The organism is Methylobacterium mesophilicum, from assembly GCF_022179445.1.
Taxonomy (GTDB): Bacteria; Pseudomonadota; Alphaproteobacteria; order Rhizobiales; family Beijerinckiaceae; genus Methylobacterium; species Methylobacterium mesophilicum.
Window position 1 is genome coordinate 1 of the sequence record NZ_BPQU01000002.1, and the last position, 222801, is coordinate 222801.

Below are 222801 nucleotides of genomic sequence, written 5' to 3' on the forward strand. Positions count from 1 at the left end.
AAGAATCCAGTTCGCGCTTCGCCGAAAGACCCCGCTGCCAAATGCGATTCCCCTGCCCGCAGAGGGGGGAGGGAGAGCCGCGGTATCTCCAGCGTATTCTGCCGACCCCGATGTGTGAATCCGCTAGGCTTGCGGGGCGAGGGGAACCCGCGCTTCGTCCTGAGGGAACGCCTACGAAGTTCAGCCTCGGTCTGTAACCTGCACCAAAGACAATCAAAGAATCCCGTCGATCGCCACCCGGAGATGTTCCGGCCCGCGCAGGGCGGCTCCGGAGCGGTAGGGCGGCGGGTCTTCGATCAGCCGGGGGGCCTTGAGCCGGCTCGCCAGGGCGGTGAGCGCCGCCTCGGCCTCGAACCGGGCGAGCGGGGCGCCGACGCAGTAATGGAGGCTGCCGCCGAAGCCGAGGTGGCGGATGCCGGCGCGGTCGGGATCGAAGCGGTCGGGATCCGGGAAGACGGCGCCGTCGCGGTTGCCGGAGGCGAGCAGCAGGACGAGGTCGGCGCCCTCGGGGATCGTGACGCCGGCGACGTCGATGGCCGACAGGGTCCTGCGGGTCCGGAACTGCACGGGGGGCTCGTAGCGCAGCAGCTCTTCGATGACGCGCGGGGCGCGGCGGGGATCCTGCCGCAGGCGCTCCAGCTCGTCGGGGTGGCGAAGCAGCGTCAGCAGCCCGTTGGTGATGAGGTTCACGGTGGTCTCGTGGCCTGCCACCAGCATCAGGATCGAGGTGGCGATCAGGTCGTAATCGCCCATCTTGGCGCCCTCCGGCGTCGCCTCGTTGGCGAGCCCCGAGAGCATGTCGTCCTGCGGATGCCGGCGCTTCTCCTTGATCAGGTCGGCCATGTAGCCGCCGATCGCGTCGAAGGTCCGGCTATTCGCGTCGCGGATCTCCCGATCGGACAGGCTGTCGGGCTCGAGGGCGGTGGCGAGCTGGGTCGCCCAGCCGTGGAACTTCGGCTCGTCCTCCCGGGGCACGCCGAACAGCTCGCAGATCACCGTGACCGGCAGCGGGTAGGCGAGGTCGTCGACCGCGTCGATCTCCCGGGCGCCGCATTTCTCGTTCAGCAGGTCGGCCACCAGCCGTTCGGAGCGGGCCCGCATCGCCTGGACGCGCGCGCGGGAGAACTGGTGCATCACGGAGGCCCGCAGGACGTCGTGGTCCGGCGGGTCGCGGAAGATGAAGACCCGGTGCCGGTCCATCATCCAGTCCTTGAGCGGCTTGACGATCAGGTCGGTGAGGGGGTTGCCGGTGCGCGGCCGGTCGGCCGGGGGCAGGGTCTCGGAGCTGACCCGCGGGTCGTGCAGCAGGCTCGAAATGGCGCCGTGGGTGGCGGCCACCCAGGTCCCTTCCTCGGTCCCGTCGTCCTGGCGCGAGACCGGATGCTCCCGCAGCTTGGCGTAGATCGGATAGGGGTCCGCGCGGTTGGCGAAATCCTTGACCTGATCGAGGAGGGTGGCGTCGGGCATGCGGTGTCCAAGCTACGCATCGTCCGGACGGAGACGTCCGGGACGATCCAATTCGAAACCTCGGCGCGGCGCCCGGGATCCCGGGCGGGGCGCCGGGGCGGTCAGGGAAAGCCCGGGGTGAGGAGGGTGATCCCCTTCGCCGGGCGATCGGCGGCGGTCCCCTCCGGCGGGAACGGCGCGCCGACGGCGACCCGCTCGGCATGGGCCGGCAGCCAGCGGGCGCTGTCCACCGAGACGGCCGCGATGCAGCGCCCCGCCCGTCCGTAGACGGCCAGGAAGCGGCCGGTGCCGGGCTCGCCATGGGTGATCGCCAGGGCGTCCGCGCCCTCGGTCAGCCCGACGGACTTGACCACCACGTTGCCCTGTGCGGACCAGAAGGTCGGCAGCGCGCCGTAGGGGCCCTCGGGCTTCGCCCCGGCCAGCAGCCGCCCGGCGTGGATGCCCTGTGCCACCGCCTGGCTCCAATGCTCCAGCGCCACGCGCCGCCCGCCGTAGAGCGGGTGGGGGAAGCGGGCCACGTCGCCGGCGGCAGCGATGCGCGGGTCGGCCGCCCCGTCGGCGTCGAGGACGTATCCGGCCGCATCGCAATCGACGCCGCCCGGATCCGCCGACAGGCCAGAGTCGGCGAGCCATTCGGTGTTGCGGACGGCCCCAAGGGCGATCACCGCGACATCCGCGTCGATGCGGGTGCCGTCCGTGAGGTGCGCGCGCACGAACCGGCCGTTCGCCTCTTCCAGCCACTCGACCTCGCTGCCGCAGCGCAGGTCGACGCCCCGACCCTCGTGGATCGCCCCGATGAACGCCCCGACCGTGCCTCCGAGAACGCGGGCCAGCGGCGTCGGCCCCGGCTCGACCAGGGTCACCGGCAGGCCGAGTTGCCGGCACACGCTGGCCACCTCGCAGCCGATGAAGCCGCCGCCGATCACCACCACCCGGCGGGGACCGGCGGCGAGCGCGGTCCGCAGGGCGGCGGCGTCGTCCCGCCCGCGCAGGGTGAAGACGCCGGCGAGCCGGCCCTCGTGGGGGTTCGGCCACGCCCGGGCGCGGGTGCCGGTGGCGATCAGCAGGCGGTCGTAGGGCAGGGCGCCGCCGTCCGCGAGGTGGAGGGTGCGGGATCCCCGGTCGAGGCGTTCGGCCGGGCTGCCGAGGCGCCATTCCACATCCCCGCGGAGGCTGCTCGGCAGGGTGGTCGCGTCCGGTCCGGTTTCGCCGGTGAGCACGTGCTTCGAGAGCGGAGGACGGTCATAGGGCCGGTACGGCTCCGCGCCGACGATGGTCAGCGGGCCGGTGAACCCGGCCTCCCGCATCGTCTCGGCGCCGCGCAATGCCGCCAGGCCGGCACCCACCACGATCGCGCGCTCGGTGGTCGATCCCGACGCCATCTCAGGCAGCCTGCCCCGGATCCTCGACTCGGATCGCCTGGACCGGGCAGGCGACGCGCGCCCGCTCGATGTCGGCGCGGTCCTGCGCGGCCGGGGCGGGATCGTAGAACAGCGCCTCGTGTCCCTCGATGCGGAAGTGCCGCGGCGCCGCGTAGCAGCACTGGGCGTAGGCCTGGCAGAGGTTGAGATCGACGCACACCCGCAGGCCGGGTGGTGAGCCGGAGGACGCATCGGCAGGGGTGGACATGGCGGTGCAACCACGGCGGGGGCGGCGAGTTCCGAGCCAAGCGCCGTCCCCGCCGTCGCAGGCCGGCGCGCCTGTCGCAGACGCAACTGGCTGAGAAGATGGGAACGGATCAGGCCAGGATCTCGCGATGGGAATCGGGGGCCGCGAGCCCGACCGTGGAGACGCTGCGCCGGATGGCCGACGCGACCGGTACGGAGCTCGTGGTTCGGTTCAAGCGCCCGCGCCGCGGCAGGGCCGCCCAGCCGAACCGGACACCGGTTTGAAGCAACGGGAACGCGCTCCTCTCCGGCCGGTGGATTTCGGGCTTCGCGGCTCGGGTCATCGGGAACGATTCACTGATCTAAAAATGTCCTGGGGGATCGCCGTCGACATGATGCTGCGGAATTCCCCTGCGCGACGGTTCGCTCTATTGTCGGGCCGCCCCGCGGACCGATCCGAAACACCGCGATCTCAGGAGGGCACCATGCCGTACGGTGCACGAACGAGTCTCGCCGCGCTCGTCCTCGCCCTCGCCCTGGGCGCAGCCGGCGCGCGCGCCGAGCCGGCCTCGGGCTGGACCGACCCGCCGGCCCGCAAGGCGGCCCCGGCTACGAGCCCGGCCGAGGCTCAGAAAGCCGTCCCGCCTCCTGCATCGACTCCTGCTGCCGCGGCACCGGCCCGCAAGGCGGTCGCCGCGCGGCCCGTTCAGAAGCGGGTCGCCACGCGCCGCGCCCCGGAGGCCAAACGGGTCGCCACGACCGCGCCCCGGCCGCGCGTCGCCGCGGCGCCGGCCCGGCCCATGCGTCCGCACAGGATGGTCGCGGTCGCCCCCCCCCCACCGCCGCCTCTGCCGGACGGCTATCCGCGCTACCGCGCCTACAATTACGGCCCCGGCTATGCCGACGAGCGGCTGGAGCGCCTGCGCGCCGCGGAGGCCGCCGGCTACCTGGTCGTGCGCCGCCGCTCGGTGGAGTTCCCGGACGGCCGGTCCCTGCGGGTCTACCGGCCGGACGACGAGGGCGAGCCGTTCTGAGCTGATCCGACCGCGAACACCGACCGCAGGGGCGCCCGCAGGACTTTGCCGGCGGGGTTGCGGGGCAGGAGCCCGTCCCAGACCACCACGCGCACCGGCACCTTGAACGCCGCGAGCCGCTCGGCCGCGAAGGCCCGGATCTCCTCGGGTCCGGTCCGGGCGCCCTCAGCGAGCGCCACGATCGCGCCGGGCTCCTCGCCCAGCGTCGGGTGGGGCACGGCCAGCACCACGGCGTCGATCACGTCCGGATGCGCGTAGAGGACGTTCTCGACCTCGCAGCAATAGATGTTCTCGCCGCCGCGGATCAGCATGTCCTTGATCCGGTCGACGATGGTCAGGAACCCCTCGTCGTCGGCGCGTGCGAGGTCGCCGGTGCGCAGCCAGCCCTCCGAGAGCACTTCGGCGGTAGCCTCCGGGTCGTCCCAGTAGCCGCGGACCACGTTCGGGCCCTTCACGCACAGCTCGCCGACGCTGCCGGAGGGCAGATCCTGTCCGAGCGGGTCGAGGATCCGCACCTCGCAGACCGGCAGGGGCGGGCCGCAGGATTCGGGATGGGCGAGATAATCTTCGGCCTGGTGGTGGGTGAAGGTCGCCGAGGTCTCGGTCATGCCCCAGCCGGTGGCGGGGGCCGCCTTCGGGAAGGCCTCGCCGAGCGCGCGCACCAAGTCGCCGGCCGCGGGCGCGCCGCCGTAGGTCACCGATTCGAGGCTCGGCAGGGGCCGGCCCGCCTCCCGGGCGGCTGTCGCGAGCTGCCACGCGATAGTCGGGACGCCGCCGGCGCCGGTGCAGCCCTCCCGGTCGATCAGGTCGAGGGCCTCGTGGGCGTCCCACCGATGCATCATCACCAGGCGATGGCCGCCGTAGAGCGCCGCCCCGAGGCTCGCGTGGCAGCCGGTGACGTGGAACAGCGGGATCACCAGCAGCGAGGCCCGCTGTGGCGCGGACGGGTTGGGCTTGGGCGGCGTCTCGCCCCGGCGCAGCGCGCTGCGCGACGCGGAATAGGGGTAGGCCATCACGGTGGTGGCCGCCGCCCGGTGGGTGCCGACCGCGCCCTTGGGCCGGCCGGTGGTACCCGAGGTGTAGAACAGGGTCGCGTCGTCCTCGGGGTCGAGGGCGATGTCGGGTGGGGCCTGTTGGGGCAGCGCGCCCCAGTCCGCCACCGGGCCGATCACCGCGGAGAGTGGCGTCGCCCGGTCGTCGGGCTCCATCCGGGTGACGAAAATCCGCTCCAGGGCCGGGCATTCGGCGCGGTGGGGCGCGATGCGCTCGAACCGCCCCCCGTCGGCGATCAGCACCCGCGCGCCGGAATGTTGGAGCGCGTAGGCGAGTTCCGGCCCAGTCCACCACGCGTTGAGCGGCGTCGCGATCGCCCCGGCCAGCAGGGCGCCGTAGTAGCAGACCGGCCATTCCGGCAGGTTGCGCAACGCGATGGCGACGCGGTCGCCCTTGCCGATTCCGGCCGTCACCAGGCCGTGGGCCAGGGCGGTCGCGGCGCGGGCGAAGCCCGTGAAGGTGACGCGCTCGTCCTGGTAGACCACGAAGGTCCTGTCGCCATGGCCCTGGGCGATGCGGAACAGGTCGCGCAGGGTCGGCGGCGCGGTCGTCCAGATCCGGGTCGGGACGCCGCGGATCGGAACCGTCGTGATCGCGAACGGCGCGCCCGGCGCGGTGAGCCGGGCTTCCGCCTCATGGAAGGAGAGGGCGGGCCAGCCGGCGGGAAGGCGGGGATCGGTGCTCATCGCGCGATCGTCACGCCGCCGTCGATCACCAGCGCCTGGCCGGTGACGAACCGGCCGGCCGGCGAGGCCAGGAACACGGCGGCCCCCGCGATCTCGTCGGGCTCGCCGATCCGGCGGAGCGGCGCGGCCTGCGTGGTGGAGGCCAGCATCTCGGGATCCTCCCACAGGGCCCGGGCGAAATCGGTGCGGATCAGCCCCGGGCACAGGCAGTTCACCCGCACGTTGGCCGGGCCGTATTCCACCGCGTAGTTGCGCGCGAGCTGGAGGTCGGCGGCCTTGGAGACGTTGTAGGCGCCGATCACCGGCGATCCCTTCAGCGCCCCGATGGACGAAACGATGACGATCGCCCCGTCCCGCCGGGCGACCATGCCGGGGGCGACCAACTGGATCAGCCAATGGTTCGACAGGACGTTGTTCTCCAGGATCTTGCGGAACTGCGCGTCCGAGATGCCGGCGAGCGGCCCGTAATACGGGTTGCTGGCGGCGTTGCAGACCAGCACGTCCACCGGCCCCAACCGGGCCTCGGCTTGGGCGACCAGATCCTCCAGTTCCGACTTCACCGAGATGCTCGCCGGGATCGCCACCGCGCGGCCCGGGCCGTGGGCGGCCTCGATCTCGGCCACCACCGCGTCGCAGGCCTCGCGCTTGCGCGACGAGATCACCACCCGGGCGCCGTGCTCGGCCATCCGCAGGGCGATCGCCCGGCCGATGCCCCGGGACGAGCCGGTGATCAGCGCGACCTTGTCGGTCAGGTCGAACAGGGACATGGCGCGTCCTCCCTGGGTCTGTTCGGGGATCATCCGGCGTCCAGCGTCGACCGGCGCAGGCGCGCCATGCCGGCGAGCCAGCGTTCGGGATCGTCGGCCCGGCGGCGGGCGTAATCCGCGACCTGCGGGTGCGGCAGGATCAGGAACCGGCCGGCGGCCAGCCCGTCGAAGGCCGCCTCGGCCACGGCTTCCGGTGCGAGCACGCCGTCGCGGGCGGCGGCGCTTGCGGCCCCGAGCATCGCGGTGTCGACGCCCTGGGGGCACAAGGCGGCGATCCGGATTCCATCCCCCCCATGCGCGATAGCGAGGTGCTCCAGGAAGGCGAGGGCGGCGTGCTTGGTCGCCGAGTAGGTCGCGCTGCCGATCTGGCTCAGCAATCCGGCCGCCGAGACGGTGCCGAGGAACGCCCCCTCGCCCCGGGCGAGCCAGAGCGGGACCAGGACCCGCGCCGCGTGGACGTGGCCCATCACGTTCACCGACCAGGCGCGTTCCCAGCTCGCCGGATCGGCCGAGGTCGCGAGCCCGGGATCGGGGTCGCGCTCCAGGATGCCGGCATTGGAGCAATACAGCGCGATCGGCCCGATCTCGGCCTCGATCCGAACCAGGATTTCGGCGACAGCCACGGCATCCGCCACGTCCATCGCATAGGCCCGGCCGCCGAGCCGGGCGGCGACGGCCTCCGCCCCGGCGCCGTCCCGGTCGAGGGCGACGACGATGGCGCCCCGCGCCTGCGCGGCCTCAGCAAGCGCCCGGCCGATGCCCCTTGCGGCTCCGGTGACGGCGACGACGCGACCGTCGAGATCCATCTCAGGCCCCCGCGCGCTCGGCGAAGGCCCAGGCCGAGGCGGCCAGCGCCGGCACCCGCGCCGCCATGGCGGCGGCGTGCTCGCTCGCGGCGTTGCCGGCCTTGGCTCGGGCGGCCACGCCCTGGAGGATGCCGACCAGACGGAACAGGTTGTAGGCGAAGTACCAGTCGAGGTCGGGCAGGGCCGCCCGGTCCGCGGCCCGGCAGTAGAGCGCCACCGCCTCCTCCCGGGTCGGGATGCCGAGCGCCGGCAGATCGAGGCCGCCGAGACCGCTGCGCCCGTCCGCCGGCAGTTCCCAATGCATCAGCAGGTAGCTGAAGTCGGCGAGGGGATCGCCGAGCGTCGACAGCTCCCAGTCGAGCACCGCGCTGACGCCGCCATCGGGGGAAAAGATCAGGTTGTCGAGGCGGTAATCGCCGTGGACGATGGAAGTGCCCTGCTGCTCGGGCACGGTGCGGGGCAGCCACGCGATCAGGCGCTCGACATCCTCCAGCCGGCCGTCCTCGGCGGCGCGGTACTGACGGGTCCAGCGATCGACCTGCCGGGCGAAGTAGTTGCCGGGCTTGCCGTAATCGGCGAGGCCCGCCGCCTCCGGGTCGATCGCGTGGAGGCGCGCGAGCGTCGCGATCATGCCGGCATAGTGCCGGTGCCGGGCATGCGGGTCGAGGCCGGGCAGGGCGCCGTCCCAGTGCACGCTGCCGCCCACCGCTTCCATCACGTAGAAGGCCGCGCCGATTATTTCGGAGTCTTCGCAGAGCGCGAAGGGCCTGGGAACCGGGAACCCCTCGCCGTACAGCGCGCCGATCACCCGGAACTCGCGCTCCACCGCGTGCGCGGAGGGCAGGAGCGGCCCGAACGGCTTGCGCCGCAGCACGTAGGCCTGGCCGGGCGTCTCCAGCCGGTAGGTCGGGTTCGACTGGCCGCCGCGGAACTGCTGCAGGTTGAGCGGCCCGGCATAGTCTCGGACGTGTTCGGCGAGCCAGGCGGCCAGCCGGGCCTCGTCGATCCGATGGCGCGGCTCGACCGGCTTCACGCCAGAGAAGGCGTCGGGACCGCTCATGCACCCTCCCGGGCGTTGGTGTAGCGCCCGAATTCGAGCCGGGCGATGGAGCGGTTGTGCACCTCGTCCGGCCCGTCGGCCAGCCGCAAGGTGCGAATGTGGGCGTACATCCTGGCCAGTCCGAAATCCTCGGACACGCCGGCGCCGCCATGGGCCTGGATCGCGTCGTCGATCACCTTGAGGGCGATCCGCGGGGCGGCGACCTTGATCATGGCGATCTCGAGCTTGGCGCCCTTGGCGCCGACCTTGTCCATCATGTCGGCGGCCTTCAGGCAGAGCAGGCGGGTCATCTCGATGTCGATCCGCGCCTCCGCGACCCGCTGCTCCCAGACCGACTGCTCGCTGATGCGCTTGCCGAAGGCGACCCGCGAGACCAGGCGCCGGGCCATCGCTTCGAGGGCCGCCTCGGCGACCCCGATGGTGCGCATGCAATGGTGGATGCGCCCCGGCCCGAGCCGCCCCTGCGCGATCTCGAAGCCGCGCCCCTCGCCGAGGATCAGGTTCTCGGCCGGGACGCGCACGCCTTCCAGCACCACCTCGCCGTGGCCCTTGGGCGCATCCTCGTAGCCGAAGACCGGCAGCAGGCGCTCGACCCGCAGGCCGGGCGTGTCCATCGACACGAGGATCTGGGATTGCTGCCGGTGGCGGGGCGCGTCCGGGTCGGTCTTGCCCATCAGGATCGCGATCCTGCAGCGCGGGTCGCCGACCCCGGTGGACCACCATTTGCGCCCGTCGATGACGTAGTGGTCGCCGTCGCGGCGGATCGCGGTCTCGATGTTGGTGGCGTCCGAGGAGGCGACGTCGGGCTCGGTCATCAGGAAGGCCGAGCGGATTTTTCCGTCCATCAGCGGCTGCAGCCACATCTCCTTCTGGGCCGGGCTGCCGTAGCGGTGCAGCACCTCCATGTTGCCGGTGTCGGGCGCCGCGCAGTTGAAGCATTCCGATGCGATCCCGACCTTGCCCATCGCCTCGGCGCAGAGCGCGTAATCGAGGTTGGTCAGGCCGGCGCCGCGGTATTCATCGGTGTCGTGCTCGGGGGAAGGCGGCAGGAACAGGTTCCACAGCCCTTCCCCGCGGGCTTTGTCCTTCAGCCGTTCCATCGTGGGCGAGGGTTCGCGGCTCGCCGCCCGCTCGGCCGCCACCGCGGCGGCGGCGGGCTGGATCGCGTCGGCGATGAAGGCGTGCACCCGGGTCAGCCAGTGCGTCTGGGATGGGCAGAGGTCGAAATCCACGGTGTCCGCTCCCGAGTTTCGTTCCGATGGGATCCGCGCCTCTCCCTCCCCCCTTTGCGGGGGAGGGTGGGCCGGCCGTCAGGCCGGGTCGGGAGAGGGGAGCGCGGTTTCCGGATGGAGCGTTTCGAACGCGGCTGCCCCATCCTGCACCGTCGCTCCCCTCTCCCGACCCCCTTCGGGGCCCACCCTCCCCCACAGAGGGGGGAGGGAGAGCGGCGCGTGCGACCACATTCCTCACAGATACTTCGCCCCCATCTCGCCGGCGAACCGGTCCGGCGGACCTTCCCAGACGATGCGGGCCTGTTCCAGCACGTAGACCCGGTCGGCATGGGGCAGCGCGAAGGTGACGTTCTGCTCGCCGAGCAGGACGGTGATCGGCGTGGTCTGGCGCAGGCGCTCCAGGGCCTTCGACAGCAGCTCCAGGATCACCGGGGCGAGGCCCAAGGTCGGCTCGTCGAGGATCAGGAGGCGCGGGCGCATCATCAGGGCGCGGGCGATGGTCAGCATCTGCTGCTCGCCGCCGGACAGCGTACGGGCGGTCTGACCCTCGCGGGCCTTGAGGATCGGGAACAGTTCGTAGAGCCACTCGCGCCGCTGCACGCTCTCGGCCTTGGTGACGTGCTGGCCGCCGAGATCGAGGTTCTCGCGCACGTTGAGGTCGCCGAACAGCTCGCGGGTCTCGGGCACCTGGACGATTCCGGCCCGGGCGATCGCGGCCGGCTTCATGCGGCCGAGATCCTGGCCGTCGAACCGGATCGTGCCGGCATGCGGGACGAGGCCCGAGATGGCGTTGAACAGCGTGGTCTTGCCGGCGCCGTTGAGGCCGACCACCGAGACGAACTCGCCCTCGTGGACGTGGATGGAGGCGGCGCGCAAGGCCTGCGCCTTGCCGTAGAGCACGTCGACGCCCTCGACGGTGAGCAGCGAATCCGGCTTGAACGCGGCCTCGGGCCGGGCGGCGGTCTCGATGCTGCCGCCGAGATAGACCCGGCGCACCGTCGGGTCGGCCATCACCGACTCGGCCGTGCCCTCGGCGATGCGCTCGCCGAGATACATGGCGAACACCCGGTCCACGAGGGCCGCGACGCTCTTCACGTTGTGGTCGACGAGGAGCACGGCCTTGCCCTCGTCGCGAAACCCCCGGATCAGCTCGGAGAAGGCCGCGACCTCGCCCCCGGTCAGGCCCGCGAACGGCTCGTCCACCAGCACCACCCGGGGGTCGCGTGCGATCGCCTTGGCGAGCTCCAGCCGGCGTAGGTCCGCGAAGGGCAGGGTGCCGGGCCGCCGGTCGGCGACGGCGCCGAGGCCGACGCGCTCGGCGATCTCTCTTGCGCGGCGCGCGACGTGCGGATCCGCGGCCAGGCGGATCAGGCTGTCGGGCAGCAGCGCGAGGCTGATGTTCTCCAGCACGGTCTGCCGCTGGAGCGGCCGCGCGTGCTGGAACACGAGGCCGATGCCCTGGCGGGCGACCCGGTGGGCCGGCATCCCGCCGATCTCGGCGCCGTCGAGGCGGATCGAGCCGGCGGTGGGCCGCTCCAGCCCCATGATCAGCTTCATCACGGTGGACTTGCCCGAGCCGTTCGGCCCGATCAGTCCCAGGATCTCCCCGGGGCGCAGGTCGAGGTCGATGTCCTTGACGGCGACGAGGCCGCCGAACCGCTTGGTCAGGCCGCGCACCGTGAGGCAGGGCTCGGCGAGGGAGGCGGCGCGCAGCGCTGGCTTGACGGCGACGGTCATCGCGCTCTCCGGACGGATGCGAGGCCCAGCAGCCCCGAGGGCACGAACAGGATGACCAGCAGGGCCACCGCCGAGACCACGAAGGTCGAGAGCGGCCCGAGCGGGCGCAGCAATTCGCCGGCGGCGATCAGGAACACCGCTCCGAGCGCGGCGCCCACGATGGTCCGCCGGCCGCCGAGCACCGCCGCGATGATCACCTGCACGCCCACCGCGGTGTCGATCAGCGTGCCGACCGAGGCGGTGCCCATGTAGAAGACCACCAGCCCGCCCGCGAGGCCCGAGAAGGCGGCGCTGACCGCGAAGGCCGCGAGCTTGTGCTTGGCGACGTTGAAGCCGAGCGCGCCGGTGACGATCGGGTCCTGGCCGGCGGCCTGGAGGATCAGCCCCACGGGCGAGCGGGCGATGGCCGTGAGCACCAGCCCGGCGAAGGCCATGAAGCCGAGCGCGATCCAGTAATTGGTGTCGGCGTCGATGGAGATCACGTCCGGCACCGTGAGCCCGATCTCGCCGCCGGTGATCCCGGAGAACACCACGATCATGTTCTGCAGGAGCAGCACCGCGACCAGGGTGATCAGCCCGAAATACGGCCCCCGCACCTTCAGGGCCGGCAGCGCCAGGGCGAGCCCGCCGACCACCGCCAGCACGGTCCCGGCCGCCAGGCAGTAGGGGATCGGCAGCTCGTAGCGGTTGTTGAGGATGCCGGCCCCGTAGGCTCCGAGTCCGATCAGGAAGGTCGGGCCGAAATTCACCTCCCCGGCGAAGCCGAAGAGCAGGTCCCAGGCCATGGCGAAGACGCCGAAATAATACGCGATGGTGAGGAGCCCGAGGATGTAGCCCGAGACCCACCAGGGCAGGAACGCGGCCAGGACCAGCGCCAGCAGCGCGACCCAGAAGCCCGGGGTGGTGAGGAGCTTCATGAGTGGGTCCATCCTCCGCACGTTGCCCTCCCCCCTCTGCGGGGGACGGTGGGCCGGCCGTCAGGCCGGGTCGGGAGAGGGGAGCGCGGTGTCCGAAGAGGTCGTGACGCCCGATCCATCCTGCAGCGTCGCGCTGCCCCTCTCCCCCCCTGCTGCGCAGGGTACCCTCCCCCGCAGAGGGGGGAGGGCGTGCCACGGAGGTCGCGCGCTTCCCATTCGGACCACGGGCGGAAAAGTCCCAAAAAAACCATCACCGCCGCCCCAGCAGGCCCTGCGGGCGCAGGTACATGACGGCCACGAGCAGCAGCAGGGCCGGGATCACCCGGTAGGCCGGGGAGATCAGGTAGGCGGTGGCGGTCTCGAGATAGCCGACCACATAAGCCGCGATCAGCGAGCCGGTGACGCTGCCCAAGCCCCCCAGCACCACGATCGAGAAGGCGCTCGCGGTGAGCGGTCCCACCGAGTAGGACGAGACCCCCAGGAACATCCCGAGCAGCACCCCGGCGATCCCGGCGAGCAGCCCGTAGATCGCCCAGACCGCGACGTAGATCCTGCCCATGTCGTGGCCGAGCAGCGTGACCCCGCGGGGGTTCATGGAGGCGGCGAGCAGGACCTTGCCGGCGCGCGCCTTGTTCACGAACAGCCACAGCAGGCCGATCACGATCCAGCAGATCACCGCGGTGAAGATCTCGTTCCTCGGGGTGCGCACCCCGGCGATCTCGATCACGCCCTCGACGATCGGCAGCACGGTCTTCGGGTTGTCGGTGAAGAAGTAGGCGACCAGCTCCTGGATCATGATGCCCCAGAGCAGGGTGCCGGTGAGGACGAAGATTTCTTTTTCTTCCCGGGGGATCGCCCTGCTGCGCTCGATCGGCGCGACGATGGCGAAGTAGGTCACCAGGGAAGCGGCCAGCCCGCACAGGATGCCGAGCCCGGCGCCCGCGTAGGAGCCGAGGCCGAACTGCGACGAGGCCGCCCAGGCCGCGACCGCGGCCATCACCATCAGCGCGCCGTGCGAGAGGTTGAGCACGCCGGAGACGCCGAAGATCAGGGTGAAGCCCATCGCGCCGAGCGCGTAGAGCGCCGAGATCGCGAAGCCGTCGACGAGGATCTGGAGCCCGATCATTGTTTTGGGATTCTCGCGTCGCGATTACTGGACCGCCGGCTTCACAGCGGGTGGCAGGATCAATGTCCCGTTGGCCACCTCCGTCGGCCAGATCGCGACCTGCTTGCCGCTCTGCCACTGGGCCAGCAGCCCGGTGACGAAGCCCCGCCCGTACTTGATCGAGTGGGTGAAGGTCTCGTCCTTGCCGTAGAACTGGATGCGCCCGACCGTGCCGAGCCAGTCGGTCTTCTCCAGGGCGTCGACCAGCTTGTCGGCCTCGGTGGAGCCGGCGCGCGTCACCGCGTCCGCCGCGTAATGCATGGCGTCGTAGGCCATGTAGCCGGCATAGGACGGGGCGCCGCCGAAACGCTTGATGTAGGCGTCCGTGAAGGCGTTCGTCTTCTCGGTCATCGCCACGCCGGGGACCGCGATGGCGTCGAACAGCACGCCCTGCGTGCCGCCGTTGGTGTTGGCCCAGAAGGTCGAGGAGGTCGCCTGGCCGCTGATGCCGGTCATGGCGATCGGCACCTGCTGGTTCTGCCACTGCACGGTGGGCTGCACGCCGACATGGGCGATGCCGGTGACGATCAGGTCGGGCTTGGCCGCCTCGATCTTGTTGTAGATCGGGGTGAAGTCGCCCGTATCCGGCGAGAACCGGACGTGCTCCACCACCTTGAGCCCGGACTTGGGCAGGCATTCCTCGTAGGCCGCGTCCAGCGGACGGGTCCAGGCCGCGTCCTCGCTCATGATCGCGGCGGATTTCGCCTTGAGCAGCCCGACCAGCGCCTCCTTGGCCGAGTCGCAGACCGACTGCGCCAGGGCGTGCGAGGTCAGGTAGCCGTGGAAGGTGTAGCGGTTGCGCGCGTAGTCCTTGTGGACGGCGACGCTGATCTCGTTGGAGGCGGCCCCCGGCGTGATCATCGGGGTCTTGAGCCGGGCCGACCACGGCATCAGGGCCAGCACGACCTCGGAGATGTAGCTGGCGATGACGAGGTTGACCTTGTCCTCGCTGACCGCCCGCTGGAACGCGCGGACCGCGTCGGAGGCGGAACTCTTGTCGTCGTAGGTCACGACCTGGATCTGGCGCCCGTCGACCCCGCCCTGGGCGTTGATCTCGTCGGCGGCGAGCTGGACCGCCTTCGGGATCGCGGCGCCGGCCACCGACTGCGCCTCGGCGATCACGCCGACCTTGAACGGGTCGGCCGCGCGGGCCTGTCCCGACAGGATCAGCCCCGCAGCGAGCAGCGCGGGCAGCGCGCGCCGAATCGGGGCGCGCCGAGCGACGACGCGCACGGTCTCGGACATCGGCGATTCCTCATCCCAAGCGCCCGAATTTTTTATTCGCGGGCTTGGGATGAACTGTATCCGCGCAAAACCAGAGCACAAGGCCCGCATCGGGACCGGGCGGTGACGTTTCGGCCCAGTCGTTTTCCGCCCGGGGTATCGACTCGCGCCGCACCGGCCTAGGCTCGTGGCGGCTCCGCGAAAAGCGGGCTCGACGGCCTCGAAGAAGGGCGACGGACAGGTGAGGAACGCACGCTCGGCCGCGGCCGGGGTTCGCCCCGGACCGCGGCCCCGGATTCCCGCGACGCGACACGTCCTGCGCCATCGGGCGAGGGGGCGGCGCTCATGAGCCTCCGCTGGACCCGGCGCCCGGAAGGCTCGACCTGGGGGGATTTCGGCCCCGACGACGAACTCGGGCGGCTGAACCTCCTGACCCCCGAGAAGGTCCGCCAGGGCGTCGCCGAGGTGCGCGAGGGCCTGACCTTCTGCCTCAGCCTGCCCTTGGACCTGCCCGGCGGCAACGTCCTCAACCCGCGCCGCCACCCGCCGCAGATCACCCCGACCCGGCGGGCCAACGGCCGGCCGAACATGAACTTCCCGGTCTGCGAGGAGGTCGCGGGCGCCACCGACGTGATCTGCGACGACCGCGCGCTGATCCACCTGCAATACTCGACGCAGTGGGATTCGCTGGCCCATGTCGGCTCGCTGTTCGATGCGGACGGCGCGGGCGCGGCGCCGACCTTCTACAACGGTTTTCGCGGCGGCCGGGACATCGTCGGGCCGAGCACGCCCGAGGCCGCCGACCAGCCGTCCCGGGCGAAAAGGCTCGGGATCGAGCGCCTGGCCGAGGTCGGCATGCAGGGCCGCGCCGTGATGATCGACCTGCGCGCCCATCTCGGCGACGCCAAGACCAAGGTCGGCTACGACCAGCTCGCCCGGATCCTTGAGGCCGACGGCGTCGTGATCGAGCCCGGCGACATGGTCTGCCTGCACACCGGCTTCGCCGAGCGGCTGATCGCCATGGGCGGCACGCCCGATCCGAAGCAGGTCCACGACCTCTGCGCCGGCCTCGACGGCCGGGACCCGCGGCTCCTCGACTGGATCACCCGCTCGGGCCTGTGCGCGCTGATCGCCGACAACTACGCCGTCGAGGCCTATCCGGCCGGGGCGGGGCCGGCCTGCTGCGCGAGCCTGCCGCTCCACGAGCACTGCCTGTTCAAGCTCGGGGTCAATCTCGGCGAGCTGTGGCACCTGACGCCGCTCGCGGACTGGCTGCGTGCGCACGGCCGCAACCGGTTCCTGCTGACGGCGCCGCCGCTGCGCCTGCCGGGGGCGGTCGGCTCGCCGACGACGCCGATCGCGACGGTCTGAGGGGACGGCATGATGGAGATTGCAATCGTCGGCGGCGGCCTGATGGGCCACGGCATCGCCCTGGTGCTGGCGCTCCACGGCCACGGCGTCCGGATCACCGAAACCGATCCGGAGACCCGCGCCCGGGTGCCGGGTCTCATGGCCTCGGCGCTGGCGACCCTGCAGGAGGCCGGCGCCGCCCCGGACGGGTGGGATTCCGCGCGCCTCGCCCGGTCCGTCCGGGTCGAGGCGGACCTCGAACCGGCGGTCGCGGGCGCCGGCCTGGTCATCGAGGCGATCACCGAGAACCTGGAGGCCAAGCGGGCGCTGTTCGGGGAACTCGACCGGCTCTGCCCGGCGGACGCGATCCTGGCGAGCAACACCAGCTACCTCGACGTCTTCCCGCTGATCCCGCAGGCCCGGCAGGCGCGGGCGCTCGTGATGCACTGGTACACGCCGCCCTACATCGTCGACCTCGTCGACGTGGTCCCGGGTCCCGGCACGGATCCGGCTGTGATCGCGGCGATGCGCGACCTCGTAGTCGGCCTCGGCCAGGTGCCGATCGTGCTCAAGCGCTTCATCCCCGGCTACGTCGCCAACCGCATCCAGTCGGCGATCAGCGCCGAGGTGTTCCGGCTGCTGGACGAAGGCATCGCCGAGCCGCGCGACATCGACGACGCGATCATCCAAGGGCTCAGCTTACGCATCCCGATCCTCGGCCACCTCGCCAAGGCCGATTTCACCGGGCTGGACCTGACCCGGCGCGCCCTGGCGAACGGCAGCTACGCGCCGCCCCCGGCCCGGACCCGGTCGGAGACCTTGGATGCCCTCTGCGCCGAGGGCCGGACCGGGGTGATGGCGGGGCGCGGCTATTTCGACTGGGGCGGGCGCGCGCCCGCGGATCTGTTCCGCGCGCGCGACCGCAAGCTGCTGGCCTTGAAGAAGGCGATGGCCGGGATCGGCCGGATGGAGGGCACATGATCGGCGCGGACCTGTCCGGACGGCGCATCCTCGTCACCGGCGCCTCCTCTGGCATCGGGCTGGCGACGGTGACGCTGTTCGCCCGCAACGGCGCCAGCGTGGCCTTGAACCACCTGCCCGACGATCCCCGCGGCCCCGCGGAGGCCGAGCGTCTCGCCGCCGAAGGCCTGGCCGTGATGGCGCTGCCCGGGGACGTGTCCCAGCCCGGCGAGACCGAGGCGATGGTGGCGGCCGGGATCGCGGCGCTCGGCGGCCTCGACGTGCTGGTCAACAATGCCGGGACCTCCGGCACCACCGCGCCGATCGCCTTCGAGGACCTCGACGCGATGACGGAAGAGTTTTGGGCCACGATCCTAGCGACCAACCTGATCGGCCCGTACCGCTGTTCGCGGGCCGCGGCGGCAAGTCTGAAAGAAAACCGGGGGGCGATCGTCAACACCGCCTCGGTGGCGGGACTCGGGCGGCGGGGCTCCTCGATCGCCTATTCGGCCAGCAAGGCCGGGCTGATCAACCTCACCCGCAGCCTCGCCCGGGCGCTGGCCCCGGACGTGCGCGTCAACGCCGTCGCCCCCGGCCTCGTCGCCACCCCGTGGACCGAGCCGTGGCCGGAGGCGCGCAAGGCCGCCACCGTGCAGCACACGATGCTGCGCCGCATGGCCCGGCCCGAGGACATCGCCGAGACGATTTTCTTCCTGGCCGCGGGCGCCGCCTACATCACCGGCGAGACGATCACGGTCGATGGCGGAGCGCTATAGCGGGGCTCAGAGCCCTATGCGGAGCGACGTCTACAGGTTCGGGGCGCAATCGCTCCTGGAGGCCTCGAGGCGCCCCCTCTCCCGTGCGGGAGAGGGTTGGGGTGAGGGATCAGGTCTTTCCGGAGAGGTCATATCCCTCACCCTGTCCCTCTCCCGCACGGGAGAGGGGACCCGCGCCCTTCACGGGCGACGGCATGAGTTCATTCGACGACGGAGGCCTGTGTATCCGGCAGCCCTTGCGGGGAGGGCGAAAGCGCCGCGTTTCAAAAGCTTGCCGAAGAACCTGATGGGTCGGTCCACCTCCCGTCAGCATCAGGGCCAGGGAGAAAAAAATGTCGCGGACGACCGTCATCACCTGCGCCCTCACGGGCTCGTTCGACACGACGAAGAAGAACCCGGCGGTGCCGGTGAGCCCGAAGGCCATCGCGCGATCCGCCTTGGAGGCCGCCTCCGCCGGGGCCGCGGTGGTCCACATCCATGTCCGCGATCCCGAGACCGCCGCGCCCAGCATGGAGCTGGCCCATTACCGCGAAGTGGTCGAGCGGATCCGCGAGAAGAACGAGGCCGTGATCCTCAACCTCACCACCGGGGCCGGGGGCCGGTTCGTGCCCGGCGATCCCGACCCGTCTTTGGCCGGCCCCGGCACCACCTTCGCGTCGCCCGAGACCCGGACCCGGCACGTCGCGGCGCTACGCCCCGAGATCTGCACCCTCGACGTCGCCACGATGAACTTCGGCGAGCACCTGTTCCTCAACACCCCCGCGCATCTGCGGGCCATGGCGGCGCAGATCCGCCAGGCCGGGGTGAGGCCCGAGATCGAGGTGTTCGATCTCGGCCAGATCGAGCTGGCCCGGCACCTGATCGCCGAGAGGCACCTGGCGCGGCCGCCCCTGTTCCAGATCTGCCTCGGCATCCCCTGGGGCGCGCCCGCCACCGCCGAGGCGCTGGTGGCGATGCGAGCCCGGCTGCCCGAGGACGCGGTCTGGTCGGCCTTCGGCATCGGCCGGGAGGAGTTTCCGATCCTGGCGGTGGCCGCCGGGATGGGCGGCAACGTCCGGGTCGGGTTGGAGGACAACCTCTATCTGTCCCGGGGCGTGCTCGCGCCCAGCAACGCCGCCCTGGTGGAGAAGGCCGTCAGCCTGCTGGCCCATCTCGACCGCGAACCGGCCACGCCCGACGAGGCGCGGGCGATCTTCGGGCTGGCGCCGCGCGGGTGAGGGGAGGCCCTGACGGATCGCCCGCATCCTCTCACCGGCCGGTATCGGCTCCGATCCGGTCCGCCTAGACTGCATTCGGACGACATCCGAGCGGCGAACAACGCCGCCGCGATCAAAGAAACAGGGAGTGAGACATGACGGTCCGCCACCGCGTCGCGGCACTGACGGGGCTTCTGTGCGCGCTCGGGGCCGGGGCGGCACTCGCGGCCGACCTCGTGCCGGTGAAGATCGGCGTGCTGAACGACCGCTCGGGGGTCTACTTCGATTCCACCGGCGAGGGCGCGGTGGTGGCGGCCCGCATGGCGGTGGAGGATTTCAAGCCGGAGGCTCAGGGGCTGAAGGTCGAGGTCGTAGCCGCCGACCACCAGAACAAGCCCGATGTCGGCGCCTCGATCACCCGGCAATGGTACGACCGCGACGGGGTCGACGCGGTGTTCGACGTGCCGACCTCCTCGGTGGCGCTCGCGGTGGCGCAGATCACCAAGGAGAAGAACAAGGCCTTCATCAACTCGGGCGGCGGCACCGCCGACCTGACCGGCCCGGCCTGCACCCCCAACACCGTCCACTGGACCTACGACACCGCCGCGCTGGCCAACGGCACCGGCAAGGCGATGCTCAAGCGCGGCGGCAAGTCCTGGTACTTCATCACCGCCGACTACGCCTTCGGCCTCGCCCTGGAGCGCGACACCAAGGCGGTGGTGGTGGGTAACGGCGGCACGGTCGTGGGCGGCGTGCGCACCCCCTTCCCGAACCCCGATTTCTCCTCGTTCCTGCTCCAGGCGCAGGCCTCCGGCGCGCAGGTGATCGGCCTCGCCGATGCCGGCCTCGACGCGGCCAACGCGATCAAGCAGGCGCACGAATTCGGCATCCGCCAGGGCGGCCAGACGCTCGCCGCTCTGCTGATCGCCATCACCGACATCCATTCCCTCGGCCTCGAAGTCGCCCAGGGCCTCGAATTCACCGCCTCGTTCTACTGGGACCTCAACGACGGCACCCGGGCCTTCGCGGAACGGTTCGGCGCGCGCATGTCCGGCCGGAAGCCGACCTCGTACCAGGCCGGCGTCTACGCCAGCATGCTGCACTACCTGAAGGCCGTGGCGGCGCTGCGGTCGGCCAAGGACGGCGCCGCCGTGGTCGCCAAGATGAAGGAACTGCCCACCGACGATCCCCTGTTCGGCAAGGGCACGATCCGGCCGGACGGGCGCAAGATCCACCCGATGTACCTGTTCGAGGCCAAGGCGCCCTCCGAGTCGAAGGGCGAATGGGACCTCTACAAGGTGCTGGAGACGATCCCGGCCGAGCAGGCGTTCCGGCCGATGAGCGAGGGCGGCTGCCCGATGGTGGCCGGCCTCCAGGCCAAGTAGGCGTTCAGGCGGTCAGGCGGCCCCGATCCCGTTCAGCGTGGCCATCGCGTCCTCGGGCAGGCTCAGTGCGGCCGCCGCGAGGTTCTCGCGCAGGTGGCCGAGCGAGCCGGTGCCCGGGATCAACAGGATGTTGGGCGCCCGGCGCAGCAGCCAGGCCAGCGCCACCTGCATGGGCGTCGCCCCGAGTTCGGCTGCGACCTCCGACAGGGCGGTGGATTGCAGCGGGCTGAAGCCGCCGAGCGGGAAGAACGGCACGTAGGCGGTGCCGGCCTCGGCCAGCGCGTCGATCAGGGCGTCGTCGGCCCGATGCGCGAGGTTGTACTGGTTCTGCACGCAGACGATCTCGGCGATCCGCCGGCCCTCGGCGACCTGCGCGTGCGTCGCGTTGCTCAGCCCGATCCGCCGGATCAGCCCCTGGCGCTGCAGCTCCGCCAGCACGGTGAGCGGCGCCTCGATCGATCCCTCCGCGGGGCCGTGGGCGTCGAACATCAGGCGCAGGTTGACCACGTCGAGGGCGTCGACGCCGAGATTGCGCAGGTTGTCGTGGATGGCCTGCGTGAGTTCCTCCGTCGAGAAGGCCGGGTTCCACGAAGCGTCCGGCCCGCGCTTGGCGCCGACCTTGGTCACGATCACCAGATCGTCGGGATAGGGATGGAGCGCCTCGCGGATGATCTGGTTGGTGACGTGCGGCCCGTAGAAGTCGCTGGTGTCGATGTGATCGACCCCCTCGGCCACAGCCTCGCGCAGCACCGCGACGGCCGCCCCGCGGTCTTTCGGCGGCCCGTAGACGCCCGGCCCGGCGAGTTGCATGGCCCCGTAGCCGAGGCGTTTCACGGTGCGGTCCCCGAGCGCGAACGTGCCGGCCTGCGCGATGTCGGTCATGGCGAATCTCCTGTGTGCGCCCCGGATGTAGACGGCACGGCCTGACCGGATAAGCGGTGATGTTCGGCACGGGCTGTGCGGGATCTCGAACGATGACGATGGATCTATCAGACCTGGCCGCCTTCGTGACCGTGGCGCGGGCCGGCGGCTTTCGCGAGGGCGCCCGCACCGGAAACGGCAGCGCGTCGAGCCTCAGCGAGGCGGTGCGCCGGCTCGAGGCGCGCCTCGGCGTGCGCCTCCTGAACCGGACCACCCGCAGCGTCGCGCCCACCGAGGCCGGCGCCCGCCTGCTGGAGCGGCTCGGCCCGGCGCTCGGAGAGGTCGAGGCCGCCCTCGACGTGGTGAACGGGTTCCGCGACCGGCCGGCCGGACCGCTCCGGCTCAACGTGCCGCTGAGCGCGGCACGCCTCGTCCTGCCCGCGATCGTGCCGCCCTTCCTGGCCGCCTATCCCGAGATCCGGCTCGAACTGGTCGTCGAGGACGGCTTCGTGGACGTGCTGGCGGCCGGCTGCGACGCCGGCATCCGCTACGACGAGCGGCTTGAGCAGGACATGATCGCGGTGCCGATCGGCCCGCGGCGGCAGCGTTTCGCCACGGCGGCGGCCCCGGCCTATCTCGACCGGCGCGGGCGCCCGCAGCATCCGCGCGACCTCCTGGCCCACGATTGCCTGCTGGGCCGGTTCCCGAGCGGCAGCCTGACGGCGCCGTGGGAGTTCGAGCGCGACGGGGAGATCGTCCGCGTGGATCCGTCCGGCCCGCTGATCGTGCGCGTCGGCGCCAGCGACCTCGCGGTCGCGGCGGCGGTGGCCGGAACCGGGATCATCCACCTGTTCGAGGATTGGCTGCGCCCCCAGCTCGACGGCGGCGCCCTGGAGCCGGTGCTGGAACCGTGGTGGCAGGTCTTCTCCGGCCCGTTCCTCTACTATCCCGGCCGCCGGCACCTGCCGGCGCCGCTGCGGGCGTTCGTGGACTTCGTCGGCACGGGTCCGCGCGGGCTCACTCCGGCAGGGCGAACACCGTGAGCTGGCCGCCGGGCGCGGTGTACCGCGACAGGGCCGCGTAGCCGCCGACTGCGCCCGAACCGTCCGCCGGGTCGGTCAGTCCGGCGGCCAGCCCGATGCCCGCCCAGCCGCCGATCCCGGACAGCACCGCCACGTATTGCCGGCCGTTGTGCTGGTAGGTGGTGACGTTGCCGACGATGCCGGACGGCGTCTTGAACCGGTACAGCTCGTGCCCGTCCCGGGCGTCGACCGCCTTCAGGTAACCTTCGAGCGTGCCGTAGAAGACGACGTTGCCGGCGGTGGCGAGCGCCCCGGACCAGACCGAGAACGGCTCCGGGATCGTCCAGGCGATTTTTCCCTTGGCCCCGTCCCAGGCGATGAACGCGCCGGTCCGGTCGGAGCCCTCGGGCGGGTGCAGGGTCAGCGTCGCGCCGACATAGGGCTGGCCCGGCGTGTAGCTCACCCGGAACGCCTCGTAATCCATGCACATGTGGTTGGTCGGCACGTAGAACAGCCGGGTGACCGGCGAGTAGGCCGCCGGCTGCTGGTTCTTGGCGCCGAGCGCCCCCGGGCAGATGTTCTTGGTGACCTCCTCCTCGTCGGCCTCGCCGGGCGCGTAGCGCTTGTCCACCACCGGCCGCCCGTAGCCCGGGGAGGCGCGGTCCAGGTCGATCCGGCTCGCCCAGTTGACGCTCGGGTCGAACTTGTCCGCCACCAGCACCGCGCCGGTCGCGCGGTCGAGGGTGTAGCCGAAGCCGTTACGGTCGAAATGGGTGAGCACCCGGCGCGGGCGTCCGTCGATCACCTGCTCGGTGAGGATCATCTCGTTGACGCCGTCGTAGTCCCACTGGTCGTGGGGCGTCATCTGGTAGACCCAGCGGGCGAGCCCGGTGTCGGGGTCGCGGGCGAAGATCGCCATGGTCCACCGGTTGTCGCCCGGGCGCTGGGCCGGGTTCCAGGTCGCCGGGTTGCCGGTGCCGTAATAGACGAGGTTCAGCGCCGGATCGTACGAGAACCACCCCCAGCTGCAGCCGCCGCCGATCTTCCACTGGTCGCCCTCCCAGCTCGTGAGCGAGGAATCCCGGCCGATCGGGCGGCCGAGTTCGGTGGTCTTGTCCGGATCGACCAGCATGTCGGCATCCGGCCCGGTGGCGTAGGCGCGCCAGAGGCGCCGGCCCGTGGCCTGATCGTACGCGGTGACGTGGCAGCGGGCGCCGTACTCGCCCCCGGCGATGCCGACGATGAGCTTGCCGTGCACCGGCAGGACCGTGGCGGTGTTGGTCTCGCCCCGGGCCGGGTCGCCGTTCTTCACCGACCACAGGACCCCGCCGCTCTCCGGGTCCAGGGCCACGACCGTGGTGTCGGCCAGCTGCAGGAACAGCCGCCCGTCCGCGTAGGCGAGGCCGCGCGAGACCGTGTCGCAGCACATCACCGCGATCACGCTCGCATCCTGGCGCGGGGCGTAGCGCCAGAGGATCCTGCCGTCGTGGTCGAGATCGAGTGCGTAGACCACGTTCGGGAACGGGGTGTGCACGAACATCCGGTTCCCGACCACGATCGGGGCGCCCTCGTGCCCGCGCAGCACGCCGGTGGAGAAGGTCCAGGCGACCTTCAGGCGCGAGACGTTGCCGGCGTCGATCCGGGCGAGGTCGGAATACCGGGTGTTGGCGTAATCGAGGGTCTGGAGGACCGGCGGCGCCTGCGCGGAGGCCGCGGCGGCGAGGCAGACGAGCGCCAGGGCCGCCAGGATCGGGACGCGCATGCTCGGACTCCGCCTGCCGCCGCCCCGTGCGGCGGCGCCGGCCTCATACACCGACCTGTCGCACCGACCTCACGGACGCCGGCGCGGCCAAGCGTCCGAGGGGACCGAGCAGCCAAGCGTCCGGGCCCGGCCTCACATCCGCTCTTTGACGATCTCCTCGGCCTGGGGGTCCGGCTCGTGGCCGGCCTCGCGCAGCAGCGGCACCACCGCGGCCGCGTCCCGGGCGACGGTGTAGCTGAGGTCCAGCCCCTCGCGGATGAAGCCGTGGCCGCGCATGTGCTCGAACAGGTCGAGCAGCGGCGCCCAGAAATCGGCCACCGAGACCAGCACGACCGGCTTCCGGTGCCGCCCGAGTTGCGCCCAGGTGAGTTGCTCGACCAGTTCCTCCAGGGTGCCGATGCCGCCCGGCAGGGTCACGAAGGCGTCCGAGCGCTCGAACATCAGACGCTTGCGGGTGTGCATGTCGGGCACAACCACGGTCTCCTGCACGGCGTCGAGCATGTGCTCGCGCGCCTGCAGGAAGTCCGGGATGATGCCGGTGACGTGGCCGCCCGCCGCCAGGGCGGCGCGCGCCACGGCGCCCATCAGCCCGACGTCGCCGCCGCCGTAGACCAGGCCCATCCCGGCCTGTGCGATCGCCGTGCCCAGGGTCTCCGCGGCCTCGCGAAACGCCGGGTCTCCGCCGAAGCCGGAGCCGCAATAGACACAGACAGTCCTCACCGGGGCCATCCGGCGCCCTCCATCACGCAACCGTTGCGAGCCGTCGAGAAAGACCCCCGCGCCCGGCGCTCCACGCGCCAAACTGCTGAATTCGCGTGGGATTCACCCGCCGGAGCGGCGGGACGGCTTGGTGTCGGGACCATGTACGGTATTATGGGCGCCGCAGTCGACGGTTTTTGAGCGGGCAGGTTGCCCATTCGCCGGGCGGCCGGACGAGCAGGGAGGCCTTTGTGGCGATGTCGAGACAGGTGCGGCGCAGTCTCGCCCTGGCGCTCGCCGGCCTCCTCGGCGGTCTCGGCCTCGTGCTGGTCCTGTTCGGCGGCGAGTCCCTGCGGCGGATGATCGGCCGGCACGATCCCGAGCCGCCCGCCGCCACCGCGCCGCAGGGCGGCCTGCGGAGCCTGGCCGACCCCGGGGCGACGGCCGAATCCGGCGCGCCGCCCATCGATTTCCGCGACGACACGTCGGGGGCGAGCAGGCCGGATGGTGCCAAGCCCGGCGACGTCAAGCCCGGCGACACCCGTTCGGACGCGCGCAACGCCGGCGATCCGGCACCGGGCCCGGCGCGCACGGCCGACCGGGCGGCGCCCGACGGCAAGCCGGCCGAGCCCGACGCCGCCGAGGTGCCGCGCTTCGATATCGTCCGGGTCGAGCCGAACGGCGACGCCGTGGTGGCCGGGCGCGGCGCGCCGGATGCCGTCATCGAGATGCTGGTCGACGGCAAGCCCGTGGCCCGGGCGACCGCCGACGCCAACGGCCAGTTCGCCCTGGTGCCGCCGGCGCTGCCGGCGGGCTCCAGCGCCCTGCGGTTGCGCATGACCACCAAGGGCGGCCACACCGCCGACTCGCGCCAGAGCGTGGCGGTGGACGTCGCCCCGGGCCGCGACCGCCAACCCCTGGTGGCGCTGACCGCCCCGGATGCCGCGACGGTGGTGCTGTCGCAGCCCGGCGCCCCCGGGCCGGCGGCACCGGCCGGGACCGAGGCGAAGGCCACGGCCGACGGCAAGGCGCCGGCCGCCAAGATCGTCAGCGTCGACGTGCAGGAGAGCGGCCGGCTGTTCGTGACCGCCACCGGGATTCCGGGCGCGAAGCTCCGGCTCTACCTCAACGACACGCTGATCGCCCCGGGTAGCGTCGGGCCGGACGGGCGGGCGAGCTTCACGATCGGCCGCGGGGTCAAGCCCGGCCAGTATCAGGTGCGGATCGACCAGATCGATCCCCGCACCGGCAAGGTCTCCACCCGCGCCGAGGTGCCGCTCGCGGTGCCCGAGCCGACCCGCGTCGCCGCCGGCGAAGGTGCCGGGCAGGATCGGCCGCAGGGTCCGTCCGCCCGGTCGGCCGCCTCCGCAGCCGGGCAGGGCGGGGTCCGTTCCCGGGACGACGGCGCCGGCCAGACCGAGACACCCTCCGCCCTCAGCCGGGATGCCGCTGGGGCGCGTAGCCCCGCCGGGGCCGGCGCGGTGTTCGTGCCCGAGATCACCACGGCAAAAATCACCCGGGGCGACAACCTCTGGCGGATCAGCCAGCGCACCTACGGCCGGGGCGAGCGCTATACCGTGATCTACGACGCCAACCAGGGCCAGATCCGCGACCCGGACCGGATCTACCCGGGCCAGATCTTCATCCTGCCGACCGACAAGCGGGGCTGACGCCCCCGTCACTCCACGATCTGGTCGTCCTCCGAGAGGGCCAGACGGCGCAGGGTCGTGAGCGCCTCGGACAGGTCCTCCGGCGACGGCGTCGCCAGGGCGAGGCGGACCGCGTTCGGCGCGTGGCCGGGATGCACCGCGAAGGCCGCGGCCGGCAGCAGCGCGATGCCCCGGCGCAACGCGGCGGCCGCGAAGGCTTCGGCCCGCCAGGTTTCGGGCAATGCGAGCCAGAGGTGATAGGCGCGGGGGTCGCCGACCACCGTGAGTCCTCCTAGTATCTCCCGGGCGAGGGTCTGGCGCGACGCCGCGTCCCGGCGCTTGGCCTCCGCGAGCGTCGCCGCCGAGCCGCCGGACATCCAGTGCATGCCGGCCGCGAGCGACAGCCCGAGCGCGGTCCAGGCGCCCTGTCGCACCGAGGCCGCGAGCCGGTCGGTCAGGTGCGGGGGCCCGGCGATCAGCCCGACGGTGAGGGCCGGCATCACCCGCTTCGACAGGCTGTCCACTAGGATCGTCCGGTCCGGCGCCAGGCTGGCGAGCGGCTGCGCGTCGGCGAGGAAGCCGTAGACTGCATCCTCGATGGCGGTGAGGCCGACCGTGTCGAGGATCCCGGCGAGGTCGGCCCGCCGCGCGGTGCCCATGGTCGCGCCGAGCGGGTTCTGCAGGGTCGGCTGGAGATAGACACCGCTCAACGGGGTCGCCCGATGGGCCTGGAGGAGCGCGTCGGGGCATACGCCCTCCGCATCCATGGCCAGCGGCACCAGGGTGATCCCGAGCCGGGCCGCGATGCCCCGCACCGCCGGATAGGTCAGCGGCTCGCAGCCGATCCGCTCCCCCGGCGCCGCCAGGGCCGCGAGGGCGGCGGCGAGCGCCTGCCGGCCGTTGCCGGTGAACAGGATGTCGGCGGCCCGGGGCGCGTAGCCGTCGCGGGCGAGGAAGTCGGCCGCGACTCTGCGGGCCCGGGGCGTCCCCGCGGGGCCGTACTGGCTGAACCCGATCTCGGCGCCCGCGCCCGCCAGGGCCGCCAGGGTCTCGGCCAGCACGACCTCCTGTTCCGGCAGGCGCGAATGGGTCCGCTGCAGGTCGATCGCCGCCGGGGGCGGCTCCGGCTGGAGCCGCACGGCCTGGCCGGGCTCGGAGCGGACGAAGGTGCCGCGTCCGACCTCGCCGGTCACGAGCCCGCGGCGGCCCAGTTCCGCGTAGACCCGGCTCGCCGTCGAGACAGCGATGCCCCGGGCATAGGCGAAGTCCCGCTGCGGCGGCAGCCGGTCGCCCGGGCGCAGGCGCCCCGAGGCGATCTCGCCGGCCACCGCGTCCGCGACGGTGCGATAATCCGAAGCCCGCATCATTGCTCCGAGTGCAATGTTTCGATTGATCCGAGATATCTATCGGTTCAATCCTGCGCCCGCAATCCCGGCCGGACTGCGTCCCGTCACCGGAACCTACGCCATGTCGATCGTCACCCTGCCGTCCGCGGCCACGCCTGCGCGCTCCGCGAGCCGGTCCGCCGTCCCATCCCTGCTGGGTCTCTGGCTCCAGCGCATCCGGACCCGGAGGTTGCTCGCCGCCCTGCATCCGGACCAGCTGCGGGATGCCGGCATCGAACCCTGGCACCTGCGCCGCGAAATCCGGAAGCCGTTCTGGAGAGGATGACCGGCCCTGCGGCGGCTGCGGGTGCCCGGTCCGTTCCACGGACCTATATGCGGGTGGAAGATCCTTCCTCCCGCCGTTCCTCCTGCATCGAATCCCGCATGACCGACGACACCGTGCCCCCGGCCGGGTCCGCACACCCGGCCGAGCGCCCCGGGCTGCTCGCCACCTATCGGCGCCTCTGGCCGCACCTGTGGCCGCACGGCCGGCCCGACCTGCAGCGCAGGGTGTTCCTGGCGTTCGGGCTGCTGCTCGCGGCCAAGCTCGTGACCATGGTGACCCCGTTCACCTTCAAGTGGATCACCGACGCGCTGGTAGCCGCGATCGGTGGGAAGGACGCGCCGCTGCCCACGGGCCTGTTCGCGGCCCCGATGCTGCTCATCGCCCTCTACGGTGTGTCGCGGATCGCCATGTCGGCGCTGACCCAGGTGCGCGACGGGCTGTTCGCCAAGGTGGCGATGCACGCGGTGCGCCGCCTGGCGCTCCGGACTTTCGAGCACATGCACCGCCTGTCCCTGCGCTTCCACCTGGAGCGCAAGACCGGCGGTCTCACCCGGGTGCTCGAGCGCGGCCGCGCCGGCATCGAGGAATTGTCGCGCCTGATGGTGCTGACTTTGGTGCCGACCATCGTCGAGTTCGCGCTGGTGCTCGGCGTCCTCGCCTACGAGTTCGACTGGCGCTACGCGCTGGTGGCGTTCCTCACGGTCGGGGCCTACCTGGCCTTCACCTATAAGGCGACCGAGTGGCGGATCGCCATCCGCCGCCGGATGAACGCCTCGGATACCGACGCGAACACCAAGGCGGTCGACTCGCTGCTCAACTACGAGACGGTGAAGTATTTCGGCGCGGAGGCCCGCGAAGCCGCCCGCTACGACGTGTCGATGGCGAAATACGAAAAGGCCTCGACCCAGACCTACGTGTCGCTGGCCGTGCTTAATGCCGGCCAGGCGGTGATCTTCACCATCGGGATGACGATCGTGATGTGGCTCGCGGCCCGGGACATCCTGGCCGGGCGCACGACGATCGGCGGCTTCGTGCTGGCCAACACCCTGCTGGTGCAGTTGTCGATGCCCCTGAACTTCATGGGCATGATCTACCGCGAGATCAAACAGGCGCTGATCGACATCGACGACATGTTCCGCATCCTCGGGCAGAACCCCGAGATTGCCGACCGGCCCGGCGCCGCGCCGCTGAGCGTGGCGGGCGGCACGGTGCGGTTCGAGGACGTGCGCTTCGCCTACACGCCGGAGCGGCCGATCCTGCGCGGCGTCTCGTTCGAGATCCAGGCCGGCCAGACGGTGGCCGTGGTCGGCCCCTCGGGGGCGGGCAAGTCGACACTGTCGCGGCTGCTGTTCCGGTTCTACGAGCCGTCGGCCGGCCGGATCAGCATCGACGGTCAGGACATCGCCGCGGTGACCCAGGAATCGCTGCGCGCGGCGATCGGCATGGTCCCGCAGGACACGGTGCTGTTCAACGACACGATCGGCTACAACATCCGCTACGGTCGCTCGGACGCCACCGATGCGGAGTTGCGCGAGGCGGCCCAGCTCGCCCAGATCGACCGCTTCGTCTCCGGCCTGCCGGAGGGTTACGACACGCCGGTCGGCGAGCGCGGCCTGAAGCTGTCGGGCGGCGAGAAGCAGCGGGTCGCCATCGCGCGGACCATCCTCAAGGCCCCGCCGATCCTGGTGCTCGACGAGGCGACCTCGGCGCTGGATTCCTTCACCGAGGCCGAGATCCAGTCGGCGCTCGACCGGGTCAGCCGCGGGCGCACCACCCTGGTGATCGCCCACCGGCTGTCCACGGTGGTCAATGCCGACGCGATCCTGGTGCTCGACCACGGCCGCATCGCCGAGCGCGGCACCCATGCCGAATTGCTGGAGGCCGGCGGCATCTACGCGGCGCTCTGGGACCGCCAGCGCGAGGCCGACGCGGCGCTCGAAGTGCTTCAGCGCGCCGACACCCCGGTCCTGCCGATCCGGGCCGGGCGCGGGGCCGTGCCGGCGACGGAACCGGCGGAGTAGTCACGCGGGGGCGGATTACTTCTCCGGCTGTATTCGTTATACTGCGCTAAACGGCCCATCACGAAGGCCGCGCTGCGAATCGGCTTAGGCCGTCCGGTCGGGGGAGACATCGATGTTGAAGGGCCTGATCGCGGCCGGCGCCATGCTGGTCGCCCTCGGCGGCACCGTTCGGGCGGAGGATGTCGTCCGGCTCGGCAACCTGAAATTCGCCCATTACGGCGCCATCTCCTACATGAAGGAGATCGCCCCGAAATACGGCCTGAAGATCGACGAGCGCCAGTTCGCCAAGGGCGCCGACATCTACCCGGCCATGGCCGTGGACCAGATCGACATCGCGGCTTCCGGGGGCGACGGCGCGGTGGCCGCCCGCGGCAACGGCGTGAAGCTGGTGGTGGTCGCGGGCTTCGCCGACGGCGGCGTGCGCATCCTCAAGCGGCCGGACCTGCCGGCCAAGAGCGCGGCCGACCTGAAGGGCCTCAAGGTCGCCACCGTCCGCGGCGGCACGCAGGACCTGATGCTGCTGGCCGAGCTCGACAAGCACGGGCTGACCTGGTCCGAGCGTCCCGGCAAGGACGTTCAGCTGACCTACTTCAACAACTACGCCGACCTGAACCAGGCGCTCGGGCAGAAATACGTCGACGTGATCTGCCAGTCGGAGCCGCAATCGACCCAGGCGATCAGCGCCGGCTGGGGCGTCGAGCTGGTCAAGCCCTACGACACCCCAATCGGCAAGCCGGTGCGGCCCCTGGTGATGACCGAGAAGATGTACACCGAGCGGCCGGAGGTGGCCGCCAAGGTGCTGCGCCTGTTCGTGGCCGCCACCAAGGCCTTCATCGACGACCCGGCACTCGCCGAGAAATACGTCCGCGAACAGGTGTTCAAGGGCCAGCTGACCAGCCAGGACTTTCGCGATGGCATGGCCAACGCGAGCTACACCTACGCCATGCCGGCGGGGCACATGCAGGTCACCACCGACTACATGGTCAAGTACGGGCTGGGTAAGATGCAGAACCCGCCCAAGAGCGATGCCGAGTGGGTCAAGCTCGATCTGCTCGACAAGGCCAAGGCCGACCTGAAGGTCGAGTGATCCGATGGCCCTGCGCGACCTTCGCGGCGTCCTGGTTCCGGTCGCGCTGCTGATCCTGTGGGAGTTGGCGAGTCGCACCGGCCTCGTCTCGGCCGTGGTGCTGCCGCCGCCGAGCGCGGTGGCGGTGAAATGGTGGTCCGGCCTGCTGCCGGCCCTGCCGTACGATCCCGGCCAGGAGAGCTACCTGTCCTGGCTGTTCTCCGGCGAGATGCCGCACGACGCGGTCTCCAGTCTGTCCCGGGTCGTCTCCGGCTTCCTGATCGGGGCCGGGCTCGCCGTGCCGGTCGGCCTGGTGCTCGGCACCAACGACAGGCTCTACGCCCTGTTCAACCCGCTGCTCCAGGTGCTGCGCCCGATCCCGCCGATCGCCTACATCCCGCTCGCCATCGTGTGGTTCGGGCTCGGCAACCCGCCGGCCCTGTTCCTGATCGCGCTCGGGACCTTCTTCCCGGTCCTGGTCAACACCATCGCGGGGGTGCGTCAGGTCGACTCGATCTACATCCGCGCCGCCCGCAACCTCGGCGCCGGCTCCTGGACGATGTTCCGCCGGGTGATCCTGCCGGCCGCGAGCCCGTTCGTGCTCGCCGGCATGCGCATCGGCATCGGCACCGCCTTCATCGTGGTGATCGTGGCCGAGATGATCGCGGTCTCGGACGGGCTCGGCTACCGGATCCTCGAGGCTCGGGAATACATGTGGTCGGACAAGATCATCGGCGGCATGCTGACGATCGGCATCCTCGGCCTGATCATCGACGGGGCGATGAGCCGCCTCAACGATCACCTGCTGCGCTGGCACCGCGGCCTGGAGCGGTAACCCGGACGATGTCGGCAGAGATCGTGGTCGCGAACGCCGTCAAGGTGTTCGGCAGCAGCGCTTCGGGCGTCGCCGCCCTTCAGGACATCTCGGCAACGGTGCCGGAGGGCCAGTTCCTGTGTTTGCTCGGGCCCTCGGGCTGCGGCAAGTCCACCCTGCTCAACGCGATGGCGGGCTTCAGCCCGCTCACCTCGGGCACGATCACGGTGGGTGGCAGGCCGGTGGTCGAACCTGGCCCGGACCGGGGCATGGTGTTCCAGGAATACGCCCTGTTCCCGTGGATGAGCGTCGAGGACAACGTCCGCTTCGGCCTCGACATCAAGGGCGTGCCCCGCGCCCAGGCTGCCGAGACGGTCGACCGCATCACCGCGACGCTCGGCCTGTCGGATTTCCGCACCCGCTACCCGAAGGACCTGTCGGGTGGGATGCGCCAGCGCGTGGCCATCGCCCGCATCCTCGCCCTCGACCCGCCGGTTATGCTGATGGACGAGCCGTTCGGGGCCCTGGACGCCCTGACGCGGCGCACCCTGCAGGACGAACTGCTCCGGATCTGGGCCGATTCGCGCAAGACGATCGTGTTCGTGACCCACTCGATCGAGGAGGCGATCTACCTGGCCGACCGGATCCTGGTGATGACCTACCGGCCCGGGCGCATCAAGCGCGACGTCACCGTGCCGATCCCCCGGCCCCGGGACCCGGCGAGCGCCGACTTCAACGCCATCAAGCGCGAGCTGGGCCAGCTCGTGATGGAGGAGCAGGCGCGCTTCACCGACGCGGAGCTGCACGCGCCGGCGGTGGATTGAGGTTTCTTCGGATCGCAGCCGCGGCGCTTACCCGCCGGACCGGACCTTCACCCCGAGCAGCGCCTCGAACGGCAGCACCATCGCGCCCTTGTCGCGGTCGCCGTGGCCCTGGCGCAGGGCGGTCTGGTAGGTCGCGGTGGCGGCGGCCGTGACCGGCATGGGATAGCCGCCCTCGGCCGAGATCGCCGCGGCCGCGACGAGGTCCTTGTAGGCCGCGCCCATCGGGTAGCCCTCGTCGAAGCGGCCCTGGAGGATGCGCGGCACGAAGTATTGCGCCGCGTAGCTCCGGCTGGTGCCGGTGGTGACCACCTGGGCGATCTGCTCCGGATCGAGCCCCATGGCCACCGCCATCGGCAGCACCTCGGCCAGCGCCGCGATATTGATGTCGTAGAGCACGTTGTTGATCGTCTTGGTGAGCTGGCCGGAGCCCGCCGGCCCCATATGCAGGACGCTGGTGCCGATCCGCTCCAGCAGCGGCCGGACCGCCGCGACGCTCTCCGGGTCGCCGCCGCACATCACCGTGAGCGTCCCGGCCTCTGCGCCCGCCGGCGCCCCCGAGACCGGGGCATCGACGAAACGCCGCCCGGTCGCCGCCACGGCGCGCCCGATGGCGAGCGCCTTGGCGTGCGCGATGGTGCTGAGATCCACCACGATCGCCCCCGGCGCTAGCCGCTCGGCGAGACGATCCTCGCCGAACAGGGCCGCCTCGACCACGTCGCCGTTCGGCAGGCACAGGAACAGCACCTCGGCCCCCTCGAACGCGGCGGGATCCGCCGTCGCGACGAGGCCCGGCGCGTCGAGCCCGGCGAGACGTGCCGGGTCGGCATCCACCGCCACGACGGTCTCGGAGTCGGACGGGCGCTTGGCCGCGAGGTTGCGGGCGATCGGGTGGCCCATGGCGCCGAGGCCGAGGATGGCGAGCTTCTGCACCGGACGGCTTCCTCCATTGCGGCCGCGGACGGACCGGCGGCGCGATCTGGGGCGGCCGCGCTCGGCTCGCGCCGTCGTCGCGAGCGCGGCCTGCCCATCATGGGGGACCTGTATCAGAGGTGCCGGCAGAAGGTGCAATCGCGGATGCCGTACAGCCATAGCCGGCGCCAGGGTCCCCGTGGCATCCCGCGTCCCTCGGGGTTGGGTTACCGGGCCCCGGCGCGGCAGGCGGGTGGGGACGATGACGCATGTCTGATAGAGAGGCGGAAAGCCCCGACACGTTGACGCCGGCCCGGCGGGCTGCCATCCGCGCGTCCGACATGTCCGCCCGCCCGCGGCGCCGTTGAGTCCGGAACACGATGACAGACCTGATCGAGACGATCCGTCGGACGCTCGTGCCGATCCACAAGGAGGGCTATCCCTTCATCCTGATCGGCATCGTGCTCACGGTGCTGGCCGGCTATTTCTCGCAGTTCTTCGGCTGGATCTTCCTGATCCTCACCCTCTGGGTCTGCTACTTCTTCCGCGACCCGGAGCGGATCACCCCGGTGGAAGACGGGCTCGTGGTCTCGCCCGCGGACGGGCGCGTCAACCTGATCGCCACCGTGCTGCCGCCGCCCGAGCTCGACCTGCCGCAGGTGCCCACCTTGCGGGTCTCGGTGTTCATGAACGTGTTCGACTGCCACGTGAACCGGGTGCCGGTCTCGGGGCGAATCGGCCAGATCCACTACACGCCCGGCCTGTTCCTCAACGCCGAACTCGACAAGGCTAGCGACGACAACGAGCGCAACGGGATGGTGATCGAGACCAGCCATGCCGGGCAGGCCAAGCGCGTCGGCGTGGTCCAGATCGCCGGCCTGGTGGCGCGGCGGATCGTCGGGTTCGTCTCGGCCGGCGACGTGCTGTCGGTGGGCGAGCGGTTCGGCCTGATCCGGTTCGGCTCCCGGGTGGACGTCTACCTGCCGGCGGGCGCCACCGTGCTGGTCGGGCTCGGCCAGAAGGCTGTGGCCGGCGAGACGGTGCTGGCCGACCTCGGCGGCGGCCCCGGGCGGCAGTTCAAGCGGATCTAGACGGCCATGGACGACCTGTTCCCGCCCTTCGCGCCGGATCCGAACGAGCCGCGCCCGCGCCGGTTCAAGCCGGTGCCGTTCCGGATGATCGCGCCCAACATGATCACCCTGATGGCGCTCTGCCTCGGGTTGACGGCGATCCGGCTGGCCTTCGAAGGCAAGTTCGAGCCCGCCGTCATCGCCGTGGTGGCGGCCGGCGTGCTCGACGGCATCGACGGGCGGGTGGCGCGGCTGCTCAAGGGCACCTCGCGCTTCGGGGCCGAACTCGATTCGCTGGCCGACTTCGTGAATTTCGGCTGCGCGCCGGCGCTGATCCTCTACGGCTTCGCGCTGTTCCACCTGAAATCCGCCGGCTGGATCGTGGCGCTGATCTTCGCAATCGCCATGGCGCTGCGGCTCGCCCGCTTCAACGCCATGCTGGACGACCCGAACCGGCCGGAATGGAAGAAGGACTTCTTCGTCGGCATGCCGGCCCCTGCGGGCGCGCTGACCGCGATGCTGCCGCTCTACCTGCACTTCCTCGGCTTCAGCGCAGAGGGCTGGATCGCCTCGGCGATCCTGATCTACGTGCTCGCCATCGCCCTGCTGGTGGTGTCCACGGTCCCGACCTTCTCGGGCAAGACCATGGGCAAGCGGGTGCCGCGCAGCCTCGTCCTGCCGATCTTTTTGCTCGGCGTCGCGGCGTTCGGCATCCTGATCAGCTACCCGTTCGAGGCCCTGGTGGCGGTGAGCGGCGGCTACTTGCTGACCATCCCGGTGGTCGCCGCACAGTACCGCCGTCGCGCCAAGGCCGAGGCGGCCACCGCGGTCGACGACCCGGCCGGGCCTGCGATCACCGGGGGATAGGCGGGAGCCGCGCTGGCTTTCCAGGCGATCTTCCGTAGTCTGACCCCGGAATCGGTGGGGGACGGCGCATGCTCGAGGAATTCAAGACATTCGCCCTGCGCGGGAACGTCGTCGATCTCGCGGTCGGCGTGATCATCGGCGCGGCCTTCGGATCGATCGTCAATTCCGCCGTGCAGGACCTGTTCATGCCGGCGATCGGGGCGATCACGGGCGGGCTCGATTTCTCGAACTACTACATCCCGCTCTCATCGAAGGTGCAGGCCGGGCTGCCCTACGTGGACGCCAAGAAGCAAGGCGCCGTCTTGGGTTACGGCCAGTTCCTGACGTTGACCATCAACTTCATGATCGTGGCCTTCGTGCTGTTCCTAGTGATCCGGGCCATGAACAAGCTGCAGAACGCCGAGGCCAAGAAGCCCGAGGCTGTGGCCGAAGTCCCGGCGGACGTGAAGCTCCTGTCGGAGATCCGCGATCTGCTGGCCGAGAAGCCGCGGGTCTGACGCGGCATCGCGTTTCAGACCGGGGGCTTACCGTTCAAGCCTGAGGCTTGTCGGCGTCGTCTGGCTTCACGCCCAGGGCGTCGAGGATCTGGTCGAGAGCCTGGCCGACCGCCTCGGTACCCTCCTCATGGGTCTTCAGCCGGGTCTCGAGCCGGCGGATCTGCGGCTCGAACGCGTCCGGAACCGGATCGTCCCCGAGGAAGCGGGGCTTGTCGGTCCCGACCGGCAGGACGCCGCGCAATTGCTGGCCGAGGTGATCGCGCACCGGTTCCGGCAGCGTCGCGCCGGGGTCGCCTGGATCCTGGCTCATGGTCGCCTCATGGTTCACGTGGCGGATCAACGGCTTCGCTGGAGAACCGTTGCGCCTCCGGCATCCTGCGGATCGAAGACGGGCCCCGGAGCGGGTCGCTCCGGGGCCCGGTGGGCCGGCACGGGACCGGCCCGTGCGATCAGTCGATGACCTCGACGATCCGGTGGCCGCGATCGACCAGCACCGGACGGTCGTTCACGACGGTGTAGCGGTAGCCCGGCTGCACGCGGTACTCGTTCGGGACGTCGTAGTAGGTGACGCCCGAGGACGGCAGGGTCGAGCCGACGGCGACGCGGCCGTCGTAATCGTACGAGCGGACGTTGCGCTCGCGGACGTAGCTGCGGAAGCGCGGCGCCATGTCGACGCCGAGGATGCCGCCCACCGTGCCGGTGGCCGCACCGACGGCACCGCCGACGATCCCGCCGATCGGGCCGGCCGCGTCGTTGCCGGCGGCGGCGCCGCGCTCGGCACCCGGGATGGTGCCCTGGGCCTGGGCGGCCAGCGGCAGCGACAGGGCGAGGACCGAGGCTGCGATAAGGGTCTTGAAGGTCATACGGGACATCTCCGTTCCGTGGCGTTCCGCCGCAGCGAGGCGACGAAGCTCGGGCCGGTAACGCCCGATCCCCGGATTCGGATGCATCTTTTTTCGCGACGGCGGCGGGCCGCCCGGCGCGATTCCTACGCGTCCTTGGGCATCGCCGACTGGATGAACCGGTCGGAGCCGAGATCCTCCTCGTCGTAGCCCAGCAGCTCCGCCAGGCGGCCGCGGGCACGGCTGACCCGGCTCTTCACGGTGCCGACCTTGCAGCCCATGATCGTGGCGGCCTCCTCGTAGGAGACGCCCTCGGCCCCCACCAGCACCAGCGCCTCACGCTGGTCCGGCGGTAGCTTGGCCAGGGCCGACTGCAGGTCCTCGACGTCGAGCCGGTCGCCCTGGTGCGGGGCCGTGGCCAGCCGCGCCGCGTAGGAGCCGTCCTGGTCCTCGACCTCGCGGACCCGCTTGCGGTGATCCGAATAGAAGATATTGCGCAGGATGGTGAACAACCACGCGTTGAGGTTGGTCCCCGGCTGGAACCGGGCGCGGTGCTGCCAGCCCTTGAGCAGGGTATCCTGGACGAGGTCGTCGGAGCGGGCGGGGTTCGAGGTCAGCGACAGCGCGAAGGCGCGCAGGGACGGGACGGCCGCGAGCAGGCCGTTGCGGAACTCCGGCTCGATCGCCTCGCCGCGGGCGCGCAGCGCCTCCTCCAGCTTCTCGATCAGGTCGGCGAAGCGGGAGGGCAGCACCTCCTCGCCGATCCGCTCGTAGACGGTGCGCAGGTGCTCGCCGAGATGCGTGCGGATGTTCGGGGCGAGATTCGGGCGGCCATCCCGAAGCGCATCCCGAAGCCCGTCCTCATGGGACAGGGCGGTGTCGGTGTCGTCGCGGGTCATGCGTATCGCGCTCGTCAGCTTATCGTGGCTCGACCTGCGGTCCGGGGCGGTCGAGGCGGATCGCTTGCCGGCCGAACTCCCCTGAAGCCCGGCCGATGCGCTCCTGTTACGGTCGTTCTAGCGCATCGGGGGGCGGCATGCACCCTCGCTCAAGTCGGACTTAAGAGGCTCCTGCCGGCCTCAACAGGCGGATCGCCCCGTCCCGCAGGGTGAGGACGTCGCCGCGGGCGAGGTCGGTCCAGCGTTCGTCCCGGGTCAGCGCCTGGGTGGCAATCACCGTGACCACGTCGCTCTCCGAGGTCTCCTGCGCGAAATTCACCTGCCAATCCTCGTCGATCAGGGTGGCGGTGCCGAACGGGGCGCGCCGGGTGAGGTAGCACAGGCGCTTGCCGCAATGGGCGTAGAGGGTGCGGCTGTCGGTCAGCAGCATGTTGAACACGCCCATGGCGTGCAGCTCGCCCGCGAGGTCCGCGACGGCGCGGTCCAGGGTGGCGGGACGGGGCAGGGCCCGGAACCGCGCCTGGAGGCGGCCGAGCATCCAGCAGAAGGCGTGCTCGCTGTCCGTCGAGCCGATCGGCATGAACCCGCCGAGCGGCAGACGCTTCACGCCCTTGAGTTGGCCGTTATGCGCGAAGGTCCACCGGCGGCCCCACAATTCCCGGGCGAACGGATGGGTGTTCTCCAGGCTGACCCGGCCGCGGTTGGCCTTACGCACGTGGGCGACGACGATGCGGCTCTTGATCGGCATGTCGCGCAGCAGCCGGGCCAGCTGCGAGCGCGAGCTCGGCTCCGGCTCGTGGAAGCTGCGGCAGGTCCGCCCGTCGTAGAAGCTGATGCCCCAGCCGTCGGCATGGGGCCCGGTTTCGCCGCCGCGCCGGGCCAACCCGGCGAACGAGAAGCGGATGTCGGTCGGCACGTTGGCGCTCATGCCGAGCAGTTCGCACATGATCTCCGACTTTCCACCCGAACCGCATCCGCGGGTCAGCGGATTTAGAGACGTTCGATCTTCGCGACAACCGACGTTTCAGTCGCTCTTCTGCGCATGCTCTAAAGCCCGCAGCACCGCGGCGGAGTCATGGCGGATCACGGTCAGATAGGCCAGCGTCGCGGCATCCGGCCGCGTGCGGCCCTGTTCAAGGTCGCGAAGGGTCCCGATCGGAAAGCCGAAGCGGGCCGCGAATTCGGCCTGCGTGAAACCGAGCTCCCGCCGCACGACCTTCACGTCGAGCGCCTGAGGACTGTGGACGCGATAGGTCCCCGGCTGGGCTTCGCCGCGGGCGATGGCGAGAGCCTGCTGCGCGGCCTCGACCAGCCCTTCACCGAACGCGGTCATCTCTCGCCTCTCGATACACATCGCATCCACCATGTGTGGATCACCCGTGCCTGTGCAAACCCGCGCGATACACTTCGACCAGGTCCGTCAGCGCCGCTCTGACGGCATGCCGCTCGGCATGGCTGATATCGACGCGCTGCCCCTTCGAAACCAGACGAAGCAAGATGGAGCCTCCAACCTTCACCGCGCCAGGTAATCCGTCAGCGTCATGCCGAACATGATGGCGACCCAGAAGAAGCCGATCCCCGAGAACAGCCGGATCAGCGGCGGCTCGTGGATCACCTCCATGGAGACCAGAAGGATCAGCGCCACCATCACGGCGACGACCAGGAGTTCGACGATCCAGACCTGGGCGAAGGGCAGGGTGGCGCCCAGGGTGACGTTGACCGCGAGCAGGGCCAGCAGCGCCAGGAAGGTCAGCACCGGCGTGCGCAGCCGGCGCCGGAGCAGGGCGCGGTCGTCGGCGCTCAAGGTGGCGAGGGGATTGCGCATCCTACCGGTTGACCACGTAGAGGATCGGGAAGGCCAGGATCCAGACCAGGTCGATGAAGTGCCAGTACAGGCCGTAGACCTCGATCCAGTTCTGGTGGCGGGACAGGAAGCCGGCCTTGGCAGCCATCCAGGTCATGCCGAGCAGGAGCGCGATGCCGGTGAACAGGTGGGCCGCGTGCAGGATCGTGGCGACGTAGTAGAGGTTCACGAACAGCCGCGCGGGCGGCGTCTCGGCCAGCGCGAAGGGCCGGCTGCCGAGGAACGGCATCATGTGCTCGGCCCAGTCGGCGTAATACTCGTAGCCCTTGAGCACCAGGAACAGGCCGCCCAGCGCCGCGGTGGCCAGCATCGCCCGGACCATGGCGCGCTGCCAGCCGATCCGCGAGAATTCGATCGCCATCGACATGGTCAAGCTGGAGCAGATCAGCACTACGGTGTTGGTGGCGCCGATCCAGAACTTGAGGTGCTTGGCCGCCGCGACGGTCGTCTCGGGGTGCTGGATCCGGACGATCAGCGCCACGAGGAACAGGGCCGAGAACAGTAAGAGTTCGGTGATCAGCCAGGCCCAGATGCCCAGCGTCGCGGCGGCGCGCTGCTGGGCCACCGTCTCGAAATGCCCGGCGCGGGCGACCCCGACGCCATCTGCCAGCCCTTCGCTCATCCGTGCTGGTCCTGGGCTTCCTGGGCCTGGATCGGGTAATCGTAGGGGATGCGCGGCACCGCCGGCGGCGACAGGAAGTTGTGCTTCGGCGGCGGCGAGGCGGTCTCCCATTCGAGCCCCTTGGCGTTCCAGGGGTTGGCGGGCGCCTTGCGGCCGAACCACAGGGAATAGACCAGGTAGAGCATCGGGAAGATGTAGCCGGCGGCCAGGATCGTGGCGCCGGCCGAGGACAGCACGTTGAGGAGCTGGAACTCGACCGGGTAGGTCGCGTAGCGCCGGGGCATCCCGAGATAGCCGAGGATGAACTGCGGGAAGAAGGTCACGTTGAAGCCGATGAAGATCAGCATCGCCGAGACCCGGCCCCAGGGCTCGCTGTACATCCGCCCGGTGAATTTCGGCCACCAGAAGTGCAGGCCGCCCAGGAAGGCCAGCACCGTGCCGCCGACCATGATGTAGTGGAAATGCGCGACCACGAAGTAGGTCGCGTGGATGTGCTGGTTGATCGCGAGCGTGGCGAGGTAGAGCCCGGTGAGGCCGCCCAGCACGAACAGGCCGATATAGCCCATCGCGTAGAGCATCGGCGTATCGAGCCGCAGGCTCCCCTTATGGATCGTGGCGGTCCAGTTGTAGACCTTGACGGCCGACGGCACCGCCACCGCGAACGACAGGGCCGAGAACACCAGCGAGGCCAGGTCGCTCTGGCCGTTGACGAACATGTGGTGCCCCCAGACGAAGAAGGTCACCGAGGCCAAACCGATCGACGCGTAGGCGACGAACCGGTAGCCGAACAGCTTCTTCTGCGCGAAGGCCGGGACGATCTCCGAGATCACCCCCATGCCGGGCAGGACCATGATGTACACGGCCGGGTGCGAGTAGAACCAGAACAGGTGCTGGAACAGCACCGGGTCGCCGCCATAGGCCGGGTCGAACACGCCGATGTGGAAGCCCCGCTCCATGATCAGCAGGATCAGCGCGGTCGTGATCACCGGCGTGGCGAGCAAAAAAATCAGGCTGGTGGCGTAGTGGGCCCAGACGAAGATCGGCAGCTTGAACCACGTCATGCCGGGCGCCCGCATGGTGTGGATGGTGACCACGAAGTTGAGCCCGGTGAGGATCGACGAGAAGCCCACGATGGTCACGCCGATCAGGGCCGGCAGCACCCAGGTGTTCGAGAAGGCGGTGGAGAGCGGCGCGTAGAAGGTCCAGCCGGTGTCGACGCCGCCGAGCACCAGCGAGACCAGGGTGAAGAACGCCCCGGCCATGAACACGTACCAGCTCGTCAGGTTCAGCTTGGGGAACGCCAGGTCCTTCGCCCCGATCATGAGGGGGATCAGGAAGTTGCCGAAGGTCGCCGGGATCGACGGGATCAGGAAGAACCACACCATCACGACGCCGTGGATGGTGAAGGCCTTGTTGTAGGTGTCGTTGGTCATGATCGCGCCGTTGGGCACGATCAGCGCCAGCCGGACCACGCCGGCCGCGACCGCCCCGATCACGAAGAAGCCGGTGATCGAGGTCAGGTACAGGATCGCGATGCGCTTGTGGTCGGTGGTGAGGAACCACGAGCGCAGCGTCGAATCCGCGTGAAGGTAGTCGGCCTTGCGCCCGATTGTGGCCTCCGGCGCGTGCGGCTCGCGGCGGGCCGTGCCGCCGACGCTGCCCGATGCGCTCATGGTGTCGCCCTCGTCGCCGTCATGGAGTGGCCTGCGCGGCCTTGCCGGAGGCCGGCGCCGTGTAGGATTTGAGAAAATCAATGAGCGTCCCGAGTTCGTCCTCCGGGATCCGGCCGGCGAAGCTCGGCATCACCTGCTTGTAGCCCTCGGCGAGCCGGTCGCCGTTCGGGTTCAGGATCTTTTCGCGCAGCCAGGCGTCGTCGGCCGCCACCGTGCGGCCGTCGGCGAGCTTCACTTGGCTGCCGTGGAGGCCGGCCAGGCTCGGGGCCTTCACGGCGGAGCCGGGATCGTGGCAGCCGGCGCAACCATAGGCCTCGTAGAGGGTGCGGCCGGCCGCGACCTTGCCCTGCTGCGCGCCGGCATGGGTCAGCCAGTCTTGGTAGTCGCCGGGATTCATGAAGCTGATCTCGCCGCCCATCACCGAATGGTCGGTGCCGCAATATTCCGAGCAGTAGAGGTGATAGGTGCCGATCTTGTCGGCCTTGAACCACAGGTCGGTGTAGCGGTCGGGGAGCGCCGCCACCTGCAAGCGCAGGGCCGGCAGGTAGAGGGCGTGGATCACGTCCTGGCTGATGATGCGCAGGCGGATCGGCTGCCCGATCGGCACGTGCAGGTCGTTGATCTCGGCCTGACCGGTGGGATGCTGGAACTTCCACATCCATTGCCGGCCGATCGCCTCGATCACCATGGCGTCCGGCGGGGCGTTCTTCGAGGCGATGAACACCCGGGCGCCCCAGACGAAGAAGATCAGCGTCAGCAGGAACGGGATCAGCATCCAGCTGATCTCGATGAGGTTGGAGCGGATGCCGGAGGGGCTGCGATCCGCCTCCGAACCCTCGCGGTAGCGCAGGGCGAAATAGGTGATCGCCACGAAGACCGGCACGGTCAGCAGCAGGGTCAGGACCGTGAAGGCCAGGATGAGCAGGTCCGTCTCGGTCGCGGTGCCGGAGACCGCGGCGGGCCAAAGTTCCAGGGCTGCGTGGTTCGGCGTCATCCTGCCTACCGTTCCGGCGCGTCGAGGGAGCGGCCGACGACGAGGTCCATCGCCCGATCGACCGGAATGCGGGCGCGGGTGCGGGCCGGATCGCTGTAGCCGTAGCCGGAGAGCCGCGCCTCGGCCGCGGCCCGCTGATGGTCGAGGTCGGCGTAGGGATCCGCCTGGAGGTTCGGCGGCGGCGGCGTCAGCGGCGCGGTCTGCTGCTTCGTCAGCGTCGGCAGGGCCCGCCGCTGGCTCGCGCTGAACGCGCCCATCATCCAGACCATGGTGCCGATCACGCTCAGGACGGACAGCGCCAGGCCCGCCATCACCAGCGCGGTGTTGCGGACCTTGACGTCCCGGGTCTCATAGCCGGGATCGTCGGGGTCGCGCGGGGCGTTGGCCGGCTTGCCCGGCGCGATGGCGCTCCCCGGGCGAGCGCCGAGCAGGCCGCTGCCGCGCAGGGTCAACCCGGCCAGGATCGCCGGGATCAGGCCGGGACCGGGACGCGGGCTCACGACGTCCTCCCGGCGCGCCGGGCGCCCGGCGCCGGGCGCCCGCGCAACAGCGGATGGAGCGCGGCGGCGAGGCAGGCCACCGCCAGGGCCGCGAACCCGTCCGCCGGACGGAGCACGAACCGGTCGCGCAGGGCCGGGGTGACCAGCCAGAACATCTCGAGGGCGTGCACCGCGAGCGCCGCGCCGGCCAGGACCCGGGTGGTCGGGCGGCCCGGCCGCAGGGTCGCGAGCCCGGCCAGCACCACCACGGCCCCGGCGCCGATCGACAGCCCGCGCCCGAGGCTGCCGCCCCGGGCGAAGTACCAGGCGACCTCCGGGGGCAGGTTGGCGGACCAGACGATCAGGAACTGCACGAAGTGCATGAACGCCCAGAGCCCGAGCAGCACCGCCAGGGGAACCAGCCGGCCGCGCCCGGGCGCCGTCCGGCCGCGGCCCACCGGCTCCGGCTCCTCCCAGGCGAGCAGGATCGCGGCCGCGAAGGCCAGCCCGCTCCAGGCGGTCATCACCAGCAGACCCAGCAGGGTCGAATCGAGCCGCGGGTCGAGGGAGGCGATCACGTCGGTGGTGAACAGCGTGCCGACCACCGCGTGGAGGCCCACCGCCGGCACGGTGCGGCCCTCGCCCGGCTCGTCGAAGGGCCGCGCGAACCGGATCGACAGCCAGGTCCAGGCGGCGAGATACGCGATCACCCGGGCCACGAAGAACGGCGTGGTGAACCAGTAAGCCGCCAGCGGGGTGCGGGGCGCCGCCCCGACCCACGGGTAGAGCACCGGCGCCGCGGCGAGCAGGGGCAGCCCCAGCAGCGCGGCCACCGGCATCAGCGCCATGAGCCGGCGCAGGCCCGCCAGCATCTCGATCCCGCCGCGTTCGCGCACGCGCTTGCCGAAGCGTTCGGCCACGATCGTCACCGGCAGGGCGCCGACCGGCAGCGCCAGCAGGACGAGCCAGGCCGCCAGGTAGGAGGACGCCGCGCCGCGCCAGCCGCCCGCGAGCCAGCAGGCGGCGAGCAGGCCGAGCCCGAGGAGGCCGATCAGTACGGGCCGGCTCATCGGGTCGCCTCCAGGCGGGCCCGGTCGTCCGGGGGCAGGCTCGCCACCACGGCGTCCTGGCTGAGCTGGAGCGCCCGGACATAGGCGACGATCGCCCAGCGGTCGGCCGACGGGATCATCTGGGCCATGCCGAACATCGCGCGCCGGCCGTTGCCGATGACGCCGTAGATCTCGGCGGCCGGGGCCCGGCGGAGCGGCTCGGCGGTGAGGTCGCCGGCCGGCGGGAAGCCGCGGGCCACGATCATGCCGCCGCCGCGCCCGTCCTGGCCGTGGCAGGGCGTGCAGAACACCCCGTAGCGCTCCCGGCCCCGGTCGATCAGGTCCCGGCCGATCGTCTGCGGCTGCGGCGCCTCGCGGGCCGGATCGACCCGCGGCACGGTCCCGGGCACCGGCTGGCGCATGGTGATCTGCCGGGGGAAGAACGGGTTCCGGTCCCAGGTCTTGGCCCGGGCCTGGTCGTCCATGTTGGCCTCGCCGCAGGCCGAGAGACCCGGCAGCGCCGCGACCAGGAGGAGGCTGGCGGCGCGCCTCATCGCGGGATCCTGCGGATCTCGAGGGGGCGCCCGGCCTCGGCCGCCAGGCCCGCGAGCCGGCGCTCGAACCGGCCCGCGTCGAAGCGGTCGTCGCGCGCCTCCGCGGAGAGGAAGAACCGGTCGTCCGAGGCGCGCAGGAAGCCCGGGATGTTGAAGGCCGGATGGTTCAGCCGCGGCAGGCGGTTGAGCACCAGCAGGGCGAGGTGGATCGCGATGCAGCCGGTCATCATCGCGAAGGAGATGCTCGGCACCACGAAGGACGGCCAGGACAGGCGCGGGCGCCCGCCGATCAGGAACACGTAGTCGTAGGCCGTGGCGTAGACGCAGAGCGCGTAGAAGCCCGCGCCGCCGAGCAGCGCGCCGGCGAGCGCGTAGGGGAGGATCGAGCGCCCCTCCAGGCCGAGGGAGCGCAGGGTCCGGGGCATCGGCACCGGTCCGTGCCCGTCGAGATGGACTTGGTCCGGGGGGCTGATCCCGGACACGGCCTGGAGCGCGGCGGCGAGGTCGGCCTGGCTGGCGAAGGTGGCGGACACGCCCCAGAGCGGCGCCGGACCCGGATCCTCCTCCGGGCGGGGGGCGGCGTGCGAGGCGGCCTCCCGGGCGGCGGCCTGGGTGCCCGGGGCGCGGGCCAGGGCGAGGCGGCGGCTCTCGATGATCGAGACGGCCGGCAGGTAGCGCAGGAACAGCAGCAGCAGGGTCAGGAACAGGCCGAGCGAGCCCGCGAAGGTGGCCACGCCCCAGGGATCCACCCCGTAGGGCAGCCGCGAGGACGGCAGGAAGTCCTGGGTCAGGGTGACGACCAGCACCATGACGTGGTCGGCGTAGGCGCCGGCCGCCACCAGGAGCCCGACCGCGGCGAGCGCGAGCGGCGCCGTGCGGGCCCGGGCCGACCACAACGCCTGGGCGGGCAGGACCAGCAGGAGGATCGCCGTCCAGGAGACCAGCGCGTGGTCGCCGGTCATGCGCCGCACCAGCACCGCCCGCGCCTCCGGGTCGCCGTTGAGGAACGTGTCGAAATACTCGGCCGCGTAGCAATAGGCGCTGGCGCAGCCGAGGCCGAGCAGCAGGCGGCCGAGGACGTCGAGATGGCGCACGCTCACCAGGGCGTCGAGGCCGTAGACGACGCGGATCAGCACCACGATCGCCGCCGTCATGCCGACGCCGGAATAGACCGCGTTCACCAGGAAGCTCACCGGCAGCAGCGTGCTGTGCCAGCCCGGCATCAGCGAGCCCGCCAGCATCACCGAGGCGCCGGTCTGGACCGAGACCACCAGCAGCACGCCGAGCAGCGCCACCGTCCGGTAGGCCTGGACCCAGATCTGCCAATGGGCCGCGGACCCGCGCCACCCGGAGGCGACGATGCCGTAGACCTGGGCGCGCAGCAGGGCGAGCCGGCGGGTCGGCGCCTTCGCGTCGGCCTGGCGCATCGCCTCCCCGAAGGCGCGGTCGCGCAGGGTGGCGAGGTCGGGCAGCAGGCCGATGAACCAGAGGCTGACGCAGACCACCAGGAAGGCCACGATGTCGATCGCGTCCCACAGGAGCGGCGAGCGGAACTGCGGCCACAGGTCGTAGGTGTTGGGGTAGGGCAGGTTCCAGAAGAAGAACCACGGCCGGCCGAGATGGATGATCGGATAGAGTCCGGCCGCCGCGGTGGCGAGCAGCGCCAGGGTCTCGGCGATGCGGTTCACCGCCCCGCGCCACTCGGCCCCGAGCAGCAGCAGCACCGCCGAGACCAGCAGGCTGCCGGAGGCGACGCCGATCCACCAATCGTAGCTGGCGATGTCCAGCGCCCAGACGACGGCGTTGTTGTTGGCCCAGATCCCGGGCCCCGCGTAGAGCAAGTAGCCGAGGGTGAAGCCGAACACGCCGAGCAGCGCCACGGCCCCCGCGAAGGCGATCCACCAGCGCCGGTTGCGCGGATGCGTCAGGGGAATCGCGGTGACCGCGCCGCCGATGCCCTGGAGGGTTTCCTCCGGCCGGATCAGCGGACCACTTACGAGCGCGCCGGCCATGCTCAGCCCTCCCGTCCGGCCGGATCGGACGCGGGCGCCAGTCCGGCGAGATAGGTGGTGCGCGGGCGCGTGTTGAGGTGGCCGAGCAGCGCGTATTCCCGCGTGTCCTTGCGGGCGGCCGAGACCTGGCTTCCCGGGTCGGCGACGTTGCCGAAGGTGATCGCCCGGGTCGGGCAGGCGCCCTGGCAGGCGGTCTCGACGGCGCCGTCCGGGATCGGCGCGTGGGCGTCCTTGGCCGAGGTGATCCGGGCGGCCGTGATGCGCTGGATGCAGTAGGTGCACTTCTCCATGACGCCGCGGGCCCGGACCGTGACCTCGGGGTTGCGCTGCTGCTGCTGCACCGGGGTCATGCCGCCGGTGTAGTCCAGGTAGTTGAAGCGGCGGACCTTGTACGGGCAGTAGCTCTGGCAGGTCCGGGTCCCGACGCAGCGGTTGTAGACCTGCAAGTTCAGGCCCTCGCTGTCGTGCAGGGTCGCCTCGACGGGGCAGCCGACCTCGCAGGGCGCCTGCTCGCAATGCATGCACGGCACCGGCTGGAAATGCGTCGTCGGCGCATCGAGCCCGCCCGCGTAGTAGCGGTCCACCCGCAGCCAACCCATCCAGCGGCCGAGTTCGACCTCGGTGCGCCCGACCACCGGGATGTTGTTCTCCGCCTGGCAGGCGGTGACGCAGGCGTTGCAGCCGGTGCAGGCGTCGAGGTCGATCGCCATGCCCCATTGCGCCGCGACCCAGCGGTCCTGGTTCTCCGGCGGCGGGTAGAACGAGGCCGGCGCCGGCGCGCCCCTGGGGTCGCCCACCGGCGCGGCACCGACCGCCTGGACGCGGACGATGTCCTGCCCCTCCATCGTGCCGAGATGCTGGGTGGTCGCCGGCATCCGGCGCCGTCCGGTCTTCGTCAGCCGCGCGCCGGACAGCCGCCACGGCGTCCCGGTCGGGCGCAGGGCGGCGGCATCGTAGCCGAGGCCGCTGGACAGGTGGTCGGGCACGCTGCGGCCGTAGCCGAGGCTCAGCGTCACGGTGTCGGCGGCCTGGCCGGGCTGGATCCAGGCGGCGCCCTCGACGGCGCGCCCCTCCGCCTCGACCCGCACGATGTCGCCGGTGGCGATGCCCTCCCGCTCGGCCAGATGCGGGCTGAGCGCGATGACGTTCTCCCAGACGACCTTGGTGAGCGGCTTCGGCAGCTCCTGCAGCCAGGCGAGGTCGGCGTGGGTGCCGTCCCAGACCGTGGGATCCGGGCGGAACACCACCTCGATCCCGGGTTCGGCAGAGGATCGGGCGGGGGGCCGGGCAGAGGGCTGAGGACCGCCGCCCTCCTGCGTGAGCGCGACATCCTCGGCCGCAGCCGCGCTGTCGGGCCAGAAGCCCCGGCGCAGGGCATCGGAGAAGCGCGCCTCGAACGCCGCCGCGTCCTCGCCCTCGGTCCGCCAGCGCGCCTTGAGCAGGGCGAGCGCGTCGGCGCCTTCCTCGCCGCCGCGTCCGTCGGTGAGGAAGGCCAGCATGTCCTGGAGGGTGCGGCCGTTGTAGAGCGGCGCCACCGTCGGCTGGATCAGCCCGACCGTGCCGTCGAGGGAGCGGACGTCACCCCAGCTCTCCAGCGGATGGGCGGCGGGCAGGTGCCAGTCGGCATGCGCGCCGGTCTCGTCGTAGTAGAGCCCAGCATGGATCTTGAGCGGCACGCGCTCCATCCGGGCGGCGAAGTCGAGGGCGCCCGGGGCGTCGTAGACCGGGTTGGCGCCGAGCACGATCAGGGCCTTGACGGCGCCGCGCTCCATCGCCTCCGCCAGGTCCGCCAGCGTCCCGGCCCCCTGTTCGGCCACGGGCATCGTGTGCCGCAGGGTCGCCCCGGTATTGCCGAGCGCGCCGTTGAGGCGGTGGACCAGGGCGTGCAGGTCCGGGCTCGCGGTCAGCCCGGCCGTGACGATGCCGGCGCCGCGCGCCTCGGTGAGGGCCTTGGCGGCGCGCCTCGTCCAGCGGGACACCGGATCGTCGCCCGCCGCCGCCCCGGCGCCGGCAGCCACCGCCAAAAGATCCCGCGCCAGGTCTTCGAGGCGTCCGGCCGGGACGGGGACGCCGTGATCCGCCTTGGCGCTGGTGAGGGTGGGGGTCGGCGCCGCGGCGTGGAGGGTCAGCAGGCGGCCCTCGGCGTAGGCGGCGCGACGGGCCGCGCTCCACCGCCCCGACAGGCCGACCTGGCCTGGGCCGAGGTCGAGGAAGTCGCCGTCCAGGGACACGATGGTGCGCGCCCGATCGAAATCGGACCGCGTCTCCAGCGGCCGGCCGTAGGCCCGGCGGGCACCCTCGTAGATCGCGTCGCGGCCGGCGCCGGCGCCGACATACCAGCGCAGCTCCGGGTAGGCGGCCCGCATCCGGGCGATCTGCGCCGCGACGGTGGGCGAGGTCACCGGCCCGGTCACCAGCGCCACGCCCGCACCGCCGGCCTCGCGCCAGGCCGGAATCTGCGCCTGCAGGGCCGTGCGGAATGCCGCCCAGGAACTTGGGCGGCCGAGGTGCTGCACCGCCTGCGAGCGGAACGGGTCGTAGAGGCCGAGCACCGAGGCCTGGGCCAGCACGTCGGTGCCGCCGCGGCTCCAGGGGTGATCGGGATTGCCCTCGATCTTCAGCGGCCGGCCGTTGCGGGTGGTGACCAGGATCCCGTTGCCGAACCCGTCGAACACCGCCGAGGAGGCGTAGGAGAGGTCCGTGCCCGGCACGATCCGCTCGGGCTGGTTGACGTAGGGCACCTCGTAATCGCGCCCGCCCTCCGCGCCGCAGGCCGTGAGGCCGCCGAGCGCGAAGGACGCCGCCATCAGCTTGAGGAAGCCGCGCCGCTCCGGGGCGGCGGCGAGCCGGGCGGCCGAGGGGAACTCGGCCGCGAGGTAGTCGCGGAATTCCGGACTGTCGGCGACGGCGTCGAGGCTGCGCCAGAAGCGCGGGCCGTCGCCGCCGGCGAGTTTCTGGCGCAGGGCCGCGATGTCGGATCCGCTGGTCATCGGTGGCAGATCCCGCACTCGGTGAGCCGCGCACCGCCGCGGATATGGTACTCGGCCACCAGCTTTGGCCCCAGCGTCGCCTGGTCGGCCGGCGGCGTCCAGGTCATGTTCCAGACCTGGTCGGGCGTGCGGACGTACTTCTCCGGCGCCCGGTGGCAATCGAGGCAGAACTGCATCTCGAAGGCGTTCGCCCGGTAGGTCATCTGCATCGACGTCACGTCGCCGTGGCAGGTCGAGCAGCCGATGCCCTTCGTCACATGCACCGAGTGGTTGTAGTAGACGTATTGCGGCAGCTTGTTCAGCCGCACCCATTCCAGCGGCTTGTCCTGCGCGTAGCTGTCGCGCACCGGCTTGAGCATCGTCGAACCGGTCCAGATCTGCGAGTGGCAGGTCATGCAGGTATGGGTCGGCGGGATGCCGGCGGTGGCCTCCTTGTCGACGGTGGTGTGGCAGTACCGGCACTCGATGCCGAGCTCGCCGGAATGGTGCTTGTGGCTGAAGGGCAGGGGCTGAGCCGGCGCGATGCCGACGCCCGTGACGTAGTTCGAGCGCACGATCCCGGCCGCCAGCACCGGCAGGCCGACCAGGCAGGCCACCCCGGTCATCAGGGCGAGCCGGTAGGTTGCATCCGCGCCGGGGGTGAAAAGCTGCGCCATCAGGCGCTCCCGCACAGGGGGCGGATGCTCCCGCGCGATGCGCAGCAAAGCCCGCCGGGCAGGCGGGTCCGGTCGCCGGGCTCGATCTGCTCACCCCCTCGCCGCAAGCGTCGCCCCACCGTTGATCCCGGGTTGAAGTGTGCGGTGCACCGGTCCGTCCGCGCAATGCGACCAAAGCGGCCGGCCCTCGCCGACGAACCTAGAGCTTTTCCAGACGGGGGCTAGAACATGGATCACCATGCCGGTCGCCCGTCGCGCCCGGCCCTCGACACTTCCCGCCGGCGGCGCGAAGGCCTATGCGCTGCCTGACCCGTCGGGCGCGGCGGCCCCATTGCCCGTCGCCGCCCCACCCCGGACCTGCCTCGGACCCCTATGGATTCCGACCCCATCGTCCTGACCTGGCGCGCGGCGCGGCGCCTGCACACCACCGCGGCCGCCCTCGCGGTCGGGGTCGGCGCCCCGCTCTGCGCGCTCGCCCTGCTGTGTCTGCGCGATCTCGTCGCGGTGCTACCGCGCGACGAAGCGCCGGCGCTGCCGTTCCTGCGGCTCGCCCTGTCGCTGCCCGGCCACGACGTCGTGCTGGCGCACGGCTTCCCGATGCGCCCGGCGGAGCTGGAGCTCGCCGCCTTCCTGTGCATCGCCGCCTGCGCGCTGGCGCTCGCCGGAATCGGCTGGATCGTGGCGCGCCTGTGCTTCAAGGCGCAGAACCGGGCCGCGGACGCCGTGCGGGAGAGCGTCCTGCAGGCGATCCTCGACGCACCGGCCGGAGCCCGGGACGAGGCCCGCAGCCTCGCCCGCCTGGTCGGCGAGGTGCTGGGACGGGGCGACCGGCTGCTCGCCGCCGGCATCGTCCTCCCGGCGATGACGCTCGCCGCTTTGCTCCTGGCCCTCGGCTTCGCGGCGCTCGCCGCACCGCGCCTGATCCCGGCTGCGGCGGTCGGCCTGGCGGCGATCGGGCTCGCCTACGGGCTGGTCCTGGATCGCGCCCGGGACCGGCAGGACCTGCGCCTGCGTTCCAGCGCCCGGGCCGAAGCGAACCTGAACGACCTGGTCCGCCGGCTGCCGGCCGTCCGCGTCCACGGGGCCGCCGCCCTCGAACGGACGCGCATCGCGGCCCGGGTCGCGGCGACCCGCGCCAAGGTGGCCCGGGCCGAGGCGCGGCTGGCCTACGCGCGGGCCCCCGCGCTGGCCCTGGCGGTGATCCTCCCGGCCATCGCCATCGGCACCGCCCTGTGGCGCTCCGCGGAGACCGGCGGCCCGCCGGCGGCGCCGGTCGATCCGGCCGCCCTGCTCGCGGCCACCGGGGCGTTCGGCCTCGCCGGCTGGCTCGCCGGCATCTGCGCCCGGCTCTGGACGGTGCGCAAATCCGTCCGGCCGCGCTTCCGCGACCTCGCCCGCATCATCGCCCTGCTCCAGGGCCGGCAGGCCCGGGCGCCCCGGCCGGGGCTCGCCCCGCAGCCGCTGCCCCGGTCCGGGATCCTGGCGACCCAGGGCGTCGGCGCCTTCGACGCGGCGACCGGCGAACGCCTGACCGGCGTCGACGTCGCCGTCACCATGCCGGGCCACGTGGCGATCACCGGCAGCCGGGGCAGCGGCGCCCGGGTGCTGGCGGCCGTGCTGGCCGGTCAGGTCGAGCCGACGGCGGGCGCAGTCACCTACGCGGGCTCCGACCTGCGCGGCTTCGATGCCGCGGAGCGCGCCCGGCGCATCGCCTTCGCGGCCGGGGAGGCGATCCTGATCGAGGGCTCGCTCCGGCAGAACCTGCTCTACGGCACCGAGCCGGCCAACGCCCCCGACGACATCGGGCTGATCGGGATCAGCCGGCTCGCCGGGCTCGACGGCTTCGTCTACGCCCGCGGCCTGACCGGCCGCCTCGACCCGGCGAGCCAGCCCCGGCTGGCGGCGGCGATCGTCGCGGCCCGCCGGACCATGCGGGCGGCCCTGGCCGCCAAGGGGGCCGAGCGCCTGGTCGAGCCGTTCGACCCGGCCCGCTACAACCATCAGGCGAGCATCGGCGAGAACATCCTGTTCGGCGAGCCGGTGGGCGGGGCCTTCGCGCCCCTGCGGTTCGCCCGCCATCCGTACCTGCGGGCGGTGCTGGAGGCCGAGGAGCTGGTGCGACCGCTCACCGAGATCGGCCTGTCGGTGGCGCGCAGCACCGTGGAGATCTTCGCGGATCTGCCCAACGACCATTCGCTGTTCGACAATTATTCGCTGTTCCAGGCCTCGGAGCGCGGCTACTTCGAAGATCTGGTGGTCCGCCTGCCCAATGCCGCGAGCCTGCGCCGCGGATCGGCCGGCCAGCGCGACCGCACCCGGCTGATCGGCCTGGCTTTGCGCTACAGCGAGTCCCGCCACCGCTTCGGGCTGATCGACACCGCGTTCGAGCGGCGGCTGGTCCAGGCGCGCCGCTCCTTCGCCCGGATGCTGCCGCCCCACCTCGCCGGCGCCGTCGAGTTCCACGATCCCGGCCGGGTCAATCCGGCCGCCAGCCTGGAGGAGAACCTGCTGTTCGGCCGGATCAGCCTCGGCGAGGCCAACGCGGAGCCCCGGGTGCGGGCGCTGGTGCAGCGCGTGCTCGCCGACGAGGGCCTCGAAGCCTCGGTCTACGGGCTCGGCCTGGACAGCAAGGTCGAGATCCAGCCCAGCACCGGCGCGCTGGCCGACGGCGCGATCAACGCCCGGGAGCGCGTCGCGATCGAGCTGGGGCGCTGCCTCGCCCGCGAGCCCGACATCCTGGTGGTCGCGGTGGCACCCGACGAGCGCAAGGTCGAGGGCGTGCGCGAGCGCCTCGCCCGGCTTCGGCAGGCCCGGGCCGGGCGCGGCTTCATCGTCTGCCTGCCCGAATCGGGGGTGCCCGACGGGATCGCGCCGTTCGACGCGGTGATCGCGGTGGAGAACAGCGCCGTGGTCGCCCCGCCGGCCATCGAGGCCGCGGGCGCCGTCGGCGCGGAGCCGGCCCTGGCGTGACCGGCGGCCGTCACGGGCGCGACGGCCTCACGACGGCCGCAATGCCGGGTCAGCCTCCCAGGACCGTGCACGGCCGCGTTCCCGTCCGGCCGATGCGGCGCGGACGGTTCATGCCCCTTCCGATACCGAGATCCTTCTCCGCCGGCCTCGTGCTGCTGACCGTCTGCGGTTCCGTCACGGCGCAGGCCGGGAAGGCCGACGCGCCGATCCCGGCCGCGACGCTCGCCCTGATGGCGCAGAAAGGCACCAGTGCCGCCGCCCCGGTGCTGTTCCGGGCCTACAAGAAGGAATCCGAGATCGAGGTCTGGAAGAAGGGCCCGTCCGGGTACGTCCACATCAAGACCTTCCCGATCTGCCGCTGGTCCGGACAGCTCGGGCCCAAGCGCAAGAGCGGCGACCGGCAGACCCCGGAGGGGTTCTATGCGGTGCCCCGGCGCCAGATGAATCCGAACTCGCACTATTACCTGTCCTTCGACGTCGGCTATCCCAACGCCTACGACCGCGCCCATGGCGGCACCGGCTCGGCCGTGATGGTGCACGGCATCTGCTCGTCGATGGGCTGCTTCGCCATGACCGACGGCACGGTCGGGGAGATCTACGCCATCGCCCGCGAGGCCCTGAACGGCGGGCAGGTGGCGTTCCAGTTCCAGTCCTACCCGTTCCGGATGAGTGCCGAGAACATGGCCCGCCACCGCGCCGACCCGAACATCGGGTTCTGGCGCGAACTCAAGGCCGGCTCGGACCGGTTCGAGGCGAGCAAGGAGGAGCTGCAGGTCTCGGTCGTCGCCGGCCGCTACGCCTTCGCGCCGTCCCGGGACCCCGCGCGGGAAGCCGCGGTCGCGACCCACCGCGCCATCGAGGAGGCCCGGATGGCGGCGCTCGCCGAATCCGGCGAGCCGGCCGTGCGCACGACCTACTCCGACGGCGGCCAGCACGCCTTCTGGGCGGCCTACACCGCCCGGGGCGGCGCGGTCGGCGACATCAGCCGCCCCGAGGCGCTGGCCTTCGCCGGCCAGGAGGTGGTGGTGGTGCCGGGTCACCGGGCGCCGCGGCCGGTGCCGGAGTCCGTCTGGGCCGCCTGGGCCGCGCCCGATTCCGCGCTCGCGCTGCGGCGGATGGCGGGCTTCGTTCCGGTCTACGAGCGGGCGCCGGACCCGTTCGGGGCGCTGGCGGGCCGGCTCCCGGTGCGCTACGGCGACGGCCTGCCCGCGCTGCTGGCAGCAGCCTTGAGCGAAACCCCGGGCGCATTCGGCGGGGCACCGATTCCCGGCGGCGTCAACGCCGGGCTTGTCGCCTCCGCCGAGCGATTCTAAGGGTGCCGAAGGGCCCGGACGCGGCCCGTCCGTGTGCGCGGCCGCACATCACGACGGCCTGCGACCCCCCAATTCATTGTAAGGCAGGGGATGAGCGGTACTCCTGTCCCGTCGGCCTGCCGTAATCAGCGCTACCTTCCCGGAACGGCGACGGGGTTTCGATCGTAACGGATTGGGACCGACTGTCCGCAGATTCGTGATCGCCATGTCCAAGTGTTCCGAGCCGACTATCCGTGCGGCCGACGAGGGCCTCGTCCTCCGATTCTGGGGCGTTCGTGGCTCGACGCCGGTCAGCGGTCCGCAATACGCCGAATTCGGCGGCAGCACGCCGTGTCTCGAGGTGCGCTGCGGCGAGCGGATGTTCGTGGTCGATGCCGGCTCCGGCATCTACAACCTCGGCCAGGGCCACCGCACCGATCTCCCCCGGGAAGTCGACCTCCTGTTCAGTCACCTGCACCTCGACCACACGGCGGGCCTTCCGTTCTTCAAGCCGGCGGTCCTCGACTGCGACCGGGTGATCAACACCTATTGCGGCAACCTCGGCGGCGAATCGGCCGGCCCGACGCTCGACCGCCTGTTCGCGCCGCCGCTGTTCCCGGTTACGCTCGACAGGCTGTGCTGCACGTTCAACCATCACGGCTTCGAGGCCGGGCAGTCCCTGACCTTCCCGGACGGCGCCCGGGTCGACACGATCCTGCTGAACCACCCGCAGGGCTCGGTGGGCTACCGCTTCGAGCATGGCGGCCGGCGCCTGTGCCTGATCAGCGACATCGAGCACAGCGATCCCTGGCCGGATCCCGAGCTGGCCCGGTTCGTCGAAGGCGCCGACCTGATGGTCTACGACGGCATGTTCACGGACGGCGAGTATCCGACCTGCCGCGGCTGGGGCCACTCCACCTGGCAGAAGGGCGTCGAGCTGGCCCGGACGGCCGGGGTCAAGGCGCTGGCGATCATCCACCTGCATCCGGCCCATTCGGATACGGCGCTGCGCGACATGGAGGCGGACCTCAAGGCGGAGATGCCCACCGCCTTCATCGCCCGCGAGAGCCAGAGCATCACGGTCGGCGCGCCGCGTTCGGTGAGCCGGGGCGCCGACGGGCGACCGGCGGTGGCGCGGGAGATCCGCCGCCGGATCAAGGTCGCCTGACCCCGCCGGTCAGACCGAGCGCCGGCCGCGCGTCCGGCTGAACCGGCGATAGGCGAACAGGACGAACAGCGCGACGCCGATGGTCAGGATGCTCCAGCCGTAATTGGTGACGAGCTGGGCATCGATCGGGTGGCCGATCAGGCCCAGCGCGACGAGCAGTCCGAAGACAGCGATCACCGCCGAGACGAGCATCCCTAGAATCATCATGGTCCCCGGCGCGTCCCGGCCGGCGCACGGCCCGGCGAAGTCGTCCGTGGAAATGCGCGGGCGCGGTGCCCGTTCCCGGTCGCATCCGGCGCCGGGACGCGGTAATCGCGCCGCGACGCGCATGGGCGGCTCCCAAGGCGCCGAACTTAGGCTAAGTAGGCCCGCATGACGGCGCCCCGGGGCGCGCGAGGAGCCCGAGACCACGGCGATGACCGGCCCACAGAACACGCCTCAGGACAGCATGCCCGCATCCACCGCCGCAACGGGCCCCCTGCGCCCGCAATCCCAGCTCGTGACGATCTTCGGCGGCTCCGGCTTCCTGGGCCGGCACGTGGTGCGGGCGCTCGCCAAGCGCGGCTACCGGATCCGCGTCGCGGTGCGCCGGCCGGACCTGGCGCTGTTCCTGCAGCCGCTGGGCAAGGTCAACCAGATCGTGGCCGTCCAGGCCAACCTGCGCTACCCCGAATCGGTGGCCCGCGCGGCCGAGCGTTCGGACGTGGTGATCAACCTCGTCGGCATCCTGCAGGAGACCGGCTCACAGAGTTTCGCGCGCCTGCAGGTCGAGGGCGCGGCTGAGATCGCCCGCGCCGCCGCCCGGCAGGGCGCCCGGATGATCCACGTCTCGGCGATCGGGGCGGATCCGACCTCGCCGTCGCACTACGCCCGCACCAAGGCGGAGGGCGAGGCCCGGGTCTTCGCCGCCTGCCCGGACGCGGTGGTGTTCCGGCCCTCGCTGGTCTTCGGGCCGGGCGACAGCTTCTTCAACCGCTTCGCCGGGCTGGCCCGGGCGCTGCCGGTGCTGCCGCTGGCGGGCGGGCAGTCGCGCTTCCAGCCGGTCTTCGTCGGTGACGTCGCCGAGGCGATCGCCCGGGCCGTCGACGGCGTCGTGCCGGGCGGCAAGGTCTACGAACTCGGCGGCCCCGAGGTCGCGACGCTGGAGCACCTCGTCCGCTACATGCTGAAGACGATCCAGCGGAAGCGTGCGGTGGTGGACCTGCCGCTGCCGGTGGCCAAGCTCCAGGCCCGGTTCCTGGAGGTCGCCGACACCCTGACCTTCGGCCTGCTGCCCGACAGCCTGAAGCTCACCCGCGACCAGGTGATCCTGCTCCAGAACGACAACGTCGTGTCCGAGGCTGCCAAGGCCGAGGGCCGGACCATCGAGGCGCTCGGGATCACCCCGACCGCCGCCGAGGCGGTGGTGCCGGGCTATCTCTGGCCGTTCCGCAAGGCCGGCCAGTTCGCCACCGACCGGGACGAGGAATACCTGGCCGAGGTGCCGGACTCGATCGCACCGACGCCCATGGGGCCCGGCTCCCAGCACAGGCCGCAGACCGCATCCGGCCCGGCGATCGGCGCCGATGCCGGCAGCTCCCCCGGCAGCGCCCAGAGCCGCATGGGCACCCGCTGGGGCACCCGGACGATGAGCTGAGGAGCCGGGGTTTCAAAAGGCCTTCGACCTTTTGCGGGTCCAGGGCGGAGCCCTGGGTCGAGCGAAGCTCGATGCCATCGGGGCTCCGCCCCGATACCCCGCCAAAGGGCCTCCGGCCCTTTGGAAACCCATTCCCTTGCCGGTGAGGGCGTTTATATCCCCGCGTTCTCCTGAAAGGAGACAACGCCTGACCTCGTCCGGGACCACACGATGATCGTCACCCCGTGGAACGGATCGGCAGGCTTGGCGTGAGACGCATCCTCGTCACCGGCGCGGCGGGCTTCGTCGGCGGCCATGTCCTGCCGCTCCTGACCGGATCGGGCGCCCGGGTGGTCGGGATCGGCCGCGGGGCGTCGCCGAGCCTGCCGGAGGGCGTCACCTACGAGCGCATCGACCTATTGGACGAGGCGGCGCTCAGCGCCTTCGTGGCCCGCTTCCGGCCGACCGAGATTCTCCACTTGGCCGGCCTCGCCTCGGTGGGCCAGTCCGCGACCGGGCCGGGGCAGACCTGGCGGGTGAACGTCAACGGCCTGATGAACCTCGTGGCGGCCGTCGAGGCGGTGCCGGGCTGCACGCTGTTCTTCGTCAGCTCGGGCGAAGTCTACGGCGGCGCCTTCCTGGCCGGCCACGCGCTGTCCGAGGCGGCCGAGCCCCTGCCGCGCAACACCTACGCCCGGTCGAAATGGGTCGGCGAGCAGCTGCTGCGCGATCTGCTGCCCCGGATCGGCGTGAAGCTCGTGGTGCTGCGGCCGTTCAACCATATCGGCCCGGGCCAGGACGAGCGCTTCGTGGTGGCCTCCTTCGCCGGGCAGATCGCCCGGATCGAGGCCGGCCGCGCGGCGCCGCTCCTCGAGGTCGGCAACCTGTCCTCGTACCGCGATTTCCTCGACGTGGCCGACGTCGCGGGCGCCTATGCCGACCTGATCGGCCGGTCCGAATCCCTGGCGGACGGGAGCGTGTTCAACATCAGTTCCGGCGTGCCCCGCACGATCGCCAGCGTGCTCGACGGCCTGCGCGCCCGCGCCCGGGTGCCGTTCGAGATCCGGATCGCCCCCGAGCGGGTGCGCCCGAACGAGATCCCGCTGGCGGCGGGCGATTCCACCCGCCTGCACGACGCCACCGGCTGGCAACCGCGGGTCGCCTGGGACGACGCCCTGACCCGGGTGCTCGACGATGCCCGCGCCCGGCTGGGCGCCGTCGAGGGCTGAAGGCGCGCTACCGGACCACGCCCTTCGCCACCAGCGCGTCCCGCGCCTCCGCCGAAACCTCCAGTCGCTCGGCCAGGATTTCTTGGCTCGAATCCCCGAGGCCCGGCGGCATGCGGCGCACCGGCAGCCGGCGCCCGTCGAGCCGGTAGGGCGGGGCGATCACGTGGGCGTTGTCGGCCCCCTCGACCACCAGACCGGCCTCCCGGGCGCGCGGGCAGGTCAGCGCCTCGCGCAGGCCCATCACCTCGCCGCAGGGGATGCCCGCCGCGCGCAGGCGCGCGATCAGCGGCGCACGCTCCCATTTGGCGAGTTCGGCATCCAGAATCGGGATGAACGCGGCGCGGTTCTTCGAGCGGTCGAGGTTGGTTGCAAAGCGCGGGTCGGCGCACAGGTCCGGCCGCTCCAGCACCTGCTCGCAGAACCGGCGGTACTGGGCGTTGTTACCCACCGTGATCACCACCGGGCCGTCGCCGGCCTCGAACACCCCGTAGGGCACGATCGACGGGTGGGCGTTGCCATAACGCGGCGGATCGATGCCCCGGGCCAGCGCCTCCAGGCCGTAATAGGAGGTCAGCGCCACGCCGCAATCGAACAGGGCGAGGTCGATCGCCTTGCCGCGCCCGGTGCGCTCGCGCTGGAACAGAGCCGCCAGCACGGCCTGGGCCGCGTATTGCCCGGTGAACAGGTCCACCGCCGCGACCCCGAACTTCAGGGGCGGCCCGCCCGCCTCGCCGTTCAGCGCCATCACGCCGGATTCGCCCTGCACCACGAGGTCGTAGCCGGGCCGTCCGGCCTCCGAGCCGTCGGAGCTGTAGCCGGCGATCGAGCAGTAGATCAGCCCGGAATTCTCGGCCGAAAGCGCCGCGTAGCCGAGGCCGAGCTTCTCGGCCCCGCCGGTCTTGAAGTTCTGGACCAGCACGTCGCTCTCGCGGGCCAGCGCCTTGACGATCGCCAGCCCGTCGGGCGTCGCGAGATCGACGCCGATCGAGCGCTTGTTGCGGTTCACGCTGTCGAAATACGAGGTGTTGCCGGGACTGGTCGCCACGCCCCAGTCCCGCGTGTCGTCGCCGCGCTCCGGATGCTCGACCTTGATCACGTCGGCGCCGAGATCGCCGAGAACCTGCGCGCACCACGGCCCCGCAAGGACCCGGGACAGGTCGAGGACGCGGATCCCGGCGAGCGGGAGATCGTGGGACGGATCGGTTTCCATGGAACGGGTCCTCAAGCTCCCATCACGCCGTCGAGGCCGCGCACCGCCGCGACGAGCTTCGGCCGCACCACATCCATCAGGAACCGGGCATCGGTGATGATCGTCGGAGCGCCGCAATTGACCGACATGGCCGGCAGGCCGCCGCCGGGGTGAAACCCCACCGCGATCGCGCAGACCGTCTCCTGCCATTCGCCGAACGAAGTGCAGCAGCCGAGCTCGCGGTGCTCCGCCACGGCCCGGTCGAGGCCGGCCCGCAGGGCGGGCCAGGCCACCGGGTCCAGGGCCTTCAGGTCCTCGTAGAGGCTCGCGCGCTCGCGCTCGGGGCAGACCGCCACGTAAGCCCGGCCCATGGCGCTGCGGGCCAGCGAGATCCGCGAGCCGGTGTCGAGGTTCAGCGAGATCGCGGCGGGACCGCGCTGGCAATCGACGTAGCGCATGCTCAGCCGGTCGCGCACCCCGAGCCCCACCGAGGCGTTCGCGGCCTCGGCCACCGCCCGCAGGGCCGGCCGGGCGATGCCGCGCACATCGAGGCCGCCCAGCGCCGCCGAACTCAGCGCGATCGTCGCATGGCCCAGCCGGTATCGGCCGGTCTCGGCGGTGTGGTGCAGGTAGCCGAGCTTGGTCAGCGTGTAGGTCAGGCGCGACACGGTCGAGCGCGGCAGGCCGCACGCCGCCGCGAGATCGTGGTTGGCCAGGCTGGTCCGGCCCGGGCCGAAGCAGGCGAGCACCGCGAGGCCCCGGGCCAGCGCCGTGACGAAGTGGCGATCCTCCTTGGCTCCGTCGCCTGCCGGCGCCGCATCGGGATCGGCCAGCAGGTCCTGATCGGCGGTCCTCATCGGCGCAGGAACGCCGCGAAGGCCGCCTGCGCCTCCGGGCCCCGACGAAGCGCGTGAAACACCTCCGCCTCCTCGGCCAGCGTGCGGGCGACGCTGTCGTCCTGGCCCCGGCGCAGGGCCCGCTTGGTCGCCGCGATCGAGGCCGGGGGCAGGGCCGCCAGGGCGCGGGCGCGGCCGAGCGCAACCTCCAGGGCCGTGCCCTCCGGGACGGCGGCGTTGATGAGGCCGGCCGCCACCGCCTCCGCCGCGCCGAAGGGCTCGCCGAGCATCAGGAGTTCGGCCCCCCGCTTGGTGCCGGCGATGAGCGGCAGCAGGTAGCTCGACCCGCCCTCGGGACTGAGCCCGAGCGCCGTGAACGGCAGGCGGAAGCGGGCGCCGTCCCCGGCATAGGCGAGGTCGCAATGCAGCAGCAGCGTCGTGCCGATGCCGACCGCGTGCCCCTCCACCGCCGCGACGACGGGGTTCGGGCAGCCGCGCAGGGCCTTCAGGAAGGTCAGGCCCGGGCTGTCGCCGTCGGTCTCGACATCCTGGAAGTCCCTGAGGTCGTTGCCGGCCGTGAAGCAGCCGCCCGCCCCGGTGAGCACCACGGCGCGCACGGTCTCGTCGGCGCCGGCCGCGGCGAAGGCGGCGGCGAGGCCCGCATAGGTCGCCCGGTCGAGCGCGTTGCGGCGCTCCGGCCGGTCGATGGTGACCAGCCGGATCCCGGGCTCTGGATCGGCGACGCGGAGGCTCATGGAACGGCCTCGCCGGCATAGCCCGCGGCGACGCCCCCGAGCCCGGCCCGGGCGGCGGTGTATTCCCGGACGAGCCGGGCCACGAGGTCGGCGGTGGCCGGGGCGTCCGCGATGGTGCCGACCCCCTGCCCGGCGCCCCAGACGTCTCGCCACACCTTCGCGCTGGCGCTACCGAAGTTCATCGCGGTCTTGTCGCGCACCGGCAAGGCCTCGGGGTCGAGCCCGGCGGCGCGGATGCTGGGGGTCAGGTAGTTGCCCGGCACGCCGGTGAAGTAGGGGGTGTACAGGATGTCGGCGGCGGCGCTGCCGGCGATCATGTCCTTATAGCCGGACGCGGCGTTCGCCTCCCGGGTCGCGATGAAGCGGGTGCCCATGTAGGCGAGGTCGGCGCCCATGGCCTGGGCGGCCAGGATCGCCGAGCCGGTGGTGATCGCCCCCGACAGGATCAGCGGCCCGTCGTAGAAGCGGCGGATCTCGCCGACGAGGGCGAAGGGGCTCAGCGTGCCGGCATGGCCCCCGGCGCCGGCGCAGACCAGGATCAGCCCGTCGACCCCGGCCTCCAGGGCCTTCTCGGCATGGCGGACCGTGGTGACGTCGTGGAACACCACGCCGCCATAGGCGTGGACCGGGCGGATCACCGCGTCCGGGGCCCGCAGCGACGTGATGATGATCGGCACCCGATGCCGGACGCAGGCCTCGACATCCTGCGCCAGCCGGTCGTTCGACGCGTGGACGATCTGGTTGACCGCGAAGGGCGCGATCTTGCGGGCGGGATCCTTCGCGCGCTCTTCAGCGAGGGTCCGCGTGATCGTCGAAAGCCATTCGTCGAGTAACGCGGCGGGCCGGGCGTTGAGCGCGGGGAACGCGCCGACCACCCCGGCGAGGCATTGCGCGATCACGAGTTCCGGTCCCGAGACGATGAACATCGGGGCGCAGATCACCGGCAGGGCGAGGCGGCCGCGCAGGATCTCGGGCAGGCGGCTAGCCGGGCCCTGTTCGAACCCGTCGCTCATCGGAGGCTGCCGGGCTGTTGGCCGATACCGCGCACGGCGATCCTCCCTGATCGATCGGGCGGCCCGGCCCGTGGAACCCGGCTGGGCGGGCCAGGGTCGGAATCGTGCCCGGGGCGGGTCTGAATGGCATGGCGTCCGGCACCGGTCAAACCATCCAGCCGGGCGGCGTCTGCAATGCGGAACGGCGCGACGCAAGCTGCCGGCAATGGCACCGCGTTCTTGACGAGTAGGGGATCGCGGATCAACATCCCGCCAAATTGCAAACGATCATTCTGCAATGCAGAACAAGGAAGCGACGCTTTGGTTCGTTACGAGGTCGATGGCGGCGTGGCCGTGCTCACGCTGGCCAACCCGCCGGTCAACGCGCTCGGCGCCGCGCTGCGGGCTGCCCTCGATGCCGCCCTGGCCCGGGCGGAGGCGGACGATTCGGTGCGCGCCGTCGTGCTGGCGGCCGAGGGCAAGGTGTTCGTCGGCGGGGCCGACATCTCGGAATTCGGCAAGCCGCCCCAGGCGCCGAGCCTGCCCGACGTGCTGGTGCGGCTCGATGCCGGCCGGAAGCCGGTGGTGGCGGCGATCGGCGGCGCGGCGCTCGGCGGCGGGCTGGAGCTGGCGATGGCCTGCCACGGCCGGATCGCGGCGCCGGCGGCCAAGCTCGGCCTGCCGGAGATCAAGCTCGGGATCATCCCGGGGGCCGGCGGAACGCAGCGTCTGCCACGCCTGATCGGGCCGGACGCCGCCTTCACCATGATGCTCACCGGCACGCCGGTCTCGGCCGAGACGGCCGCGGGGCTGGGCATCGTCGACGCCGTGGTGCTGGGCGACCTCGTGCCGGCGGCCCGCACCCGGGCTCTGGAACTGGCCGATTCCGGCGCCCTGCCGCGGGTGCGCGACCGGGCGGACAGGCTGACCCCGGAGGCAAGGCAGAGTTTCGAGTCGCTGGCCGAGGAGGCGGTGAAGCGCGATCCGCAGGCGACCAACGTCCGCGCCCTGGTCCGGGCCGTGCGGGCCGGCCTGGACCCGGACGCGTTCGACGCGGCGGTCGCCGTGGAGCGGGACGAGTTCCGCACGCTGGTGGAGGATCCGCGCTCCAAGGCCCTGCGCTACGCCTTCTTCGCCGAGCGCGAGGCGGCCCGGGTGCCGGGCCTGTCGAAGGACACGCCGCGCCGCGCCATCGAGACGGCCGCGGTGATCGGCGCCGGCACCATGGGCGGCGGCATCGCGATGTGCTTCGCCAATGCCGGCATCCCGGTCACCGTGATCGAGACCGAGGCCGGCGCCCTGGAGCGCGGCCTGGACCGGGTGAAGGGCCTCTATGCCGGCTCGGCCAAGCGCGGCTCGATCACCGAGGCCCAGCGCGACGCGCGGGTCGGCCGGATCACCGGGGCGATCGGCCTGGAGAACGCCGGACAGGCCGACATCGTGATCGAGGCGGCCTTCGAGGACATGGCGGTCAAGCGCGAGATCTTCTCCAAACTCGACGGCATCGCCAAGCCGGGGGCGATCCTGGCAAGCAACACCTCCTATCTCGATGTCGACGCCATCGCGGCGGTGACCGGCCGGCCGCAGGACGTGCTGGGGCTGCATTTCTTCAGCCCGGCCAACGTCATGCGTCTCGTCGAGGTGGTCCGGGCCGGGAAGACCGCGCCCGATGTGCTCGCCACCGCGCTGGATCTGGCCAAGCGCCTCAACAAGCTGCCGGTGACGGTGGGCGTCTGCTTCGGCTTCGTCGGCAACCGCATCCTGGAGCGCCGCAGCCGCGCCGCCGAGCGCCTGCTGCTCGAAGGCGCGTTGCCGCACGAGGTCGACGCCGCGGTGACCGCCTTCGGCTTCCGGATGGGCCCCTTTGCCATGAGCGACCTCGCCGGCCTCGATATCGGCTGGCGCTCCCGCAAGGATTTCGGCGGCCGGGCCCCGGTCGCCGACGCGCTGGCCGAGATGGGCCGGTTCGGCCAGAAGACCGGCCGCGGTTTTTTTGTTTATTCGGACGGCGCCCGGACGGGCACGCACGATCCCGAAGTGGAAGCGCTCATCGAGAAGACCGCCGCCGAGCACGGCATCACCCGCCGGAGCTTCACGCCGGACGAGATCATTGCCCGGCTGATGTACCCGATGGTCAACGAGGGCGCCCGGATCCTCGAAGAGGGGATCGCCGCGCGGCCCGGCGACATCGATACGATCTGGATCAACGGCTACAACTGGCCGGCCTGGCGCGGCGGCCCGATGCACTGGGCCGACACGGTCGGGCTCAAGACTGTCGCTGAGGCACTGACGCGCTTCGCCCGGGAGACCGGCGACGACAGCCAGGAGCCGGCGCCGCTGCTGCGCAAGCTGGCGGATGAAGGTGGACGCTTCGCCGCTTGGAAGGCGACGGCCTGATGGCCTGCCGGCCCGAACGGGCTTCGTCCCGGTTTCGAGAGGTCCGATGCGTCGGGGCGTTGCCCCGACACCCCACCAAAGGGCGTGACGCCCTTTGGGATCCCCAACCCGTCTGCATCAGGCGCCGTCGCTCCTGCAGCCCGCACCGCGCCCCCTCTCCCGTGCGGGAGAGGGTTGGGGTGAGGGGACAGGTCTTTCCGGAGAAGTCGCACCCCTCACCCTGTCCCTCTCCCGCACGGGAGAGGGGACCCACGCCACATCCGGCTGATGCTGCGCCAGCATCCGACCTGCACATCCGTTCGGAACCCCAGAGGAGCCCGGCATGACCGACGCGGTGATCGTCTCGACCGCCCGCACGCCGATCGGCAAGGCCCATCGCGGCGCGCTGAACCTCACCCGCGGCGCCGACCTCGCGGCCCACGCGATCCGGGGCGCCCTGGACCGGGCCCGGCTCGAGCTGGATGCGATCGAGGAGGTGGTCCTGGGCTGCGGCTATCCGGAGAACGCCACCGGCGGCAACGTCGCCCGCCACGCCGCCCTGGTGGCGGGGATCCCGGTGGAGTCGGCCGGCGTCACGGTCTCGCGCTTCTGCGCCTCGGGCCTGGAGGCGATCGCCAGCGCGGCCCGCCGGATCATCCTCGACGGCGTTCCGGTGGCCGTGGCCGGCGGGGTCGAGTCGATCAGCCTGGTGCAGCCGAAGGTGCAGCGGGAGCTGACCCGCAACGCCTGGCTGGAGGCGCACCTGCCGGCGATCTACATGCCGATGATCGAGACCGCCGACATCGTGGCCGAGCGCTACGGCATCTCCCGGGAGGCGCAGGACGCCTTCGCGGCGGAGAGCCAGCGCCGCACCGCCGCCGCGCAGGCGCTGGGGCTGTTCGACGACGAGATCGTCCCGATCAGCGCCGTGATGGCGGTGACAGACAAGGCCACCGGTGAGACCCGGGAGGTCGAGACGCGACTCGCCAAGGACGAGGGCAACCGGCCCGACACGACGCTCGAAGGCTTGGCGAAGCTCAAGCCCGTGCGCGGGGAGGGCGCTTTCATCACGGCGGGCAATGCCAGCCAGCTCTCGGACGGGGCCGCCGCCAGCGTGCTGATGTCGGCCGAGGAGGCCGCCCGGCGCGGCCTCACGCCGCTCGGCACCTTCCGGGGCTTCGCCTCGGCCGGCTGCGGGCCGGACGAGATGGGCATCGGCCCGGTCTTCGCGGTGCCGCGCCTGCTGGAGCGGCAGGGACTCACGGTCGCCGACATCGACCTGTGGGAGCTGAACGAGGCCTTCGCGTCCCAGTCGGTCTATTGCCGGGACAGGCTCGGGATCGATCCGGACAAGGTCAACGTCAACGGCGGCGCCATCGCGGTCGGCCACCCGTTCGGCATGTCGGGGGCGCGGCTCGTGGGCCACGCCCTGCTGGAGGGCCGCCGCCGCGGGGCGCGCTACGCCGTGGTGACCATGTGCGTGGCCGGCGGCCAGGGCTGCGCCGGCCTGTTCGAGATCGGAGGCTGACGATGGATCTGCGCTTTACGCCGGACGAAATCGCGTTCCGCGACGAGGTCCGCAGCTTCTGCCGGACGGAGATCCCGGCTGACATACGAAAGAAGGTGTCGGAGGGGCGCAGCCTCGCCAAGGAGGACATCGTCGCCAGCCAGCGGATCCTCAACGCCAAGGGCTGGGCGGTGCCGCACTGGCCGCAGGAATGGGGCGGCCGGGATTGGACCCCGATCCAGCGCTACATCTACACCGAGGAGCTGTTCCAGGCGGCGGTGCCGCTGCCGCAGCAATTCAACTGCTACATGTTCGGCCCCGTGCTCGCGACCTTCGGCCGGCAGGACCAAAAGGAACGCTTCCTGCCGCGCGCGGCCAATCTCGACGATTGGTGGTGCCAGGGTTTCTCCGAGCCCGGCGCCGGCTCCGACCTCGCCTCCTTGAAGACCAAGGCGGTGCGCGACGGCGACCACTACGTCGTGGACGGTCAGAAGACCTGGACGACGCTGGGCCAGCACGCCGACTGGATTTTTTGTCTCGTGCGCACCGACTTCGAGGCGAAGAAGCAGCGCGGCATCTCCTTCCTGCTAATCGATATGAAGACCCCCGGCATCACCGTGCGGCCGATCCTCACCTTGGAAGGCCGCCACGAGGTTAACGAGGTGTTTTTCGACTCGGTGCGGGTGCCGGTCGAGAACCTCGTGGGCGAGGAGAACCGGGGCTGGGACTACGCAAAATTCCTGCTCGCCAACGAGCGCACCGGCATCGCCCGGATCGGCCTCACCAAGGAGCGGATTGCCCGGATCAAGCGCCTCGCCAAGGAGATGCCGGCGGGCTCCGGGACCATGTGGGACGACCGCGACTTCCGCGGCCGGGTGGCGGAGGTCGAGGTCGAGCTGAAGGCGCTGGAGATCACCCAGATGCGGGTGGCGGCCAAGCAGGGCCGGGCGGATTCGGTCGAGCCCGACCCCGCCTCCTCGCTCCTCAAGATCCGCGGTTCGCAGCTCCAGCAGGCGGCGACGGAGTTGCTGGTCGAGCTCGCCGGCCCGTTCGCCCTGGCGGCGCCGTCACGCGGGGCCGGAGCCAACAACTTGCCCGGCGGCTTCGACTGGGTCGATGCGGCGGCGCCGAGCTACTTCAACAACCGCAAGGTCTCGATCTACGGCGGCTCGAACGAGATCCAGCACAACGTCATCGCCAAGGGGATCTTGGGGTTGTGAGGGCAGCCGGGCCGCCCCCGCCGATCCCACCCACCCCCCTCATCCTGAGGCGCGGCGAAGCCGCCTCGAAGGAGGGCTCCAGGGATCGCGCGGCCGGCTGGAGGCCTCCTTCGAAGCCTCCGCTGCACTCCGGCACCTCCAGGATGAGGGGGCGGCTGGGATGAACGCCGCGACCGTGACCTTCCGCGAGAGGACACCGACATGGATTTCGACCTGAACGAGGACCAGTCGCTCCTGCGCGACAGCGTCGAGCGGATGGCGGCGGACCTGTATCCGTCGCTGGAGAGCCGGCAGGCGCGGCTGAAGGCCCCCCTGGGCTTCCCCGAAGAGGGCTGGGCGGCGTTCGCCGAACTCGGCGTGACCGGCCTGCCCTTCTCCGAGGACGAGGGCGGGCTGGCCGGCGGTCCGGTCGAGACCATGCTGGTCATGGAGGCGGTGGGGCGCAACCTCGTGGTCGAGCCGCTGTTCGCGAGCCTCGTGCTCGGCGCGACGGCGCTCCGGCTCGGCGGCAGCGCGGCGCAGAAGGAAAAGATCCTGCCCGGCGTGATCGACGGCAGCCTGCGGCTGACCCTGGCCCATACCGAGCGCCAGTCGCGCTACGACCTCCACGACGTGGCGGCCACGGCCCGGCGCTCGGGCGACGGGTTCGTGCTGAGCGGGGCGAAGAGCGTCGTGCCCAATGCCGACGCGGCCGGGCTGATGGTGGTCTCGGCGCGCATCTCCGGGGAGCGGCGCGACCCGCATGGGATCGGCCTGTTCCTGGTGCCGGCGGATGCCCGGGGGGTGGCGATCGAGGCCTACCCGACCCAGGATGGCGGCCGGGCCGCCGAGGTGTCGTTCTCGGACGTCGCGCTGCCGGCCGATGCGGCGCTGGGCGATCCCGAGGGCGGCCTGCCGCTGCTGGAGCGGGTGGCCGAGCACGGCATCGCGGCGCTCGCCGCCGAAGCGGTCGGCTCGATGGATGCGCTCCACAAGCTCACGGTGGCGTATCTCAAGACCCGCACGCAGTTCGGGGTCAGCGTCGGCTCGTTCCAGGCCCTGCAGCACCGGGCCGTGGACATGCTGATCCAACTCGAACAGGCGCGCTCGATGGCGCTCTACGCCGCCATGATGGTGGAGGCGGAGGATCCCGCGGCGCGCGCGGCGGCGCTGGCGGCCGTGAAGGTGCAGATCAACAAGGCCTGCCGGTTCGTCGGCCAGGAGGCGGTGCAGCTCCACGGCGGCATCGGCATGACGCTCGAATACATCGGCGCCCACCACTTCAAGCGGCTCGCCATGATCGAATACCAGCTCGGCGACACCGCCCACCACCTGCGCCGGATCACGCAAGGGGAGGATGGGCTGCTGGCGGCGTAAGGGGCGACTTTCGCGCGCCATCCCGCCCAAACCCCCGTCATCTCAGAGGCTGTGAGTTCTCCGATCCTTCGAGGAGGGAGCGCGACAGGCCCCCTCTCCCGTGCGGGAGAGGGCTGGGGTGAGGGACCAGGTCTTTCCGGACAGGTCGCACCCCTCACCCTGTCCCTCTCCCGCACGGGAGAGGGGACCCGCGCCTCGTCCTGGCGTTGCAAGCCCGTCTGTCGATCGAAGGACCACAGCCCGTCAGGATGAGGGGGATGGGTGGGATGAACCGGGCAAAAAAGATCAGTTGAACAGCGAGCCGACCCCGCCCTGCACGCGGCCGAGGCCGGCGCGGGCGACGGCGTTGTTGGGTTCGATCACGGCGGCGCGCTGGTAGTTCTCGAGCGCCTCCTTGCGCTGGCCCGACTTCTCGTAGGCGAGGCCGCGATAGGCCCAGGAGGTGGCGTCCTTGTTGTTCACGTTGAGCGCCGCGTTGTAGTCCTCGATCGCCTTCGGGTACTGGTTGGTGGCGATCAGGCTCTGGCCGCGCGCCGCGTAGGGCGCGGACACGAACGGGTTGCGGTCGATGGCGGCGTCGAAGTCGGCGATCGCCTGGGCGTCCTGACCCTGCTTCTGCCGGACCAGGCCGCGGGCATGGTAGGCCTCGGCCGATTCGGGCATCAGCCGGATCGCGACGTTGAGGTCGGCGAGCGCCTGGTCGACGTTGCCCTGGGCGCGCTCGACGTTGGCGCGGCCGATATAGGCCGGCCCGTAATTCGGGTCGATGCCGATCGCCTTGGTGAAGTCCTGCAGGGCGGCGGCGTCGCGGCCGACCTGGCGCTCGGCCAGGGCGCGGTTGTTGTAGGCCGAGCCCGAATTCGGGTCGATCTGGATCGCCTTGGTGAAGTCGGCGATGGCGTCGTTGAACTGGCCGGCCCGGGCATAGGCGGCGCCGCGGGTGTTGTAGGCGGCGGCGTCGTTCGGGTTGCGCTGGATCACCTCGGTCAGCGAGGCGATGTTGACGTTGGTGGCGCCGGTGGTGTCGGTCTCCACCACCGCGTATTGCCGCGGGCCGGCGGCGCTGCCGACGGTTTCACAGCCCGCGAGCGCCGCGGCCGAGAGCGTGGCCGCGCCGATCAGCGCGATCTTGTGTGCCAGCCCGTTGCGTACGATCATCGCCCCACTCTCCCCGGGGCGCGGCCCGCCTTCGCGCGCGCACCACCCCGCCCCCGATTATCCCGTCGCCCGGCCCGCGCCGCGCCCCTCGTCTCCGAGGCACCGTCGCGCATCGCGGTGAATGCCGGCTTAAAGGCTTGCGGTTCCGTGACCGCCCACGGTGTGGTGGAAGCGGCGGGATGTGGCGAAGGTATGGCTCGACGGCGCGCAGGCGTCCGGAGGCGGCGTCCGGCGCGCATGCGGCCGGCCCGGTGTGTTCCCGAAGCCGCAGAAGCGGGCTCGATCAGGGGACCGGAACGGATCCCAGCCGGGTGACGTGGCCCATCTTGCGGCCGGCCCGGGCCTCGCCCTTGCCGTAGAGGTGCAGGTGGGCGCCGGGCTCGGCGAGCAGTGCGGGCCAATCGTCGGCCTGGGCGCCGATCAGGTTGCGCATCTCCACCGGCAACCCGCCCACCCGGGCCGAATCGCCGAGCGGCCAGCCGCACACCGCGCGGACGTGCTGCGCGAATTGCGAGGTCGTCGCCCCCTCGATGGTCCAGTGCCCGGAATTGTGAACCCGCGGCGCGATCTCGTTGACCACCAGCCGCTCGATCCCGTCCTGCCGCACCAGGAACATCTCGACGGCGAGCACGCCGACATAGTCCAGCGCGTCCGCGATCCGCTTGGCGATGTCGAGGGCGGCGCGGGCGGTCTCGGGCGTCAGGCCGGGGGCCGGCACCCGCGTCAGCGCCAGGATGTGGTCGCGGTGCTCGTTCTCGCACAGGTCGAAGGCCGCGAAGCCGCCGTCGCGGCCGCGGGCGGCCACCACCGAGACCTCGCGCTCGAACGGCACGAAGCCCTCCAGGATCAGCGGCGCGCCGCCGAACTCGGCGAACAGCGCGTTGCGGTCGCCCTCGGCGCGCTCGCGCAGGATGCGCTGGCCCTTGCCGTCGTAGCCGAACCGGCGGGTCTTGAGCACCGCCGGCAGGCCGAGCGCCGCGATCGCCCGGTCGAGGTCGTCGGGCGTGTCGACCGCCTGGAACGGCGCGGTCGGGATCCCGAGTCCGTTGATGAACTCTTTTTCCGTCAGGCGGTCCTGTGTGGTGGAAAGCGCCTCCGCGTTCGGGTGCAGGGGCGCGTGCCGGGCCAGGATGTCGGCGGTGGCGCGCGGGATGTTCTCGAACTCGTAGGTCACCGCATCGACGCTCCGCGCGAACGCGGCGAGTGCTTGCGGATCGTCGTAGGCCGCGCAGGTCGTCCGGGCGCAGACGTCGAAGGCGGGGCTGTCCTGGTCGGGCGCGTAGACGTGCACTTTCAGCCCGTAATTGGCCGCCGCGAGCGCGATCATGCGCCCGAGCTGCCCGCCGCCGACGATGCCGAGGGTGGAGCCGGGCTTCAGGGATGTGTCCGTCACGAATGCGTTTCCGTCACCGGCCGCTCGGCCACCGACGCGGTCTGGGCCGCGCGCCACGCTTCGAGCCGCTCCGCCAGGCCCGGATCGCCGAGCGCCAGCACCGCGGCCGCCAGCAGCGCCGCGTTGACCGCCCCGGCCCGGCCGATCGCCAACGTCCCCACGGGGATGCCGGCCGGCATCTGGACGATCGACAGCAGGCTGTCCTGGCCGGACAGGGCCTTCGATTCCACCGGCACGCCGAAGACCGGCAGGCGGGTCATCGCAGCCGCCATGCCGGGCAGGTGCGCGGCCCCGCCGGCGCCCGCGATCACGACCTTGAACCCATCCGCCACCGCGCCCTTGGCGAAGGCCACGAGCCGGTCCGGCGTGCGGTGGGCCGACACGATCCGGGCGTCGTACGGCACGCCGAGCGCGTCGAGCGTCTCGGCGGCGTGCCGCATGGTCGCCCAATCGGACTGACTGCCCATGATGATCGCGACCGGAGGCGACGCCATCGTATGTCCCGGCAAAAGAGGCCGCTTACAGGCGAGGCGGCCCGGCGGCAAGGCGCCGCGCCGATGCGTCCACCGGCTTCGGCGGAACGTCCCGACAGATGGTTTCCGGCTTCCGGGAGAACGCGCCGCGCTTCAACGCGCCCCCTTACCCGGAGCCGGCATCCACTTCGGCGGCGGGCTCTAAGCGATGATATCGGGGGTGAGGGCATCCTCGATATGGTAGATCCGGTCGCGCAGGGTCAGCTTGCGCTTCTTCAGGCGCTGGATCTGGAGCTGATCCCCGGCGACGCTGCGCTCCAGCGCCTCGATGGCGCCGTCGAGGCCCCGGTGTTCCTCGCGCAGCCGATTCAGCTCGGCTTCGAGATCCGCCGGCTGCACGTTTTCGTTCGACTCGTCCGCCATCGTCACCCGCGGGACCGAAGACCGTTCCGTATCGAAGAGCATGCGTTACGCCCCGCCGCGGGACAAGCCGGCCGTGCAAGCATTCGTGAGGCTTGGCCGGAGAAAAGGCTTCGACAGGTGCGGCATCCTGTGCCAGTCTCCATGTGTCGGAACAATGACAGGAGATTCGACTCATGTCGCTGCAGACGCATTTGAGCCAACTCGCCCGGAAGCACGAAGCCCTCGAGCGTGAGATTCACGAGGCGATCCACAGGCCTTCTGCGAACGACCTCCACATTGCCGAACTGAAGCGACGGAAACTTCTTCTCAAAGACGAGATCAAAAGGCTGCAAGCCGGCAACGATACGTTGCACTGAGCGACGCCTGATCCGTTCCCATCCCTGACATCTTGAACACGACATGAGCCGTCGCATCGGGTTGCCCGGTGCGGCGGTTCTTTGCGCGCTTGTTTTACCGCTCACCCGATCGCAGCCCCCGTCGCGGGGCGCCCGCGCCAGGGGACATCGAAGGAGCACTCCAGGGATCGCGCGGCCGGCCGGAGGGCTCCTTCGAGGCCTCCGCTTCGCTTCGGCGCCTCAGGATGCGGGGGCTGGGTGAGAGAAGCCGATTCTCCCGCTGAGCCGGAGTTCAATCCATAAGCGCGTCATCATCCCCCCAAACGACCGCCCGCGCGCGCAAGAAACCAGAATCAGCTAATCTCCCCGGGATGCCGCCGGAGAGCGGCTCCGAGGACACGCCGCGCCCATGACCACCGCCAGCCTGCCGGGCCGCTATCCTGAGATCTACGACGCGGCGCGCCGCGACCCGGAGGCGTTCTGGCGCGAGGCGGCCGGGGCGCTCGACTGGTCGCGCGCGCCCGAGCAGATCTTCGCGCCGGATACCGGGCCCTACGGCCGCTGGTTCCCGGACGGGACGCTCAACGCCTGCCACAACGCGGTGGACCGCCACGCCGACGGGGCGCGGGCCGAGCAGGCGGCGATCCTGTACGATTCGCCCGTCACCGGGACCAAGCGCAGCATCAGCTACCGGGAGTTGCGCGACGCGGTGGCGGCCCTCGCCGCGGTGCTGGCCGAACTCGGCGTCCGCAAGGGCGACCGTGTCGTGCTGTACATGCCGATGGTGCCCGAGGCCCTGTTCGGCATGCTGGCCTGCGCCCGGCTGGGCGCCGTCCACTCGGTGGTGTTCGGCGGCTTCGCGGCCAACGAATTGGCGGTGCGGATCGAGGATGCGGCCCCGAAGGTGGTGCTGGCCGCCTCCTGCGGACTCGAGCCGAACCGCGTGGTCGCCTACAAGCCGCTGCTGGACCTCGCGATCGCCACCTCCCGGCACAAGCCGGAGGCCTGCCTGATCCTGCAGCGTCCCCAATGCGTCGCGAGCCTGGTCGCGGGGCGCGACCACGACTGGGCCGAGACCGTCGCGGCAGCCCGGGCGGCGGGCAAGCACGCCGCCTGCGTGCCGGTGGCCGCCACGGACCCGCTCTACGTCCTCTACACCTCCGGGACGACCGGCAAGCCGAAGGGCGTGGTCCGGGATACCGGCGGCTACCTCGTGGCGCTCGCCTGGTCGATGCCGAACCTCTACGGCGTCCAGCCCGGCGAGACCTATTTCTGCGCCTCCGATATCGGCTGGGTGGTCGGCCATTCCTACATCGTCTACGCGCCGCTGCTGCACGGCTGCACCACGGTGCTGTACGAGGGCAAGCCGGTGGGCACGCCCGATGCCGGGGCGTTCTGGCGGGTGGTCGCCGAGCACGGCGTGGTCTGCCTGTTCACGGCGCCGACGGCCTTGCGGGCGATCAAGAAGGAGGATCCGGCCGGCTCGCTGGTCGGCGCCTACGACCTGTCCGCCTTCCGCAGCCTGTTTCTGGCCGGGGAGCGAGCCGACCCGGATTCGGTGGCCTGGGCCGAGCGGGTGCTGGGCCGCCCGGTGATCGACCATTGGTGGCAGACCGAGACCGGCTGGCCGATCGCCGGCAACCCGCTCGGCCTAGGCCTCCTGCCGGTCAAGCACGGCAGCACCTGCGTCCCGATGCCGGGCTACCGGGTCGAGGTCCTGGACGAGGGCGGCAAGCCGGTCCCGCCCGGCACGATGGGCACCATCGCGATCCGCCTGCCCCTGCCGCCCGGCTGCCTGCCGACCCTGTGGGGCTCGGACGCGCGGATGCGGTCGAGCTACCTCGCCACCTTCCCGGGCTATTACGACACCTCGGATGCCGGAGTGATCGACGCCGACGGCTACATCACCGTGCTCGGGCGGACCGACGACATCATCAACGTCGCGGGCCATCGCCTGTCCACCGGCGGCATGGAGGCGGTGCTGGCCGGCCACCCGGATGTCGCCGAATGCGCGGTGATCGGCATCCGCGACGCGCTGAAGGGCGAGGTGCCCTGCGGCTTCGTGGTGCTCAAGGCCCGGGTCGACCGCGCCCCCGAGGATATCGAGCGCGAGCTGGTCGCCAAGGTGCGCGACGAGATCGGGCCGGTGGCGGCGTTCAAGCTAGCGCTCACCGTGCCCCGCCTGCCGAAAACCCGCTCCGGCAAGATCCTGCGCGCCACCATGAAGCGCATCGCCGACCACGAGCCCTGGACGATGCCGGCGACCATCGACGACGCCGCCGCCCTCGACGAGATCGGCGCCAGCCTGAAGGGGCGGGGGATCGGCGCCGGCTGAGCGCGGGGAATATGGGTTCCCGAAGGGCCCGAGGCCCTTCGGCGGGGTTCGGGGCGCGCAGCCCCGATCTCGGGCGAAGCCCGACACCAGGGCTCTGCCCTGGACCCGCAAAAGGTCCCGGACCTTTTGAAACCACGATCGTTTCGAAACGCGCTGCAACCGCCCCTTGCGCGCCCGACTCCGCTCACCATCTCTAGACCATCCAACCGGATGGTCTGGGGAGGGCGAGACGATGGCAGACACCGGACAGGAACTCCGGCCCAAGGTGCCGGACAGCGAGAAGATCACGATCAACCTCGGCTTCGTCGATCTCGGCCGGGTCGACCTGATGGTCCGCGACGGGTTCTACGCCAACCGCGCCGACTTCATCCGCACCGCGGTGCGCAACCAGCTGGACCGGCAGGAGGAGGCGGTGCGCCAATCCGTGGCCCGCCGCCAACTGCGGCTGGGCGTCTCGCACTATTCCCGCGCCGCCCTGGAAGCCGCCCGCGACGCCGGCGTGCCCCTGCATATCCAGGTCCTCGGCCTCGCCACCGTGGCGCTGGACGTCACGCCCGAACTGGCGCGCGCCGCGATCGCCTCCGTGGAGGTGCTGGGCGCGTTCCAGGCCAGCCCCGCGGTCAAGGCCGCCCTGGCCGACCGGATCGCCTGAAGACACCCCGATCGCACCGCCGGGCGCAGCAGCCGGCCGTGTCCGAACCCCACCCGCAAGGAACGGCCCGATGAAGCACTTTCCCAAGATGGACTTCCTGAACTTCGACCTGTCGAAGATGAAGCTCGGCGGCTTCGGAGCCCCCGGCTCGGCCGAGGCCGAGGGCAAGCGCGCGGCCCGGGCCGCCCGGATGACGGCCGCCATGGGCCGGTTCCAGCGCCGGCAGGCCGACGCCTTCGCCCGCTGGGCCGAGGCGCGCGAGCGTCCGGCCGAGCCGACCGGGGGCGCCCCGATCATCGACATGGAGGCGCCGCAGGGCCCCGACGGCGCCTGGACAGCGCCCGAGCCGGGTGCACAGCCGGCCGCCGCGCCGGACCACGCCGCCCCAGCCGCCGCCGACATCGCGTCTGCGGTGATGCGGACCGTGCGCGACGGCCTCGCCCGGAGCGGGCTCCCCACCGGCGGTTTCGCGGAGGGCTTCGCCGGAGCCCCCGTGCAGCCCGGACGGCCCGCCGCCGCGACCGTGCCGGAGGGCGCCCGGTTCGAGGACAGAACCTTCACGGCCGCCGCAGGCAGCCGCCGCTACAAGGTGTTCGTGCCGAGCGGCTACACCGGCCAGGCGCTGCCCGTCCTCCTGATGCTGCACGGCTGCACCCAGAACCCGGACGACTTCGCCGCCGGGACGCGGATGAACCGCCTCGCCGAGGCGCAGACCTTCCTGGTCGCCTATCCGGAGCAGCCCCAGTCGGCGAACATGCAGCGCTGCTGGAACTGGTACGCCGTCGGCGACCAGGCCCGCGACGGCGGCGAGCCGGCCCTGCTCGCCGGCATCGCCCGGGCGGTGGTGGAGGAGTTTTCCGCCGACCCGGACCGGGTCTACGCCGCCGGTCTCTCGGCCGGGGGCGCCGCGGCGGCGATCCTGGCGGCGACCTATCCGGACCTGTTCGCGGCGGTGGGCGTCCATTCGGGCCTGGCCTGCGGCGCGGCCCGGGACGTCCCCTCGGCCTTCGCCGCCATGAAGGGGCAGGGGAGCGCCCCGGGACGCAACCGGCAGGCGGTCCCGACCATCGTGTTCCACGGCGACGTCGACCGCACCGTGCACCCGGCCAACGGCGATCAGGTGGTCGCCCAGGCCATGGCGGCCACGGGCCTCGCCGAGACGGTCGACCGCGGCACGAGCCCGGGGGGCGTGGCCTACACCCGAACCGTCCGCACGGACGCCACCGGCGGGACCCAGCTGGAATACTGGGTCCTGCACGGGGCCGGGCATGCCTGGTCGGGCGGCAGCCCGGACGGCTCGTTCACCGAGCCCCGCGGCCCGGATGCGAGCGCCGAAATGGTCCGGTTCTTCCTCGGCCACGCGCGGAAGGCGGGTGGCCGAGCCTGACCCTCAAGGCGGGCTGCGGTTCAGTCGGCCTCGGCCCCGTCCGGCGCCGCGTCCAGGATGTCGGGCGACGGGGCCGGCCGCGACAGGGCCGGCGCGTCGGCGCCCGGCAGCGTGCCGGTCGTGACCGAGGCGGGCAGGCGCTGCGGGCCCGCCTCGGCGGGGATCAGCGTCGCGCTCGCCGCGACGAAGCCCGCCAGCGCCCGCAGATCCTCGGGCTGGCGCGGGTCGCGCGAGACGAGCGCCGCGTCGCGCTGCAGGCGCAGGTTGCAGGCCTGCGACGGCAGACCGCCTTCGGGCGTGCAGGCATCGTGACGGGCGCAGGCCGCGTCGAGGGCATCGATCGGCGGCAGCGGGGCGTTGTTGCCGGGGCCGCAGTAATTGCCGTGGATCAGGATCTTCGGGCCGCCGAACGCGGCCGGTTGGGCCTCGGCGGGGACGGCCAGGAACGCCGCCAGGGCGAACGGAGCCGCGGCCAGGGCGGCAAGTCGGGTGGAACGGTTCGGGAGCAACATGGCGTGGACCTCGCGCGATCTCGCCCCCTCAGGCGGTTCGCATCGGCGGCATCAGACCGTCATTCAGCCAGAAGTTACCGAACGTGCGGTCGGTTCCCCTGCAGCCGTGTCGAGGCTGCAGGGCGGGTGGGCTGGCGCACATGCCGATGCTGGCCTCGGCCGCACGCCTGCGCCACATAGGTCCGGCGCGTAACGGAGCCGCCCATGACCGCCCGCCTGTTCGAACCGCTCGCCCTCGACGCCCTCACGCTCGACAACCGCATCCTGATCGCGCCGATGTGCCAGTATTCGGCCCGGGACGGCGAGGCCACCGACTGGCACATGATGCATCTCGGCCAGATGGCGATGTCGGGGGCCGGCCTGCTGACCCTGGAGGCCACCGCGGTCTCGCCCGAGGCCCGGATCACCGCCTGGGACCTCGGCCTCTACAACGACGGCTGCGAGCGGGCGCTCGGCCGGGTGCTCGAGGCGGTGCGCGAATACGCCCCGATCCCGATCTGCATCCAGATCGCCCATGCCGGCCGCAAGGCATCGAGCGAGGCGCCCTGGGCCGGCGGCCAGCAGATTCCGCCCGAGCATCCCTATGGCTGGCGCACGGAAGCGCCCTCCGCGGTCCCGCACGGCGAGGTCGAGGTCCCGCCCCACGCCCTCGACGCCGCCGACCTGAAGCGCGTCCGCGACCAGTTCGTGGCCACCGCCAAGCGCGCCGTGCGCCTGGGCATCGAGGCCGTGGAGCTGCACGGCGCCCACGGCTACCTGCTGCACCAGTTCCTGTCGCCGATCGCCAACAAGCGCACCGATGCCTATGGCGGCAGCCTCGAAAACCGGATGCGCTTCCCCCTCGAAGTCTACGACGCCGTGCGCGACGTCGTCCCGGCGGGCAGCCCGGTCTGGCTGCGCGTCTCGGCCACCGACTGGGTCGAGGACGGCTGGGACCTCGACGAGACCGTGGCCCTGGGACAGGCGCTCAAGCGCGCCGGCTCGCCCGCGCTCCACGTCTCGACGGGCGGCGTCTCGCCCAAGCAGGCGATCAAGCTCGGGCCGGGCTACCAGGTGCCCTATGCCGAGCGGATCAAGGCCGAGACCGGGCTGACCACCATCGCGGTCGGCCTCATCACCGAGGCGCAGCAGGCCGAGACGATCCTGGCCGAGGGCAAGGCCGACGCGATCTCGCTGGCCCGGGCCATGCTGTACGACCCCCGCTGGCCCTGGCACTCGGCGGCCGAGCTCGGCGCCAAGGTCCACGCCCCCAAGCAGTACTGGCGCTCGCAGCCGCGGGAATACAAAGATCTATTCAAGGATACGGCGTTCGGCCAGCGGTGAGATTTGCGAGGCCTGCAACGTTTCACAATCCACCGTGTCATTCCGGGCGCCGCAGGCGAGCCCGGAATCCAGAACCGCCGCGCCTTACGAACGGGTCGAAACGCTGCCGCTGACAATGCGGAAGGCATTGCGGCTCTGGATTCCGGGCTCCGCTTCGCGGCCCCGGAATGACAAGGTGGGTTACGCCTACCGCGCCATCGCCCCCACCAGCGGCCCCAGCGGCCGGCTGATGTCCGAGCGGCCGAGATTCGGCGCGTAGAGGCTCGACACCGTGCCGTCGAGGAACAGCGCGTTGCGGCAGCCGAGGTCGTCCCGGAACAGGCGGGCGAAGGCCCCGAAGGTCACCGGGCGCTCGGAGATGGCGAACACAGCCACGCGGCCATCCTCCTGCACCCCGACGCCGTTGCGGATCTTCTGGCTCGGCCCGTCCGCCGAGATCTTGGGGTGGATCTGGCCGTCGATCACCAGCATCGGGCCGGATTGCGTGGCGAAGTCCGGCCGGATCTTCGCCCGGAGGTAGTGGCCGGTGTCGAGCACGCCGGCCTTGTCGCCCTTCACCCAGAACACGCCGTTGGGCTTGAGATGGAAGTTGCCCGGCCCGTCCGCGGTCGAGACGCGCTTCATCTCGCGCCCGTCCTCGACGTAGAGGCCCACCGGCGCCTGCTCCTTGTCGTACATGCCGGCATTCATCGCGAAGCCGAGGCGGCCGCCCTGCTTCTCGGCGAGGGTCCCCAGGGCGCCGTAGGGCCGGCCGTCCTCCTGAAGCCAGAACAGCCGCAGCCGCTGCCGGCGCAGGTCGACGGTGCAGACCGTGAAGCTCTCGCCCTGCGCCTGGACGGCGCGGCACAGATCCGGTGCGGTCGGGGCCGCCACGGCCTCGCGTGCCACGGAGAGCGCCATCGCGAGCGCGATCAACAGAGCGTGAACCGGGCGCGTCGTCATCGGTGGTTCCGTGGGCCCGAAGGCGGGGGGCGAGGGCAGGCGCAGCGCCTTTCGCCTGGGAAAACGGCGATTTTCGTGTCTGGGACCTGACCTTCGCGACTCGGGATGGCGCCGGGCTTGCGCCCCCGGCAGCGGCCGCGCGCCGCGGCCGGCAGCTGAACTGTTTTCAATACTCGAGCGTTTCCAACTCAAGAGGGCGGTGACAATCGACGGAGATACAGGATGAAGGGTGCAGTGCTCGGCTCAGCCCTGCTGGCGGCGGGTGCCCTGGTCGTGATGCCCGCCAGCGCCGACGCGCGCGGCTTCGGCGGAGGCGGCTTCCACGGCGGCGGGTTCCACGGTGGTGGATTCGGCGGCGGGTTCCGGGGCGGCGGGTTCGGCGGCTTCCGCGGCGGCGGCTTCGGCGGGTTCCGGGGTGGCTACGGCGGGTTCCGGGGCGCGGGCTTCCGCGGCGGATACGGCCGGGGCTTCTACGGTCGCGGCTACGGCTATCGCGGCGGCTACGGCTACGGCCTCGGCGGCCTGGGTCTCGGCGTCGGCCTGGGCCTGGCGGCGGGCGGCCTCTATGGGGGCTACGGCGGCTATGGTGGCGGCTACGGCTATCCGGGCTACGGCTACGGCGGCGGCTACGCCCCGGTCGGCTTCGCCGGCGATTACGGCTACGGCGGCGGCTGCTACACGGTCCCGCGGGTGCGCTGGACCCCCTACGGCTACCGCCGGGTTCTGGTCGAGCGCTGCTACTGAGCGACGCCTGAACCGGAACGTCTTGGAAAAGGCCGCCTCCGGGCGGCCTTTTCCTTGCGTGGCACCTCCCCACGGTTGCACAGCTCGGCTATTGGCGCCGATACTGGTACCTGCTGGCGGGAGAGTGTGATGCGGACGGAAGCAGGGCCGGGACATACGGGCGTGGAGGCGGTGGAAATCCGCGATGCCAGCCTGATGGCCTTCTACCGCTCCATGACGTCGACGGAGCGGCACACCTTCTGGGCCTGCGCCGCCGGCTGGTGCCTCGACGGCATGGACTTCATGATCTACCCGCTGGTGATCGGGACGATCATGGCCCTGTGGCACGTGGATTCCGGCACGGCCGGCCTCGCCGCCACGGTGACGCTGCTGGCCTCGGCGCTCGGCGGCTGGCTCGCGGGCTTCATCGCCGACCGGATCGGCCGGGTGCTCACCCTCCAGATCACCATCCTGTGGTTCTCGGTGTTCTCGCTGCTCTGCGCCTTCGTGCAGAACTTCGAGCAGTTGCTCATCGCCCGGGCGATCCTGGGGCTCGGCTTCGGGGGTGAGTGGGCGGCCGGCGCCGTGCTGATCGGCGAGACCATCCGGGCCGAATATCGCGGCCGCGCGGTCGGCTCGGTCCAGTCCGGCTGGGCGATCGGCTGGGGCATGGCGGTGCTGGCCCAGGCCGTGACCTTCTCGCTGCTGCCCCCCGAGGTCGCCTGGCGCTGGATGTTCGCGATCGGCGCGCTGCCGGCCCTGCTGATCTTCTACCTGCGCCGCTACGTCCAGGAGCCGCAGGTCGCCGCCGAGACCCGGGCCCGGGCCATCGCCACCGGCGACCGGCCGAAGATCTGGGAGATCTTCTCCGGGCCGATCCTCAAGACCACCCTGCTCGCCTCGCTGGCGGCGGCGGGCTGCCAGGGCGGCTATTACGCGATCACCACCTGGGTGCCGCGCTTCCTCACCACCGAGCGGGGCCTGTCGGTGGTGTCCTCCACGGGCTACCTCGCGGCGCTGATCATCGGCTCGTTCGCCGGCTATCTCGTGGGCGCCTGGGTGGCGGACCGGCTCGGCCGGCGGCCGCTGTTCTTGATTTTTTCCCTGGGCGCGATCGCCGTGGTGATCGCCTACACGCAGATCCCGCTCTCGAACGGCGTGCTCTGGGTGCTGGGCTTCCCGCTCGGGTTCTTCGCCTCCGGCTACTTCTCCGGGATGGGCGCTTTCCTGACCGAACTCTACCCGACGCGCCTGCGCGGCTCGGGGCAGGGGTTCTGCTACAATTTCGGCCGGGGCGTCGGCGCCCTGTTCCCGGCGCTGGTCGGCTACCTCGCCGAGCGCGCCGGCCTCGCCTCGGCCATCGCGATCTTCGCGGCGATCGCCTACGGGATCTTCTTCCTGGCGGCCTTCGCGCTGCCCGAGACCCGCGGCCGGGTCCTGCACGCGGATACCTGATCATGGCCGAGATCCGAGACTGCCCGGCCACCGATCCGCATCCCGGCGGCCCGACGCGCTACCGGGTGCCGGAGGGCGCGGTCGACACCCATGCCCACGTGATCGGCCTGCCCCCGGCCTATCCCCTGGTGGCCGACCGCAGCTACACGCCCCCGGCCGCCCCGGCGGACCGGTACCTCGCCATGCTCGACGCCACCGGCATGGCCAACGGCGTGCTGGTCCAGGTCAGCGTCCACGGCACCGACAACCGCCTGATGGTGGAGACGCTCCGGGCCAACCGGCAGCGCCTGCGCGGCATCGCGGTGATCCCGCTGGGCCTCCCCGACAGGGAACTCGCCGCCCTGAAGGAGGCCGGGGTCGTGGGCCTGCGCCTCAACGTGCTGTTCGGCGGCGGCATCGGCCTCGATGCGGTGGAGGCCTACGGCGCGCTCGCCCGCGAGATGGGCTGGCACCTCCAGTTCCTGCTCGACGCCCGCGACCTGCCGCCCATCGCCGGGCGCCTATCGCGGCTGCCGGTGCCCCTGGTGTTCGACCATATGGGCCACATGCCGGCCTCGGCCGGGGTGGAGCATCCGGGCTTCCAGGCCCTGCTCGGCCTCGTGCGCGACGGCCACTGGGTGAAGCTGTCGGGCGCCTTCCGGGATTCGGTGGCCGGCCCGCCCTATGCCGACACGATCCCCTTCGCCCGCGCCCTCAACGACGCCGCCCCCGAGCGCTGCCTCTGGGGTTCGGACTGGCCGCACGTCGCCGCCTGGGACGGCCCGCCGCGCCTGTCCGACCTCCTCGACCTGATGGCCGAGTGGGTGCCGGACGCGGAAAGGCGCCGCCGGCTCTTCGTCGACAACCCGCGCCGCCTCTACGGCTTCGGGTAGGGGACCTCAGACCCGCAGGTCGAGGCGCTGGCCCTGGCCGGGAGGCGCCGGCGGCCCGGCTGCGGCGCCGCCCTGGGCGGTCTCCGCCACCAGGCCGGCCACCGCCTTCTCGGCGGCGATCTGCTGGCGCGCCACCGCGGTGCCGATCGCCTGGTTCTGGGACGTCGCCAGCATCTGGCTGGCCGTGGCGGCGAGGGTGCTCATGCGACCGTTCTAGGGCGAGCCCGTGAATCCGGCGTTAGTCGAGTCCGCCGCCTTTGAGTGGAAACCCGTGAAGACCGGGTTTCCAAAGGGCTCAGCCCTTTGGCGGGGTTCGGGGGTGGAGCCCCCGAGCCTCCAGGGCTCAAAAACTCGGCGGCGTGCAGGCGCTGACCACCTCGCACGGGTTGGGCCCGACGCAGCGGAACCGGTGCGGGCGGCGGCTGTCGAAGCTGTAGGCGTCGCCGGGGCCGAGGATGCGCCGCTCCTCGCCGACCGTGACCTCCAGGCGCCCGGACAGCACGATGCCGCCCTCCTCGCCCTCGTGGGAGAGCGGCACGCGGCCGGTATCGGCCCCGGGCTCGTAGCGCTCCTTCAGGAGTTGGAGCTTGCGCCCGAACAGGCTGTCGCCGACCTGCAGGAACGAGATCGCCCCCTTGGTCGCCCTGCGGCCGATCTCGGTCAGCTCGTTCGCGGCGAAGAACGCCTTGCGCTCCGGCTCCGGCTCGAGCGCGAAGAACTCGGCCATGCCGATCGGCACCCCGTCGAGGATGCGCTTGAGGGCGCCCACCGAGGGGTTCACCCGGTTCGCCTCGATCAGCGAGATCGCCGAGTTCGTCACCCCGGCGCGCTTGGCCAGCGCCCGCTGCGACAGACCGTGGCGGGCCCGCACGAAGCGCAGGCGCGCGCCGACATCGATGCTCATCCGTCCCGGCCCCGTTTCAGGTGTTGAGGATCCTGCAACGGTGCCGTCCGCGGCCCCGATTCTGCAAGGGCTTGGCGGCGATCAGAAAAGGACTTGTTGCCCGATCCGCCAGGGTGTCCCCTGGATCGGACGTCGCCCCGGAGAGCCGACCCATGACCGACCATCCCCTGCGCAACACGCCGTCGCTCGACGCCTTCTGGATGCCGTTCACCGCCAACCGCCAGTTCAAGGCGGCACCGCGCATGCTCGTGGCCGCGCAGGGCATGCACTACACGGCCGACGACGGCCGCACGGTGCTGGACGGCACCGCCGGGCTCTGGTGCGTCAATGCCGGGCACGGGCGCCGGGGGATCGCAGCGGCGGTGGAGCGCCAGCTCGCCACGCTCGATTTCGCCCCGACCTTCCAGATGGGCCACCCGATCGCCTTCGAGTTCGCCGAGCGGCTCGCCGAGATCGCCCCGGGCGGCCCGGACAACCGCCTCGACCGGGTGTTCTTCACCAATTCCGGTTCCGAATCGGTCGACACCGCCCTCAAGATCGCGCTCGCCTACCAGCGGGCGATCGGGCAGGGCACCCGCACCCGGCTGATCGGCCGCGAGCGCGGCTATCACGGCGTCGGCTTCGGCGGCCTGTCGGTGGGCGGCATCGTCTCGAACCGCCGGGTCTTCCCGCAGCTCAACGGCACCGACCACCTGCGCCACACCCACGATCCCGCCCGCAACGCCTTCGTGAAAGGCCAGCCCGAGCACGGGGCGGAGCTGGCCGACGACCTGGAGCGGCTGGTGGCGCTCCACGGGGCCGAGACCATCGCGGCCTGCATCGTCGAGCCGGTGGCGGGCTCCACCGGCGTGCTGATCCCGCCGAAGGGCTACCTCGAGCGCCTGCGCGCGCTCTGCACCAAGCACGGCATCCTGCTGATCTTCGACGAGGTCATCTCCGGCTTCGGCCGCCTCGGCGCGCCCTTCGCCACGGACTATTTCGGCGTGGTGCCGGACCTCGTCACCAGCGCCAAGGGCCTGACCAACGGCACGGTGCCGATGGGCGCGGTGTTCGCCAGCCGCCCGGTGCACGACGCGCTGATGAACGGCCCCGACGGGATCGAGCTGTTCCACGGCTACACCTATTCGGGCCACCCGGTGGCCTGCGCGGCCGGCCTCGCCACGCTGGACATCTACCGGGAGGAGGGGCTGCTCACCCGCGCCGCCGACCTGGCGGACGACTGGGCGGCGGCGATGCACGACCTGCGCGGGCGCAAGAACGTCATCGACATCCGCACCATCGGGCTGATCGCCGGCATCGAGCTGGCCCCCCGGCCCGACGCCCCCGGCAAGCGCGCCTACGACCTGTTCGTGGATTGCTTCGCGCGCGGGCTGCTCACCCGGGTCACCGGCGACATCATCGCCCTGTCGCCGCCGCTGATCCTGGAGCGCGGCCAGATCGGCGAGATCGTCGAGGTGCTGGGCGCGGCGATCGACCGGGTGGCGTGAGGGGCGGGGGGCGGCGGACGCGCCTCCCGACACCGATCGATGATGATGCTCTGGCGGCACGATAAACCGCTTTGTCATTCCGGGGCGCCGAAGGCGAACCCGGAATCCAGATCCGCCGACGATGAAAGTGTTTGCGCTGTCGGCGGTTATGGATCCCGGGTTCCGCTTCGCGGCCCCGGGCTGACAAGGAGGATGTTCGAACGGCGGTGCAATGCCCGCATCCTTCAAAGAAGAAATAGCTCTCTGCGCCCGAGTCCTCCACGAGCACGATCGGTCCCATCCTGAAAGCGGCCAGCGACGAGAACGCCTGTCTACCAAGCGCCTCCGCCAATACCCGCGGCGCGGGGGAGGGCGGCGCCGTGCGGCCTTGAAGCCTGTGGGGGGCGGCCGCATGTGCCGCTCAACCGGGATGTGAGCCGGGTCGAGAGGATGTGCATGTCGAACACCGCCCTGATCGTCGGCGCCAGCGGGATCGTCGGGAGCGCCACCGGGGCGCTGCTCGCCGGGGAGGGCTGGCGGGTGGCGGGGCTCGCCCGCAAGCCGGTGGATCTGGCCGGGGTCGAGCCGGTGGTGGCCGACCTGCAGGACCCGGACTCCCTCGACAGGGCGCTCGCCGGCCTCGCGCCGAGCCACGTGTTCCTGGCGACCTGGCAGCGGCGCCCGACCGAGGCCGAGATGATCCGGGTCAACCGGGCGATGATCGAGAACCTGCTCGACGCCCTGCGGCCGCAGAGGAGCGTCCGCCACGTCGCCCTGGTGACCGGTCTGAAGCACTATCTCGGCCCGTTCGAAGCCTACGGCAAAGGCACCCTGCCGCAGACGCCGTTCCGCGAGGACCAGGGCCGGCTCGACATCGAGAATTTTTACTATGCCCAGGAGGACGCGGTGTTCGATGCCAGCGCCCGGGACGGCTTCACCTGGAGCGTGCACCGCCCGCATACGATCATCGGCAAGGCGGTGGGCAACGCCATGAACATGGGCACGACGCTGGCCTGCTACGCCACCCTGTGCCGCGAGTTGAAGCGCCCGTTCACCTTCCCGGGCTCGGCCGCCCAGTGGAACGGGCTCACCGACATGACCGACGCCAGGCTGCTCGCCCGCCAGCTGCTCTGGGCCTCCACCGAGCCCAAGGCCGCCAACGAGGCGTTCAACGTGGTCGACGGCGACGTCTTCCGCTGGAGCTGGATGTGGGGCCGGATCGCCGACTGGTTCGGGATCGAGGCGGTGCCGTTCGACGGCACGGTCCGGCCGCTGGAGGACAGGATGGCGCAGGACGGGCCGGCCTGGGCCGAGATCGCCAAACGCCATGACCTAGCCGAGCCGGACCTCGAAAAACTGGCCTCGCCCTGGCACACCGATGCCGATCTCGGCCGGCCGATCGAGGTCGTCACCGACATGAGCAAGAGCCGGCGGCTGGGTTTTACGGCGTATCAGCCCACCGACGACGCGTTCTACGACCTGTTCACCCGGCTCCGGGCGGATCGGCTGATTCCCTAAGGGGATATAGTGGGCTCATCCATCGCTGGATGGGGCGTGGGTCCCCTCTCCCGTTCGGGAGAGGGACAGGGTGAGGGGTGCGACCTGCCCGGAAAAACCTGGTCCCTCACCCCAACCCTCTCCCGCACGGGAGGGGGGGCACGTTGCGACCGACATAAGTCGTCGCGCGACGATCGGAACTCGGTCGGAAAGAGGGCTCTGTCCTTCCTCCCAAAATCAACCCGACCCATCAGCCCGCCCGCCGTTCCGTCCCGCACCACTCGGCCACGAACAACGCCATCGCGGTGGTGCAGCGCTGCACCGAGGCGAGGCTCACGCGCTCGTCGAAGCCGTGGACGTTCTGGGCGATGGGCCCGTAACACAGGGCCGGCACCCGGTCGTAGAGGGCGTAGACCCGCGTATCCAGGTAGCTCGGCGACATGAAGCTCTGCAGCTTCGCGCCCATCGCCCGCTCGTGCGCCCGGCCGAGCACGGCCTCCGCCTCGGAGCCCTCCTCCAGCACGTAGCCCTCGGCGTAAAAGCCGTTGAAGGCCACGCGCGGTGGATTGTTGCCCAGGAACGGGTCTGTGCGGGCGAAGTCCGAGACCGCGGCCTCGATCTCGGCGGCGGCCCGGGCCGCCGGGACGCCCGGATAGAGCGCGACGCGGCAGTCGATCCGGCACCAGGCCGGCACCGAGGAGGCCCAGTCGCCGCCCTCGATCTTGCCGATATTGAGGTTGATCGGGTGGTCCTCGGCTTCGAAGTGGCGGTGCGCATCCTTCTCGGCGTTCCAGCGCGCCTCGAGCTCCCGCAAGGCGGCGACGACCCGATAGGTCGCGTCGATGGCGTTGGCGCCGGCGCCCATCTCGCGCACGTGGACGGGCACGCCCCGGACCTCGACGGTGAACCACAGCACGCCGGTGTTGGCGCGCACCAGCTTTTCGTCCTCGGGCTCCGGGATCAGCACGGCGTCGGCCCGGTAGCCCCGCAGATGGGTCGCGAGCGCGCCGTTGCCGGTGGATTCCTCCTCGACCACCGACTGGATCGTCACCGCGGCGGCGGGCTGGAGGCCGAGGCGGGCCAGCGCGTCGAGGGCGAACAGGTTGGCGGCGTGCCCGGCCTTCATGTCGCCGCCGCCGCGGCCGTAGAGCCAGTCGCCCTCGATCACCGGATCGAAGGGCGGATGGGTCCACAGGTCGAGGGGCCCGACCGGTACCACGTCGACATGGGCCTGCAGGATCAGCGAGCGCCCGGTCTCGGTCTGCGGGCGGTGGTGGCAGACCACGATCGGGGCGTCCGAGTGGCGCGCGTCGATCTTCGAGCCGCCCGGATGGGCCGCGATGGCGGCGCGGTCCATGGCGAAGCGCTCGGTGGCGTAGCCCCGAGCCCGGAACGCCCCGAACACGTAATCCTGGCAGGCATGCTCCGCGCCCCGCAGCGAGGCGAACCGGACCAGCGCCTGCGTGTGCGCGACCTGGTCGGCGAAGCCTTCGGCCACGGAGGCTTCGATCTCGGCGGCGAGGGCGGGGTCGAGGGCCATGAGATCTCCGGATCTAGGATGGATAGGTGGCGCCCGGCGGCGGGTTTGTGTCAACGGGCGCAACTTCCGTGGGGGGCATCTTCCGTGCCGAAGCCGGGCCGCCCCGTCCTGGGAAGGGGCCGAGGGCCAAGCCAAGTTCCGCGTGCGCGCTGCAAGGGATTGGTTCGCGCCCCCCGCGATGACGGCGAAGGCGGCCGGATCGCCCCGAAAAGCCACAGCCCCGAAAAACCCCTGCCGGATGCGGCGCGCGACGGCATCGCCGCTACCCGGAGGCGGGCAGGACTCAGCTGTGGCAGCGCCTGCGCAGTCGAACCCCGGGGCGGCGGGATTCCGCCCAGGAACCTTGGCGTTGCCAAGGGCTTAGCCTATCTCGAAGCGGTCTTTTCCCCCTCCATCGAGGTCGTTCATGCGTATCGGTCTGGTCTCGGTCCTGTCCGGCTTGCTCCTGTGGGGCACGGCGTCCCCGGCGGCCCGGGCGGATGTGCTCATCACCGTCGACAAATCCGCCCAGCGCATGGAGGTCTCGGTCGATGGGCAGCCGCGCTACACCTGGCCGGTCTCCACCGGGGTCGAGGCCTACGACACGCCCTCCGGCTCCTACCGGCCGTTCCGGATGGAGCGCAGCCACTTCTCGAAGGAGTGGGACGATGCGCCCATGCCGTTCGCGATGTTCTTCACGAACCAGGGCCACGCGATCCACGGCACCAACCACGTCCGCAGCCTCGGCCGCGCGGCCTCGCATGGATGCGTGCGCCTGTCGGTGCGCAACGCCGCGACCCTGTTCAACCTCGTGAAGGCCCAGGGGGCGGGCCGGACCCGCGTCCAGATCGAGGGCGCCGACGCCCTGGTGGCCGAGCGCGGCACGCGCACCCGCCGGGTCGCCCGGAGCCGCGATCCCTATGCACCGGACGACACCCTGGCCGATCTGGACCAGATGGGCCGCCGCACGCTCCCGGCCTCGTACGCCCGAACCGCCGTGCGCCCGGCCTACGCGCCGGTGCCGGGCTATGGGTATCCGGTCGAGGTGGATGTGGGGGAGGGGTGGTAGGATAGGGGCTTCGACGGGCGGGCCCTCTCCGCCCGCCGCGTCGTCTGGGCGCGGAAACCGCCCTCCGTCAGGCCCGCCCATTGCCCCGGCGGGTCTCGCGGCTTAGCTCCTGCGCGGCCCCAGAGCCTGCGCGGCGCCCGCCGCGATCGATATGGATGGAGACCCCCCGATGCCCTTCGCTTTCAGCCGGCCCCTGCCGCTCGCCGCCTTGGCGCTGGCCGCTTCCACCGTCGCGGGCCATGCCCTGGAGGTGACGCGCTCGGCCGACATCGCCGCGCCGCCGGCCAAGGTCTGGCAGACGATCGGCGAGTTCTGCGGCATCGGCGACTGGCACCCCGCCATCGAGAAGTGCGTCCTGTCCGACAAGGACGGCCTGAAGGTCCGCACGCTGAGTCTGAAGGGCGGCGGCACCCTCAAGGAGGAGCAGGTCTCCCGCGACGACAAGGTGATGAGCTACACCTACACGATCCTGGAGGGCCCGCTGCCGGTGGCCGACTACAAGTCGACGCTGGCCGTGGCCCCCGAGGGCACGGGCTCCAAGGTGACCTGGAGCGGCACCTTCAACGCCAAGGGCGCCCCCGACACGGTGGCGGTCGACGCCATCCAGGGCATCTACGAATCCGGCCTGAAGGCGCTGTCTGACAAGGCCAAGTAGGACGCTCAATCGCCCGCGCCGGTGCAGGGCTCGACGCGCCCCCTCTCCCGTGCGGGAGAGGGTTGGGGTGAGGGATGCGCCCTTTCCGGAAGACCCGGACCCCTCACCCTGTCCCTCTCCCGCACGGGAGAGGGGACCCGCGCCCTCCGGGGAGAGGGCGGGCGCGTCTCAGGTCTCGACCGGGCCCCTCATCGGGCCACAGATGATTCTGAACGCAATCTGTGATCATCGCAGCGCGCAGGCATGCCGCCGGGGCGATTGACCCACTGCCAAGCTCGGCCCAAAACCCGGGCGGCGCAGCCCGTGCGCCGCAACAGGATGATCGCCGTGCCCGCGTCACGTCTTCCGATGCGCCTCAGCCTCGTGGTTCTCGCCGCCGCCACGCTGGGCGCCTGCCAGCAGCGCGCCGCCGCGCCCAAGGTCTCCGAGCCCTCGCCCATCGTTCCGGCGCCGTTGTCCCTGCCCACCGGCAGCGGCTGCGGTCCCGAGATCGCGCGCACCAAGGCCATCGTGGACAGCGACGTGGCCACCGGCAACCTCAACAAGCCGGTGGGTGACACCTTCAACGCCGACCTCAGCCAGGCCGCCGCGGCCTGCGCCGCCGGCAAGTCCGGCGAGGCGCTCCACCTGCTGGCCGCCGCCAAGAGCCGGTACGGGTATCGCTGAAACTTAGCAGGGCTCCACCCTGCACCCGCACACGATCCCGGACCTTGTGGATCCGGGACTTAGACGATGAACAGCAGGTTCAAGCCCGCACGGCGGAATCCGTCCTCGGCGATCTTCAGGTCGAGGCCGTAGGACGCGATGTCGTCCGCCACCGGGTCGAGGGTCGGCGCCCGGTGCTGGTGCAGGTGCTTGATGTAGCTGTGGCAGGTCGTGCAGGTCTCGACCTGGACGTCCTTCGACACCTCGTCGAGCCCGTAATAGCTGATGCCCTCGCCGGAGCCGCAGGCGGTGCAGCGGATCCGGACGTGGTTCCACAGGGTGCCGCAGACCGAGCAGCTCAGGTAGCGGGCCTTGTCGGCCGGGGTCCAGCCGACCACCACGCTCGCCACCGGCGCGCCGCCGCAGCACGGGCAGACGCCGTCGGCCACGGGTTTCAGGGCCGACGCGTCGAGGCGCGCCGCATCCTGCGCGAACCGGACCTGCAGGGCCGCCGCAACGAACACGCATTCGGCGATCCGCTCCACCGGCAGCGCGCCTTCCACCACTTGCACGGCGAGATCCAGCCGGTCCGCCGGGGAGGCCGCGAGCAGGCTCGCGCGGGCGGCCTGGGACGCCTCCGGGGATACCGACAGGTCGAGCTGGTCCAGCAGGGCGGTGAGGCAGCCGTCGAAGCCGGCATCGGCCTCGAGCCGCTGGCGCGACAGGGGCGGCATGCCGTGCTCGGCCCGCAGGGCCGTGTCGGCCGCGGCCGGGGCCTCGGCGGGCGGGAACGCCGCCTGCACGGACGCCTGCGCCCGGGCCACCTCGGCGACGAACCGGAGATAGGCCTCCATCGGATGTCCCGGTGCCGCCGCAATCAGGCGCGCGGCCCGGTCGGCGAACAGCGTCCCGGGATCGGGCAGCCGCACGAACGGGACCGAGCCCGAGATCCCGATCTTGTCGGGATCGGGCTTCAGCTCACTGAAATCCCGCCGTCGGGGTTTCGGCTCGGACCCGGCGGGCTTCGTCTCGGCCGGAGCCGCGGGCTTGCGCCTGAAGAAGTTGGCCACGCCTCAGGATCCGCGCTTGTCCACCGAGCCCCGGCGCACCTTGGAGCCGGCGATCTGCCGGAACCACTTGCGGTGATGCCGGTAGGCCCAGCCGCCCGTCACCGTGCCGCGCACCATCGCCCGGCCGGTGCCGCGCACCCAGATGCCGGCGTAGATATGGACCACGATGATCGCGATGGCGATCACGGCCGCGAGCGAGTGGGCGAGCAGCGCCCAGCGCTGGGTCTCGATGGTGGTCAACCCGCCGAAGTAGGTGTTCCAGATCATCAGGCCGGTGACGAACATCACGCCGATCAGCGCGGTCTGGCCCCAGAACACGCCCTTCTGGCCGGCATTGTACTTGCCGAGCTCGGGCAGGCGGTCCTCCCGGTTGGTGACCACGTCGCCGATCTTCATCGACCACGCGACATCGTCCTTGTTGGGGATGTTGAGCTTCCAGAAGCGCACGAACAGGAAGAAGAAGCTCACCGCCAGGGCGACGCCGAACCACGGATGGATCGCGCGCGTCGCCTGCCCGCCGCCGAACAGGCCGGTCAGCGAGAACAGGTAAGGCGTGAACATCGCCAGCCCCGAGAGGGCCAGCAGCGTGAACAGGATCGCGGTGATCCAGTGGTTCACGCGCTGAACCCCGGTGTAGCGGGGGACGTACATCACCTCCGGCGCCTCGGACTTGGCGTGATGCAGCGGGCGGGAATCCCCGTCCCGGATATCGTTCTGGCTCGTCATCGGCCTTCTCGCGCCTGACGTGGCGCCGGCCCCGCGCCGCAGCGGCGGCGAGGGCTGGCTTTGAATTCGGTATCGCTTGGCCGGCACGCCGGCCTAGCGAATGCACATAGGGCCGGATGAGACGCGGGTCCCCTCTCCCGTGCGGGAGAGGTCTGCTCTCGCAGAGAGCCGGGTGAGGGATGCGACCTCTCCGGAAGACCCTGGTCCCTCACCCCAACCCTCTCCCGCACGCGAGAAGGGGCGCGTCACGACCTTCACAAGCGGCGGGTCACCCTCGTAACCCGCCGACACGCTCCTATCAGTGCGGCCGCGCCTCGCCGCCGCCGGTCTCGCCGCGGCGCTTGGCCTCGTCGTACTCGACCGCCTCTTCCTCTTCTTCCGGCACGACCTCGTTCGGGCCGGCCGTCACGTAGTGGAAGAAGCCCGCGACCGCGGCAAAGCCCATGGCGGCAAGCCCGAACACCTTGGCGCCGCCCTTCCAGAAGGCCACCAGCGGCGAGATCTTCGGGTCGTTCGGCAGGCCGGCATAGAGGCTCGGCTGGTCGGCGTGGTGCAGCACGTACATGACGTGCGTCCCGCCGACGCCGGCCGGGTCGTAGAGGCCGGCATGCTCGAAGCCGCGCGACTTCAGGTCCTCGACCCGGGTCTCGGCCTGCTCGATCATCGCCTGCTTGGTGCCGAACATGATCGAGCCGGTCGGGCACGCCTTGGCGCAGGCCGGAGCCTGACCCACCGCGACCCGGTCCGAGCACAGGGTGCACTTGTACGCCTTGTGGTCGGTCTGGCTGATGCGCGGGATGTTGAACGGGCACCCCTTCACGCAATAGCCGCAGCCGATGCAGTTCTCCTCGATGAAGTCGACGATGCCGTTGGAATACTGCACGATCGCCCCGGGGGACGGGCAGGCCTTGAGACAGCCCGGCTCGGTGCAGTGCATGCAGCCGTCCTTGCGGATCAGCCATTCGAGGTTCTGGGTCTCCGGGTTCTCGTACTCCGTGAACCGCATCAGGGTCCACGACTTCGGCGTGAGGTCGTGGGGGTTGTCATAGACACCGCGGTTGATCCCGATGTCGTCGCGCAGGTCGTTCCACTCCTCGCAGGCCGACTGGCAGGCCTTGCAGCCGATGCATTTCGACACGTCGATGAGCTTGGCGACCTCCACCTGGCGGCGGATCTCCGGCGGCGTCTCCGTGGAGGCGGAGCGCTGACGGATATCGAGGGAGCTGTAATCGGCCATGCTGTCAGCTCCCCTCAGGCGACCGCGTCGGACGGCGGCGTGGTCGGCTCGATATTCACGAGCCAGGCCTTGAACTCCGGCGTCTCGGTGTTCGCGTCACCCACCACGGGCGTCAGCGAGTTCGGGTGCCATCCTTTCTTCGTCAGGCCCATGAAGCCCCAGTGCTGCGGGATGCCGACGACGTGGACGGGCTTGCCGTCGCAGATCAGCGGCTTGATCCGCTTCGTCACCACCGCCTTGGCCTTGAGCGAGCCGCGCTTCGACCAGACGCGGACCCAGCCGCCCTTGGCGATGCCCTTCTCCTTGGCCAGCTCCTCCGAGATCTCCACGAAGGCCTCGGGCTGGAGGATCGCGTTGATCCGGGCATGCTTGGTCCAGCCGTGGAAGTGCTCGGTGAGCCGGTAGCTCGTCGCCGCGTAGGGGAACTCGGTCGCGTCGCCGAGATCGGCCAGGTCGTCCTTGAAGATCCGGGCCGCCGGGGCGCCCTTGATCTTCGGGAACGGGATGTTGGCCATCGGCGATTCGAACGGCTCGTAGTGCGTCGGGAACGGCCCGTCGCGCATGAGTCCCCGGGTCCACAGGCGGGCGACGCCCTCCTGGTTCAGGATGAACGGCCCGACGCCCTTATCGGGGGCGACGGTCACGCCGTAATCCGGCACGTCGAAGCCGATCCACTGCTTGCCGTTCCACTCGATGAGCTTCTTCTTCTCCGACCAGGGCTTGCCCTCCGGGTCGCAGGACGCACGGTTGTAGAGCACGCGCCGGTTGGCCGGCCACGCGAAGGCCCAGTTCGGCGCGATGCCGCGGTCGCCGGGATCGGTGTTGTCCCGGCGGGCCATGGTGTTGCCCTTCTCGGTGTAGCAGCCCGAGTAGATCCAGCACCCGCAGGCGGTCGTGCCGTCGTCCTTGAGCTGGGCGAAGCCGTCGAGCTGCCGGCCCGCCGGCATGACGGTCCCGTTGAGGTCGGGCGTCGGCGCCACCGTGTAGCCGTTCAGCTCGCGGGCGAGCTCGGTCGGCGTCGGCGACTCGGCGATGGCATAGTCCCATTTCAGGTTGACGATCGGGTCCGGGAACGCGCCGCCGTCCTTCTTGTAGGCCGCCTTCACGCGGAGGAAGATCTCCGACATGATCTCGATGTCCGAGCGGCACTCGCCCGGAGCCTCCTGGGCCTGCCAGTGCCACTGGAGCCAGCGGCTGGAGTTCGACAGCGAGCCCTCCTCCTCCGCGAACAGGGTGGTCGGCAGCTCGAACACCTCGGTCTGGATCTTGGCCGGGTCGACGTCGTTGTACTCGCCGTGGTTCTCCCAGAACCGGGCGGTCTCCGTCTTGAGCGGATCCATCACCACGATGAACTTCATCTTGGAAAAGGCTTCCGTCATCTTGGCGCGGTTCGGGAACGACAGCAGGGGGTTGAAGCCCTGGATGATGTAGCCCGTCATCTTGCCCTGCTTGGCGAGCTCGAACCCACGGATCACGTCGTAGGTCGGCACGTCGAGCTTGGGCAGGTAATCGTAGGCCCAGTCGTTCTCCTTCGTCGCCTTATCGCCCCACATCATCTTCTGGAACGAGACGAAGAACTTGTTGTAGTTCTGCCAGTAGCTGGTCTGGCCTGGGCGCAGCGGCTTGAACTGCCGCTTGGCGATGTAGCTCGCGTAGTCCGGCTCCTTCTCCACGGGCAGGTTGAGATAGCCCGGGATGAGGTTCGACATCAGCCCGAGATCGGTCAGCCCCTGGATGTTGGAGTGGCCGCGCAACGCCTGCATGCCGCCGCCGAGCATGCCGATATTGCCGAGCAACGTCTGGACGATGCACATCGAGCGGATGTTCTGCGAGCCCTTGGAGTGGTGCGTCCAGCCGAGCGCGTAGAGCGAGGCCATCGTCCGCTCAGGCGACGACGTGGTCGCCATCAGCTCGCAGACCTTCAGGAAGGTCTCCTTCGGCGAGCCGCAGATCCGCTCCACCATCTCGGGCGTGTAGATGGCGATGTGCTTCTTGAGGAGCTGCATGACGCAGCGCGGATGCTGCATCGTCTCGTCGACCACGGCGTAGCCATCGGGACCGATCTCGTAGTCCCAGGTGGTCTTGTCGTAGTCGCGCTTGTCGGCGTCGTAGCCGGCGAACAGGCCCTCGCTGAAATCGTAGCCCTCGCGGACGACGTAGCCCGCGTTGGAATAGGCCGCGACGTAGCGGTGCTGCAGCTTGTCGTTGTCGATCAGGTACTTCGCGACACCCGACAGGAACGCGATGTCGGTCCCCTGCCGGATCGGGCAGTACAGGTCGGCCACCGACGCCGTGCGGGTGAAGCGCGGGTCGACGACGATGAGCTTGGCGTTGTTATGGGCCTTCGCCTCGACGACCCACTTGAATCCGCACGGATGTGCTTCGGCGGCATTGCCGCCCATCACGGTAATCACGTCCGCGTGCTTGATGTCCATCCAGAGGTTGGTCATCGCACCGCGTCCGAAGGAGGGCGCCAAACTGGCGACCGACGGACCGTGTCAAACCCTGGCCTGATTATCGAAGACCAGGGCCCCCATGCTGCGCACTGTCTTGTAGGTCAGCCAGGCCGTCTCGTTGGTGGTGGCCGAGGCGCCGAGGAAGCCCGTCGTGGTCCAACGGTTGACCGTCAGCTCTTCGTTCTTGGCCAGGAAGTTCTTGTCCCGATCCTCCTTGAGGAGGGTCGCGATCCGGTCCAGCGCGAAGTCCCAGGAGACGCGCTTGAACGCGGACGTGCCGGGGGCGCGGTAGAGCGGGTACTTCGTGCGGGTCTCGGAATGCACGAAGTCGAGCAGCGCCGAGCCCTTGGGGCAGAGCGTGCCGCGGTTGACCGGGTGATCGGGGTCGCCCTCGACATGCATCACCGAGGAGCGCGCGTTCTTCGAGCGGTCGCCGAGGCTGTACAGGATGACGCCGCACGCCACCGAGCAGTACGGGCACGTGTTGCGGGTCTCGCGCATCTGCGCGAGCTTGAACGGCCGCACTGCGGCGGCCATGGCCGGCTGGAGGCCGCCGAAGCCGAGTGCGCCGAGCGAGCCGCCCGCGAGGCCGGCGCCGGCCCCCTTGAGCAGGCCACGCCTAGAGACCTGGACGTTCATCTCCGCTCCTTAAAGCGATCTGGTATAATTCCAGGGTGTCCCAAAAAAGCGTGCACGAGGCAAGTGTGGTTGCGTGACACAGAGACCGCTGCTGTTTTAAGTTGACCAGCCCGTTGGACGAGGCGCCATCGTCCTGCACGGGCTGGCTTTTTTCACTTGGACGGCGCGGCCGGATTCGTGCCCGACGGGCCGCCGGTGCGGTGGTCCAGCGGCGCCTGCGGCTCCGTCGCGGAAGACCCACCGGTGTCGGCGCCGGGGACGGGCCGCTTGGCGTTCTCGTCGATGGAGTGACCACCCGGATTCGGCGCATCCTTGGCGGCCGACTGCTCGCGGGGGACGGGGGCCTGGCTCCAGCCGTCCTGCGCGCTGCGCGACTTGTCGCCCATCGCGTCGATGCCTTTGATCTCGCCGGGCTTCGTCTGGGCGAGGGCGGGCGCACCCGTCGCGGCCACCATCAGGAACGCCGACAGGGTCAGGGACAACGAGCGGGACAAAGGGCGAATCCGATCTGTGCGAGGGGTCATGGCCGGCAACGTGCCCCCGGCATGGCCAGTTCCGATTTCGGACATCGACCACCGTGACGGTCTCTTAACCAAGCTTTGCCATTCTCAAGGCGAGACACACGGGAGCCTCGGGATCATGACGAAGTCGTATCCGGAGCGCCCCTCCGAAGAGACCGCCTCCTCCACCGTTGCCCCGCTCAGCCCGAGCGTGCGCCGGCATCTCGGCCAGAACCTGCGCTCGGTCTACGCCGACACGTTCGCCGCGCCGATCAACCAGCGCCTCGAAGCCCTGGTGAAGCAGCTCGGCAAATCGAAGCCGTAAGCCGCGCTGCGCCCCGGATCGCGGAGGCGCCCGGGTCCGGCCCGCATCACGCGGCAGGTGCGTCAGCGCACACCAAGTCGTTCTTTCTATGAAACTCGCCGCGGCGGCGACATTCTTCTCCTCGTGCATTCCGCGGGAGAAGATCCATGCGTTCCGCCGGCGGGCGCACCCCCAGACGCTTGTGTTTCCGGGAATTCCGCCGATCCTGCTTCGAGCACACAACGGTGCGAGAGCCGCCGCCTGGCTTGACTTCGTTCGGTAAAACGAACGATCCAGGGCCCCGGGCGTGCGCTTCTCTGCAGCGCAACCGTGGCCGGCGGGGAGAGGCGACGTGATGAAGAACGGTGCGGCACGGAACCGGGCTGTCCGGGCGGTCGGACTCTCGATGCTGGTCGGCGCCGGCCTGCTGAGCGGCCTCCTTCCGGCCGGGGCCGAGACCGCGCTGCTGAACGTCTCCTACGACCCGACCCGGGAACTCTATCGCGAGATCAACACGGTCTTCGCCGAAGCGTGGAAGGCCAAGACCGGCGAGGCGATCACCGTGCGCGCCTCGCATGGCGGCTCGGGTGCACAGGCCCGGACGGTGATCGATGGCGTCGACGCCGACGTGGTCACGCTGGGCATCCCGTCGGACATCGACGCCATCGCCAAGCTCACCCGCAAGATCCCCGACGACTGGCGCAGCAAGCTCCCGAACGAGGCCGTGCCCTACACCTCGACGGTGGTGTTCCTGGTCCGCAAGGGCAACCCGAAGGGCGTGAAGGACTGGGCCGACCTGACCAAGCCCGACGTGAAGGTGATCACCCCCAACCCCAAGACCTCGGCCGGGGGACGCTGGAACTTCCTGGCCGCCTGGGGCTACGCCTACGGCCAGGACAAGGACACCGCCAAGGCGGACGCCTTCGTGGGCCAGATCTACAAGAACGTGCCCGTGCTCGACACCGGGGCGCGCGGCTCGACCGTGACCTTCGCACAGCGCGGGCTCGGCGACGTGCTGCCGACCTGGGAGAACGAGGCCTACCTGGTGCTGCAGGAATTCGGCGCCGACAAGTTCGACATCGTCTCGCCGCCGACCTCGATCTACGCTGAGCCGCCGGTGGCCCTCGTGGCAGTGAACGCCGAGCGCAAGGGCACCACCAAGGCCGCCCAGGCCTATCTCGACTTCCTCTACAGCGACCGCGCGCAGGCGATCTTCGCCAAGCACCATTACCGCCCGATCCGCCGCGAGGCGGCGGCGCCGGCCGACCTCGCCCAGCTCCCCGAGATCAAGCTGTTCAAGATTGAGGACATGCAAGGGTCCTGGGACGACATCCAGAAGCGGAACTTCGACGCCGGCGGCCTGTTCGACCGGTTGAGCCGGGCCGGCCGCTGAGGCGGGAACCATGGTCGAGACACCGCGTCGCAAACGGACCTTCCGCCGTCCCAGCGTGATCCCGGGCTTCGGGCTCAGCTTCGGCTACACGCTGACCTGCCTCGGGCTCGTCGTGCTGCTGCCGCTCGCCGGGCTCGTGGCCAAGGCGTCCGGCCTCGGGCTCTCGGGGATCTGGTACGTGGCCACCGATCCGCGGGTGGCCAGCGCCCTGAAGCTCAGCTTCGGCGTCTCCGCGGTCGCGGCGCTCACCGCCTCGGTGTTCGGCTTCCTGGTCGCCTGGGTCCTGACCCGCTACCGCTTCCCGGGCCGGAAGATCGTCGACGCGGCGGTCGACCTGCCCTTCGCCCTGCCGACCGCCGTGGCCGGCATCGCGCTCGCCTCGCTCTACGCGCCGGATGGGCTGCTCGGCGCGCCGCTCGCCCGTCTCGGCATCCAGGCGGCCTACACGCCGGTGGGGATCTTCATCGCCATGGTGTTCATCGGGCTGCCCTTCGCGGTGCGGACCGTGCAGCCGCTGATCGCCGAGATCGACAAGGAGATCGAGGAGGCCTCCGCCACCCTGGGCGCCACCCGGCTCGGGACCCTGACCCGGGTGGTGCTGCCGCCGCTGATCCCGGCGGTGCTCACCGGCTTCGCCCTGGCCTTCGCCCGGGGGGTCGGCGAATACGGCTCGATCATCTTCATCGCCGGCAACCTGCCCTACGTCTCGGAGATCGCGCCGCTGCTGATCGTGATCAAGCTGTCCGAGTTCGACTACGGCGGTGCGGCGGCCATCGCCACGATCATGCTGGGCATCTCGTTCCTGACCCTGCTCGCCATCAACCTGATCCAAGCCTGGAGCCGGAGGCGCTTCGGCTATGTCTGAGATCTTCTCCCCGACCATCACGCCGGCCACGCGGCCGGAGCCCGTCGCCTCGGAGGGCGCCGGAACCCGTTTCGTCCTGATCGGGATCGCGATCACGTTCCTGGCGCTGTTCCTGGTGCTGCCGCTGCTCGCGGTGTTCACCCAGGCGTTCTCGAAGGGGCTCGATGCCTTCCTGGCGGCGTTCCGGGAGCCGGATGCCTGGAGCGCGATCCGCCTGACGCTGACGGTGGCGGCGATCGCGGTGCCGTTCAACGTGGTGTTCGGCCTGGCGGCCTCCTGGGCGATCGCCAAGTTCGAGTTCCCCGGCAAGTCGCTGCTGATCACCCTGATCGATCTGCCGTTCTCGGTCTCGCCGGTGGTCTCGGGGCTGATCTACGTGCTGCTGTTCGGCTCGCAGGGCCTGTTCGGCACCTGGCTGATGGACCACGGGATCCAGGTGCTGTTCGCCCTGCCGGGGATCGTGCTCGCCACGGTGTTCGTCACCTTCCCGTTCGTGGCCCGCGAGCTGATCCCGCTGATGCAGGAACAGGGTTCCGCGGAGGAGGAGGCCGCGCTGACGCTCGGCGCCTCGGGCCTGCACGCGTTCCGCACGGTGACGCTGCCCAACATCCGCTGGGGCCTGCTCTACAGCGTGCTCCTCTGCAATGCCCGGGCGATGGGCGAATTCGGCGCGGTGTCGGTGGTGTCCGGCCACATCCGCGGCCTGACCAACACCATCCCACTCCACGTGGAGATCCTCTACAATGAGTACAACTTCGTCGCCGCCTTCGCCGTCGCTTCGCTCCTCGCCGTCCTTGCCCTCATCACCCTCATCCTCAAATCCGTCCTCGAATGGCGCTTCGCGGGCGAGCTTGCGCACGGCCGGGCTCACTGACAGCCCCTTGGACCGCCCCTCCACGGCGATCCGGGTCGAGAACGTCTCGAAGACCTTCGACACGGCCGCGGTGCTGCACGACTTGTCGATCGACGTGCGGGCGGGGGAGCTGCTCGGCCTGCTCGGCCCGTCGGGTTCGGGCAAGACGACCCTGCTGCGGATCATCGCCGGGCTCGACGCGCCGGACCGGGGCCGGATCCTGTTCGGCGACGACGACGCCACCGGCCTCGCCGTGCAGGAGCGGGCGGTGGGCTTCGTGTTCCAGCACTACGCCCTGTTCAAGCATATGAGCGTGGCCGACAACATCGCGTATGGGCTGAATGCGCGGCGTCGCGCCGAGCGGCCGGCCAAGCCTGAGATCAAGCGCCGGGTCGGCGACCTGCTCGACCTGATCCGGCTCTCGGGCTTCGGCGACCGCTTCCCGTCGCAGCTCTCCGGCGGCCAGCGCCAGCGGGTGGCGCTCGCGCGCGCGCTGGCCGTCGAACCGCGGGTCCTGCTGCTGGACGAGCCCTTCGGCGCGCTGGACGCCCAAGTCCGAAAGGACCTGCGCCGCTGGCTGCGCGAGATCCACGACCGCACCGGCCAGACCACGATCTTCGTCACCCACGACCAGGACGAGGCCCTGGAGCTGTCGGACCGGGTCGCCGTGCTCGACCGCGGCCGCCTCGAGCAGGTCGGCACCCCGGACGAGGTCCAGGAGCACCCGGCCTCCGCGACCGTGATGAAGTTCTTGGGCGACCACGTCGAAGTGGAAGCGCTGGCCGAGGGCGGCCGCGTGCTGGTGCGCGGCCGGGAGACGCCGGTGGCGGCGCCGGCCGGGATCATCGGCCCGGTCAAGCTCTACGTCCGGCCGTGGCAATTGCAGCTCGCCGAGCCAGAGGCGGCGCACCTGTCCGGCACCGTGCGCAGCTCCTACCGCAGCCAGGGCCGCCAGCGCATCGAGGTGGTCGATACCGAGGGACGGGTGCTCGCGGTGGAGGATTTCGACGGGATCCGCCACCCGGCCGGCCACCCGGTGGGCCTGCGGATCAATGGGGGGCACGTGTTCGGGTGAACCTCGTCAGACGCTGCACATCCGCCTAGGCTCTCGCCCATGACGACCCTGAATCGCACCGTCCAGTCCGATGTCCTCTCCGCTGTCGGCGGCACGCCGCTGATCCGCCTGCGCCGGGCGTCCGAGGAGACCGGCTGCGAGATCCTGGGCAAGGCCGAGTTCCTGAATCCCGGCCTGTCGGTGAAGGACCGGGCGGCGCTGTCCATCGTGCAGGATGCCGAGGCGAAGGGGCTGATCCGGCCGGGCGGCACCATCGTGGAGGGCACAGCAGGCAATACCGGCATCGGCCTCGCCCTGGTGGCCTCCGTGCGCGGCTACCGGACGCTGATCGTCATCCCGGTCACCCAGTCCGAGGAGAAGAAGCAGACCCTGCGGCTCGCCGGCGCCCGCCTCGTGGAAGTCCCGGCGGTGCCGTTTTCCAACCCGAACAACTACGTCCACGTCGCCCGGCGGCTGGCGGAGAAGCTTGCCGCCACGGAGCCGAACGGGGCGTTCTTCGCCGACCAGTTCGACAACGTGGCCAACCGGCAGGCCCACGTGGACGGGACCGGGCCCGAGATCTGGGAGCAGACCGGCGGCCGGGTCGACGGCTTCGTCTGCGCGGCCGGGACCGGGGGCACGCTGGCCGGCACCGCGGCGGCCCTGCGGGCCCGCAACCCGGGCGTGCGCATCGCGCTCTCCGACCCGGAGGGCTCGGCGCTCTACGCGCACTACACCACCGGCACCCTGAAGGCGGAGGGCTCGTCGATCACCGAGGGGATCGGCCAGGGCCGGATCACCAAGAACCTCGCCGGCTTCACCCCGGACCATGTGTTCCGGATCCCCGACCGCGAGGCGCTGGACATCGTCTTCGGCCTGATGCGGGAGGAGGGGCTGTCGCTCGGCGGCTCGTCCGGCATCAACGTCGCCGGGGCGATCCGGCTGGCCCGGGAGCTCGGCCCCGGCCACACCGTGGTGACGATCCTGTGCGACGGGGCGGCGCGCTACGCCTCGAAACTGTTCAATCCGGCCTTCCTGACCGAGCGCGGCCTGCCGGTCCCGGGCTGGCTCGAAGCACCGCAGGATGTGTTGCCGGATTGGCACGCCTGAGAACTACGGCCCGATCCAGCGAATATCCCCGCAAAAGTGCGGCCCGGCGTTGAACGGAACGGATTGTCGCAGCGTTTCAACGGTCACGCTCGCAACAACAGCGACCGTCCGGAGAGCCTGTTCTATGTCCCTCGTTACCATTCTCCTCATCATCCTGATCATCCTGGCCTTCGGCGGCGGCGGCTTCCTGGGCGGCGGCGCCTATCGCGGCCCCGGCTTCGGCCTCGGCGGCATCCTGCTCATCGTGCTGATCGTGCTGCTGGTGACCGGCCGCCTGTAAGCGCCCATAGGACGCGGCCCTGCCGAAGCGTCTCCGGTTCGGCGGACGCGTCCGAAACCGCGCGCCCGCCTCACGGTTCGGGGCAGGTTCCCCGGTCCGCGAGGCGGGCCCTATCGACAGCTGATCCCGACGATGGCCTGGGCCACCGCGCCGGGCCCGGAATTCGGGATCGGCTTCGCCTCGGCGACACTCTGGCCGGCCAGGAAGGCCGCGACCGCCTGGGCCGGCACCAGGGCCAGGCGCGCGGGCGGCACGATGCCGGCGACACGCCGCACCGCCGCCGGATAACGGGCGACGAGCCCGACGAGCCGCCCCGACCGGTCGAGCACGGGCGCTCCGGCGGAGCCCGGCTGAAGCGGCGCGATCACGCCGCCCGCCACGGCCGTGGCCGGGGCGGCCAGAACCCCGTCCGAGCCCGGGGCCAACGCGATCAGAACCTCTTCGGCGGCCACCGCATCGGTTCGGACCGGCACCCGGATCGGGGCCGGGATGCCCGCCGCCTCGAGCAGGGCGAGCCCGGCCGGGTCGGTCGCGATCAACCGGGCGGGTGCCGTCCCGACGCGCGGCGCGGGGCAGCCCTCCAGCACCGCAGCGGCGGTGAGGACGCGCCCCGGCGCGATCACAAGTCCGGTCCCGGCCTCCGCGCCGGCGGCGCCCGTCGGCGGCACCGCCGCGGCGGATGCCAGCGGCAGGTCCGCGGCGACCTTCGCGGTCCCGGGGGCGGCAGCCGTCGGGAACGGCTCGAAGGCGTTGGCCACCGCGATCACCAGGCGGCCGACCTCCGCGGCGAGCGCGCGGTCGTAGCCGATCAGGAAGCCGCGCACGCCCTGCGGCCCGGCATCGTACCGGACGTAGGACAGGCCGGTCCCGGTCTCGGCGGTGACCACCAGGGATTCCGGCCGGCGCAGCTTGTAGGTGACCTTGCGGGTGGGCAGCGGCGCGGTCAGCTGGTCGAACAGGCCGTCCAGGGTCTCGCCCCCCGGCGGGATGGCGCGGGATTCCAGGGTCACGCGCCCGTCCGCGCTCTGCCAGCGGGTGCCGGCCGGCAGGGCCGTGCGCTTCGAGAGCAGGCGCTCGGGCACGCCGATCGCCGCACCGCTCGCCGGATCGACGGCGACCCGGAAGCGGGCCGCCGCCTTGGCCGCCGCGCCCGCCGCCAGCAGCGCCGCCCGGCCGCGCGGCTCCAGGGGATCGGCCCCGCCGGCCCGGGTGCGGTAGGCCGTCAGCGCGTCGAAGGTCCGGCGGCCGAACGCCCCCGAGACCACGGCGTTGAAGTCACCGGTCCAGACCAGCGCGTCCTGGACCGCCTTGCGCTCCGCCTCGGGCAGCGCCTCGAACGCGACCCTGGTCGCCTCGAAGGCGGGATCGGGCACGGTGAGGCGGCCAGGGGGGGCAGCCTTCGGGGCAGCCTTCGGAGCGGGTTGGGCCGGGCGGGGCGGCACGGGACGATCCTGGGCAAATCCCGGCGCCGTCAGGCCCGCGAGCAGGAGCGCCGCCAGGAGAGGCCTCGTCCGCCGGCGCCGCAGGAGCGTCTCCGGACCCAATTCGTATCCCGCCCCATGCGAATCCATCGCCGTCCCCGACGCTCAACCCGGCAACCTTGGCAGAGCCTCCGGGCGGGCGCCAGACCGGGCGTGCGCGCGGAATCTGTTCGAACCGCCGCGCACGCCCGTGCACGCGGCCGCGCGATGCGCTAGAGGGCAGGGGTCCGGCCTCGCGGGCCGGCCTGGATTCCGACTCGCCTCGGACCTCCTGCCGGCCGCGCGCCGCCGCCATGGTCCGACGCGGAGCCCGGCATGAGCGAGACGAGCAACACCTTCAAGAAGGCGCCCAAGCGCAAGCCCACCAAGGGCAAGAGCGTCAGCGTCTCCCCGGAGATGCGGCAGGCCTATGCCAACCTGATCCAGGAACGGGCCGAGAAGCAGGAAACCTACGGGCGGCACCTGCCGCAGGAAGAGACCAAGCGCCGGTAAAAGAACCGGGTTTCCAAAGGGCTCAGCCCTTTGGCGGGGTGTCGGGGCAGAGCCCCGATGGCATCGAGCTTCGCTCGACCCAGGCTCTGCCCTGGACCCGCAAGAGGTCCCGGACCTTTTGAAACCCTGATGGTTTCGAACCGCCCTAGCGCTTGCGCACGAACTCGGTGCGCAGGACGAGCCCCTTGATCGTGTCGTGGCGGCAATCGATCTCTTCGGGATCGTCCGTGAGCCGGATCGACCGGATGACCGTGCCCTGCTTCAGGGTCTGGTTCGCGCCCTTGACCTTGAGGTCCTTGATCAGCGTGACCGCGTCGCCGTCGGCCAGGACGTTGCCGGCCGCGTCGCGGGCCTCGGCCCTGGCCGGCGCCGCGGCGGCCTGGCCGGGCGGGAGCCACTCGCCCGTGGCCTCGTCGTACACGTAGGATTCGTCGTCGCCGGCCAATGCCATAACCCCCGATGCCGGGTCCGGGCGCTGCGCCCGTCACCCTGCGCGTCCGCGCCCCCCTCACGCCGAATCGGTCATCGCCCCGGCGGGGGTGCTGGAACGAGCGCGGCCGTTCTCGCGCCGGGCCGAGCCCGGGGCAAGGGGGGGGAGGAAGAGGCGAGCAGTGGCCGGGGCCGGCGATCCGGCCTCCGCATGCGGGCGGAGGCCGGGGGAGGCGGCGTCAGCGCTTGAGCGGACCGGCCTCGATCACGTCCTCGACCGTGCGCAGGCCGGCGCGCGGAGAGTTGACCAGGCAGGCCATGTTGCCGGGCGGGTGCTGGTTCTTCCACATCTTGGTGTGGGCCTGGGGGATCTTGTCCCAGGGGAACACCTCGCTCATGCACGGGTCGACCCGGCGGTCCATCACGAACTGGTTCGCCGCCGAGGCCTGCTTGAGGTGGGCGAAGTGCGAGCCCTGGATCCGCTTCTGGCGCATCCAGACGTAGCGGGCGTCGAAGGTGATGTTGAAGCCGGTGGTGCCGGCGCAGAACACCACCATGCCGCCGCGCTTCACCACCAGGGCCGAGACCGGGAAGGTCGCCTCGCCGGGATGCTCGAAGACGATGTCGACATCCTGCTTGCCGGTGATGTCCCAGATCGCCTTGCCGAACTTCCGGGCTTCCTTCGTCCAGGCGTGGAACTCGGGCGAGTTCACCGTGGGCAACTGCCCCCAGCAGTTGAAGTCCTTGCGGTTGATGACGCCCTTGGCGCCGAGGCTCATCACGTAGTCGCGCTTCGAATCGTCCGAGATCACCGCGATGGCGTTGGCGCCCGAGGCCGCGCAGAGCTGCACGCCGAACACGCCGAGACCGCCGGAGGCGCCCCAGATCAGCACGTTCTGGCCGGGCCGGACCGTGTGCGGCGCGTGGCCGAACAGCATGCGGTAGGCGGTGGCCAGGGTCAGCGTGTAGCAGGCCGCCTCCTCCCAGGTGAGGTGCTTGGGCCGATGCATGAGCTGGCGCGACTGCACCCGGCAATACTGCGCGAACGAGCCGTCGCCCGTCTCGTAGCCCCAGATGCGCTGGCTCGGCGAGAACATCGGGTCGCCGCCGTTGCACTCCTCGTCGTCGCCGTCATCCTGGTTGCAGTGAACGATGACCTCGTCGCCGACCTTCCAGCGCTTCACCTTGGCGCCGACCTTCCAGACGATGCCGGAGGCGTCCGAGCCGGCGATGTGGTATTCGCCCTTGTGCACGTCGAAGGGCGAGATCGGCTCGCCCAGGCCCGCCCAGACGCCGTTGTAGTTCACGCCCGCGGCCATGACGTAGACCAGCACCTCGTCGTCGCCGATGTCCCACACCGGCAGCACTTCGAGCTGGTGGGATTGCTCCGGGGGGCCATGACGCTCGCGCCGGATCGCCCAGGCGTACATCTTGGCCGGCACGTGACCCAGCGGCGGGATCTCGCCCATCTCGTAGAGATCCTTGACCTCACCGTCCGCCGGACGGACCGCACCGCTCGCAGCCATCTCGCTCTCCTCTCATCCCGCGCTGTTCTCACGGCCGCGGTTCTCTCCCGCGCTATAGCGGCGATGTCGGAGGCGTCCAAGTGGGCCGAAAGTCGAAATCGGAGGGTTTCGAACGTGAAAAAGCGCCCTGCCCAAGGCCGGCGCCGACGTATTCAAATTCGGCTTGCGAACCGACCAAGTATTATTCGGCGGGGGCCGACCGCCGACCGGACCCGAGACCTTCCGGGACGGGACGCCGGACCGTCCGGTAGACTTTATACCACCGATGAGCCCGGACACGGCGCTGCGGCCACAGGGCATCCGCTCGACCGACGCCGCGTCGGGTGCGTCGGGAGCGGCTTTGGACTATCGCGGGTGGATCGAGACTCCGCATCGGGATGTGCCGCGCCATGCTCAACGTGAAGGCCATCGTCCGGCGCCCGGCCAAGCGGGATCTGCTCCGGGTCGCGCTCGCTTGCGGCCTCGCGGCGGCCCTGCCCGCGACGGTCTCGGCGAAGGATCAGTCCAAGCCGTGGAACGTCAGCGGCAAGCTCCTCGGCGAGCCCGACCCAAAACATCCCGCCGAGGCGGAGCGGAGCGAGAAGGCCCGGGATGTGAGCGGCATCGCCTGCGCCACCGATACCGGCTTCCCGCGGATCTGCCTCGTGGCCGACGACGAGTCGCAGGGCGCCCAGGTGGCGATCCTGCGGGACGGCAGCCTCGTGGCCGGACGCTTCATCCGGCTGATCGACGCCACCCGAAACGGCAAGCCGCTGGAACTCGACGCCGAGGGCGTGGCCTATGCGGACGGGGCCTTCTACGTCATCGGCTCGCATGGCCGCCCCCGGCGCGAGCACAGCCAGGACGCCGAGGGCGACGCGCGGGCCGAGGCGACCCGGCACCTGTTCCGCATCCGCCTCGATCCCAACGCCGTGGACCCGGAGACCGGCCAGCTTCGCGCCGAGCCCGAGATCGCCGGCACGGCAGCGCTGGCGCGGATCATCGCCGACATCCCGGCGCTGGCCCCCTTCCACGACCGGGCACTGGAGGAGGGCGGCGTCACCATCGAGGGCGTGGCGGTGCGGGGCGGCCGGCTCCATGCCGGCCTGCGCGGCCCCGTGCTGGCGGATGGCAGCGCCGCGATCGTGTCGGTGCCCCTCGCCGGCCTGTTCGACGGCAAGCCGGGCGCCGGGACCCTCGCCACGGTGGCGCTGGGCCCGGACAGCCACGGGCAGAAGCGGGGCGTGCGCGACCTCGTGGCCGTGCCGGACGGCTTCCTGATCCTGGCGGGGCCGATGCACGACCCGGAGGGCGGGGCGGTCGCGGCCGGCGACTACACGGTGTTCGCGTGGGACGGCACGGGCGCGCCGCGCAAGCGCCTCGATCTGCCCGGCTACGCGAAGAAGGAGAAACCGGAGGCGCTGCTGCCCCTCGACGCGACCGCGGACGGGCACCGGGTGGTGGTGTTCTTCGACGGCCCGAAGGAGGGCGCCCCGCGCGCGCTCGTGCTGCCGCGCTGATCGGCCGACCCGTTCAAATCCGGCTGTCGGCCCGCACAAGTTTTTTAAAGTCTCTCCGGGCCCTCCCGGGCCGTCTTGCACGTCTGTCGCGGATGACGCGCTCGGCTGCCTTCGCTACGGTGCGACCAAGACTGCGCCCCGTGCGCGGATAGTGAACAAGACCACAGGGAGGCCACGATGGGCGCGAGCGTCGCGGAGACCAAGGGCGACACGTCGAGCCGCGACAAGCCCTGGATCATCCGGACCTATGCCGGGCACTCGACCGCGGCTGAGTCGAACAAGCTCTACCGGGGCAACCTCGCCAAGGGCCAGACCGGCCTGTCGGTGGCCTTCGACCTGCCGACCCAGACCGGCTACGACCCGGACCACGAGCTGTCGCGCGGGGAGGTCGGCAAGGTCGGCGTCTCGATCGCGCATCTCGGCGACATGCGGGCCCTGTTCCAGGACATCCCGCTCGCGCAGATGAACACCTCGATGACCATCAACGCCACGGCCCCGTGGCTGCTGGCGCTCTACCTGGCGGTGGCCGAGGAGCAGGGCGCCCCGCTGGACGCGCTCCAGGGCACGACCCAGAACGACATCATCAAGGAGTACCTGTCGCGCGGGACCTACGTGTTCCCGCCCGCGCCCTCGCTCCGGCTCACCAAGGACGTGATCCTGTTCACGACCAAGAACGTGCCGAAGTGGAACCCGATGAACGTCTGCTCCTACCACCTGCAGGAGGCGGGGGCGACGCCGGTCCAGGAGCTGTCCTACGCGCTGGCCATCGCGATCGCGGTGCTCGACACGGTGCGGGACGACCCGGAATTCGACGAAAAGAGCTTCTCCGACGTGTTCGGCCGGATCTCGTTCTTCGTGAATGCCGGGCTGCGGTTCGTCACCGAAATCTGCAAGATGCGGGCGTTCGCCGAGCTCTGGGACGAGATCGCCCAGGAGCGCTACGGCATCGACGACCCGAAGAAGCGCATTTTTCGCTACGGGGTCCAAGTCAACAGCCTCGGGCTGACGGAACAGCAGCCGGAAAACAACGTCCACCGCATCCTGATCGAGATGCTGGCCGTGACGCTCTCGAAGCGCGCCCGCGCCCGGGCCGTGCAGCTGCCGGCCTGGAACGAGGCGCTCGGCCTGCCGCGGCCCTGGGACCAGCAATGGTCCATGCGCATGCAGCAGATCCTGGCCTTCGAGACCGACCTTTTGGAATATGACGATATCTTCGACGGCTCAAAGGTCATCGAGGCCAAGGTCGAGGCTCTGAAAGCCGAGACCCGGGCCGAGCTGGAGCGGATCGGCGGCATCGGCGGCGCGGTCGCCGCGGTGGAGACCGGCGCCCTGAAGCGCGCCCTGGTCGAGTCGAACGCCAAGCGGATCTCGGCGATCGAGGCCGGCGAGCAGATCGTCGTCGGCGTCAACAAGTGGCAGCAGGGCGAGCCCTCGCCGCTCACCGCCGGGGAGGGCGCGATCTTCTCCGTCTCCGAGACGGTGGAGATGGAGGCGCAGGGGCGCATCCGCGACTGGCGGGGTAAGCGCGACGCCCAGGCGGTCGGCCGGGCGCTCGACGCCCTGGAGCAGGCCGCGCGCTCCGGCGCCAACATCATGCCGGTCTCGATCGAGGCCGCGAAGGCGGGGGTCACCACGGGCGAGTGGGGCGAGCGCCTGCGCCAGGTGTTCGGCGAGTACCGGGCGCCCACCGGGGTCAGCCCCGAGACCGTCTCCTCCGGGGCGGCCGAGGAGGCCAAGCTCCTGATCGCCGATCTCGGCGAGCGCCTGGGCGAGACGCCGCGGCTGGTGGTCGGCAAGCCCGGCCTCGACGGCCACTCCAACGGCGCCGAGCAGATCGCGCTCCGCGCCCGGGACGTCGGCTTCGACGTCACCTACGACGGCATCCGGCAGACCCCGGCCGAGATCGTCGCCAAGGCCAAGGAGACCGGCGCCCACGTGGTCGGGCTGTCGATCCTGTCGGGCAGCCACGTGCCGCTGGTGCGCGAGGTCCGCGCCCAAATGCGCGAGGCGGGGCTGGACCACATCCCGGTGGTGGTCGGCGGCATCATCTCGCCCGAGGACGAGCTGGTCCTGAAGAACATGGGCGTGCGCGCGGTCTACACGCCCAAGGACTACGCCATCGACGCGATCATGATCGGCCTGGCCAAGGTGGTGAACAAGAGCCTGGACCGCGCCTCCGACCCGTCGGAACCACCGCGGGAGGGCGCGCAGGTTTATTGAGGAGCCGTGCGGGCAGGCGCGGCTGCGGCCGAGGTACCTGGCGCTGCCGCCGAGATGTCGCTTCACTCCGTGCATTCGAGGGCTGCCGTCGGGCGCCTCTTGCTCGCGACGGTGTGAGCAGCGGGCGGTAAAACAAACACTGCCACGGCAGGGTAGCGGCGCATCGGCGGCGGCCCTCGCCCCGCACGTCGAGCTTCGATAGAGTCGATTGCGTCGCTTGGCTTCGCTTCGGCGGCGTGTAGACCGGAGGCGGCTGTATGGCCTTGAGAGAGACGATCGAACGCCTCAGGGATGCGCGAGGCGATCGAGAAGATCCCGCCGATATCGTCGCGCGATGGAAGGGAGCTGTGTCCAAGCTCTACGATGATATCGCAGCGTGGCTGAAGCCTTACATCGACGACGGCGACCTTGCCCTAGAGCGGGTCACGAAAGCGGTGCAAGAGGAAGCTACGGGGCCTTACGAGATCGACGGGTTGGACATTGAAGTTGGAACCGAGACCGTGCGCCTCGAACCCAAGGGTGCCGTTGTTATCGGTGCTCTCGGCCGGATCGACATCTCCCGCCTGGGCAGCGGCGACCCGTTGTTCCTGGTTCTGACCGGCCCTCCGCAGCAACCGACCTGGCACCTCGTTAAACCTTCGGAGCGCACGCGGGCGACGGCTCTTACGAAAGAGACCTTCGAGGCTACGCTGGAAGAGCTTCTTGCAGCCTATAGCCTGCAATCGGGGCCGACGATGTGAGCGGTCGTAAGCTCGACGCCTCATATATTGCTCTCCAATCACAGCTTGGGGCACATGCCTATGCGAGGCAAGCCGCCCTGCGACCGGGCGCATCGGCACAGTTTCTAAGCGAACTCGGCGTTCCAATCGGCGACATCGTGAAGAACCGCCGGAAAGCCATCCAAGAGCATTTCGAGCGCGTCGGCCGGCAGATCCGCCGGCAAGGCTTCACAGACTTGGTGTCCTCATTCGAAGCAGACTTGTTCCGGCTGCTCCAGATGGCTTCGAGCAAGGTGCGCCATATCCTGAACGCGCATTACGAGCCGGACTTGCCCTTCGCCGCTCACCGGGAGGATCTGGCTCGGACAACGGCAGACTTCTCCAATCTCGGCGGCTACCGGCGCCTCCTCGCCGTCACATCCGGGAGCGGCGTCGATCCACGCAAGGATTTGTGGGAGATCATCGCGTACCGGGACTTCTTAGCACACGGCGAGCGTTGGGCATTCCCAGCAAGTCCGCCAACGCTCGATTTTGCGTACGCGACGCTCTCGAAGGAGATCAATCGCATCGAGGCGTCGGCCCCGTGAATCGCGCGGGCTACGTAAGTCGGAAGTGCGGAAGCAGCCGCCCGTACCGTGCGTACGCCGCCATCCGGACATACCTCCATGCAGTCGCATCGCCCACGGCTTGATGTAGGGAAGGGACTATTGTTCTTCAGTACCCTCCATCCGGTCTTAATGGAGGCGAGCAGTCCTCCGTTTCCGTGACAGCGCAGCTCCGTCCAGGACGCCGTGACCCCGATCCTCCTCCTCGCCGTCCCGCTCGCCGCCGCCCTGTCGGCCGGGCTGATCCTGCGGCTGCGGCCGGTGCTGCAGCGCTACGCCCTGGCGCGGCCGAACGCCCGGTCGAGCCACACCGTGCCGACGCCGCAGGGGGGCGGGATCGCCGTGGTGACCGCGCTCGTGACGATCTCGGGGCTGCTGATCGCGGCGCCCGAGATCGGCGGCCGGCCGGACTGGGTCCGGCTCGCGAGCGGCACCCTGGTCCTGGCGCTGCTCGGCGCCGTGGACGACCTGCGGCCACTGCCGGCCGGCCTGCGGCTCGCCGTTCAGGCGGGCGTGGTCGGCGTGTTGGTCTGGCACCTCGACGGCCGTCTGGTGCCCGGGGCGCCCCTGTGGCTCGAGCGCGGCCTCGCGCTGCTGGCCGGGATCTGGTTCGTCAACCTGACGAACTTCATGGACGGGCTCGACTGGATGACGGTGGCCGAGATCGTCCCGGTCTCCGGCGCGCTGCTGCTGCTCGGGCTCGCCGGATACCTGCCGGCGCTGCCGGCCCTGGTGGCGGGCTGCCTGCTCGGGGCGATGCTGGGCTTCGCACCGTTCAACCGGCCGGTGGCAAGCCTCTTCCTCGGCGATGTCGGCTCGCTGCCGGTCGGCATCGTCACCGCCTGGCTGCTGTGCCAGCTCGCCCTGGCGGGGGGGCTCGCCGCGGCGCTGCTGCTGCCGCTCGCCTACCTCGCCGACGCCAGCCTGACGCTCGCCGCCCGCGCCGCACGGGGCGAGCGGGTCTGGGAGGCGCATCGCGGGCATTACTACCAGCGCGCCACCGATCACGGCCTGACCGTCCCCGGCGTCGTGGCGCGGCTATTCGGGGTCAACCTCGTGCTGGCGGGGCTCGCCGCCGCGACCTTGCTTTGGCCGTCCTGGCCGGTCACGCTCGGAGCGCTCGCGGCCGGGCTCGCCCTGGTCGCGGCCCTGCTCCGCCGCTTCGCCCGCGCCCCCGCGCCGGCCCCAGCCGAAGGTGCCGCAAGCCCGTGACCGGATTGATCGCGCTCACCGGGGCCACCGGCTTCATCGGCCGCCACCTGCTCGCCGACCTCACCGCCCGCGGCTACCGGGTCCGGGTGCTGCTGCGCCGGCCGACGGCGCTGCCGGAGGGCGCCGCGAGCGCGGTGGTCGGCGACCTGACCCGCCCGATCAACATGGCGGCGGCGCTCAGCGGCGTCGACGCCGTGGTGCACTCGGCAGGCCTCGCCCATGCGATGTCGGGCGCCCCCGAGGACGATTACCGCACGCTCAACACCGAGGCGACGCGCAAGCTCGCGGAGGCCGCGGCCCGAGCGAAGGTGCGCCGGTTCGTGTTCCTGTCCTCGATCCGCGCGCAGGTCGGCGCCAGCGCGCCGTGCGTGGTCGGGGAGGGCGATGAGCCCCGGCCCACCGACGCCTACGGCCGCTCCAAGCTGGAGGCCGAGCGGGCGCTGGCCGAGACCGGGCTCGACTGGGTCGCGCTCCGCCCGGTCCTGGTCTACGGGGCGGGCGTGAAGGGCAACATGGCCGCGCTGCTGCGGCTCGCCCGCAGCCCCTACCCCCTGCCGCTCGGCGGGCTGGCGGCGCGGCGCTCGCTGATCTCCCTGGAGAGCCTGTCGGGGGCCGTGGACGCGGTCCTGCGGGCGCCTTCCCCGATCCGATCCGCCCTGGTCGCCGCCGACCCGGACGCCTTGAGCTTGGCCGAGATGCTCACGGCGCTGCGCGCCGGCCTCGGCCGCAAACCCGGGCTGGTCCCGGTACCGGCCGGGCTCCTCGGCCTCGCCTGCCGGCTGACCGGCCGGGAGGCTCTGTTCGCCCGGGTGGCCGAGGGCCTGGAGGCCCGCGCCGACGGCCTCGCGGCGCTCGGATGGCGCCCGGCCGCGCCGACGCGGGACGGGCTGGCGCGGCTGGCTCGGGCGGGGGGCTGAGTTCAGGGCGGTGACGGGCTTTCCCATCCACACCCCTCATCCTAAGGCGCCCACGTCAGCCGGCCTCGAAGGAGCCCTCCAGGGATCGCAGGGCCGGCTGGAGGGCCCCTTCGAGGCCTCCGCTGCGCTCCGCCGCCTCAAGATGAGGGGATAGGGCGGGACGAAACACGACGCCGACCCGGGGAGCCGAACGCGTCAGCCGATCGCAGCGCTCGCCGCACCGACCGGCGGCTCGGCCTCGGCCGTCGCCCCTGTGGAAACAAAGTCCCGCGCGGCCGGCCGTTGCGCGTGGCGCTCGCGGAAATGCGGCACCGCCGCCTCGAACACGGCCTCCGTGGCCGCCCGGTCGCCCGCCGCGACGGCCGCCCGCAGCTGCGCCACCCAGGCGTCGAGCCGGGCGCGGTCGGCGAAGACCGGGCGGGCCGCCATCACGCCGTCGATGCCCGGCAGGGTGACCCGGGGCTCCTCCCGGGCGAACAGGATCTCGTTGAGGCGCTCGCCGGGCCGGGCGCCGGTATAGGCGATCTCGATCTCCGCCCCCGGCTCGAACCCGGCGAGCCGGATCATCCGCTCGGCGAGTTCGGCGATCCGCACCGGCTGGCCCATCTTGAGCACGTAGACCGCGGCGCGATCCGCCTCCGGGGCGGCCCGGCCCTCGCCGTCGGCGTGGGAGGCCGCGGTCAGGACGAGGTCGCAGGCCTCACGCACGGTCATGAAGTAGCGGACCATGTCGGGATCGGTGACCGTGACCGGGCCACCCCGGGCGATCTGCCCCTTGAACACCGGCACCACCGAGCCGACCGAGCCGAGCACGTTGCCGAAGCGCACGGCGATCAGCCGCGTGGGATGGCCCGGGCGGGCCGACTGCTCGGCATCGAGCGCCTGGGCGACCATCTCGGCGAAGCGCTTGGTGACGCCGAGCTGCGACACCGGCTCGATCGCCTTGTCGGTGGAGACCATCACGAGGGCCCGGGCGCCCGCCGCCACCGCGGCCTCGGCGACGTTGATCGAGCCGAACACGTTGGTCTTGATGCCCTCCTGCCAGTCGCGCTCCAGGTAGGGCACCTGCTTGAGCGCGGCGGCGTGGACCACGCAATCGGGCCGGAACGCCGCGATGACCTGATGGACCCGCTCCCGGTCGCGGATGTCGGCGAGCACGCCGGTCACCGCGGCCTGGGCGGACAGGATCGCGGGGTGGCTGAGGATGCCGTGGAGCGCCGGCTCCGAGGATTCGAGCACCAGCACCGCGGCGGCCCCGAAGGCCACGGCCCGCAGGCAGATCTCGGAGCCGATCGAGCCGCCGCCGCCCGTCACCACCACCCGGCGGCCTGCCAGGAACGCCTCCAGGCGCGGCCGGTCGATCGCCACGGTGGGACGCAGCAGCAGGTCCTCGATCTCGAGGGGCGCCAGCTCGGGACCCTGCGCGCCCTCGCCGAGCCCGACCACCCGGGCGAGCGGCAGGCCGAGCCGCCGGGCGCGGGCGATAAGGTCGTCGGGGGCGGCCTCCGGCACGAGGGCGCTCGGGGCCGCCACCAGCCGCCGCACCGGCTCGCCGCCCGCCGCGAGGTCGGCGACCACGCGCTCGAGGTCCGCGAAGCCGCCGAGCACCGGCACGCCGCGCATGAACTGCCCGGTCTCGTCCGCCCGGGGCGACAGGATCCCCCGGGGCGCGAGCTTCTTCACCGAGCCCGCCTCGATGGCGCGGATCAGCACGTCGATGTCGGCGCCCCGCCCGAGCAGCAGCGTCGGCACGGTGGCGGCCCGGGCGCTCGATTGCCGGGAGCGGCTGTCCTTCAGGTACCGGAACGCCAGGCGCGCGCCCCCGAGCAGAAAGATCTGCAGCACCCAGTACAGGAAAATCGCGATCTTGCCGAAGAAGTAGAAGCCGTACAGGTCGGACGAGACCAGGACCCAGTCGGTCACCAGCAGGGCCAGCGCCAGGACGCTGGCCGCCCGGACGATGCCGGCGAGGTCCTGCAGCGAGGCGAAGCGCCACTTGGTGCGGTACAGCCGGAACCGGCCGTAGACCAGGCCGGCGAACAGGAGGAACGGCGGCAGCAGCAACGGCAGGGCGTGCAGGCGCTCGGCCAGCATGCCGCCCTGGAAGCGGAACAGGAAGGTGAGCACCACGGCGGCGGCGGTCGCCGCGAGGTCGTGGGCCACCATCACCGCGATCTTGTAGAAGCGCTGCTGCATCGGGGGCCGGATGGGGTGCCGCGCGGTATCCGCCGCGGCATCCGCCCTGTCAACGCGGGGCCGGGCGCCTCAGGAGCGCGCCCCGCCCGGAGATCGTCCTACTTGACGATCGCGCCGGAGAAGCCGGTCTTGAAGTTCTTCTGGTAGGTCCGGCCCTTGAGCGGGTAGACCTTATCGACGAGCAAGGTCTTGACACGCTCGTTAAAGTCTTCGGTCGTTACGGTCTGGGCCTTACCCGTGATCAGCGTCCTGGCCATGTTCGTCTCCGCGTCGTCGCCCAGGGCACGGTATTGCGCGGAGGGTGAACTCTACATGGGGCATGGGCGGCGATTTACAAAGACTTATCTTTCAGGTGAGCGCCCGGACGGCCGCTCCGGCCGCGTCGTCGACGCGGTCGATGTCGGGGGCGTCGATGTGCCGGTAGCGGGCCTGGATCAGCCCGAAGGCCCCGAAGGCGGCGTGGCCGGCCGCGACGAGGCCGAGCAGGATCCAGCCGTAGGGCTGCGCGCGCAGCAGCGCGAAGGCCTCCGTCAGTCCCTTCGCGTCCGACGAGCGCTGGTGCCAGGCCGCCGCCACCAGGAAGCCGCCGATGATCAGGAAGGCGATGCCCCGGGCCGCGTAGCCGAAGCGGCCGACCGGGCCGGCCCAGCGCTCGCGGGCCTCGGCGTCGAGGGCGAGCCGGTCGGTGACGTCGCCCCGCCAGGCCTTGCCGAGGAACCCGAAGCCGCCGCCGATCACGCAGAGCCCGCCCAGGGCCACGAGCCAGCGGCCGAACGGCTTGGACAGGAGCCACGCGGTGCCGTCGTGCATGCCGTCGCCGCCGCTCATGCCGAGGCCGAGGCTGAGCGAGGCCGCGCTGACGGCGAGGCCGATATAGATCGCTGCGCTGATCAGGTGGGCGCCGCGCACCGCCAGCCCCTTGGCGGACGTGCCCCGCCGGTCGGCATCGGTCACGCCCTCGACGAAGCGCCAGAGCGCGAAGCCGGCGAGCCCCAGGGCGATCAGCCCGACCACCACCGCACCGAACGGCCCGGCCAGCACCGCGCGCAGGGCATCCTTGCTGTCGCCGGCCCGGCCGCCCTGGCCGATCGCCGCCAGCAGCGCCAGGGCGCCGACCACGACGTAGACGATTCCGCGGGCGCCGTAGCCGAAGCGGGCGATGCGCTCGATCGTGTTGCGGCCGCCGGGGATGGGCATCATGCACGGCACCGGGCGGGACGGGGTTCTGGGTGCGGCATGGGCGGGATCCGGCGGCGCGGGACCGGTCAACGTCCGGATGCCCGGTCCCGATCCGTTGCCAGCTCTACACCAGGCGCCGGATCACATCGGCGTCCGGTCCGCCCGGCCGGCCAGGGCGACGTAGAAGCCGAGCCCGTCCTGGGCCGGCAGGGTGTGCAGGCGCTCGATCAGCCCGCGGCGCTTGGCGTCGAGGAGCAGGCGTCCCGCGGGCTGGAACAGGGTCTCGCCGCCGCCCTCCGGGGGCGGATCCAGGCGGATCGCCACGGTCTTGCCCTTGGCGAAGCGGCTGCGCTCCAGCATGTCCTTCAGCGACGCCTCCGCGGTCGCCCGGTTGGCGCCGCGCAGGTCGAGCACCGATTCCGCGTCCGTCACGCCGAGGGCGCCGCGCAGCTTGGCCGCGTAGAAATCTTCGAAGTGGGGCAAGTCGGTGCCTTGACGCTCTGCTGGGCCGGGTAAGCCGGCCGGTTGAGATCGGGTGCGGCCGCTCAGGATGCGAGGCCGCGGTAGATGTCGTGCACGGGCACGGCGCCGTCGAGTTCCGGCAACGCGACGCTGCCGTCGGGACCCAGCGCCTGCACGCTCCAATCGTCGCCCCGGCGCCGCCAGACCTCGACCCGGACCTCGTCGGAATAGACGATCAGCAGGACCTGCAGGCTCGGCACCGTCCGGTAGAAATCGATCTTGCGGCCCCGGTCCAGGCTCATGGTCGAGGGCGACAGCACCTCGGCCACCAGCAGCGGGTCTTCGGCGTATCCGTCCGGCAGCGGCGGCCCGCAGCGCACGACCACGTCGGGGATCGGCACGAAGTCGTCCTGCGCCGCGCTCAGAATGCCGAGGCCCGGCATGGCACGGCAGCCCCTCGGCTCGGCGAGCGCGTCCAGGCGCCCAGCGAGATTCATGACGATGCGTTGATGGGCCTCGCGCGGGGGCGCCATGAGCACGGGGTCGCCATCGAGCAGCTCCCAGCGCTCCTCGTCTGGACGGCTCTCCGCCCAGTGCCTGAATTCGGCACCATCCATGCGCGCGTCGCGCTTCGCGGCCAAAGCCATCGCCGCCCTCCGATCCGGACGCGATGGTAGCACCCGCGAGCGCGGCCGCAACAGCGGTGGTTCAGAACGCGACGCGGGCGTAGGCCTCGCCCACCGGCAGGGCGCCGCCGAGTTCCGGCAGAGCGATGGACCCGTCCGGCCCGGCGACCCGCATCGTCCAGCCGGCATCCCGGCGCCAGACCTCGATCCGAGCCTCGTCCTGATAGACGATCAGCAGTGTCTGGAGGCTCGGGAGGGTGGCGTAGAAGGCGAGCTTGCGGCCCCGGTCGTTGGTCATGGTGCCGGGCGAGAGCACCTCGGCGATCAGAAGAGGGTCGTCGATGTAGCCGCTAGGCGGCATCGACCCGCAATGGACCACCACGTCCGGATAGGGCGCATAATCGTCCATCGCGTCGCTGAGGATCGCCAGGCCCGGATAGGCACCGCAGCCGCGCGGCTCGGCCAGCCTGTCGAGACGCGTGAGCAGGTTGGTTACGATGCGCTGGTGCCGGGCGCTCGGCGGCGCCATCAGCACGGGCTCGCCGTCGAGCAGCTCCCAGCGCTCCTCGTCCGGGCGCGGCTCCACCCAGCGCCGGTATTCGGCGACGCGCATGCGCGTGTCGCGCCTCACAGCCAATGCCATGACGGCCTCCGATCAGACGCGCCACGCTATCACGGACCGAAGAAGCCGGCGACGGCTCAATCCGTCTGGAGCGCGGCCGGCAGGTCCGCGCCGGCTTCGAGGAAGCGCAGCGGATCGACCGGATCGCCGTCGATGCGCGTCTCGTAATGCAGGTGCGCCCCGGTGGAGCGCCCGGTCGAGCCGACCATGCCGAGCACGTCCCCTGCTGCGACGCGCTGGCCCGGCCGGACGGCGATGCGGGCGAGGTGCCCGAACCGGGTGACCACGCCATGGCCGTGATCGATCTCGACCATGTTGCCGTAGCCGCCCGCGAATTCCGCGGCGCTGACCCGCCCAGGGGCTGTGGCCCGGGCGGGCTCGCCGTATTCGGCCTTGAGGTCGAGCCCGGTATGGAGCGCGAGGCCCCGGGTGAACGGATCGAGGCGGGTGCCGAACGGACTCGACACCACGGGCTGGCCGCGTATCGGCCGGCCGAGCGGCAGCGTCGCGGCGAGCTGGTGCAGGCGCGCCCCGTCGTCGAGCGCCCGGCGGGCGAGGGCCAGGCGAGTGTCGAAGCGGCTCTCGAAGCGGGTCTCGTAGCCTGGGCCGTCCAGGGCGGCGGCATCGAGGGGGACGAGCGGGCCGCCGGTGCCTGCCGCGGCGCGGTCGAAGCGGTCGGGGTCGAAGCCGGTGCGGCCGATCAGCCCGCGCAGGCGCCGGACCGTGTCGCCGGCCCGCTCGACCACCTGGGCGAGGCGCGCGCCCTGGGCGGCCCCCAAGCCGTCGAGGCGCGCCTCCAGGCGGATCAGCCCGGTCTCGGCGTCGCGGGCGCTCCGGCGGGGGAGGGCGGGGGACGGGAACCGGGCCGGCGTACCGGACTCGGTCGGGCGCAGGCGGAACCCGTCATCGAGCCTCGACGGCAGGGCGCCGGTGGTGAGCGGATCGGGAATCGGGGATCCCAAATTCGCCAGGGCCGCCTGCCGGCGCTCCAGCTCGGCCTGACGCTCCAGCGCCGCCGCGACCCGCTCGGCCAGGCTCGATTCGGCACCGGCCCGGTCGCGGCGCGTGCGGTCGAGCCGGTCCTGCAGCTCGGCGAGCCGGGCCTCGTAGGCGTCCCGCATCGCCCCCTGACGGGCCACGAAGCCGGCCAGCACGTCGTCGTGGAACACGATCAGGTAGGAGGCGCCGAGCGCCCACACGAGGGCGAGGGCGAGCCCGGCGGCGAGGATCTTCGGAAGCGGCGGGCGATGCATCGGGACGGCCCCGTGGGAGCCGCCATTCAGACCCGCTTAGGGTTAAGGATCCGTCGCGCCGCGCGCCCCAACCCGGTCAGGGCAGGGCCCGGGCGGCGTCCAGCACCGCCTCGGCATGGCCGGGTACCTTCACCTTCGGCCAGATCCGGGCGATGCGCCCCTCCCGGTCGACCAGCACGGTGGTGCGCTCCACGCCCATGTACTTGCGGCCATACATGCTCTTCTCGACCCAGACCCCGTAGGCCTCCAGCACGCCCTTGTCCTCGTCGGAGGCGAGCGGGAAGGCGAGGCCGTACTTGCCGCAGAACTTGTCGTGGCTCTTCACCGGGTCCGGGGACAGGCCGATCACCTGCGCGTCGGTCTCGCCGAAGGCCGGCAGCAGGCCGTTGAAGTCCTGCGCCTCCAGGGTGCAGCCGCTCGTGTCGTCCTTCGGGTAGAAGTAGAGCACGATCTTGTGACCCCTGAGCGCCGACAGGGCGATCCGCCCTCCGCCCGAGGCGGGGAGGTCGAAATCGGGGGCCGGATCGCCTTCTGACAGTGGCATCGTGCCTTCCTTTCGGCCGATTGATGGTGTGCAGTCCCGCCATGCGCGGCAGCACCATCAGGTTGCGTCGCGCCGCCCGAGCAGAACTCGGAGACGCGCCCGCTGTAAAGCGCGGCCGCGCTTCGATCCACCGGCCGCGGAGTTCCGCGCGCGAAGCCCCGGAACAAGGGTCCCGATGGCGGACGAGACGACCTTGGCAGGCAAGCCTCGGGGGACGGCGCGACGCTGGGGCGGGTTCTGCCTCGTCGGCGCGCTGACCCTGGTGCTGCTCGTCGGCGGCGGGATCGGGCTGGCGGCCCTGCGCCTGTCCAACGGCCCGCTGCAGATCGACGCCCTGTCGCGCCGGGTCGCAGCCGCGGTGGCCGAGCGGATCGGGCCGGGCTGGAGCATCGCCATCCGCGGCAGCAGCCTCGAGCTGGACCGCGAGAACGCCCTGAGCCTGCGCTTCTCCGGCCTCGACATCCGCAACCCGCAGGGCGACCTGGTGGTGCGGGCGCCGCTCGCCGTGGTCAGCCTCGACCCCTGGGGCCTCCTGCACCTCAACCTGCAGCCGCGCTCGATCGAGTTCCGCGAGACCCAGACCACCGCCCTCGTGCACCGGGACGGCTCGATCGCGTTCGCGGCCTCCGAGGCCAACCACCCGGTCGACATCGAGCCGCACACGCTGCCGAGCGTGGACGACGCGCGCGGCAAGGTCTCGCCGATCTCGGCGACGCTCGCCTCGATCTTCGGGGTGGTGCTGGATTCCAGCGGCATCGTCGGCGCCCTCGACCGCGCCCGCCTGACCGATGCCCGCCTGCGGCTGATCGACGACGACGGCCGCGAGCGCGCGGTGTTCGCCCGGGTCAACGGGCTGTTCGGGCGCGATCCCGTGAACGGAACTCGCAACTTCGAGTTGCGTCTCGACGGTCCCCACGGCGAGTGGCGCTTCGGCGGCTCCCTGCGCGAGGGCGGCGAGGCCCAGGATGGCAAGCCACAGGCGCGCTCCGGGGTGATCACCCTGGACGACCTGCCGGTGCCCGACCTGCTGCTGCTCTCGGGCCAGTCGAGCCTGCCGCTGACCACCGACCTCAAGCTCTCGGCCCGCGCCGACGTGAGCCTGACGGCCGGGCGGATCACGTCCATGAACGCCAAGGTCCATACCGGCGACGGCACCTTCCTGATCGAGGAGAAGGACTTCAACCCGGTCACGGTCGAGAGCCTGGACGCGACCCTGAACTGGGACGAGACCGGCCGGGTCATGTCGCTGACCGGCCTGGATTACCGGGGGGCCGGCAACGCGGTCCACCTGACCGGCGCCTGGACGGAGAGCCCGCCCGACGCCGCCACCGCCTGGACCGCGACGCTCGCGAGCCGCGACGCCGTCCTGCGCGGCGCGACCCCGCAAGACGCGCCGGTGAAGATCGACGCGATCGACGCGCAGCTCACCGGCCGCGACGGCGGCATCGCCATCGACGCGCTCAACGTGGCGGCTCCGGGCGTCCAGGGGGTGATCTCCGGCACGATCGGCACCGCCGCCGACGAGGGCGGCCTGACCCTGCGCATCCTCGGCCATGACGGCGAGGTCCGGACCGGGCTGCGGTTGTGGCCGGAGCATATCGCCCCGCCGGCCCGCACCTACCTGGTGGACCAGCTGCGGCGCGGCCGGATCGACGCCGTGGACATCCGCGTGAAGATGTCCGGCACCGTGCTGGCCGCCGCGACCAAGGGCGAGCCCGCCCCCGACGACGCGGTGCATATCGACTTCCGCGTCTCCGACGCGGCGCTGGACGTCACCGCCGACGCGCCGCCGGTGGTGAAGGGCAACGTCTCCGGGACCATCACCGGCCGTTCGACCACCGTGCGCAACGTGACCGCGGAGATCCACGGCCCGGACGGCCGCGGGCTCACGGTCACCGACGGCAGCTTCGTGATCCCGCAGATCACGCCGGACAAGGTCGTGGCGCAGATCGGCATGCGGCTCACCGGGGGGGCCGACGGCATGGCCTCGGTGCTCCAGGCGAAGCTGTTCAAGAGCCTGATGAGCGTCGATCTCGACCCGGCCACGATCAAGGGCAATGCCGACCTGCGCGTCGACTTCCCCCTCGACCTCAAGCACGTGCCCGACCTGCCGAGCCTGCCCGTGACCCTGTCCGGGACGCTCTCCGACCTCTCGGTCGACAAGGTGATGGGCAAGGACCGGCTGGATTCGGGCCGGTTCTCCCTGCTGTACGACCGCGGCGCCTTCACCCTGAAGGGCGACGGCCGGGTCGCGGGCGCCTCCATCGCGGTGGACATGCGCCAGCCCAAGGTCGGCCAGCCCGGCGAGGCGGTGGTCACCGTGGCCCTCGACGAGGCCTTGCGCGGCAAGAAGGGCCTGCCGACCGCGCCGCAGCTGTCCGGCACCATCCCGGTTCGCGCCGTGGTGCCGATCGGGCGCCCGGGAACGGCCAAGCCGCCGATCCGGGTCGAGGCGGATCTCGCCAGGGCCGGCATCGACGGGCTGGTGCCCGGGCTGACCAAGCCGACGGGCAAGCCGGGCCGCCTCAGCTTCACGCTGGTGGATGCCGGCCAGACCTACGAGCTGCGCGACTTCGCCCTCGACGCCGCCCCGGCCTCCGCGCGCGGCAGCCTCACGATCAGCCCGGAGGGCGGCCTGGAGCGCGCCGACTTCACGAACGTCAAGCTGTCGCCGGGCGACGACCTGCGGGTGAGCCTCGACCGCACCGGCAACGGCTACAAGGTCGTGGTCCGCGGCGCGGTGGTCGATGCGCGCCCGTTCCTCAAATCCCTGGGCGGCCCGGACGCCAAGGGCGGCAAGGAGGCGAAGGAGTCCAACCCGAAGGATGTCGACGCCGACATCCAGGTGCCGATCGTGGCGGGCTTCAACGACGAGGCGCTGACCAACGCCAACCTGCGGCTGTCGCTGCACGGCCGGACCCTGCGGGCGGCCAACATCACCGGGCGCTTCCGCGCGGCGGCGTTCGCCGCCAGCGTCACAAGGGGCGAGCGCGGCGTGCCGACGCTGGCCGTCGAGTCGGCCGATGCCGGCGCGACGCTGCGCTTCGTCGACGTCTACCGGCGGATGTATGGCGGGCGCCTCACCGCCGGGATCGGCCTCAACGACGGCCCGCAGGCCGGCGTGGTCCAGATCCGGGACTTCTCGCTCCGCAACGAGCCGGCCCTGTCGAGCATCATGGCGCAGGGACCGGAGCCCTCCGAGGCGGAGACGGTCCGCGGCCGCCGCATCGCCCCGGGCCGGGCGGCCGGCGACGTCACGTTCGACCGGATGCGGGCCAACTTCGTGCGCAGCGGCAGCCGGGTCGACTTCAGCGACGCGGCGATCTCGAACGCCGCGATGGGCTTCACCCTGTCGGGCTGGCTCGATACCGGCCGGGAGCGCACGGACATGACCGGCACCTTCGTGCCGCTCTACGGTCTCAACAACGTCGCCTCGCAGTTGCCGCTGCTCGGGCCGCTGCTCGGGGGCGGGCACAACGAGGGCCTGTTCGCGGTGAACTTCCGCGTCTCCGGCAAGCTCGCCTCGCCGGACGTGAGCGTGAACCCGCTCTCGGCGATCGCCCCGGGCTTCCTGCGCAAGCTGTTCAGCGCCGGCGGTGGCCCCTTCGCGGACGGCGTGCCGCCGGTGCCGCAGGGGGAGCGGTAGCGGGATCCCGGCCGGCAGCGCGTTCGCGAGCCGCGCCGTCATCGCGAGCGGGCAACGATGGACGCCGTCACAGACGCACAAAAAAGCCCGGCGCGGCGGACCGCACCGGGCTGAACCCACAGTCCCAAAAAACTACTTCTCGACGAAGGCCTTCTCGATCACGTAGTGGCCGCCCTCGCCGTGGTTGCCTTCCTCGTAGCCGCCATTGCTCAGCAGCTCGCGGGTGTCGCGGATCATGTCGGGGCTGCCGCAGAGCATGAAGCGGTCGTTCTCCACCGACATCGCCGGCAGGCCGATATCGGCGAACAGCTTGCCCGAGACCATCAGGTCGGTGATCCGGCCGCGGTTGCGGAACGGCTCGCGGGTCACGGTGGGGTAGTAGATCAGCTGGTTCGAGATCATCTCGCCCAGGAACTCGTGCCTGGGCAGGGACTCGTTGATGGTCTCGCCGTAGGCCAGCTCCTGAACCTGGCGGCAGCCATGGACCAGCACGACCTTCTCGAACCGGTCGTAGGTCTCCGGATCCTTGATGATCGACAGGAACGGCGCGAGCCCCGTGCCGGTGCCGAGCAGGTAGAGGTTGCGGCCCGGCAGCAGGTTGTCGAGCACCAGGGTGCCGGTGGGCTTCTTGCCGACGATGATCGGGTCGCCGACCTTGAGGTGCTGGAGCTTCGAGGTCAGCGGACCATCCTGGACCTTGATCGAGAAGAACTCGAGCTCCTCCTCGTAGTTGGCCGAGACCACCGAGTAGGCGCGCAGCAGCGGCCGACCCTCGACCTCGAGGCCGATCATGGTGAACTCGCCGTTGCGGAACCGGAACGCCGGATCCCGCGTGGTGCGGAACGAGAACAGGTTGTCGGTCCAGTGATGCACCGACAGAACGCGCTCCTCGTAGAACTTGCTCATCGACGGATCAGTCCTCGAATCCTCTGATGCTCGGCCCACGCCCCCGATGGATCGGGGCGCATGGGGTTCGGCGGGCGGCCGCCGCCCCGCGGCTGCGGGGGCGGACCCCGGGAGCGGTCTCGCCGGGATCCGGACGTCGAACCCCTTATCGGATGCTTCTTTCGCAGTTGCAGCACGCTCGTCAAGGCGCGCCAGGATCACACCTGCCGAAGAAGTGAATCGCCTGGAATCGTTCGAATATTTTAACCGGCGGTGACCGGCCGGAGCGGGTTCAGCCCCGCCTCGATCTCAGCGCGGCGCGGCTCCAGGAACGGCGGCAGGGCGAGGCGCGCGCCGAGGCTCTCCAATGGCTCGTCGGCGGTGAAGCCCGGCCCGTCGGTGGCGATCTCGAACAGGATGCCGTTGGGCTCGCGGAAATACAGGCTGCGGAAGTAGTAGCGGTCCACCGGCCCGCTGCTCGGGACCCGGGCGGCCTTCAGCCGGTCGGCCCAGGCTCCGTACTCCGCGTCGGGGATGCGGAAGGCGACGTGGTGGACCGCGCCCGCACCTTGCTGCGCCGGCGCCGACGCATCGGCCAGGAGTTGGACCTCGGCGGCGGGGCCTCCGGGGCCCATGGCGTAGACCTCGACCGGACCGTCGCCGGTCTCGAAACTGCGCGCCCGGCGCATGCCGAGCAGATCGGTCAGCACGGCGGCCGTCCGGGACGGGTCCGGCACGGACAGGCGGATCGGGCCCAGCCCGCGAATCTGGTAGGCCGCGGGCACCGGCGAGGCGTCCCAGGGATGCTCCGGGCCGGTGCCGCCGTCATCGACCAGGGCGAGGCGCTGGCCCTCGGGATCCTCGAAATCGACGGTGAGGCGCCCATCGCGCAGGGCGGGCTCGGCCACCACGGCCCCGGCGTCACGCAGGCGCGCGTACCACCACGCCACCGCGCCCTCGCCCGGCACGCGCAGATGGGTGCGGGTGATGCTGTTCGACCCGCGCCGCTCGGGGGGCGCCGGCCAGTCGAAGAAGGTGATGTCGCTGCCCGGGCTCGCCAGGCCATCGGCGTAGAACAGGTGATAGGCCGAGACGTCGTCCTGGTTCACGGTCTTCTTCACCAGCCGCAGGCCGAGCGTGCCGGTGTAGAACGCCACGTTCTCGGCCGCGCGGGCGGTCACCGCGGTGAGGTGATGGATGCCGGTGAGCTGCATGGCTTTTCGTGTGGGTCCCCGCTCCGAAGCGCCTCAGGTGGGGTTCGGGCGACGGCGTTGCGAGCGCAAAGCTGGATTGCAGTGGGCGTAAGGGGGTAGACTGCGCTGCCCCGCTCCCATGGGAGACACCCGATGGCCGTCGCGTATGAGACCGACACCGTCCTGCCGCCGCTGCATCCCGGCGAGGTGCTGCGCGAGGACTTCCTGATTCCCCTCGGCCTGTCGGCCGGCACGGTGGCGCGGGCCTGCCGCGTCCCGCGAACCCGGATCGAGCGGATCGCCGCCGAGCAGATCGGAGTCTCGACCGACACGGCGCTGCGTCTTAGCCGCTATTTCGGCACGAGCGCAGAGTTCTGGCTCAACCTCCAGCGTCAGTACGAGGTGGAGACGCTGAGCCTCAGCATCGGGCCGGAGATCGCGCGGATCGCGCCGCTTGCCCCCGCGGCGGCCTGAACCTCAGAGCCCGACCGGCCGGCGCCTTTTCTGATCGACGCGCTTCGTCACGCAGCGTTACGACTTCCCCGCACCCGGCAAAAGCCTGCGGGCGGCGTGGCGAAACCGCTGCACCACGATTTCCTCGTCATCGGCAAAGTCATCGATGTGATAGGGGTAGGGCGTAAGGAAGACGCGGCGCACGCCCGGGATCGAGGTCTTCCTTCCGGCGTGAGGATGATCCCGCACGACGGCCAGAACCGCCGTCAGCCGGGCCTCGACCTTGGCCGCGCCCTAAGGGGATTGCGCCGCGATGTAACCCAGGGCGCGGTCGATCTGCTGCAGGGCGCGCCTTTGAAACCGCAGCGTCAAAGGCGGTATTTGGACAGGACCGCTTCGACCTCGGCTTCAGTCGCGAAGTCGCCGCGCGCCCTTTCGGCCTGCGCCTCGATCAGGTCGGCCTCTTCGTCCGGTGTCAGCGCGATCACCGCATCGTCCCGGCCCGCATAGGCGAGCACCATGCGGGCGATCTCGTCCTGCATCTCGGAGGACAGTGCGCGGGCGGTCTGCACTGCGCGATCCAGAAGCTCGGTCATGACCGCATTCTGCACCCGATCGCCGCCCGGAAAAAGCGGCCTCGACCGTCAGAGCCCGACCGGGCGGCCGGCAGCGACCACCAGCATCTTCCCGTCCGCAAAAGTCCGGGCGGCGGCGCGGCGGATGTCGGCCTGGGTCACGGCCGAGACCAGGGCGTTGCGGCGGGCGATGTAGTCCATGCCCAATTCCTCGAAGGCGATCTGCACCAGCTGGTGGGCGATCTTGGTCGAGGTGTCGAAGCCGAGTGCGTAGGAGCCGGTGAGGTAGTCCTTGGCCTTCTGCAGCTCGTCGTCGTCGGGGCCATCCGTGATCAGCCGGCCGATCTCGTCGCCGATCACCGACAAAGCCTCGCCGACGCGCTCGTTCTTGGTGGCGGTGTAGCCCCAGGTCATCGCGGCCGAGCGGTGGCTGACCAGCGAGGTCCCGACCGAGTAGGCCAGCCCGCGCTTCTCGCGCACCTCCTGGAACAACCGCGAGGTGAAGGCGCCGCCGCCCAGGATATGGTTGAGGACGTAGGCCGGGATGAAGTCCGGGTCGCGCCAGGGCACGCCGGCCATGCCGAAGCGGATCACCGATTGCGGCACGTCGAGGTCCACGACGATGCGCTTGCCGAGTTCCTGCACCTCGGTGCGCGGCACCGCCTTCAGTGCCCCGGCCTCGGGCAGGACCCCGAAGGCGCGGTTCAGGCCCTCGGCCAGCTGCTCGGCCCCGATGGCGCCGACCGCGGCGACCTTCACCCGGCCGCGTCCGATGATCCGGGCATGCATCTCCAAAAGGTCGTCCCGGGTGATGGTGGCGACGCTCTCGACCGTGCCCGAAGAGGGCCGGGCATAGGCGTGGCCGGCGAACGCCTCCTTGAAGAACCGGCGCGAGGCCAGCACGCCCGGATCGTTCTGCTGGTAGCGCAGTCCGGCGATCACCTGGCCGCGGACGCGCTCGATCGCGTCCGGGTCGAGGCGCGGCTTGGCCAGCGCCAGGGCGAGGAGCGCGATGCCCTCGTCGGCGTGCTTGACCAGCATCTTGAGCGAGCCGCCGACCGCGTCGGGGCCGGCATGGAAGGACAACTCGATCGCCCGGGCAGCCAGCCGCTCCTGGAAGGCGTCGGAGGTGAGGTCGCCGGCGCCCTCGTCGAGGAGCCGGGCCAGCATCTGGGCGCAGCCGGCCTTGCCGGCGGGATCCTGGGCGGCGCCGCCCTCGAACGTGAAGGCCAGCGCGATCATCGGCACCACGGGGGATTCGACGTGCCACGCCTCGATGCCCGCGGCGGTCGTCACCGGCAGGGCCGTGGTGGGGGAATTCTCGGGGGCGGCGGTGTCGACAAAGGTCTCGGCGACGCTCATGGGAACCTCTTTTTCATCGTGTCACGGGCGGCGGAGCCGGTCGACGCTCACGGCCTGATGCAGGTCCCGACGGGGCCAAAAACCGCCCGCCGGGACGCGCCCGAAAGAACTATTCCGCCGCCATCGCGACCGGGGCGTCGGGGTCCTGAGCCTTGGTCAGGTAGCCGGTGACCGAGCGGGACGGGGTCAGCCAGCGCTCGGCGGCGGCCTTGAGGCGCTCCTGCGAGACCGCCTCGATGTCGGTCGGCCAGCGGCGGACCTCCTCGATGGTCTCGCCGATCGCCAGCGCGGAACCGTAGATCCGGGCGAGCGAGGACTGGCTGTCGGAGGAGTAGACGGTCTCGGCCACCAGCCGGGTCTTGGCCCGCTCGATCGCCTCGGCGCCGAGCGCCTCCGCGGGGGCGCGGCGCAGGATCTTGTCCACGGCCTCCTCCAGCGCCTCCAGGGAGACGCCCTCGGCCGGCACCGCGTAGACGGAGAACCGGGTCTCGTCGATCGCCGAGCCCATGTACCAGGCGCCGGCATTCACCGCGAGGCCGGTCTCCATGACCAGCTTGCGGTAGAGGTAGGAGGTCGAGCCGCCGCCCAGCACCTCGGCGAGCAGCTCGAGGTCGTGGCAGCCGCCGTCGCGGGCGGTGATGCAGGAGGGGGTCAGGTAGAGCCGCTGCAGGGTCGGCTGCTCGACCTTCGGGTCGGCGACCGCGACCCGGCGCAGGGCCTTGGGCTCGGGCTCGCGGGCGCGCAGGCGCTGGGGCCGGGCGCCGGTGGGCGCGACGCGGCCGTAGGTCTCGTCGGCGAGCCGGCGGACCTCGTCCGGGGTCACGTCCCCGGCCACCACCAGGATCGCGTTCTCGGGGGTGTAGAAGCGCTTGTAATAGGCCAGCGCGTGCTCGCGGTTCAGGCCCTCGATCTCGTGCATCCAGCCGATGATCGGCGTTCCGTAGGGGTGGTGCACGAACAGCGAGGCGGCCATCGCCTCGGAGAGCTGGGCGGAGGGGTCGGTCTCGACCCGCATGCGCCGCTCCTCGAGCACCACGTCGCGCTCGGGGGCGACCACGGCGTCGTCGAGGACGAGGCCGCCCATGCGGTCGGCCTCGAACGCCATCATGGTGCCGAGATGGTCGCGGGCGACCCGCTGGAAGTAGGCGGTGTAGTCGTAGCTGGTGAACGCGTTCTCCTGGCCGCCGAGGCCCGAGACCGCCTTCGAGAAGGCCCCCACCGGGTGCTTCTCGGTGCCCTTGAACATCAGGTGCTCGAGGAAGTGGGCGATGCCCGACTGGCCCAACGGATCATCGGCCGAGCCGTTGCGATACCAGATCATGTGGGTCGCGACGGGGGCCCGGTGATCGGGCACCACCACCACGTCGAGGCCGTTGTCGAGGGTGAAGGCCGTGACTTCGGGTCCGCCCGCCTCGGAGCGCCCGAACGGCGCGGCCTCGCCCCGGCCGGCGCTGCCGCCGTAGGGCGAGCCCGGACGCGGCGGGAAGAGGGTGGGCGTCGCCTTCCTGAACAGGTGCATTCCGCTTTCCTTTTGCCGGCCCCGTGCCGGCGACGCCCCTGACCGGAACGCCCGCGTGGATCGGGGCCGTCCTCGTCTCCGGCCGGCAAGAGCCGTACCGGGACAGACATGTCATGTTGCCATGCCGGGCCGCCGTTGCAACGGCGCCACAGCCTGATGGTTACTGCTGGGCCCGCTGGCGCTGGTAGGCCCGGGGGTCGGCCTCGTCGCGCTCGCGGCTGGCGTTGTTGATCGGGTCCCGCGACGGCGGCTGGGCCAGCTTCTTCGGAGATTGCCGGTAGCCGGTGGGCGGATCGGTCAGGATGTCCCGGGCCGGCTCGACATCCGAGGGCTCGGCGTTGGCGCTCTTGCCCTTCAGCAGGTCGAACGGGCTGAGCAGGCTGTCGTCGCGGTTGGTGTCGCCCGGCTTGCGCTCGGCCTCGGTGGTGACGCTCGCCCCGGCGCGGCGGCCGTTGCGGATCTCGTCCACCGACAGGGTGGCGTTGTTGTCGTCGTAGCGGCCGCGTGCCTGGTTGCCCACCGGGCGCCGCCGCTCGGCAGCCGCGCGCTCGCGCTCGACGATCTCGGGATCCTTGGGCCAGGCGGTGCTGGTGGAGCGGGCCCGGGGCTGGGGCAGGACCTTGCCGTCGAGCTTGGGCGGCATCACCAGCGGCGGGCGCTCGTGATAGTCGATCGGGTCCTGGCGCTTCTCCAGGAGGCCGATGCCGGAGAGCGCGTCGCGCATGAACTCGCCGCGCTCCTGCGCCTGCGCGCCGCCGGCCAGCAGCGGCGCCAACGCGACCGCGGCGGAGAGGATGAGACGAAGCCTGCGATGCCCGGTCATGCTGCCTCACGGGTTCCGGCCGGAAATCCGGCGCGGGGATGGCCGCCACGCGGCCTGATCCGACAGGTCCCGGCGTGGGACCGGTTTCCGGCGATCGTATGGCGCCTTGACCGCATCGCACCAGAGCCTTGAGGCAACTGGGGCCTGTGTGTTGCGCGAATCATAGGCGAGGGGCCGTATCGGTCCGGGCCGGGCCGGTCTTGGCCGGATCCTTGGACGTACCGCGCCCGGCTGGGCTCAGGCTGTCGAGGACCAGCCCGATCACCCCGGCGACGATCGCCGCGTCGGCCACGTTGAACACGTACCAAGACCAGCCGCCGGCATGCAGGTGGACGAAGTCGAACACCGCCCCGTAGGCGGCCCGGTCGATGGCGTTGCCGAGCGCGCCGCCGACGATCAGCCCCAGCGCCACGGCGAGCAGCCGCGACCCGGCCCGGGTCATCCAGATGCCGAGGCCGAGCGCGGCGGCGAGCGACAGGATCACCAGGAACCAGCGCCCGGCGCCGCTCTCCTGCTGGAACAGCCCGTAGGAGACGCCGCGATTCCAGACCACCACGAAGTCGGCGAACGGCGCCAGCCGCCAGGGCTGGGTCAGCACGAGGTCGGTGCCGAAATAGAGCCCAAGCTTGGAGGCCTGGTCGAGGACCAGGGTCAGGAACAGGGCCAGCAGGCCGGCGCGGGTGGGGGTCATGGGCGGGGACCGGACACACGCGCCTCTCCCTCCCCCCTATGCGGGGGAGGGTACCCCGCGAAGCAGGGGGGGAGAGGGGCAGCGCGACGCTTCAGGGTTTCACGCGTGTCGCGCGCTTTCCGGACACGGCGCTCCCCTCTCCCGACCCTCGCTGACGCGAGGCCCACCCTCCCCCGCAGAGGGGGGAGGGAGGCGTCGGCGGTGTAGGCGCCCAAAACACTCACGCCGCGCTGGCCTCCGGGTGCGCCGCGTCCCACTCGCGCAGGGCCTGGGCGTCGCGGGGGGTGACGTCCGGGTAGTCCGGTTCGCCGCCCACCGCCGGGGTGACCCGCCAGGAGCGGGCGCATTTGCGGCCCTCGGCCGGGGTCGGCACCACGGCGACGCCGCGCACCTCGTCGAGCCGGAACGCCTCCGCCGGGCCCTCACCGGCCTCCACCGTGATCGCGGAGGTGATGCAGGTGTCGGCGAAGTCGCAGCCCTCCAGGGCGGCGAGCAGCTCCGGGTCCGCAACGTAGACGGTCGGGGCCGCCTCCAGGCTCGCGCCGATGCGCTTGGCCGCGCGCTCGATCTCCAGGGCGCCGGTCACGGCCCGGCGCACCTTCCGGATTTTCTGCCAGCGCTCCGCCAGGGTGGGGTCGAGCCAGGCCGCGGGCGTCTCCGGCAGGGTCTGCAGGTGGACCGAGCCGTCGGCGGACGGGTAGCGGTCGAGCCAGGCCTCCTCCGCCGTGAAAGCGAGCACCGGCGCCAGCCAGACCACCACCCGACGGAAGGTCTCGTCGATCACCTGCAAGGCCGCCCGGCGGGTCACCGACGAGATCGGATCGCAGTAGAGCGCGTCCTTGCGCACGTCGAAGTAGAACGACGACAGGTCGCCGGTCATGAAGCCGTTGAGCAGGGCCACGACCCGCTTGGTGTCGTAGGTCGCGTAGGCCTCGCGGATCTCGCCGTCGAGCTCGGCCAGCCGGTGCAGGATCAGCCGCTCCAGCTCCGGCATCTTTTGGAACTCGACGTCATCCCCCTGGATCCGATGCGCCAGGGAGCCGAGCATCCAGCGCAGGGAGTTCCGGAGCTTCCGGTAGGTCTCGGCAAAGGTCTTGATGATCTCCGGGCCGATCCGCAGGTCGTCGGTGTAGTCGGAGGCAGCGACCCACAAGCGCAGGATGTCGGCGCCCGAATCCTTGATGATGCTCTGCGGCGCGACGACGTTGCCCTTCGACTTCGACATCTTCAGGCCCTTCCCGTCGAGCACGAAGCCGTGGGTCAGGACGATGTCGTAGGGCGCCCGGCCGCGGGTGCCGGAGGATTCGAGCAGCGAGGACTGGAACCAGCCCCGGTGCTGGTCGGAGCCCTCCAGGTACATCACCCGGTCCTGGCCGCCGTCGCGGACGCGCCGCACCCCGGCGAGCGCCGGGAACGCCTCCGGATCGTCCAGCACGAAGGCGTGGGTGGAGCCGGAATCGAACCAGACGTCGAGGACGTCGGTGACCTTCTCATAGGCGGCCGGGTCGTGGTCCGGGGCCAGGAAGCGCTGCGCCGCGTCGTCCTGGAACCAGGCATCGGCGCCCTCCGCCTTGAAGGCGGCGCGGATCCGGGCGTTGACGGCCGCATCCTTGAGGATCTCGCCGCTCTCCCGGTGGACGAACACGGTGATCGGCACGCCCCAGGCGCGCTGGCGCGAGACCACCCAGTCCGGCCGGTTGCCGACCATGCCGGTGATGCGGTTTTTTCCTTGGGGGGGCACCCATTGCGTCTCCTCGATCCCCTGGAGGGCCACGTCGCGCAGGCTCCTGTCACCGAGCGACGGCACCGGCCGGTCCATGGCGATGAACCATTGTGGGGTATTCCGAAAAATCACCGGCTTCTTGGAGCGCCAGGAATGCGGGTACTGGTGGCGCAGCACCCCGCGGGCGACCAGCGCCCCGGCCTCGGTCAGCGCGGCGATCACCGCCTTGTTGGCGTCGCCCTTCTCGCCCTTGTCGGTGAGCACCCGGGTGCCCTCGAAGCCCGGCGCGGCCTTGGTCAGGGCGCCGTCCGCATCCACGGTGTAGGGGATGGCCGGATCGATGCCGCGCTGGGCGAGGCTGCGGCCGGCGGCCATCCAGATCTCGAAATCCTCGCGGCCATGGCCGGGCGCCGTGTGGACGAAGCCGGTGCCGGATTCATCGGTCACGTGGTCGCCGTCGAGCATCGGCACGGCGAAGTCGTAGCCGCGGCCCTTGAGCGGATGCGCCAGGGTGAGACCGGCCAGGGTCTCGGGGCGCACGTCGCCGACGCGCTCGAACGCCTCGACCCGGGCGGCCTTGAACACGGTGGCGGCCAGGCTGTCGGCCAGCAGGTACGTCTGCCCGGGGGTGGCCCAGTTCTCGGCCGGCGCCTGCGTGACGCGGTAGAGCCCGTAGGCGATCTTTTTGGAGTATGCGACGGCGCGGTTGCCCGGCATGGTCCAGGGCGTGGTGGTCCAGATCACCACCCGGGCGTCCGCCAGCGCCGCGTCGGCCCCGTCATCGGCTCCTTGCCGGATCGGGAACGCGACGAACACGGTATCGCTGACATGCTCCTCGTACTCGACCTCGGCCTCGGCGAGCGCGGTCTTCTCGACCACCGACCACATCACCGGCTTCGAGCCGCGATAGAGCTGGCCGCTCATCGAGAACTTCATCAGCTCGTCGGCGATCACCGCCTCGGCCGGGTAGGCCATGGTCGCGTAGGGATGGTCCCAGTCGCCGGTGACGCCGAGGCGCTTGAACTCCGCCCGCTGCACGTCGAGCCAGTGGGCCGCGAAGGTCCGGCATTCCTGCCGGAACTCGATCACCGGCACGTCGTCCTTGTTGCGGCCCTTGGCGCGGTACTGCTCCTCGATCTTCCACTCGATCGGCAGGCCGTGGCAATCCCAGCCGGGGACGTAGTTGGCGTCGAGGCCGAGGGCGCCCGCCGAGCGCACCACCACGTCCTTCAGGATCTTGTTGAGCGCCGTGCCGATATGGATGTTGCCGTTGGCATAGGGCGGCCCATCGTGCAGCACGAAGCGCGGCCGGCCCGAAGCGGCGGCGCGGATCTTCCCGTAGAGGTCGATCGCGGCCCAGCGCTCCAGCAGCAGCGGCTCCCGGGTCGGCAGGCCGGCGCGCATCGGGAACTCGGTGCGCGGCAGGAACAGGGTCTTGGAATAGTCGCGGGCAGAAGCGGTCTCGGGGGTGGTCATCGGATCTCGCATCGGCGGTCGGGCCGGCGGCAATGGGCCGGCCGATACAGGAATCTGGGCAGGGCGGGCGGCAGCTGGATCCCGGACTTCCGCGCGGCCTCGCCGAAGCGGGCACTCATTTACGCGGAGGCCGGGCCAATAATTCGAAGCCTGCGGCCCAGGCCGCGAAGAGCATGCGAAGCGAACATGACCCGTTCTCTAGCAGCGGCCCCTTCCCGATGCCAGCGGGCGGCCCTGCGATGCCTGATGAGACCTTTCGGCGCCTGAACCGTTGACCGGTACGTCCTCCGCGACGCGCACGTCGCGGAACTCGTCCCGAACGACGACCAGGAGTTGACCATGAAGAAGCTGATGATCGCCGCCCTCGCCCTCGCCCCGCTGGCCTTCGCGTCCGGCGCCGAAGCCCAGGGCACGGCCAGGGGCGCCCAGCGCGGCGTCGAGGACGGCTCGGCTGCGGCCGGCCCGGTGGGCGGCGTCGTGGGCGGCGCGGTGGGTGCGGCCACCGGCACCGTCGGCGGCGTGCTCGGCACCGACCCGGATCCGGCCCGCCGCGCCCGCGAGAACCGCCGCGAGGAGCGCATGGACCGCCAGGAGCGCATGGGCCGCTAAAGCCCCGCCTCGGACATCGGCCGGTCGCCCTCAGGCGGCCGGCCTGTCCCGCCGGATCGTCTCCTGCGCCAGGAGATAGAGGCCGGAGCCGACCACGATCATGGCGCCGGCGACCGTCCAGCGGCTCGGCACGTCGCCGAACAGCAGGAAGCCCAGCGTCACCGACCACAGCAGCTGCGTATAGATGAACGGCGCCAGCACGTTGGCCGGCGCGCGGGCATGCGCCATCACCAGCAGCCAGTGCCCGAGCGTGCCGAACAGCGCGACACCGACCAGCAGCGCCCAGTGGGTCAGGCTCGCCGGGTTGGTCCAGATCCAGGGCAGGAGCGGCGCCATCAGCGCCAGGCCGGCCAGCCCGGTGTAGAACATCGTGGTGGCGGTGGAATCGTAGGCCGCGAGCTTGCGCGTGATGATCGCGTAGAAGGCGTAGACCACGACGTTGGCCACGCACAGCAGGGCGGCCGGGTGCATCCCGCCGAGGCCCGGGCGGACGATCACCAGCACGCCCAGGAACCCGACGGCGATCGCCGCCATCCGGGCCCGCGACGACCATTCGCCGAGCAGCGGCCCGGCCAGCAGCGCCACCGTAAGTGGGGCGGCGAACTGGATCGAGATCGTCTCGGCCAGCTGCAGGTAGCGCAGGGCCACGAAGTTCAGGGCCGTGGAGGCGAACAGCAACAGCGAGCGCACGATCTGCAGCGTCAGCCGCCGGCTCTTCACCACCCCGGGGGTGCGCACGGGATTGATGAACAGCGAGATCATCGCGACGCTGGCGGCGTAGCGCATGAAGGTGGTAACCAGCGGGTCGACCTCGGCCCGCGCCAGCGTCTTGGCGCAGGCGTCGAGGCTCGCGAAGAAGGCGACCGCGCCGCACATCAGGGCGATGCCGACGATCCGCCGGCGGCGCGCGAGGTCGGGTGACGGGGCCGCACGCGCGGAGGCCCTGTCGTTGGCGACGGATGTCGCGACCTGCGTGCTCATGCCTACCAAATCTCGGTGGAGGCCTGCTAATCTGCCACGGGCGTACCCGCCGCGGCACCCGCCGCCGCGCAGGGGAACCATGCAGCCGGCACGGCGTCGGACGCCGATGCCGGGCTCAGCGCTTGGCCGCGACCTTGTCGGCGGCCGCCGTCTTCGTCGCCGTCTTGGCGACCTTGGCTTTCGCCGGGGTGGCTCCGGCGATCAGGGCGGCCAGATGCCCCTGGTCCAGGCCCGCGGCCGGAGCCGGCACGGCGGCCGGCGCGATGGCGGCCGCGCTCACGGGCCGGCGCGGCTCGATCGAGCCGGTCGCGGCTGGATCGGGCATGCTGGCAAAGGCCGCGATCGGACTCGCGGGGGTGGATTCGCGCTGCACGCGCAAGGTCCAATGGGCGGCGGTGGAGAGAGCGGCGATCCCGAGGATCGCCTTGATGCCGCCGGTGAGCAGGGCTCGCATGGTGGTCAGGCCCGAAAGAACGCGGTTACGCCGGACCGGATCCCGGCCCCATCGCATCATCGCGCGGGAGCGTGAACGAAGCTGCAACCGCCTGGCGTTGCATCGTCCCGGATCGGGGCAGGGCGCCGGATCGGGGGGCCTGGACGCCGCCGCGGGCGCCTATCCGCGCCGGTGGCGAACGGAAATCTTTGTGGGCCTTGCGCCGAGCCCGCGGTTCCTGTTCCCCGCGCTCCCGACACTCCTGCAGCGACTCGGCCCACTGAGCCTCACAGGATTGGTCCAGAGAACTGGTCCGAACCACCCCGTCACTGCCGGCCCCGCTACCATGCAGGCCCGAGCGGGCTCGCGAAACCTTCAGGCGCATCGGCCGCGGGAGACCGCTCGTGTAGAGGGTGGCAGCCGAGCCGGCAACAGAGCGACGGCCGATTCGGCGCCCCCCGCGGCGATCAGCGCGCCGCAGCGGCCGCGGCGAAGCGCATCAGCGCGGCGATCTCGGCGTCGTCCGACCCCGCGGCCAGGCGCGCGTACAGATCGCCAAAACCCGAAAACACCTGCCGCCCGGCCGCGTCCGGCCCGAGGAAGTCGGCGATCTCGCCCATCTCGGGCGCCCAGCGATAGGCCTTCGGCGCCATGTCGGGCAGGGCCTTGGCGAACCGGGCCAGCAGCGCCGGCTCGTTCTCGGCGAGCTCGTCGAGAAGTGCCGTACCAGCCCCGGCCCGCTCGGCGGCCAGGACCATGAGGGCGGCGAGCGCCGTCAGCCCCTTGTTGAGGCCGGCATAGCTCATCTTGAGGCTGGAGGCCGCGCCGACGGGCCCGGGGCAGACGCGCAGGTCCAGCCCCAACGCGCGCAGGGCCATCGCCGGGGCGGTATCGTCCCCGGAGACGTAGACGCGGGGCCCCGTGCCGCCGGGCTTCGGCGGCAGGCCCAGGATCGCCCCGTCGAGGAAGGGCGCGCCCGCGCCGGCGACGATCGCGGCGATGCGCCCGACCGTGTCCGGGCTGACGGCGTTGGCGTCGACATAGACCGGCTTGCGCGGTGCTGCGGCGAGGGCGGGGGCGAGGCGGTGAGCCAGGGCCTCCGCGTCGGCGGGCGGCACGATCGACAGCAGGATGTCGGCGGCCGCGAGGTCGGCCAGATCGGCATCGACCATCCCGGCCGCCTCGGCGCGTGCCCGGCTCGCCGCTCCGCGCCCTGCGAGCGCGGTCAGCACGCGGGCGCCGTGCTCGACCAGCCGCGCCCCGATGGCGCTGCCCATGGCGCCGGGGGCGATCACCGCGATGGTGGGCATGGGAGGCTCCGAAAATGCGCTGCCGGGACTATGGTAGCCGGCGCGCTTACGATGTCATCACGTGCTCCACGATCCGGGATCGCCTTTACGATCACACGGCACGCCGATAATCTTGCGAGCATGGCCCAACGTGCAGAGCATCCGCCCGAGCAGCCCAGGCATTGGCGCCTCCAGGACGCCAAGAGCCGGTTTGGCGAACTCGTTCGGCGAGTCAGGAGCGATGGCCCGCAGCATGTGACTGTCCAAGGCCGGGAGGCCGTCGTCGTGATCTCCGCTGAGGAGTTCCGTCGGCTCACCGGACCTGCGACGGGCCAGTCGCTCATCGATGCGCTGCAAGCCTCACCCCACCGGGACATCGATCTTGAGCCCGAATCTGTGGTGATGCCGGTTCGCGATGTCGGCTTGTGACTCGCTGGCTGCTCGATACCAACGTCCTGTCTGAGTTACGCCGTCCGCGACCCGAGCAGAGGGTCGTGGCCTTCGTCGCCGCCCAACCGCTCGACGCCCTCTTCGTGAGCTGCGTAACGCTCGCAGAACTCCGCTTCGGGATCGAGCGGCTCGCCGACGGAGCCCGTCGGACGGACCTGGCCGATTGGCTCGCGCACCGGCTCAGGCCGATGTTCGAGCGACGCATCTTGCCCCTCGACGAAGACGTGATCGTGCACTGGCGATTTCTGGTCGAAGAGGGCCGGCAACGCGGGCACACGTTCTCGCAGCCGGACCTGCTGATCGCCGCAACGGCCCTGGATGCAGGACTGACGCTAGCCACGAGAAACACCTCGGACTTCTTGCAGACCGGCGTCCCGATCTTCAATCCATGGACCGACCCGCTCCCTTGAGGCTTGCGTAGGCGCGGGACTTACCGCAGCGAGCCGCAGAACCGCTGGATGCGCCGGCAAGCTTCCTCCAGGACGGCGTTGGAGGTGGCGTAGGAGATGCGCAGGTTCGGGCCGAGCCCGAAGGCCGAGCCGTGCACGGCGGCCACGCCCTCGGCCTGGAGCAGCTCGGTGACGAAATCCTCGTCCGTCTCGATGGTCTTGCCGGATTCGGTCTTCTTGCCGATCAGCGCCGCGCAGGACGGGTAGACGTAGAAGGCGCCCTCCGGCGTCGGGCAGGTCAGGCCGTTGGTCTGGTTGAGCATCGACACGACCAGGTCGCGCCGGCCCTGGAACGCCGCCCGGAACTTCGCCAGGTGGTCCTGGGGGCCGTCGAGGGCGGCGACCGCCGCCCATTGCGCGATCGTGCTCGCCCCGGAGGTCTGCTGGCCCTGGACGAAGTCCATCGCCTTGATCAGCTTCTCCGGCCCGGCCGCGTAGCCGATCCGCCAGCCGGTCATGGCGTAGCCCTTGGAGACGCCGTTCATGGTCAGCGTGCGCTCGACCAGCTGCGGCTCGACCTGGGCCGGGGTGACGAAGGCGAAGTCGCCGTAGGTCAGGTGCTCGTAGATGTCGTCGGTGAGGATGTGCACGTCGGGATAGCGCAGCAGCACGTCGGTGAGCGCCTTCATCTCGTCGCGCGTGTAGGCGGCCCCGGACGGGTTCGACGGCGAGTTGAGGACGATCCACTTGGTCTTGGGCGTCAGGACCCGGTCGAGTTCTTCCGCCTGAAGCTTGAAGCCGTGCGCCATGTCGGTGTCGGCGAAGACCGGCGTGCCGCCGCAGAGCCCGACCATCTCGGGGTAGGACACCCAGTAGGGACGGGGGATCACCACCTCGTCGCCGGGGTTCAGGGTCGCCAGGAAGGCGTTGTAGAGCACCTGCTTGCCGCCGGTACCCACGATGGTCTGCGAGACCTTGTAGTCGAGCCCGTTCTCACGCTTGAACTTGCGCACGATCGCCTCGCGCAGGGGCGCGATGCCCGAGACCGGCGGGTAGCGGGTCTCGTTGCGGTGGATCGCCTCGATCGCGGCCTGCTTGATGTGGTCCGGCGTGTCGAAATCCGGCTCGCCCACCGACAGGCTGATGACGTCGACGCCGGAGGCCTTCAGGTCCCGGGCCTTCTGGGTCATCACGATGGTCGCGGACGGCTTCACCCGCGAGAGGACGTCGGCGAGGAGAGCCATGATGTGTCGATCTCCGTGAGGGCGAGGCGATCTCGGACGCCCGCGATGCGGCGGGGACCCTAGGCCGACGGTGCGGTGCGGACAAGGCTGCGCGGCAGCCCGGTTTTCATGCTAGGATCGTGCCGATCCGAAGAGGCCGAGTGAAGAGGCCGAGTCATGCCACCCGCCGAGACGATCAGCGTCACGCTGCCTCCCGAGACGGTCCGCACCCTGCGCGAGCGCGTCGAGGCCGGCGAATACGCCTCGCTCGGCGAGGTTTTGGAGGACGCGGTGCAGGCTTGGCAGAGCCGGCGCCGGGAGGATGCCGAACGTCTCGACGCGATCCGCGCCCGCATCCGCCGCTCCCTCGACGACCCGCGGCCGCCGCTGAGCGTCGAGGAGGTCCGAGCTCACATCAAGGCCCTTCATGCCGAGACCGTGAAGGCCCACCGGAATGCGACGCCTTAGGGTCGTCTTCCGTGCGGAAGCCGAGTTCGATCTGCTGCAGATCTACCGTTGGGTCTACGAGGCGAGCCGCGATCCGAGCGTTGCCGACCGGTTTCTGGACCGGCTCGTCAGCCGCTGTGAACGTGTCGGCGACGCACCCCATGGTGGTCGCCCGCGCGACGATTTGGAGCCCGGGTTGCGGACGGTATCGTTCGAACGATCCGCTGTGATCGCTTATCACGTCAACGGCGATCGGGTGGAGATCGTCAACGTCTTCTACGGCGGCCGAGACTTCGAGACCCTGTTCCAGGGCGGGGATCAAGCAGGCGGGACGAACTGAGAGCGACCTGCGTCGCCTGCAGCACGGGCATCGGCCCCTCGACCGGCCCTCGCACCGGCCAGCCCGCCTCCCTATCTCCCAACCATGACACCGCTCTCCGTCCTCGACCTCTCCTTCGTCAGCGCCGACTCGACCCCGGCGCAGGCGCTGCACGACACGCTGGCGCTCGCGCGCCACGTCGACGGTCTCGGCTACCGGCGCTACTGGCTGGCCGAGCACCACGCCCTGCCCAACGTGGCGAGCCCGGCCCCCGAGATCATGATCGGCCAGATCGCCGCCGCGACCCGGGCGATCCGGGTCGGCTCGGGCGGCATCATGCTGCCGAACCACGCGCCGCTGATGGTGGCCGAGCGGTTCCGAGTGCTGGAGGCCCTGTTCCCGGGCCGGATCGACCTCGGCCTCGGGCGCGCGCCCGGCACCGACGGGCTCACCGCCCGGGCCCTGCGCCGCCGGGAGGCGCCCGGCGAGGGCGGCAACGACGACTTCCTCGACCGCCTGCAGGAGTTGCTGTTCTGGGACGGCGGCTTCCCGGAGGGGCACCCGTTCGGAAAGATCCAGGCGAGCCCGTCCGGCGTGCCGCTGCCGCCGATCTTCCTGCTCGGATCGTCCGATTACAGCGCCCAGCTCGCCGGCGACATCGGCTGCGGCTTCGGCTTCGCGCAGCACTTCTCCGGGATGCCGGCCGAGGCGCCGATGCTGGCCTATCGCCGCCTGTTCCGGCCGACGCGGCTCGGCACGCAGCCCCATGCGATCCTCGCGGTGGCGGCGATCTGCGGCGCCACCGACGCGGAGGCCGAGCGTCAGGCCGCGAGCGCCCGCCTCTCGACTCTGCGACGGGAGCGCGGCGAGTACCGCCCGCTGCCGAGCTTGGAGGAAGCGCTCGCCTACCCGTATTCCGACGCGGAGCGGGCCCAGATCGAGCGCGGCCGCGACAAGCTGCACGTGGGCGGGCCGGAGACCCTGCGGGCGCGGCTCATGGACCTCGTGGCGCGGACGCAGGCCGACGAACTGATGATCGTCACGGCGATCCCCGACCAGGCGGCGCGGCACGACTCCTATACCCGGCTGGCCCAAGCCTGGGGCCTCGGCGCGGTCTCGGAGGCGGCCTGACGGTCAGGGATCCCAAAGGGCTCAGCCCTTTGGCGGAGTATCGGGGCGGAGCCCCGATGAACCAAGGCTCCGCCCTAAACCCGCACAAGGTCCCGGACCTTCTGGATCCGGAACCTTGGCGTCAGCGCCCCAGCAGGCGGCCGAGGCGACCGAGCAGGCCGGGGGCCTTCTCGTCAGGCGGTGCGGCGGAGGCCGCCGGGGCGGCTTCGCCCTTCAGCGCCAGGACCAGCCCGAGCGCCGCCGTGTCGGTGGTCTCGCGGTCGATCAGGATCAGGCTGCCGGTCTCGCGGTTGGCCGCGTAGGCGTCCACCGCCACCGGACGGTCGAGGCGCAGGGACACGTCCGCGATGTCGTTGGCGGTGAGGCGCTCGGCCGGGCCCGGCTTGCCGGTCTCGGGATCGATCCGGGAGACGATCCGCTCGACGGTGGCGTTGACCGTGGCGGTGCCGATCTTGGCGAGCAGGCTCGCCCCCGGCGCCAGCTCGGTCTCGGCCGCCCAGAACAGCCGGGCGTCGAAGCTCTCGGCGACCCGCAGGGGCGCGCCGGACGCCGCGATCACCTGCCCGCGGGAGGCGTCGATCTGGTCGGCCAGCACCAGGGTCACCGATTCGTCCTCGCCGGCCTCGGGCAGGTCGCCGTCGGCGGTGTAGATCCGCGCCACCGTCGAGGTCCGGCCGGAGGGCTGGATGGTGACGGCGTCGCCCGGGCGGACCCGGCCGCTGGCGATCCGCCCGCTATAGCCGCGGAACTCGGAATTCGGCCGGTTGACCCATTGGATCGCCATGCGGAACGGAGCGTTGAGCGCCTCCGCGTGCACCGGCACGGTCTCCAAATAGTCGAGCAGCGTGCCGCCCGTGTACCAGGGGGTGGCGATGCCGGGCTCCACGACGTTGTCGCCGTTCTTGGCCGAGAGCGGGATCGCCTTGACCTCGGCGAAGTTCAGGTCGCGGGCGAACGCGGCGAAGCCCGAGCGGATCGCGTCGAACGTGTCCTGCGACCAGCCGACGAGGTCCATCTTGTTCACCGCCAGCACCACCCGGCGGATGCCCAGCATCGAGACCAGCAGGGCGTGGCGCCGGGTCTGGCGGATCAGGCCCTGTCGGGCATCCACCAGGATCACCGCCACGTCCGCCGTCGAGGCGCCGGTGGCCATGTTGCGGGTGTACTGCTCGTGGCCGGGGGTGTCGGCCACGATGAACGAGCGCTTGTCGGTGGAGAAGAACCGGTAGGCGACGTCGATGGTGATGCCCTGCTCGCGCTCGGCCTGGAGGCCGTCGACGAGCAGCGCCAGGTCCATCTCCTGCCCCTGCGTGCCGTGGCGGCGGGAATCGCGCTGGAGCGCCGAGATCTGGTCGTCGAAGATCTGCTTGGTGTCGTGCAGCAGCCGGCCGATCAGGGTCGACTTGCCGTCATCCACCGAACCGCAGGCGATGAAGCGCAGCACGGCCTTGCTCTGGTGGGCGGCCAGGAACGCCTGATAGGTGGCGGCACGGTCGCTGAACGCGGTGGGAGCCTGGTGCACCGTCATCAGAAATACCCCTCCTGCTTCTTGCGCTCCATGGCGCCCGCGCCGTCCTTGTCGATCACCCGGCCCTGGCGCTCCGAGGTGCGCGCCGCCAGCGTCTCGCCGACGATCTCGGGCAGCGTGGCCGCGTCGCTCTCCACCGCGCCGGTGAGCGGGTAGCAGCCGAGGGTCCGGAAGCGGACCAGGCGCTGCTGCGGAACCTCGCCGGGCTCCAGCGGCAGCCTGTCGTCGTCCACCATGATCAGCTGGCCGTCGCGCTCCACCACCGGACGCTCGGCCGCGAAGTAGAGCGGCACGATCGGGATTTTTTCCTGCTCGATGTAGAGCCAGATATCGAGCTCGGTCCAGTTGGACAGCGGGAACACCCGCAGGGACTCGCCGCGCTTCTTCTTCAGGTTGTAGAGGTGCCAGGGCTCCGCGCGCTGGCGCTTGGGATCCCAGCGGTGCTGCGCGGTGCGCAAGGAGATGATCCGCTCCTTGGCCCGGCTTGCCTCCTCGTCGCGGCGGGCGCCGCCGAAGGCCGCGTCGAACTTGTACTTGTCGAGCGCCTGGCGCAGCGCCTGGGTCTTCATCACGTCGGTGTGGACCTCGGAGCCGTGGCTCACCGGCCCGATGCCGCGGGCGAGCCCGTCCGGATTGGTGTGGACCAGGAGGTCGAGGCCGAGTTCCTTCACCCGGGCGTCGCGGAAGGCGATCATCTCGCGGAACTTCCACGTCGTGTCGACGTGGAGCAGCGGGAACGGCAGGGTGCCGGGCGCGAACGCCTTCAGGGCCAGGTGCAGCAGCACCGAGGAATCCTTGCCGATCGAGTAGAGCATCACCGGGTTCTCGGCCTCGGCGACCGTCTCCCGGAAGATGTGGATGCTCTCGGCCTCCAGCCGCTTCAGGTGGCTGAGGCGGTCGGCGGAGGCGGGGGCGCCCGTCGGCACCGCGGCGGCGAGGGCTGCGCTCATCGGGCGAACTCCGGCTGGCGGGTCTTCACGTCTGGGGTGCTCTCGAAGATGGCGGGCTCCTGGCCCGGCTGGATCGACGCGGAGGGCCGCCCGACATGCAGGCCGCACTCCTTCTTCTCTTCCTGCTCCCACCACCAGCGCCCGGCGCGCTCCGGCTCGCCGAGCTTCACGGCGCGGGTGCAGGGGGCGCAGCCGATCGACGGGAAGCCGCGATCGTGCAGGACGTTGTAGGGAATGAAGTTCTCGCGCACAAAGCTGTCGACCTGCGCCCGGGACCAGTCGGCCAGGGGGTTGAGCTTGATCAGGCCGCGGGCGGGATCGAACTCGGCGAGCGGCGTCTCGGCGCGGTTGGCCGACTGGCCAGCGCGCAGGCCGGTGAGCCATCCGCTCGCGCCGTCCAGCGCCCGGCCGAGCGGCTCGACCTTGCGGAACCCGCAGCAGGCCTGCCGGGCCGCCACCGAGCGCCGGAAGCCGTTGATGCCCTCGTCGCGGACGAACGCCTCCTCGGCGGTCCGCTCCGGCGCGTAGGCGCCGATCCGGATCCCGTAGGCCGATTCGGTTTCGGCCCAGGTGTCGTAGGCCTCCGGGAACAGCCGGCCGGTATCGAGGGTGACGATCTCGACGCGGCCCTTCGCCAGCCCGGCCATCGCCAGCCCGTGGGTCAGCGCCTGGTCCTCGACGCCGAGGCTCGTGGTGAACACGAGCCGGCCCGGGATCTCGGCGGCGATCAGGTGGAGGCGACCTGGCAGGTCGAGCCCGGACAGCCGCTCGGACAGGGACTCGGCCATCGTTCGGTCCGGACGGGTCATCGCGACATGTCCTGAGGTTGGTGCGTGGGATAAGGGCGCGGATCACGCCGCACCCAGTTGTCGAAGGGTCGAAATGTTCGCTATAACGAACGAAGTCAAGGCGGCTCGGGGTGCTTGTCGGGCATATCCGGGTGGCCTGGCGTGCGGTGGCGCACCCTGTTCCTCCGCACCCGAGACCCCGCACGACAAAAGATTCTTCTCGGCGGCCCTCAGAAACGCCTAAACTCCCCGCGCGCGGCCCAGCGTGGAAGGATCCCACGGAGACGACCTTGGACGCCATCGATCTCAAGATTCTCGCCTTGCTCCAAGCGGACGCGACCCTCTCCATCGCGGCGATCGGCGAGCGCGTCGGCCTGTCCCAGACCCCATGCTGGAAGCGCATCCAGAAGCTGGAGGCCGACGGCGTGATCGACCGGCGGGTGGCGGTGCTCGACCCGGTCAAGCTGGGCCTCGGCCTCACCGTGTTCGTCTCGATCGAGACCGCCGACCACTCCCAGGAATGGCTTCAGCGCTTCGCTGCGACCATCTCGGCCATGCCGGAGGTGCTGGAATTCTACCGGATGGCCGGCGACGTGGATTATATGTTGCGCGTCGTGGTTGCCGACATGCAGGCCTATGACAGCTTCTACAAGCAGCTTATCGCGGTGCTGCCGCTGAAGAACGTCACCTCGCGATTCGCCATGGAGAAGGTGAAGTCCACCACCGCCCTGCCGCTCCCGGCACCCCCGAAAACCGGGCGCCACCTCCCCGGCACCGGCCCGGTCCTCGCCGTGGTTGGAGAATGATCTTCTCTTTTATTGCGGCGCAACGAATGCAATATCCTAGTTCAGGCGCGTTCTGCAAAAAGAACGTTTTCGATTGACACCGGCCCCGTAGGCCACGACATGGTCCCCTGATGGCACGCCAGAATCTCCTTCCGCGCACCGCCCCGTTCGGCGACGGCGAGCGCGCCAGCCTCGATGCCGTGCTCGGCAGCGCGACGCCCGTGCAGCGCGCGTGGCTCGCGGGCTTCCTGGCGGGCCTCGACGCCGCCGGAGGGCAGCCGGCCGCCGTCCCGGCCGCCCCGCCCAAGGCCGCCGAGCCGCTGACGATCCTCTATGCCAGCGAATCGGGGAACTCCGAGGCGCTGGCCGGCAACGTCGCCAAGCTCGCGCGCAAGCAGGGGTTCAAGCCGAAGGTCGTGGACTTCTCGGACCTCGACCTGGCGAGCCTGCCCAAGGCCGGCAAGCTCATCGCCATCGCGGCGACCTGGGGCGAAGGCGAGCCGCCGGCACGGGCCGTGCGGGCCTACGGCGAACTGATGGGTGAGGGCGCCCCGCGCATCGACGGCGTCCCCTTCGCGGTGCTGGCTTTGGGCGACACCTCGTATGTCGAGTTCTGCGCCATCGGGAAGGCGCTCGACGCGCGCTTCGAGGCGCTGGGCGGCCAGCGCGCCGCCGAGCGCGCCGACCTCGACCTCGACTTCGAGAAGCCGGCCGCCGACTGGATCAAGAACACCCTCAAGGCCCTCGCCCCGGCGGAGACGCCCGACAACGTCGTGGCGGTGGATTTCGCCCGCACCGCCGCCGGCGAGGACGACGAGGCCGAGCCGAGCCGCGAGCCGCTGGTGGTCGAGGTCGTCGAGCACGTGAACCTCAACTCGTCCCGCTCCGACAAGGAGACGATCCACCTGGCGCTGGCCTTCGAGGACGGCGCGCCCGCCTACGAGCCCGGCGATTCGCTCGAGGTCTTCCCCGAGAACGACCCGCAGCTGGTGGACGAGATCCTGAACGCCGCGGGGCTTTCGGGCGACGAGGCCCTGCGCCAGGCGCTGCTCGCCGAGCGGGACATCACCACCCTGTCGGCCGCCACGATCGAGCGCTTCGTCAAGGCGACCGGCCACGCCGACGCGCAGAAACTGATCGACAGCGGCGAGGCCCGGGCCTGGATCGAGGGACGGCACCTGATCGACCTGCTGGCGACCTTCCCGGCCGCGCTGACGGCCGAGCATCTCAACACCATCACCCGGCCGCTGCCGCCCCGGGCCTACTCGATCGCGTCCTCGCGCAAGGAGGTGGGCGACGAGGTCCACCTCGCCATCGTGGCGGTCCGCTACGAGACCCACGGGCGGGCCCGCTCGGGCGTCGCCTCCGTGCATGTCGCCGACCGGATCCGGGACGGCGCCAAGCTGCGGGTGCGGCTGAAGCCGAACCGGCACTTCCGCCTGCCGCAGGATCCGGCCACCGACATCATCATGGTCGGCCCCGGCACCGGTGTCGCGCCGTTCCGCGCCTTCGTGCAGGAGCGCCGCGCCATCGAGGCGCCCGGCCGCTCCTGGCTGTTCTTCGGCGACCGGCACTTCCTGCACGACTTCCTGTACCAACTCGAATGGCAGGAGGCCCTGGAGGACGGCTCGCTGACGAAGATCGACGTCGCCTTCTCCCGGGACCAGCCGGAGAAGATCTACGTGCAGAACCGCATCACCCACAACGCGCAGGAGCTGGTCTCCTGGCTGGAGGGCGGCGCCCATTTCTACGTATGCGGCGATGCCAAGAACATGGCCAAGGACGTGCGCGCCGCCGTGGTGCGGGCCTACGAGATCGCCAAATCCCTGAGCCCGGCCGACGCCGAGGCGCAGGTTGCGGCCCTGGAGCGCAGCCACCGCTACCAGCAGGACGTTTACTGAGATCATCGCGCTCCCCGATCCCGGGGAGAGCACCAAGATGCGACGGAGACAGTCGGAGCGCGGGTCCCCTCTCCCATGCGGGAGAGGGAAAGGGTGAGGGATCCAGGTCTTTCCGGAGAGGGCGCCCCCCTCACCCCAACCCTCTCCCGCACGGGAGAGGGGGACTGTCGCGGATCCCGCCCCTACCGTGAACTGGCACCCGCCCCATGAAGGGGGTGGGAGACGCGTTCAGACAGACGGATTCACCTTATGGACGACCACAGCCCCCGCGACGACGCCGACGCCCAGGCCCTGGCGCAGACCCCGGCCGCCCGCGTCTACGAGACCCCGCCCAAGGACCGGCCGATCACCGATGCCGAGGCGGCCCGCGCGGCCCAGCTCGCCGCCAACGAGCACATCAAGATCGCCAGCGGCTACCTCCGCGGCGGCCTCGCCGACGGCCTGCTGAAGCACGCCACCGGGGCGATCTCCGAGGATGACGGGCAGCTCGTGAAGTTCCACGGGATGTACATGCAGGACGACCGCGACCTGCGCCCGGAGCGGACCAAGAAGAAGCTCGACAAGGCCTACAGCTTCATGATCCGCCTGCGCATCGCCGGCGGCGTGATCAGCCCGAAGCAGTGGCTGGTCCTCGACGACATCGCGGTCACCTATGCGGGCAGCGCCCTGCGGGCGACCACGCGCCAGACCTTCCAGTATCACGGCGTGATCAAGTCGAACCTCAAGCGCACGATGGCGGCCATCGACGCGGCCCTGCTCGACACGATCGCGGCCTGCGGCGACGTCAACCGCAACGTCATGGCGGCGACCAACCCGGCTCAGGCGGGCGCCCACAAGGCCGCCCACACCCTCGCCAAGGACATCTCGGACAGCCTGCTGCCGAAGACCAGCGCCTGGCGGGAGATCTGGCTCGACGGCGAGCGCGTGGTCGGCGGCGAGGAGGAGGAGGTCGAGCCGGTCTACGGCCGCACCTACCTGCCGCGGAAGTTCAAGATCGTCGTGGCGGTGCCGCCCTCCAACGAGGTCGACATCTTCGCCCACGATCTCGGCTTCATCGCCATCCTGGACAAGAAGAACCAGGTCACCGGCTGGAACGTCACCGTGGGCGGCGGCATGGGCATGACCCATGGCGAGCCCGAGACCTTCCCGCGCACCGCCGACGTGATGGGCTTCGTGAAGCCCGAGGACGCCATCAAGGTCGCCGAGGCCGTGATGACGGTCCAGCGCGACTGGGGCAACCGCAAGAACCGCAAGAACGCCCGGCTCAAGTACACGATCGAGCGCTACGGCCTGGCGGCGTTCCGGGCCGAGGTGGAGACCCGGATCGGCAAGACGCTCGGCGAGCCGAAGCCCTTCACCTTCACCAACAACGGCGACCGCTTCGGCTGGACCGAGGGCGACGACGGCCGTCACCACCTGACGCTCTACGTCCCGTCCGGCCGGATCAAGGATTACGAGGACGGCCCGCAATTCCTCACCGGCCTGCGCGCGATCGCCCAGGTGCACGAGGGCGATTTCCGCCTCACCGCCAACCAGAACGTGATCGTCGCCAACGTGCCGGCGGCGAAGCGCGCCGCGATCGAGGCGCTGGTCGATCAGTACGGCATCACCAAGGGTGCCGGGGCGCTCCGGCGCAACTCCATCGCCTGCGTGGCGCTGCCGACCTGCGGCCTCGCGCTGGCCGAGAGCGAGCGCTACCTGCCGGACCTGATGACCGAGCTGGAGCAGAGCCTGGCCACGCACGGGCTCGCCGAGGAGGAGATCACGATCCGCTCCACCGGCTGCCCGAACGGGTGCGCCCGCCCGTTCATCGCCGAGATCGGCCTCGTCGGCCGGGGGCCCGAGCGCTACCACCTCTATCTCGGCGCCGCCTTCGACGGCTCGCGCCTGAGCAAGCTCTACAAGGAGGATGTGGCGGCCTCGGACATCCGCGACACCCTGGATCCGCTCTTCGCCGACTTCGCCAAGGGCCGGAACCCCGGCGAGCATTTCGGCGACTACCTGATCCGGGCCGGGCACGTCGCCCGGACGATCAACGGGCCGGATTTCCACGACCGGACCGGGGCCCTCAAGCCGGTCGGACACGCCTGAGCCGACGCGATCCCGGGGCCGAGACCGCACCCTCGGCCCCGGGAGGCGCGATTCTTCTGAGACCGTTTGGCCGGTCCCGGGCGCGGGGCCGTGGCCTGCGCCTCGCATCGGCCGGACGGCACGACGCAATCATCCGGAAACCATATCGACGGACGGCCCGCCCATCCCTGCCCATGAGAACGAACGTTCATTGACGCGAGAATGAACGTTCATTACGACAGTGGGGCAAGCAGGAGTGAGCCATGGCTCTGTCGCTCGAAGGTCGCTGGTCGGATCTGGACGAGGACCGGTTCGCCCCGTCCGGACCCGGCGCGGCGCGCCTCTTCGCGACGGTCCGGGCTTTCTGCACCCCCTCGAACCTCACCTTCGCCGCCGTTCTGGTCCTCGCCTGGATGGCGCTGATCAGCTGGACCGGCGCGGGTCCGAAGGGCTGGCAGGCGCGCCTGTGCGCCGACCTGAGCCAGACCGCCCAGGCCTGTGCGGCCACCATTCCCGCGAAGGACCAGAGCCGCGTCGCCGCGGTCGCGCAGTTCGCCCCGTGAGCGTGCCGGCGGCCGCCGAGGCGCGCTCCGGCCAGGCCGCGCGGCGCGAACACATCCTCGACGCCGCCGAGGCCTGCTTCGTGCGCAACGGCTTCCACCGGGCCACGATGCAGGACCTCGCCCGCGAGGCCGCGATGAGCCCGGGCAACTTCTACCGCTACTTCGAATCCAAGGAAGCCCTGGTCGTCGGGCTGGTGGAGCGCGAGCGCGAGCGCGGCATCCAGCTCGTCGAAGAGATGGGGCACGGCGGCGACCCGCGCGCGGCCCTGCTCGACCTCATCGCGCGCTACTTCGTGTCGATCACCCGGGAGGCCGCGGTGCTGCGCATGGAGATCTGGTCGGAGGCCACCCGCAACCCCGCCATCTCCGACCTGACCGCCCGGTCCGAGGCGGAGACCCGGGACTGGTTCACCGAAACCTTCGCGGCGCTGGCCACCAGCCCGGATTGCGACCCGGACCGGCTCTACGGGCTGGTCGCCCCGCTGATGAAGGGGATCATCGTCGGCCGCGCGATCCTGCCCGGTTACGATCCGGCCCCCGCGGTCGCCCAGCTCCACGCCCTGCTGGCGACCGGCCTCGACGGCCGCCTGCCGCGCGCCGCCCCGGGCATGCCGCGGCAGGACCACTGATTCCCGTCTGCGGACCGAGCCCTGCGGCTCGCTCGTCCGGCGCAATCCGCAACACGGCGCGGCGTAAGGACCGCCGGACAAGGCCGGCCCGGTTCCGCACCGGCAGGATCGCCAACGGCGGCGACGGCACATCCTAGGACGTATCGATCTGGGCCGAGCCGCCACGGTGCGCGGCTGCCTGCGCGCGGTGCTGCGCAGCCCGCAGGCCTCGATATGGGTGGCACGCGCCGCGCCGGGCCAGCCGCAGGCCGCGACCCGCGCGCCCGGGGGGCCCCGATCCGAATGCACGGCGACGCGCGCGAAGGACTCGGACGCGATGAGCGCGCATCTGATTCGAAGAGGCCGACGGGCGCGCCTGTCGATCTCCGCCCCGGAGCGACCCGCATCAACGCCTGGACGTGTATTTTGCGCATTTGCGCACGTTTAAGTCTCCACAATCCGTAAGATTTAAAATCATTCCAAAGGGATGTGTGACGCACCGGACACGTCCGATGAGTTCCTGCGCCTGTGAGCCCGTCGATTACAATCACGCATTGAATCAGGCCGACAATCGTACGCAAAGACAAGGGCGCATCGACGCGACGATCTTCTTAAGAATGACTCAAAACTATGCCTCAAGGCCGAACAATCCGCGCCGTTGTCTCAAACTCAGACCGCAATTGCACAAACAATAAGCGATATGGGCTGGTTTTTACTCTGCTTGCGGCATCGACGACTGTCGTCCACGCACAATCCAGCCCGATCCAGGACGAGGTCATCCTCTCGGAACTGAGCGTCACCGGCACGGGTCCCGAGCGGGCGGACGGCCCGGTCGTCGGCTATCGCGCCACGCGCTCGGCGACCGCGACCAAGACCGACACGCCCCTGCGGGACTCGCCGCAATCGATCAACGTCGTCCCGCGCCAGGTGATCACGGACCAGCAGGACCTGCGCCTGACCGATGCCGTCACCAATGTCAGCAACGTCACGCCCGGCAGCACCGTGCAGGGCCGCTCGCAGAACTACGTCATCCGCGGCTTCGCCACGCAGCTCTTCGCCGTCGACGGCATCCTGGTCAATCCGGCGATCAACTTCTATCCGGTGGAACGCGACCTCGCGAACGCCGAACGGGTCGAGGTGATCAAGGGGCCGGCCTCCGTGCTGTTCGGCCGGGGCGACCCGGGCGGGGTCGTCAACATCGTCACCCGCAGGCCGACCCTGGAGCCGACCGCGGACGCGAGCGTCCAGGGCGGCAGCTTCGGCTTCCGGCGGTTCCAGGGCTCGGTTTCCAGCGCGATCCCGTCCATCGATGGGCTGGCCGCGCGCCTCACCTTCGCCGCGCAGGAGGATCCGACCTTCCGCGACATCGGCGGCGACACCAACCGGCGCATCTTCATCGCGCCGGCGCTGAGCTGGACGCCGAGCGCCGACACGAGGGTCTACATCAACGCGGAAGCCACCAGCCAGCGCACCCAGTACGATGAGGGGCTCATCGCTTTCCGTGGCCGCGTGCCGCTGGACAACATCCGCCGCTACTACGGAGAGCCGTCCTCGCGCTATTACGGCGAGGTCAACGGGATCACGATGCGGGCCGAACACGACGTCAATGAAAACCTGACGCTGCGGCAAGTGATCAACGGGCAATGGGGGGCGTTCAACCTGTTCACGGCCCGTGCCACCGGGGTGAACAACGCCGGGACCCAGGTCACGCGGCGCGACGCCTCGGTCGATTCGCATTTCGCAGCCGTGGATACCCAGACCGAAGCGATCATGAAGTTCGACACGCTCGGCTTCGCCCACACCGCCCTCGTGGGGTTCGAGTACACCAACGGCTTCCGCCATCCCTATTCGCAGCAGGGCACCTACACCCCGGTCAGCTTCTTCAACCCGGTCTTCGGCGGGACTCCCGGCGCGCTCGGGTTTCAGTCAGAGCTGAAGCAGAAGCTCGAACTGTTCGGGTTTTACCTGCAGGACCAGATCGCCCTCACGCCCCAGTTGCAGCTCGTGCTCGGCGCCCGGTTCGATCTCGGCACCCAATATTACTTCAATCGCCTTCCGGCTTCGAGAACCCAACCTCCGGAGCAGCAACTCTTCGGCGCCTCGCCGCGGGTCGGCCTGATCTATCGGCCGTTCGAGCCGCTGACGTTCTATGCCAGCTACGCCACGTCCTTCGCGCCGCAGACCGCGAACGTCCTCAACGTCGTCAACCCGGCACCCGAGACGGGCGAGCAGCTCGAGGTCGGAACCCGCATCGACATCAACCCCGACCTGACCCTGAGCGCGGCCGCCTTCCGGATCACCCGCAACAACGTCGCCGGCAACGACCCCGTCAACACCAACTTCTCGGTGATCACCGGCCAGCAGCGTTCGGAGGGCGTCGAGGCGGACCTGGCCGGCGAGATCCTTCCGGGCTGGAAGGTCATCGGCGGCGTCGGCTATCTCGATGCGCGGATCACCAAGGACAGGGTCTTCGCGGTCGGCAACCGCCTCTTGGGCGCGCCGGCCTTCAGCGGCAGCGTGTGGACGACGTACGATGTCCAGGCCGGCTCCCTGCGCGGTCTCGGGCTCGGCATCGGCGTCACCCATGTCGGCCAGCGCTTCGGCGACCTCAACAACAGCTACAAGGTCGGGGCGTACAATCGGATCGACGCAGCCGTGTATTACGACATCGACGCGCATTACCGGTTCGCGGTCAACATCCGGAACCTGGCGAACGCACGCTACATCGAGCAGCCGTTCAATCAGTTCAACAACACCCCCGGTGCGCCTTTCACCCTCCTGGCGACGATCACTGCGCGGATGTGAGCCGGATCGGCGCAAATCAGGGGTTCGAGAGGCCTCCAGCCCAGCCCTTTCAAGGTGTTTGGCCAGGTGCGCGTCGTGGGATCGGCGCTCCCGAGCCGATCACGCGCGCCCCTTTCCCGGACGGGTGAAGCGAAGCGGAACCTGATCCGGGATCCAGCACACGAAGCGCCGCGCCAGCGGCACGGGTCGATCAGGCGGACGCTGCGCGCCGTATTGTGCTGGATCCCGGGTCGCATTCCGCTAGCGCTGCATGCGCCCGGGAAAGGGCCGGGCGGACCTGCTCGACACATGTCCTGGTCTCAGCCCAACATCTTGAAACCGCTGTGTCTGGGACCTTTTGCGGGCGCAGGGTGGAACCCTGCTGTCGGGCTTTGCCCGATCCATCAGGGGCCAAATCCTAGAGGTCTTGCCCCGAACCCCGCCAAAGGGCTGAGCCCTTTGGAAACCCGGTCGTCCTCGCCGCGCTACCGTCCCGTGTCGCCGACGGGCTCCGGGCGGGGCTTCGCCACGCGGAGGGGCGTCGCGGCTCTCGGCTGCGCACGCCGGCGGCTCGCGCGGCGACGCAGGATGTAGAGGGTCAGGCCGGTGGCGGCGAAGCCCGGCATGGCCAGCGCTGCCAGGCAGAACAGCAGGGCGAACAGGTCGCCGAAGAACCGGCCGCGATGCACCTCCAGGATGGACTGGAGGATCTGCCGCCCGAGGGGCGTGTCGGCGGCGTGCTCGGCTGACAGGAAGGCGCCCGTGGCGGCGTCGTAGCGCGCCTCGTTGCGGGCGCTGAGGGACGCGACACCCCGGGGCAGCCAGCGGATGCGGATCGTCGCCGTGTCGGCCCCCGGCAGGGTCAGGGTCACGACGCCGGCCTCCTGCCCCTCTCCGGCCCGGAACGCCGCCCAGGCGCGGTCGACGGCGTCGGGCCGGGAGTCCGGCACGGGAGAAGCCTCCCCATGGCCGGCCATGCGGGCCGGCTTCGCCCGCTCCGACGGCCCGGCGAGCAGCCAGGTGGCGCCGTCCTTGAACGCCGGGTAGGACCAGGTCAGGCCGGTGAGCGCGATGACCAGGTAGACCGGCGTCAGCCAGGTCCCGGCCACGGCGTGCAGGGACCACCAGCGCGGCCGGCCCGGCCGCGACAGGCTCGGCTTCAGCCAGATCCGCCAACGATGGATCTTGGGCCAGCGCAGGTAGAGGCCGGTGGCGAGGAACACGATCAGCGCCAGGGTGCAAGCCCCCGTGATGGTCCGGCCCCAGCCCTTGGACCCGCCGGGAATGAGCAGCCAGCGGTGCAGGTCCCGCACCGTCGCGAAGGCCGCCTCCAGCCGGACGGGGCCCAGCACCGCGCCGTCATAGGGGTCGGCATAGACCGAGGGCGGCCGCACCCGGGTCTCCGGGTCGCGGGCGAAGCGCACGAACGCGCTCGCGTTCGGGTCGTCCGACAGGGTGAGGGCGTTCACGATTCGGCCGCCCGCCTGGGCGTCGATCCGGGCGGCGAGGGCGGTGGGGGCAAGCGGCACCCGGTCCGCCGCCTCGACCCGCATCCGGTCGCGGTTGGCGAAGGCGGTGATCGCCTCCTCGTAGCTCATCAGCGCGCCGGTCAGGCCCATCAGCGCGAGCACGAACCCGGCGGTGAGGCCGAGCGCCCAGTGCAGGCGGAACAGGACGGTCCGGGGGGAGGGAATCGGCAGCGGCTTCACGATGCCGGCTGCGTAGCGCAAAATCCGGTCCCGTTAAAACGAATTTTGCTCGAGAACATCGTCTTGGACATCGGCTTCGGGATGATGCTCTAGACCTTTGATGTCGCGTCCTCGTTTTTCGAAAGCCGGGGGCGACCTTTCCCGATGATGCGCGAGGTCTTTGATAGTGTGGCATTGTCAGAGCCGAATGGATTTCTCCTTCGTGGAAAGATGCTCGCGCAGAGTTCGGCCACGCAGACGACGACGAGCCGCGTAGCCCTACGCGATCTGACGGGTGACAGAGCCGCCATCCGGTGACAGGATCATGCCCGGGATACGCCACCCACTCCCGCATGGTCTGTGAAAGGGGCTCGATTCGATGCATCAACCTCTGCGCCGGACGGTCCAGGTCGGCGAGAACGGGAGGATGAACCTTCCCGCGGAGATGCGCCGCATCCTGGGTCTGACCGGATCGGGCCGCGTCATCCTCACACAGGATGAAGATGGCATCCGCATCACAACGGTCGAGCAGGCCCTGAAGCGTGTCCGTAGCCTGGCGGCGCCCTTTGCCGAGGGCCGCGGATCCGTGGTCGATGCGTTCATCGCGGAGAAACGTGCAGACGCGGCCCGTGAGGATGCCGAGGGCAACGCCGACCCGCATGCCTGATCCGATCCTCGACGCATCGGCCGTCCTGACGGTCATCTTCGACGAGGCCGGAGCCGACCGCGTGGCCGCTCACCTGCCCGGCGCCAAGGTCTCCGCTGTCAACGCGGCCGAGGTCATGACGAAACTTTTCGACCTCGGCATACCCGGAAACACCGTCGACGCGATCCTCGAAGGATTGCAACTCACGATCTTGCCGTTCGGGATGGTGGAGGCGCGGGAAACCGCCCGGATGCGCCCACTCACCCGGCACGCCGGCCTCTCGCTCGGGGACCGCGCCTGTCTGGCGACCGCAAGGCTGGAGAACGCTCCGGCCCTGACGTCGGACAGGGCCTGGGCGCGGCTGGGCCAGACCGTTTCGGTCGACATCGACGTGCTGCGCTGACCGGCACGGATCGGCAGGCCGCGCTTGCCCAAGCCCGGCACGGCATTGTGAGGCTCCGCGACCGCGGCCCGGCCTCAGGTGATCGGCGCCGGGTTGAACAGGGTCAGGTCGTTGAACAGGCCCCAGCGGTCGGACCAGGGCCGCTTGCGCCCGCTCGCCACGTCGAGGATCAGGTGGAACAGCTCCCAGCCGACCTGCTCGATCGTGGCCTCGCCGGTGGCGATGCGGCCGGCATCGAGGTCGATCAGGTCGGACCAGCGCTCGGCCAGCTCCGTCCGGGTGGCGACCTTGATCACCGGGGCCTGAGCGAGACCGTAGGGCGTGCCGCGGCCGGTGGAGAACACCTGCAGGGTGATCCCCGAGGCGAGCTGGAGCGTGCCGCAGACGAAGTCGCTGGCTGGGGTCGCGGCGAAGATCAGGCCCTTCTCGCGGACGCGCTCGCCCGGCGCCAGCACCCCGGCGATCGCGCCGGTGCCGGACTTGGCGACCGAGCCCAGGGCCTTCTCGACGATGTTGTTGAGGCCGCCCTTCTTGTTGCCGGGCGACGGGTTGGCCCGGCGGTCGGCCTCGCCCTTGGCGAGATAGGCATCGTACCAGGCCATCTCGCGGATCAGGGCCTGGGCCACCTCCGGCGTCCTGGCCCGGGGGGTCAGGAGGTGGATCGCGTCGCGGACCTCGGTGACCTCGGAGAACAGCACGGTGCCGCCGCAGGCCACGATCAGGTCGGCGCAGTAACCGAGGGCCGGGTTGGCGGTGACGCCGGAGAACGCGTCGCTGCCGCCGCATTGCAGGCCGATCACGAGATCGGAGGCCGGACAGGTCTCGCGGGTGCGCCGGTTCAGCACCTCCAGGCGGGCTTCCGCCATCGCCAGGATGCTGTCGAGCATCGCGGAAAAGCCCTGGTGGCGCTCGTCCTGGAGCCGGACCACCCCGTCCCCGGAAGCGCCGCCATCGGGCAGCAGCCGCTCCGAGACGAGCTTCTCGCAGCCCAGCCCGACCACCATCGCTTCGCCGCCGAAATTCGGGTTCTGCGCGAGGCTCTGGAGGGTCCGGATCGGCACCACAGCCTCCGGGGCGTTGATGGCGACGCCGCAGCCATACGCATGGGTGAGGCCGACCACGTCGTCGACGTTGGGGAAGCGCGGCAGCAGCTCCTGCTTGATCCGCCTGATCGCCACGTCGAGGGTGCCGGCGACGCATTGCACGCTGATCGAGATCGCCAGGATGTTCTTGGTGCCCACCGACCCGTCCGGGTTGCGGTAGCCCTCGAAGGTGTAGCCCTCGAGCGGGGGCAGGGGCGCCGGCACCCGTGTGGCGAGTTCCAGCGCGTCGAGGGCGGGGGCGACCGGGGTCGCGACCCGGGATTCCTCGACCCAGGCGCCCCGCGGGATCGCTTGCGTGGCGATGCCGACCACCTCGCCGTAGCGACGCACCGCGCCGCCCTCCGGGATGTCGGACAGCGCCACCTTGTGGCCCTGCGGGACGAACTCGACGAGTTCGAGCCCGTCCGGGAACGCCGTGCCGGCGGGCAGCCCGAAGGCGTTGACCACGATCGCGACGTTGTCGTGCTCGCTCAGCCGGATCGTGCGCGGCACGTCCCCGGCCGGGCGCTCGAGGCTCGGGCGATCCTGGGTCGGGCGATCCTGGGTCGCGCTGTCGATCTCGGCCTGCATCGAACGTTCCCTGCTCAGCCTTCGGTGCGGAAACGCCCGGCCAGGGCCTCGGCGTTGCGCGCGAGCAACCCCAGATCCGAGCCGACCGCGGTGAACCGGGTGCCGGCCGCGATGTAGCGCTTGGCCAGGTCCTCGCTCGGCGTGAGGATGCCGGCATGCTTGCCGGCCTTCACGATCCGGCCGATGGCCGCCTCGATGGTCGCGACCACCTCCGGGTGACCCTGTTGGCCGAGATGGCCGAGGCTGGTGGATAGGTCGCCGGGCCCGATGAACACGCCGTCCACGCCTTCCACGGCGGCGATCGCGTCCAGATTGTCGAGGGCGCGGCGGGACTCGACCTGCACGATCACGACGATCTCAGCCTCACAGCGGGTGTGGTAGTCCGGGATGCGCCCGAACCGGGCGGCCCGGGGCGCCTGCGAGAAGCCGCGGATGCCGCGGGGCGCGTAGCGCGTCGCCGCCACGACCCGCTCGGCCTGCGCGGCATCGTCGATATTGGGGATCATCAGCGACTGGGCGCCGGCATCCAGGATGCGCTTGATGGTGATGGGGTCGTCGCTCGGCACCCGCACCACCGGGTTGGTGGCGTTCTCCATCATGGCCTGGAGCTGGAAGTAGATATCCCGCAGGTCGTTGGCGGAGTGCTCCATGTCGAGGAGCAGCCAGTCGAACCCGGCGCCGGCGACGATCTCGGTGGAGATCGGGCTCGCGAGGCTGCACCACAGGCCGATCTGCTGGCGCCCCGCGCCGAGGGCGGCCTTGAAGCGGTTGGTGAGTCGGTCCATGGCGATCCCTCTCCTGGCGGCCCCGGCCTCTGCGGGCCGTCGGGTGCCCATCAGGCGCAGCCTTTCCACCGGAGGTCAAAGCCAAAGGCTGGATCGATCGATACCGTCGGCGCATCGATCGATGCCGCGGGCGCTTGGCTCATCCAGGCCGCGGGCGCTTGGATCAGGCCGGGGGCAGCTCCGCCAGGATCGCGACCAGCCGGGCGATCAGCGGCTCGTCCGCGTCGCGCCGCCAGGCCAGGACCAGCTCGGCGGGGCGGGGGGCCGGCAGCACCAGCGGCCGGAACGCCACGCCCTCGAAGCGCAGGCGCTCGGCCGCCGCCGGCACGAGGGCGATGCCGAGGTCGGCCCGGACCAGGGCCAGGATCGAGTGGATCTGGGTCATCCACTGCACGATCCGGGGCTCCACGGCCGCCTCCGCGAGCAGGCCGAGGATCAGGTCGTGGAAGTAGCGCGCCTCGTTCGGCGCGTAGGCGATGAACGGTTCGCCGCCGAGATCGCCCGGGGCGAGATGCGCGCGCGCCGCCAGGGGATTCCCGGCCGGCAGGGCCACCACCAGGGGCTCGGCCAGCGCCCGGACCGCGATCAGGTCCGGATGGACGATGGGCGGACGCACCAGGGCCGCGTCGAGACGGCCGGCGAGGAGCTCCTCGACCTGATCCCGGCTGACCATCTCGCGCAGCGCCAGCGTGACGTCGGGCAGCGCCCGCCGGAGGGCGGTGACGAGGCGGGGCAGGACATCGTAGGCCGAGGCCGCGGTGAAGCCGAGCTTCAGCACCCCCGCGCGCCCGGCCGCGACCTGGCGGGTGACGTGCGTCGCGGTCTCGGCGAGCCGGAGGATGCGCTGCGCCTCCGGCAGGAAGCTGCGCCCGGCCGCGGTCAGCCGGACGGATCGGCTGGTGCGCTCCAGGAGCTGCACGTCGAGCACCCGCTCCAGCACCTGGATCTGCCGCGACAGGGGCGGTTGCGTCATGTTCAGCCGGGCGGCCGCACGCCCGAAATGCAGCTCCTCCGCCACGGCGGCGAAGCACCGGAGCTGGCTGAAGTCGAACATCGGATCTCCCCTGCACGCCGGGACGCGGAGGGGAGATCATAAGGCCTCTGCGCCCCTCAGTCGTTCGGCCGATAGAGGTACCGGCCTCCACCGGACCTGCGCACAGGTCCGGGGATCCCGAAGGGCCCGCGGCCCTTCGGCAGGGCTCGGGGCGCGGAGCCCCGAGGTTCGCGGGGCGCTGGTCTTACGGCGCCAACTCGTTGCCGGCGTAGTCGATCTTACCGTCGGCGCCCTTCTTCCAGGCGTAGATCACGTAGTCGGGCCGGGTGAGGTCGCCCTTCTTGTCGTACGCGATCGGGCCGACCACGGTCTCGATCGTCTTGCCCTGGTGCAGCCAGTCGGCCAGAACCTTGCCCTCTATGGAGCCGGTCTCGGCGGCGGCCTTGGCCAGCACCTGCACGGCCGCGTAGGCGTAGAGCGTGTAGGCGTCGGGATCGATGGTCTTGGCCTTGAACGCCGCGACCACGGCCTGGGCGCTCGCGTTCTTCCGGGCATCCGGCGAGAAGGTCATCAGCGTGCCCTCGGCGCCGTCGCCGGCGATCTGCACGAACTCCTTCGGGGCGAGGCCGTCGCCGCCGACCAGGGTCGCGTTCAGGCCCTGGTCGCGCATCTGGCGCAGGATCAGCCCGGCCTCGGTGTGGAAGCCGCCGTAATAGACCACGTCGACGTTGGCCGACTTCAACTTGGACACGAGCGCCGAGTAGTCCTTCTCGCCCGGGTTGACGCCCTCGAACAGCACCTCCTTGCCGCCCTTGGCCTTGAGCGTCATCTGGGTCTCCTGCGCCAGACCCTTGCCGTAGGACGACTTGTCGTGGACGAAGGCGATCCGCTTGCCCTTGAAGTGATCGGCCAGGTACGCGCCCGCCACCACGCCCTGCTGGTCGTCGCGGCCGCAGGTGCGGAAGGTGTTCCACATCCCGCGCTCGGTGAACTTCACGTTGGTGGAGGACGGGGTGACCTGGACGATGCCGGCATCGAGGCAGACGTCGGAGGCGGGGATCGACACGCTGGAGGCGAAGGCGCCCACCACCATCGTCACGCCGTCCGCGGCGAGCTTGTTGGCGATCGACACGCCCTGCTTCGGGTCGGAGGCGTCGTCGCCGTAGATCGGCTCGAACGGCCGGCCCTTGATGCCGCCGGCCTTGTTGATGTCCTCGATCGCCTGGCTGACGCCGTTCTTCACCTGCACGCCGAAAGCCGCATACGGCCCGGTCACGCCGGCCGAGACACCGATCTTGATCGGTCCACCTTTGTCCTGGGCCTGTGCAGCGCCAATCGTCAGAAGACCAACGATGGTCAACGACAGTATTTTCCTCATGACCGCCCCCGCGCTCGAAGTCCAACCCGCCCCGGCAGACCGACGCAATGTTTCGGCCAGACCCGACGACCGTGCATCGACCTGCCGCGACGCGGGCGCAAGCCTGTTTTCAACCTGCCGCGCCGTCAAGGCCGCAAGCATAGGGATGTGCCGCACGGCACTGATCTGAAACCGATCCGGACCCTGTCACGCCGCAATCGGCGCCGAACGGCGCGGGCGTAGCCCCGATCCTGGCCGGGGAAGCGGCGGGATCGATCGACCGGACGGCGGCGTCGGATCGATGATTCGTCGGACGGGCGCGACGGCCGTGCCGCGCTCAGGTCCGGAAGCCGCGCGCGGGAGCACGCACGCCCATCCCGGCAGATCGCTGCCGGGGCTCCTCCTTCGATCTCCCCGGCGCCCGGCGCCGAGGAGGCTCTGCTGTCTCGGGCGTGGCGGTTGCCTGACCGGCCGCGGCGCCTCCCGTCGGAGCCGCGGCCGACGCGATCGCGTCAGCAGCTCAGGCGGCGCCCCTCGCGACGTCCGAAGGTCCGGTAATGGGCCGCACCGGACTCCATCTGGCCGTTGGCGATGGCCCGGCGGACATCGGGGTTGCAGCGCAGATACTCGCGCTCGTCGAACCCGCCATAGGCGCGCTCGCCGTAGCCCCGGTCGCCGTAGCCGCGCTCGCCGCGATCCCGACCGCGGTCATCATCGCGGTCCCGGTCGCGGTCGCCGTAATCCCGGCCGCCATAGCCATAATCGGGTCCGCGCTGAGCGAGGGCCGGCCCGAGCGCGGACATCACGCCGAAGCCGACGGCGACCGCAGCCAAAAACGCTTTCATCGTACCTGTCTCCTCACCGAGCCTGGAAACGCGTTGGGCCCCAGATGGTTCGATCGCCCCGGAGGGGGGACGGCGCGCGCGCCGGTCCCGGCGGCCACGGCCATCCCGCGCCCCGGCCGACGGAGGCGGCGGAGACTTGGAAACGGCGGATCCGCGCGACCAGCTCACGAAGCGCCCGATACCGAGGTCGCCCCGATCGCGTTCAGGAGCCAGGCCCGCCCCGGCCTGACAATCGATGGGGAATGCAAATCACCATCTTTTTCGGACTACCGCCGCCAGAACGAAACAGATCACGGATTTATTTTCGATCAAAAGAAACAAATATCGACCCGAACTTCTAATGTAATTAAATTATAACTCGCCGACCAGAACGAACATTGATGGGATCTCGCCTCTTTGCTATGGGATTATCTTCCACGACAGAGAGTTAGACGCCGATGTCCTCCCGAGCCCTGGGATGTGCTGCGCGCGACGGTCTCGCCGGCGCGATGCTGGCGGCGACGTCCCTGGTCGCGCTGAGTCAGGCCGCGGCGGCGCAGCACGCGGTCGTCCTCGACGAGCTCTCGGTGGAATCGCATGGCGGGACCATGCGAAATTCCGGGCCGCCGCCGACCGGGACGATCGGCCAGCCGCCGGCCGCGTTCGCCGGCGGGCAGGTGGCCGGCGGCGGCCGCGTCGGGTTCCTGGGCCATCGCGGCGTGTTCGACACGCCGTTCACGCAGGCGAACTATACGGAGGCGCTGCTCCGCAACCAGCAGGCCCAGACCCTGGCCGACGTGTTCGCGAACAACCCCTCCGTCCGCGACCAGCAGCCGCCCTTCGCCTCGCAACCGAGCAGCTTCATCCGCGGCTTCTACGTCAACTCCCGCGACTACGCGTTCGACGGCCTCTACGGCATCACGAACGTGTACCGGCCGGCGGTGGAGGGGCTCGAGCGGGTCGAGATCCTGAGCGGCCCGGGGGCCTTCCTGTACGGCTTTCCGCCCTCCGGCAGCGCCGTCGGCGTCATCAACCTCGTCCCCAAACGGGCCGCCGAGACGCCGCTGACCCGCGTCACGGCGCAGTATCTCTCCACCGGCAATGCCGGCGGGACTTTTGACGTCGGCCGGCGCTTCGGGGAGGGCGATGCGGTCGGCGTCCGGATCAACGGGGCCTACCGCAACGGATCGACCCCGATCGACCACCAGAACCTGGGCCTCGGCTTCCTGTCGCTGGGGCTCGACGTCCGGGGCGAGGCCGTGAGGCTCAGCCTCGATGCCGGCTACCAGCACCTCGACCTCGACGCCGAGAGCAACAGCCTCACGGTCCTTCCGGGCGTCCGGATCCCGCGGGCGCCCAAGCTGACCCGCAACGTGCAGCAGCCCTGGGAGCGCTCGGATCTCGAGCACGGTTTCGGCGTCCTGCGCGCGGAGTACGATCTGGCCCCGGACGTGACGCTGTTCGGCGCGGTGGGCGGCTCGCTGGCGACGCGCGACTTCTTCCGGACGCAGTCGACGCTCACGGATGCCGCCGGCAGCCTGCGGCAGCAGATCCGGACCGTCTCCGCCGACAACCAGCAATGGACGGGCGAGGTCGGCCTGCGGGCCCGGATCGACACCGGGCCGGTCCGGCATTCGGTCGCCGTCGTGGCGACGCATTACGCGATGCGCGAGCCCTTCGCCACCGCGGTCGGGGCGCGGCAATTCCGGTCCGCCCTGTACGCGCCGATCCTCGTCGCCAGGCCGACCCGGCCCATGCCGAGCCCGAGCGTGACGACCCTGTCGGCGCTGGACGGGCTCGCCGTCACCGACACGGCGTCGATCCTCGACGGGCGCGTCCAGGCCATCGCGGGCGGCCGCTTCCAGGACGTGACGCGCGACCTGGCCTTGCCGAACGGCGGCTACTCGGCGCGCTACGACACATCGGGCTCGACCCCGGTCGCCGCGCTGATCGTCAAGCCGTTGGAGAACCTGTCCCTGTATGCCAGCTACGCCGAGGGGTTCGGCTTCGGGCCCAGCCCGCCCGCCACCGCGGCCAATGCCGGCACGACGTTCCCGCCGGTCAGGACCAGCCAGATCGAGACCGGGGCCAAGCTCGACCTCGACCCGGTCGGGCTCACCCTGGCGTTCTTCGAGATCGCGCAGCCCTCCGGGATCCTCGATCCCAGGACCCGGATCTTCAGCCTGAACGGCGAGCAGCGCAACCAGGGCATCGACCTGAACGTGTTCGGCGCCCCGGCCGAGGGCGTCCGCGTGCTCGGCGGACTGACGCTCCTCGACGGGCGGCTCAGCAGGACGGCCGGGGGCCTGTTCGACGGCCACGTCGCACCGGGCGTGCCGAACGCGCAGGTCAACCTCGGCGGCGAGGTGGATCTGCCGGCCTCGATCCTCGCCGGCGTGACCCTGACCGGGCGGGTGATCTACACGTCCGCACAATACTACGATCAGGCCAACACGCAGAATATCCCGGACTGGACGCGCCTCGACCTCGGCATCCGCTACAGCTTCACGGCGAACGGGACGCCGCTGACGGCCCGCTTCAACGTCGAGAACGCGGCCGGCGCCCGGTACTGGGGCTCGTCGGCCCAGGGCGCGCTCAGCTACGGCACGCCGCAGACCTTCCTGGCGTCGCTGTCGGCGGATTTCTGACCGCCCGACGAAGGCCCCCCCGCCGGCGGGGGTCGGTCACCGATTCCATGTGGTGCCTCGTCCGGTGCTCCCGGGCGTCCGCCGGCGTCGACGCACCCGCGCGTCGAAAGCATCCGCCGCCTCGGCCGACCGGAGAAGGACCCTTCCTGCAACCCTCTCACAGGTTTTCAACGAGACCTGTCGATTGATAAGCAGATCACAGCCTCAGTTATTTATAGTATCATTCATACCAATATATAATATTTTTAGGAACAATCTCGACATGAATGTTCTCAATGGGCGGAGAACTGGTCTCTATTACACTGTAATAGTTATAAGTAAGATGAAATAGTTTCAAGTCTACGTTGCTTTACCTTCGGACGCGCGTTACGGCCGGACCCTATCATCATCGAACGGCCCAGTTTAATGCTCGACACAGCTTTAATATCTTGCACTTCTGACGATCAAAACCGTGTCGATCGATTGCAGACCGCGCGCAATCGCTTCGTACAAGCCTTGCTGACGGCCGTATCCCTGGCTGTGCTTTGCCCCGCCGCGATGGCACAGCCCGCGATGCTGCTCGACGAACTCTCGGTTGAGGCCCGCGGCGGAACCGCACCGAATGCCGGTTCGCCGCCGCCGGGCGGCACGATCGGCCAGCCGCCGGCCGCGTTCGCCGGCGGGCAGGTGGCCGGCGGCGGCCGTGCCGGCTTCCTCGGCAATCGCAGCGTGTTCGACCTGCCGTTCACGCAATCGAACTACACCGCGAAACTGATCCGCGACCAGCAGGCCCAGACCGTCGGCGACGTCCTGGCGAACAACGCCTCCGTCCGCGAACAACAGCCGCCCTTCGGCTCACAACAGAATCTCTTCATCCGCGGATTCGTCGTGATCTCAAGAGATACGGCATTCGACGGCCTGTACGGCATCGCGAGCGTCTACCGGCCGGCGATCGAGGGCATCGAGCGCGTCGAGGTCCTGAGCGGGCCCGGCTCCTTCCTGTACGGCTTCCCGCCCTCGGGCAGCGCCGTGGGCGTGGTCAACCTGGTCCCCAAGCGCGCCGCCGAGACGCCCCTGACGCGCGTCACGGCGCAGTACCTCTCGCGCGGCAATGTCGGCGGGACGTTCGATGTCGGCCGCCGCTTCGGAGAGGGCAACGCCGTCGGCGTCCGGATCAACGGCGTCTACCGCGACGGGCCCACCCCGATCGATCGGCAGAACCAGAACCTCGGCGCCCTGACGCTGGGCCTCGATTTCCGTGGCGACGCGCTCCGGCTCAGCCTCGATGCCGGCTATCAGCACCTCGACCTGGACGCCCAGAGCGCGGGCCTCGCCGTCCTCCCGGGGGTCCGGATCCCGCGGGCGCCGCGCCTCAGCCTCAACGTGCAGCAACCGTGGGAGCGCTGGGATATCGATCAGGGCTTCGGTGTCCTGCGGGCCGAATACGACCTCACGCCGGACATCACGCTGTTCGGCGCCGTCGGCGGCTCGACGACCAAACGCGACTTCTTCACCACGCGCGGCACCATCACGCGCGCATCGGGCGCGCTGTCGCAGCAGACCACGACCATATCCGTCGAGAACGGCCAGTGGTCGGGCGAGGCCGGCCTGAGGGGCCGCTTCCAGACCGGCCCGGTCGACCATGCGGTTGCGGTCGTCGCCACGCATTACGAGGCCCGTGAGCCGTCCGCGTCCACGCCCGGCCCGCGATTCCTGTCGGCACTCTACACCCCGGCGATCGTCGCACGACCGTTCCGGCCGACGCCGCAGCTTCAGCTGACGACCCAATCCGGGTTGGACGGCCTGGCCGTCACCGACACCGCATCCGTCCTCGACGGGCGCATCCAACTCATCGCCGGCGGACGCTTCCAGAACGCGCAACGTGACACGATCCTGCCGACCGGCCGGTTCTCGTCGCGCTACGACAAGTCGGCCTCGACCCCGGTGGCGGCGCTGATCGTCAAGCCGTGGGACAGGCTGTCGCTCTACGCCAGCTACGCGGAAGGGTTCGGCTTCGGGCCGGATGTCCCCGACCTCGCGCGCAATGCCGGAACGGTGTTCCCGCCCGTGGTGACCAGCCAGATCGAGACGGGGGCTAAGCTCGATCTCGACCCGGTCGGGCTCACCCTGGCGTTCTTCGAAATCACGCAGCCATCCGGGATCCTCGATCCGAAGACGCTGATTTTCGGACTGAACGGCGAGCAGCGCAACCAGGGCATCGACCTGAACGTCTTCGGCGCGCCGGCGGACGGGATCCGCGTGCTGGGCGGCCTCACGCTGTCGGATGGTCGGCTGGTGAAGACGGAGGCGGGCCGCTTCGACGGCCACGTGGCGCCCGGCGTGCCCACCGTGCAGGCCAACCTCGGCGGCGAGGTGGATCTGCCGGCCTGGATGCTGCGCGGGGTGACCCTGACCGGGCGCGTGATCTACACGTCCGCCCAGTACTACGATCAGGCCAACACCCAGAGGATCCCGGACTGGACGCGCCTGGACTTCGGCGTCCGCTACAGCTTCACGGCGAACGGGACGCCGCTGACGGCCCGCTTCAACGTCCAGAACGCGGCCGGCGCACGGTACTGGGGTTCCGCAGGATCGAGCGTGCTGACCTACGGCATGCCGCGGACGTTCCTGGCGTCGCTGTCGGCGGATTTCTGATGGCAAGCTGGGCCCCCGCCGACGCGTCTGCCGGCGGGGGCCGGTCGATCGACTACATGCGGTGCATCATGTCCCGACGCATCATGCGGTGGCGCATGTCGCGGCGCATCATGCGACGCTCCATGTGACGCCGCATCATCCGGCGCTCCATGTGGCGACGCTCCATGCGGCGCTCCATCCGGTCCATCTGGACGGTCGAGACGATGTCGGCCGGCGCGGCGACGGCGCCGGGACCGATCGGGGCGGCGGAAGCCGGGGACGCGACGGCGGCGCCGAAGGCGGCGAGCAGAGCCGCGGTGATGATCGTGGTGCGCAAAGGACGTTTCCTCTCATGCCGCCATCGAGGGCGGTTGTTTTCCGTAGAGCCGTGAGAGGAGCAAATCCTTCCCGGTCCCAGCTCAGCAAGCTGCAGGCCGCCGAGATGGTTCCGTGACGGATCGGGTCGGGGGTGCCTCCGGCCCCCCGCTCGCGAGGTCGTGACAGGCAGGGGCCCGGCGCGCGGCCGCCCGACCGTCGCCGGAGGCTCCGCGCCGCGCGCCCCAGGCAGGCCGGTCAGACGTCCAGGCGCGGCACGGCGCCGGGGGGCGGCGCCGGAGGCGTCACGCCGGTCGCCCCCGGATCGCCGTGGTGCCGGCCATTCAGCTCGGACGGGACGGGACGGGGGAGTTCCAGGGTCGGGAGCGCGATGCTCTTCGGGTCTCCGAGCAAGGTGATCTGCTTGACCGTGACGGCTTGCCGGCCGCGCATCAGCGGGTTCTGGCGCACGTAGCTGATGAATTCCTCGGCCGCCCGCAGCTTTGACTTGTTCTGCTCGGCCTCTTGCGCCCGGATCCGCTCGGCCTCCGCCTCCCGGATCTTCGCCTCCTTGGCCTGGTGCTGCAGTTCCAGCGAGGCGAAAGCAAGTCCCGTGGCCGCGCGGTCGAAGACAGAGCTCGCGCGCAATGTCGGCCGGGAGAATAGAATATAAACGCTGTTGGCGACCAAGAAAGCGGCCACCAAAAACACGCCGAGATCGGCGACGTGCCCACTCACAGTCCAGAAGACCAGCACGACAGCCAACGATAGGACCGAGAGTCCGAGAAGAACGTATCGCAACGCCGACATGATATAGCCTAAATTCATTTTTTGAATCGAATTGGGATGATTTATAAAGGTTTCGATTCTGAAAGGCAAATCTATCGGGGCTTTGCGTAGTTCGCAGGCCCCGGCCTCCGTCCATCCCCGCTCGGAGACGGGAGACGGGGCGCAAAGCGCAGGACCGGCCGGGTCGGACCTCCCCGCCGCTCGGCGGCGCCGGCGCCGTGGAAGCCCCCGGCCGATGCGTTGGACCGGCGCGAACGGGAACCCGGGCAGGGCGCGGCACTCCCGGAGACCCGGATCGGCCGGCGGATCGGCTGGGTCCGGCCGCGTTCGGCATGCGCCGCCTGGAGCGCGCGCTGGTGCCCTGGAAGGGCAAGGCCTGACGCGTCCCCCGCCCGCCCCGATGGGGAACGACCGGGCGATCGCGCGGCTGCGGCGGACCGGGCGCAGCTGTTGCCATTGTGCTCTATTCGACCGACGATTTCTGGTACATCCGGATCGGTACGGTGCGCCGATCCAGTAAACGGCCTAGCGCAGACGTGCGATACGGATATCGGGGGATATCTTGCTGGAAAACTCCGACGATATCGTCTCAGAGGCGGCCCTGATCGCGGCGCTGGAAGCCTCCGGCGGGGTCGGCTTCTGGATGTGGGACATCGTCACCGACGACGCGCGGGCCGATCCGGTCACCGCGCTGCTGTTCAACATCAGCCCGGCCCGGTCGCGCGCCGGGGTCAGCCTCTCGGAGATCCTGAAGGCGGTCTACCACGCGGATCAGGGGCACATCTCCCAGGTCATCCTGGACTGCGTGCAATCCGGCGGCTCGTACACCGCCGAGTACCGGGTCTGCTCCCCGGAGGGCCGGCTGCGCTGGGTGTTCACCCGCGGCCACTTCTACCTGGACGAACTCGGCCGCCCGCTGTCCGGACGGGGCGTCGTCGTCGAGATCTCGGACAGCAAGTCCGCCGGCACCGCCTTCGCGACGCGGGACGGGAGCACGATCGAGGACGCCCTGAACAAGACCGCCGACCTGTGCCTGTCCCTGCACAACGCCGTCTCGGACCTCGGCGACACCCGCATCGTCGCCCTGACCGAAACCCTGCTGCTCGAGATCGGCCGGCAGCTGGCGGACCGGCAGCGATCCCCGTCGAACCCGTCCATGCATTGAACGCGGGCTTACGCGGGGCGGCACCGCGTCCCTTCGCGCTCACGGGCTGGGGGCAGGCCGCGTGGCTGACCTCGTCTTATCGAGCCGACATCCATTTCGACCGCTTGCACAACCTGGATGCCTGGTACCGCCGCGTGCGCGGACGCCCGGCGGTTCAGACGGCGCTTCGGGCGGAGGGGCTGAGGTGAGGCCGGCGGTGCGGCGCCCGCGGCCCGGCCGGAGCGGGCGCAGCGTGCGATCTTCCCGGCCGGAACTTGGCCATGCGGGACCGGGGTTGCCCGGATGAACGGATCAGCACGATCCAGCCTCCATCGCGAGACACCCGCATGACCCTCGATACACGTTCGATCTACGTCACGGCCCTGAAGAACACCCACGCCGTCGAGATGCAGGCCCTGCAGATCATGGAGCGGCAGGTCGAGCGCCTGGAGCGCTACCCGGAGATGGAGCAGGCCCTGCGCCGGCACATCGAGGAGACGCACGGCCAGCGCCAGCGCCTGGAGGAGGCGCTGCAGAGCCTCGGCGACAGCCCCTCGGCGCTCAAGGAGGGGTTCCTGGGCTTCGTCGGCAACATGATGGCGCTCGGCCACACGCCGGCCCAGGACGAGATCCTGAAGAACACCTACGCCAACCACGCCTTCGAGAACTTCGAGATCGCGGCCTACGAGTCGCTGCTGACGATCGCCGATGCGGCCGGCCAGCAGGCGCATCGGACCGGCTTCCAGCAATCGCTGAAGGAGGAGCAGGGCATGGCCGAGGCGGTGCGGTCGCTGATCAAGCCGACCACCGAGCGCTACCTCGCGCTGACCACGGCCGGCGAGAAGGCCGACCGCTGACGATCCGGACCGCGGCCGGCCTCGCAGGGGCCGGCCGCAGACGCGCAACCACCGATGCATGAAACGCGCGGGCATGGAGGCCGAGACGAGGCGCCCGTCGGACCCGGGAGGGCGGGCCGAGGACGGATCCGCGGGCGAGCCCCTGGGCCGGTCCTGCGTGCACCTCTGCGTGGACATGCAGCGCATGTTCGCCGAGCCGACGGATTGGCAGACCCCGTGGATGCCGCGCGTCCTGCCGCAGGTGCGCCGCCTCGCCGAGGCCCACCCGGACCGGACCGTGTTCACCCGCTTCATCCCGGCGGCCCGCCCCGGCGAGGGGCGGGGCACGTGGGCGACCTATTCGGCCCGGTGGTCCGGCATGACGCGGGCCGCGCTCGATCCCGGCCTGATCGAGCTGGTCCCCGACCTGGCCCGCCTCGTCCCGCCCGCGGAGGTGATCGACAAGACCGTCTATTCGCCCTGGCTGGAAACGGACCTCGACGCCCGCCTCCAGGCGCGGGGCGTGGACACCCTGGTCGTCACCGGTGCGGAGACCGATGTCTGCGTGCTGGCGGCGGTGCTGGGCGGCGTCGATCTCGGCTACCGCATCGTGGTCGCCACGGACGGCCTGTGCAGCTCCTGCGACGAGGCCCACGACGCGCTGATGACGATGTACCGGATGCGCTACGGCCACCAGGTCCTGACCCTGACGACCGACGCGATCCTGGAGCGCTGGCCGTGAGACGCGTCCGGCCGTCTTGAACTGTTATAGTCAAGCTCTGGCGCGATAGCCCGCGCGGGATCCGCGGTGTTCCGGATCACGAACACTCGATGTGTGCTGGATCACGCGCGAAAAACAGTCGCGACCGTCGAACCGAACGGCAGCGTCACCGTTATGTCCTCGAACACTATTCCGGAGGGAAGGACATGGCCAAGCACGAGATCCTCGGGTACTTCGAGCACCGCCGCGACGGGGCCTGGGTGTGCGTCCGGCCGTTCACCCTGACCACGCGCGATGCCAGCGTCGACATCCGCCAGGGCATGCGCTTCGATTACGGCAAGCGGGTCGGCGGTCTCGACCTCGCCGAGTACCTGGAGCAGCTCGGATCGCAGTTCGGGTCGTAAGGCTGCCCGGACGAAGCGGACCGCGCGCAACGATCAACGTCCGTGGAGGGCGCCGGGTGGAAACCCGGCGCCCTTCGGCGTTTCAGGCCCCGCCCCATTGCATCGTGAGGCCGCCATCGACCACGAGCGTGTGGCCGGTGACGTAATCGGCGCCCCCCGATGCGAGGTAGAGGATCGCCCGGGCGATATCTTCGGGTTGGCCGGCCCGGTGCCACGGGATCCGCTCCAGGGACTGGTCGAGCACCGCGGTCTTCTCGAAGCGGTCGGCGGTCATCGGCGTCTCGATCAGGCCGGGGGCGACGTTGTTGACGTTGATCCGGTCCTCCGCGAGTTCCCGCGACAGGCTCCGGCACAGGGAGCCGAGCCCCGCCTTCGACATGCCGTAGGGGGCGCTCTCGGGGGTCGGCAGGTGCTGGGCCACCGAGGACACGAACACGATCTTGCCGCCGCCGCCCTGCGCCCGGCGCATCCCGATGAACGGGCGCGCGCAGAACAGCGGCCCCATCAGGTTCACCCGCAGGATCCGCTCCAGCACCGCGTCGTCCATCTCGGCGACCGGCATGCCGCTCATCGCCTGACCAGCGTTGGCCACCAGGATGTCGAGGCCGCCCAGCTCGCTTCCGACGCGGTCGTAGGCGGCATTCACCGCGGCGGCGTCGCCGACGTCGAGTTGCAGCACCAGGGCGCGGCGGCCGGCCGCCTCGACCCGGGCGGCGGTCTCGCGGATCCCGGCCTCGTCGGTGTGATAGGTGATCGCCACGTCCGCCCCCTCCCGGGCGAACAGCTCGGCGGTCGCCTGCCCGATGCCGGAATCGGCTCCGGTGATCAGGGCTCGCTTGTCGGTCAGGATCATCGTTGCGTGCCTCGTGCGTGCGCCGCCGTGCAGGCGGCCGGATGCCGGGGCAATGGGTCGGACCCGGGAGGGTTCCGGCCGCGCCGACCCGCCGCGGGCGAAGCCGGGTCCCGGGAACCGGGGGTCTTTGACGCCCGCCGCGCCCGTGCCCTACTGAGGAGCATGTCCCTGGATACCCCGACCCCCATGCTCACGGAGGAGAGCGCGCCGACCACCCGCTGCCGCATCCTGGCGACGGCGGCGGCGTATTTTCGCGAGATCGGCTACCAGAAGACCACCGTGGCGGACATCGCCCGGACGCTGAAGATGAGCCCGGCCAACGTCTACCGGTTCTTCGAGTCGAAGAAGGCGATCAACGAGGCGGTGCTGGAGCGGCTGATCGGCGAGATCGAGGCCCTGGTCTCCGAGGTCGCCGCCCGCCCGGGCCTCGGCGCCACCGAACGCCTCGTGGCGGCGATCGACCTCCTGCACCGCGACTGCACGCGGCGCTGCGAGGAATTTCCCCGGCTCCACGAGATGGTCGAGGCGGCCATGGGCGAGAGCTGGGAGGTCTGCCGGCACCACATCGCCCGGGTCACGGCCGGGTTCGAGCGCATCGTCCGCGACGGCGTGGCCCGGGGCGAGTTCGAGGCCGCCGACCCGGCGGAGGCGGCCGCCTGCATCCATGCCGGCATCGCCCGCTACACCCATCCGCTGCTGGTCGGGCAGACCGCGCTCCAGCCGGTCCCCTCGCTGGAGGCCATGACGGCGTTCCTGCTGCGGGGCTTGGCGCCGCGGGGGCCAAGCGGTGCCGGACCGGCGCAAGGCGCACGACTGGGCTGAACCGATGACGCGTCGCCGGCCTCCTCGCAGCACAGCCCGCACGATCAACGGTGGCGTACGGCATCCAGCGAATGGGATCGCACCCCTCATGGATATCGATCGCGCCTTGCCTGAGCCGCTCACCGATGCGGAACGCGCCGCCGCTCAACGCGGCCTGGCCGACCTGCACGCGGGTCGGTTCGCGACGACGGCAGACGTCGAAGCCGCGTACCGCCGCTTCAGACCTCAGCGCCTCGATCCGGATCCGACCCCCGATACGAAGCGCTGAGCCGATCCGAAGACATTACTCCGAGGCCCGCCCCGCCTCCGGCGCCGGCTCGGACACGCTCGGCTGCGGGCCGTCATAGCCCTCGATCACCAGGATCTCGGCATCGACGCCGCCGCGCTGCTTGGCCTTGGCCGCCTGGTAGAGGTCGGAGTTCCAGCAGGCGAGGGCGTCGGCGTAGCTCGGGAACTCGATCACCACGTTGCGGGAGCGGGGCTGGCCCATCACCGCCTCGAAGGCGCCGCCGCGCACCAGGAAGCGCCCGCCGTGCTTGGCGAAGGCGATGCCGTTGGCGGCCACGTAATCCTTGTAGGCCTCCGCGTCGCGGACATCGACCCGCGCGATCCAGTAGCCCTTCGCCATCCTGTGCCTCATCGGTTGCGGGGTTGAGATGGATTCCGGCCGCCCGAAGGCAATGCCGGGCTTCAGGCCAGCTCGGCCACAATCGCCTGCGCCACGGCACGCGGGTCGGCGGCACCGGTGATCGGGCGCCCGACCACCACGTGGTCGATCCCGACCCTGCGGGCGTCCCCGGGGGTCATCACCCGCTTCTGGTCGCCGGCCTCGGCGCCGGCCGGGCGGATCCCCGGGGTGACGATCAGCCGGTCCGGCCCCACGATCCGCCGGACCGAGGCCGCCTCGGCCGCCGAGCAGACGAGGCCATCGATGCCGATCTCGGCGGCCTGGGCGGCCCGCTTGGCGACCAGTTCGGCCACCGGCAGGGCGTAGCCGGCCTCCGCGGCGTCGGCGTCGTCGTAGGAGGTCAGCACCGTCACGGCCAGGATCTTGAGGCTCGCGCCCCGGCCCCGCACGGCCGCCCGCATGGTCTGCGGATAGGCGTGAACGGTGAGGAAGGTGGCGCCCAGGCCCGAAGCCGAGCGCACGCCCTCCTCGACGGTGTTGCCGATGTCGTGGAGCTTCAGGTCGAGGAACACCTTGAGCCCGCGCGCCGCGAGCCGCTCGGCGAGCGCCAGGCCGCCGGCGTAACCCAGCCGGTAGCCGATCTTGTAGAAGGTCGCGGCATCGCCGATCCGGTCGATCAGCGCCTCGGCCTCGGGCACGCCCGGGAGGTCGAGGGCCACGATCAGGCGGTCGCGGGGGTCGGCACTCTCGGTCATCGCGGCGTCCTTCGGGCTGGCGGCACGGACCACGCCGCGGCGATCCCTGTCAATCAGGACCGGAGCCTATCAGCCGCGCTTGTCGGCCTTGGCGCGCCGCCTGCCGCGAACGAGCCCATCGGCCAGGGCTTCGTTCATGCGCGCCTGCCAGCCGGGACCGCCGGCCTGGTAGGCGGCGAGCACGTCGGGATCGACGTTCAGCGAGACGGGGACGCCCTGCGCATTCGCGGGGCGCCGGCCGCGCTGGTCCAGGGCGGCCGCGAGGTCCGGCGGCAGACCTTCGGAGCCGAGCCGCATCTGGGCCAGCTGTTCGGTCGTCAATTCGGGATTGTCGGACACCACGTCCCAATCCGCCTGCGAATAGGCCGCGTTCGGGACATAGCCGGGGGCGTGATCAGAGGGCTTCATAGCGGGATCTTTCCGTCCGGTTGGCGCGGCGGACGCTCACGACGTCGAAGGCTTCGGTCCCCAACGGCGAGACGATCACCACGACCACGGCCTCGCCGAACCAGGTCCCGATGAGCAGGAAGCGCGCGCGACCGGTGCGGCTCGGCTTGGTCGGGGCAGTCGCGTAACGGTCGAAGCTGAAGGCCTCCTCGAACTGGGCCGGATCGAATCCGTGCTTGGCGATGTTCGCCGACCGTTTCGGTTCCTGCGCGATGAACTTCACGAACCGCAGCATAGACCCAAACCCCGGGACTGGAAGCGGCAGCGCGTTGAAATCCGCAGCTGGATTTATGCACCCAGCACCCGCGCCACCTCCGCCTTGAGCACCGGCAGCAAGTCCGCCTCGAACCACGGCTCGCGCTTGAGCCAGCCGTTGTTGCGCCAGGACGGGTGGGGCAGGGGCAGGACCCGGGGGCGGCGGGGCTCGTCCAGGAGCGCGCGCCAGCGCCGCACGGTGCCGGTCAGGCCGCCCTCCATCCGGCCCAGGTGCCAGGCCTGCGCGTACTGGCCGATCACCAGGATGAGTTCGAGGTTCGGCAGGCCGGAAAACAGCTCGGCGCGCCAGCGCTCGGCGCATTCCCGGCGCGGCGGCCGGTCGCCGCCCTTGGCGTCGAGACCGGGGAAGCAGGAGCCCATCGGCACGATCGCCACCTGCGCGGGGTCGTAGAACCGCGCCTCGTCGAGGCCGAGCCAGCTGCGCAGCCGGACGCCCGACGGGTCGGTGAACGGCATCCCCGTGCGGTGGGCCCGGGTCCCGGGGGCCTGGCTCGCCACGCAGAGCCGGGCGCCGGTGCTGCCCTGCACGATCGGCCGCGGCTCCTGGGGGAGGGGCGGCCCGTAGAGCGGGCTGTCCCGGCACAGGCGGCAGGCGCGCAGGCGCGCGGCGGTGTCTTCGAACGGGGCGTGTGCGGGCATCGTTGCCAAGATGGCGAGCGGCCGCGCAGAAACCAAAAAAAACGGCGCGGTGTCGCGCCGCGCCGTCGTCAGTCGGGTCTCTTACTCAGGTCTCTTGCCTTGGGGGGAAGGCCCCTCCGTCCTACGCCGGGGCCGGGAGGCGCGCCGTGCGATTCGTCACGCGCCCTTCATGCCGGAGAGGTCGAGGGGCAGGGCGCGCAGGCGCTGCCCGGTGGCGGAGAACACCGCGTTGGCGATGGCCGGCGCCAGCACGGGGACGCCCGGCTCGCCGATGCCGGTGGGCGCGGCCTGGCTCGGCACGATATGCACCGCGACCTGCGGCATCTCGCTCATGCGGGTCGGCGCGTAGGCGTCGAAATTGTGCTCCTGCACCTGACCGTCCTTCAGGGTGATGCGGTTGCGCAGCACCGCCGACAGCGCGAAGCCGACCGCGCCCTCGACCTGGGCGCGGATCACGTCCGGGTTGACCGGGATTCCGACATCCACCGCCGCCACGATCCGGTTCACCCGGATCCCGGAATCCTGGGCGGTGACGTCGGCCACCATGGCGACGTAGGAACCGAAGGATTCGTGGACCGCCACCCCGAGGCCGCGGCCCTTCTCCTGCGCCTTGTCCGACCAGCCGGCCTTGTCGGCGGCGAGCTTCAGCACGGCGGAGAGCCGCGGCGCCTGCGTCAGCAGCGACAGCCGGTAGGCCACCGGATCGACATTCGCGGCGTGGGCCAGCTCGTCGATCATCACCTCCATCACGTGCGCCGTGTGGGTGTGGCCGACCGAGCGCCACCACAGGACCGGCACGCCCTCGCGGCCGTTATGGATGCCGAAGCGGTAGGCCGGCAGCGCGTAGGGCGTGTCGGAGGCGCCCTCGACGGTGGTCGAGTCGATCCCGTTCTTGACGATCATCGCCTCGAAGGGCGAGCCGATCATGATCGACTTACCGACCATGACGTGGTCCCAGCCGACCACCGCGCCCTTGGCGTCGATGCCGGCCCGGACCTTGTGCAGCACGGTCGGGCGGTAATAGCCGCCGGCCATGTCGTCCTCGCGGGTCCAGACCAGATGGACGGGGGCCTTCTCGCCGGCGGCCTTGAGCACGGTGGCGGCTTCCGCGAGGTAGTCGGCGGTGGGCGTCGCCCGGCGACCGAAGGACCCGCCGGCCCAGTTGCTGTGGAGCCGGACCCGGTCGGGGGTCACCCCGAGGATCGCCGCCATGGTCGCCTGCTCCACGGTCTGGAACTGGAAGCCGGCATAGACGTCGTAGCCGCCGTCGGCCGCCCGCTCGATCGTGGCGTTCAGGGGCTCCATCGCGGCATGGGCGAGGTACGGGAAGGTGAACTCGGCCTCGATCACCTGGGCGGCGCCCTTCAACGCGGCCTGCGGGTCGCCGCGCTCGGAGGCGGTGAGGCCGGGGCCCTTGGCGCGCTCCCGGTACTCGGCCAGGATCGCGTCCGACGAGCGGGTCTCGGCGGTGCTGTCGTCCCAGGCGACGGTGAGCGCCTCGCGGCCCTTCATGGCCGCCCAGGTGTCCCGGGCGATCACCGCCACGCCGGTGGGGACCTGGACCACGTCGAGCACGCCGGCGACCTTCCGGGCGGCGGCGGCGTCGAAGCTCTTCACGGTGGCGCCGAAGCGCGGGGCGCGGGCCACCACGGCGGTGACCTGGTTCGGGCGGCGGATGTCGAGGGAGTAGACCGCCGAGCCGTTGGTCTTGGCCACGGAATCGAGGCGCGGCACCGTCCGGCCGATCAGCGTCCACTCGCTCGGGTCCTTGAGCCGCGGCTCGGACGGGACCGGCAGGGAGGCGGCCGAGGCCGCGAGTTCGCCGAACCGGGCCTGCCGGCCCGAGGGCTCGTGGCGGACCACGCCCTCGGCCACCGTGATCTGCGCCACCGGGACCTTCCAGCGGAAGGCCGCCTCGGCCATCAGCATCTCCCGGGCGGCGGCCCCGGCCTTGCGCAGCTGGAACCAGGAATTGGCCACCGCGGTGGAGCCGCCGGTGCCCTGGATCGGGCCCATCAGGCTGTTGTTGTAGAGCGTGGCGTCCGCGGGCGCGAACTCGGTGCGGACCGTCTTCCAGTCGGCGCCGAGCTCGTCGGCCAGGATCGTGGCCAGCCCGGTGGTGTTGCCCTGGCCCATGTCGAGGTGCTTGATCACCACCGTGACGGTGTCGTCCGGGGCGATCCGCACGAAGGCGTTGGGCTGGGCCTTGACGCTCGCGAGGTCCGGGCCGGCGGCGGCCCGGGCGGGTTTGGCGTCCAGCCGGAAGGCGACCACGATGGCGCCGGCGCCGGCCAGGAGGCCGCGGCGGCTGGGACGGACGGGGGATGCGTTCGGTCGACGGGCGTTCAGCATGGCGGCGATGCTCCGGTCAGGACCGCGGGGAGGGGCAGAGGGGGCTGCAGGGGGGCTGCAGGGGGGGGTCTTCAGGCGAGGTCGCGCGCGGCCTCGTGGATCGCGGCGCGGATGCGCTGGTAGGTGCCGCAGCGGCAGATGTTGCCGTCCATGGCGCCGTCGATGTCCGCGTCGGAGGGCTTGGCGTTGCCGGACAGGAGCCCGATCGCCGACATGATCTGTCCGGACTGGCAGTAGCCGCACTGCACGACGTCGAGCTTGCGCCACGCGGCCTGGACGGCCTCGGCCACGCGGCCGGACACGCCCTCGATGGTGGTCACCTGGGCGGTGCCGACATCGCCGACCTTGGTCTGGCAGGAGCGCACCGGCTGCCCGTCGAGGTGGACCGTGCAGGCGCCGCACTGGGCGATGCCGCAGCCGTACTTGGTGCCGGTGGCGTCGAGGCGGTCGCGCAGCACCCAGAGCAGGGGCATGTCCGGGTCGGCGTCGACCGTGTGGGTGACGCCGTTGACGGTGAGCTTCGGCATGGTCGGCGGCCCTCGATCGACACGCGGGATCCGGGCGCGCGCCGGATCGCGGCGCTTCGGCCCCGCCACGCGGGTCGTTTACCGTAACCGGCCCCGCCAGGCCAACGATGTGTGGCGTCGCACGTCGATCCGGCCGGCGGATCCCCATGGCGCGGACGCCGATACGTAAGATGCGACCGATGCCGGCAGCCGCTTCTTAAGACATCCGCCCCATCCTGGCGCCGTCGCCCCCCTGCCCAGCTGCCTCGCCGCCGCGTTCGAGCCGAGTTTCAACAATCCCATGTCCGATCTCACCGTCGAGATGGTGCAGCGCGGTCGCGGCCCCTCGACGGAGGAGGCGGCGCGACGCCTCGGAGTCGCCCGCGAGATCCGCTCGGCGCGCGAGAAGCTGACCTCGCAGACCGGCCTGGAGCGGGCCTTCGACCACGAATTGCTCCGCCATTACGCCCGGTACCGGGCCGGCGCCGGCATTCCGCTGGTGCTGTTCGCCGTCACCCTGGCCACGGCGGCGACCTTCTGGATCGCCCCGGTCGTGGCCGCGCTCTGGGCGCTCGGCGTGATCCTGATGGTCACGCTCAACACCACGCTGAGCCGCGGCTTCCTGCGGGCCGACGCGGCCACGATCCCGCTCGCCCGCTGGCGCCGCCGCTTCCTGATCGGCGAGGTCCTGCAGAGCCTGTCGTGGTCGGCGATGATCGGGCTCGGCACCACCGGCGGCTGGACCTTCGCGCTGTTCGGCCTCGTCATCGCGGCCGCGGTCTCGACCATGCTGGCGGCGACGGTGCCGGTGGCGGCGGTCGCCGCCCTGGTGCCGCTGGTCCTCGCCACCGCGTCGCTGGCCGCCTGCTCGAAGGGCATGGAGGCGCTGCTGCTGGTGCTGATGGCCGCCGGCGCGCAGCTGTTCTTCCTGGGGCTGGCCCGCCGCCTCTACGCCTCGACCGTGGGCGCCCTGCGGTCCCGGGCCGAGAAGGACGCGGTGTTCGGCGAATTGGAGCAGGCCAAGGCCAATTCCGACGAGGCGCGCCGCCGGGCCGAGGAGGCGAACCTCGCCAAATCCCGCTTCCTCGCCACCATGAGCCACGAGCTGCGCACGCCGCTCAACGCCATCCTGGGCTTCTCGGAGGTGATGAAGAACGAGGTGTTCGGCATCCACACGGCGCCGTCCTACCGGGAATACTCGAACGATATCCACGACAGCGGCATGCACCTGCTGAACCTGATCAACGAGATCCTCGACCTGTCGCGCATCGAGGCCGGCCGCTACGAGCTCAACGAGGAGGCGGTGCAGCTCGCCCACGTGGTCGAGGAATGCCGCCACATGATGGGCCTGCGGGCCAAGGCGAAGAACCAGACCTTCCACGACCTGGTCGACGCCTCGCTGCCGCGGCTCTGGGCCGACGAGCGGGCGCTGCGCCAGATCGTGCTCAACCTGCTGTCGAACGCCGTCAAGTTCACGCCGCCGGGCGGCGAGATCTGGCTGAAGGTCGGCTGGACCGCCTCGGGCGGGCAGTACGTCTCGGTGAAGGACAGCGGACCGGGCATCCCCGAGGACGAACTCGGCACGGTGATGTCCTCGTTCGGCCGCGGCTCCCTGGCGATCAAGACCGCCGAGCAGGGCTCGGGGCTCGGCCTGCCGATCGTGAAGGGGCTGGTGGAGCTGCACGGCGGCCAGTTCCAGCTGTCTTCGCGGCCGCGCGAGGGCACCGAGGTGATCGTGACCCTGCCGGCCTCGCGGGTGATGGACACCCTGCTGCCCGTCGATGTCGGCGCGGACGCGTTCGTGACGGTGCGGGGCGCCTTCAACCGCGCGGCTTGAACCAAGGGGTTCCCGAAGGGCTGAGCCCTTCGGTGGGGGTTCGGGGGCGGAGCCCCCGATCATCGGGCGAAGCCCGACACCAGGGCTCCGCCCCCGAACCCGCAAGAGGTCTCGGACCTTTCGAAACCGGGACCTTACGGGGTCTCGGCCACGGCGCGGATGCGGTCCCACTCGGCCTCGGTGACCGGCTGCACCGACAGGCGCGAGTTGTTCACCAGCACCATGTCGGCCAGCGCCGGATCGGCCTTGATCGCGTCCAGCGTCACCGGCCGGGGCAGCGCCGCGACGGCCTTCAGGTCGACCATGCCGAACCGGCCGGTCTCGTCGGTGTGGTCGGGGTAGTAGGGTCGGATCACCTCGACGATGCCGACCACCGCCTTGCCCTCGTTCGAGTGGTAGAAGAAGCCCCGCTCGCCGACCTGCATGGCCATCAGGTGCTTCTTGGCGAGGTGGTTGCGCACGCCGTTCCAGTGGGTGCCGACCGCGCCGGCCGCGACCTGCTGGTCCCACGACCAGGTCGCGGGCTCGGATTTGAACAGCCAGTACGCCATCACGCCGTCTCTCGCGGGGCCGCCCCGTCGCGGCGACACGGCCCCCATAGCGCAGCTGTCCCCGGCGCGGACAGGCCCCTCCGGCCCCGGCTCACCGCCCGTTGCGGCCGAGCACGAGCCGGCTGGCCCCCGCGAAGGCCCAGGCGCAGAGCCCGCCATACAGCATGACCCCGTCGAAGCCCCGGACCAGCGCCTGCCGGGCGATCGATGCCGTCACGTCGCCGGCGTCGGCCAGCGCCGGATTGCCGGCCGCCACCGTCTCCGCGAGGGTGTCGAGCGCCGCCCCCTGCGCCAGCGGGGCGAGACCCGCCCGGACGCCCTGGAGCAGGAGGAAGCCCATCAGGGCGATGTTGACGGCCAGGGCGATCATCCGCGCGCTCATGTCCATGCCCGCGGCCATCCCGGCGCGCTCCGGCGGCAGGGCGCCCGTGGCGGTGTTGGTGACGGGGGTGTTGGTGAGGCCGAGCCCGGTGCCGGCCAGGAGGCAGCCGGGCAGCAGCGTCAGCCAGCCCGCCTGCGCGCCGGTGGCGGCCGCGCGCATCAGCAGGAAGCCGGCGCCGATGGTGAACAGGCCGAGCGGGATGACCACGCCAGGGCCGTGGCGCAGGAGCAGGCGCTCCGCCAGGGGCGGCACCACGAGGGTCGGCAGCGTGTAGGCCAGGAGCGCGAGGCCCGCGGTCACGCCGTCGTAGCCCAGCACCGTCTGGAAATAGATCGGCAGGTAGATCACGAACGGCCAGAAGCTGAAGTTCATCGCGCTCGATCCGAGCAGGGCGCCCGCGAAGCGACGGTTCCGGAAGGCCGCGACGTCGAACATCGGCCGCGCCACCCGGGTCTCGACCACGACGAACGCCCCGAGGCTCGCGGCGCCGGCGAGCGCCAGCAGGCTCGCGGGGTCGTCCCCGTGAAGCGGCTGCCCGCGGGTGATCAGGTAGACCAAGCTGAACACCGCGAACGACAGCGTCGCGATGCCGGCGACGTCGACGCGCCGGGCGTGCGGATCGGAGGATTCGACGACGCCGGCCCGGGCCAGACCCAGGGTGACGACCGCCAGCAGGACGTGGACCAGGAACACCCAGGCCCAGCTCAGGGCCGCGACCGTGACGCCGCCGACCAGCGGGCCGAAGCCCAGGCCGAACCCGAACACGATCCCCCACCAGGCATAGGCCTTTCCGCGCTCGGCGCCGTCACGGAACTGGTGGGACAGCAAAGCGGTCTGGCAGGCCAGCATGGCGGCGGCGCTCGCCCCCTGGAGGACCCGGGCCGCGATCAGCATCGGGGCGCTCGGCGCCAGCCCGCAGACCAGGGAGGCCGCCCCGAACGCCGCCACGCCGATCAGGAACACGCGCCTGCGGCCGAACCGGTCGGCCAGGGTCCCCATCGCCATCAGGCAGGTGGTCATGGCCACCGTGTAGGCGTTCATGATCCATTGAAGCTGCCGGAAATCGGCCCCGAGGACGCGTTCCAGGGTCGGCAGGATCGCCGGGATGCTGGAGATCTCCAGCCCCAGCATGAGGGCGGACAGGCAGATCGCGGCGAGCGCCAGGGTATTCCCGGTCCTGCGATCGACGGGAACCAGACCCGGATCGGCCCCACGCAGGGATCCGGACAGATCTTCGAGGTCACCAAACTTGCTCGTCATGGATCGGCACCTTCGTGGGCGACACGCGGACGCGGCGAGCTTCGCGCGTGCTTGATCACAACACAATCGAATGGCACTCTATTTCAGTGATGACGAAACTGGATGGTGCCGGTGCTGACCCTGGACGTCGACGCGGTCCGGACCTTCGTGACGGTGGCGGACCACCGGAGCTTCACCCGGGCCGCCGAGGCGCTCGGGGTGACGCAGGGCGCCGTCAGCGTGAAGCTGCGGCGGCTGGAGGACAGGCTCGGCCAGCGGCTGATCGAGCGCACGCCCCGCCAGGTCCGGCTCTCGGCGCAGGGCGAGATCTTCATCGGTGCGGCGCGGGCGTTCCTGGCCGCGCATGAGCGCGCGGTCGCGGGCCTCACCGAACCGCGCCGCCGCTTCCGGCTGGGGATCGCCGCCCACGTCATGGGACCGGAGGTGCCGGGGCTGCTCGCCCGGCTGAAATCCCTCGATCCCGCTCTGGCGATCGAGGTGCTGCTCGACAACGCCCGCCCCCTACTGGACGGGTTCGAGGCCGGCACGCTGGACGCGGTGATCATCCGCAGCGACGACGACCGGCGCGACGGCGACATCCTCGGGCCGGAGCTTTTCGGCTGGTTCGCGGCCCCGCATTTCGAGCACCGGGCCGGCGAGCCGTTGCGCCTGGCCGCGACGTCGCCCTGCTGCTCCGTGCGGGACGTCGCCATCCAGTTGCTGGACCGGGCCGGGATTCCCTGGACGGAGGTGTTCGTCGGCGGCACCGCGGCGATCAGCGCGGCCCTGTCGGCCGGCCTGGCGGTCTCGGCCTTCCCGCGCCGGCTCGCCCCGGCCGACGTGATCGATGTCGGCGACGCGCTGAGGCTCCCGCCGATCCCCTCGCTCGCCCTGGTGCTGCACTCGTCCCTGACCGATCCGCGCAGCAAGGACGCGCTCCGGGCGATCACGGCGGCATTCCGGGAGCACCGGAGGGGTTAGCAGCCCGATCGTGTCGTCCGGGGTGCAGTGCGCGCCTCACCGGCTCCAGGGAACGCCGGACCCTGCCTTGGATCCGCAAAAGGTCTCGGACCCAACCCTTTCACGGTGATTGCAGGAGCATTCGGTATTGGACTGTTCCGCTTGGCCAGTGCCCCCTGGTCTTTGCAAAGGCCGTTCCGAAAACGGCCTCGATATCTCGGGGCTGCGAAAGCGCAGATCGGCCCCCCTCGGTTCAGGTCGCCGCGCTCACCGCGAGCGGCGGCACGGTCTTGCGCGGCGACCGCACCGCATTTCACCCCAGAACGAGCGTTGAAGTCAGACCGTAAGCGCCGATTGTACTTGGTAGAGCACGCCGATCACGGTGGTCACGTCAATGCCGGTTCTGTTGCTTTCCCCGTGCGCGATCTTGTTCCGGTACCCATAGTATCGCATTGCGAGCGCCCACTCGCTCCCCCTTCCAGCCTGCTTGTCGAGCAACAGTGACAGTCGGTCCTCAAATCTTGTTTTATCTAAATTATAATTGTAAAACTTTCGGCGCTCGGACCAATCAGTATGCGCCTGGCCAGCCGTGATCATCGCTACAAACTTCGCGTTGATCTCATTTTCGAGCTGGCCCCATAGCAACACAAAATACGCATTGTCGTTGAAACGCCGGTAATCTTGGAGGATCGCTTGGCGCGGGAGGTTGCTGTCATTGAGCGCACTGTTTAGTTCGCCCAACAGATAATTTTCGGTCTCTGTGTAGGCTGCGAGAATTTGCGGCACCAAATTCATTGCAGCGCGGCGAGCCAAGAGGATTGATTCAAAGTTTCTGTGTCCCGACGGGATCCCGGATCGGAGATGCGCCACCCCGAACCCGCGCTCGGGGGAACCCCCGTGATCAGGTAACGCCGCGACTTGGTGAGCAGATCGAGCCGGCCGTCTCCGCCGATGATCCACAGCCCGTACGGTATGATCTTGGCCTTCCAGCTAGAAGCGTCGTCGATATTGAGAACGGGAAGTTCAATGGGATCGATGCCGTAATTTTTCATCATTTCCTCGTGCATCGTAAGATGCTGCGAGGTATCCCATTTGTATTCAGTCGGGGACCAGTCCTTTAATTGGCGATAAAGCGCATTGATACGATCTCGCCATTCGCCCACCCGCGCTTGGGCGGTGACGAAGCCGATCTCTTCGGTATCTTCGATCAGGGCCGTGTAGGACGACATGATGGGTACTCGGTCATCGCGATCGTCGAATGATGCCGTTAATGGCCTCCGAAGTCGAGGAACGCGTACCGCTGCGTTTCCGGCCCACTCCCCCGGCCGCGCCACCCACAGGTCGCCCCGCGGCTGCTCGATCGCTGTTACTGCAGCCCGAGGGTGCTTGTGCGCACCAAGCCCAAGCCTGCCCCCCCGGCGACGCATAAGCCCGGGTGACAGGGTCGGACTGAAAGCGGCGACCCCACGGTCAAGCTACGTAAACTCAGATCCTAATCCATCTCGCCGCGCAGCGGCCGGGCCAGCAGGCCGGCGATCACGTCCTCGACGCCGGCCCGGCCCGTCACGATCGCCGCGACGGCCTGGGCCACCGGCATGTCGATCGACCGGGCCGCCGCCAGGCCGGCCAGGGCCGCGGCCGTGAAGGCGCCCTCGGCGAGCTTGCCGCCCGAGGCCGCCTCCGGGCTCGCCCCGGCGCCGAGGCGCTGGCCGAAGGCGAAGTTGCGCGATTGCGGCGAGGAGGCGGTGAGCACGAGGTCGCCGAGGCCCGAGAGGCCCATCAGGGTCTCGGGCCGGCCCCCGAAGGCCCGGGCGAAGCGCATCAGTTCGGCGAAGGCGCGGGCGATCAGGGCCGCCCGGGCGCTCTCGCCCAGCCCGCGGCCGGCCACGATCCCGCAGGCGATGGCCAGGACGTTCTTGCCGGCGCCCCCGATCTCGACGCCGCGCACGTCGTCGGTGTGGTAGAGCCGGAAGCTCGGCCCCGAGAGCAGGGCACTCAACGACGCGGCGAGCCCGGGATCCGTCGCCGCCAGGGTGACGGCCGTGGGCAGGCCGCGGGCGACGTCGGCCGCGAAGCTCGGGCCGGACAGGACCGCCACCGGCGTTCCCGGGGGCAGGACCGCTTCGGCCACCGCACTCAAAAAACTGTCGCTGCCGCGCTCGATGCCCTTGGCGCAGAGGATCACCGGCCCGGCCGAGGCGAGGGGGGCGCGCAGGGCTTCCAGCACGCCACGCACGGTCTGGGCGGGCACGACCAGCAGGGTCGCCCGGGCGCCCGCGAGTTTTTCGGAGAGCGCTGTGGCGTGGATGCCAGCTTGGAGCGGCACGCCCGGCAGGTAGCGCGGGTTTTCCCGCTCGGCGTCGAGCCTGGCGGCGGCTTCCGGGTCGCGCAGCCAGAGGGTCACGGGATGCCCGGCGGCCGTGGCCGCGTTGGCCAGCGCCGTGCCCCAGGCACCGCCGCCGACGACGTTGATGGGTGCGCTCATGCCGAAACCCCCGCCTGTTCGAGCCGATACAGCACGTGGCTGCGCAGCGGCCCCTCCGGCACCGCCGGATGCGCGAACGTGCCCGCCCGCACCATGCCGAGGCGCTCCATCACCGCCTGCGAGCGGCGGTTGCCGGACGCGGCATACGCCACGACCGCCCGGATGCCGCAGCGCCCGGCGAGGTCGGCCAGCGTCAGCCGCGCCGCCCGGGTGGCAAGCCCCTGGCCCCAGGCGTCCCGGGCGAGGCGCCAGCCCAGTTCGATCGTCGCGCCGACCCGCTCGCCCCCCGGGAACGGCATGGCCCGCATGATCCGGAACGCGCCGACGAAGCCGACGAACCGGCCGTCCCGCTCCAGGGCCCAGGGGCCGAACCCGTCCGCCACGAAGCGCCGGTCGTAGCTGCCCGCCTCGGCGGCGCTTTCCGGCTCGGTCCGGGGCCGGGGGAAGAATTCCATCACCGCCGGATCGGCGTTGAGCGCCGCGAAGGGCGCCGTGTCGGCCGGACGCCAGCGGCGCAGGAGCAGGTCGCCGTCACGGAGATGATCCGGCACCGGGGCGGTTGCAATCTTGCCGCGCCAAGCCAGGGAGCGCCGGTTCAGCAGGGCGAGGTCGGCGGTGCCGGCCAGCACCGCCTCCCCGAGGGCGATCGCGTGCTCCAGGCCGTCGGCGGGCATGGTGGCGTGGGCGGGCGCCGCCACGCTGTCGCGCCAGGGGCCGCCGCAGGCGTTGTCCAGGAGGATGCGGGCGAAGCAATGGTCGAGGCGGACCGGCCAGCCGGGCCGGGCGGCCTCGGGCAGGCGGCGCGCGACGAGGTCCCGCCAGTGCGCGCGCCGGTCGGCGGCGGCGCTCATCCGGCCGGGACCGCGTCCCGGGCCGGATCGGCGGCGAGCGGCCAGCGGGGGCGGGCCGGCGCCGTCAGGTCGTCGACGAGCCCGAGCCGCAGCCGCTCCAGCCCGGCCCAGGCGATCATGGCGCCGTTGTCGCCGCACAGCGGCAGGGGCGGGGCGACGAAGCCGAGGCCCGCCTCGCCGGCCAGCGCCGCCAGCGCCCGCCGGATCGCGCCGTTGGCCGAGACGCCGCCTGCCGCCACCAGGGCGGTGGGCCGGCCGGCGACGCCCGAGAACGCGCGCAGGGCGACCCGGGCGCGGTCCACCACCACGTCGACCACGGCGGCCTGGAAGCTCGCGCACAGGTCGGCGACGTCGCGCTCGGCCAGCGGCGCGATCCGCTCGGCCTCGATCCGCAGGGCGGTCTTGAGGCCCGACAGGGAGAAATCCGCCTCGCGCCGGCCCAGCATCGGCCGGGGCAGGTCGAAGCGCTCGGGATCGCCCGATTCGGCCATGCGCTCGACCTCGGGGCCGCCGGGGTAGCCGAGGCCCAGGAGCTTGGCGACCTTGTCGAAGGCCTCGCCGATGGCGTCGTCCACCGTGGAGCCGAGGCGCACATAGTCGCCGACCCCGCGCACGGCGACGAGCTGGGTGTGGCCGCCCGAGGCGAGCAGCAGCAGGTACGGGAAGGGCAGGTTGTCGGTCAGCCGCGCGGTGAGCGCGTGGGCCTCCAGGTGGTTGACCGCGAGCAGCGGCTTGCGGGTCACCAGCGCCAGGGTCTTGGCGGTGACCAGGCCGACCAGCACGCCGCCGATCAGCCCGGGCCCGGCCGCGACCGCGATCCCGTCGAGGTCGGGAAACCCGATCCCGGCCCGGTCGAGGGCGCGGGCGATCAGCCGGTCGAGCACCTCGACATGGGCCCGGGCGGCGATCTCCGGCACCACGCCGCCATAGGCGGCGTGCTCGGCGATCTGGCTCAGGATCTCGTTGGCGCGGATCTGCGCGGCCCCGTCCTCATCGACGGACACCACGGCGGCGGCGGTCTCGTCGCAGGTGGTCTCGATGCCGAGCACGGTCTTCACGGGCCACTCCCTAGGGTCATCGGACCTGCAGGCCCCGCCCGGGAGCCCGCCGGGCCGGCGTAATGCGGGCGCCGGGCGGGCGCAATGACCGCCCCGGCCCCCATGGAAGGCTCAGTCGACCGCGACCATCACGTCGGAGGCCTTCACCACGGCGTAGGCCGGGCCGCCGGCCACGAGCTTGAGCGAATCGACCGCCTCGTTGGTGATCGCGGCGGTGACCACCTGGCCGGGGCTGATCTCGATCTTCACGTGGGCGGTGGTCGAGCCCTTGTCGACCGAGACCACGGTGCCCTTGAGGACGTTGCGCGCGCTGATCTTCATGCTGTCGTGCTCCGAAGCGTCCGCGGCCGAATCCGGCCGCATCCGGCGCGTGTCCTACAGCAAGGCGCCGGCCGGCGCGACCGCCCGGGGGCGGGCGGACCGGCCCGTCACGCGCTGTCCGCCAGGACCGATTGCCGCTCGAACAGGGCGCGGTAGGCCCCGCCCGGGCGGCGCATGAGGGTGGCGTGGGGGCCGTCCTCGACGATGCGGCCGTGGTCGAACACGAGGATGCGGTCGAGCGCCCGCACGGTCGAGAGGCGGTGGGCGATCACGAGGGCGGTGCGGCCGTGCATCAGCCGCGCCATCGCCTCCTGCACCAGGGCCTCGGATTCCGAATCGAGGCTCGATGTCGCCTCGTCGAGGATCAGGATCGGCGCGTCCGCCAGGAAGGCGCGGGCGAGGGCCACCCGCTGGCGCTCGCCGCCCGAGAGCTTGACCCCGCGCTCGCCCACCAGGGTGGCGTAGCCGTCGGGCAGCCGGGCGATGAAGGCGTGCGCGTTGGCGAGCCGGGCCGCCCGCTCGATCGCCTGCGCCGAGGCGCCGGGCCGGGCATAGGCGATGTTCTCGGCGAGCGAGCGGTGGAACAGCACCGGCTCCTGGGGCACGATCGCGACCTGCGCCCGCAGGCTGTCCTGGCTCGCGGCCGCCACGTCCTGCCCGTCGATGGTCACGCGCCCGCCCGAGACGTCGTAGAGCCGCTGGATCAGCTTGACGAAGGTGGTCTTGCCCGAGCCCGAGCGCCCCACGAGCCCGACCCGCTGGCCCGCCGGGATCGTCACCGACAGCCCGTCGTAGAGCGGATGCCCGTGGGCGCCGTAGTGGAAGCGCACGGCCTCGAAGCGGATCGTCCCGCCCGCGACCGCGAGCGGGGCCGCCCCCGGCCGGTCGGCGACGCCGACGGGCTCGTCCGCCAGGGCGACCAGTTCCTCCATCTCGTTGACCGCCCGCTGCAGGTGGTTGATGTGGCCGCCGATGTCGCGCAGGTAGCCGTGCACCACGAAGGTGGTGGTGAGCACGTAGGCGACGTCGCCCGGGCTCGCCTCCCCGCGCCACCACAGCCACAGGGCGGTGGCCACGATGGCGGTGCGCAGGGCGAGCAGCAGCCCGAGCTGGCCGGTGCCGCTCCACGTGATGATCATCCAGGTGCGGTGCGTGCGCCGCTGCCACTTGGCCAGGAGCCGGCCGAGGCGCGCCTCCTCCCGGGCCTCCGCGCCGAAGGCCTTGACCACGGCGTTGTTGCCGATCGCGTCGCTGAGGGCGCCGCCGAGCCGCGTGTCGAGGGCGTTCGAGAGCGCGGAGGCGGGGGCGATGACCCGGGTCGCCAGGAGGGCGGTGGCGCCGACATAGGCGGCGGCGCCCAGCGCCACCACGGCGCCGAGGGCCGGCCAGTGCAGGCCGAGCACGAGGGCGGTGCCGAGCAGCACCACCAGGGCGGGCAGCAGCGCCAGCAGCAGCGTGTCGTTGAGCCCGTCGAGGGCCCACATGCCGCGCGAGATCTTTCTCACGGTGGAGCCCGAGAAGGTGTTGGCGTGCCACTCGGTCGAGAAGCGCTGGACCCGGGCGAAGCCGTCCCGGGCCATGTCGCTCATGGTGTGGAGGGTGAGCGGCACCACCAGGCTCCAGGCGACGTGCCGCAGCAGCGCGGTGGCGAGGCCCAGCGCCGTCATCGCCAGGAAGGCGGGCAGCGCCGCCTCCAGCGCCGCCTGCCGCTCGGGCCCGGTGAGCGCGTCGACCAGCCGGCCGGCATAGAGCGGCAGCAGCACCTCCGCGAAGGTCGCGAGGGTGATCGCGCCGGAGAGGCCGGCGACGAGGGGCCAGCGCAGGCGCCAGCCGCGGACGACGAAGGCGAGCACGCGGCGGACCGCGCCCACCCGCCGGGGAGGGGACAGGGACATGCACAAGCCCGACGCGTCGGCGTCGGCTCCGGGAAACGCCGGCCCGGCATCGGATGCGACGCGGGCGGGCGCGGTCAGACGGGGGAGGGGCTCGGGGACGCCGGGGCCGTGAGGCCGGGCGCCAGCGGTCGGCGGCTAGCCGATCCGCGCGGGGGCGCGGACGATCCCTGCGGGGCGGACGGCATAGACGATGTTCATGCGGTCTCCTCCCTCGTGCGAGCGCGACAGTGCCGGGGCTAGGGGAACCGGAACCGATTCGCAACGGCGGATGCCAGCCTGTTGGGATGACGGTTGAAGCGCGAGCGGATTGCCTCTTGGGGGGTGGATCGCAGTCTGTCTGCTGACGAGTGGAAAGGCGTCGAAGCGGACGGTGTTGCCCCGCCCGCTCACGACCCATTACCGAAGGTTGGAAGGTCCGCTTCCAGGCACTTTCCCAGCCTCTTTCTTCGCGCAGTCCACCGCAGGCTATGCGACGGACACCTCGCTGCCAATCCAGGCTTGGCTGGCGATCAGATTGCCTAAGACGCGAGAGGCTGTGCTCGCGTTCACCCGCGACATACTGCGGACGGGCAAGCTGCGAGATGACGCCGATTATTTGGCGTTCCTCCCCCGGATAGAGAGCCAAAGGACGGTCAATAAGTAGAAAATTTACAAATATTCAAAAATGTCAATTAAATGATTTATGATGTGCGAGTTCAGATGATTGTTATTCTTTCCATCGCTCACCATATATTCATCGTGGTCGGCTCGTTTCAGGGCGCTGACGATTGAGGGACAGCGTGTGCTCTTGCCCCCAGCGCGAGAGCACCGATGGCAAATCTCCGGCAGGCCGACCTACGCAATCGCCTCTTGCGCGTGCTGCCGCCGGAGGACTTCGCTGCCCTGGTGCCTGCGCTGCGCCCCGAGGCGATACCTCTCCGGCGGGTGCTCATTGCAGCCAACACGCAGATCGCGACCGTCCATTTCGTGGAGGCGGGCATTGTCTCCGTCACCTCCGATGCGCCCAGCGGCCGCGTCGAGATCGGGTTGCTCGGCCGCGAGGCCCTGGTTGGTGCCGCCCCAATCCTGCTCGACGACGATCGCAGCCCTTACACTCACTTCGTGCAGGCGGCCGGGCACACATTGACGGTTGATGTGTCCGATCTGCGCACTGAAGTGGAGCGACGCCCGGCCCTACGCAGTCTCCTGCACCGATACATCCGGGCCCAAATCATCCAGACCGCGCAGACGGCGTTCTCGAACGCCCGGGGCGGCACGCAAACCCGCCTCGCTCGCTGGCTGCTGATGTGCCACGATCGGGGTGACGGTGACGAGATCATGGTCACGCAGGAGTTTATGTCGCTGATGTTGGGCGTAGAACGGCCCGGCGTGACGATGGCGATAAAGGCGCTTGAGAAGGACGGCCTCGTCGCCAAGCGCCGGGGCCGCGTTCAGGTCATCGACCGCGAACGCCTGCTCGACTTGGCGGGGGACGGCTACGGCTTGGCCGAGACCGAGTATGCTCGGCTGATCGAGGGGAGTGACGACGCAGAAGCGCGGTAATCCAAGCTATCACCGCGTCATGAGTGACGCTCGTCCTCTGGTAGTTTCCATAAGAGATGCATTGCCTCTTCCTGATGTCCTCGCTGCTCCCCAACAAGGACGCTACGGCGTGCCATCTCACTTCCCACGCTAAGTAGAAGCCTTCGACTTAATAACGTCATCGACTTTGTGTCATTTTTATCGATGCGGCGAGCATGACGATAACTACATCGGAAACTGAAATCGGATCGTAAACATCATTCACGGCGTTCGTATCGATAATAGAGCGCGCAAAATGTAATTAGTTTACAGTGTGAACATCTGTCGCAGTTTCCGTAAATTCTTTACTGTTCCGAATATTGAAACACGACGCTAAAGTGCGATAATCGGCAGAGATCAAATTTCGTAACGTCGGTCTTCCAATGGACATGCCAACGCCCATTCGTCTCGACACGCAACGAGATACATCTCATGTCGCGAGGCTGGCTCGGTTAGCTCAAGCGCTTGGCCGCCCGCCGGACCGCTTCTTCGACGTGGCTTGTGCAGGCACAGGGAATGACAGCGCACAACTGATCCAGATGTGGCTCGCGATCCGAAGCGCTGAGGGTCGAGAGGCGGTGTTCGCCTTCGTCAGCGAAGTTCTGCGTTCGGAAACGCGTGACGATCATGGCGATATCGGCGTGTGATGACCGATGATCGCGCCCCTTGCGATCATTCCAGGCAAGGGATCGAGCACACGCTGCCGATGGCGAACCGCCGCAAGTCAGGGTTATCGCGCTCGACGACCAGGTGGCGCATAACGGACCATCACAGGCTTCGGTCCCGGCCGCCAGTGCCTGAGAGCAGCGAGCGCTCCCGCCCTGATCGAGCGGAGTACGTCTGTGTCTGACAGCAGGCCTTTAGCCGTCCTCATCGCGGAGGCCGACGAACTCGTTCGTATGGTCACGGCCGACATGCTGGCGGATGTCGGCTTTCAGCCCATAGAGGCCTGCACGGCCGCTGAAGCACTGGCGGTGCTCCAAGGGCCAGCCAGCGTGCGCATGCTGATCACGGGACGGAACATCGTAGGCGATGGTGTTGCCCTCGCCCACCTGGTTCACCACCGCTGGCCCGGTGTCGGCATCATCGTCACCTCGGGAGCCGGAGGCGATCTTCAGCGCGCGTTGCCGCCGGGCATACGCCTGCTCAGTAAGCCGTACGTCTTTGCGGACCTCATCCAACAGGTGAAAGCCGGCCTCGCACAGGTGCGAGAGGAGACCTCGATCGCGCCCGTATTGCCGTGTGGCGTGCCGCCCCACAGAGGAGTTAATCTAGGCAACGGCGTTGGCGCCGTTGCCGGTCCCTCGACCGAGCCGGACAAGACGTAACCGCATCACCATTAACGGCTATTACAGGTCGAAAGCGGCCGGTTACGAGGGTCTGAAAAGGACGCACTCAAACGAAGCCAGGCATGAACTGCTTGAACGTCTGGTTCTTGCTGCAGCGCGGAACTCCGCGTCCACCCCGAACCGTATTTGCCGCACGGCTGACGAACGGCCGCTTTGGAGGAGCGCCGGCGGCGGTCCGGGCGGCTGGATTGGCTCGAAAGCAGCCCCTCCAAATGGCACCGCTCTCGTGATCCGCGCCCCCGTGCCGGCGACGGGTGCCCCGCCATCGGGCGGCATCGTCGCGCGTGAGCCCGGACCCGGCTTTCCCAGTCCCTCGTCCCGCCACCGGGACAAAGCGCTAGTCCGGCTCGCCCTCCGGATCGGCCTCCGCCTCCTCCTCCGGGATCGGCGCGGCGCCCCACGCGGTGAGCGCCGCGTTGAGGTCGTCGAGGACGAAGTGCCGGGCGCTGTCGCGGTCGTAGCCCTCGCCCAGCAGGTCGTCGTAATCGGTGAAGACGTGGCGGGCATAGGCCACAAGGGCGAGGCGCGCGGCGGTCCCGGGGGCGGCTCCGCGCAGGCCGGCGCTCGCCAGCGCCCGGTCCAGCACGGCGTCGGACTCGAAGGCGGGCAGGCGCGGGGCGATGTGGGCCAGCGCCTCGGCCACGGCCTCGCGGCGGTTCAGGGGCGGGGGCAAGGGCGAGGACAAGGGGATCTTCTCCAGAATGCGCGCAGGGCGGCTCGCCGGGCCGCCTCCGGCCCGGGCACCATGATTTCGCCGCCGCGGCCGGCTAGAGGGCTGCCCGCCGGTGCGGATACCGGCTCGGGGTGCGCACGCGCATCACGACAAAGGCTTAGCGCCGCATCCAATTGCAACGTGCTCCGGTGCGGCCCTAATGTCATCGGCAGTTGAGGCGGGGCACGCAGACAACCCGCCGTCGGGGAGATCAGGTCCATGCCAACGATCCGTCACGCGGTGATCCTGGGCGTGCTGCTCGGGGCGGCGCCGGCCCTGGCCCAGAGCCCGCCGGCCCCGGACGGGTCCCGGGTCGGCCGCAGGATCACCGCCACCGGGCAGACCAAGCCGCCGAGCCCCGCCGCCACGGGTACGGCCCGGCCGGTGAACGAGGTCGCCATGGTCAAGGCGCAGAAGGCCGCGGAAGCCCGCTCGAAGGCGTGGGACAGCAAGATGCGCCACACGATGGGCACGATCTGCAACGGCTGCTGAGCCGGATACGAAAAGGGGCCGCCCCTGCGGGCAGCCCCTTCTTGCGCAAGTCCGGCTCCCGAACCACACCCCGCCGCCGGCTCGGCCACGGGGTGCGATCCCGGGAGACTCAGCGGGAGTAGAACTCGATGACGAGGTTCGGCTCCATCTGCACCGGGTAGGGCACCTCGGATAGGCTGGGGATGCGGGTGACGCGGGCGGTCATCTTGGCGTGATCGGCCTCGATGTAGTCCGGCACGTCGCGCTCGGGGAGCTGGGTCGCCACGATGACGATCTCGAGCTGGCGGGAGGATTCCTTGACCTCGATGAGGTCGCCGGCCTTCACCTGGTAGCTCGGGATGTTCACCCGGATCCCGTTGACCTTGACGTGGCCGTGGTTGACGAACTGGCGGGCCGCGAACGGGGTCGCCACGAACTTCGCGCGGTACACCACGGCGTCGAGGCGCCGCTCGAGCAGGCCGACCAGGTTCTCGCCGGAATCGCCGCGCAGGCGGATCGCCTCGGCGTAGTAGCGGCGGAACTGCTTCTCGGTGATGTTGCCGTAATAGCCCTTGAGCTTCTGCTTGGCGCGCAGCTGCGTGCCGAAGTCGCTCATCTTGCCCTTGCGGCGCTGGCCGTGCTGGCCCGGGCCGTACTCGCGGCGGTTGACGGGGCTCTTCGGGCGGCCCCAGATGTTCTGGCCCATGCGGCGGTCGAGCTTGTGCTTCGCCTGAATCCGCTTCGACATTGTTTCGCGTCCTCTCGAGACCGAGATTGAGGAACGCGCCCTCCTTTTCCCGGACCCTCAAGGCCGGGACGACAGGGCGGGATGATCCCCCCCACGGGTGCGCGTGAAAACGCGACGGGGCCCCGTGCGGAGCCCCATCGACGGCAGGGTCTTTAGGGGATGGGCCGGCCCCGGTCAACCACAGGCGGTCTTTCGGAATGGCGGAGACGATGCGGATCAGGCAGGCGGAGGCGGCGGACGCGGCGGCGATCCGGGCTCTGGTGGACGCGGCCTACGCCGCATGGATCCCGCTGATCGGCCGCCTGCCGACGCCGATGCGTGCCGATTACGCGAAGTCTGTGCAGGATCACCGCTTCGACCTGCTGCAGATCGACGAAGAACTGGCCGCCCTGATCGAGACCACGCGAAGGGACGACGAAGGGAACGGCCACCTGCTGGTCGTCAACGTCGCGGTCCACCCGGCCTTCCAGGGCCGGGGCTTCGGGACGACGCTGCTCAAACGCGCGGACACCATCGCCGCCGGGGCGGGCCTGACGCGGCTGCGGCTCTACACCAACAAGAAATACACGGCGAACCTGCGCCTCTACGGATCCCTCGGCTACCGGGTGGAGCGCGAGGAGCCGTATGACGGCCCGGGCCGGACCCTGGACGACGACATCACGGTGCACATGGTCAAGGCGCTCGCTCCGTAACGGGCCGGAACCCGCGATGCCGTCATCCGACGGCAGCGTCGCGGGCGTTAGAAGGGCCGCATGTCCCGCTCGGAACGCCTGTTCGACCTGCTCCACGTCCTGCGCCGCCACCGGCGGCCCGTCAGCGGGCGGGTGCTGGCCGGGGAGACCGGCGTCAGCCTGCGCACCCTGTACCGGGATATCGCGAGCCTTCAGGCGATGGGGGCCGCCATCGAGGGGGAGCCCGGGGTCGGATACGTCCTGAGGCCGGGCTTCCTGCTGCCGCCGCTGATGTTCAGCCCGGAGGAGATCGAGGCGCTGGTCCTGGGGTCGCGCTGGGTGGCCGACCGCGCCGACGACCGGCTGAGCGGCGCGGCCCGGAGCGCGCTCGCCCGGATCGGCGCGGTCCTGCCCGACGACCTGCGCGAGACCTTCGCGGGTTCGGCGCTGCTGGTCGGCCCCGGCACCGCGGCCCCAGCCGACGCGGTCGACCCCGCCCTGCTGCGCAGGGCGATCCGGACCGAGCGCAAGCTGACACTGCGCTATCGCGACGGGACGGGCGCAGCCTCGGAGCGGGTGGTGTGGCCGTTCGCGCTGGCGTTCTTCGACACCGCCCGCATCCTGGTGGGCTGGTGCGAGCTGCGCCAGGGCTTCCGGCACTTCCGCACCGACCGGATCGCCGAAGCCGAACTGAGCGACGCGCGCTATCCGCGCCGCCGGCAGGCCCTGCTCAAGGACTGGCGACGCAACGAGGGGATCACCGCTTCCGCCGATTGATGCTGCCGGAAACTGGCAGGGGCGCCGGATATCGAGGTCGCGCATCCACGGACAGGAGCGACCGATGGCCGAACCCAGCAACATCCTTCTCTACGTCACCGACCCGAAGGCCAGCGCACGCCTCTATGCGACCCTCCTGGACCGAGAACCGGTCGAGGCGAGCCCGACCTTCGTGCTGTTCGCCCTGCCCTCGGGCCTGGCGCTGAGCCTGTGGGCGCGAAGTGGAGTGGTGCCGGCCCCCACGCAAGCGGGCGGCGGAGGCGAGATCGGCTTCCGAGTGCACGGAGCCGCGCGCGTGGACGCGCTCCACGACGCCTGGCGGGCGAAGGGCGCCGAGATCGTCCTGGCACCGACGGATCTCGATTTCGGCCGCAGCTTCGTCGCCGTCGATCCGGACGGGCATCGCCTGCGGGTCTATGCGCGAACCGAGGATCAATGAGCGACCTTCGCCGGGGGTGCCGGGCTGAGCCCTGCTATCGGGCTCAGCCCCGATACCTCGCCGAAGGGCTGAGCCCTTTGGAAACCCGGGATTTTCAGGTCACCACGCTCGGCTCGGCCCGGCCAGTGCGGGGCTCGATCTCCGCGACGGCGCGGGCCGCCGCCACGACCGGGGCCAGTACCTCCGAGACGGGCAGATCGAGCCGGGTCGGATCGGCCTCGTAGCGCTCCAGATAGACCCGGAGCGTCGCCCCGGCGGTGCCGGTGCCCGAGAGGCGGAAGACCACGCGGGCATCCTCGGCGAAGCCGATGCGGATACCCTGGTGCTCGGTGAGCGAGCCATCGACGGGATCGCGGTAGGCGAACTCGTCGGCCGTCGAGACCGTGAGGTCGCCGAGCCGCGTGCCCGGCAGCCCGGCGAGCTTTTCCCGGAGCGCATCCATCAGGCCGTTGGCGGCGTCGGAATCCACCTCCTCGTAGTCGTGGCGGGCGTAGTAGTCGCGGCCGTGGGTGCGCCAATGCGCCCGCACGAGCGCGTCGGCGCGCTCGCCGGTGGCGGCCAGGATGTTGAGCCAGAGCAGCACCGCCCAAAGTCCGTCCTTCTCGCGCACGTGGTTCGAGCCGGTGCCGGCGCTCTCCTCGCCGCACAGGGTGATCAGGCCGGCATCGAGAAGATTCCCAAAGAACTTCCAGCCGGTGGGCGTCTCGTAGGCCTGGATGCCCAGAGCCGCCGCGACCCGGTCGGCGGCGCGGCTCGTGGGCATCGAGCGGGCGATGCCGGCCAGCCCACCCGCGTAGCCCGGCGCCCGGTGGGCGTGGGCGGCAAGCAGCGCGAGGCTGTCGCTCGGCGTCACGAACAGGCCCGGGGCCACGATCATGTTGCGGTCGCCGTCGCCGTCGGACGCCGCGCCGAAATCGGGGGCGTCCGGCCCCAGCATCAGGTCGTACAGGTCGTGACAATGGACCGGGTTCGGATCCGGGTGGTGGCCGCCGAAATCTTCTTTTGGAATGGCGTTGACGACCGTCCCCTGAGGCGCGCCGAGCATGCCTTCGAGGATGGCGACCGCGTAGGGTCCGGTCACCGCGCTCATCGCGTCGAAGCGCATGCGGAAGCCCGAGGCGAACAGGCGCGACACGGCGTCGAAGTCGATCAGCGTGCGCATCAGTTCGGCGTAGTCGGCCACCGGGTCGATGACCGCGACCGTCATGGCGCCGAGCCGGGTCTCGCCCAGGGTGTCGAGGTCGAGATCCGGCGCCTCGACCAGGCTGTAGCGGGTGAGCGCCTTGGCCCGCTCGAAGATTGCGTTGGTGACGGTCTCGGGCGCAGGACCACCGTTGGCGGCGTTGAACTTGATGCCGAAATCGCCGTCCGGCCCGCCCGGGTTGTGGCTCGCCGACAGGATGATGCCGCCGATCGCCTGGGCCTTGCGGATCACGCAGGAGGCGGCCGGGGTCGAGAGCAGGCCGCCGCGCCCGACCAGCACCCGGCCGAACCCGTTGCCGGCGGCGAGCCGCAGCGTCTTCTGGACCACCTCTCGGTTGAGGAACCGCCCGTCACCGCCGAGCACCAGGGTCGCGCCCGCTTTGTCCGGCAGGGTGTCGAAGATCGCCTGGACGAAGTTCTCGACGTAGTTCGGCTGCCGGAACACCGGCACCTTCTTGCGCAGGCCGGAGGTGCCCGGCTTCTGATCGGGGAAGGGCGTGGTCGCGACGGTCGTCGGGCCCTGCATCGCAGTCGTCGTCGGGGTCGTCATGAGCGGGCGTCTCCCGGGTTCTACCGCCTCAATGCCCGCGCGGAGGCGCGGCGTCACCAGCCCCGGCGACAGGGGCGGAGGTTTTTCACGCGCTTTCGCCGAATCGGGCAACGGAACCCGCCTCCTGTCCGCCAGCGGCCGCTCCGGACCGTTGCGCAGATCGACACCCATCGGTTGAGTCATCGGAGCCGCAGAACAAGGCGGGCCGGAGGAAACCATGGCGGACAGAGTGGTGCAGAAGGATCCGAACGGGGCGCGGCCGGGCAGGGGCCTGGCCCGGCGCCAGCTGGTCGGGGCGCTCGCCGCCGGGGTGGCGGTCGCTGGCTCAGCGGCCCCGTCGGCGGCCGCGCCCGCGAGCCGGCTGCAGACGGAGGAATTCCGGCTGCCGTGGAGCGAGCCGGGCGTCGAGATCTACGTCCGCAACAAGCGCCCTGCCGGGATCGACCGGTTCCCGGGCGACCGGATCCTGCTCTACGTGCACGGCTCCACCTACCCGTCCTCCACGGCCTTCGACCTGCCGCTGGGCGGCATGTCGGCCATGGACTACCTCGCGGGGCTCGGCTTCGACGTCTACCTCGTGGACCTGCCGGGCTACGGCCTGTCCGGACGCCCGGCCGCGATGGACGCGCCGCCGGCCGACAACCCGCCGCTCATGCGCACGCAGGACGCCGCGACGGTGGTGGGGCAGGTCGTGGACTTCATCGCCAAGAGGCGTGGGGTCGAGAAGATCGACCTGATGGGCTGGTCCTGGGGGACCTCCACGATGGGCCTCTACACCAGCACCCACAATGACAGGGTCAACCGGCTCGTCCTGTACGCACCGCAATGGCTGGCGCGCACGCCGGGCCTGATCGGCGGCGGCGGCCCTGTAGGGGCCTATCGCAGCGTGAGCCGGGACAGCGCCCGGACGCGCTGGCTGACCGGCGTCCCCGAGGACAAGAAGGCCGACCTGATCCCGGCGGGCTGGTTCGACCAATGGGCCGACGCGACCTTCGCCACCGATCCGGTCGGCGCGAAGCAAGCGCCGCCGGTCCTGCGCGCCCCGAACGGCACGGTCGCCGACAAGGACGCCTACTGGGCGGCGAGCAAGCCGCTCTATGATCCGGGGGAGATCCGCGTGCCGGTGCTGATCATCCACGCCGAATGGGACGCGGACCTGCCGAGCTATCAGGCACAGGAATATTTCGCCAAGCTCACCCACGCCCCCTACAAGCGCTTCGTCGAGCTGGGGGAGGGCACCCATACGGTGATGATGGAGAAGAACCGCATGCAGTTCCTCCATGCGGTCGGGGCCTTCCTAACGGAGGCGGACCCGCAGGCGTTGAACTGAGCGGCAGCCCGTCTCCCCGCGGCCGGGGAGACGGGCCCTGATCTACTCCGCGGCCTGACGCGCCGCGTAGCCCAGCCGCTCGTTCAGCGCGCGGATCAGCTTGACCGCGGCCTCGGCGATCACCGTACCGGGCGGGAAGATCGCCGAGGCGCCGGCCGCCACCAGGGCGTCGTAGTCGCCCGGCGGGATCACGCCGCCGATGGCGATCATCACGTCGTCGCGGCCCTGCTCGGTGAGCGCCGCCTTCAGCTCCGGCACCAGGGTGAGGTGCCCGGCCGCCAGGGAGGAGACGCCGACGATGTGCACGTCGTTCTCCACCGCCTGCCGGGCGGCCTCGTCCGGGGTGGCGAAGAGCGGTCCGATATCCACGTCGAAGCCGAGATCGGCGAACGCCGAGGCGATGACCTTCTGGCCACGGTCGTGCCCGTCCTGGCCCATCTTGGCGACCAGGATGCGCGGCCGGCGGCCGTCATTCTCCTCGAACGCCTCGACCAGCGCCCGGACTTCCTCGACCACTGGCGACATGCCCCCCACCTCGCGCTTGTAGACGCCGGAGATCGAGCGGATCTCGGCGCGGTGCCGGCCCCAGGCCTTCTCCAGGGCCTCGGAAATCTCACCCACGGTGGCCTTGGCGCGGGCCGCGTCCACGGCCAGGGCCAGCAGGTTCTCGTTCGTGTCGGCGGCGTTGGTCAGCGCCTCGAGCCGGGCCGTGACCGCCGCCTCGTCGCGCTCGGAGCGCAGCCGCTTGAGCTTGTCGATCTGGAGGCGGCGGACATTGCCGTTGTCGACCCGCAGGAGGTCGATGGCCATGTCGTCGTCGGACTTGAACTTGTTGATGCCCACGATGGTCTGGCGGCCGGAATCGATCCGGGCCTGGGCGCGCGCGGCGGCCTCCTCGATCCGCAGCTTGGGGATGCCGGCCTCGATCGCCTTGGCCATGCCGCCGAGCTGGTCGACCTCGCGGATATGCTCCCAGGCCCGGGCCACGATGTCGGCGGTCAGCTTCTCCACGTAGTAGGAGCCGCCCCACGGATCGGCGATCCGGGTGGTGCCGCTCTCCTGCTGCAGGAACAGCTGGGTGTTGCGGGCGATCCGGGCGGAGAAGTCGGTGGGAAGCGCCAGCGCCTCGTCCAGCGCGTTGGTGTGCAGCGACTGCGTGCCGCCCTGCGTCGCCGCCATCGCCTCGATGTTGGTGCGGGTGACGTTGTTGAACACGTCCTGGGCGGTGAGCGACCACCCGGAGGTCTGCGAGTGCGTGCGCAGCGCCAGCGACTTCTCGGACTTCGGATCGAACCCCTTGACCAGCTTCGCCCAGATCAGGCGCGCGGCCCGCATCTTGGCGATCTCCATGAAAAAGTTGGTCGAGATCGCCCAGAAGAACGACAGGCGCGGGGCGAACTGGTCGATGGTCAGCCCGGCGGCCAGCCCGGCCTTGATGTACTCGACGCCGTCGGCCAGCGTGTAGGCGAGTTCCAGGTCGTTCGTCGCCCCGGCCTCCTGCATGTGGTAGCCGGAGATCGAGATCGAGTTGAACTTCGGCATGTTTTTGGAGGTATAGGCAAAGATATCGGAGATGATCCGCATCGATCCCTTGGGGGGATAAATGTAAGTGTTGCGGACCATGAATTCTTTTAGGATGTCGTTCTGGATGGTGCCCGCGAGCTTTTGCGGCGGCACGCCCTGTTCTTCCGCGGCGACGATGTAGAGGGCGAGGATCGGCAGCACCGCACCGTTCATCGTCATCGACACGGTCATCTCGTCGAGCGGGATGCCGGAGAACAGCGTCCGCATGTCGTAGATCGAGTCGATCGCCACCCCGGCCATGCCGACATCGCCCGAGACCCGGGGGTGGTCGGAATCGTACCCGCGGTGGGTGGCGAGATCGAAGGCCACCGACAGGCCCTTCTGCCCGGCCGCCAGGTTGCGCCGGTAGAAGGCGTTCGAATCCTCGGCCGTGGAGAAGCCGGCATATTGCCGGATCGTCCAGGGCTGGGTGACGTACATGGTTGGGTAGGGGCCGCGCAGGAACGGCGCGATGCCGGGATAGGTGTCGAGGAACTCCAGGCCCTCCCGGTCCTCCGGCCCGTACCGGCCCTTCACCGGAATGCCCTCCGGGGTCATCCACGGCTCGGGCAGAGCCGGCGACGCCACCGCAAGCGGCTCGCCGGCCCAAGACATCTCGGCGAAGTTCGGAATGCGGGTGGTCATTGGGGGTGACTCGTTGTGGCGTTTGTCACCCCATTATAGACGCCCCCGGAAACCGGGCTACTCCCCTCCAGGTCTAGACGTCCGCCGGCCGCGCAGGATGTAGATCGCCGCGCCGGCCAGCATCAGCGCCATGCCGTACCAGGTCAGCGCGTAGACCAGATGGCTGTTCGGGAACGCGATCACCGTAAGCCCGCCCACCGGCAGGCCGCCGGGATTGGGCGTCGCGTCGGCATCGACGAAGTAGGGGGCGATGCCGGTCAGGCCTTTTGCCGCCGCGATGGCGGCCACGTCGCGCGAGTACCAGCGCCCATCCTTCGGATCGTTCGACCGCAGGAACGCGCCGCCGGGCTCGGTCAGCCGCAGGAGGCCGGTCACCCGCACCTCCCCCGCCACCTGACCGGCCAGCCGGGTCGCAGGATCGCGGTTCGCCCCCGGCACGAAGCCGCGGTTGACCAGCACGACGGTGCCGTCTTGCCGGCGCAGAGGCGTCAGCACCCAGAACCCGCCGCCGCGCTCTGTGACGGCCTGGACCAGCGTCTCGCGGTCGTGGAGGAAGGTACCCGACAGCCAGACATGCCGGTAGGCGTCGTCGGGGCCGACCCGCGGCCATTCGGCCGGGCCGGGAGCCGGCACCGCCGGGGCGTGGACCCGGGCATCGACCCGGGCGATCAGGTCGAGCTTCCAGGCCCGGCGCTGGACCTGCCACGTCCCGAGCCCGACCAGGACGACGAACACGAAGGCGGCCGCGGCGGCGAACAGGAAGCGCCGCGCCAACGAGAGCGGGGCCGGGGAGGGGCCCGCACCGGAGCCCCCCGCCGACCCCGAAGGAGTCACGTCCGCACGCCCGCTCAGCGGGCGTTGTTCATGACGTCGTGGGCATCCATCGGCATCATGTTGTGGTTGAGGTGGTACATCACCCAGACCGAGCCGGCGAGCATGATCACCACGACCATGATGGTGAAGATCAGCGCCAGGAAGGTCCAGCCGCCCTCCGACTTGGTGTTCATGTGCAGGAAGTAGATGATGTGCACGACCATCTGCACGCCGCCCAGCGCCAGGATCACCAGGCTGGTGACGAGGCTGTTGTCGAGCACGTTGCCCATCACCAGCCAGAACGGGATCACCGTCAGGATCACCGACAGGACGAAGCCGGTGATGTAGCTGCCGAAGGAGCCGTGCCCGCCCTGGCTGTGGGCGTGCGCGTCGTGGGTATCCGAACCGTGACCGGTCAGGTGGTGCGCGTCGGCGCTCATTCGAGCACTCCCATCAGGTAGACGACGGTGAATACCCCGATCCAGATCAGATCGAGGAAGTGCCAGAACATCGACAGGCACATCAGGCGCCGCTTGTTCTCGACGATCAGGCCGTGCTTGCGCAGCTGAACCAGCAGCACGACCAGCCAGAGGATGCCCACCGAGACGTGCAGGCCGTGCGTCGCCACCAGGGTGTAGAACGACGACAGGAAGGCGCTGCGCCAGGGCGGGGCGCCCTCATGGAACAGGTGGACGAACTCCCGGATCTCCAGGGCCACGAAGGCCACGCCGAACAGACCGGTGACGGCGAGCCAGATCTGCGTCGGCTTGATCCGGTCCCGGTCCATCTCCAGCATGGCAAAGCCATAGGTGATGGACGAGAACAGCAACATCGCGGTGTTCACCGCGATGCCCGACAGGTCGAACAGGTCCTTGGGAGTCGGCCCGGCCGCGTAGCTGCGGCCGAGCACGCCGTAGGTCGCGAACAGGGTCGCGAAGATGAGGCAGTCGCTCATCAGGTAGAGCCAGAACCCGAGCATCGTCGAGCCCTCGGAATGATGGCCCTCCTCGTCGGTCTGGTAGAAGACCGGCGCCGCAGCGCCGGGGGGTGCAGTCTCCGCGTGCATCATCGGATCACGCCATCTCCAGCTCGCGCGTCCTTTGACCTTCCGTCCGACTGACCGTGTCGGCAGGAATGTAGAAGTCGCGATTGTAATTAAAGGTGTGAAGGATCGCGACGACGATGATCGCCACGAAGCTGAGCGCCGCCAGCCACCAGACGTACCAGACCATGGCCAGGCCGAAGGTGAAGTTCAGGCCGGCCAGGATGGCGCCGCTGGCGGTGTTCTTGGGCATGTGGATCGGCTTGTAGCCGGTCATCGGCCGGGCGAAGCCGCGGTTCTTCATGTCCCACCACGCATCGGAATCATGCACCACCGGGGTGAAGGCGAAGTTGTAGTCCGGCGGCGGCGAGGAGGTGGACCATTCGAGCGTCCGGCCGCCCCACGGGTCGCCGGTCAGGTCGCGCAGCTTCTCACGGTTGCGGATCGAGACCACGAACATCACGATCTGCGAGGCGATACCCAAGGCGATGAGCCCCGCGCCGCAGGCCGCGATGACGAACCAGATCTGCAGCGACGGGTCGTCGAAGTGCTGCATGCGCCGGGTCACGCCCATCAGGCCCAGCACGTAGAGCGGCATGAAGGCGACGTAGAATCCGCTCACCCAGAATACGAGGGCCATCTTCCCCCAGAACTCGTCGAGCTTGAACCCGAAGGCCTTGGGGAACCAGAAGGTCACGCCGGCGAACATGCCGAACAGCACGCCGCCGATGATCACGTTGTGGAAGTGCGCGATCAGGAACAGCGAGTTGTGGAGCACGAAGTCGGCCGGAGGCACCGCCAGCAGCACGCCGGTCATGCCGCCGATCACGAAGGTGACGATGAACGCCACCACCCACATCATCGGCACCTCGAACCGGATCCGGCCGCGGTACATGGTGAACATCCAGTTGAAGATCTTCGCGCCCGTGGGGATCGAGATGATCATCGTCGTGATCCCGAAGAACGAGTTCACGTCGGCGCCCGAGCCCATGGTGAAGAAGTGGTGCAACCACACCAGGTAGGCGAGGATGGTGATCACCACCAGCGCGTAGACCATCGAGGTGTAGCCAAACAACCGCTTGCCGCAGAAGGTCGAGGTGATCTCGGAGAACACGCCGAAGGCCGGCAGGATCAGGATGTAGACCTCCGGGTGGCCCCAGATCCAGATCAGGTTGAAGTACAGCATGGCGTTGCCGCCGAGGTCGTTCGTGAAGAAGTGCGTGCCGACGTAGCGGTCAAGCGACAGCATCGCCAGGACGGCCGTCAGGATCGGGAAAGCGGCCACGATCAGGATGTTGGTGCACAGCGACGACCAGACGAAGATCGGCAGCTTCATCATGGTCATGCCGGGCGCGCGCATCTTCACAATGGTCGCGATCAGGTTGATGCCCGAGAGCAGCGTCCCGATGCCGGCGATCTGCAGCGCCCAGATGTAGTAGTCGACGCCGACGCCGGGGCTCATGGCGGCCCCCGAGAGCGGCGGGTAGGCGAGCCAGGTGGCGCGCGAGAACTCGCCGACGAACAGCGAGACCATCACCAGGATGCCGCCGGCCACCGTCATCCAGAAGCTGAAGTTGTTCAGGAACGGGAAGGCCACGTCACGGGCGCCGATCTGCAGCGGCACCGCGAAGTTCATGAGCCCCGTGACGAACGGCATCGCCACGAAGAAGATCATGATCATGCCGTGGGCGGTGAAGATCTGGTCGTAATGGTGCGGTGGCAGGAAGCCCTGCTCCGAACCGAACGCCACCGCCTGCTGCGAGCGCATCAGCAGTGCGTCAGCGAAGCCGCGCAGCAGCATGATCAGGGCGAAGATGCAGTACATGATACCGATCTTCTTGTGGTCGATGGACGTGACCCAGTCACGCCACAGCGGCCCCCAGAAGCGGAAGTAGGTGATCACACCGAGGACGGCGAGGCCGACCACGGCCACGCCGGCGAACGTCGCCTGCAGAATCGGCTCGTGATACGGGATCTGCTCGATCGTAAATCGGCCGAGGATCAACTGTTGTAGGTCCATGTTTGCGAACATTGGGATCGGCCCGTTCAATGGGTTCGACGGCGACCGCCGGTTTTGGGTGTGAAGCGCACGCGCGAGGCGTGCGTTTTTACTGGTTGAGCTGCTTGGGCGCGATCTGCCCGCCCTCTTTCTGGCCCTGGCTGTCGGGCGCCTTGATCTCGGGCGCCTTCTCCTGCCCGGGCAGCGCCGACTCGCCCTGGCCCCGCGAGTCCGGGTTGCCCATGTCGGGCCGGGGCTTCATGCCCTGCGGCTGCGTCTGCCCGTGCGGGCCGGTCCCGGAGGCCGGCCCGGTAGCGCCCGGAGCCTCGTTGCCGCGATCGGCCATGCGGTTGTCGTATTGCAACCGGTCGTAGTTAGCCTGAGCCTCCGCCCCGGAGGCACCGCCCCGGGCGTCGATCTTCACCATCTCGCCGACGCACATCTGCTCCGGCCGCGGGCACATGCCGATGATCCGGTCGAACAGGCCCTTGGCGTAGGACTTGTAGAACCGCGCCGGCTCGGACTCGCTCGGCTTCTCGAGCTCGAGATAGGCCTCCTGGGTCAACGCGCCGCCCTGAGCCTTGGTCTTGGCGACCCACTGGTCGAAGGCCTCGTTGGTCACGCCGTTGAACTTGAAGAACATGTTCGAGAAGCCGGCGCCGCTGTAATGCGCCGAGCGGCCCTCGTAGGAACCCTCCCGGTTGATCACGGCATGGAGCTGGGTCTGCATGCCCGGCATCGCGTAGACCATGCCGGCCAGTGTCGGGATGTAGAACGTGTTCATCACGTCGGTGGCGGTGATCTTGAACTGGATCGGCCGGTCCACCGGGGCGGCGAGTTCGTTCACCGTGGCGATCCCGTATTGCGGGTAGAGGAACAGCCACTTCCAATCCATGGCCACAGCCTCGACCTGCAGCGGCTCGACGCCGGCGGGGACGTCGCGCTTCGCGTCGATCTTGCTAAGCGGCCGGAACGGATCGAGGGTGTGAGTCCCGATCCAGGTGAGGGCGCCCAGCGCGATGATGATCATCAGCGGCGCCGTCCAGATCAGCACCTCGAGCTGGGTCGAGTGGTGCCATTCGGGATCGTACACCGCGTCCTCGTTGGAGGCGCGGTAGCGCCAAGCGAAGAACAGGGTGAAGAAGATCACCGGGATGATGATCAGGAGCATCAGCCCGGTAGCCGCGAGCACGAGGTTGCGCTGCTGCTCGGCGACGTAGCCGGCCGGGCTCATGACCACGAGATTGCAGCCGCCCAGCAGCGCCAGGACCGGCGGCAGGGCGAGGAGCGACACGAGTCGCCGCGCAAGGCCGCTCCGGCGCTCGCTGGGCTCGATCCTGTCCGGGAGAGGGGTCGAAGAGGTCACAGCACTCGTCTCTTTATCCCACGCCGCATGCGCGGCATCCGCGCCGTGTCGCGACTGCGGCACGGCCGACAACGTCTGGAAGGAGGCGCGCAGCCTGCGCCGCGCGCTGCCGGCTACATCTGGCGCATCTCGGAGCGGTCGAGGAACAAGGCCGCGAGGGTGCAGACCGCGCCGGACAACAGGTAGACGCCGACCATGGCCAGGCCGTAGCGCTGCGACAGGAACAGCGCCACCAGCGGGGCGAAGCCGGCGCCGACGAGCCAGGCGAAGTCGGAGGTCAGCGCGGCGCCGGTGTAGCGGTAGTGGTTGCCCAACCGGGCCGTCACCGCGCCGGCGGTCTGGCCGTAGGCGAGGCCCAGCAGCATGAAGCCGATCGTGACGTAGATGGTCTGGCCGATCGCGCTCTCGCCGAACAGCAGCGGCGCGATGATGCTGCCGACCGCGAAGAACCCGATCAGCGAGGCGCTCATGATCAGGCAGTTGCGGCGGCCGATCTGGTCGGCGATCAGCCCGGAGGCAGCGATCGCGCCGGCGCAGACGATGGCCCCGGAGAACTGCACGATCAAGAACTCGCCGGGCGAGCGGCTGCTGGTGTTGTTGAGCGCAAGCCAGGCGATCGGGAAGATCGTCACGAGGTGGAACAGGGCGAAGCCGGCCAGGGGCACGAAGGCGCCGCGGATCACGTCGCCGGCATGGTGCCGGAACAGCTCCAGGGCCGGGACCGGGCGGAGCCGGTCGAGGTCCATCATCCGGGCGAACTCTTCGGTGGCGACCAGGCGCAGCCGGGCGAACAGGGCGACGACGTTGATGGTGAAGGCGCAGTAGAACGGGAAGCGCCAGCCCCAGTCGATGAAGTCGGCCTCGTCGAGGTTCACCAGGAAGAAGGCGAACAGCGCGCTCGCGACCATGAAGCCCAGGGGCGCACCGAGTTGCGGGATCATCGCGTACCAGCCGCGGCGCTCCCGGGGCGCGTTCATGGCGAGCAGGGAGGCGAGCCCGTCCCAGGCGCCGCCCAGTGCCAGGCCCTGAAGGATCCGGAGGACCGCCAGGAGGTAAACGGATGAGATGCCGATGCTATCGTAACGCGGCAGGAAGCTGACCGCCGCCGTGGCGCCCCCGAGCAGGAACAGCGCGATCGTGAGCTTGACGCTGCGCCCGTGCCGTCGATCGATCGCCATGAAGATCACGGAGCCGATCGGCCGGGCGATGAAGGCCAGGGCGAAGATCGAGAACGCGTACAGTGTGCCGGTCAGCGGATCGACGAAGGGGAAGAACACCTTCGGGAAAACCAGCACGCAGGCGATGCCGAATACGAAGAAGTCGAAGTATTCGGACGCGCGGCCGATGACCACGCCGATGGCGATCTCGTTCGGGTGGACCTTGTGGTCCCCCATCGCCTGCTGAGCATCGCGCTCAAGGGTCGTGGCCGAGGCCATTGGGGTGTTCGCACTCATGGTTGACTGCCGCCCTCGCCGCGCGCCCGTTCGGGCGCCATGGCCGGAACCGCCTCATGCGGCATGTCCAGAGGTATCGCAACCGGCATCCGACGCAAGTTCACCCACTGACGCATGCATGGCACCCCCATGCCAGCCCTGCTGTCCACACATGCGGGGCGGCCTGCTGCGGCGGGCGCAACCCGTCGCCGCGCCGCCGGCCGAGCCCGCTCTCCTAGACCCGGTAAAGCGCCGAATTCCGTGACAGGTTGATGTTGTAGTAGGGGTCGGCCCGGAGTTCCGGCCCCCAGCGGTCGAGCATGGTCAGCACCTCGCCCTCGAAGCGCTTGCGCTTCTCGGGCGTGTCCTCGGCGCCCCGGCTCTTCGATTCGTGGTGAATCAACTTGGCGAACGGCGTCCACACGATGCGGTAGCCGGCCCGGCGGATCTTGAGGCACAGGTCGACGTCGTTGAAGGCAACCTTCAGGGCCTCGGCATCGAAGCCGCCGACCGCCTCGAACACGTCGGCGCGCATGGCCAGGCAGGCGCCCGTGACCGCCGAGACCTCGTGGGCGATGACCATGCGGCAGAAATAGCCGGGATCGTCGTCCGGCACGCCGAGGTGACTGTGGCCGGCGACGCCGCCGATCCCCAGCACGATGCCGCCGTGCTGGATGGTCCGGTCCGGGTAGAGCAGCTTCGCCCCGACGGCGCCGACCTCCGGCCGTACCGCGTGCCGCACCAGCTCCCCGAGCCAGCCGGGCTCCAGCACCTCGACGTCGTTGTTGAGGAACAGGAGCACCGGCCCGGTGGCGGCGGCCGCGCCGCGGTTCGACAGGTCCGAGAAGTTGAAGGCCCCCGGCACCGGCACGATGCGCACGCGCGGGTCGTCGCGATACCGGGCGAACAGGGCGGCGGTCTCGGGCTCGCGGCTGTCGTTGTCGACGATCACCACTTCGATGTCGGGATAGTCGGTGCGACCGAGCAGCCCGTCGAGGGTGACCGACAGGATCTCGGCGCGGTCCCGGGTCGGGATGATCGCCGAAACCCGGGGCGGCGGCTCCGGCAGCGGCCGGACCAGGCGGTTGAAGCCCGAGGGCCCGCGCTCGGCCCGGCCGCCCCAGGGCGCCACGACCTCGTCGAGGGCGCGCAGGCGCGCCGCCTCGGCCTTGGCCAAGGCGCGGTCCGAGAAGGTCCCGGAGCCCTGCGCGGCGCGCCAATGGTAGAGCACCCGCGGGATGTGGCGGATGCGGGACGGGTCGAGCCCGTCGGTCAGCCGCAGCAACAGGTCGTGGTCCTGGCTGCCCTCGAAGCCCGGGCGCAGGCCGCCGACCGCCCGCAGGGCGTCGGTCCGGACCACGGTGAGGTGGTTGATGTAGTTCTGCGCGTAGAGCAACTCGCGGTCGAAGCCCGCCTTGAAATGCGGGTCGAACCGGCGGCCGCCTCCGTCGATCTTGTCCTCGTCGCTGTAGATCAGCACCAGGTCCGGATCGAGGCGGAGCGCCCGGGCGACCTCGTAGAGGGCGTCCTCGGTGAGCACGTCGTCGTGGTCCATGAAGGCGCAGACGACACCGCGGGCGAGGCCCAGGGCGTCGTTGGTGGCCCGGGCGATGTGGCCGTTCTCGGACCGGGCGAGCACGCGGATGCGCGGATCGGCCTCGGCGGCGCGTTCGAGGATCCGGGGGATCGCGGGCCGGGTGGAGGCGTCGTCGACGACGCACAGTTCCCAGCGCGGGTAGAGCTGCGCGCGCAGGGAGGCGAGGGCGGCCTGGAGCACCTTCGGGTCCGGGTCGTGCACCGGCATCAGCACGGAGATCAGCGGCGGATCGGCCCAGGCGGCGATCTCGGCGGCGATCCCGTCCCGCTCCGTCCGGCGATAGCCGTGGGCGCGGATCCAGGCCTCGTACCCGGTCACCCGGCGGTGAGCCAGCGCCCGGCCCAGGAAGCCGCGCGCCCGCACCTTCTTGCCGAGGATCCGCCAGTAGAGCGCCTGCAGGGCCAGCGCCGGCTCGCGCAGGAGCGCGCGCGGCACCAGCGTCGGCCGGTCGAGGCGGCGCACCGTGATCCGGCGCAGCCGGGCCGGGACCCGACCGGCGGGATCGGCCACCCGCAGGGCGACGACGCCCTCGGGGAGCCGGCCGATCCACGTGAAGGCGCCCCCGCCCGACGCCTCCTGGGGCAGCAACGGCCCCGGACGCCCCTCCGGACCGGCGAAGGCCATGCCGGGGACCGTGTCCAGGCCCTCAGTCGGGTCGTTGGACAGGGTGATCTCGAGCCAGCGGCCCGCGAGCCCCGGAAGCTCGACGCGCATCCCGTCCGCCGCCGCCCGGACCGGCAGGGGCCGGCGCTTGCGCCCGGTCCGGGTCAGGTGCGCCGGCGGCAGGCGCGTCTCGGGCGCCCCCGTCTCGGTCGGGCGCGCCATCAGCTCCAGCTCTTGTCGATCGAGTCCTTCACGGCATCCGACATCGCGACGTCGAACACCAGCATCTCCTCCACCGCCTTCACGGTCCGCAGGCGCTCGGCCAGCGCCTGGGTCTCGGCCGGCACCGGCGGCGGCACCGGCACCGGGGCGTGGATGCCCAGCTGGTCGAACAGGGTCGACGCGAAGGCGTGGTACCGCGTCTTGTGGCCGACGATCCCGACCCGGGCCAGGATCTCGATCGCGGCGATCGAGTTGCCCGGGTGCAGGCGATCCTCGGGCATGCGGGTGCCGAGCTGGCGGGTCAGCGGGTTGTAGAGCAGCCGGTAGGCCGGCTCCGGCAGCATGCGGAAGTAGCGCTTCAGGCTCTTCACGTCGGTGAAGTCGTAGGCCTCCGAGAACGACGCGGCCTCGGCCAGCGGTCCGAGCCGCCAGCCGCGCACCGGATCGAGGGCGTCGCCGGCCCGGGCCTTCAACCAGAGCATGCGGGTCGCCATCTCGGTATAGGGGTCCTGCACCAGGATGCCGGTGACCATCAGGTCCGGCGTCATGAAGTTCTCGTAGCGCGGGATCGTCACTGCGCCCGACAGGAACGCCGAGGGGGCGGAGGGGCCGGACAGGACGCAGGTCAGGATCTCGTCCGGCAGCTTGTGGACGCCGAAGTAGCAGTGCTGGAAATACGGGAACAAGGCCGCCTGGAGCGCCGTCTCTGGCTCGATCCCGGTGTTGATGAGCATGACGCGCAGCCGCACCAGCCCGTCCGGGGGCGTGCGACGATAGACCAGGACGTTGGTGTCGGCGTCGTAGAGTTCGAGGCGCTGGATCTCGGCCAGGCCCGGCACCTCGGCCTGCGTCAACACGAAGGTGCATTGCCCGGTGGCGTGCCAGCCGTTGCGCTTGAACGTCTCGTCGGTGACGCTGGCCGGAACTTCGGCCACGCGCTGGCCTCCGACGGAGACCATCACCCGGCTGATGGCGAGGGGATTGTCCGGCACGATCCAGCCGCGGATCGAGTCGCCGTGATCGTGATCGATGAAGTAGCGCATGTCCCGAAGCTTGAGGCGGCGGAATGCCGGGACCGCCCGAGCGGCCCGGCCGGATGCCGGCCGGCACGCCCATAGCGCATTTTCTTCCCCGCGTGCACCATCGCGGTCTCAGCCCCCCGGCCACGCCCCTCAACCTTCCGCTTGCGCCCCCGCCGGGCACCGGCTATAGGCCCGGCCCACCGGCGCTGTTGCAGCACCGGCCCGGGCGCGTCGCTCAGCGGGAGAGCACTACCTTGACAGGGTAGGGTCCCTCCTCATAAGCCGTTGAGCAGTCTGGATTATTTCGATGGCTTTAAGGTTCGCCGAACCGGATGGCGGTCGTTTAGGAGACGTAGCACAGCGGTAGTGCATTCCCTTGACATGGGAAAGGTCACAGGTTCGATCCCTGTCGTCTCCACCACTTAACGCTCTGAAGTCACTGGATTTTTCCAGACCGAGCGTCCGAAAATCGAAATTCTCGCACATTCACTGAATTCTGAGCGGGTTTGCAGAACCAGCTGCCGGACCCACGCAGCCCGAGCAGCGCCGATACCCGAATTGCGGTCGCGTCGACGGCCCTGGGTCTCATGCGTGCTGTGTCGCGGGCGATGTCCCGTGCCGTATCTCCGGGACACCTGCGGTCCGCCCCGCGCGACAGATTGTTCTCGTGTCGTTCGAGTACGCCTATCGGGTCTGGCAGACCGAGCCGCCGTCGAGCCTTCGGGATCTCGATGACGTGGTGCTGCTGACGCCTGTGGTCGGCGACAACGGCGTAGCGATCGTGGCCGGCACGCGCGGCACGGTGCTCAGCGTCCACGGCACGGGCGAGAGCTACGCTGTCGAGTTCGATGAGACCGATGGCGCCCTTGCGACGGTACTCTCGCATCAGATCGAGCCGGCGGGGCCCGCCCCTCGGTGAGCGGCGGTATTGTCCCGGTCCTCTGGTCCATCCAGGGTGCGAAGCTTTCGGCATTCCTCAACCCGAACCACCGCAAGGGCGCATCGCGCTGGACGTATCTGTCTTCCTTCGGCCTCACCCGCGAGGACGATAGAGCCCTTGCAGATGCGTTGGGCCAGCGCGCGATGAACAACCTGCCCGGCGTCGAGCAGCCGCGGCCGACCGGCCCGAACCGCGTCGAATTCCGCTGCACGGTGCGCGCGTCGGACGGCCACGACATGCCTCTGCGCACCGTGTGGGAGGTCGGCGGGACGGACAGTGAGACAACCATGCGGTTTCTGACGGCTATCCCGCTGACCCCGTAGCGCTCGACACCGCAAAACCGCCATCTCAGGATCCGACGAGGTCAATCGGCTCGCCGGGTCCGTGACGTCGGCCGATGCGCACGCCGGCCGCCATCCGGCAGCACAGGATGCTGGGGGCCGACTAGAACCGTGATCTTGGCCAGGACGATCTGGCCAAGACCATCTGAGACGTGCAAGGGCACCGGAGCATGCACGGGATCCCATCATCCCCGTCGGTCCCGCCGCGTTCCCGGCCGAATCGCGGCCTGGTTCCGCTCAGAGCCCCGAGGGCTGCCGTATGACCACGTCACCTGTCCACGACATCGACACCAAATACATCCGCCAGATCCAGCAGCAGCAGATTGCATTAGCGCTGATCACGGCCGAGCGCGACGCGGCCGTGCGGGAGCGCGATCTGGCCCGGGCGCGATCCGAGGCCTCGACCAAGCTGATCGACGCCCTGTCGGCGAGTTTGCGGCCCTATGGGTTCAGCCGGAAGCGCTTCCTGTCGGCGATCCGCAGGGCGGCCCGCGCGGTCCCGGACCAGGGGCCCGATTCGCTGCAGCATACGGTTCTGTTCGACGGCTCGAACCGGATCCTGGGGGCCCGGCCTCTTGACCGACCCCCTCCCTGAGCGCACCGCACCCGCACTCGTCTCCTGTATCGATCGGTCCCCTTCAACATGGTGGAACGCAGGGCCATGGATGTCGCGCTTCTGACCGTCTTCAACGCCCTGGTCGATCTCAGGAACGAGCTGGACGCGAAGCCCCATCTCGCCAGCTCAGAGCTCGAGTTCCTGTCGTTCGCCACGAAGATGGCGCCGTATTCCAACGCGCAGCTGCTGCAGGACCTATGGGTCCTGTACGAGTTGAAGGAGAAGCGGAACGGCTACTTCGTCGAGTTCGGTGCCTGCGACGGGATCAGCCTGAGCAATACGCTGCTGCTCGAGAAGACCTTCGGCTGGCAGGGCGCTCTGGCTGAGCCGGCCCGGGCCTGGCACGCCGCGCTCTACGCCAACCGGAACTGCTATATCACCGACAAGTGCGTCTACAGGACCGACGGGGTCGAGGTCCTGTTCAACGAGGTGGATATCGGCGAGCTGTCCGGCATGAACGACCTGGTGACGGGCGACTTCCATGCCCAGTTCCGCCAGGACGGTCGGCAATACGCGGTCCAGACGGTTTCGCTGGAGCGCTTCCTGGCGGAGGCCCGGGCGCCGAAGCGCATCGACTACATGAGCATCGACGTGGAGGGCGGCGAGTTCGATGTGCTGGAAAGCTTCGACTTCACCCGACACGACATCGCCCTGATCAGCGTCGAGCACAATTTCTCGGACAGCCGCGAGAAGATCTACGCCCTGCTGACCGGCCTGGGTTATCGTCGGCGGTTCCGGCAGCTGTCCCTGTTCGACGATTGGTACGTGCGGCCCGACCTCATCGCGACGCAGGCATGACGGAGCGCTCCATCGTGTCAGCCCGGACCGCGATCGAGATCCTCGATTCCCTGTTCGACCTGTTCAAGCAGATGGGCAGCGGCATCGCGCTCGACCTGCACTGGCTCGAGATCGCGCGGCGCCTTCAGCTGGTCCGCGCGGAGGTCGTCTGGTCGGCCGATCTGGCCTTCGTGGCCGCGAAGCTGAAAGCGCACGCCGCCCACTACGCAACCACCTATCAGCCCGACGCCGGCTCGGAGTGGATCCGGAGGGCGAACGCCGACAAGCTCGACAAGGTCGTCGAACACTATTCGATCCTCCGCGCCCATCTGGAGCAGCAATTGCCGGCCGCGTAGGCCCATATCGGGCGATCCTTCGCGCGGATGTCCGCAAGATCCGGCGGACACGCCCCGAGGCGTGCCCTGACAAGTCGCCCGCACCGACAGCCGGGCCGAAACGGCCCCGTTGACTGGATTGGGCCAACCGCTATCGAAGCCTCAAGACACGAGAGAGTCCGCGCATGAACGCGGACCCTGTGGAAACGCCGGGCCGCGCGCCCGGATCAGGAGGGCCGCCCATGTCGTCTCGAATCCGCTTGCCCCTGTCCCGCCGCAGGTTCCTGTCCACCGGCTCGACGGCGATCCTCGCCGGAACCGTGGCGATGCCGCACGTGGCCCGGGCCCAGCGGGCGGACTTCACCTACAAATACGCCAACAACCTGCCCGACACGCACCCGATGAACGTCCGCGCCCGGGAGATGGCGGAGGCGTTGCGTGTCGAGAGCGGCGGCCGGTTCGATCTCAAGATCTTCCCCACGAGCCAGCTCGGCTCGGACACCGACACGCTGAGCCAGCTGCGCTCGGGCAGCGTCGAGTTCTTCACGATGTCGCCGCTGATCCTCTCGACCCTGGTGCCCAACGCCTCGATCAACGGCATCGGCTACGCCTTCCCGAATTACGACGCCGTCTGGCCCGCGATGGATGGGGAGCTCGGCGCCTGGGTCCGCCAGCAGATCGCCAAGGCCAACCTCGTGGCCATGGAGAAGATCTGGGACAACGGCTACCGCCAGACGACCTCCTCGACCCGGCCGATCGCCAGCCCGGACGACTTCAAGGGCTTTCGGATCCGCGTGCCGGTCTCGCCGCTCTGGACCTCGATGTTCCGGGCGTTCGAGGCCGCACCCGCCTCGATCAACCTGAACGAGACCTACTCGGCCCTCCAGACCAAGATCGTCGAGGGCCAGGAGAACCCGCTGGCGGTGATCGCCACGACCAAGTTCTACGAGGTGCAGAAATACTGCTCGCTCACCAACCACATGTGGGACGGCTACTGGTTCCTGGCGAACCGCCGGGCCTGGGAGCGCATCCCCGAGGACCTGCGCACCATGGTCGCCCGCCACATCAACGAGGCCGGCATGAAGGAGCGGGCCGACGTCGCCAAGCTCAATGCCAGCCTGCAGGAGGACCTGACGAAGAGCGGCCTGGTGTTCAACAAGCCTGATCCGGAGCCGTTTCGCGAGAAGCTGCGCAAGGCCGGCTTCTACGCCGAATGGAAGGGCCGGTACGGCGAGGAGGGCTGGTCCCTCCTCGAGAAGGCCTGCGGGAAGCTCGCGTGAACGGCCCGGCGGGGCCGGCGCCGCGCGGCGGCGTCGCGCCCTGTTCGCGGCGGGTGATGAACCTCGCCCACTTTCTGCGCCGGGCGGCCCGCCGCTGGCCGGACGCGATCGGCCTCGCCTGGGGTGACCGGACCTGGAGCTGGGGCGCCCTCGATGCCCGGGTCGACGCCATGGCGGCGGCGCTCGCGGCCCGGGGCGTCGCCAAGGGCGACCGCGTGCTGGTCCAGGCGCGCAACGGCAACCAACTGTTCGAATCGATGTTCGTCTGCTTCCGGCTCGGCGCCGTCTGGGTGCCGACGAATTTCCGGCAGACGCCCGCGGAGGTGGCCTATCTCGCCCGCGCCAGCGGCGCCTCGGCGCTGATCTGCGGCGCGGAGTTCCCCGACCACGCCGCCGCGATCCGCGAAGCCGCGCCGGACCTGCGCCTCGTGGTCGCGATCGGCGGCTCCGCCTTCGGGCTGGATTACGACGCCCTAGTGGCCGCGCACGCCGGGCAGGCGGCCCCGACCGCCGATGTCGAGCACGACGATCCGTGCTGGTTCTTCTTCACCTCGGGCACCACCGGCCGCCCGAAGGCGGCGGTGCTCACCCACGGCCAGATGGCCTTCGTGATCACCAACCATCTCTGCGACCTGATGCCGGGCACCGATGAGGCAGACGCCTCGCTGGTGGTCGCGCCGCTCTCGCACGGGGCCGGCATCCACCAACTCGCGCAGGTCGCGGCCGGCGCCAAGACGGTGCTCACCGGCGGCACGCGGCTGGACCCCGCGGAGGTGTGGTCGCTGGTCGAGCGGTGGCGCATCACCAACCTGTTCACGGTGCCGACCATCGTGAAGCTGATCACCGAGCACCCGGCGGTCGCGGTCCACGACCACACCAGCCTGCGCCACGTGATCTATGCCGGCGCGCCGATGTACCGGGAGGACCAGAAGCGGGCGCTGCGGGCGCTCGGGCCGGTGCTGGTTCAGTATTTCGGGCTCGGCGAGGTGACGGGCAACATCACCGTGCTGCCGCCCCGCCTGCACGCCGCCGAAGACGGGCCGGGGGTGAAGGTCGGCACCTGCGGCTTCGAGCGCACCGGCATGCAGGTGCAGATCCAGGACGGGGCAGGGCGGGAATTGCCGGCGGGCGAGACCGGCGAGATCTGCGTCTGCGGCCCGGCGGTGTTCGCGGGCTACTACGACAATCCGGAGGCCAACGCGGCGGCGTTCCGGAACGGCTGGTTCCGCACCGGCGACCTCGGCCACCTCGACCCGGAAGGGTTTTTGTTCATCACCGGCCGCGCCTCCGACATGTACATCTCGGGCGGGTCGAACGTGTACCCGCGCGAGACCGAGGAGAAGCTTCTGAAGCATCCGGCCATCGCCGAGGCCGCGATCCTGGGGGTGCCCGACCCGGCCTGGGGCGAGGTCGGCGTCGCGGTCTGCGTCGCCCGCCCCGGCGCCGAGATCGGCGAGGCGGAATTGATCGCGTGGCTCGCCGGCGAGGTCGCCCGCTACAAGCTGCCGAAGCGGGTGTTCTTCTGGGAGGCATTGCCGAGATCCGGCTACGGCAAGGTCACCAAGCGGGCGATCCGCGAAGGGCTCGAAGCAAGCGGCTGCTTGCCGTTCGATCCGGGTGCCCCTGCCGGACGGTGACGGTCCGGACGACCGCGTTCGCTGCACCGCACCCGGCGAACATTGTTCGCGGACCAGTCCGGTGAAGATTTCGTGCGCGCCTCATGCTTCTCTCGCATAGCAGGCCGCGGAAGAGCCCCCTCACGCGCGATCCCAGGCCGGCGCATATTGCACCGCAGCAACCGGGCGCGCCTGCCCGGCCCTTGTTCGGGATCGGGCACGATGGCCACCCTCGCGTATATCGTCGGCTTCCGCTCCGAGCGTTCGCTCCTCGGTCAGGTGGCCGGGCGCCTCGAAGGCGCGCTGAAGCGCGTCGCTGCCGGTCGCTACGCCGAGCAGCGCGAGCGCGTCGCGCGCACCGGCAGCGCAGGGATGATCTGACCGGCCGCCACCAGCCTCAACCCAGGCGCGTCCGCGCGGCCTCCACCACCGCCTCGGCGGTGATGCCGAAATGCCGGAACAGGGCCTCCGGTGCCCCGGATGCGCCGAAGCCGGTCATGCCGACGAAGCCGCCATCCTCGCCGATCCACCGGTCCCAGCCGAAGCGCAGGGCGGCCTCCACGGCGACCCGGACCGTATCCCGCGGGATGACCTGCCGGCGATAGGCCGCGTCCTGTGCCGCGAACGCCTCCCAGGACGGCATCGAGACTACCGCGGTGGGGATCCCGTCCGCCTGGAGAACGTCGCGGGCCGCGAGCGCCAGCGCCACCTCCGAGCCGGTGCCGATCAGCGTGACCCGCCGCGCACCGTCGGCCTCCGCCAGCACGTAGGCGCCCCGGGCACTGCGATTCTCAGGGCCGCCCGGCCGGCGCAGCGCCGGGAGCGGCTGCCGCGAGCAGATCAGCGAACTCGGCCCGTGCCGGTTGGCCAAGGCCATCTCCCAGCATTCCGCCGTCTCGACCGCGTCCGCCGGGCGCAGGACCAGCATGTTCGGGATCGCCCGGAGCGAGGCGAGGTACTCCACCGGCTGATGGGTCGGGCCGTTGCGGCCGATGGCGGTCGAATCGTGGCTGTAGACCGTGATGACCGGCAGGTTCATCAGCGCCGCCATCCGCAGCGACGGGCGCATGTAATCCGAGAAGACCAGGTAGGTGGCACCCACCGGCACCAGCCCGCGATGGGCCGCGATGCCGTTCATCATCGAGCCCATCGCGTGCTCGCGGATGCCGTAATGCAGGTAGCGCCCGGAGCGGTCCTGCGCCGTGAAGGCGTGGAGCTCGCCCTTGTGCCGGGTCGGGCCTTCAAGATCCGGGGCGCCGGAGAACAGCTCGGGGATCGCCTCCGACAGGGCGGCGACGATCTCGGCGGAGACCTCGATGCTCGGGCGCGCCGTGCCTTCGGCGGCGAAGCGATCGCGCAGGGCGCGCAGCGCGTCGCGCCACGTCTCCGGCAGGCGGCCGGCGCTGACCCGGTCGAACTCCGCCCGGACCCGGGAGGGCAGGGCCTCGCGACGGGCCTGCCAATCCGCGTAGGCGGCGGCATTGCGGCCGGCGACACCCCTGCGCCACGCCGCCTCCACGTCGTCCGGCACCGAGAAGGCCGGATGGTCCCACCCCTTCGCGGCCCGGGCCTCGGCGAGGTCGGTCGCGAACACCCGCCCGCCATGGGCGCCGCGCTGGCCCTCCAGCCGCGGCAGGCCGCGGCCGATCACGGTGCGGCAGGCGATCAGACTCGGGCGCGGGTCGCCCTGGGCGACGAGAATCGCGGCCGAGACCGCCTCGACGTCGTGGCCGTCCGCGTCGATCACCTGCCAGTCGGCGGCGCGGAAGCGGGCGCGCACGTCCTCCGAGATCGACAGGTCAGTGGCGCCGTCGTCGGTGATCCGGTTGTCGTCCCACAGGAACGTGAGCTTCGACAGGCGCAGGTGGCCGGCGAGCGAGATCACCTCGTGGGCGATGCCTTCCTGCAGGCAGCCGTCGCCGACCAGCGCGTAGGTGCGGTGGTCCACGAGGTCGGGGCCGAACTCCGCGGCGAGCCTGGCCTCGGCCACCGCCATCCCGACCGCGTTGGCGATGCCCTGCCCGAGGGGCCCGGTGGTCGCCTCGATGCCGAGTTCCGGGGCGATCTCCGGATGGCCGTGGGTGTGGGAGCCGAGTTCGCGGAAGCGCCGGATCTGCTCCATCGGCAGGCCGGCATAGCCGGCGAGATGGAGCACGGCATAGAGCAGCATCGAGCCGTGCCCGTTCGAGAGCACGAACCGGTCGCGGTCGGGCCATTCCGGTTCGGCCGGGTTGCACTTCAGGTGACGGGTGAACAGGGCCACCGCGATCTCGGCGCAGCCGAGCGGCGCACCGGGATGCCCGTCGCCCGCCCGCTCGATCGCGTCGAGGGAGAGGAAGCGGATCGCGTCCGCCATCCGGACGGTGAGCGTACTGAAGCGGTTCTGGGGCATGGGGGGGCTTCAAAGTACAGGCGTGCGTGTGGTTTTTCAAAGTGTTGAGCCTTTTAGCGGGGTATCGGGGCGGCGCCCCGATGAACCAGGGCTTCGCCCTGGACCCACGAAAGGTCTCGGACCTTTCGGATCCTCGGTTTTCAGAGGAACCCGATCGAGAACCAGGGGACCAGGATGATGACGACGAGGCCGATCAGCAGGGCCAGGATGTAGCCGACGATCGGGCGCATGCCCGCGTCCGGGTGGATCCGGCTGATCGCGCAGGCGGCGTAGTAGCCGACCCCGAAGGGCGGGGCGAACAGCCCGATGCCCATGGCGAGGATCACCACCATCGCGTAGTGCACCTCGTGGACGCCGACCTGCCGGGCGATCGGGAACAGCAGCGGGCCGAACAGCACGATCGCCGGGATGCCCTCCAGCACCGAGCCCAGGACGATGAAGGCGCCCGCCGACACGAACAGGAAGCCCACGGGGCCGCCGGGCAGGCTCTTCATCGCCACCGCCAGCGTCTGCGAGAAGCCCGACTGGGTCAGCGCCCAGGCCATGCCGGTGGCCGCGCCGATGATCAGCAGGATCGCCCCCGACAGGGTCGCGGTCA

General features: G+C 70.6%; 212 protein-coding genes and 1 tRNA gene (1 of these 213 only partly in view). 97 read left to right on the forward strand and 116 right to left on the reverse strand.

Features of this window, described 5'->3' with window-relative positions; all coding sequences use genetic code 11:
• Positions 1 to 213: 213 nt before the first annotated feature.
• The 3 genes from MFF40_RS02580 to MFF40_RS02590 form a co-directional block, all read right to left on the reverse strand.
• Positions 214 to 1467 (reverse strand): cytochrome P450, encoded by a 1254-nt coding sequence (locus MFF40_RS02580; protein ID WP_238259594.1) that lies wholly within the window; start codon positions 1465 to 1467, stop codon positions 214 to 216.
• A gap of 101 nt (positions 1468 to 1568) precedes the next feature.
• On the reverse strand, positions 1569 to 2849 hold the full coding sequence (locus MFF40_RS02585) for an NAD(P)/FAD-dependent oxidoreductase (protein ID WP_238259595.1): 1281 nt from the start codon (positions 2847 to 2849) through the stop codon (positions 1569 to 1571).
• Between the two features lies 1 nt (position 2850).
• The gene (locus tag MFF40_RS02590; RefSeq protein ID WP_147857803.1) at positions 2851 to 3096 is read right to left on the reverse strand and encodes a ferredoxin; all 246 of its coding nucleotides are present in this window, start codon (positions 3094 to 3096) and stop codon (positions 2851 to 2853) included.
• Between the two features lie 98 nt (positions 3097 to 3194).
• Between MFF40_RS02590 and MFF40_RS28950 the strand changes: the two genes are divergently transcribed.
• Both MFF40_RS28950 and MFF40_RS02600 read left to right on the forward strand, forming a co-directional pair.
• The gene (locus MFF40_RS28950) at positions 3195 to 3359 is read left to right on the forward strand and encodes a helix-turn-helix domain-containing protein (protein WP_368858839.1); all 165 of its coding nucleotides are present in this window, start codon (positions 3195 to 3197) and stop codon (positions 3357 to 3359) included.
• Between the two features lie 200 nt (positions 3360 to 3559).
• Positions 3560 to 4108: a hypothetical protein gene (locus MFF40_RS02600; protein ID WP_238259598.1), complete on the forward strand. Its 549-nt coding sequence runs from the start codon at positions 3560 to 3562 to the stop codon at positions 4106 to 4108.
• On the opposite strand, the gene MFF40_RS02605 is transcribed toward MFF40_RS02600, so the two are convergent.
• The 9 genes from MFF40_RS02605 to MFF40_RS02645 form a co-directional block, all read right to left on the reverse strand.
• Positions 4075 to 5847 carry a class I adenylate-forming enzyme family protein gene (locus MFF40_RS02605; RefSeq protein ID WP_238259600.1) on the reverse strand — a complete coding sequence of 591 codons (1773 nt, stop codon included), beginning with the start codon at positions 5845 to 5847 and terminating at the stop codon, positions 4075 to 4077. The two genes, MFF40_RS02600 and MFF40_RS02605, sit on opposite strands and share 34 nt — an antisense overlap.
• Positions 5844 to 6614 (reverse strand): SDR family NAD(P)-dependent oxidoreductase, encoded by a 771-nt coding sequence (locus MFF40_RS02610; RefSeq protein WP_147857112.1) that lies wholly within the window; start codon positions 6612 to 6614, stop codon positions 5844 to 5846. The genes MFF40_RS02605 and MFF40_RS02610 overlap by 4 nt, the downstream gene beginning before the upstream one ends.
• 29 nt (positions 6615 to 6643) lie before the next feature.
• Positions 6644 to 7420 (reverse strand): SDR family NAD(P)-dependent oxidoreductase, encoded by a 777-nt coding sequence (locus MFF40_RS02615; RefSeq protein ID WP_238259602.1) that lies wholly within the window; start codon positions 7418 to 7420, stop codon positions 6644 to 6646.
• A gap of 1 nt (position 7421) precedes the next feature.
• Positions 7422 to 8480, reverse strand: a complete 1059-nt coding sequence (locus tag MFF40_RS02620; protein ID WP_238259603.1) for a phosphotransferase family protein — start codon at positions 8478 to 8480, stop codon at positions 7422 to 7424.
• Positions 8477 to 9712: an acyl-CoA dehydrogenase family protein gene (locus MFF40_RS02625; RefSeq protein WP_238259604.1), complete on the reverse strand. Its 1236-nt coding sequence runs from the start codon at positions 9710 to 9712 to the stop codon at positions 8477 to 8479. Before MFF40_RS02625 ends, MFF40_RS02620 begins: the two co-directional genes overlap by 4 nt.
• A gap of 234 nt (positions 9713 to 9946) precedes the next feature.
• On the reverse strand, positions 9947 to 11449 hold the full coding sequence (locus tag MFF40_RS02630) for an ATP-binding cassette domain-containing protein (protein WP_238259605.1): 1503 nt from the start codon (positions 11447 to 11449) through the stop codon (positions 9947 to 9949).
• Positions 11446 to 12366: a branched-chain amino acid ABC transporter permease gene (locus MFF40_RS02635; protein WP_147897198.1), complete on the reverse strand. Its 921-nt coding sequence runs from the start codon at positions 12364 to 12366 to the stop codon at positions 11446 to 11448. Before MFF40_RS02635 ends, MFF40_RS02630 begins: the two co-directional genes overlap by 4 nt.
• A gap of 250 nt (positions 12367 to 12616) precedes the next feature.
• Complete coding sequence (locus MFF40_RS02640) at positions 12617 to 13492, reverse strand: branched-chain amino acid ABC transporter permease (RefSeq protein ID WP_147897197.1); 876 nt, start codon at positions 13490 to 13492, stop codon at positions 12617 to 12619.
• Positions 13493 to 13516: 24 nt separating this feature from the next.
• Positions 13517 to 14776, reverse strand: coding sequence for an ABC transporter substrate-binding protein (locus MFF40_RS02645; RefSeq protein WP_238259606.1), 1260 nt, complete (start codon positions 14774 to 14776; stop codon positions 13517 to 13519).
• A 324-nt stretch (positions 14777 to 15100) separates the two neighbouring features.
• Here MFF40_RS02645 and MFF40_RS02650 point away from each other — a divergent pair, with 324 nt between their 5' ends.
• The 5 genes from MFF40_RS02650 to MFF40_RS02670 all read left to right on the forward strand — a co-directional run bounded on the left by MFF40_RS02650 (position 15101) and on the right by MFF40_RS02670 (position 20422).
• Entirely contained in the window at positions 15101 to 16126 is a 1026-nt protein-coding gene (locus tag MFF40_RS02650) for a cyclase family protein (RefSeq protein ID WP_238259607.1), read from the forward strand.
• A gap of 9 nt (positions 16127 to 16135) precedes the next feature.
• Positions 16136 to 17086, forward strand: a complete 951-nt coding sequence (locus MFF40_RS02655; protein WP_147897194.1) for a 3-hydroxyacyl-CoA dehydrogenase family protein — start codon at positions 16136 to 16138, stop codon at positions 17084 to 17086.
• Positions 17083 to 17841 (forward strand): SDR family NAD(P)-dependent oxidoreductase, encoded by a 759-nt coding sequence (locus MFF40_RS02660; RefSeq protein WP_147897193.1) that lies wholly within the window; start codon positions 17083 to 17085, stop codon positions 17839 to 17841. Before MFF40_RS02655 ends, MFF40_RS02660 begins: the two co-directional genes overlap by 4 nt.
• A gap of 332 nt (positions 17842 to 18173) precedes the next feature.
• Positions 18174 to 19058: a beta-keto acid cleavage family enzyme gene (locus MFF40_RS02665; protein ID WP_147897191.1), complete on the forward strand. Its 885-nt coding sequence runs from the start codon at positions 18174 to 18176 to the stop codon at positions 19056 to 19058.
• Positions 19059 to 19192: 134 nt separating this feature from the next.
• Positions 19193 to 20422, forward strand: a complete 1230-nt coding sequence (locus tag MFF40_RS02670; RefSeq protein ID WP_147897190.1) for an ABC transporter substrate-binding protein — start codon at positions 19193 to 19195, stop codon at positions 20420 to 20422.
• Positions 20423 to 20434: 12 nt separating this feature from the next.
• Here the strand turns inward: MFF40_RS02670 and MFF40_RS02675 are convergent, their stop codons facing one another.
• The gene (locus MFF40_RS02675) at positions 20435 to 21304 is read right to left on the reverse strand and encodes an aldo/keto reductase family oxidoreductase (RefSeq protein ID WP_147897189.1); all 870 of its coding nucleotides are present in this window, start codon (positions 21302 to 21304) and stop codon (positions 20435 to 20437) included.
• A 92-nt stretch (positions 21305 to 21396) separates the two neighbouring features.
• On the opposite strand from MFF40_RS02675, the gene MFF40_RS02680 reads away from it, so the two are divergent.
• Positions 21397 to 22326 carry a LysR family transcriptional regulator gene (locus tag MFF40_RS02680; protein WP_147897188.1) on the forward strand — a complete coding sequence of 310 codons (930 nt, stop codon included), beginning with the start codon at positions 21397 to 21399 and terminating at the stop codon, positions 22324 to 22326.
• On the opposite strand, the gene MFF40_RS02685 is transcribed toward MFF40_RS02680, so the two are convergent.
• Both MFF40_RS02685 and MFF40_RS02690 read right to left on the reverse strand, forming a co-directional pair.
• On the reverse strand, positions 22301 to 24067 hold the full coding sequence (locus MFF40_RS02685; protein ID WP_147857013.1) for a methanol/ethanol family PQQ-dependent dehydrogenase: 1767 nt from the start codon (positions 24065 to 24067) through the stop codon (positions 22301 to 22303). The genes MFF40_RS02680 and MFF40_RS02685 overlap by 26 nt on opposite strands.
• A gap of 132 nt (positions 24068 to 24199) precedes the next feature.
• Positions 24200 to 24796, reverse strand: coding sequence for an LOG family protein (locus MFF40_RS02690; RefSeq protein ID WP_147897187.1), 597 nt, complete (start codon positions 24794 to 24796; stop codon positions 24200 to 24202).
• 227 nt (positions 24797 to 25023) lie between these two features.
• Here MFF40_RS02690 and MFF40_RS02695 point away from each other — a divergent pair, with 227 nt between their 5' ends.
• On the forward strand, positions 25024 to 26436 hold the full coding sequence (locus MFF40_RS02695; protein WP_147897200.1) for a LysM peptidoglycan-binding domain-containing protein: 1413 nt from the start codon (positions 25024 to 25026) through the stop codon (positions 26434 to 26436).
• An 8-nt stretch (positions 26437 to 26444) separates the two neighbouring features.
• On the opposite strand, the gene MFF40_RS02700 is transcribed toward MFF40_RS02695, so the two are convergent.
• A complete protein-coding gene (locus MFF40_RS02700; protein WP_147897186.1) occupies positions 26445 to 27779 on the reverse strand; it encodes an aminotransferase-like domain-containing protein in 1335 nt (444 codons plus the stop codon).
• 103 nt (positions 27780 to 27882) lie between these two features.
• Between MFF40_RS02700 and MFF40_RS02705 the strand changes: the two genes are divergently transcribed.
• The 5 genes from MFF40_RS02705 to MFF40_RS02725 all read left to right on the forward strand — a co-directional run bounded on the left by MFF40_RS02705 (position 27883) and on the right by MFF40_RS02725 (position 32811).
• On the forward strand, positions 27883 to 28086 hold the full coding sequence (locus tag MFF40_RS02705; RefSeq protein ID WP_147854995.1) for a DUF1127 domain-containing protein: 204 nt from the start codon (positions 27883 to 27885) through the stop codon (positions 28084 to 28086).
• A gap of 98 nt (positions 28087 to 28184) precedes the next feature.
• Positions 28185 to 30107 carry an ABCB family ABC transporter ATP-binding protein/permease gene (locus MFF40_RS02710; RefSeq protein ID WP_147854996.1) on the forward strand — a complete coding sequence of 641 codons (1923 nt, stop codon included), beginning with the start codon at positions 28185 to 28187 and terminating at the stop codon, positions 30105 to 30107.
• A gap of 112 nt (positions 30108 to 30219) precedes the next feature.
• Positions 30220 to 31194 (forward strand): ABC transporter substrate-binding protein, encoded by a 975-nt coding sequence (locus tag MFF40_RS02715; RefSeq protein WP_147897185.1) that lies wholly within the window; start codon positions 30220 to 30222, stop codon positions 31192 to 31194.
• 4 nt (positions 31195 to 31198) lie between these two features.
• Positions 31199 to 32008 carry an ABC transporter permease gene (locus tag MFF40_RS02720; protein WP_147897184.1) on the forward strand — a complete coding sequence of 270 codons (810 nt, stop codon included), beginning with the start codon at positions 31199 to 31201 and terminating at the stop codon, positions 32006 to 32008.
• Between the two features lie 8 nt (positions 32009 to 32016).
• A complete protein-coding gene (locus MFF40_RS02725; protein ID WP_147897183.1) occupies positions 32017 to 32811 on the forward strand; it encodes an ABC transporter ATP-binding protein in 795 nt (264 codons plus the stop codon).
• A 27-nt stretch (positions 32812 to 32838) separates the two neighbouring features.
• Here the strand turns inward: MFF40_RS02725 and MFF40_RS02730 are convergent, their stop codons facing one another.
• A complete protein-coding gene (locus tag MFF40_RS02730) occupies positions 32839 to 33741 on the reverse strand; it encodes an NAD(P)-dependent oxidoreductase (RefSeq protein WP_147897182.1) in 903 nt (300 codons plus the stop codon).
• A gap of 359 nt (positions 33742 to 34100) precedes the next feature.
• On the opposite strand from MFF40_RS02730, the gene MFF40_RS02735 reads away from it, so the two are divergent.
• From MFF40_RS02735 to mscL, 3 genes are all read left to right on the forward strand, one after another.
• Positions 34101 to 34811 carry a phosphatidylserine decarboxylase gene (locus MFF40_RS02735; RefSeq protein ID WP_147857019.1) on the forward strand — a complete coding sequence of 237 codons (711 nt, stop codon included), beginning with the start codon at positions 34101 to 34103 and terminating at the stop codon, positions 34809 to 34811.
• Between the two features lie 6 nt (positions 34812 to 34817).
• Positions 34818 to 35657 (forward strand): CDP-alcohol phosphatidyltransferase family protein, encoded by an 840-nt coding sequence (locus tag MFF40_RS02740; RefSeq protein WP_147897181.1) that lies wholly within the window; start codon positions 34818 to 34820, stop codon positions 35655 to 35657.
• Between the two features lie 68 nt (positions 35658 to 35725).
• A complete protein-coding gene (gene mscL / locus MFF40_RS02745; RefSeq protein WP_147857017.1) occupies positions 35726 to 36154 on the forward strand; it encodes a large conductance mechanosensitive channel protein MscL in 429 nt (142 codons plus the stop codon).
• Positions 36155 to 36188: 34 nt separating this feature from the next.
• Here mscL and MFF40_RS02750 read toward each other — a convergent pair whose 3' ends face one another.
• From MFF40_RS02750 to MFF40_RS02820, 15 genes are all read right to left on the reverse strand, one after another.
• Complete coding sequence (locus MFF40_RS02750; RefSeq protein WP_147897180.1) at positions 36189 to 36464, reverse strand: hypothetical protein; 276 nt, start codon at positions 36462 to 36464, stop codon at positions 36189 to 36191.
• 139 nt (positions 36465 to 36603) lie between these two features.
• Complete coding sequence (locus MFF40_RS02755) at positions 36604 to 37017, reverse strand: DUF1236 domain-containing protein (protein WP_238259608.1); 414 nt, start codon at positions 37015 to 37017, stop codon at positions 36604 to 36606.
• 125 nt (positions 37018 to 37142) lie between these two features.
• Complete coding sequence (locus MFF40_RS02760; RefSeq protein ID WP_147855899.1) at positions 37143 to 37895, reverse strand: NepR family anti-sigma factor; 753 nt, start codon at positions 37893 to 37895, stop codon at positions 37143 to 37145.
• 160 nt (positions 37896 to 38055) lie between these two features.
• Positions 38056 to 38841 carry a class II glutamine amidotransferase gene (locus MFF40_RS02765; protein WP_147897178.1) on the reverse strand — a complete coding sequence of 262 codons (786 nt, stop codon included), beginning with the start codon at positions 38839 to 38841 and terminating at the stop codon, positions 38056 to 38058.
• A gap of 78 nt (positions 38842 to 38919) precedes the next feature.
• A complete protein-coding gene (locus tag MFF40_RS02770) occupies positions 38920 to 39228 on the reverse strand; it encodes a helix-turn-helix domain-containing protein (RefSeq protein ID WP_238259610.1) in 309 nt (102 codons plus the stop codon).
• A 180-nt stretch (positions 39229 to 39408) separates the two neighbouring features.
• Positions 39409 to 39720 carry an oxidase gene (locus MFF40_RS02775; protein ID WP_238259612.1) on the reverse strand — a complete coding sequence of 104 codons (312 nt, stop codon included), beginning with the start codon at positions 39718 to 39720 and terminating at the stop codon, positions 39409 to 39411.
• Between the two features lies 1 nt (position 39721).
• On the reverse strand, positions 39722 to 40381 hold the full coding sequence (locus MFF40_RS02780; RefSeq protein ID WP_238259614.1) for a cytochrome c oxidase subunit 3: 660 nt from the start codon (positions 40379 to 40381) through the stop codon (positions 39722 to 39724).
• Positions 40378 to 42054, reverse strand: a complete 1677-nt coding sequence (locus MFF40_RS02785) for a cytochrome c oxidase subunit I (protein WP_238259616.1) — start codon at positions 42052 to 42054, stop codon at positions 40378 to 40380. Before MFF40_RS02785 ends, MFF40_RS02780 begins: the two co-directional genes overlap by 4 nt.
• 19 nt (positions 42055 to 42073) lie before the next feature.
• Entirely contained in the window at positions 42074 to 43048 is a 975-nt protein-coding gene (gene coxB, locus MFF40_RS02790) for a cytochrome c oxidase subunit II (protein ID WP_147897173.1), read from the reverse strand.
• Between the two features lie 5 nt (positions 43049 to 43053).
• On the reverse strand, positions 43054 to 43548 hold the full coding sequence (locus MFF40_RS02795; protein WP_147897172.1) for a hypothetical protein: 495 nt from the start codon (positions 43546 to 43548) through the stop codon (positions 43054 to 43056).
• On the reverse strand, positions 43545 to 44597 hold the full coding sequence (locus tag MFF40_RS02800) for a hypothetical protein (RefSeq protein ID WP_238259618.1): 1053 nt from the start codon (positions 44595 to 44597) through the stop codon (positions 43545 to 43547). The genes MFF40_RS02795 and MFF40_RS02800 overlap by 4 nt, the downstream gene beginning before the upstream one ends.
• Positions 44594 to 45130 carry a c-type cytochrome gene (locus tag MFF40_RS02805; RefSeq protein WP_147897170.1) on the reverse strand — a complete coding sequence of 179 codons (537 nt, stop codon included), beginning with the start codon at positions 45128 to 45130 and terminating at the stop codon, positions 44594 to 44596. Before MFF40_RS02805 ends, MFF40_RS02800 begins: the two co-directional genes overlap by 4 nt.
• Positions 45127 to 47142 carry a DUF3341 domain-containing protein gene (locus MFF40_RS02810; protein WP_238259620.1) on the reverse strand — a complete coding sequence of 672 codons (2016 nt, stop codon included), beginning with the start codon at positions 47140 to 47142 and terminating at the stop codon, positions 45127 to 45129. The genes MFF40_RS02805 and MFF40_RS02810 overlap by 4 nt, the downstream gene beginning before the upstream one ends.
• A 2-nt stretch (positions 47143 to 47144) precedes the next feature.
• Positions 47145 to 50132, reverse strand: coding sequence for a TAT-variant-translocated molybdopterin oxidoreductase (locus tag MFF40_RS02815; RefSeq protein WP_238259622.1), 2988 nt, complete (start codon positions 50130 to 50132; stop codon positions 47145 to 47147).
• Complete coding sequence (locus MFF40_RS02820; RefSeq protein ID WP_147857638.1) at positions 50129 to 50788, reverse strand: cytochrome c3 family protein; 660 nt, start codon at positions 50786 to 50788, stop codon at positions 50129 to 50131. Before MFF40_RS02820 ends, MFF40_RS02815 begins: the two co-directional genes overlap by 4 nt.
• A 372-nt stretch (positions 50789 to 51160) precedes the next feature.
• On the opposite strand from MFF40_RS02820, the gene MFF40_RS02825 reads away from it, so the two are divergent.
• The 3 genes from MFF40_RS02825 (at position 51161) to MFF40_RS02835 (ending at position 56218) form a co-directional block, all read left to right on the forward strand.
• Positions 51161 to 53758, forward strand: coding sequence for a P-loop NTPase family protein (locus MFF40_RS02825; RefSeq protein WP_238259624.1), 2598 nt, complete (start codon positions 51161 to 51163; stop codon positions 53756 to 53758).
• A gap of 110 nt (positions 53759 to 53868) precedes the next feature.
• Entirely contained in the window at positions 53869 to 55071 is a 1203-nt protein-coding gene (locus MFF40_RS02830) for a L,D-transpeptidase family protein (RefSeq protein ID WP_238259625.1), read from the forward strand.
• Between the two features lie 205 nt (positions 55072 to 55276).
• Positions 55277 to 56218, forward strand: a complete 942-nt coding sequence (locus tag MFF40_RS02835; protein ID WP_147856792.1) for an MBL fold metallo-hydrolase — start codon at positions 55277 to 55279, stop codon at positions 56216 to 56218.
• A 9-nt stretch (positions 56219 to 56227) separates the two neighbouring features.
• Here MFF40_RS02835 and MFF40_RS02840 read toward each other — a convergent pair whose 3' ends face one another.
• Positions 56228 to 56422: a hypothetical protein gene (locus tag MFF40_RS02840; protein WP_147856793.1), complete on the reverse strand. Its 195-nt coding sequence runs from the start codon at positions 56420 to 56422 to the stop codon at positions 56228 to 56230.
• 244 nt (positions 56423 to 56666) lie between these two features.
• Between MFF40_RS02840 and MFF40_RS02845 the strand changes: the two genes are divergently transcribed.
• A complete protein-coding gene (locus MFF40_RS02845; protein WP_238259775.1) occupies positions 56667 to 57854 on the forward strand; it encodes a complex I NDUFA9 subunit family protein in 1188 nt (395 codons plus the stop codon).
• A gap of 248 nt (positions 57855 to 58102) precedes the next feature.
• Positions 58103 to 59062 (forward strand): NAD-dependent epimerase/dehydratase family protein, encoded by a 960-nt coding sequence (locus MFF40_RS02850; protein WP_147897161.1) that lies wholly within the window; start codon positions 58103 to 58105, stop codon positions 59060 to 59062.
• Between the two features lie 7 nt (positions 59063 to 59069).
• On the opposite strand, the gene MFF40_RS02855 is transcribed toward MFF40_RS02850, so the two are convergent.
• The 4 genes from MFF40_RS02855 to MFF40_RS02870 are packed head-to-tail and all read right to left on the reverse strand — an operon-like array spanning position 59070 to position 62855.
• On the reverse strand, positions 59070 to 60272 hold the full coding sequence (locus tag MFF40_RS02855) for a CaiB/BaiF CoA transferase family protein (RefSeq protein ID WP_147856769.1): 1203 nt from the start codon (positions 60270 to 60272) through the stop codon (positions 59070 to 59072).
• Positions 60273 to 60283: 11 nt separating this feature from the next.
• Positions 60284 to 61108 (reverse strand): IclR family transcriptional regulator, encoded by an 825-nt coding sequence (locus MFF40_RS02860; RefSeq protein WP_147897160.1) that lies wholly within the window; start codon positions 61106 to 61108, stop codon positions 60284 to 60286.
• Positions 61105 to 61842, reverse strand: coding sequence for an enoyl-CoA hydratase-related protein (locus MFF40_RS02865; protein ID WP_238259626.1), 738 nt, complete (start codon positions 61840 to 61842; stop codon positions 61105 to 61107). Before MFF40_RS02865 ends, MFF40_RS02860 begins: the two co-directional genes overlap by 4 nt.
• Positions 61839 to 62855, reverse strand: coding sequence for an NAD(P)H-dependent flavin oxidoreductase (locus MFF40_RS02870; protein WP_147897158.1), 1017 nt, complete (start codon positions 62853 to 62855; stop codon positions 61839 to 61841). Before MFF40_RS02870 ends, MFF40_RS02865 begins: the two co-directional genes overlap by 4 nt.
• 300 nt (positions 62856 to 63155) lie before the next feature.
• On the opposite strand from MFF40_RS02870, the gene MFF40_RS02875 reads away from it, so the two are divergent.
• The 4 genes from MFF40_RS02875 (at position 63156) to MFF40_RS02890 (ending at position 69293) form a co-directional block, all read left to right on the forward strand.
• Complete coding sequence (locus tag MFF40_RS02875) at positions 63156 to 65231, forward strand: 3-hydroxyacyl-CoA dehydrogenase NAD-binding domain-containing protein (RefSeq protein WP_147897157.1); 2076 nt, start codon at positions 63156 to 63158, stop codon at positions 65229 to 65231.
• 322 nt (positions 65232 to 65553) lie between these two features.
• Positions 65554 to 66738, forward strand: coding sequence for an acetyl-CoA C-acyltransferase (locus tag MFF40_RS02880; protein WP_147897156.1), 1185 nt, complete (start codon positions 65554 to 65556; stop codon positions 66736 to 66738).
• A 2-nt stretch (positions 66739 to 66740) separates the two neighbouring features.
• Positions 66741 to 67937, forward strand: a complete 1197-nt coding sequence (locus tag MFF40_RS02885) for an acyl-CoA dehydrogenase family protein (protein ID WP_147897155.1) — start codon at positions 66741 to 66743, stop codon at positions 67935 to 67937.
• A gap of 201 nt (positions 67938 to 68138) precedes the next feature.
• Positions 68139 to 69293: an acyl-CoA dehydrogenase family protein gene (locus tag MFF40_RS02890; protein WP_147899605.1), complete on the forward strand. Its 1155-nt coding sequence runs from the start codon at positions 68139 to 68141 to the stop codon at positions 69291 to 69293.
• Between the two features lie 285 nt (positions 69294 to 69578).
• On the opposite strand, the gene MFF40_RS02895 is transcribed toward MFF40_RS02890, so the two are convergent.
• The 4 genes from MFF40_RS02895 to MFF40_RS02910 form a co-directional block, all read right to left on the reverse strand.
• Complete coding sequence (locus MFF40_RS02895) at positions 69579 to 70451, reverse strand: tetratricopeptide repeat protein (protein WP_147855675.1); 873 nt, start codon at positions 70449 to 70451, stop codon at positions 69579 to 69581.
• A gap of 283 nt (positions 70452 to 70734) precedes the next feature.
• Positions 70735 to 71844: a 5-(carboxyamino)imidazole ribonucleotide synthase gene (locus MFF40_RS02900; RefSeq protein ID WP_147897414.1), complete on the reverse strand. Its 1110-nt coding sequence runs from the start codon at positions 71842 to 71844 to the stop codon at positions 70735 to 70737.
• Positions 71841 to 72338 carry a 5-(carboxyamino)imidazole ribonucleotide mutase gene (gene purE, locus MFF40_RS02905; protein WP_147897415.1) on the reverse strand — a complete coding sequence of 166 codons (498 nt, stop codon included), beginning with the start codon at positions 72336 to 72338 and terminating at the stop codon, positions 71841 to 71843. Before purE ends, MFF40_RS02900 begins: the two co-directional genes overlap by 4 nt.
• 180 nt (positions 72339 to 72518) lie before the next feature.
• The gene (locus tag MFF40_RS02910; protein WP_147857634.1) at positions 72519 to 72782 is read right to left on the reverse strand and encodes a YdcH family protein; all 264 of its coding nucleotides are present in this window, start codon (positions 72780 to 72782) and stop codon (positions 72519 to 72521) included.
• A 131-nt stretch (positions 72783 to 72913) separates the two neighbouring features.
• Between MFF40_RS02910 and MFF40_RS02915 the strand changes: the two genes are divergently transcribed.
• The 4 genes from MFF40_RS02915 to MFF40_RS02930 all read left to right on the forward strand — a co-directional run bounded on the left by MFF40_RS02915 (position 72914) and on the right by MFF40_RS02930 (position 77449).
• Positions 72914 to 73096 carry a YdcH family protein gene (locus tag MFF40_RS02915; RefSeq protein ID WP_058190671.1) on the forward strand — a complete coding sequence of 61 codons (183 nt, stop codon included), beginning with the start codon at positions 72914 to 72916 and terminating at the stop codon, positions 73094 to 73096.
• Positions 73097 to 73484: 388 nt separating this feature from the next.
• On the forward strand, positions 73485 to 75410 hold the full coding sequence (locus tag MFF40_RS02920; protein ID WP_238259627.1) for a propionyl-CoA synthetase: 1926 nt from the start codon (positions 73485 to 73487) through the stop codon (positions 75408 to 75410).
• Positions 75411 to 75642: 232 nt separating this feature from the next.
• Complete coding sequence (locus MFF40_RS02925; protein ID WP_147857444.1) at positions 75643 to 76062, forward strand: ribbon-helix-helix domain-containing protein; 420 nt, start codon at positions 75643 to 75645, stop codon at positions 76060 to 76062.
• A 70-nt stretch (positions 76063 to 76132) separates the two neighbouring features.
• Entirely contained in the window at positions 76133 to 77449 is a 1317-nt protein-coding gene (locus MFF40_RS02930; protein WP_238259628.1) for an extracellular catalytic domain type 1 short-chain-length polyhydroxyalkanoate depolymerase, read from the forward strand.
• Positions 77450 to 77469: 20 nt separating this feature from the next.
• Here the strand turns inward: MFF40_RS02930 and MFF40_RS02935 are convergent, their stop codons facing one another.
• Positions 77470 to 77961, reverse strand: coding sequence for a phospholipase A2 family protein (locus tag MFF40_RS02935; protein ID WP_147897417.1), 492 nt, complete (start codon positions 77959 to 77961; stop codon positions 77470 to 77472).
• A 204-nt stretch (positions 77962 to 78165) separates the two neighbouring features.
• On the opposite strand from MFF40_RS02935, the gene MFF40_RS02940 reads away from it, so the two are divergent.
• Complete coding sequence (locus tag MFF40_RS02940) at positions 78166 to 79284, forward strand: NADH:flavin oxidoreductase/NADH oxidase (RefSeq protein WP_147897418.1); 1119 nt, start codon at positions 78166 to 78168, stop codon at positions 79282 to 79284.
• 186 nt (positions 79285 to 79470) lie between these two features.
• On the opposite strand, the gene MFF40_RS02945 is transcribed toward MFF40_RS02940, so the two are convergent.
• A complete protein-coding gene (locus MFF40_RS02945) occupies positions 79471 to 80184 on the reverse strand; it encodes a phosphodiester glycosidase family protein (protein ID WP_238259776.1) in 714 nt (237 codons plus the stop codon).
• A gap of 264 nt (positions 80185 to 80448) precedes the next feature.
• On the opposite strand from MFF40_RS02945, the gene MFF40_RS02950 reads away from it, so the two are divergent.
• From MFF40_RS02950 to MFF40_RS02960, 3 genes are all read left to right on the forward strand, one after another.
• Positions 80449 to 80970 carry a hypothetical protein gene (locus MFF40_RS02950; protein WP_147897420.1) on the forward strand — a complete coding sequence of 174 codons (522 nt, stop codon included), beginning with the start codon at positions 80449 to 80451 and terminating at the stop codon, positions 80968 to 80970.
• A gap of 129 nt (positions 80971 to 81099) precedes the next feature.
• Positions 81100 to 82404, forward strand: coding sequence for an MFS transporter (locus tag MFF40_RS02955; protein ID WP_147897421.1), 1305 nt, complete (start codon positions 81100 to 81102; stop codon positions 82402 to 82404).
• 2 nt (positions 82405 to 82406) lie between these two features.
• Complete coding sequence (locus MFF40_RS02960; protein WP_147897422.1) at positions 82407 to 83276, forward strand: amidohydrolase family protein; 870 nt, start codon at positions 82407 to 82409, stop codon at positions 83274 to 83276.
• 6 nt (positions 83277 to 83282) lie between these two features.
• Here the strand turns inward: MFF40_RS02960 and MFF40_RS02965 are convergent, their stop codons facing one another.
• Together MFF40_RS02965 and MFF40_RS02970 are read right to left on the reverse strand one after the other, a co-directional pair.
• Complete coding sequence (locus tag MFF40_RS02965; protein ID WP_147897423.1) at positions 83283 to 83480, reverse strand: hypothetical protein; 198 nt, start codon at positions 83478 to 83480, stop codon at positions 83283 to 83285.
• A gap of 139 nt (positions 83481 to 83619) precedes the next feature.
• Positions 83620 to 84180 (reverse strand): cupin domain-containing protein, encoded by a 561-nt coding sequence (locus MFF40_RS02970; RefSeq protein ID WP_147855045.1) that lies wholly within the window; start codon positions 84178 to 84180, stop codon positions 83620 to 83622.
• A gap of 152 nt (positions 84181 to 84332) precedes the next feature.
• On the opposite strand from MFF40_RS02970, the gene aptA reads away from it, so the two are divergent.
• Positions 84333 to 85667 (forward strand): omega-aminotransferase AptA, encoded by a 1335-nt coding sequence (aptA, locus tag MFF40_RS02975; RefSeq protein ID WP_147897424.1) that lies wholly within the window; start codon positions 84333 to 84335, stop codon positions 85665 to 85667.
• Between the two features lie 435 nt (positions 85668 to 86102).
• Complete coding sequence (locus MFF40_RS02980; protein WP_147897425.1) at positions 86103 to 87164, forward strand: SDR family oxidoreductase; 1062 nt, start codon at positions 86103 to 86105, stop codon at positions 87162 to 87164.
• 229 nt (positions 87165 to 87393) lie between these two features.
• Here MFF40_RS02980 and MFF40_RS02985 read toward each other — a convergent pair whose 3' ends face one another.
• The gene (locus MFF40_RS02985; RefSeq protein ID WP_147897426.1) at positions 87394 to 88683 is read right to left on the reverse strand and encodes an ArgE/DapE family deacylase; all 1290 of its coding nucleotides are present in this window, start codon (positions 88681 to 88683) and stop codon (positions 87394 to 87396) included.
• 406 nt (positions 88684 to 89089) lie between these two features.
• Between MFF40_RS02985 and MFF40_RS02990 the strand changes: the two genes are divergently transcribed.
• The 3 genes from MFF40_RS02990 (at position 89090) to MFF40_RS03000 (ending at position 91052) form a co-directional block, all read left to right on the forward strand.
• A complete protein-coding gene (locus tag MFF40_RS02990; protein WP_238259629.1) occupies positions 89090 to 89731 on the forward strand; it encodes a L,D-transpeptidase in 642 nt (213 codons plus the stop codon).
• 169 nt (positions 89732 to 89900) lie between these two features.
• Positions 89901 to 90386 (forward strand): SRPBCC family protein, encoded by a 486-nt coding sequence (locus tag MFF40_RS02995; protein WP_147857467.1) that lies wholly within the window; start codon positions 89901 to 89903, stop codon positions 90384 to 90386.
• Positions 90387 to 90704: 318 nt separating this feature from the next.
• Positions 90705 to 91052 (forward strand): hypothetical protein, encoded by a 348-nt coding sequence (locus MFF40_RS03000; protein WP_147857468.1) that lies wholly within the window; start codon positions 90705 to 90707, stop codon positions 91050 to 91052.
• A 59-nt stretch (positions 91053 to 91111) separates the two neighbouring features.
• Here the strand turns inward: MFF40_RS03000 and fdhE are convergent, their stop codons facing one another.
• The 5 genes from fdhE to MFF40_RS03025 form a co-directional block, all read right to left on the reverse strand.
• Positions 91112 to 92101: a formate dehydrogenase accessory protein FdhE gene (gene fdhE, locus MFF40_RS03005; RefSeq protein WP_147897427.1), complete on the reverse strand. Its 990-nt coding sequence runs from the start codon at positions 92099 to 92101 to the stop codon at positions 91112 to 91114.
• A gap of 3 nt (positions 92102 to 92104) precedes the next feature.
• On the reverse strand, positions 92105 to 92827 hold the full coding sequence (locus tag MFF40_RS03010; protein ID WP_147897428.1) for a formate dehydrogenase subunit gamma: 723 nt from the start codon (positions 92825 to 92827) through the stop codon (positions 92105 to 92107).
• Between the two features lie 298 nt (positions 92828 to 93125).
• On the reverse strand, positions 93126 to 94064 hold the full coding sequence (fdxH, locus tag MFF40_RS03015; protein ID WP_147897429.1) for a formate dehydrogenase subunit beta: 939 nt from the start codon (positions 94062 to 94064) through the stop codon (positions 93126 to 93128).
• A gap of 14 nt (positions 94065 to 94078) precedes the next feature.
• On the reverse strand, positions 94079 to 97159 hold the full coding sequence (fdnG, locus tag MFF40_RS03020; RefSeq protein WP_147897430.1) for a formate dehydrogenase-N subunit alpha: 3081 nt from the start codon (positions 97157 to 97159) through the stop codon (positions 94079 to 94081).
• A 152-nt stretch (positions 97160 to 97311) separates the two neighbouring features.
• A complete protein-coding gene (locus MFF40_RS03025; RefSeq protein ID WP_147897431.1) occupies positions 97312 to 97653 on the reverse strand; it encodes a hypothetical protein in 342 nt (113 codons plus the stop codon).
• 145 nt (positions 97654 to 97798) lie between these two features.
• On the opposite strand from MFF40_RS03025, the gene MFF40_RS03030 reads away from it, so the two are divergent.
• The 7 genes from MFF40_RS03030 (at position 97799) to MFF40_RS03060 (ending at position 103518) form a co-directional block, all read left to right on the forward strand.
• Entirely contained in the window at positions 97799 to 97984 is a 186-nt protein-coding gene (locus MFF40_RS03030) for a hypothetical protein (RefSeq protein WP_147856433.1), read from the forward strand.
• 334 nt (positions 97985 to 98318) lie between these two features.
• Positions 98319 to 99356: a sulfate ABC transporter substrate-binding protein gene (locus MFF40_RS03035; protein WP_147897444.1), complete on the forward strand. Its 1038-nt coding sequence runs from the start codon at positions 98319 to 98321 to the stop codon at positions 99354 to 99356.
• A 10-nt stretch (positions 99357 to 99366) separates the two neighbouring features.
• Positions 99367 to 100221: a sulfate ABC transporter permease subunit CysT gene (gene cysT, locus MFF40_RS03040; RefSeq protein ID WP_147856432.1), complete on the forward strand. Its 855-nt coding sequence runs from the start codon at positions 99367 to 99369 to the stop codon at positions 100219 to 100221.
• Complete coding sequence (gene cysW / locus MFF40_RS03045; RefSeq protein WP_147856431.1) at positions 100214 to 101095, forward strand: sulfate ABC transporter permease subunit CysW; 882 nt, start codon at positions 100214 to 100216, stop codon at positions 101093 to 101095. The genes cysT and cysW overlap by 8 nt, the downstream gene beginning before the upstream one ends.
• Positions 101096 to 101165: 70 nt before the next feature.
• Positions 101166 to 102149 carry a sulfate/molybdate ABC transporter ATP-binding protein gene (locus tag MFF40_RS03050; protein ID WP_348644655.1) on the forward strand — a complete coding sequence of 328 codons (984 nt, stop codon included), beginning with the start codon at positions 101166 to 101168 and terminating at the stop codon, positions 102147 to 102149.
• Positions 102150 to 102188: 39 nt separating this feature from the next.
• Entirely contained in the window at positions 102189 to 103238 is a 1050-nt protein-coding gene (locus MFF40_RS03055; protein ID WP_238259643.1) for a cysteine synthase A, read from the forward strand.
• Positions 103239 to 103362: 124 nt separating this feature from the next.
• Positions 103363 to 103518, forward strand: a complete 156-nt coding sequence (locus MFF40_RS03060) for a hypothetical protein (RefSeq protein WP_007563230.1) — start codon at positions 103363 to 103365, stop codon at positions 103516 to 103518.
• A gap of 110 nt (positions 103519 to 103628) precedes the next feature.
• Here MFF40_RS03060 and MFF40_RS03065 read toward each other — a convergent pair whose 3' ends face one another.
• Entirely contained in the window at positions 103629 to 105089 is a 1461-nt protein-coding gene (locus tag MFF40_RS03065; protein ID WP_238259644.1) for a trypsin-like peptidase domain-containing protein, read from the reverse strand.
• Between the two features lie 225 nt (positions 105090 to 105314).
• Between MFF40_RS03065 and MFF40_RS03070 the strand changes: the two genes are divergently transcribed.
• Positions 105315 to 105491, forward strand: a complete 177-nt coding sequence (locus tag MFF40_RS03070; protein ID WP_187278002.1) for a hypothetical protein — start codon at positions 105315 to 105317, stop codon at positions 105489 to 105491.
• 145 nt (positions 105492 to 105636) lie between these two features.
• Here MFF40_RS03070 and MFF40_RS03075 read toward each other — a convergent pair whose 3' ends face one another.
• The gene (locus MFF40_RS03075) at positions 105637 to 105936 is read right to left on the reverse strand and encodes an alkylphosphonate utilization protein (protein ID WP_147897434.1); all 300 of its coding nucleotides are present in this window, start codon (positions 105934 to 105936) and stop codon (positions 105637 to 105639) included.
• Between the two features lie 223 nt (positions 105937 to 106159).
• Entirely contained in the window at positions 106160 to 107446 is a 1287-nt protein-coding gene (ccrA, locus tag MFF40_RS03080; protein WP_147857214.1) for a crotonyl-CoA carboxylase/reductase, read from the reverse strand.
• Between the two features lie 389 nt (positions 107447 to 107835).
• Here ccrA and MFF40_RS03085 point away from each other — a divergent pair, with 389 nt between their 5' ends.
• The 6 genes from MFF40_RS03085 to MFF40_RS03110 all read left to right on the forward strand — a co-directional run bounded on the left by MFF40_RS03085 (position 107836) and on the right by MFF40_RS03110 (position 114618).
• Positions 107836 to 108945, forward strand: a complete 1110-nt coding sequence (locus MFF40_RS03085) for a DUF3616 domain-containing protein (RefSeq protein WP_238259645.1) — start codon at positions 107836 to 107838, stop codon at positions 108943 to 108945.
• A 177-nt stretch (positions 108946 to 109122) separates the two neighbouring features.
• Positions 109123 to 111165: a protein meaA gene (locus tag MFF40_RS03090; protein ID WP_147857054.1), complete on the forward strand. Its 2043-nt coding sequence runs from the start codon at positions 109123 to 109125 to the stop codon at positions 111163 to 111165.
• A 257-nt stretch (positions 111166 to 111422) separates the two neighbouring features.
• Positions 111423 to 111905, forward strand: coding sequence for a hypothetical protein (locus MFF40_RS03095; RefSeq protein ID WP_238259646.1), 483 nt, complete (start codon positions 111423 to 111425; stop codon positions 111903 to 111905).
• Entirely contained in the window at positions 111902 to 112471 is a 570-nt protein-coding gene (locus MFF40_RS03100) for a hypothetical protein (RefSeq protein ID WP_238259647.1), read from the forward strand. Before MFF40_RS03095 ends, MFF40_RS03100 begins: the two co-directional genes overlap by 4 nt.
• A 204-nt stretch (positions 112472 to 112675) precedes the next feature.
• Positions 112676 to 113701 carry an MraY family glycosyltransferase gene (locus MFF40_RS03105; RefSeq protein WP_238259648.1) on the forward strand — a complete coding sequence of 342 codons (1026 nt, stop codon included), beginning with the start codon at positions 112676 to 112678 and terminating at the stop codon, positions 113699 to 113701.
• Positions 113698 to 114618, forward strand: coding sequence for an NAD-dependent epimerase/dehydratase family protein (locus tag MFF40_RS03110; protein WP_238259649.1), 921 nt, complete (start codon positions 113698 to 113700; stop codon positions 114616 to 114618). The genes MFF40_RS03105 and MFF40_RS03110 overlap by 4 nt, the downstream gene beginning before the upstream one ends.
• 195 nt (positions 114619 to 114813) lie before the next feature.
• Here MFF40_RS03110 and MFF40_RS03115 read toward each other — a convergent pair whose 3' ends face one another.
• The 8 genes from MFF40_RS03115 to MFF40_RS03150 all read right to left on the reverse strand — a co-directional run bounded on the left by MFF40_RS03115 (position 114814) and on the right by MFF40_RS03150 (position 121500).
• On the reverse strand, positions 114814 to 116814 hold the full coding sequence (locus tag MFF40_RS03115; protein WP_238259650.1) for an SDR family NAD(P)-dependent oxidoreductase: 2001 nt from the start codon (positions 116812 to 116814) through the stop codon (positions 114814 to 114816).
• 98 nt (positions 116815 to 116912) lie between these two features.
• The gene (locus tag MFF40_RS03120; RefSeq protein WP_167367636.1) at positions 116913 to 117071 is read right to left on the reverse strand and encodes a hypothetical protein; all 159 of its coding nucleotides are present in this window, start codon (positions 117069 to 117071) and stop codon (positions 116913 to 116915) included.
• Positions 117072 to 117162: 91 nt separating this feature from the next.
• Positions 117163 to 118014 (reverse strand): DUF1206 domain-containing protein, encoded by an 852-nt coding sequence (locus MFF40_RS03125; RefSeq protein ID WP_147897440.1) that lies wholly within the window; start codon positions 118012 to 118014, stop codon positions 117163 to 117165.
• A gap of 120 nt (positions 118015 to 118134) precedes the next feature.
• Positions 118135 to 118476 carry a hypothetical protein gene (locus MFF40_RS03130; RefSeq protein WP_147857174.1) on the reverse strand — a complete coding sequence of 114 codons (342 nt, stop codon included), beginning with the start codon at positions 118474 to 118476 and terminating at the stop codon, positions 118135 to 118137.
• Positions 118477 to 118538: 62 nt separating this feature from the next.
• Positions 118539 to 119102 (reverse strand): Uma2 family endonuclease, encoded by a 564-nt coding sequence (locus MFF40_RS03135; RefSeq protein WP_147857173.1) that lies wholly within the window; start codon positions 119100 to 119102, stop codon positions 118539 to 118541.
• A gap of 61 nt (positions 119103 to 119163) precedes the next feature.
• Positions 119164 to 119724: a Uma2 family endonuclease gene (locus MFF40_RS03140; protein WP_147897441.1), complete on the reverse strand. Its 561-nt coding sequence runs from the start codon at positions 119722 to 119724 to the stop codon at positions 119164 to 119166.
• Between the two features lie 56 nt (positions 119725 to 119780).
• Positions 119781 to 120956: a M23 family metallopeptidase gene (locus tag MFF40_RS03145; RefSeq protein WP_238259651.1), complete on the reverse strand. Its 1176-nt coding sequence runs from the start codon at positions 120954 to 120956 to the stop codon at positions 119781 to 119783.
• Between the two features lie 76 nt (positions 120957 to 121032).
• Positions 121033 to 121500: a peroxiredoxin gene (locus tag MFF40_RS03150; RefSeq protein ID WP_147857406.1), complete on the reverse strand. Its 468-nt coding sequence runs from the start codon at positions 121498 to 121500 to the stop codon at positions 121033 to 121035.
• 175 nt (positions 121501 to 121675) lie between these two features.
• On the opposite strand from MFF40_RS03150, the gene MFF40_RS03155 reads away from it, so the two are divergent.
• Positions 121676 to 125146, forward strand: coding sequence for a YhdP family protein (locus MFF40_RS03155; RefSeq protein ID WP_147899177.1), 3471 nt, complete (start codon positions 121676 to 121678; stop codon positions 125144 to 125146).
• Between the two features lie 132 nt (positions 125147 to 125278).
• On the opposite strand, the gene MFF40_RS03160 is transcribed toward MFF40_RS03155, so the two are convergent.
• Positions 125279 to 126052 carry a ferredoxin--NADP reductase gene (locus tag MFF40_RS03160; protein ID WP_147899178.1) on the reverse strand — a complete coding sequence of 258 codons (774 nt, stop codon included), beginning with the start codon at positions 126050 to 126052 and terminating at the stop codon, positions 125279 to 125281.
• 242 nt (positions 126053 to 126294) lie between these two features.
• Positions 126295 to 127245 (reverse strand): ring-cleaving dioxygenase, encoded by a 951-nt coding sequence (locus tag MFF40_RS03165; RefSeq protein WP_147899179.1) that lies wholly within the window; start codon positions 127243 to 127245, stop codon positions 126295 to 126297.
• A gap of 132 nt (positions 127246 to 127377) precedes the next feature.
• Here MFF40_RS03165 and MFF40_RS03170 point away from each other — a divergent pair, with 132 nt between their 5' ends.
• Positions 127378 to 127698, forward strand: coding sequence for a HigA family addiction module antitoxin (locus tag MFF40_RS03170; protein ID WP_147856867.1), 321 nt, complete (start codon positions 127378 to 127380; stop codon positions 127696 to 127698).
• Positions 127699 to 128045: 347 nt separating this feature from the next.
• Here the strand turns inward: MFF40_RS03170 and MFF40_RS03175 are convergent, their stop codons facing one another.
• The 6 genes from MFF40_RS03175 to ileS form a co-directional block, all read right to left on the reverse strand.
• A complete protein-coding gene (locus MFF40_RS03175; protein ID WP_147899181.1) occupies positions 128046 to 128273 on the reverse strand; it encodes a hypothetical protein in 228 nt (75 codons plus the stop codon).
• Positions 128274 to 128321: 48 nt separating this feature from the next.
• On the reverse strand, positions 128322 to 129614 hold the full coding sequence (locus tag MFF40_RS03180) for a M16 family metallopeptidase (protein WP_147899182.1): 1293 nt from the start codon (positions 129612 to 129614) through the stop codon (positions 128322 to 128324).
• Positions 129615 to 129723: 109 nt separating this feature from the next.
• A complete protein-coding gene (locus tag MFF40_RS03185) occupies positions 129724 to 131133 on the reverse strand; it encodes a M16 family metallopeptidase (RefSeq protein ID WP_147899183.1) in 1410 nt (469 codons plus the stop codon).
• Between the two features lie 160 nt (positions 131134 to 131293).
• A complete protein-coding gene (locus MFF40_RS03190; RefSeq protein ID WP_147857338.1) occupies positions 131294 to 131956 on the reverse strand; it encodes a hypothetical protein in 663 nt (220 codons plus the stop codon).
• Positions 131957 to 132116: 160 nt separating this feature from the next.
• Positions 132117 to 132647 (reverse strand): signal peptidase II, encoded by a 531-nt coding sequence (gene lspA / locus MFF40_RS03195; RefSeq protein ID WP_147899184.1) that lies wholly within the window; start codon positions 132645 to 132647, stop codon positions 132117 to 132119.
• Positions 132648 to 132867: 220 nt separating this feature from the next.
• The gene (gene ileS, locus MFF40_RS03200; protein ID WP_147898014.1) at positions 132868 to 135846 is read right to left on the reverse strand and encodes an isoleucine--tRNA ligase; all 2979 of its coding nucleotides are present in this window, start codon (positions 135844 to 135846) and stop codon (positions 132868 to 132870) included.
• Between the two features lie 339 nt (positions 135847 to 136185).
• Between ileS and MFF40_RS03205 the strand changes: the two genes are divergently transcribed.
• Positions 136186 to 136455: a hypothetical protein gene (locus MFF40_RS03205; protein ID WP_147898013.1), complete on the forward strand. Its 270-nt coding sequence runs from the start codon at positions 136186 to 136188 to the stop codon at positions 136453 to 136455.
• Between the two features lie 30 nt (positions 136456 to 136485).
• Here the strand turns inward: MFF40_RS03205 and MFF40_RS03210 are convergent, their stop codons facing one another.
• From MFF40_RS03210 to MFF40_RS03220, 3 genes are all read right to left on the reverse strand, one after another.
• A complete protein-coding gene (locus tag MFF40_RS03210) occupies positions 136486 to 137436 on the reverse strand; it encodes a DMT family transporter (protein WP_147898012.1) in 951 nt (316 codons plus the stop codon).
• 115 nt (positions 137437 to 137551) lie between these two features.
• Positions 137552 to 137890: a hypothetical protein gene (locus tag MFF40_RS03215; protein ID WP_147898011.1), complete on the reverse strand. Its 339-nt coding sequence runs from the start codon at positions 137888 to 137890 to the stop codon at positions 137552 to 137554.
• 446 nt (positions 137891 to 138336) lie between these two features.
• Positions 138337 to 139179 carry a DUF1932 domain-containing protein gene (locus MFF40_RS03220; protein ID WP_238259653.1) on the reverse strand — a complete coding sequence of 281 codons (843 nt, stop codon included), beginning with the start codon at positions 139177 to 139179 and terminating at the stop codon, positions 138337 to 138339.
• 120 nt (positions 139180 to 139299) lie between these two features.
• Here MFF40_RS03220 and MFF40_RS03225 point away from each other — a divergent pair, with 120 nt between their 5' ends.
• Positions 139300 to 139587 carry a type II toxin-antitoxin system Phd/YefM family antitoxin gene (locus MFF40_RS03225; protein ID WP_147898009.1) on the forward strand — a complete coding sequence of 96 codons (288 nt, stop codon included), beginning with the start codon at positions 139300 to 139302 and terminating at the stop codon, positions 139585 to 139587.
• The gene (locus MFF40_RS03230; RefSeq protein ID WP_147898008.1) at positions 139584 to 140018 is read left to right on the forward strand and encodes a type II toxin-antitoxin system VapC family toxin; all 435 of its coding nucleotides are present in this window, start codon (positions 139584 to 139586) and stop codon (positions 140016 to 140018) included. The genes MFF40_RS03225 and MFF40_RS03230 overlap by 4 nt, the downstream gene beginning before the upstream one ends.
• A gap of 20 nt (positions 140019 to 140038) precedes the next feature.
• On the opposite strand, the gene MFF40_RS03235 is transcribed toward MFF40_RS03230, so the two are convergent.
• Positions 140039 to 141241: a pyridoxal phosphate-dependent aminotransferase gene (locus MFF40_RS03235; RefSeq protein WP_147856804.1), complete on the reverse strand. Its 1203-nt coding sequence runs from the start codon at positions 141239 to 141241 to the stop codon at positions 140039 to 140041.
• A gap of 156 nt (positions 141242 to 141397) precedes the next feature.
• Between MFF40_RS03235 and MFF40_RS03240 the strand changes: the two genes are divergently transcribed.
• From MFF40_RS03240 to MFF40_RS03250, 3 genes are all read left to right on the forward strand, one after another.
• The gene (locus MFF40_RS03240; RefSeq protein WP_147856803.1) at positions 141398 to 141688 is read left to right on the forward strand and encodes a ribbon-helix-helix domain-containing protein; all 291 of its coding nucleotides are present in this window, start codon (positions 141398 to 141400) and stop codon (positions 141686 to 141688) included.
• Positions 141675 to 142007, forward strand: coding sequence for a type II toxin-antitoxin system RelE/ParE family toxin (locus tag MFF40_RS03245; protein WP_147856802.1), 333 nt, complete (start codon positions 141675 to 141677; stop codon positions 142005 to 142007). Before MFF40_RS03240 ends, MFF40_RS03245 begins: the two co-directional genes overlap by 14 nt.
• An 84-nt stretch (positions 142008 to 142091) precedes the next feature.
• A complete protein-coding gene (locus MFF40_RS03250; protein WP_147898007.1) occupies positions 142092 to 143117 on the forward strand; it encodes an LLM class flavin-dependent oxidoreductase in 1026 nt (341 codons plus the stop codon).
• A gap of 121 nt (positions 143118 to 143238) precedes the next feature.
• Here MFF40_RS03250 and cysN read toward each other — a convergent pair whose 3' ends face one another.
• Genes cysN through MFF40_RS03265 form a run of 3 tightly spaced genes read right to left on the reverse strand, consistent with a single transcriptional unit; the run spans position 143239 to position 146404 of the window.
• The gene (gene cysN, locus MFF40_RS03255) at positions 143239 to 144645 is read right to left on the reverse strand and encodes a sulfate adenylyltransferase subunit CysN (protein WP_147898006.1); all 1407 of its coding nucleotides are present in this window, start codon (positions 144643 to 144645) and stop codon (positions 143239 to 143241) included.
• Positions 144645 to 145595: a sulfate adenylyltransferase subunit CysD gene (gene cysD, locus MFF40_RS03260; RefSeq protein WP_147856965.1), complete on the reverse strand. Its 951-nt coding sequence runs from the start codon at positions 145593 to 145595 to the stop codon at positions 144645 to 144647. Before cysD ends, cysN begins: the two co-directional genes overlap by 1 nt.
• The gene (locus MFF40_RS03265) at positions 145592 to 146404 is read right to left on the reverse strand and encodes a phosphoadenylyl-sulfate reductase (RefSeq protein ID WP_147898005.1); all 813 of its coding nucleotides are present in this window, start codon (positions 146402 to 146404) and stop codon (positions 145592 to 145594) included. Before MFF40_RS03265 ends, cysD begins: the two co-directional genes overlap by 4 nt.
• Positions 146405 to 146673: 269 nt before the next feature.
• On the opposite strand from MFF40_RS03265, the gene MFF40_RS03270 reads away from it, so the two are divergent.
• From MFF40_RS03270 to MFF40_RS03295, 6 genes are all read left to right on the forward strand, one after another.
• Positions 146674 to 147189: an Lrp/AsnC family transcriptional regulator gene (locus tag MFF40_RS03270; RefSeq protein WP_147857649.1), complete on the forward strand. Its 516-nt coding sequence runs from the start codon at positions 146674 to 146676 to the stop codon at positions 147187 to 147189.
• A gap of 110 nt (positions 147190 to 147299) precedes the next feature.
• The gene (locus tag MFF40_RS03275; protein ID WP_147898004.1) at positions 147300 to 149069 is read left to right on the forward strand and encodes a diflavin oxidoreductase; all 1770 of its coding nucleotides are present in this window, start codon (positions 147300 to 147302) and stop codon (positions 149067 to 149069) included.
• 249 nt (positions 149070 to 149318) lie between these two features.
• Complete coding sequence (locus tag MFF40_RS03280; protein WP_238259655.1) at positions 149319 to 151160, forward strand: NADPH-dependent assimilatory sulfite reductase hemoprotein subunit; 1842 nt, start codon at positions 149319 to 149321, stop codon at positions 151158 to 151160.
• 242 nt (positions 151161 to 151402) lie between these two features.
• The gene (locus MFF40_RS03285; protein WP_238259657.1) at positions 151403 to 151702 is read left to right on the forward strand and encodes a hypothetical protein; all 300 of its coding nucleotides are present in this window, start codon (positions 151403 to 151405) and stop codon (positions 151700 to 151702) included.
• Complete coding sequence (locus tag MFF40_RS03290; protein ID WP_238259659.1) at positions 151699 to 152331, forward strand: TetR/AcrR family transcriptional regulator; 633 nt, start codon at positions 151699 to 151701, stop codon at positions 152329 to 152331. Before MFF40_RS03285 ends, MFF40_RS03290 begins: the two co-directional genes overlap by 4 nt.
• Before the next feature lie 684 nt (positions 152332 to 153015).
• Positions 153016 to 155115 carry a TonB-dependent siderophore receptor gene (locus MFF40_RS03295; RefSeq protein ID WP_438804096.1) on the forward strand — a complete coding sequence of 700 codons (2100 nt, stop codon included), beginning with the start codon at positions 153016 to 153018 and terminating at the stop codon, positions 155113 to 155115.
• 464 nt (positions 155116 to 155579) lie between these two features.
• Here the strand turns inward: MFF40_RS03295 and MFF40_RS03300 are convergent, their stop codons facing one another.
• Positions 155580 to 156824 (reverse strand): PepSY-associated TM helix domain-containing protein, encoded by a 1245-nt coding sequence (locus tag MFF40_RS03300; RefSeq protein ID WP_238259662.1) that lies wholly within the window; start codon positions 156822 to 156824, stop codon positions 155580 to 155582.
• Positions 156825 to 157161: 337 nt separating this feature from the next.
• On the opposite strand from MFF40_RS03300, the gene MFF40_RS03305 reads away from it, so the two are divergent.
• Both MFF40_RS03305 and MFF40_RS03310 read left to right on the forward strand, forming a co-directional pair.
• Positions 157162 to 157449, forward strand: a complete 288-nt coding sequence (locus MFF40_RS03305) for an AbrB/MazE/SpoVT family DNA-binding domain-containing protein (protein WP_147856226.1) — start codon at positions 157162 to 157164, stop codon at positions 157447 to 157449.
• Positions 157442 to 157831, forward strand: a complete 390-nt coding sequence (locus MFF40_RS03310; protein WP_238259664.1) for a type II toxin-antitoxin system VapC family toxin — start codon at positions 157442 to 157444, stop codon at positions 157829 to 157831. The genes MFF40_RS03305 and MFF40_RS03310 overlap by 8 nt, the downstream gene beginning before the upstream one ends.
• A 74-nt stretch (positions 157832 to 157905) precedes the next feature.
• Here MFF40_RS03310 and garD read toward each other — a convergent pair whose 3' ends face one another.
• From garD to MFF40_RS03330, 4 genes are all read right to left on the reverse strand, one after another.
• The gene (garD, locus tag MFF40_RS03315; RefSeq protein WP_238259665.1) at positions 157906 to 159504 is read right to left on the reverse strand and encodes a galactarate dehydratase; all 1599 of its coding nucleotides are present in this window, start codon (positions 159502 to 159504) and stop codon (positions 157906 to 157908) included.
• Positions 159505 to 159518: 14 nt separating this feature from the next.
• Entirely contained in the window at positions 159519 to 160289 is a 771-nt protein-coding gene (locus tag MFF40_RS03320) for an HpcH/HpaI aldolase family protein (RefSeq protein WP_147856228.1), read from the reverse strand.
• A 163-nt stretch (positions 160290 to 160452) separates the two neighbouring features.
• Complete coding sequence (locus tag MFF40_RS03325) at positions 160453 to 161343, reverse strand: LysR family transcriptional regulator (RefSeq protein ID WP_147897999.1); 891 nt, start codon at positions 161341 to 161343, stop codon at positions 160453 to 160455.
• 184 nt (positions 161344 to 161527) lie between these two features.
• Positions 161528 to 162661: a branched-chain amino acid ABC transporter substrate-binding protein gene (locus MFF40_RS03330; RefSeq protein ID WP_238259666.1), complete on the reverse strand. Its 1134-nt coding sequence runs from the start codon at positions 162659 to 162661 to the stop codon at positions 161528 to 161530.
• Between MFF40_RS03330 and MFF40_RS03335 the strand changes: the two genes are divergently transcribed.
• Positions 162636 to 162830 (forward strand): hypothetical protein, encoded by a 195-nt coding sequence (locus MFF40_RS03335; RefSeq protein WP_238259787.1) that lies wholly within the window; start codon positions 162636 to 162638, stop codon positions 162828 to 162830. The two genes, MFF40_RS03330 and MFF40_RS03335, sit on opposite strands and share 26 nt — an antisense overlap.
• Positions 162831 to 163152: 322 nt before the next feature.
• Here MFF40_RS03335 and MFF40_RS03340 read toward each other — a convergent pair whose 3' ends face one another.
• The gene (locus MFF40_RS03340; protein ID WP_147857839.1) at positions 163153 to 163485 is read right to left on the reverse strand and encodes a hypothetical protein; all 333 of its coding nucleotides are present in this window, start codon (positions 163483 to 163485) and stop codon (positions 163153 to 163155) included.
• A gap of 437 nt (positions 163486 to 163922) precedes the next feature.
• On the opposite strand from MFF40_RS03340, the gene MFF40_RS03345 reads away from it, so the two are divergent.
• Both MFF40_RS03345 and MFF40_RS03350 read left to right on the forward strand, forming a co-directional pair.
• Positions 163923 to 166112: a TonB-dependent receptor gene (locus MFF40_RS03345; protein WP_238259669.1), complete on the forward strand. Its 2190-nt coding sequence runs from the start codon at positions 163923 to 163925 to the stop codon at positions 166110 to 166112.
• Positions 166113 to 166649: 537 nt separating this feature from the next.
• Positions 166650 to 168746 (forward strand): TonB-dependent receptor, encoded by a 2097-nt coding sequence (locus tag MFF40_RS03350; RefSeq protein ID WP_238259671.1) that lies wholly within the window; start codon positions 166650 to 166652, stop codon positions 168744 to 168746.
• A 52-nt stretch (positions 168747 to 168798) separates the two neighbouring features.
• On the opposite strand, the gene MFF40_RS03355 is transcribed toward MFF40_RS03350, so the two are convergent.
• Together MFF40_RS03355 and MFF40_RS03360 are read right to left on the reverse strand one after the other, a co-directional pair.
• Positions 168799 to 169062: a hypothetical protein gene (locus tag MFF40_RS03355; RefSeq protein WP_147899237.1), complete on the reverse strand. Its 264-nt coding sequence runs from the start codon at positions 169060 to 169062 to the stop codon at positions 168799 to 168801.
• Positions 169063 to 169298: 236 nt separating this feature from the next.
• Entirely contained in the window at positions 169299 to 169919 is a 621-nt protein-coding gene (locus MFF40_RS03360) for a hypothetical protein (RefSeq protein ID WP_238259672.1), read from the reverse strand.
• Between the two features lie 472 nt (positions 169920 to 170391).
• On the opposite strand from MFF40_RS03360, the gene MFF40_RS03365 reads away from it, so the two are divergent.
• The 4 genes from MFF40_RS03365 to MFF40_RS03380 all read left to right on the forward strand — a co-directional run bounded on the left by MFF40_RS03365 (position 170392) and on the right by MFF40_RS03380 (position 172934).
• On the forward strand, positions 170392 to 170994 hold the full coding sequence (locus MFF40_RS03365; protein ID WP_238259674.1) for a PAS domain-containing protein: 603 nt from the start codon (positions 170392 to 170394) through the stop codon (positions 170992 to 170994).
• 326 nt (positions 170995 to 171320) lie between these two features.
• Complete coding sequence (locus tag MFF40_RS03370; RefSeq protein WP_147899239.1) at positions 171321 to 171830, forward strand: ferritin-like domain-containing protein; 510 nt, start codon at positions 171321 to 171323, stop codon at positions 171828 to 171830.
• A 58-nt stretch (positions 171831 to 171888) separates the two neighbouring features.
• On the forward strand, positions 171889 to 172551 hold the full coding sequence (locus tag MFF40_RS03375; RefSeq protein WP_281408038.1) for a cysteine hydrolase family protein: 663 nt from the start codon (positions 171889 to 171891) through the stop codon (positions 172549 to 172551).
• A gap of 185 nt (positions 172552 to 172736) precedes the next feature.
• The gene (locus tag MFF40_RS03380; protein WP_007563351.1) at positions 172737 to 172934 is read left to right on the forward strand and encodes a hypothetical protein; all 198 of its coding nucleotides are present in this window, start codon (positions 172737 to 172739) and stop codon (positions 172932 to 172934) included.
• 82 nt (positions 172935 to 173016) lie between these two features.
• On the opposite strand, the gene MFF40_RS03385 is transcribed toward MFF40_RS03380, so the two are convergent.
• Entirely contained in the window at positions 173017 to 173787 is a 771-nt protein-coding gene (locus tag MFF40_RS03385; RefSeq protein ID WP_238259676.1) for an SDR family NAD(P)-dependent oxidoreductase, read from the reverse strand.
• Between the two features lie 162 nt (positions 173788 to 173949).
• Between MFF40_RS03385 and MFF40_RS03390 the strand changes: the two genes are divergently transcribed.
• A complete protein-coding gene (locus MFF40_RS03390) occupies positions 173950 to 174609 on the forward strand; it encodes a TetR/AcrR family transcriptional regulator (protein WP_147908423.1) in 660 nt (219 codons plus the stop codon).
• An 88-nt stretch (positions 174610 to 174697) separates the two neighbouring features.
• Positions 174698 to 174877 carry a hypothetical protein gene (locus MFF40_RS03395; protein WP_147899242.1) on the forward strand — a complete coding sequence of 60 codons (180 nt, stop codon included), beginning with the start codon at positions 174698 to 174700 and terminating at the stop codon, positions 174875 to 174877.
• A 15-nt stretch (positions 174878 to 174892) separates the two neighbouring features.
• Here MFF40_RS03395 and MFF40_RS03400 read toward each other — a convergent pair whose 3' ends face one another.
• The 7 genes from MFF40_RS03400 to MFF40_RS03430 all read right to left on the reverse strand — a co-directional run bounded on the left by MFF40_RS03400 (position 174893) and on the right by MFF40_RS03430 (position 180233).
• Positions 174893 to 175237 carry a DUF1330 domain-containing protein gene (locus MFF40_RS03400; RefSeq protein WP_147908424.1) on the reverse strand — a complete coding sequence of 115 codons (345 nt, stop codon included), beginning with the start codon at positions 175235 to 175237 and terminating at the stop codon, positions 174893 to 174895.
• 62 nt (positions 175238 to 175299) lie between these two features.
• On the reverse strand, positions 175300 to 175992 hold the full coding sequence (gene pyrF / locus MFF40_RS03405; RefSeq protein ID WP_147856818.1) for an orotidine-5'-phosphate decarboxylase: 693 nt from the start codon (positions 175990 to 175992) through the stop codon (positions 175300 to 175302).
• Positions 175993 to 176061: 69 nt separating this feature from the next.
• Positions 176062 to 176400 (reverse strand): BrnA antitoxin family protein, encoded by a 339-nt coding sequence (locus MFF40_RS03410; RefSeq protein ID WP_238259677.1) that lies wholly within the window; start codon positions 176398 to 176400, stop codon positions 176062 to 176064.
• On the reverse strand, positions 176387 to 176674 hold the full coding sequence (locus MFF40_RS03415) for a BrnT family toxin (protein WP_058193135.1): 288 nt from the start codon (positions 176672 to 176674) through the stop codon (positions 176387 to 176389). The genes MFF40_RS03410 and MFF40_RS03415 overlap by 14 nt, the downstream gene beginning before the upstream one ends.
• A 53-nt stretch (positions 176675 to 176727) precedes the next feature.
• On the reverse strand, positions 176728 to 177354 hold the full coding sequence (locus MFF40_RS03420; RefSeq protein WP_238259678.1) for a uracil-DNA glycosylase family protein: 627 nt from the start codon (positions 177352 to 177354) through the stop codon (positions 176728 to 176730).
• Positions 177355 to 177510: 156 nt separating this feature from the next.
• Positions 177511 to 179706, reverse strand: coding sequence for a xanthine dehydrogenase family protein molybdopterin-binding subunit (locus MFF40_RS03425; protein WP_238259679.1), 2196 nt, complete (start codon positions 179704 to 179706; stop codon positions 177511 to 177513).
• A 71-nt stretch (positions 179707 to 179777) separates the two neighbouring features.
• A complete protein-coding gene (locus MFF40_RS03430) occupies positions 179778 to 180233 on the reverse strand; it encodes a (2Fe-2S)-binding protein (RefSeq protein WP_147856989.1) in 456 nt (151 codons plus the stop codon).
• Between the two features lie 280 nt (positions 180234 to 180513).
• On the opposite strand from MFF40_RS03430, the gene MFF40_RS03435 reads away from it, so the two are divergent.
• Positions 180514 to 182049 (forward strand): sensor histidine kinase, encoded by a 1536-nt coding sequence (locus tag MFF40_RS03435; RefSeq protein ID WP_147856990.1) that lies wholly within the window; start codon positions 180514 to 180516, stop codon positions 182047 to 182049.
• Positions 182050 to 182183: 134 nt separating this feature from the next.
• Here MFF40_RS03435 and MFF40_RS03440 read toward each other — a convergent pair whose 3' ends face one another.
• Both MFF40_RS03440 and MFF40_RS03445 read right to left on the reverse strand, forming a co-directional pair.
• Positions 182184 to 182600 (reverse strand): EVE domain-containing protein, encoded by a 417-nt coding sequence (locus MFF40_RS03440; protein ID WP_147897646.1) that lies wholly within the window; start codon positions 182598 to 182600, stop codon positions 182184 to 182186.
• A 91-nt stretch (positions 182601 to 182691) separates the two neighbouring features.
• Positions 182692 to 184242 carry an MFS transporter gene (locus MFF40_RS03445; protein ID WP_147897645.1) on the reverse strand — a complete coding sequence of 517 codons (1551 nt, stop codon included), beginning with the start codon at positions 184240 to 184242 and terminating at the stop codon, positions 182692 to 182694.
• A gap of 102 nt (positions 184243 to 184344) precedes the next feature.
• Here MFF40_RS03445 and MFF40_RS03450 point away from each other — a divergent pair, with 102 nt between their 5' ends.
• On the forward strand, positions 184345 to 185202 hold the full coding sequence (locus MFF40_RS03450) for a LysR family transcriptional regulator (RefSeq protein ID WP_147897644.1): 858 nt from the start codon (positions 184345 to 184347) through the stop codon (positions 185200 to 185202).
• Between the two features lie 315 nt (positions 185203 to 185517).
• Here the strand turns inward: MFF40_RS03450 and MFF40_RS03455 are convergent, their stop codons facing one another.
• The 7 genes from MFF40_RS03455 to MFF40_RS03485 all read right to left on the reverse strand — a co-directional run bounded on the left by MFF40_RS03455 (position 185518) and on the right by MFF40_RS03485 (position 191791).
• The gene (locus MFF40_RS03455) at positions 185518 to 185994 is read right to left on the reverse strand and encodes a hypothetical protein (protein ID WP_238259680.1); all 477 of its coding nucleotides are present in this window, start codon (positions 185992 to 185994) and stop codon (positions 185518 to 185520) included.
• Complete coding sequence (locus MFF40_RS03460; protein ID WP_147897643.1) at positions 185973 to 186410, reverse strand: hypothetical protein; 438 nt, start codon at positions 186408 to 186410, stop codon at positions 185973 to 185975. Before MFF40_RS03460 ends, MFF40_RS03455 begins: the two co-directional genes overlap by 22 nt.
• Before the next feature lie 263 nt (positions 186411 to 186673).
• On the reverse strand, positions 186674 to 187666 hold the full coding sequence (locus tag MFF40_RS03465) for an NAD(P)H-dependent glycerol-3-phosphate dehydrogenase (RefSeq protein ID WP_147897642.1): 993 nt from the start codon (positions 187664 to 187666) through the stop codon (positions 186674 to 186676).
• Positions 187663 to 188517, reverse strand: coding sequence for a GNAT family N-acetyltransferase (locus MFF40_RS03470; RefSeq protein ID WP_147897641.1), 855 nt, complete (start codon positions 188515 to 188517; stop codon positions 187663 to 187665). The genes MFF40_RS03465 and MFF40_RS03470 overlap by 4 nt, the downstream gene beginning before the upstream one ends.
• Entirely contained in the window at positions 188514 to 189575 is a 1062-nt protein-coding gene (gene tsaD / locus MFF40_RS03475; RefSeq protein WP_147897640.1) for a tRNA (adenosine(37)-N6)-threonylcarbamoyltransferase complex transferase subunit TsaD, read from the reverse strand. The genes MFF40_RS03470 and tsaD overlap by 4 nt, the downstream gene beginning before the upstream one ends.
• 111 nt (positions 189576 to 189686) lie before the next feature.
• Positions 189687 to 189896: a TOBE domain-containing protein gene (locus tag MFF40_RS03480; RefSeq protein ID WP_147857797.1), complete on the reverse strand. Its 210-nt coding sequence runs from the start codon at positions 189894 to 189896 to the stop codon at positions 189687 to 189689.
• Positions 189897 to 190003: 107 nt separating this feature from the next.
• A complete protein-coding gene (locus MFF40_RS03485) occupies positions 190004 to 191791 on the reverse strand; it encodes an ABC transporter ATP-binding protein (protein WP_238259681.1) in 1788 nt (595 codons plus the stop codon).
• Positions 191792 to 192601: 810 nt separating this feature from the next.
• Between MFF40_RS03485 and MFF40_RS03490 the strand changes: the two genes are divergently transcribed.
• The 3 genes from MFF40_RS03490 (at position 192602) to MFF40_RS03500 (ending at position 194679) form a co-directional block, all read left to right on the forward strand.
• Positions 192602 to 193333 carry a Crp/Fnr family transcriptional regulator gene (locus MFF40_RS03490; RefSeq protein WP_238259682.1) on the forward strand — a complete coding sequence of 244 codons (732 nt, stop codon included), beginning with the start codon at positions 192602 to 192604 and terminating at the stop codon, positions 193331 to 193333.
• 401 nt (positions 193334 to 193734) lie between these two features.
• Positions 193735 to 193998: a hypothetical protein gene (locus tag MFF40_RS03495; protein ID WP_238259683.1), complete on the forward strand. Its 264-nt coding sequence runs from the start codon at positions 193735 to 193737 to the stop codon at positions 193996 to 193998.
• Between the two features lie 195 nt (positions 193999 to 194193).
• Positions 194194 to 194679 (forward strand): response regulator, encoded by a 486-nt coding sequence (locus tag MFF40_RS03500; protein WP_238259685.1) that lies wholly within the window; start codon positions 194194 to 194196, stop codon positions 194677 to 194679.
• Between the two features lie 358 nt (positions 194680 to 195037).
• Here MFF40_RS03500 and MFF40_RS03505 read toward each other — a convergent pair whose 3' ends face one another.
• Positions 195038 to 195385, reverse strand: a complete 348-nt coding sequence (locus MFF40_RS03505; protein WP_238259687.1) for a DUF2293 domain-containing protein — start codon at positions 195383 to 195385, stop codon at positions 195038 to 195040.
• A gap of 246 nt (positions 195386 to 195631) precedes the next feature.
• Between MFF40_RS03505 and MFF40_RS03510 the strand changes: the two genes are divergently transcribed.
• Positions 195632 to 195904, forward strand: coding sequence for a hypothetical protein (locus MFF40_RS03510; RefSeq protein ID WP_147857290.1), 273 nt, complete (start codon positions 195632 to 195634; stop codon positions 195902 to 195904).
• A 109-nt stretch (positions 195905 to 196013) separates the two neighbouring features.
• Here the strand turns inward: MFF40_RS03510 and rpsD are convergent, their stop codons facing one another.
• Positions 196014 to 196631: a 30S ribosomal protein S4 gene (gene rpsD, locus MFF40_RS03515; RefSeq protein ID WP_058190956.1), complete on the reverse strand. Its 618-nt coding sequence runs from the start codon at positions 196629 to 196631 to the stop codon at positions 196014 to 196016.
• 209 nt (positions 196632 to 196840) lie between these two features.
• Here rpsD and MFF40_RS03520 point away from each other — a divergent pair, with 209 nt between their 5' ends.
• The 3 genes from MFF40_RS03520 to MFF40_RS03530 all read left to right on the forward strand — a co-directional run bounded on the left by MFF40_RS03520 (position 196841) and on the right by MFF40_RS03530 (position 198518).
• On the forward strand, positions 196841 to 197323 hold the full coding sequence (locus MFF40_RS03520; RefSeq protein ID WP_378996995.1) for a GNAT family N-acetyltransferase: 483 nt from the start codon (positions 196841 to 196843) through the stop codon (positions 197321 to 197323).
• A 60-nt stretch (positions 197324 to 197383) separates the two neighbouring features.
• The gene (locus MFF40_RS03525) at positions 197384 to 198079 is read left to right on the forward strand and encodes a helix-turn-helix transcriptional regulator (protein WP_147897633.1); all 696 of its coding nucleotides are present in this window, start codon (positions 197384 to 197386) and stop codon (positions 198077 to 198079) included.
• 64 nt (positions 198080 to 198143) lie between these two features.
• Positions 198144 to 198518, forward strand: coding sequence for a VOC family protein (locus tag MFF40_RS03530; RefSeq protein ID WP_147855618.1), 375 nt, complete (start codon positions 198144 to 198146; stop codon positions 198516 to 198518).
• Between the two features lie 94 nt (positions 198519 to 198612).
• Here MFF40_RS03530 and MFF40_RS03535 read toward each other — a convergent pair whose 3' ends face one another.
• Positions 198613 to 200247, reverse strand: coding sequence for an alpha-D-glucose phosphate-specific phosphoglucomutase (locus MFF40_RS03535; protein ID WP_147897647.1), 1635 nt, complete (start codon positions 200245 to 200247; stop codon positions 198613 to 198615).
• Positions 200248 to 200488: 241 nt separating this feature from the next.
• On the opposite strand from MFF40_RS03535, the gene MFF40_RS03540 reads away from it, so the two are divergent.
• Positions 200489 to 201601 carry an alpha/beta hydrolase gene (locus MFF40_RS03540; protein ID WP_147897632.1) on the forward strand — a complete coding sequence of 371 codons (1113 nt, stop codon included), beginning with the start codon at positions 200489 to 200491 and terminating at the stop codon, positions 201599 to 201601.
• A 42-nt stretch (positions 201602 to 201643) separates the two neighbouring features.
• Here the strand turns inward: MFF40_RS03540 and scpA are convergent, their stop codons facing one another.
• From scpA to MFF40_RS03585, 9 genes are all read right to left on the reverse strand, one after another.
• A complete protein-coding gene (gene scpA / locus MFF40_RS03545) occupies positions 201644 to 203809 on the reverse strand; it encodes a methylmalonyl-CoA mutase (protein ID WP_147855622.1) in 2166 nt (721 codons plus the stop codon).
• A gap of 57 nt (positions 203810 to 203866) precedes the next feature.
• Positions 203867 to 204583, reverse strand: coding sequence for an SURF1 family protein (locus tag MFF40_RS03550; RefSeq protein WP_238259689.1), 717 nt, complete (start codon positions 204581 to 204583; stop codon positions 203867 to 203869).
• Positions 204584 to 204657: 74 nt separating this feature from the next.
• Positions 204658 to 205062 carry a cytochrome o ubiquinol oxidase subunit IV gene (cyoD, locus tag MFF40_RS03555; RefSeq protein WP_147897630.1) on the reverse strand — a complete coding sequence of 135 codons (405 nt, stop codon included), beginning with the start codon at positions 205060 to 205062 and terminating at the stop codon, positions 204658 to 204660.
• Positions 205059 to 205691 carry a cytochrome o ubiquinol oxidase subunit III gene (gene cyoC, locus MFF40_RS03560; protein ID WP_147897629.1) on the reverse strand — a complete coding sequence of 211 codons (633 nt, stop codon included), beginning with the start codon at positions 205689 to 205691 and terminating at the stop codon, positions 205059 to 205061. The genes cyoD and cyoC overlap by 4 nt, the downstream gene beginning before the upstream one ends.
• Before the next feature lie 4 nt (positions 205692 to 205695).
• Complete coding sequence (gene cyoB / locus MFF40_RS03565) at positions 205696 to 207696, reverse strand: cytochrome o ubiquinol oxidase subunit I (protein WP_147897628.1); 2001 nt, start codon at positions 207694 to 207696, stop codon at positions 205696 to 205698.
• 76 nt (positions 207697 to 207772) lie between these two features.
• Positions 207773 to 209029, reverse strand: a complete 1257-nt coding sequence (cyoA, locus tag MFF40_RS03570) for a ubiquinol oxidase subunit II (protein WP_147855295.1) — start codon at positions 209027 to 209029, stop codon at positions 207773 to 207775.
• A gap of 113 nt (positions 209030 to 209142) precedes the next feature.
• Positions 209143 to 210483, reverse strand: coding sequence for an MFS transporter (locus MFF40_RS03575; protein ID WP_147855296.1), 1341 nt, complete (start codon positions 210481 to 210483; stop codon positions 209143 to 209145).
• A gap of 214 nt (positions 210484 to 210697) precedes the next feature.
• The gene (locus MFF40_RS03580) at positions 210698 to 212884 is read right to left on the reverse strand and encodes a glycosyltransferase family 2 protein (protein ID WP_238259691.1); all 2187 of its coding nucleotides are present in this window, start codon (positions 212882 to 212884) and stop codon (positions 210698 to 210700) included.
• Positions 212884 to 213927, reverse strand: a complete 1044-nt coding sequence (locus MFF40_RS03585; protein ID WP_147897626.1) for a hypothetical protein — start codon at positions 213925 to 213927, stop codon at positions 212884 to 212886. The genes MFF40_RS03580 and MFF40_RS03585 overlap by 1 nt, the downstream gene beginning before the upstream one ends.
• A 325-nt stretch (positions 213928 to 214252) precedes the next feature.
• Here MFF40_RS03585 and MFF40_RS03590 point away from each other — a divergent pair.
• The 9 genes from MFF40_RS03590 (at position 214253) to MFF40_RS03630 (ending at position 220192) form a co-directional block, all read left to right on the forward strand.
• Positions 214253 to 214327 (forward strand) — tRNA-Val (locus MFF40_RS03590).
• A gap of 246 nt (positions 214328 to 214573) precedes the next feature.
• Positions 214574 to 214825 (forward strand): DUF4926 domain-containing protein, encoded by a 252-nt coding sequence (locus tag MFF40_RS03595; protein ID WP_147854542.1) that lies wholly within the window; start codon positions 214574 to 214576, stop codon positions 214823 to 214825.
• The gene (locus tag MFF40_RS03600; RefSeq protein WP_147897625.1) at positions 214822 to 215169 is read left to right on the forward strand and encodes a DUF6883 domain-containing protein; all 348 of its coding nucleotides are present in this window, start codon (positions 214822 to 214824) and stop codon (positions 215167 to 215169) included. The genes MFF40_RS03595 and MFF40_RS03600 overlap by 4 nt, the downstream gene beginning before the upstream one ends.
• A 277-nt stretch (positions 215170 to 215446) precedes the next feature.
• Positions 215447 to 215782, forward strand: a complete 336-nt coding sequence (locus MFF40_RS03605; protein WP_147897624.1) for a hypothetical protein — start codon at positions 215447 to 215449, stop codon at positions 215780 to 215782.
• Positions 215783 to 215848: 66 nt separating this feature from the next.
• Positions 215849 to 216601: an FkbM family methyltransferase gene (locus tag MFF40_RS03610; RefSeq protein ID WP_147854545.1), complete on the forward strand. Its 753-nt coding sequence runs from the start codon at positions 215849 to 215851 to the stop codon at positions 216599 to 216601.
• 14 nt (positions 216602 to 216615) lie between these two features.
• Positions 216616 to 216936 carry a hypothetical protein gene (locus MFF40_RS03615; protein WP_147854546.1) on the forward strand — a complete coding sequence of 107 codons (321 nt, stop codon included), beginning with the start codon at positions 216616 to 216618 and terminating at the stop codon, positions 216934 to 216936.
• Positions 216937 to 217157: 221 nt separating this feature from the next.
• Positions 217158 to 218195: a TRAP transporter substrate-binding protein gene (locus MFF40_RS03620; protein ID WP_147854547.1), complete on the forward strand. Its 1038-nt coding sequence runs from the start codon at positions 217158 to 217160 to the stop codon at positions 218193 to 218195.
• Complete coding sequence (locus tag MFF40_RS03625; protein ID WP_283206083.1) at positions 218192 to 219832, forward strand: acyl-CoA synthetase; 1641 nt, start codon at positions 218192 to 218194, stop codon at positions 219830 to 219832. Before MFF40_RS03620 ends, MFF40_RS03625 begins: the two co-directional genes overlap by 4 nt.
• 201 nt (positions 219833 to 220033) lie before the next feature.
• Positions 220034 to 220192, forward strand: a complete 159-nt coding sequence (locus MFF40_RS03630; RefSeq protein WP_187278097.1) for a hypothetical protein — start codon at positions 220034 to 220036, stop codon at positions 220190 to 220192.
• A 16-nt stretch (positions 220193 to 220208) separates the two neighbouring features.
• Here MFF40_RS03630 and tkt read toward each other — a convergent pair whose 3' ends face one another.
• Complete coding sequence (tkt, locus tag MFF40_RS03635; RefSeq protein ID WP_238259693.1) at positions 220209 to 222203, reverse strand: transketolase; 1995 nt, start codon at positions 222201 to 222203, stop codon at positions 220209 to 220211.
• A gap of 140 nt (positions 222204 to 222343) precedes the next feature.
• On the reverse strand, positions 222344 to 222801 hold the final stretch of the coding sequence (locus MFF40_RS03640) for a TRAP transporter large permease (protein WP_238259695.1). 1435 nt of this gene lie beyond the right edge of the window; only the last 458 of its 1893 coding nucleotides appear in the window; its start codon lies beyond the right edge, outside the window; its stop codon occupies positions 222344 to 222346.

What these genes read in the sequence shown, in the direction of transcription:
- MFF40_RS02980 (WP_147897425.1), top strand. Translation starts at nt 86,103, where the DNA reads ATGTCGAACACCGCCCTGATCGTCGGCGCCAGCGGGATCGTCGGGAGC.
- scpA (WP_147855622.1), bottom strand. Translation starts at nt 203,809, where the DNA reads ATGACCACCCGCATTCCGAACTTCGCCGAGATGTCTTGGGCCGGCGAG.
- MFF40_RS02910 (WP_147857634.1), bottom strand. Translation starts at nt 72,782, where the DNA reads ATGCTCTTCGATACGGAACGGTCTTCGGTCCCGCGGGTGACGATGGCG.
- ileS (WP_147898014.1), bottom strand. Translation starts at nt 135,846, where the DNA reads ATGACCACCCCCGAGACCGCTTCTGCCCGCGACTATTCCAAGACCCTG.
- MFF40_RS03310 (WP_238259664.1), top strand. Translation starts at nt 157,442, where the DNA reads ATGCCTGATCCGATCCTCGACGCATCGGCCGTCCTGACGGTCATCTTC.
- MFF40_RS03280 (WP_238259655.1), top strand. Translation starts at nt 149,319, where the DNA reads ATGGACGACCACAGCCCCCGCGACGACGCCGACGCCCAGGCCCTGGCG.
- MFF40_RS03120 (WP_167367636.1), bottom strand. Translation starts at nt 117,071, where the DNA reads ATGGCCAGGACGCTGATCACGGGTAAGGCCCAGACCGTAACGACCGAA.
- MFF40_RS03095 (WP_238259646.1), top strand. Translation starts at nt 111,423, where the DNA reads ATGGCCTTGAGAGAGACGATCGAACGCCTCAGGGATGCGCGAGGCGAT.
- MFF40_RS02670 (WP_147897190.1), top strand. Translation starts at nt 19,193, where the DNA reads ATGACGGTCCGCCACCGCGTCGCGGCACTGACGGGGCTTCTGTGCGCG.
- MFF40_RS02770 (WP_238259610.1), bottom strand. Translation starts at nt 39,228, where the DNA reads ATGACCGCGTTCGGTGAAGGGCTGGTCGAGGCCGCGCAGCAGGCTCTC.
- MFF40_RS03035 (WP_147897444.1), top strand. Translation starts at nt 98,319, where the DNA reads ATGAAGAACGGTGCGGCACGGAACCGGGCTGTCCGGGCGGTCGGACTC.
- MFF40_RS03330 (WP_238259666.1), bottom strand. Translation starts at nt 162,661, where the DNA reads ATGAGGAAAATACTGTCGTTGACCATCGTTGGTCTTCTGACGATTGGC.
- MFF40_RS03235 (WP_147856804.1), bottom strand. Translation starts at nt 141,241, where the DNA reads ATGGCTCTCCTCGCCGACGTCCTCTCGCGGGTGAAGCCGTCCGCGACC.
- MFF40_RS03220 (WP_238259653.1), bottom strand. Translation starts at nt 139,179, where the DNA reads ATGCCCACCATCGCGGTGATCGCCCCCGGCGCCATGGGCAGCGCCATC.
- MFF40_RS03400 (WP_147908424.1), bottom strand. Translation starts at nt 175,237, where the DNA reads ATGGCGAAGGGCTACTGGATCGCGCGGGTCGATGTCCGCGACGCGGAG.
- MFF40_RS03160 (WP_147899178.1), bottom strand. Translation starts at nt 126,052, where the DNA reads ATGAGCAAGTTCTACGAGGAGCGCGTTCTGTCGGTGCATCACTGGACC.
- MFF40_RS02615 (WP_238259602.1), bottom strand. Translation starts at nt 7,420, where the DNA reads ATGGATCTCGACGGTCGCGTCGTCGCCGTCACCGGAGCCGCAAGGGGC.
- cysT (WP_147856432.1), top strand. Translation starts at nt 99,367, where the DNA reads ATGGTCGAGACACCGCGTCGCAAACGGACCTTCCGCCGTCCCAGCGTG.
- MFF40_RS02930 (WP_238259628.1), top strand. Translation starts at nt 76,133, where the DNA reads ATGAAGCACTTTCCCAAGATGGACTTCCTGAACTTCGACCTGTCGAAG.
- MFF40_RS03580 (WP_238259691.1), bottom strand. Translation starts at nt 212,884, where the DNA reads ATGGCGCGCCCGACCGAGACGGGGGCGCCCGAGACGCGCCTGCCGCCG.
- MFF40_RS03470 (WP_147897641.1), bottom strand. Translation starts at nt 188,517, where the DNA reads ATGAGCGCCGCCGCCGACCGGCGCGCGCACTGGCGGGACCTCGTCGCG.
- MFF40_RS03410 (WP_238259677.1), bottom strand. Translation starts at nt 176,400, where the DNA reads ATGAAGCCCTCTGATCACGCCCCCGGCTATGTCCCGAACGCGGCCTAT.
- MFF40_RS03190 (WP_147857338.1), bottom strand. Translation starts at nt 131,956, where the DNA reads ATGACCGGGCATCGCAGGCTTCGTCTCATCCTCTCCGCCGCGGTCGCG.
- MFF40_RS03335 (WP_238259787.1), top strand. Translation starts at nt 162,636, where the DNA reads ATGGTCAACGACAGTATTTTCCTCATGACCGCCCCCGCGCTCGAAGTC.
- coxB (WP_147897173.1), bottom strand. Translation starts at nt 43,048, where the DNA reads ATGACGCCGAACCACGCAGCCCTGGAACTTTGGCCCGCCGCGGTCTCC.
- MFF40_RS02955 (WP_147897421.1), top strand. Translation starts at nt 81,100, where the DNA reads ATGCGGACGGAAGCAGGGCCGGGACATACGGGCGTGGAGGCGGTGGAA.
- MFF40_RS03575 (WP_147855296.1), bottom strand. Translation starts at nt 210,483, where the DNA reads ATGAGTGCGAACACCCCAATGGCCTCGGCCACGACCCTTGAGCGCGAT.
- MFF40_RS03210 (WP_147898012.1), bottom strand. Translation starts at nt 137,436, where the DNA reads ATGAGCACGCAGGTCGCGACATCCGTCGCCAACGACAGGGCCTCCGCG.
- MFF40_RS03170 (WP_147856867.1), top strand. Translation starts at nt 127,378, where the DNA reads ATGGCCGTCGCGTATGAGACCGACACCGTCCTGCCGCCGCTGCATCCC.
- MFF40_RS02710 (WP_147854996.1), top strand. Translation starts at nt 28,185, where the DNA reads ATGACCGACGACACCGTGCCCCCGGCCGGGTCCGCACACCCGGCCGAG.
- MFF40_RS03285 (WP_238259657.1), top strand. Translation starts at nt 151,403, where the DNA reads ATGGCTCTGTCGCTCGAAGGTCGCTGGTCGGATCTGGACGAGGACCGG.
- MFF40_RS03510 (WP_147857290.1), top strand. Translation starts at nt 195,632, where the DNA reads ATGCCAACGATCCGTCACGCGGTGATCCTGGGCGTGCTGCTCGGGGCG.
- MFF40_RS02885 (WP_147897155.1), top strand. Translation starts at nt 66,741, where the DNA reads ATGGATCTGCGCTTTACGCCGGACGAAATCGCGTTCCGCGACGAGGTC.
- MFF40_RS02800 (WP_238259618.1), bottom strand. Translation starts at nt 44,597, where the DNA reads ATGAGCCGGCCCGTACTGATCGGCCTCCTCGGGCTCGGCCTGCTCGCC.
- purE (WP_147897415.1), bottom strand. Translation starts at nt 72,338, where the DNA reads ATGGCGTCGCCTCCGGTCGCGATCATCATGGGCAGTCAGTCCGATTGG.
- MFF40_RS02760 (WP_147855899.1), bottom strand. Translation starts at nt 37,895, where the DNA reads ATGACCCGCGACGACACCGACACCGCCCTGTCCCATGAGGACGGGCTT.
- MFF40_RS02960 (WP_147897422.1), top strand. Translation starts at nt 82,407, where the DNA reads ATGGCCGAGATCCGAGACTGCCCGGCCACCGATCCGCATCCCGGCGGC.
- MFF40_RS02855 (WP_147856769.1), bottom strand. Translation starts at nt 60,272, where the DNA reads ATGGAAACCGATCCGTCCCACGATCTCCCGCTCGCCGGGATCCGCGTC.
- MFF40_RS03370 (WP_147899239.1), top strand. Translation starts at nt 171,321, where the DNA reads ATGACCCTCGATACACGTTCGATCTACGTCACGGCCCTGAAGAACACC.
- MFF40_RS02995 (WP_147857467.1), top strand. Translation starts at nt 89,901, where the DNA reads ATGCCCTTCGCTTTCAGCCGGCCCCTGCCGCTCGCCGCCTTGGCGCTG.
- MFF40_RS03430 (WP_147856989.1), bottom strand. Translation starts at nt 180,233, where the DNA reads ATGCCGAAGCTCACCGTCAACGGCGTCACCCACACGGTCGACGCCGAC.
- MFF40_RS02880 (WP_147897156.1), top strand. Translation starts at nt 65,554, where the DNA reads ATGACCGACGCGGTGATCGTCTCGACCGCCCGCACGCCGATCGGCAAG.
- mscL (WP_147857017.1), top strand. Translation starts at nt 35,726, where the DNA reads ATGCTCGAGGAATTCAAGACATTCGCCCTGCGCGGGAACGTCGTCGAT.
- MFF40_RS03610 (WP_147854545.1), top strand. Translation starts at nt 215,849, where the DNA reads ATGGATGTCGCGCTTCTGACCGTCTTCAACGCCCTGGTCGATCTCAGG.
- cysN (WP_147898006.1), bottom strand. Translation starts at nt 144,645, where the DNA reads ATGACGGTGCACCAGGCTCCCACCGCGTTCAGCGACCGTGCCGCCACC.
- MFF40_RS03065 (WP_238259644.1), bottom strand. Translation starts at nt 105,089, where the DNA reads ATGGATTCGCATGGGGCGGGATACGAATTGGGTCCGGAGACGCTCCTG.
- MFF40_RS03420 (WP_238259678.1), bottom strand. Translation starts at nt 177,354, where the DNA reads ATGCCCGCACACGCCCCGTTCGAAGACACCGCCGCGCGCCTGCGCGCC.
- MFF40_RS02720 (WP_147897184.1), top strand. Translation starts at nt 31,199, where the DNA reads ATGGCCCTGCGCGACCTTCGCGGCGTCCTGGTTCCGGTCGCGCTGCTG.
- MFF40_RS03055 (WP_238259643.1), top strand. Translation starts at nt 102,189, where the DNA reads ATGACGACCCTGAATCGCACCGTCCAGTCCGATGTCCTCTCCGCTGTC.
- MFF40_RS03425 (WP_238259679.1), bottom strand. Translation starts at nt 179,706, where the DNA reads ATGCTGAACGCCCGTCGACCGAACGCATCCCCCGTCCGTCCCAGCCGC.
- MFF40_RS02620 (WP_238259603.1), bottom strand. Translation starts at nt 8,480, where the DNA reads ATGAGCGGTCCCGACGCCTTCTCTGGCGTGAAGCCGGTCGAGCCGCGC.
- MFF40_RS03340 (WP_147857839.1), bottom strand. Translation starts at nt 163,485, where the DNA reads ATGAAAGCGTTTTTGGCTGCGGTCGCCGTCGGCTTCGGCGTGATGTCC.
- cysD (WP_147856965.1), bottom strand. Translation starts at nt 145,595, where the DNA reads ATGAGCGCAGCCCTCGCCGCCGCGGTGCCGACGGGCGCCCCCGCCTCC.
- MFF40_RS02655 (WP_147897194.1), top strand. Translation starts at nt 16,136, where the DNA reads ATGATGGAGATTGCAATCGTCGGCGGCGGCCTGATGGGCCACGGCATC.
- rpsD (WP_058190956.1), bottom strand. Translation starts at nt 196,631, where the DNA reads ATGTCGAAGCGGATTCAGGCGAAGCACAAGCTCGACCGCCGCATGGGC.
- MFF40_RS03145 (WP_238259651.1), bottom strand. Translation starts at nt 120,956, where the DNA reads ATGCATCGCCCGCCGCTTCCGAAGATCCTCGCCGCCGGGCTCGCCCTC.
- MFF40_RS02610 (WP_147857112.1), bottom strand. Translation starts at nt 6,614, where the DNA reads ATGTCCCTGTTCGACCTGACCGACAAGGTCGCGCTGATCACCGGCTCG.
- MFF40_RS02640 (WP_147897197.1), bottom strand. Translation starts at nt 13,492, where the DNA reads ATGATCGGGCTCCAGATCCTCGTCGACGGCTTCGCGATCTCGGCGCTC.
- MFF40_RS02780 (WP_238259614.1), bottom strand. Translation starts at nt 40,381, where the DNA reads ATGAGCGAAGGGCTGGCAGATGGCGTCGGGGTCGCCCGCGCCGGGCAT.
- MFF40_RS02705 (WP_147854995.1), top strand. Translation starts at nt 27,883, where the DNA reads ATGTCGATCGTCACCCTGCCGTCCGCGGCCACGCCTGCGCGCTCCGCG.
- MFF40_RS02830 (WP_238259625.1), top strand. Translation starts at nt 53,869, where the DNA reads ATGCCCCTTCCGATACCGAGATCCTTCTCCGCCGGCCTCGTGCTGCTG.
- MFF40_RS03305 (WP_147856226.1), top strand. Translation starts at nt 157,162, where the DNA reads ATGCATCAACCTCTGCGCCGGACGGTCCAGGTCGGCGAGAACGGGAGG.
- cyoB (WP_147897628.1), bottom strand. Translation starts at nt 207,696, where the DNA reads ATGTTCGCAAACATGGACCTACAACAGTTGATCCTCGGCCGATTTACG.
- MFF40_RS02695 (WP_147897200.1), top strand. Translation starts at nt 25,024, where the DNA reads ATGTCGAGACAGGTGCGGCGCAGTCTCGCCCTGGCGCTCGCCGGCCTC.
- garD (WP_238259665.1), bottom strand. Translation starts at nt 159,504, where the DNA reads ATGCAGGCCGAGATCGACAGCGCGACCCAGGATCGCCCGACCCAGGAT.
- MFF40_RS03535 (WP_147897647.1), bottom strand. Translation starts at nt 200,247, where the DNA reads ATGCAGGGCCCGACGACCGTCGCGACCACGCCCTTCCCCGATCAGAAG.
- MFF40_RS03140 (WP_147897441.1), bottom strand. Translation starts at nt 119,724, where the DNA reads ATGGCATTGGCTGTGAGGCGCGACACGCGCATGCGCGTCGCCGAATAC.
- MFF40_RS02675 (WP_147897189.1), bottom strand. Translation starts at nt 21,304, where the DNA reads ATGACCGACATCGCGCAGGCCGGCACGTTCGCGCTCGGGGACCGCACC.
- MFF40_RS03175 (WP_147899181.1), bottom strand. Translation starts at nt 128,273, where the DNA reads ATGACCGAGCTTCTGGATCGCGCAGTGCAGACCGCCCGCGCACTGTCC.
- MFF40_RS02990 (WP_238259629.1), top strand. Translation starts at nt 89,090, where the DNA reads ATGCGTATCGGTCTGGTCTCGGTCCTGTCCGGCTTGCTCCTGTGGGGC.
- cyoD (WP_147897630.1), bottom strand. Translation starts at nt 205,062, where the DNA reads ATGAGCGCCGACGCGCACCACCTGACCGGTCACGGTTCGGATACCCAC.
- MFF40_RS03325 (WP_147897999.1), bottom strand. Translation starts at nt 161,343, where the DNA reads ATGTTCGACTTCAGCCAGCTCCGGTGCTTCGCCGCCGTGGCGGAGGAG.
- MFF40_RS02650 (WP_238259607.1), top strand. Translation starts at nt 15,101, where the DNA reads ATGAGCCTCCGCTGGACCCGGCGCCCGGAAGGCTCGACCTGGGGGGAT.
- MFF40_RS02740 (WP_147897181.1), top strand. Translation starts at nt 34,818, where the DNA reads ATGGACGACCTGTTCCCGCCCTTCGCGCCGGATCCGAACGAGCCGCGC.
- MFF40_RS02680 (WP_147897188.1), top strand. Translation starts at nt 21,397, where the DNA reads ATGACGATGGATCTATCAGACCTGGCCGCCTTCGTGACCGTGGCGCGG.
- MFF40_RS28950 (WP_368858839.1), top strand. Translation starts at nt 3,195, where the DNA reads ATGGGAACGGATCAGGCCAGGATCTCGCGATGGGAATCGGGGGCCGCG.
- MFF40_RS02970 (WP_147855045.1), bottom strand. Translation starts at nt 84,180, where the DNA reads ATGAGCATCGATGTCGGCGCGCGCCTGCGCTTCGTGCGGGCCCGCCAC.
- MFF40_RS02645 (WP_238259606.1), bottom strand. Translation starts at nt 14,776, where the DNA reads ATGTCCGAGACCGTGCGCGTCGTCGCTCGGCGCGCCCCGATTCGGCGC.
- MFF40_RS02765 (WP_147897178.1), bottom strand. Translation starts at nt 38,841, where the DNA reads ATGTGCGAACTGCTCGGCATGAGCGCCAACGTGCCGACCGACATCCGC.
- MFF40_RS02925 (WP_147857444.1), top strand. Translation starts at nt 75,643, where the DNA reads ATGGCAGACACCGGACAGGAACTCCGGCCCAAGGTGCCGGACAGCGAG.
- MFF40_RS02805 (WP_147897170.1), bottom strand. Translation starts at nt 45,130, where the DNA reads ATGAGGCGCGCCGCCAGCCTCCTCCTGGTCGCGGCGCTGCCGGGTCTC.
- MFF40_RS03030 (WP_147856433.1), top strand. Translation starts at nt 97,799, where the DNA reads ATGACGAAGTCGTATCCGGAGCGCCCCTCCGAAGAGACCGCCTCCTCC.
- MFF40_RS02810 (WP_238259620.1), bottom strand. Translation starts at nt 47,142, where the DNA reads ATGGCCGGCGCGCTCGTAAGTGGTCCGCTGATCCGGCCGGAGGAAACC.
- MFF40_RS03485 (WP_238259681.1), bottom strand. Translation starts at nt 191,791, where the DNA reads ATGTCCCTGTCCCCTCCCCGGCGGGTGGGCGCGGTCCGCCGCGTGCTC.
- MFF40_RS02895 (WP_147855675.1), bottom strand. Translation starts at nt 70,451, where the DNA reads ATGATCGTACGCAACGGGCTGGCACACAAGATCGCGCTGATCGGCGCG.
- MFF40_RS02605 (WP_238259600.1), bottom strand. Translation starts at nt 5,847, where the DNA reads ATGAGCACCGATCCCCGCCTTCCCGCCGGCTGGCCCGCCCTCTCCTTC.
- MFF40_RS02940 (WP_147897418.1), top strand. Translation starts at nt 78,166, where the DNA reads ATGACCGCCCGCCTGTTCGAACCGCTCGCCCTCGACGCCCTCACGCTC.
- MFF40_RS02815 (WP_238259622.1), bottom strand. Translation starts at nt 50,132, where the DNA reads ATGACCAGCGGATCCGACATCGCGGCCCTGCGCCAGAAACTCGCCGGC.
- MFF40_RS02660 (WP_147897193.1), top strand. Translation starts at nt 17,083, where the DNA reads ATGATCGGCGCGGACCTGTCCGGACGGCGCATCCTCGTCACCGGCGCC.
- MFF40_RS02585 (WP_238259595.1), bottom strand. Translation starts at nt 2,849, where the DNA reads ATGGCGTCGGGATCGACCACCGAGCGCGCGATCGTGGTGGGTGCCGGC.
- MFF40_RS02825 (WP_238259624.1), top strand. Translation starts at nt 51,161, where the DNA reads ATGGATTCCGACCCCATCGTCCTGACCTGGCGCGCGGCGCGGCGCCTG.
- MFF40_RS03225 (WP_147898009.1), top strand. Translation starts at nt 139,300, where the DNA reads ATGGCCCAACGTGCAGAGCATCCGCCCGAGCAGCCCAGGCATTGGCGC.
- MFF40_RS03070 (WP_187278002.1), top strand. Translation starts at nt 105,315, where the DNA reads ATGAGCGAGACGAGCAACACCTTCAAGAAGGCGCCCAAGCGCAAGCCC.
- MFF40_RS03375 (WP_281408038.1), top strand. Translation starts at nt 171,889, where the DNA reads ATGAAACGCGCGGGCATGGAGGCCGAGACGAGGCGCCCGTCGGACCCG.
- lspA (WP_147899184.1), bottom strand. Translation starts at nt 132,647, where the DNA reads ATGACCCCCACCCGCGCCGGCCTGCTGGCCCTGTTCCTGACCCTGGTC.
- MFF40_RS03350 (WP_238259671.1), top strand. Translation starts at nt 166,650, where the DNA reads ATGGCACAGCCCGCGATGCTGCTCGACGAACTCTCGGTTGAGGCCCGC.
- MFF40_RS02725 (WP_147897183.1), top strand. Translation starts at nt 32,017, where the DNA reads ATGTCGGCAGAGATCGTGGTCGCGAACGCCGTCAAGGTGTTCGGCAGC.
- MFF40_RS02945 (WP_238259776.1), bottom strand. Translation starts at nt 80,184, where the DNA reads ATGGCGCTCTCCGTGGCACGCGAGGCCGTGGCGGCCCCGACCGCACCG.
- MFF40_RS03205 (WP_147898013.1), top strand. Translation starts at nt 136,186, where the DNA reads ATGAAGAAGCTGATGATCGCCGCCCTCGCCCTCGCCCCGCTGGCCTTC.
- MFF40_RS03150 (WP_147857406.1), bottom strand. Translation starts at nt 121,500, where the DNA reads ATGCCACTGTCAGAAGGCGATCCGGCCCCCGATTTCGACCTCCCCGCC.
- MFF40_RS03115 (WP_238259650.1), bottom strand. Translation starts at nt 116,814, where the DNA reads ATGCAGCAGCGCTTCTACAAGATCGCGGTGATGGTGGCCCACGACCTC.
- ccrA (WP_147857214.1), bottom strand. Translation starts at nt 107,446, where the DNA reads ATGGCTGCGAGCGGTGCGGTCCGTCCGGCGGACGGTGAGGTCAAGGAT.
- MFF40_RS03440 (WP_147897646.1), bottom strand. Translation starts at nt 182,600, where the DNA reads ATGGCGTACTGGCTGTTCAAATCCGAGCCCGCGACCTGGTCGTGGGAC.
- MFF40_RS03165 (WP_147899179.1), bottom strand. Translation starts at nt 127,245, where the DNA reads ATGCAGCTCACCGGCATCCATCACCTCACCGCGGTGACCGCCCGCGCG.
- MFF40_RS03530 (WP_147855618.1), top strand. Translation starts at nt 198,144, where the DNA reads ATGGCCGAACCCAGCAACATCCTTCTCTACGTCACCGACCCGAAGGCC.
- fdxH (WP_147897429.1), bottom strand. Translation starts at nt 94,064, where the DNA reads ATGGCCGATTACAGCTCCCTCGATATCCGTCAGCGCTCCGCCTCCACG.
- MFF40_RS03250 (WP_147898007.1), top strand. Translation starts at nt 142,092, where the DNA reads ATGACACCGCTCTCCGTCCTCGACCTCTCCTTCGTCAGCGCCGACTCG.
- MFF40_RS02870 (WP_147897158.1), bottom strand. Translation starts at nt 62,855, where the DNA reads ATGAGCGACGGGTTCGAACAGGGCCCGGCTAGCCGCCTGCCCGAGATC.
- MFF40_RS02630 (WP_238259605.1), bottom strand. Translation starts at nt 11,449, where the DNA reads ATGACCGTCGCCGTCAAGCCAGCGCTGCGCGCCGCCTCCCTCGCCGAG.
- MFF40_RS03520 (WP_378996995.1), top strand. Translation starts at nt 196,841, where the DNA reads ATGCGGATCAGGCAGGCGGAGGCGGCGGACGCGGCGGCGATCCGGGCT.
- MFF40_RS02735 (WP_147857019.1), top strand. Translation starts at nt 34,101, where the DNA reads ATGACAGACCTGATCGAGACGATCCGTCGGACGCTCGTGCCGATCCAC.
- MFF40_RS02920 (WP_238259627.1), top strand. Translation starts at nt 73,485, where the DNA reads ATGACCACCGCCAGCCTGCCGGGCCGCTATCCTGAGATCTACGACGCG.
- MFF40_RS02865 (WP_238259626.1), bottom strand. Translation starts at nt 61,842, where the DNA reads ATGAGCCTCCGCGTCGCCGATCCAGAGCCCGGGATCCGGCTGGTCACC.
- MFF40_RS03180 (WP_147899182.1), bottom strand. Translation starts at nt 129,614, where the DNA reads ATGAGCGTCGCCGAGACCTTTGTCGACACCGCCGCCCCCGAGAATTCC.
- MFF40_RS02775 (WP_238259612.1), bottom strand. Translation starts at nt 39,720, where the DNA reads ATGCGCAATCCCCTCGCCACCTTGAGCGCCGACGACCGCGCCCTGCTC.
- pyrF (WP_147856818.1), bottom strand. Translation starts at nt 175,992, where the DNA reads ATGACCGAGAGTGCCGACCCCCGCGACCGCCTGATCGTGGCCCTCGAC.
- MFF40_RS02890 (WP_147899605.1), top strand. Translation starts at nt 68,139, where the DNA reads ATGGATTTCGACCTGAACGAGGACCAGTCGCTCCTGCGCGACAGCGTC.
- MFF40_RS03540 (WP_147897632.1), top strand. Translation starts at nt 200,489, where the DNA reads ATGGCGGACAGAGTGGTGCAGAAGGATCCGAACGGGGCGCGGCCGGGC.
- MFF40_RS03385 (WP_238259676.1), bottom strand. Translation starts at nt 173,787, where the DNA reads ATGATCCTGACCGACAAGCGAGCCCTGATCACCGGAGCCGATTCCGGC.
- MFF40_RS02600 (WP_238259598.1), top strand. Translation starts at nt 3,560, where the DNA reads ATGCCGTACGGTGCACGAACGAGTCTCGCCGCGCTCGTCCTCGCCCTC.
- MFF40_RS02965 (WP_147897423.1), bottom strand. Translation starts at nt 83,480, where the DNA reads ATGAGCACCCTCGCCGCCACGGCCAGCCAGATGCTGGCGACGTCCCAG.
- MFF40_RS03490 (WP_238259682.1), top strand. Translation starts at nt 192,602, where the DNA reads ATGGCAAATCTCCGGCAGGCCGACCTACGCAATCGCCTCTTGCGCGTG.
- MFF40_RS02785 (WP_238259616.1), bottom strand. Translation starts at nt 42,054, where the DNA reads ATGAGCGCATCGGGCAGCGTCGGCGGCACGGCCCGCCGCGAGCCGCAC.
- cyoC (WP_147897629.1), bottom strand. Translation starts at nt 205,691, where the DNA reads ATGATGCACGCGGAGACTGCACCCCCCGGCGCTGCGGCGCCGGTCTTC.
- MFF40_RS03240 (WP_147856803.1), top strand. Translation starts at nt 141,398, where the DNA reads ATGCCACCCGCCGAGACGATCAGCGTCACGCTGCCTCCCGAGACGGTC.
- MFF40_RS02835 (WP_147856792.1), top strand. Translation starts at nt 55,277, where the DNA reads ATGTCCAAGTGTTCCGAGCCGACTATCCGTGCGGCCGACGAGGGCCTC.
- MFF40_RS03585 (WP_147897626.1), bottom strand. Translation starts at nt 213,927, where the DNA reads ATGCGCTACTTCATCGATCACGATCACGGCGACTCGATCCGCGGCTGG.
- MFF40_RS03480 (WP_147857797.1), bottom strand. Translation starts at nt 189,896, where the DNA reads ATGAAGATCAGCGCGCGCAACGTCCTCAAGGGCACCGTGGTCTCGGTC.
- MFF40_RS02845 (WP_238259775.1), top strand. Translation starts at nt 56,667, where the DNA reads ATGCCCGCATCCACCGCCGCAACGGGCCCCCTGCGCCCGCAATCCCAG.
- cysW (WP_147856431.1), top strand. Translation starts at nt 100,214, where the DNA reads ATGTCTGAGATCTTCTCCCCGACCATCACGCCGGCCACGCGGCCGGAG.
- MFF40_RS03465 (WP_147897642.1), bottom strand. Translation starts at nt 187,666, where the DNA reads ATGAGCGCACCCATCAACGTCGTCGGCGGCGGTGCCTGGGGCACGGCG.
- MFF40_RS03135 (WP_147857173.1), bottom strand. Translation starts at nt 119,102, where the DNA reads ATGGCTTTGGCCGCGAAGCGCGACGCGCGCATGGATGGTGCCGAATTC.
- MFF40_RS02700 (WP_147897186.1), bottom strand. Translation starts at nt 27,779, where the DNA reads ATGCGGGCTTCGGATTATCGCACCGTCGCGGACGCGGTGGCCGGCGAG.
- MFF40_RS02750 (WP_147897180.1), bottom strand. Translation starts at nt 36,464, where the DNA reads ATGAGCCAGGATCCAGGCGACCCCGGCGCGACGCTGCCGGAACCGGTG.
- MFF40_RS03155 (WP_147899177.1), top strand. Translation starts at nt 121,676, where the DNA reads ATGGCGGACGAGACGACCTTGGCAGGCAAGCCTCGGGGGACGGCGCGA.
- aptA (WP_147897424.1), top strand. Translation starts at nt 84,333, where the DNA reads ATGACCGACCATCCCCTGCGCAACACGCCGTCGCTCGACGCCTTCTGG.
- MFF40_RS03450 (WP_147897644.1), top strand. Translation starts at nt 184,345, where the DNA reads ATGGTGCCGGTGCTGACCCTGGACGTCGACGCGGTCCGGACCTTCGTG.
- MFF40_RS03620 (WP_147854547.1), top strand. Translation starts at nt 217,158, where the DNA reads ATGTCGTCTCGAATCCGCTTGCCCCTGTCCCGCCGCAGGTTCCTGTCC.
- MFF40_RS03275 (WP_147898004.1), top strand. Translation starts at nt 147,300, where the DNA reads ATGGCACGCCAGAATCTCCTTCCGCGCACCGCCCCGTTCGGCGACGGC.
- MFF40_RS02950 (WP_147897420.1), top strand. Translation starts at nt 80,449, where the DNA reads ATGAAGGGTGCAGTGCTCGGCTCAGCCCTGCTGGCGGCGGGTGCCCTG.
- MFF40_RS03525 (WP_147897633.1), top strand. Translation starts at nt 197,384, where the DNA reads ATGTCCCGCTCGGAACGCCTGTTCGACCTGCTCCACGTCCTGCGCCGC.
- MFF40_RS02860 (WP_147897160.1), bottom strand. Translation starts at nt 61,108, where the DNA reads ATGAGGACCGCCGATCAGGACCTGCTGGCCGATCCCGATGCGGCGCCG.
- MFF40_RS02685 (WP_147857013.1), bottom strand. Translation starts at nt 24,067, where the DNA reads ATGCGCGTCCCGATCCTGGCGGCCCTGGCGCTCGTCTGCCTCGCCGCC.
- MFF40_RS02635 (WP_147897198.1), bottom strand. Translation starts at nt 12,366, where the DNA reads ATGAAGCTCCTCACCACCCCGGGCTTCTGGGTCGCGCTGCTGGCGCTG.
- MFF40_RS02590 (WP_147857803.1), bottom strand. Translation starts at nt 3,096, where the DNA reads ATGTCCACCCCTGCCGATGCGTCCTCCGGCTCACCACCCGGCCTGCGG.
- tkt (WP_238259693.1), bottom strand. Translation starts at nt 222,203, where the DNA reads ATGCCCCAGAACCGCTTCAGTACGCTCACCGTCCGGATGGCGGACGCG.
- MFF40_RS03265 (WP_147898005.1), bottom strand. Translation starts at nt 146,404, where the DNA reads ATGACCCGTCCGGACCGAACGATGGCCGAGTCCCTGTCCGAGCGGCTG.
- MFF40_RS03060 (WP_007563230.1), top strand. Translation starts at nt 103,363, where the DNA reads ATGTCCCTCGTTACCATTCTCCTCATCATCCTGATCATCCTGGCCTTC.
- MFF40_RS03605 (WP_147897624.1), top strand. Translation starts at nt 215,447, where the DNA reads ATGACCACGTCACCTGTCCACGACATCGACACCAAATACATCCGCCAG.
- MFF40_RS02820 (WP_147857638.1), bottom strand. Translation starts at nt 50,788, where the DNA reads ATGGCGCAGCTTTTCACCCCCGGCGCGGATGCAACCTACCGGCTCGCC.
- MFF40_RS03185 (WP_147899183.1), bottom strand. Translation starts at nt 131,133, where the DNA reads ATGCACCTGTTCAGGAAGGCGACGCCCACCCTCTTCCCGCCGCGTCCG.
- MFF40_RS03000 (WP_147857468.1), top strand. Translation starts at nt 90,705, where the DNA reads ATGATCGCCGTGCCCGCGTCACGTCTTCCGATGCGCCTCAGCCTCGTG.
- MFF40_RS03495 (WP_238259683.1), top strand. Translation starts at nt 193,735, where the DNA reads ATGGACATGCCAACGCCCATTCGTCTCGACACGCAACGAGATACATCT.
- MFF40_RS03460 (WP_147897643.1), bottom strand. Translation starts at nt 186,410, where the DNA reads ATGTCGTCCTACACGGCCCTGATCGAAGATACCGAAGAGATCGGCTTC.
- MFF40_RS03125 (WP_147897440.1), bottom strand. Translation starts at nt 118,014, where the DNA reads ATGATGCCCATCCCCGGCGGCCGCAACACGATCGAGCGCATCGCCCGC.
- MFF40_RS02840 (WP_147856793.1), bottom strand. Translation starts at nt 56,422, where the DNA reads ATGATTCTAGGGATGCTCGTCTCGGCGGTGATCGCTGTCTTCGGACTG.
- MFF40_RS03445 (WP_147897645.1), bottom strand. Translation starts at nt 184,242, where the DNA reads ATGACGAGCAAGTTTGGTGACCTCGAAGATCTGTCCGGATCCCTGCGT.
- MFF40_RS02935 (WP_147897417.1), bottom strand. Translation starts at nt 77,961, where the DNA reads ATGTTGCTCCCGAACCGTTCCACCCGACTTGCCGCCCTGGCCGCGGCT.
- MFF40_RS03390 (WP_147908423.1), top strand. Translation starts at nt 173,950, where the DNA reads ATGTCCCTGGATACCCCGACCCCCATGCTCACGGAGGAGAGCGCGCCG.
- MFF40_RS02690 (WP_147897187.1), bottom strand. Translation starts at nt 24,796, where the DNA reads ATGGCCCCGGTGAGGACTGTCTGTGTCTATTGCGGCTCCGGCTTCGGC.
- MFF40_RS03090 (WP_147857054.1), top strand. Translation starts at nt 109,123, where the DNA reads ATGGGCGCGAGCGTCGCGGAGACCAAGGGCGACACGTCGAGCCGCGAC.
- MFF40_RS02715 (WP_147897185.1), top strand. Translation starts at nt 30,220, where the DNA reads ATGTTGAAGGGCCTGATCGCGGCCGGCGCCATGCTGGTCGCCCTCGGC.
- MFF40_RS02755 (WP_238259608.1), bottom strand. Translation starts at nt 37,017, where the DNA reads ATGACCTTCAAGACCCTTATCGCAGCCTCGGTCCTCGCCCTGTCGCTG.
- MFF40_RS03630 (WP_187278097.1), top strand. Translation starts at nt 220,034, where the DNA reads ATGGCCACCCTCGCGTATATCGTCGGCTTCCGCTCCGAGCGTTCGCTC.
- MFF40_RS03345 (WP_238259669.1), top strand. Translation starts at nt 163,923, where the DNA reads ATGTCCTCCCGAGCCCTGGGATGTGCTGCGCGCGACGGTCTCGCCGGC.
- MFF40_RS02985 (WP_147897426.1), bottom strand. Translation starts at nt 88,683, where the DNA reads ATGGCCCTCGACCCCGCCCTCGCCGCCGAGATCGAAGCCTCCGTGGCC.
- MFF40_RS03010 (WP_147897428.1), bottom strand. Translation starts at nt 92,827, where the DNA reads ATGACGAGCCAGAACGATATCCGGGACGGGGATTCCCGCCCGCTGCAT.
- MFF40_RS02665 (WP_147897191.1), top strand. Translation starts at nt 18,174, where the DNA reads ATGTCGCGGACGACCGTCATCACCTGCGCCCTCACGGGCTCGTTCGAC.
- MFF40_RS02915 (WP_058190671.1), top strand. Translation starts at nt 72,914, where the DNA reads ATGTCGCTGCAGACGCATTTGAGCCAACTCGCCCGGAAGCACGAAGCC.
- MFF40_RS02580 (WP_238259594.1), bottom strand. Translation starts at nt 1,467, where the DNA reads ATGCCCGACGCCACCCTCCTCGATCAGGTCAAGGATTTCGCCAACCGC.
- MFF40_RS03215 (WP_147898011.1), bottom strand. Translation starts at nt 137,890, where the DNA reads ATGCGAGCCCTGCTCACCGGCGGCATCAAGGCGATCCTCGGGATCGCC.
- MFF40_RS03435 (WP_147856990.1), top strand. Translation starts at nt 180,514, where the DNA reads ATGTCCGATCTCACCGTCGAGATGGTGCAGCGCGGTCGCGGCCCCTCG.
- MFF40_RS03380 (WP_007563351.1), top strand. Translation starts at nt 172,737, where the DNA reads ATGGCCAAGCACGAGATCCTCGGGTACTTCGAGCACCGCCGCGACGGG.
- MFF40_RS03245 (WP_147856802.1), top strand. Translation starts at nt 141,675, where the DNA reads ATGCGACGCCTTAGGGTCGTCTTCCGTGCGGAAGCCGAGTTCGATCTG.
- MFF40_RS03320 (WP_147856228.1), bottom strand. Translation starts at nt 160,289, where the DNA reads ATGGACCGACTCACCAACCGCTTCAAGGCCGCCCTCGGCGCGGGGCGC.
- MFF40_RS03415 (WP_058193135.1), bottom strand. Translation starts at nt 176,674, where the DNA reads ATGCTGCGGTTCGTGAAGTTCATCGCGCAGGAACCGAAACGGTCGGCG.
- MFF40_RS03395 (WP_147899242.1), top strand. Translation starts at nt 174,698, where the DNA reads ATGGATATCGATCGCGCCTTGCCTGAGCCGCTCACCGATGCGGAACGC.
- MFF40_RS03085 (WP_238259645.1), top strand. Translation starts at nt 107,836, where the DNA reads ATGCTCAACGTGAAGGCCATCGTCCGGCGCCCGGCCAAGCGGGATCTG.